Origin of the sequence: Bacillus sp. FSL H8-0547 (assembly GCA_038002745.1) — a bacterium.
In the GTDB taxonomy this organism is placed as follows: Bacteria; Bacillota; Bacilli; order Bacillales; family Bacillaceae; genus Bacillus_P.
The window spans coordinates 1662033-1892718 of sequence record JBBODD010000001.1 but is presented as its reverse complement, the minus strand read 5'-3'; the positions used below and the strand labels follow the sequence as shown (position 1 = coordinate 1892718).

The 230686-nt window shown below is 45.8% G+C and carries 198 protein-coding genes, 17 tRNA genes, 12 rRNA genes, 1 other RNA gene, 1 pseudogene, 1 riboswitch and 3 other annotated features (1 of these 233 running past the window's edge); of the genes and pseudogenes, 167 read left to right on the top strand and 62 right to left on the bottom strand.

What is annotated here, in order from left to right; all coding sequences use genetic code 11:
• Positions 1 to 127: the 5' portion of a helix-turn-helix domain-containing protein gene (locus MHB63_09385; GenBank protein ID MEK3806738.1), read on the bottom strand. 812 nt of this gene lie to the left of the window's left edge; 127 of the gene's 939 nt are visible here — the first part of the coding sequence; it begins with the start codon at positions 125 to 127; its stop codon lies beyond the left edge, outside the window.
• A 141-nt stretch (positions 128 to 268) separates the two neighbouring features.
• Between MHB63_09385 and MHB63_09380 the strand changes: the two genes are divergently transcribed.
• Positions 269 to 1213: a Gfo/Idh/MocA family oxidoreductase gene (locus MHB63_09380; protein MEK3806737.1), complete on the top strand. Its 945-nt coding sequence runs from the start codon at positions 269 to 271 to the stop codon at positions 1211 to 1213.
• A gap of 5 nt (positions 1214 to 1218) precedes the next feature.
• Complete coding sequence (gene pepT, locus MHB63_09375) at positions 1219 to 2448, top strand: peptidase T (protein MEK3806736.1); 1230 nt, start codon at positions 1219 to 1221, stop codon at positions 2446 to 2448.
• Positions 2449 to 2489: 41 nt separating this feature from the next.
• Here pepT and MHB63_09370 read toward each other — a convergent pair whose 3' ends face one another.
• Complete coding sequence (locus tag MHB63_09370) at positions 2490 to 3425, bottom strand: peptidoglycan-binding domain-containing protein (GenBank protein ID MEK3806735.1); 936 nt, start codon at positions 3423 to 3425, stop codon at positions 2490 to 2492.
• 285 nt (positions 3426 to 3710) lie between these two features.
• On the opposite strand from MHB63_09370, the gene MHB63_09365 reads away from it, so the two are divergent.
• From MHB63_09365 to MHB63_09350, 4 genes are read left to right on the top strand one after another with little or no spacing between them, the layout of a single operon-like run.
• Complete coding sequence (locus MHB63_09365; protein ID MEK3806734.1) at positions 3711 to 4823, top strand: ABC transporter ATP-binding protein; 1113 nt, start codon at positions 3711 to 3713, stop codon at positions 4821 to 4823.
• A complete protein-coding gene (locus MHB63_09360; protein MEK3806733.1) occupies positions 4813 to 5616 on the top strand; it encodes an ABC transporter permease in 804 nt (267 codons plus the stop codon). The genes MHB63_09365 and MHB63_09360 overlap by 11 nt, the downstream gene beginning before the upstream one ends.
• A gap of 1 nt (position 5617) precedes the next feature.
• Entirely contained in the window at positions 5618 to 6421 is an 804-nt protein-coding gene (locus MHB63_09355) for an ABC transporter permease (GenBank protein ID MEK3806732.1), read from the top strand.
• Positions 6418 to 7491, top strand: coding sequence for an ABC transporter substrate-binding protein (locus MHB63_09350; GenBank protein MEK3806731.1), 1074 nt, complete (start codon positions 6418 to 6420; stop codon positions 7489 to 7491). Before MHB63_09355 ends, MHB63_09350 begins: the two co-directional genes overlap by 4 nt.
• 1083 nt (positions 7492 to 8574) lie before the next feature.
• Here the strand turns inward: MHB63_09350 and htpG are convergent.
• The gene (gene htpG / locus MHB63_09345; GenBank protein ID MEK3806730.1) at positions 8575 to 10455 is read right to left on the bottom strand and encodes a molecular chaperone HtpG; all 1881 of its coding nucleotides are present in this window, start codon (positions 10453 to 10455) and stop codon (positions 8575 to 8577) included.
• A gap of 194 nt (positions 10456 to 10649) precedes the next feature.
• Between htpG and MHB63_09340 the strand changes: the two genes are divergently transcribed.
• From MHB63_09340 to MHB63_09315, 6 genes are all read left to right on the top strand, one after another.
• Complete coding sequence (locus MHB63_09340; GenBank protein ID MEK3806729.1) at positions 10650 to 11069, top strand: MarR family transcriptional regulator; 420 nt, start codon at positions 10650 to 10652, stop codon at positions 11067 to 11069.
• Positions 11070 to 11080: 11 nt separating this feature from the next.
• Positions 11081 to 12277 (top strand): MFS transporter, encoded by a 1197-nt coding sequence (locus MHB63_09335; protein ID MEK3806728.1) that lies wholly within the window; start codon positions 11081 to 11083, stop codon positions 12275 to 12277.
• A gap of 100 nt (positions 12278 to 12377) precedes the next feature.
• The gene (locus MHB63_09330) at positions 12378 to 13067 is read left to right on the top strand and encodes a response regulator transcription factor (protein ID MEK3806727.1); all 690 of its coding nucleotides are present in this window, start codon (positions 12378 to 12380) and stop codon (positions 13065 to 13067) included.
• On the top strand, positions 13064 to 14068 hold the full coding sequence (locus MHB63_09325; GenBank protein ID MEK3806726.1) for a sensor histidine kinase: 1005 nt from the start codon (positions 13064 to 13066) through the stop codon (positions 14066 to 14068). The genes MHB63_09330 and MHB63_09325 overlap by 4 nt, the downstream gene beginning before the upstream one ends.
• 101 nt (positions 14069 to 14169) lie before the next feature.
• Positions 14170 to 14931, top strand: coding sequence for an ABC transporter ATP-binding protein (locus MHB63_09320; protein MEK3806725.1), 762 nt, complete (start codon positions 14170 to 14172; stop codon positions 14929 to 14931).
• On the top strand, positions 14921 to 16864 hold the full coding sequence (locus tag MHB63_09315; protein MEK3806724.1) for an ABC transporter permease: 1944 nt from the start codon (positions 14921 to 14923) through the stop codon (positions 16862 to 16864). The genes MHB63_09320 and MHB63_09315 overlap by 11 nt, the downstream gene beginning before the upstream one ends.
• Positions 16865 to 16894: 30 nt before the next feature.
• On the opposite strand, the gene MHB63_09310 is transcribed toward MHB63_09315, so the two are convergent.
• From MHB63_09310 to MHB63_09295, 4 genes are all read right to left on the bottom strand, one after another.
• Positions 16895 to 17827 (bottom strand): hypothetical protein, encoded by a 933-nt coding sequence (locus MHB63_09310; protein ID MEK3806723.1) that lies wholly within the window; start codon positions 17825 to 17827, stop codon positions 16895 to 16897.
• A 66-nt stretch (positions 17828 to 17893) separates the two neighbouring features.
• Positions 17894 to 18772 (bottom strand): AraC family transcriptional regulator, encoded by an 879-nt coding sequence (locus MHB63_09305; protein ID MEK3806722.1) that lies wholly within the window; start codon positions 18770 to 18772, stop codon positions 17894 to 17896.
• A gap of 130 nt (positions 18773 to 18902) precedes the next feature.
• Complete coding sequence (locus MHB63_09300) at positions 18903 to 19799, bottom strand: macrolide 2'-phosphotransferase (protein ID MEK3806721.1); 897 nt, start codon at positions 19797 to 19799, stop codon at positions 18903 to 18905.
• Between the two features lie 326 nt (positions 19800 to 20125).
• Positions 20126 to 21106 carry an FAD-dependent oxidoreductase gene (locus MHB63_09295; protein ID MEK3806720.1) on the bottom strand — a complete coding sequence of 327 codons (981 nt, stop codon included), beginning with the start codon at positions 21104 to 21106 and terminating at the stop codon, positions 20126 to 20128.
• Between the two features lie 182 nt (positions 21107 to 21288).
• On the opposite strand from MHB63_09295, the gene MHB63_09290 reads away from it, so the two are divergent.
• The 3 genes from MHB63_09290 to MHB63_09280 all read left to right on the top strand — a co-directional run bounded on the left by MHB63_09290 (position 21289) and on the right by MHB63_09280 (position 24580).
• Entirely contained in the window at positions 21289 to 21624 is a 336-nt protein-coding gene (locus MHB63_09290) for a DUF2628 domain-containing protein (protein MEK3806719.1), read from the top strand.
• A 62-nt stretch (positions 21625 to 21686) separates the two neighbouring features.
• Entirely contained in the window at positions 21687 to 22598 is a 912-nt protein-coding gene (locus tag MHB63_09285; protein MEK3806718.1) for an NERD domain-containing protein, read from the top strand.
• Positions 22599 to 23158: 560 nt separating this feature from the next.
• Positions 23159 to 24580, top strand: coding sequence for an RQC-minor-2 family DNA-binding protein (locus tag MHB63_09280; protein ID MEK3806717.1), 1422 nt, complete (start codon positions 23159 to 23161; stop codon positions 24578 to 24580).
• A 137-nt stretch (positions 24581 to 24717) separates the two neighbouring features.
• Here MHB63_09280 and MHB63_09275 read toward each other — a convergent pair whose 3' ends face one another.
• Positions 24718 to 25233 (bottom strand): CBO0543 family protein, encoded by a 516-nt coding sequence (locus MHB63_09275; GenBank protein ID MEK3806716.1) that lies wholly within the window; start codon positions 25231 to 25233, stop codon positions 24718 to 24720.
• 144 nt (positions 25234 to 25377) lie between these two features.
• Complete coding sequence (locus tag MHB63_09270; GenBank protein MEK3806715.1) at positions 25378 to 26877, bottom strand: malate:quinone oxidoreductase; 1500 nt, start codon at positions 26875 to 26877, stop codon at positions 25378 to 25380.
• Between the two features lie 352 nt (positions 26878 to 27229).
• Here MHB63_09270 and MHB63_09265 point away from each other — a divergent pair, with 352 nt between their 5' ends.
• Both MHB63_09265 and MHB63_09260 read left to right on the top strand, forming a co-directional pair.
• Positions 27230 to 27784, top strand: coding sequence for a PadR family transcriptional regulator (locus tag MHB63_09265; protein ID MEK3806714.1), 555 nt, complete (start codon positions 27230 to 27232; stop codon positions 27782 to 27784).
• 2 nt (positions 27785 to 27786) lie between these two features.
• Positions 27787 to 28281 (top strand): DUF4188 domain-containing protein, encoded by a 495-nt coding sequence (locus tag MHB63_09260; protein MEK3806713.1) that lies wholly within the window; start codon positions 27787 to 27789, stop codon positions 28279 to 28281.
• 44 nt (positions 28282 to 28325) lie between these two features.
• On the opposite strand, the gene MHB63_09255 is transcribed toward MHB63_09260, so the two are convergent.
• Entirely contained in the window at positions 28326 to 29672 is a 1347-nt protein-coding gene (locus tag MHB63_09255; GenBank protein ID MEK3806712.1) for an amino acid permease, read from the bottom strand.
• Positions 29673 to 29800: 128 nt separating this feature from the next.
• Positions 29801 to 29876: riboswitch (glycine riboswitch) on the bottom strand.
• A 221-nt stretch (positions 29877 to 30097) separates the two neighbouring features.
• On the opposite strand from MHB63_09255, the gene MHB63_09250 reads away from it, so the two are divergent.
• Genes MHB63_09250 through MHB63_09235 form a run of 4 tightly spaced genes read left to right on the top strand, consistent with a single transcriptional unit; the run spans position 30098 to position 34035 of the window.
• A complete protein-coding gene (locus tag MHB63_09250; GenBank protein MEK3806711.1) occupies positions 30098 to 31153 on the top strand; it encodes an iron-siderophore ABC transporter substrate-binding protein in 1056 nt (351 codons plus the stop codon).
• Position 31154: 1 nt separating this feature from the next.
• Positions 31155 to 32189 (top strand): iron ABC transporter permease, encoded by a 1035-nt coding sequence (locus tag MHB63_09245; GenBank protein MEK3806710.1) that lies wholly within the window; start codon positions 31155 to 31157, stop codon positions 32187 to 32189.
• A complete protein-coding gene (locus tag MHB63_09240; GenBank protein MEK3806709.1) occupies positions 32186 to 33217 on the top strand; it encodes an iron chelate uptake ABC transporter family permease subunit in 1032 nt (343 codons plus the stop codon). The genes MHB63_09245 and MHB63_09240 overlap by 4 nt, the downstream gene beginning before the upstream one ends.
• Complete coding sequence (locus MHB63_09235) at positions 33217 to 34035, top strand: ABC transporter ATP-binding protein (GenBank protein ID MEK3806708.1); 819 nt, start codon at positions 33217 to 33219, stop codon at positions 34033 to 34035. The genes MHB63_09240 and MHB63_09235 overlap by 1 nt, the downstream gene beginning before the upstream one ends.
• Before the next feature lie 99 nt (positions 34036 to 34134).
• Here the strand turns inward: MHB63_09235 and MHB63_09230 are convergent, their stop codons facing one another.
• Positions 34135 to 34518 (bottom strand): hypothetical protein, encoded by a 384-nt coding sequence (locus MHB63_09230; GenBank protein ID MEK3806707.1) that lies wholly within the window; start codon positions 34516 to 34518, stop codon positions 34135 to 34137.
• 458 nt (positions 34519 to 34976) lie between these two features.
• Here MHB63_09230 and MHB63_09225 point away from each other — a divergent pair, with 458 nt between their 5' ends.
• Positions 34977 to 35480: a hypothetical protein gene (locus MHB63_09225; GenBank protein MEK3806706.1), complete on the top strand. Its 504-nt coding sequence runs from the start codon at positions 34977 to 34979 to the stop codon at positions 35478 to 35480.
• A 64-nt stretch (positions 35481 to 35544) separates the two neighbouring features.
• Here the strand turns inward: MHB63_09225 and MHB63_09220 are convergent, their stop codons facing one another.
• Positions 35545 to 36762, bottom strand: a complete 1218-nt coding sequence (locus MHB63_09220) for a helix-turn-helix transcriptional regulator (protein ID MEK3806705.1) — start codon at positions 36760 to 36762, stop codon at positions 35545 to 35547.
• 121 nt (positions 36763 to 36883) lie between these two features.
• On the opposite strand from MHB63_09220, the gene MHB63_09215 reads away from it, so the two are divergent.
• Positions 36884 to 38179, top strand: a complete 1296-nt coding sequence (locus MHB63_09215) for an MFS transporter (protein MEK3806704.1) — start codon at positions 36884 to 36886, stop codon at positions 38177 to 38179.
• An 86-nt stretch (positions 38180 to 38265) separates the two neighbouring features.
• Here MHB63_09215 and MHB63_09210 read toward each other — a convergent pair whose 3' ends face one another.
• The 4 genes from MHB63_09210 to MHB63_09195 all read right to left on the bottom strand — a co-directional run bounded on the left by MHB63_09210 (position 38266) and on the right by MHB63_09195 (position 43273).
• The gene (locus tag MHB63_09210) at positions 38266 to 38949 is read right to left on the bottom strand and encodes an ABC transporter ATP-binding protein (GenBank protein ID MEK3806703.1); all 684 of its coding nucleotides are present in this window, start codon (positions 38947 to 38949) and stop codon (positions 38266 to 38268) included.
• Entirely contained in the window at positions 38949 to 40589 is a 1641-nt protein-coding gene (locus tag MHB63_09205) for an iron ABC transporter permease (GenBank protein MEK3806702.1), read from the bottom strand. Before MHB63_09205 ends, MHB63_09210 begins: the two co-directional genes overlap by 1 nt.
• 160 nt (positions 40590 to 40749) lie before the next feature.
• Positions 40750 to 41829 (bottom strand): Fe(3+) ABC transporter substrate-binding protein, encoded by a 1080-nt coding sequence (locus MHB63_09200; GenBank protein MEK3806701.1) that lies wholly within the window; start codon positions 41827 to 41829, stop codon positions 40750 to 40752.
• 226 nt (positions 41830 to 42055) lie between these two features.
• Positions 42056 to 43273 carry a TerD family protein gene (locus MHB63_09195; GenBank protein ID MEK3806700.1) on the bottom strand — a complete coding sequence of 406 codons (1218 nt, stop codon included), beginning with the start codon at positions 43271 to 43273 and terminating at the stop codon, positions 42056 to 42058.
• 318 nt (positions 43274 to 43591) lie between these two features.
• Here MHB63_09195 and MHB63_09190 point away from each other — a divergent pair, with 318 nt between their 5' ends.
• On the top strand, positions 43592 to 44806 hold the full coding sequence (locus MHB63_09190; protein MEK3806699.1) for an MFS transporter: 1215 nt from the start codon (positions 43592 to 43594) through the stop codon (positions 44804 to 44806).
• 70 nt (positions 44807 to 44876) lie between these two features.
• On the opposite strand, the gene MHB63_09185 is transcribed toward MHB63_09190, so the two are convergent.
• Positions 44877 to 45245: a winged helix-turn-helix transcriptional regulator gene (locus MHB63_09185; GenBank protein MEK3806698.1), complete on the bottom strand. Its 369-nt coding sequence runs from the start codon at positions 45243 to 45245 to the stop codon at positions 44877 to 44879.
• A gap of 214 nt (positions 45246 to 45459) precedes the next feature.
• Here MHB63_09185 and hxlA point away from each other — a divergent pair, with 214 nt between their 5' ends.
• The 3 genes from hxlA to MHB63_09170 all read left to right on the top strand — a co-directional run bounded on the left by hxlA (position 45460) and on the right by MHB63_09170 (position 47466).
• Complete coding sequence (gene hxlA / locus MHB63_09180; GenBank protein MEK3806697.1) at positions 45460 to 46098, top strand: 3-hexulose-6-phosphate synthase; 639 nt, start codon at positions 45460 to 45462, stop codon at positions 46096 to 46098.
• Positions 46098 to 46655 (top strand): 6-phospho-3-hexuloisomerase, encoded by a 558-nt coding sequence (hxlB, locus tag MHB63_09175; protein MEK3806696.1) that lies wholly within the window; start codon positions 46098 to 46100, stop codon positions 46653 to 46655. The genes hxlA and hxlB overlap by 1 nt, the downstream gene beginning before the upstream one ends.
• A gap of 94 nt (positions 46656 to 46749) precedes the next feature.
• Positions 46750 to 47466 (top strand): 3-ketoacyl-ACP reductase, encoded by a 717-nt coding sequence (locus MHB63_09170; GenBank protein MEK3806695.1) that lies wholly within the window; start codon positions 46750 to 46752, stop codon positions 47464 to 47466.
• A 199-nt stretch (positions 47467 to 47665) separates the two neighbouring features.
• On the opposite strand, the gene MHB63_09165 is transcribed toward MHB63_09170, so the two are convergent.
• Genes MHB63_09165 through MHB63_09155 form a run of 3 tightly spaced genes read right to left on the bottom strand, consistent with a single transcriptional unit; the run spans position 47666 to position 51376 of the window.
• Positions 47666 to 48826 carry a Ger(x)C family spore germination protein gene (locus MHB63_09165; protein MEK3806694.1) on the bottom strand — a complete coding sequence of 387 codons (1161 nt, stop codon included), beginning with the start codon at positions 48824 to 48826 and terminating at the stop codon, positions 47666 to 47668.
• Entirely contained in the window at positions 48826 to 50283 is a 1458-nt protein-coding gene (locus MHB63_09160) for a spore germination protein (GenBank protein MEK3806693.1), read from the bottom strand. The genes MHB63_09165 and MHB63_09160 overlap by 1 nt, the downstream gene beginning before the upstream one ends.
• On the bottom strand, positions 50249 to 51376 hold the full coding sequence (locus tag MHB63_09155; protein MEK3806692.1) for an endospore germination permease: 1128 nt from the start codon (positions 51374 to 51376) through the stop codon (positions 50249 to 50251). Before MHB63_09155 ends, MHB63_09160 begins: the two co-directional genes overlap by 35 nt.
• A gap of 325 nt (positions 51377 to 51701) precedes the next feature.
• Between MHB63_09155 and MHB63_09150 the strand changes: the two are divergent.
• Positions 51702 to 52142, top strand: a pseudogene (locus MHB63_09150) (rubrerythrin family protein).
• A 227-nt stretch (positions 52143 to 52369) separates the two neighbouring features.
• On the opposite strand, the gene MHB63_09145 reads toward MHB63_09150, so the two are convergent.
• Positions 52370 to 53215, bottom strand: a complete 846-nt coding sequence (locus MHB63_09145; protein ID MEK3806691.1) for an abortive infection family protein — start codon at positions 53213 to 53215, stop codon at positions 52370 to 52372.
• 621 nt (positions 53216 to 53836) lie between these two features.
• On the opposite strand from MHB63_09145, the gene MHB63_09140 reads away from it, so the two are divergent.
• On the top strand, positions 53837 to 54292 hold the full coding sequence (locus MHB63_09140) for a hypothetical protein (GenBank protein MEK3806690.1): 456 nt from the start codon (positions 53837 to 53839) through the stop codon (positions 54290 to 54292).
• Positions 54293 to 54793: 501 nt separating this feature from the next.
• Here MHB63_09140 and MHB63_09135 read toward each other — a convergent pair.
• The 23 genes from MHB63_09135 to MHB63_09025 all read right to left on the bottom strand — a co-directional run bounded on the left by MHB63_09135 (position 54794) and on the right by MHB63_09025 (position 78490).
• A complete protein-coding gene (locus MHB63_09135; GenBank protein ID MEK3806689.1) occupies positions 54794 to 55516 on the bottom strand; it encodes a hypothetical protein in 723 nt (240 codons plus the stop codon).
• 28 nt (positions 55517 to 55544) lie between these two features.
• Positions 55545 to 57035, bottom strand: a complete 1491-nt coding sequence (gene dgt, locus MHB63_09130) for a dGTP triphosphohydrolase (protein MEK3806688.1) — start codon at positions 57033 to 57035, stop codon at positions 55545 to 55547.
• 970 nt (positions 57036 to 58005) lie between these two features.
• Positions 58006 to 58485, bottom strand: a complete 480-nt coding sequence (rlmH, locus tag MHB63_09125; GenBank protein ID MEK3806687.1) for a 23S rRNA (pseudouridine(1915)-N(3))-methyltransferase RlmH — start codon at positions 58483 to 58485, stop codon at positions 58006 to 58008.
• A gap of 82 nt (positions 58486 to 58567) precedes the next feature.
• Positions 58568 to 58723 carry a CxxH/CxxC protein gene (locus MHB63_09120; GenBank protein ID MEK3806686.1) on the bottom strand — a complete coding sequence of 52 codons (156 nt, stop codon included), beginning with the start codon at positions 58721 to 58723 and terminating at the stop codon, positions 58568 to 58570.
• A gap of 196 nt (positions 58724 to 58919) precedes the next feature.
• On the bottom strand, positions 58920 to 60137 hold the full coding sequence (locus tag MHB63_09115) for a S1C family serine protease (protein MEK3806685.1): 1218 nt from the start codon (positions 60135 to 60137) through the stop codon (positions 58920 to 58922).
• A 117-nt stretch (positions 60138 to 60254) separates the two neighbouring features.
• On the bottom strand, positions 60255 to 61049 hold the full coding sequence (locus tag MHB63_09110; GenBank protein MEK3806684.1) for an MBL fold metallo-hydrolase: 795 nt from the start codon (positions 61047 to 61049) through the stop codon (positions 60255 to 60257).
• A gap of 5 nt (positions 61050 to 61054) precedes the next feature.
• Positions 61055 to 61861: a two-component system regulatory protein YycI gene (gene yycI / locus MHB63_09105; GenBank protein ID MEK3806683.1), complete on the bottom strand. Its 807-nt coding sequence runs from the start codon at positions 61859 to 61861 to the stop codon at positions 61055 to 61057.
• Positions 61848 to 63188, bottom strand: coding sequence for a two-component system activity regulator YycH (gene yycH, locus MHB63_09100; GenBank protein MEK3806682.1), 1341 nt, complete (start codon positions 63186 to 63188; stop codon positions 61848 to 61850). Before yycH ends, yycI begins: the two co-directional genes overlap by 14 nt.
• Positions 63178 to 65022, bottom strand: a complete 1845-nt coding sequence (gene walK / locus MHB63_09095; protein MEK3806681.1) for a cell wall metabolism sensor histidine kinase WalK — start codon at positions 65020 to 65022, stop codon at positions 63178 to 63180. Before walK ends, yycH begins: the two co-directional genes overlap by 11 nt.
• 5 nt (positions 65023 to 65027) lie before the next feature.
• Positions 65028 to 65732, bottom strand: coding sequence for a response regulator YycF (yycF, locus tag MHB63_09090; protein MEK3806680.1), 705 nt, complete (start codon positions 65730 to 65732; stop codon positions 65028 to 65030).
• 214 nt (positions 65733 to 65946) lie between these two features.
• Complete coding sequence (locus MHB63_09085; protein MEK3806679.1) at positions 65947 to 67395, bottom strand: peptidoglycan DD-metalloendopeptidase family protein; 1449 nt, start codon at positions 67393 to 67395, stop codon at positions 65947 to 65949.
• Between the two features lie 315 nt (positions 67396 to 67710).
• A tRNA-Phe gene (locus MHB63_09080) sits at positions 67711 to 67783 on the bottom strand.
• 127 nt (positions 67784 to 67910) lie between these two features.
• The gene (locus tag MHB63_09075) at positions 67911 to 69197 is read right to left on the bottom strand and encodes an adenylosuccinate synthase (GenBank protein MEK3806678.1); all 1287 of its coding nucleotides are present in this window, start codon (positions 69195 to 69197) and stop codon (positions 67911 to 67913) included.
• Between the two features lie 617 nt (positions 69198 to 69814).
• Complete coding sequence (dnaB, locus tag MHB63_09070; GenBank protein ID MEK3806677.1) at positions 69815 to 71179, bottom strand: replicative DNA helicase; 1365 nt, start codon at positions 71177 to 71179, stop codon at positions 69815 to 69817.
• A gap of 104 nt (positions 71180 to 71283) precedes the next feature.
• The gene (rplI, locus tag MHB63_09065; protein MEK3806676.1) at positions 71284 to 71730 is read right to left on the bottom strand and encodes a 50S ribosomal protein L9; all 447 of its coding nucleotides are present in this window, start codon (positions 71728 to 71730) and stop codon (positions 71284 to 71286) included.
• Complete coding sequence (locus MHB63_09060) at positions 71727 to 73706, bottom strand: DHH family phosphoesterase (protein MEK3806675.1); 1980 nt, start codon at positions 73704 to 73706, stop codon at positions 71727 to 71729. The genes rplI and MHB63_09060 overlap by 4 nt, the downstream gene beginning before the upstream one ends.
• 84 nt (positions 73707 to 73790) lie before the next feature.
• Entirely contained in the window at positions 73791 to 74720 is a 930-nt protein-coding gene (locus tag MHB63_09055) for a YybS family protein (GenBank protein ID MEK3806674.1), read from the bottom strand.
• A gap of 127 nt (positions 74721 to 74847) precedes the next feature.
• Positions 74848 to 75087, bottom strand: coding sequence for a 30S ribosomal protein S18 (gene rpsR / locus MHB63_09050; GenBank protein MEK3806673.1), 240 nt, complete (start codon positions 75085 to 75087; stop codon positions 74848 to 74850).
• A 46-nt stretch (positions 75088 to 75133) separates the two neighbouring features.
• Positions 75134 to 75661, bottom strand: a complete 528-nt coding sequence (gene ssb, locus MHB63_09045; GenBank protein ID MEK3806672.1) for a single-stranded DNA-binding protein — start codon at positions 75659 to 75661, stop codon at positions 75134 to 75136.
• Between the two features lie 38 nt (positions 75662 to 75699).
• On the bottom strand, positions 75700 to 75987 hold the full coding sequence (gene rpsF / locus MHB63_09040) for a 30S ribosomal protein S6 (protein ID MEK3806671.1): 288 nt from the start codon (positions 75985 to 75987) through the stop codon (positions 75700 to 75702).
• A gap of 113 nt (positions 75988 to 76100) precedes the next feature.
• On the bottom strand, positions 76101 to 77201 hold the full coding sequence (gene ychF, locus MHB63_09035) for a redox-regulated ATPase YchF (protein ID MEK3806670.1): 1101 nt from the start codon (positions 77199 to 77201) through the stop codon (positions 76101 to 76103).
• Positions 77202 to 77435: 234 nt separating this feature from the next.
• Positions 77436 to 77633 carry a DUF951 domain-containing protein gene (locus tag MHB63_09030; protein MEK3806669.1) on the bottom strand — a complete coding sequence of 66 codons (198 nt, stop codon included), beginning with the start codon at positions 77631 to 77633 and terminating at the stop codon, positions 77436 to 77438.
• A complete protein-coding gene (locus tag MHB63_09025; GenBank protein MEK3806668.1) occupies positions 77630 to 78490 on the bottom strand; it encodes a mechanosensitive ion channel family protein in 861 nt (286 codons plus the stop codon). The genes MHB63_09030 and MHB63_09025 overlap by 4 nt, the downstream gene beginning before the upstream one ends.
• 202 nt (positions 78491 to 78692) lie before the next feature.
• Between MHB63_09025 and yyaC the strand changes: the two genes are divergently transcribed.
• Positions 78693 to 79316, top strand: coding sequence for a spore protease YyaC (gene yyaC / locus MHB63_09020; GenBank protein ID MEK3806667.1), 624 nt, complete (start codon positions 78693 to 78695; stop codon positions 79314 to 79316).
• 2 nt (positions 79317 to 79318) lie between these two features.
• On the opposite strand, the gene MHB63_09015 is transcribed toward yyaC, so the two are convergent.
• From MHB63_09015 to rpmH, 11 genes are all read right to left on the bottom strand, one after another.
• Positions 79319 to 80020 carry a DUF554 domain-containing protein gene (locus MHB63_09015; protein ID MEK3806666.1) on the bottom strand — a complete coding sequence of 234 codons (702 nt, stop codon included), beginning with the start codon at positions 80018 to 80020 and terminating at the stop codon, positions 79319 to 79321.
• A gap of 74 nt (positions 80021 to 80094) precedes the next feature.
• On the bottom strand, positions 80095 to 80949 hold the full coding sequence (locus tag MHB63_09010) for a ParB/RepB/Spo0J family partition protein (GenBank protein ID MEK3806665.1): 855 nt from the start codon (positions 80947 to 80949) through the stop codon (positions 80095 to 80097).
• Positions 80942 to 81703: an AAA family ATPase gene (locus MHB63_09005; GenBank protein ID MEK3806664.1), complete on the bottom strand. Its 762-nt coding sequence runs from the start codon at positions 81701 to 81703 to the stop codon at positions 80942 to 80944. Before MHB63_09005 ends, MHB63_09010 begins: the two co-directional genes overlap by 8 nt.
• 175 nt (positions 81704 to 81878) lie before the next feature.
• On the bottom strand, positions 81879 to 82745 hold the full coding sequence (gene noc, locus MHB63_09000) for a nucleoid occlusion protein (protein ID MEK3806663.1): 867 nt from the start codon (positions 82743 to 82745) through the stop codon (positions 81879 to 81881).
• Between the two features lie 127 nt (positions 82746 to 82872).
• The gene (rsmG, locus tag MHB63_08995; protein MEK3806662.1) at positions 82873 to 83589 is read right to left on the bottom strand and encodes a 16S rRNA (guanine(527)-N(7))-methyltransferase RsmG; all 717 of its coding nucleotides are present in this window, start codon (positions 83587 to 83589) and stop codon (positions 82873 to 82875) included.
• A gap of 19 nt (positions 83590 to 83608) precedes the next feature.
• Positions 83609 to 85498: a tRNA uridine-5-carboxymethylaminomethyl(34) synthesis enzyme MnmG gene (gene mnmG, locus MHB63_08990; protein ID MEK3806661.1), complete on the bottom strand. Its 1890-nt coding sequence runs from the start codon at positions 85496 to 85498 to the stop codon at positions 83609 to 83611.
• Between the two features lie 59 nt (positions 85499 to 85557).
• The gene (mnmE, locus tag MHB63_08985; GenBank protein MEK3806660.1) at positions 85558 to 86943 is read right to left on the bottom strand and encodes a tRNA uridine-5-carboxymethylaminomethyl(34) synthesis GTPase MnmE; all 1386 of its coding nucleotides are present in this window, start codon (positions 86941 to 86943) and stop codon (positions 85558 to 85560) included.
• 259 nt (positions 86944 to 87202) lie between these two features.
• Positions 87203 to 87823, bottom strand: a complete 621-nt coding sequence (gene jag / locus MHB63_08980; protein ID MEK3806659.1) for an RNA-binding cell elongation regulator Jag/EloR — start codon at positions 87821 to 87823, stop codon at positions 87203 to 87205.
• Complete coding sequence (gene spoIIIJ / locus MHB63_08975) at positions 87820 to 88596, bottom strand: YidC family membrane integrase SpoIIIJ (protein MEK3806658.1); 777 nt, start codon at positions 88594 to 88596, stop codon at positions 87820 to 87822. The genes jag and spoIIIJ overlap by 4 nt, the downstream gene beginning before the upstream one ends.
• A gap of 106 nt (positions 88597 to 88702) precedes the next feature.
• Complete coding sequence (rnpA, locus tag MHB63_08970) at positions 88703 to 89077, bottom strand: ribonuclease P protein component (GenBank protein MEK3806657.1); 375 nt, start codon at positions 89075 to 89077, stop codon at positions 88703 to 88705.
• 166 nt (positions 89078 to 89243) lie between these two features.
• On the bottom strand, positions 89244 to 89378 hold the full coding sequence (rpmH, locus tag MHB63_08965; protein ID MEK3806656.1) for a 50S ribosomal protein L34: 135 nt from the start codon (positions 89376 to 89378) through the stop codon (positions 89244 to 89246).
• A gap of 68 nt (positions 89379 to 89446) precedes the next feature.
• On the opposite strand from rpmH, the gene MHB63_08960 reads away from it, so the two are divergent.
• The 16 genes from MHB63_08960 (at position 89447) to rrf (MHB63_08885) (ending at position 108118) form a co-directional block, all read left to right on the top strand.
• Positions 89447 to 90058, top strand: a complete 612-nt coding sequence (locus tag MHB63_08960; protein MEK3806655.1) for a hypothetical protein — start codon at positions 89447 to 89449, stop codon at positions 90056 to 90058.
• Between the two features lie 261 nt (positions 90059 to 90319).
• The gene (dnaA, locus tag MHB63_08955; GenBank protein ID MEK3806654.1) at positions 90320 to 91666 is read left to right on the top strand and encodes a chromosomal replication initiator protein DnaA; all 1347 of its coding nucleotides are present in this window, start codon (positions 90320 to 90322) and stop codon (positions 91664 to 91666) included.
• Positions 91667 to 91921: 255 nt separating this feature from the next.
• The gene (gene dnaN, locus MHB63_08950) at positions 91922 to 93058 is read left to right on the top strand and encodes a DNA polymerase III subunit beta (protein MEK3806653.1); all 1137 of its coding nucleotides are present in this window, start codon (positions 91922 to 91924) and stop codon (positions 93056 to 93058) included.
• Positions 93059 to 93264: 206 nt separating this feature from the next.
• Positions 93265 to 93483, top strand: a complete 219-nt coding sequence (yaaA, locus tag MHB63_08945) for a S4 domain-containing protein YaaA (GenBank protein ID MEK3806652.1) — start codon at positions 93265 to 93267, stop codon at positions 93481 to 93483.
• Between the two features lie 45 nt (positions 93484 to 93528).
• Positions 93529 to 94638, top strand: a complete 1110-nt coding sequence (gene recF, locus MHB63_08940) for a DNA replication/repair protein RecF (protein MEK3806651.1) — start codon at positions 93529 to 93531, stop codon at positions 94636 to 94638.
• A 19-nt stretch (positions 94639 to 94657) separates the two neighbouring features.
• Positions 94658 to 94912, top strand: a complete 255-nt coding sequence (locus MHB63_08935) for an extracellular matrix/biofilm biosynthesis regulator RemA family protein (protein ID MEK3806650.1) — start codon at positions 94658 to 94660, stop codon at positions 94910 to 94912.
• 56 nt (positions 94913 to 94968) lie between these two features.
• Positions 94969 to 96891 carry a DNA topoisomerase (ATP-hydrolyzing) subunit B gene (gene gyrB / locus MHB63_08930; GenBank protein ID MEK3806649.1) on the top strand — a complete coding sequence of 641 codons (1923 nt, stop codon included), beginning with the start codon at positions 94969 to 94971 and terminating at the stop codon, positions 96889 to 96891.
• 136 nt (positions 96892 to 97027) lie between these two features.
• On the top strand, positions 97028 to 97282 hold the full coding sequence (locus MHB63_08925) for a spore coat protein (GenBank protein ID MEK3806648.1): 255 nt from the start codon (positions 97028 to 97030) through the stop codon (positions 97280 to 97282).
• A 127-nt stretch (positions 97283 to 97409) separates the two neighbouring features.
• Positions 97410 to 98783, top strand: coding sequence for a copper amine oxidase (locus tag MHB63_08920; GenBank protein ID MEK3806647.1), 1374 nt, complete (start codon positions 97410 to 97412; stop codon positions 98781 to 98783).
• A 285-nt stretch (positions 98784 to 99068) separates the two neighbouring features.
• Complete coding sequence (gyrA, locus tag MHB63_08915; protein MEK3806646.1) at positions 99069 to 101588, top strand: DNA gyrase subunit A; 2520 nt, start codon at positions 99069 to 99071, stop codon at positions 101586 to 101588.
• A gap of 106 nt (positions 101589 to 101694) precedes the next feature.
• Positions 101695 to 102744, top strand: a complete 1050-nt coding sequence (locus MHB63_08910; protein ID MEK3806645.1) for an HD domain-containing phosphohydrolase — start codon at positions 101695 to 101697, stop codon at positions 102742 to 102744.
• Positions 102745 to 103009: 265 nt separating this feature from the next.
• Positions 103010 to 104547, top strand: a 16S ribosomal RNA gene (locus tag MHB63_08905).
• Between the two features lie 151 nt (positions 104548 to 104698).
• Positions 104699 to 104775, top strand: a tRNA-Ile gene (locus MHB63_08900).
• Between the two features lie 12 nt (positions 104776 to 104787).
• Positions 104788 to 104863: transfer RNA gene (locus tag MHB63_08895), tRNA-Ala, on the top strand.
• Between the two features lie 119 nt (positions 104864 to 104982).
• Positions 104983 to 107913, top strand: a 23S ribosomal RNA gene (locus MHB63_08890).
• 89 nt (positions 107914 to 108002) lie between these two features.
• Positions 108003 to 108118 (top strand): 5S ribosomal RNA (gene rrf, locus MHB63_08885).
• Together the 16S, 23S and 5S rRNA genes with 2 tRNA genes alongside form the textbook arrangement of a ribosomal RNA operon.
• An 872-nt stretch (positions 108119 to 108990) precedes the next feature.
• Here the strand turns inward: rrf (MHB63_08885) and MHB63_08880 are convergent.
• Complete coding sequence (locus tag MHB63_08880; GenBank protein MEK3806644.1) at positions 108991 to 109953, bottom strand: YaaC family protein; 963 nt, start codon at positions 109951 to 109953, stop codon at positions 108991 to 108993.
• A gap of 114 nt (positions 109954 to 110067) precedes the next feature.
• On the opposite strand from MHB63_08880, the gene guaB reads away from it, so the two are divergent.
• From guaB to MHB63_08850, 6 genes are all read left to right on the top strand, one after another.
• Complete coding sequence (gene guaB / locus MHB63_08875; protein ID MEK3806643.1) at positions 110068 to 111534, top strand: IMP dehydrogenase; 1467 nt, start codon at positions 110068 to 110070, stop codon at positions 111532 to 111534.
• A 180-nt stretch (positions 111535 to 111714) separates the two neighbouring features.
• A complete protein-coding gene (locus MHB63_08870; GenBank protein MEK3806642.1) occupies positions 111715 to 113061 on the top strand; it encodes a serine hydrolase in 1347 nt (448 codons plus the stop codon).
• Between the two features lie 189 nt (positions 113062 to 113250).
• On the top strand, positions 113251 to 114135 hold the full coding sequence (gene pdxS / locus MHB63_08865; protein ID MEK3806641.1) for a pyridoxal 5'-phosphate synthase lyase subunit PdxS: 885 nt from the start codon (positions 113251 to 113253) through the stop codon (positions 114133 to 114135).
• 21 nt (positions 114136 to 114156) lie between these two features.
• Positions 114157 to 114747, top strand: coding sequence for a pyridoxal 5'-phosphate synthase glutaminase subunit PdxT (gene pdxT / locus MHB63_08860; protein ID MEK3806640.1), 591 nt, complete (start codon positions 114157 to 114159; stop codon positions 114745 to 114747).
• A gap of 52 nt (positions 114748 to 114799) precedes the next feature.
• Positions 114800 to 115020 (top strand) — a binding site (T-box leader).
• Between the two features lie 50 nt (positions 115021 to 115070).
• Entirely contained in the window at positions 115071 to 116348 is a 1278-nt protein-coding gene (serS, locus tag MHB63_08855) for a serine--tRNA ligase (protein ID MEK3806639.1), read from the top strand.
• A gap of 119 nt (positions 116349 to 116467) precedes the next feature.
• Positions 116468 to 116560: transfer RNA gene (locus tag MHB63_08850), tRNA-Ser, on the top strand.
• A gap of 125 nt (positions 116561 to 116685) precedes the next feature.
• Here the strand turns inward: MHB63_08850 and MHB63_08845 are convergent.
• The 3 genes from MHB63_08845 to MHB63_08835 all read right to left on the bottom strand — a co-directional run bounded on the left by MHB63_08845 (position 116686) and on the right by MHB63_08835 (position 119153).
• Entirely contained in the window at positions 116686 to 117705 is a 1020-nt protein-coding gene (locus MHB63_08845) for a hypothetical protein (protein ID MEK3806638.1), read from the bottom strand.
• A 141-nt stretch (positions 117706 to 117846) separates the two neighbouring features.
• Positions 117847 to 118515: a deoxynucleoside kinase gene (locus MHB63_08840; GenBank protein MEK3806637.1), complete on the bottom strand. Its 669-nt coding sequence runs from the start codon at positions 118513 to 118515 to the stop codon at positions 117847 to 117849.
• Positions 118512 to 119153, bottom strand: a complete 642-nt coding sequence (locus MHB63_08835; GenBank protein ID MEK3806636.1) for a deoxynucleoside kinase — start codon at positions 119151 to 119153, stop codon at positions 118512 to 118514. The genes MHB63_08840 and MHB63_08835 overlap by 4 nt, the downstream gene beginning before the upstream one ends.
• A 256-nt stretch (positions 119154 to 119409) precedes the next feature.
• Here MHB63_08835 and hppD point away from each other — a divergent pair, with 256 nt between their 5' ends.
• From hppD to MHB63_08815, 4 genes are read left to right on the top strand one after another with little or no spacing between them, the layout of a single operon-like run.
• Positions 119410 to 120525, top strand: a complete 1116-nt coding sequence (gene hppD / locus MHB63_08830) for a 4-hydroxyphenylpyruvate dioxygenase (protein MEK3806635.1) — start codon at positions 119410 to 119412, stop codon at positions 120523 to 120525.
• Positions 120526 to 120543: 18 nt separating this feature from the next.
• On the top strand, positions 120544 to 121152 hold the full coding sequence (locus tag MHB63_08825) for a flavin reductase family protein (GenBank protein MEK3806634.1): 609 nt from the start codon (positions 120544 to 120546) through the stop codon (positions 121150 to 121152).
• A gap of 4 nt (positions 121153 to 121156) precedes the next feature.
• Positions 121157 to 122068 (top strand): fumarylacetoacetate hydrolase family protein, encoded by a 912-nt coding sequence (locus MHB63_08820; protein MEK3806633.1) that lies wholly within the window; start codon positions 121157 to 121159, stop codon positions 122066 to 122068.
• 4 nt (positions 122069 to 122072) lie between these two features.
• Entirely contained in the window at positions 122073 to 123221 is a 1149-nt protein-coding gene (locus MHB63_08815) for a homogentisate 1,2-dioxygenase (GenBank protein MEK3806632.1), read from the top strand.
• 36 nt (positions 123222 to 123257) lie between these two features.
• On the opposite strand, the gene MHB63_08810 is transcribed toward MHB63_08815, so the two are convergent.
• Positions 123258 to 124544, bottom strand: a complete 1287-nt coding sequence (locus MHB63_08810; protein MEK3806631.1) for a glycoside hydrolase family 18 protein — start codon at positions 124542 to 124544, stop codon at positions 123258 to 123260.
• Positions 124545 to 124612: 68 nt separating this feature from the next.
• Positions 124613 to 125158 carry an isochorismatase family cysteine hydrolase gene (locus MHB63_08805; GenBank protein ID MEK3806630.1) on the bottom strand — a complete coding sequence of 182 codons (546 nt, stop codon included), beginning with the start codon at positions 125156 to 125158 and terminating at the stop codon, positions 124613 to 124615.
• Between the two features lie 64 nt (positions 125159 to 125222).
• On the opposite strand from MHB63_08805, the gene tadA reads away from it, so the two are divergent.
• The 23 genes from tadA to rsmI all read left to right on the top strand — a co-directional run bounded on the left by tadA (position 125223) and on the right by rsmI (position 143378).
• Entirely contained in the window at positions 125223 to 125714 is a 492-nt protein-coding gene (gene tadA / locus MHB63_08800; protein MEK3806629.1) for a tRNA adenosine(34) deaminase TadA, read from the top strand.
• A gap of 85 nt (positions 125715 to 125799) precedes the next feature.
• An RNA gene (gene ffs, locus MHB63_08795) (signal recognition particle sRNA large type) lies at positions 125800 to 126065 on the top strand.
• Between the two features lie 177 nt (positions 126066 to 126242).
• Positions 126243 to 127949 (top strand): DNA polymerase III subunit gamma/tau, encoded by a 1707-nt coding sequence (gene dnaX / locus MHB63_08790; GenBank protein ID MEK3806628.1) that lies wholly within the window; start codon positions 126243 to 126245, stop codon positions 127947 to 127949.
• Between the two features lie 17 nt (positions 127950 to 127966).
• Complete coding sequence (locus MHB63_08785) at positions 127967 to 128293, top strand: YbaB/EbfC family nucleoid-associated protein (protein MEK3806627.1); 327 nt, start codon at positions 127967 to 127969, stop codon at positions 128291 to 128293.
• Positions 128294 to 128303: 10 nt separating this feature from the next.
• Positions 128304 to 128900: a recombination mediator RecR gene (recR, locus tag MHB63_08780; protein ID MEK3806626.1), complete on the top strand. Its 597-nt coding sequence runs from the start codon at positions 128304 to 128306 to the stop codon at positions 128898 to 128900.
• Between the two features lie 24 nt (positions 128901 to 128924).
• Positions 128925 to 129146 carry a YaaL family protein gene (locus MHB63_08775; protein ID MEK3806625.1) on the top strand — a complete coding sequence of 74 codons (222 nt, stop codon included), beginning with the start codon at positions 128925 to 128927 and terminating at the stop codon, positions 129144 to 129146.
• A gap of 64 nt (positions 129147 to 129210) precedes the next feature.
• Complete coding sequence (locus MHB63_08770; GenBank protein MEK3806624.1) at positions 129211 to 129477, top strand: pro-sigmaK processing inhibitor BofA family protein; 267 nt, start codon at positions 129211 to 129213, stop codon at positions 129475 to 129477.
• A 259-nt stretch (positions 129478 to 129736) separates the two neighbouring features.
• Positions 129737 to 131274, top strand: a 16S ribosomal RNA gene (locus tag MHB63_08765).
• Positions 131275 to 131425: 151 nt separating this feature from the next.
• A tRNA-Ile gene (locus tag MHB63_08760) sits at positions 131426 to 131502 on the top strand.
• A 12-nt stretch (positions 131503 to 131514) separates the two neighbouring features.
• Positions 131515 to 131590: transfer RNA gene (locus MHB63_08755), tRNA-Ala, on the top strand.
• 120 nt (positions 131591 to 131710) lie between these two features.
• Positions 131711 to 134641: ribosomal RNA gene (locus MHB63_08750) — 23S ribosomal RNA — on the top strand.
• A gap of 89 nt (positions 134642 to 134730) precedes the next feature.
• A 5S ribosomal RNA gene (rrf, locus tag MHB63_08745) occupies positions 134731 to 134846 on the top strand.
• A gap of 847 nt (positions 134847 to 135693) precedes the next feature.
• Positions 135694 to 135882: a sigma factor G inhibitor Gin gene (locus tag MHB63_08740; GenBank protein MEK3806623.1), complete on the top strand. Its 189-nt coding sequence runs from the start codon at positions 135694 to 135696 to the stop codon at positions 135880 to 135882.
• A 186-nt stretch (positions 135883 to 136068) separates the two neighbouring features.
• A complete protein-coding gene (locus MHB63_08735; GenBank protein MEK3806622.1) occupies positions 136069 to 137493 on the top strand; it encodes an aminotransferase class I/II-fold pyridoxal phosphate-dependent enzyme in 1425 nt (474 codons plus the stop codon).
• Between the two features lie 5 nt (positions 137494 to 137498).
• The gene (tmk, locus tag MHB63_08730) at positions 137499 to 138125 is read left to right on the top strand and encodes a dTMP kinase (GenBank protein ID MEK3806621.1); all 627 of its coding nucleotides are present in this window, start codon (positions 137499 to 137501) and stop codon (positions 138123 to 138125) included.
• Between the two features lie 86 nt (positions 138126 to 138211).
• The gene (locus MHB63_08725) at positions 138212 to 138541 is read left to right on the top strand and encodes a cyclic-di-AMP receptor (GenBank protein ID MEK3806620.1); all 330 of its coding nucleotides are present in this window, start codon (positions 138212 to 138214) and stop codon (positions 138539 to 138541) included.
• 9 nt (positions 138542 to 138550) lie between these two features.
• Complete coding sequence (locus tag MHB63_08720; protein ID MEK3806619.1) at positions 138551 to 138988, top strand: YaaR family protein; 438 nt, start codon at positions 138551 to 138553, stop codon at positions 138986 to 138988.
• A 12-nt stretch (positions 138989 to 139000) separates the two neighbouring features.
• Positions 139001 to 139996, top strand: a complete 996-nt coding sequence (gene holB, locus MHB63_08715) for a DNA polymerase III subunit delta' (GenBank protein ID MEK3806618.1) — start codon at positions 139001 to 139003, stop codon at positions 139994 to 139996.
• A gap of 2 nt (positions 139997 to 139998) precedes the next feature.
• On the top strand, positions 139999 to 140826 hold the full coding sequence (locus MHB63_08710; protein ID MEK3806617.1) for a stage 0 sporulation family protein: 828 nt from the start codon (positions 139999 to 140001) through the stop codon (positions 140824 to 140826).
• Positions 140827 to 140839: 13 nt separating this feature from the next.
• Positions 140840 to 141208, top strand: a complete 369-nt coding sequence (gene yabA, locus MHB63_08705) for a DNA replication initiation control protein YabA (GenBank protein ID MEK3806616.1) — start codon at positions 140840 to 140842, stop codon at positions 141206 to 141208.
• Positions 141209 to 141474: 266 nt separating this feature from the next.
• Positions 141475 to 142218, top strand: coding sequence for a tRNA1(Val) (adenine(37)-N6)-methyltransferase (locus MHB63_08700; protein MEK3806615.1), 744 nt, complete (start codon positions 141475 to 141477; stop codon positions 142216 to 142218).
• Positions 142205 to 142528 (top strand): GIY-YIG nuclease family protein, encoded by a 324-nt coding sequence (locus tag MHB63_08695; protein MEK3806614.1) that lies wholly within the window; start codon positions 142205 to 142207, stop codon positions 142526 to 142528. The genes MHB63_08700 and MHB63_08695 overlap by 14 nt, the downstream gene beginning before the upstream one ends.
• Positions 142500 to 143378, top strand: coding sequence for a 16S rRNA (cytidine(1402)-2'-O)-methyltransferase (gene rsmI / locus MHB63_08690; GenBank protein ID MEK3806613.1), 879 nt, complete (start codon positions 142500 to 142502; stop codon positions 143376 to 143378). Before MHB63_08695 ends, rsmI begins: the two co-directional genes overlap by 29 nt.
• Before the next feature lie 42 nt (positions 143379 to 143420).
• Here rsmI and MHB63_08685 read toward each other — a convergent pair whose 3' ends face one another.
• Positions 143421 to 143699 (bottom strand): AbrB/MazE/SpoVT family DNA-binding domain-containing protein, encoded by a 279-nt coding sequence (locus MHB63_08685; protein ID MEK3806612.1) that lies wholly within the window; start codon positions 143697 to 143699, stop codon positions 143421 to 143423.
• A 594-nt stretch (positions 143700 to 144293) separates the two neighbouring features.
• On the opposite strand from MHB63_08685, the gene metG reads away from it, so the two are divergent.
• The 88 genes from metG to rpoC all read left to right on the top strand — a co-directional run bounded on the left by metG (position 144294) and on the right by rpoC (position 230662).
• Complete coding sequence (metG, locus tag MHB63_08680; protein MEK3806611.1) at positions 144294 to 146252, top strand: methionine--tRNA ligase; 1959 nt, start codon at positions 144294 to 144296, stop codon at positions 146250 to 146252.
• A 91-nt stretch (positions 146253 to 146343) separates the two neighbouring features.
• Positions 146344 to 147114, top strand: coding sequence for a TatD family hydrolase (locus MHB63_08675; GenBank protein MEK3806610.1), 771 nt, complete (start codon positions 146344 to 146346; stop codon positions 147112 to 147114).
• Between the two features lie 233 nt (positions 147115 to 147347).
• Positions 147348 to 148562 (top strand): ubiquitin-like domain-containing protein, encoded by a 1215-nt coding sequence (locus MHB63_08670; protein MEK3806609.1) that lies wholly within the window; start codon positions 147348 to 147350, stop codon positions 148560 to 148562.
• Positions 148563 to 148712: 150 nt separating this feature from the next.
• On the top strand, positions 148713 to 149276 hold the full coding sequence (gene rnmV, locus MHB63_08665) for a ribonuclease M5 (protein MEK3806608.1): 564 nt from the start codon (positions 148713 to 148715) through the stop codon (positions 149274 to 149276).
• Entirely contained in the window at positions 149269 to 150150 is an 882-nt protein-coding gene (rsmA, locus tag MHB63_08660) for a 16S rRNA (adenine(1518)-N(6)/adenine(1519)-N(6))-dimethyltransferase RsmA (protein MEK3806607.1), read from the top strand. The genes rnmV and rsmA overlap by 8 nt, the downstream gene beginning before the upstream one ends.
• 232 nt (positions 150151 to 150382) lie before the next feature.
• Positions 150383 to 151273 carry a sporulation peptidase YabG gene (yabG, locus tag MHB63_08655; GenBank protein MEK3806606.1) on the top strand — a complete coding sequence of 297 codons (891 nt, stop codon included), beginning with the start codon at positions 150383 to 150385 and terminating at the stop codon, positions 151271 to 151273.
• Positions 151274 to 151503: 230 nt separating this feature from the next.
• On the top strand, positions 151504 to 151773 hold the full coding sequence (locus MHB63_08650; protein MEK3806605.1) for a Veg family protein: 270 nt from the start codon (positions 151504 to 151506) through the stop codon (positions 151771 to 151773).
• A gap of 174 nt (positions 151774 to 151947) precedes the next feature.
• Positions 151948 to 152133, top strand: coding sequence for a small, acid-soluble spore protein, alpha/beta type (locus tag MHB63_08645; protein ID MEK3806604.1), 186 nt, complete (start codon positions 151948 to 151950; stop codon positions 152131 to 152133).
• 169 nt (positions 152134 to 152302) lie between these two features.
• Entirely contained in the window at positions 152303 to 153172 is an 870-nt protein-coding gene (ispE, locus tag MHB63_08640) for a 4-(cytidine 5'-diphospho)-2-C-methyl-D-erythritol kinase (GenBank protein ID MEK3806603.1), read from the top strand.
• 55 nt (positions 153173 to 153227) lie between these two features.
• On the top strand, positions 153228 to 154052 hold the full coding sequence (gene purR, locus MHB63_08635) for a pur operon repressor (GenBank protein ID MEK3806602.1): 825 nt from the start codon (positions 153228 to 153230) through the stop codon (positions 154050 to 154052).
• Positions 154053 to 154393: 341 nt separating this feature from the next.
• Complete coding sequence (locus MHB63_08630; GenBank protein MEK3806601.1) at positions 154394 to 154768, top strand: RidA family protein; 375 nt, start codon at positions 154394 to 154396, stop codon at positions 154766 to 154768.
• Between the two features lie 191 nt (positions 154769 to 154959).
• A complete protein-coding gene (gene spoVG / locus MHB63_08625; GenBank protein ID MEK3806600.1) occupies positions 154960 to 155250 on the top strand; it encodes a septation regulator SpoVG in 291 nt (96 codons plus the stop codon).
• A 216-nt stretch (positions 155251 to 155466) separates the two neighbouring features.
• Positions 155467 to 156822, top strand: a complete 1356-nt coding sequence (gene glmU, locus MHB63_08620; GenBank protein MEK3806599.1) for a bifunctional UDP-N-acetylglucosamine diphosphorylase/glucosamine-1-phosphate N-acetyltransferase GlmU — start codon at positions 155467 to 155469, stop codon at positions 156820 to 156822.
• 91 nt (positions 156823 to 156913) lie between these two features.
• Positions 156914 to 157867 (top strand): ribose-phosphate diphosphokinase, encoded by a 954-nt coding sequence (locus MHB63_08615; protein MEK3806598.1) that lies wholly within the window; start codon positions 156914 to 156916, stop codon positions 157865 to 157867.
• A 959-nt stretch (positions 157868 to 158826) separates the two neighbouring features.
• Positions 158827 to 159477, top strand: a complete 651-nt coding sequence (locus MHB63_08610) for a 50S ribosomal protein L25/general stress protein Ctc (GenBank protein MEK3806597.1) — start codon at positions 158827 to 158829, stop codon at positions 159475 to 159477.
• Positions 159478 to 159660: 183 nt separating this feature from the next.
• Positions 159661 to 160218: an aminoacyl-tRNA hydrolase gene (gene pth, locus MHB63_08605; GenBank protein ID MEK3806596.1), complete on the top strand. Its 558-nt coding sequence runs from the start codon at positions 159661 to 159663 to the stop codon at positions 160216 to 160218.
• A 62-nt stretch (positions 160219 to 160280) separates the two neighbouring features.
• Entirely contained in the window at positions 160281 to 160511 is a 231-nt protein-coding gene (locus MHB63_08600) for an anti-sigma-F factor Fin family protein (protein MEK3806595.1), read from the top strand.
• 136 nt (positions 160512 to 160647) lie between these two features.
• Complete coding sequence (gene mfd / locus MHB63_08595) at positions 160648 to 164184, top strand: transcription-repair coupling factor (GenBank protein ID MEK3806594.1); 3537 nt, start codon at positions 160648 to 160650, stop codon at positions 164182 to 164184.
• 188 nt (positions 164185 to 164372) lie between these two features.
• On the top strand, positions 164373 to 164909 hold the full coding sequence (spoVT, locus tag MHB63_08590; GenBank protein MEK3806593.1) for a stage V sporulation protein T: 537 nt from the start codon (positions 164373 to 164375) through the stop codon (positions 164907 to 164909).
• 160 nt (positions 164910 to 165069) lie between these two features.
• On the top strand, positions 165070 to 166662 hold the full coding sequence (locus MHB63_08585) for a polysaccharide biosynthesis protein (GenBank protein ID MEK3806592.1): 1593 nt from the start codon (positions 165070 to 165072) through the stop codon (positions 166660 to 166662).
• 20 nt (positions 166663 to 166682) lie between these two features.
• Positions 166683 to 168146: a nucleoside triphosphate pyrophosphohydrolase gene (mazG, locus tag MHB63_08580; protein ID MEK3806591.1), complete on the top strand. Its 1464-nt coding sequence runs from the start codon at positions 166683 to 166685 to the stop codon at positions 168144 to 168146.
• A gap of 18 nt (positions 168147 to 168164) precedes the next feature.
• Complete coding sequence (locus MHB63_08575; protein MEK3806590.1) at positions 168165 to 168428, top strand: RNA-binding S4 domain-containing protein; 264 nt, start codon at positions 168165 to 168167, stop codon at positions 168426 to 168428.
• 82 nt (positions 168429 to 168510) lie between these two features.
• Complete coding sequence (yabP, locus tag MHB63_08570; GenBank protein MEK3806589.1) at positions 168511 to 168816, top strand: sporulation protein YabP; 306 nt, start codon at positions 168511 to 168513, stop codon at positions 168814 to 168816.
• The gene (yabQ, locus tag MHB63_08565; protein ID MEK3806588.1) at positions 168813 to 169442 is read left to right on the top strand and encodes a spore cortex biosynthesis protein YabQ; all 630 of its coding nucleotides are present in this window, start codon (positions 168813 to 168815) and stop codon (positions 169440 to 169442) included. Before yabP ends, yabQ begins: the two co-directional genes overlap by 4 nt.
• 12 nt (positions 169443 to 169454) lie before the next feature.
• Complete coding sequence (locus tag MHB63_08560) at positions 169455 to 169835, top strand: septum formation initiator family protein (GenBank protein MEK3806587.1); 381 nt, start codon at positions 169455 to 169457, stop codon at positions 169833 to 169835.
• An 81-nt stretch (positions 169836 to 169916) separates the two neighbouring features.
• The gene (locus tag MHB63_08555; GenBank protein ID MEK3806586.1) at positions 169917 to 170369 is read left to right on the top strand and encodes a S1 domain-containing RNA-binding protein; all 453 of its coding nucleotides are present in this window, start codon (positions 169917 to 169919) and stop codon (positions 170367 to 170369) included.
• A gap of 170 nt (positions 170370 to 170539) precedes the next feature.
• Positions 170540 to 170616: transfer RNA gene (locus MHB63_08550), tRNA-Met, on the top strand.
• 9 nt (positions 170617 to 170625) lie between these two features.
• Positions 170626 to 170697 (top strand) — tRNA-Glu (locus MHB63_08545).
• Between the two features lie 266 nt (positions 170698 to 170963).
• Positions 170964 to 173444, top strand: a complete 2481-nt coding sequence (gene spoIIE / locus MHB63_08540) for a stage II sporulation protein E (protein ID MEK3806585.1) — start codon at positions 170964 to 170966, stop codon at positions 173442 to 173444.
• 103 nt (positions 173445 to 173547) lie between these two features.
• The gene (locus tag MHB63_08535) at positions 173548 to 174285 is read left to right on the top strand and encodes a VWA domain-containing protein (protein ID MEK3806584.1); all 738 of its coding nucleotides are present in this window, start codon (positions 173548 to 173550) and stop codon (positions 174283 to 174285) included.
• Positions 174251 to 175333: a serine/threonine-protein kinase gene (locus tag MHB63_08530; GenBank protein ID MEK3806583.1), complete on the top strand. Its 1083-nt coding sequence runs from the start codon at positions 174251 to 174253 to the stop codon at positions 175331 to 175333. The genes MHB63_08535 and MHB63_08530 overlap by 35 nt, the downstream gene beginning before the upstream one ends.
• Before the next feature lie 108 nt (positions 175334 to 175441).
• Complete coding sequence (gene tilS, locus MHB63_08525; protein MEK3806582.1) at positions 175442 to 176830, top strand: tRNA lysidine(34) synthetase TilS; 1389 nt, start codon at positions 175442 to 175444, stop codon at positions 176828 to 176830.
• A gap of 21 nt (positions 176831 to 176851) precedes the next feature.
• A complete protein-coding gene (hpt, locus tag MHB63_08520) occupies positions 176852 to 177394 on the top strand; it encodes a hypoxanthine phosphoribosyltransferase (GenBank protein MEK3806581.1) in 543 nt (180 codons plus the stop codon).
• 103 nt (positions 177395 to 177497) lie between these two features.
• Positions 177498 to 179429 carry an ATP-dependent zinc metalloprotease FtsH gene (gene ftsH, locus MHB63_08515; GenBank protein ID MEK3806580.1) on the top strand — a complete coding sequence of 644 codons (1932 nt, stop codon included), beginning with the start codon at positions 177498 to 177500 and terminating at the stop codon, positions 179427 to 179429.
• 214 nt (positions 179430 to 179643) lie between these two features.
• The gene (locus MHB63_08510) at positions 179644 to 180411 is read left to right on the top strand and encodes a type III pantothenate kinase (GenBank protein MEK3806579.1); all 768 of its coding nucleotides are present in this window, start codon (positions 179644 to 179646) and stop codon (positions 180409 to 180411) included.
• Positions 180412 to 180429: 18 nt separating this feature from the next.
• Complete coding sequence (hslO, locus tag MHB63_08505; protein ID MEK3806578.1) at positions 180430 to 181305, top strand: Hsp33 family molecular chaperone HslO; 876 nt, start codon at positions 180430 to 180432, stop codon at positions 181303 to 181305.
• Between the two features lie 23 nt (positions 181306 to 181328).
• Positions 181329 to 182237 (top strand): peptidyl-prolyl cis-trans isomerase, encoded by a 909-nt coding sequence (locus MHB63_08500; protein MEK3806577.1) that lies wholly within the window; start codon positions 181329 to 181331, stop codon positions 182235 to 182237.
• 120 nt (positions 182238 to 182357) lie between these two features.
• Positions 182358 to 183281, top strand: a complete 924-nt coding sequence (gene cysK / locus MHB63_08495) for a cysteine synthase A (GenBank protein ID MEK3806576.1) — start codon at positions 182358 to 182360, stop codon at positions 183279 to 183281.
• Positions 183282 to 183394: 113 nt separating this feature from the next.
• Entirely contained in the window at positions 183395 to 184813 is a 1419-nt protein-coding gene (gene trpE, locus MHB63_08490) for an anthranilate synthase component I (protein MEK3806575.1), read from the top strand.
• A gap of 11 nt (positions 184814 to 184824) precedes the next feature.
• Complete coding sequence (gene pabA, locus MHB63_08485; GenBank protein MEK3806574.1) at positions 184825 to 185409, top strand: aminodeoxychorismate/anthranilate synthase component II; 585 nt, start codon at positions 184825 to 184827, stop codon at positions 185407 to 185409.
• Positions 185409 to 186269: an aminodeoxychorismate lyase gene (gene pabC / locus MHB63_08480; GenBank protein MEK3806573.1), complete on the top strand. Its 861-nt coding sequence runs from the start codon at positions 185409 to 185411 to the stop codon at positions 186267 to 186269. Before pabA ends, pabC begins: the two co-directional genes overlap by 1 nt.
• 14 nt (positions 186270 to 186283) lie before the next feature.
• Complete coding sequence (gene folP, locus MHB63_08475) at positions 186284 to 187141, top strand: dihydropteroate synthase (protein MEK3806572.1); 858 nt, start codon at positions 186284 to 186286, stop codon at positions 187139 to 187141.
• Entirely contained in the window at positions 187134 to 187496 is a 363-nt protein-coding gene (folB, locus tag MHB63_08470) for a dihydroneopterin aldolase (protein ID MEK3806571.1), read from the top strand. Before folP ends, folB begins: the two co-directional genes overlap by 8 nt.
• A complete protein-coding gene (gene folK, locus MHB63_08465) occupies positions 187493 to 188020 on the top strand; it encodes a 2-amino-4-hydroxy-6-hydroxymethyldihydropteridine diphosphokinase (protein MEK3806570.1) in 528 nt (175 codons plus the stop codon). Before folB ends, folK begins: the two co-directional genes overlap by 4 nt.
• Positions 187969 to 188178 (top strand): helix-turn-helix transcriptional regulator, encoded by a 210-nt coding sequence (locus MHB63_08460; protein MEK3806569.1) that lies wholly within the window; start codon positions 187969 to 187971, stop codon positions 188176 to 188178. The genes folK and MHB63_08460 overlap by 52 nt, the downstream gene beginning before the upstream one ends.
• Before the next feature lie 22 nt (positions 188179 to 188200).
• Positions 188201 to 189202, top strand: a complete 1002-nt coding sequence (gene dusB, locus MHB63_08455) for a tRNA dihydrouridine synthase DusB (protein ID MEK3806568.1) — start codon at positions 188201 to 188203, stop codon at positions 189200 to 189202.
• A gap of 109 nt (positions 189203 to 189311) precedes the next feature.
• Positions 189312 to 190811, top strand: coding sequence for a lysine--tRNA ligase (gene lysS, locus MHB63_08450; GenBank protein MEK3806567.1), 1500 nt, complete (start codon positions 189312 to 189314; stop codon positions 190809 to 190811).
• A 287-nt stretch (positions 190812 to 191098) separates the two neighbouring features.
• Positions 191099 to 192636 (top strand): 16S ribosomal RNA (locus tag MHB63_08445).
• Between the two features lie 204 nt (positions 192637 to 192840).
• Positions 192841 to 195771 (top strand): 23S ribosomal RNA (locus tag MHB63_08440).
• An 89-nt stretch (positions 195772 to 195860) separates the two neighbouring features.
• Positions 195861 to 195976: ribosomal RNA gene (gene rrf, locus MHB63_08435) — 5S ribosomal RNA — on the top strand.
• Between the two features lie 32 nt (positions 195977 to 196008).
• Positions 196009 to 196084: transfer RNA gene (locus tag MHB63_08430), tRNA-Val, on the top strand.
• A gap of 29 nt (positions 196085 to 196113) precedes the next feature.
• Positions 196114 to 196189, top strand: a tRNA-Thr gene (locus tag MHB63_08425).
• A 17-nt stretch (positions 196190 to 196206) separates the two neighbouring features.
• Positions 196207 to 196282 (top strand) — tRNA-Lys (locus MHB63_08420).
• A gap of 14 nt (positions 196283 to 196296) precedes the next feature.
• Positions 196297 to 196377: transfer RNA gene (locus MHB63_08415), tRNA-Leu, on the top strand.
• A gap of 7 nt (positions 196378 to 196384) precedes the next feature.
• A tRNA-Gly gene (locus MHB63_08410) sits at positions 196385 to 196456 on the top strand.
• Positions 196457 to 196466: 10 nt separating this feature from the next.
• Positions 196467 to 196555 (top strand) — tRNA-Leu (locus tag MHB63_08405).
• Positions 196556 to 196570: 15 nt separating this feature from the next.
• A tRNA-Arg gene (locus tag MHB63_08400) sits at positions 196571 to 196647 on the top strand.
• Positions 196648 to 196652: 5 nt separating this feature from the next.
• Positions 196653 to 196729 (top strand) — tRNA-Pro (locus MHB63_08395).
• 17 nt (positions 196730 to 196746) lie between these two features.
• Positions 196747 to 196822, top strand: a tRNA-Ala gene (locus tag MHB63_08390).
• A gap of 158 nt (positions 196823 to 196980) precedes the next feature.
• A 16S ribosomal RNA gene (locus MHB63_08385) occupies positions 196981 to 198518 on the top strand.
• 204 nt (positions 198519 to 198722) lie between these two features.
• Positions 198723 to 201653, top strand: a 23S ribosomal RNA gene (locus MHB63_08380).
• Between the two features lie 89 nt (positions 201654 to 201742).
• Positions 201743 to 201858, top strand: a 5S ribosomal RNA gene (gene rrf, locus MHB63_08375).
• Between the two features lie 838 nt (positions 201859 to 202696).
• Positions 202697 to 203158, top strand: a complete 462-nt coding sequence (locus MHB63_08370; protein ID MEK3806566.1) for a CtsR family transcriptional regulator — start codon at positions 202697 to 202699, stop codon at positions 203156 to 203158.
• A gap of 15 nt (positions 203159 to 203173) precedes the next feature.
• Positions 203174 to 203719 (top strand): UvrB/UvrC motif-containing protein, encoded by a 546-nt coding sequence (locus MHB63_08365; protein ID MEK3806565.1) that lies wholly within the window; start codon positions 203174 to 203176, stop codon positions 203717 to 203719.
• A 1-nt stretch (position 203720) separates the two neighbouring features.
• Positions 203721 to 204812 (top strand): protein arginine kinase, encoded by a 1092-nt coding sequence (locus MHB63_08360; protein MEK3806564.1) that lies wholly within the window; start codon positions 203721 to 203723, stop codon positions 204810 to 204812.
• Entirely contained in the window at positions 204809 to 207259 is a 2451-nt protein-coding gene (gene clpC / locus MHB63_08355) for an ATP-dependent protease ATP-binding subunit ClpC (GenBank protein ID MEK3806563.1), read from the top strand. Before MHB63_08360 ends, clpC begins: the two co-directional genes overlap by 4 nt.
• Positions 207260 to 207389: 130 nt before the next feature.
• Positions 207390 to 208772, top strand: coding sequence for a DNA repair protein RadA (gene radA, locus MHB63_08350; protein MEK3806562.1), 1383 nt, complete (start codon positions 207390 to 207392; stop codon positions 208770 to 208772).
• A 4-nt stretch (positions 208773 to 208776) separates the two neighbouring features.
• Entirely contained in the window at positions 208777 to 209859 is a 1083-nt protein-coding gene (disA, locus tag MHB63_08345) for a DNA integrity scanning diadenylate cyclase DisA (protein ID MEK3806561.1), read from the top strand.
• Between the two features lie 195 nt (positions 209860 to 210054).
• Entirely contained in the window at positions 210055 to 211155 is a 1101-nt protein-coding gene (locus MHB63_08340; protein ID MEK3806560.1) for a PIN/TRAM domain-containing protein, read from the top strand.
• Positions 211156 to 211167: 12 nt separating this feature from the next.
• Complete coding sequence (ispD, locus tag MHB63_08335; protein ID MEK3806559.1) at positions 211168 to 211845, top strand: 2-C-methyl-D-erythritol 4-phosphate cytidylyltransferase; 678 nt, start codon at positions 211168 to 211170, stop codon at positions 211843 to 211845.
• Between the two features lie 3 nt (positions 211846 to 211848).
• Positions 211849 to 212325: a 2-C-methyl-D-erythritol 2,4-cyclodiphosphate synthase gene (gene ispF, locus MHB63_08330; GenBank protein ID MEK3806558.1), complete on the top strand. Its 477-nt coding sequence runs from the start codon at positions 211849 to 211851 to the stop codon at positions 212323 to 212325.
• A 78-nt stretch (positions 212326 to 212403) separates the two neighbouring features.
• The gene (gene gltX, locus MHB63_08325; GenBank protein ID MEK3806557.1) at positions 212404 to 213861 is read left to right on the top strand and encodes a glutamate--tRNA ligase; all 1458 of its coding nucleotides are present in this window, start codon (positions 212404 to 212406) and stop codon (positions 213859 to 213861) included.
• Between the two features lie 38 nt (positions 213862 to 213899).
• Positions 213900 to 214134: a binding site (T-box leader), on the top strand.
• An 84-nt stretch (positions 214135 to 214218) separates the two neighbouring features.
• Positions 214219 to 214914 carry a serine O-acetyltransferase gene (cysE, locus tag MHB63_08320; GenBank protein ID MEK3806556.1) on the top strand — a complete coding sequence of 232 codons (696 nt, stop codon included), beginning with the start codon at positions 214219 to 214221 and terminating at the stop codon, positions 214912 to 214914.
• Positions 214865 to 216262 carry a cysteine--tRNA ligase gene (cysS, locus tag MHB63_08315; protein ID MEK3806555.1) on the top strand — a complete coding sequence of 466 codons (1398 nt, stop codon included), beginning with the start codon at positions 214865 to 214867 and terminating at the stop codon, positions 216260 to 216262. The genes cysE and cysS overlap by 50 nt, the downstream gene beginning before the upstream one ends.
• Positions 216263 to 216264: 2 nt before the next feature.
• Positions 216265 to 216681 carry a Mini-ribonuclease 3 gene (locus MHB63_08310; protein ID MEK3806554.1) on the top strand — a complete coding sequence of 139 codons (417 nt, stop codon included), beginning with the start codon at positions 216265 to 216267 and terminating at the stop codon, positions 216679 to 216681.
• Positions 216682 to 216683: 2 nt separating this feature from the next.
• Positions 216684 to 217427, top strand: coding sequence for a 23S rRNA (guanosine(2251)-2'-O)-methyltransferase RlmB (gene rlmB / locus MHB63_08305; GenBank protein ID MEK3806553.1), 744 nt, complete (start codon positions 216684 to 216686; stop codon positions 217425 to 217427).
• Positions 217428 to 217430: 3 nt separating this feature from the next.
• Complete coding sequence (locus tag MHB63_08300; GenBank protein ID MEK3806552.1) at positions 217431 to 217940, top strand: NYN domain-containing protein; 510 nt, start codon at positions 217431 to 217433, stop codon at positions 217938 to 217940.
• Positions 217941 to 218007: 67 nt separating this feature from the next.
• On the top strand, positions 218008 to 218664 hold the full coding sequence (gene sigH / locus MHB63_08295; GenBank protein MEK3806551.1) for an RNA polymerase sporulation sigma factor SigH: 657 nt from the start codon (positions 218008 to 218010) through the stop codon (positions 218662 to 218664).
• 82 nt (positions 218665 to 218746) lie between these two features.
• The gene (rpmG, locus tag MHB63_08290) at positions 218747 to 218896 is read left to right on the top strand and encodes a 50S ribosomal protein L33 (protein ID MEK3806550.1); all 150 of its coding nucleotides are present in this window, start codon (positions 218747 to 218749) and stop codon (positions 218894 to 218896) included.
• A gap of 63 nt (positions 218897 to 218959) precedes the next feature.
• Entirely contained in the window at positions 218960 to 219139 is a 180-nt protein-coding gene (secE, locus tag MHB63_08285; GenBank protein ID MEK3806549.1) for a preprotein translocase subunit SecE, read from the top strand.
• Between the two features lie 209 nt (positions 219140 to 219348).
• A complete protein-coding gene (gene nusG, locus MHB63_08280) occupies positions 219349 to 219882 on the top strand; it encodes a transcription termination/antitermination protein NusG (protein MEK3806548.1) in 534 nt (177 codons plus the stop codon).
• 171 nt (positions 219883 to 220053) lie between these two features.
• Positions 220054 to 220479: a 50S ribosomal protein L11 gene (gene rplK, locus MHB63_08275; protein ID MEK3806547.1), complete on the top strand. Its 426-nt coding sequence runs from the start codon at positions 220054 to 220056 to the stop codon at positions 220477 to 220479.
• A 95-nt stretch (positions 220480 to 220574) separates the two neighbouring features.
• Entirely contained in the window at positions 220575 to 221273 is a 699-nt protein-coding gene (rplA, locus tag MHB63_08270; protein ID MEK3806546.1) for a 50S ribosomal protein L1, read from the top strand.
• Positions 221274 to 221322: 49 nt separating this feature from the next.
• Positions 221323 to 221465: a sequence feature (ribosomal protein L10 leader region), on the top strand.
• A gap of 53 nt (positions 221466 to 221518) precedes the next feature.
• Entirely contained in the window at positions 221519 to 222019 is a 501-nt protein-coding gene (gene rplJ, locus MHB63_08265; GenBank protein ID MEK3806545.1) for a 50S ribosomal protein L10, read from the top strand.
• 57 nt (positions 222020 to 222076) lie between these two features.
• Positions 222077 to 222442 (top strand): 50S ribosomal protein L7/L12, encoded by a 366-nt coding sequence (gene rplL / locus MHB63_08260; GenBank protein MEK3806544.1) that lies wholly within the window; start codon positions 222077 to 222079, stop codon positions 222440 to 222442.
• A gap of 127 nt (positions 222443 to 222569) precedes the next feature.
• Positions 222570 to 223175, top strand: coding sequence for a class I SAM-dependent methyltransferase (locus MHB63_08255; protein MEK3806543.1), 606 nt, complete (start codon positions 222570 to 222572; stop codon positions 223173 to 223175).
• A 259-nt stretch (positions 223176 to 223434) separates the two neighbouring features.
• Entirely contained in the window at positions 223435 to 227016 is a 3582-nt protein-coding gene (rpoB, locus tag MHB63_08250) for a DNA-directed RNA polymerase subunit beta (protein ID MEK3806542.1), read from the top strand.
• A gap of 46 nt (positions 227017 to 227062) precedes the next feature.
• Positions 227063 to 230662, top strand: coding sequence for a DNA-directed RNA polymerase subunit beta' (gene rpoC, locus MHB63_08245; protein ID MEK3806541.1), 3600 nt, complete (start codon positions 227063 to 227065; stop codon positions 230660 to 230662).
• The last annotated feature ends 24 nt before the right edge of the window (positions 230663 to 230686 follow it).

Sequence of the window (230686 nt, the reverse complement as noted above, 5' to 3'; positions counted from 1 at the left end):
GAAAATGATAAGGTGAATAGGTAGATACCTTTGCAAGATGGGTAAGCGTCAATTTTTTGTGCAGCTGTTCTTCTATATAATCCTGGACTCTTGTAAGATGAGCCCGCTGTACTTGATCAATCGTCATTTTTTCCTGCTCCGATCTGCATAATATACGACTTTATTAGAATAACAGATGAACCAAACCCAATCCATTCTCTCTTATACTAGGAAAAAACCTGAATTCTGATTATAATTAATTATCAGTAATCAGCAAAGGGGACAGGACATGATACATGCAGCCATTATCGGCTTAGGAGCCATCGGACAACGCGTATTAAGCAGCTTTGTCAATCATCCGGAAATCAACATTTCAGCAATTTGCGACCGGAATCCTGACGTTACACGTGAAACATCAGAAAAAACAGGAGATGTTCTGTCATTTACTGACCATGTTCATCTTTTGAAGGAAGCAGATATTGACCTTGTTTACATAGCCGTTCCGCCGAAATTCCATCACGGGATTGCAAAAGATGTGATGCTTGCCGGGAAACATGTACTTTGTGAAAAGCCGCTGGCAAACTCGCTTGAGGAAGCGGAAAGTCTAGCAAAACTTGCTGATGAAAAAGGCATTGTTCACGCCATGAATTTCCCTCTTATATACAGTGCCGGCAGCAGCACCTTCGCATCTCTTATCAAAAAAGGCTATATTGGGAAGCTCAGACGACTTGAGCTGAAGATGCATTTCCCTGCTTGGCCCCGGCCGTGGCAGCAAAATGAATGGGTTGCGGGCAAAGAGCAGGGAGGGTTTGTGCTCGAGGTCGGAGTTCATTATATCCATCAAATTCAACGAATCTTCGGTCCTGTTACCGTTTTGGACAAGTCCGTTCAATTCCCTGAAGATCCAAATTCATGCGAAATCGGCATCCTTGCCAGGCTAAAGCTTGAAGACGGCACACCCGTTTTGATAGACGGACTGAGCGGGATTGCCGGAGACGAAGAAATCCGCTTTACCGCATACGGGACAGAGGGAACTCTTTCCCTGCTCAACTGGGCGGATCTCAAAGGCGGTAAGCTTGGGGAGAGACTGCTGCCGATCGAAGCAGACGAGAGTCTTACCGGCTCACTTGTTATGGAGCTCACAAAAGCGCTCAAAGGAGAAAAAGCAAATCTTGCAGACTTTCACGAAGGGCTTCATGCCCAAACTGTTTTGGAACAATTAAGAGGAGAGTGACTACTATGAAACAAGAAATAATGAAACGTTTTACTTCCTACGTAAAGATTGACACTCAATCAAATGACAGCAATGAATCCTGCCCGTCAACGGAAGGACAGCTTACACTCGGGAAAAAACTCGTGGAAGAACTGAAGGCAATCGGACTCGAAGACGCTGCTATGGATGAATTCGGCTATGTGATGGCGACGCTTCCGGCCAATACAGACAAGCAGGTTCCGACAATCGGATTTCTGGCCCACACAGATACAGCCACTGATTTCACAGGGAAAAATGTGAACCCTCAGATTCACGAAAACTATGAGGGAGGGGACATTGCGCTAAACGATGAAGTTACCCTGTCTCCGAAGGATTTCCCGAATCTTGAAAACTATAAGGGCCACACTCTGATTACGACGGACGGCACGACTCTTCTCGGGGCAGATAACAAAGCAGGCATCGCCGAGATCATGACAGCTATGGATTACTTAGTGAAAAACCCGGATATCAAGCACGGCCGGATCAGAGTCGCCTTTACACCTGATGAAGAAATCGGACGCGGCCCCCACAAGTTCGATGTGGCAGCTTTTGATGCCAAGTACGCTTATACAGTGGACGGCGGTCCACTTGGAGAGCTTCAGTATGAAAGCTTCAGTGCAGCCGGTGCATCAGTCACCATTAAAGGAACGAACATTCACCCTGGAACGGCCAAAGGAAAAATGGTCAACTCCATCAAAATCGGCATGGAGCTTCAAAGCTTGCTGCCAGCCGCGGAAGCACCGGAGCTTACTGAGGGATACGAGGGGTTCTTCCACCTTCTATCTTTCAGCGGGGATGTGGAGCAGACAAAACTGAGCTATATTATCCGGGATTTTGACAAAGAGGCCTTCCTGCAGAAAAAACAAACGATGGCAGACGCCGTTGCCAAACTGAAAGAGAAATACGGAAGCGACCGCATCCTGCTCGATATGAACGATCAGTATTACAACATGAGAGAAAAAATAGAGCCGGTCAAACACATTGTTGACATTGCCTATAAAGCGATGGAAAACCTGGACATCCAGCCTGTCGTGGAACCGATTCGCGGCGGAACGGACGGTTCCCAGCTTTCCTACATGGGACTTCCTACGCCGAATATCTTTACCGGCGGAGAGAACTTCCACGGAAAATATGAATTTATTTCCGTTGAAAACATGATGAAGTCGGTTAACGTCATTGTGGAGATTGCTAAATTGTTTGAAGAAAAAGCTGACTAATAACAAAACGCTTTGGAGCATGCTCCAAAGCGTTCTTCTTTTTAATTTTTGCCGTTTTCTTTTCCTTCACTTTCTTTTTCTCCGGCCTTTTCAGGTGCTTTTTCTTCAGCAGGCTCTTTCTCGCTGCCTTCTTTTTCAGCCGGCTGCTTTTCTTCCTGTTCCTGGCCTTCTTCCTCAGTGTCTTTTTCGTCTTCTAGCTCACCTTTTTCCGTTCCATCTTCTTTTTCCTCTTCTTCCTCGCCAGCGTCACCTTGCTCTTCACCCTGGCCTTCTTCTTCTCCAGCTTCTTCACCTGTTCCGCCGCCTTGGCCTTCGCCTTCTCCGGCACCTTCACCTGTTCCGTCGTCCTGACCTTCGCCTTCTCCGGCTTCCTCACCTGTTCCGCCATCCTGGCCTTCGCCTTCTCCTTCACCTGTTCCTGCTCCGCTGCCCTGGCCTCCGCCATTGCCGCCTCCTTCACCTGTTCCTGCTCCGCCGCCCTGGTCTCCGCCATTGCCGCCTCCTTCACCTGTTCCTGCTCCGCCGCCTTGGTCTCCGCCATTGCCGCCTCCTTCACCTGCTCCTGCTCCGCCGCCCTGGCCTCCGCCATTGCCGCCTCCTTCACCTGCTCCTGCTCCGCCGCCCTGGCCTCCGCCATTGCCGGCACCTTTACCTGCTCCACCGCCTGATAGGTTTTTCACTTTGGCATACGCATAAAGCAGAGACTGAAAGGTTCTGTCATCTACAGCACCCGTTACCGGCAGACCGTATCGTTTTTGAAAATACTTTACTCCCTGAACTGTCACGCTGTCATATTTACCCGTGATTTTTCCGGAATAGCTTCCTACTGACTTAAGCATCCCCTGAATAACAGATACATCCGATCCGCTTGCTCCTTTTCCGACTGCAGAGCCGGAAAGAGGCATGCCGACTAATAGGATAAGAGCTAATAAAATACTGCTGACTGCTTTTTTTACTGCTGATTTTTTTGTAAACATAAAACACCTTCCATTTCTGATTTTTTAACAATCCTTACTATCCCCAAAAGCGGGTGGATATTGCACTGAATTTGAAATTATTTCATGGAAGAAGCTTGACTTATTTTCTTGCGGTCGCCTCAAAATGAGTTCATAATGTCATATGTGGCTTACAATTCCCAATTTGGATATACTTGTGTCTTTTCATGTATAATTATTCACATGTATACCCGCTGTAAATGAACGTTTTTTCGTATTTTATATAGATGACTACTTGCTTTGCGCGTGAGCAAACGAAGAGGGAGAATGATCATGACAAACACCATTATTCAGTTTAAGCAGGTCACAAAGCAATACGATCATGACACTGCTGTCCTTAACAATGTCAGCTTTGAGATTGAGCGCGGGAAATTTTACACCCTGCTCGGTCCATCAGGCTGCGGGAAGACAACAATCCTAAGGCTCATTGCCGGATTCACCGAAGCGTCTGAAGGTGAAATCCTTTTCAACGGCAAAAAAATCAACGATGTGCCTGCCAATAAACGTCAGGTGAATACAGTTTTTCAGGACTATGCTCTTTTTCCTCACTTGAATGTTTTTGAAAATGTGGCATTTGGCCTTCGCATTAAAAAAATGAACAGCGCCGACATCAAGTCGAAAGTGAAGGAAGCGTTAAGCTTTGTAAACCTTGACGGCTATGAAAACCGCGAGATCAAGGAGATGTCAGGCGGACAGCGCCAGCGTGTTGCAATCGCGCGTGCGATCGTCAACGAGCCTGAAGTCATTCTTCTGGATGAACCTCTTTCTGCCCTTGATTTGAAGCTGCGGACGGAAATGCAGTATGAGCTACGCGAGCTGCAGCAGCGCCTCGGCATCACTTTTATCTTTGTCACGCATGACCAGGAAGAAGCACTCGCCATGTCCGATGAAATCTTCGTTCTTGATAAAGGGAAAATTCAGCAGAGCGGAACGCCTACAGACATTTATGATGAGCCGATCAACCGGTTCGTAGCCGATTTCATCGGAGAGTCCAATATTGTCAGCGGCACGATGGTAGAAGACTACCTTGTGGAATTCACCGGCAAACAATTCGAGTGTGTCGACCAGGGTCTGAATCCGAACGAACCGATTGAAATTGTCATCCGTCCTGAGGATCTTGAAATTACGTCGAAAGAGCGGGGCAAACTGCAGGTGCGCGTAGATTCCCAGCTCTTCCGTGGTGTTCACTATGAGATAAGCAGCTACGACGCGGACGGGAATGAGTGGCTCGTTCACTCGACGAAAAAAGCGGTGGTCGGGGATGAAATCGGTCTTTATTTTGATCCCGAGGCCATTCATGTTATGAGATTTAATGAAACAGAAGAAGAATTTGATAAGCGCCTTGAGGCTTATGAAGACGGAGAAGAGCATGGAAAATAAGCTGACCCGCAATTTGTACATGGTTCCTTATGCACTCTGGATCGCGCTTTTTGTTATCGCACCGATTGTTCTTGTTCTTTACTACTCATTTATCGATATTGAAGGCAACTTATCGCTTGCCAATTACCAGAATTTCTTTACACCTGTTTATTTGAAAATGACGCTCAGCTCCTTCTGGTATGCATTTTTAATAACGGCTCTATCTCTGCTGATCTCGTATCCGACGGCTTATTTGCTCACCTATACGAAGCATAAGCATTTATGGCTGCTGCTGATCATTGTTCCTTCATGGATCAACCTTCTTTTGAAGGCATATGCGTTTCTTGGCATATTCGGAACGTACGGTGTGGCCAACAGCTTCCTTGATGCAGTCGGAATCGGTTCTCAGCAGCTGCTGTTTACAGATTTCAGCTTTATCTTTGTTTCCGTTTATATTTTCATCCCGTTTATGATTCTGCCGATTTTCAACTCGCTGAATGAGCTGAACCCGACTTTGCTCGATGCAGCGAGGGACCTTGGTGCATCAAGCTGGACCGCTTTCAGGAGGGTCATTTTCCCGCTTACGATTGACGGCGTGAAGGCAGGCTGCCAGCTTGTGTTTATCCCGGCTCTGTCCCTGTTCATGCTGACAAGGCTGATTGCCGGAAACCGGGTCATTACGCTTGGAACGGCGATTGAACAGCATTTCCTAGTTACGCAGGACTGGGGAATGGGTTCGACTATTGCGGTATTCCTGATTATCTTTATGTTCCTGATTATTTTCCTTACCGGAAACAGAAAGCGGGGTATGTAAGTTGGATAAAAAAATATCCCCTCTGTCACGCATCTTTTTAGTGCTGATTTTCATGATTTTGTACACGCCGATTTTCTTCCTTGTGTTTTACTCGTTCAACAGCGGCGGTACGATGTACAATTTTGAAAGCTTCACGCTTGACTGGTATAAAGAGCTTTTTACAGATACAAGGCTGCTGATCATTGTGCTGAACACCCTTGTCATCGCGCTTTTGTCCGCTTTGATTTCAACGATTATCGGGGTCATGGGTGCTCTTGCAATCCACTCGTTTAAAAGCAGACAGACCAAAAACACGCTACTCTCGCTAAATAACGTTCTGATTGTCAGCCCTGACGTGATTATCGGGGCCTCATTCCTGATCTTGTTTACAATGGCAGGAATCAAGCTCGGATTCTACTCAGTGCTTCTTTCTCACATTGCCTTCAGTGTTCCGATTGTCGTCCTGATGGTGCTGCCAAAACTGATGGAGATGAGCCCGACACTTCTCGATGCAGCGCGCGACCTTGGAGCAAGCAGATGGAATGTGATGACAAAGGTTGTCCTTCCGTTCATCACACCCGGTATTTTCGCAGGGTTCTTCATGGCCCTGACGTTTTCGCTTGATGACTTTGCGGTAACCTTCTTCGTGACAGGGAACGGATTCACGACGCTTTCTGTTGAAATTTACTCCCTTGCACGGCGCGGAATCGCTCTGAACATCAATGCGCTGTCCACTCTGCTGTTCCTGTTTACCGTACTGCTTGTGATTGTCTACTACTTCATCACCCAGCGGAACAGACAAAACGGATGGGGGGTTAAAAAATGAAGAAGCTGGTTCGCGTCTTTATAGCGATCGTACTCGTTTCCGGCATTCTTTTATACGCCATTTCCGAGCTTAACTCGTCTCAGGGTTATTCAGGAGGCAACACCCTGACCATTTTCAACTGGGGGGACTATATTAATTCGGATTTAGTTGACCGCTTTGAAAAGGAAACCGGCATTAAGGTCATTTATGAAACATTTGATTCGAATGAAGCAATGATGACGAAAATTGAACAGGGCGGTACGACGTATGACATTGCGGTTCCGTCTGAATACATGATTGATAAAATGCGGCAGGAAGATTTGCTGATCCCGCTTGATCACTCAAAGCTTCCGAACCTGAAAAACATTGACCAGCGCTTCATGGACCTGCCCTTTGACCCTGAAAACAAGTATTCCATTCCTTATTTCTGGGGAACAGTCGGCATCGTCTACAACCCGTCCATGATCGGCGGGAAGGAAATCGAGAGCTGGAACGACCTTTGGGATCCGGAGCTTAAAAACCAGATCCTCCTGATTGACGGTGCGCGGGAAGTCATGGGGATGGGGCTGAACAGCCTCGGCTATTCCCTGAATGATACGAACCCGGAGCACCTCGAGGAAGCCAAACGGAAGCTTGATACCCTTACTCCGAATGTTAAAGCGGTTGTCGGGGATGAAAGCCGGATGCTTCTTGAAAATCAGGAGGCGGCGATCGGTCTCGTATGGTCAGGGGTCGCTTCTGAAATCATGTATGAAAATGAAGACCTCGAGTACGTTGTACCTGAAGAAGGTTCAAATCTCTGGTTCGACAACATGGTCATCCCAAAAACAGCAAAGAACGTGGAGGCAGCCCATCAATTCATCAACTTCATGCTTGATGCCGAGGTGGCTGCGGAAAACACAGAGTACGTAAGCTACTCCACTCCAAACAAAGAGGCACTGAAATACATGCCTGAGGACATGGTCAGCGACGAGCGCTTCTATCCTCCGCCTGAGCTGACGGAAAAGCTTGAAGTGTACGAAAACCTCGGGAAAAAGAACCTTGCTTACTATAACGAGCTGTTTTTGAAATTTAAAATGCATCCGAAGTAATTGGGAAAGGCGCCATTCTGGGGAATGGCGTTTTTTCTTGTGAATATACCTCTTTTTCTAGCAAGATCTTGGGCATATATCAGTTGATTTGCGGTCCTGGACTATATAAAGCGGCTCAATCACGGCGCAGCGCAGTCCGTTAATCGGGGATGCGGGCGTTACTACCGACAATCCGGCCAACACAACCAACTTCACTCAATTTACAACCAACACTCCATGCGTTACAGCCAACTTCCCCTGTTTTACAGCCAACTCCCTTTTCGGCACACAAAATACCTCTTTTTCTAGCAAGGTCTTGGCCATTTGTCAGTTGATTTGCGGTCCTGGACTATATAAAGCGGCTCAATCACGGCGCAGCGCAGTCCGTTAATCGGGGATGCGGGCGTTACTACCGACAATCCGGCCAACACAACCAACTTCACTCAATTTACAACCAACAATCCAGGCGTTACAGCCAACTTTCCCTGTTTTACAGCCAACTCCCTTTTCGGCACACAAAATACCTCTTTTTCTAGCAAGGTCTTGGCCATTTGTCAGTTGATTTGAGGTCCTGGACTATGTAAGTCGGCTCAATCACGGCGCAGCACAGTCCGTTAATCGAGGATGCGGGCGTTACTACCGACAATCCGGCCAACACAACCACCTTCACTCAATTTACAACCAACAATCCAGGCGTTACAGCCAACTCCCTTTTCGGCACACAAAATACCTCTTTTTCTAGCAAGGTCTTGGCCATTTGTCAGTTGATTTGCGGTCCAGGACTATGTAAAACGGCTCAATCACGGCGCAGCGCAGTCCGTTAATCGGGGATGAGGGCGTTACTACCGACAATCGGGCGAACACAACCAACTTCACTCAATTTACAACCAACACTCCATGCGTTACAGCCAACTTTCCCTGTTTTACAGCCAACTCCCTTTTTGGCACACAAAATACCTCTTTTTCTAGCAAGATCTTGGCCATTTGTCAGTTGATTTGTGGCCCTGGACTGCGAACGTCAGTTAAATCATGATCCACCGCGGATTTCCCACACCCAAACAAAAAACCGGCAGGAACCACTTGGTCCCTGCCGGCTTACTATTTTCACACCATAATCTTGCAGATATCGTTTGTAAACTCTACCGGATCTTCGATTGTCAGTCCTTCGATGAGGAGGGCCTGGTTGAAGAGGAGGTTTGTGTACAGCGCCAGTTTTTCTTTGTCGTTTGTGTACGCATCTTTCAGCGAGGCAAAGACGTCATGGCTGCTGTTGATTTCAAGGATTTTTTCGGCCTTGATGTTCTGGCTGTTCGGCATGGCTTTCAGGATTTTTTCCATTTCTGTTGTGACTTCGCCTTCTGTCGCGATGCAGACAGGGTGGCTTTTCAGACGCTTTGAGATGCGGACGTCTTTTACTTTTCCGCCGAGGATGGTTTTCATCTCTTCAAAGAGCTCTTTGCTGTCCTGTTCGTCTGTCTCTGTGCCCGTGTCGCTGTCATCTGCTTCAATGCCGAGGTCACCGCTTGAGATCGACTTGAATTCTTTTTCTTTATAGGACATGAGCATGCGGATAGCAAATTCATCGACTTCGTCTGTGAAATACAGGATATCGTAGCCTTTATCTGCCACAACTTCCGTCTGCGGAAGCTTTTCAAGGCGTTCGTGGCTTTCGCCTGCTGCGTAGTAAATGTACGGCTGGCCTTCCGGCATCGCAGCTGCGTATTCATCAAGCGTGATCAGCTTTTTCTCTTTTGAAGAGTAGAACATGAGAAGGTTCTGAAGGTCTTCTTTGTTCGCTCCGAAATCACTGTACACACCGTATTTCAGCTGTCTTCCGAACGACTTGTAGAACGTTTCATATTTTTCGCGCTCATCTTTCAGAAGGGTTTGAAGCTGGCTCTTAATCTTGTTTTTAATGTTTTTTGCAATGAGCTTCAGCTGGCGGTCCTGCTGCAGAATCTCGCGTGAAATGTTCAAGGACAGGTCCTCTGAATCAACCATTCCTTTGACAAAAGAGAAATAGTCAGGAAGAAGATCTGCGCATTTCTCCATGATCAGCACCCCGTTGGAGTACAGCTCAAGCCCCTTCTCAAACTCTTTTGAGTAGTAGTCATACGGAATTTGCTCCGGAATGTAGAGAATGGCATTGTAGCGCACAGCACCGTCTACGCTGATATGGATATGCTTAAGCGGTTTATCGAAGCCGTAATGCTTTTCGTGATAGAAGTTCTCGTAATCTTCATCCGTCAGCTCGTTTTTGTTTTTTCTCCAGATCGGCACCATGCTGTTGATCGTCTGTTCTTCGACCGTCTCTTCAAACTCGTCTTCGCTGCCGTCTTTTTTCTTGCTGACCGTTGAATCCATCTTAATCGGGTAGCGAATGAAGTCCGAGTACTTCTTAATGATAGCCTTCAGGCGGTACTCTTCCAAAAACTCATCATAAGAATCCTCTTCTGTGTTCTGCTTGATGCTGAGGACGATTTCCGTGCCGACTTTCTCTTTTTCGCACGGCTCGATTGTATAGCCATCTGCACCGTCAGAATGCCATCTGTATGCTTCGCCTGAGCCGATTGTTTTTGTTGTTACCGTTATCGCATCCGCAACCATAAACGCAGAGTAGAATCCTACGCCGAATTGGCCGATGATGTCGTGCCCGTCCTTCAGCTCATTTTCGCTCTTGAATGCAAGAGAACCGCTCTGTGCGATGGTTCCGAGGTTGTTTTCAAGCTCCTCTTTCGTCATTCCGATTCCTGTATCGGCAATCGTAAGGGTGCGCTTTTCCTTATCTGCGCTCACTTTTATGTAATAGCTGCTCTGATCAAATGACAGGCTGTCATCTGTTAAAGCCTTGTAGTAGATTTTATCAATCGCATCACTCGCGTTTGAGATCAGCTCGCGCAAAAAGATTTCTTTCTGGGAGTAAATCGAGTTGATCATCATGTCTAATAATCTCTTGGATTCTGCTTTAAACTGCATTTTTGCCATGTTAAAAATCTCCTTTCAGCTTTTTTAGCACTCATCACCTTAGAGTGCTAACCCACTAAATAAATAACATATATTCCCGTTTCATGTCAATCATCAAGTCAGGCATTCCGGTTTACACGGCTGATTTTCTCTGCTATATTAGTTACTTAGGATAACTGTTATCTAAGGTAACTATTTTAAGCGGGGTGTTTTCCATAAAAACGTATCAGAAATTTTTTCAGCAGCTTCTGCTTCTATACAGACCGTTCGAAAACAGGCTGAATCTGGAGCTTGCGAAGCATGATTTATACAGGGCGCAGTGGTCTGTTCTTCATTATTTGTCCAATTATGGGACGGCGACACTGGTCGAGCTTGCCGGCTATCAGGGCGTTGAAAAGCCGACGGTGACAAGGACTATCAGCAAGCTTGAAGAGCTGAACTATGTTGAACAGGTTGCCGGAAAAGATAAACGCGAGAAACGGATGCAGCTGACTGAAGCAGGACAAAAGCTGTATGAAAAGGTCCGGATCACCATTGATGAATATGAGCTGGACATTCTGAAAGGCATCTCAGAAGAAGAACAGCTCGCATGCATCCGGGTCATGGAAGACATCCGGAAAAATATTAGAGAGTAAGGTGAAGACCGTTGAATCAATCAAAACTGTGGACGAAGGACTTTATCGTTGTTTCGTCCATTAACTTTTTCTTAACCCTGATTTTTTACTTATTAATGGTGACCATCGCGGTGTTTGCGGTGGATGAATACCATGCATCAACAAGTGAAGCCGGTCTTGTGACAGGCATTTTTATCATTGGCGCGCTGATTGGTCGGCTGTTCATCGGCAGGCTGATTGCAAGCTTCAGCCGGAAAAAAATTCTGTATACCGGGCTGATTCTCTTTACGATCACAACTTCTTTTTACTTTTTTGAACTTGGACTGGGCTTCCTTTTAGCTAACCGCCTTCTGCACGGGATTACCCTAGGCATGGCAAGTACAGCGACGGGAACGATTGTGGCACAGATAATTCCTGCCTCAAGAAAAGGGGAAGGAATCGGGTATTACAGCATGAGTGCGACGCTTGCTACAGCGATCGGGCCGTTCATCGGGCTTTATCTGAGCCAGCATGCGAGCTTCCAGACGATTTTCATGTTCTGTGTCGCGCTTGGCATCCTCAGCCTGCTGATTGCTTTTTTCGTCACAATTCCCCCTCTTGCCAGCCAGCCAAAGCATGCGGCCGTTAAAGGATTCAGCCTCTCAAGCTTTGTTGAGCCCCGGGCACTGCCGATTGCTTTTATCACACTGGCTGTGGCGTTCTGCTATTCGAGCGTTCTGTCCTTTATTAACTTTTATGCGATGGACATTGACCTTGTCAGCACAGCGAGCTTCTTTTTCATCGTTTATGCCGCAGCTGTCCTTGTGTCGCGTCCGTTCACAGGCAGGCTGCTCGATCAAAAAGGAGCCAATTATGTCATGTATCCGGCGTTTGTGCTGTTTGCAGCCGGGTTGTTCCTTCTAAGCACGGCGAGCACGAGCACGGTGTTTCTTCTCTCCGGCGTTTTGATCGGACTCGGATTTGGCAATATGCAGTCTGCCACGCAGGCGATTGCGGTTAAACTGACGCCTCCGCACCGGATGGGGCTTGCCACGTCCACATTCTTCATCTTTTTAGATGCAGGACTCGGGTTTGGGCCTTACCTTCTCGGGTTCGTCATTCCGGTTACAGGCTACAGCACGCTTTACGTCATCCTCGGATTTGCCGTCATGCTAAGCATTGCGCTTTACTACATGCTTCATGGAAAAAAAGAGCACGCGGCACCTGCTGAGGTTCAGGCAACTCTTTAACAGGCACCCTTTATGGGGTGTCTTTTTTTTGCATGATGGAAAATGTCCAAAATTTGCTATAAACTTGAAGTATCTGAAATCTATCTGAGTGGTGAGGCAGTTGTTTAAACTTTTATTAATTGAAGATGACCTTTCTCTTTTTACAGAGATAAAAGACCGACTTAATCAATGGTCGTACGACGTTTGCGGCATAACGGACTTCAGCAGGGTGATGCAGGAATTCTCGGAAGTGAAGCCGGATCTTGTGATCATTGACATTCAGCTGCCGAAGTTCGACGGGTTTCACTGGTGCCGGATGATCAGATCTCATTCCAATGTCCCGATCATCTTTTTATCCTCACGGGATCACCCGACAGATATGGTGATGTCCATGCAGCTTGGAGCCGATGATTTTGTCCAGAAGCCCTTTCACTTTGATGTGCTGATCGCGAAAATCCAGGCCATCCTGCGGAGGGTTTATAACTACAGCACGGAACAGGTTCACCTCAAGACGTGGTGCGGTGCTGCGGTTGATTATGAGCGGAACTCCGTGACAAATGATCACGGAACCGTCGAGCTCACGAAGAATGAAATGTTCATTCTGAAGCTGTTAATCGAACAGAAAAATAAGATTGTAAGCAGAGACAAGCTGATCAACAGTCTCTGGGATGATAAGCGGTTTATCAGCGACAACACGCTGACGGTGAATGTGAACAGGCTGCGGAAGCGCCTTGAGGAGATTGGACTCGGAAGGTATATTGAGACAAAAGTGGGACAGGGCTATGTGGCCCTGGAAGAGGAACCTCTATGATCCGTGTTTTTTTGAAAGAGCGCATAAGCTGGATTCTCTTTTTTGCCGCGGTTCATCTTCTGTTTCTGTTTATTTCGTTCATTGACAATGCTGTTCCGTTTAAGAGCGTATTGTATATCGTCTTTTTATCCCTTCTGTCCTTTCTTGTGTTCCTCGCTGTCCGCTATCAGAAAGAAACGGCCTTTTTCAAAGCGCTCCAGGACAGGGAAAAAAATCTTGATGTGACAAGTATTCCGGTACCCGGCAGCGCTTTTGAAGAGCTGGTTGAGGAGACGCTGGTTGATCACACCGAGCTTCTAAAAAAAGACGCGCAGCGCCACTATATCTCTCTTGAGCAGGAAAAAGATGACCTTCTGTCCTGGATTCATGAGGTGAAAACCCCGCTGACGGCGATGCACCTGATGATTGAACGGATGGAGGACGGACAGACGAAAACCAACTTAACCTATGAATGGCTCCGCATTCACCTGCTGCTCGACCAGCAGCTCCATCAAAAGCGAATCCCGTTCATTGAGAACGATCTTTATATTGAGATGATCGACCTTGAGGATGTTCTCTTCAGCGAGCTGAAAACCCTTCAGGCCTGGTGTATCCAAAAGGGCATTGGCTTTGACATAGAACTCATGCAGCGGGAAGTACTCACAGATGCAAAGTGGTTTGCGTTTATCCTAAGGCAGATCCTTACGAATGCAGTGAAATACAGCGGGGCATCTGACATTGAAATTAGGAGCTATCTTGAACATGGAAACGCCAAGCTTGAAATCAGGGATTTTGGCCGGGGCATTGAAGCGAGGGACCTGCCCCGGATATTCGATAAAGGATTCACCTCCACCGCCAATCATCAGGATCAGGCGGCGACCGGAATGGGCCTTTATTTGGCCAAAAAAGCAGCGGCTCCGCTTCTGATTGAGATTCAGGCTGCATCCGTTCCGGGTCAGGAAACCGTCTTTACTCTCTCCTTCCCGAAAAAGAACGATTTCGCAGCTGTCATGAGCATGTGACAACAATGTCACATGCTTTCTTTATTTGTTCGCACAATAAAAGGAAAAGATGCTTTCCCCTTTTTATACTAAAGGTATCGATTAAAGAGGAGGAACACACAATGGCCATTTTAGAAGCAGCCAAACTGAAGAAAAGCTATGGTAACAAATTTAATAAACAGGACGTGCTGAAAGGCATTGATCTTTCAATTTTAGAGGGTGAATTCGTGAGCATCATGGGAGCATCCGGCTCCGGCAAAACCACGCTTTTAAACGTCCTTTCGTCCATTGATAAAGTAAGCGGGGGCACAATCCGCATTGAGGACAAAGAGATGACAGGCATGAAAGAAAAGCAGCTGGCTGAATTCAGGAAGCACCATCTCGGGTTTATTTTTCAGGAATACAACCTGCTCGACACGCTGACTGTGAAGGAAAACATTCTGCTGCCGCTTTCTATTTCAAAAGTACCCAAGAAGGAAGCAGATCAGCGATTTGAAACTCTTGCTAGCGAGCTTGGCATTGCAGAATTGAAGGACAAGTACCCGAACGAGATTTCAGGCGGTCAAAAGCAGCGAACATCTGCAGCCCGCGCATTTATCCACGAACCGAGCATCATTTTTGCGGATGAACCCACCGGAGCACTTGATTCCAAATCAGCTGCCGATCTGCTGAACAAGCTGACAGACCTGAACGCCAAGCGCAAAGCGACCATTGTCATGGTCACTCATGACCCTGCTGCGGCAAGCTACTGCAGCCGCGTCATCTTTATTAAGGACGGACAGATCTACACGCAGCTGAACAGGGGCGGCCAATCAAGACAGGATTTCTTTAAGGACATCATGAAAACGCAGGGCGTTCTGGGCGGTGTGCAGGATGAGCGTTAATCAGCTGATTATAAAGAATTTTAAAAAGAACCTTAAAAACTACTATCTGTATATTTTTGCGCTGGTCGTCAGCGTGGCGCTGTATTTTTCGTTTGTCACCCTTCAGTATGACCCGTCCATGGATGCCGTAGAAGGCTCAATTAAGGGGGGCGCAGCCATAAAAACAGCTTCTGTGCTCCTCGTTGCCATAGTCACGATCTTTCTGCTCTATGCTAACAACATTTTCATTAAGCGCCGCAGCAAAGAGATCGGGCTATTTCAGCTGATTGGCATGACGAAACACAGAATCTTCCGGCTGCTGACCGCCGAGAACTTCATGCTGTACTTTGGTTCTCTTGCCCTTGGTATTTTTGCCGGATTTGCCATCTCCAAGCTTGTGATGATGATTCTCTTCAAAATTACAGGTACAGATGATGTGGCAAAGCTCCACTTTTCAGCTGAGGCCTTAGTTCAGACATTGATCGTATTTACGGTCATCTACACGCTGATTATGCTGATGAACTATCTTTTCATCAAGAGACAGAGCATTCTCTCACTCTTTAGAGTGCTTTCATCGGCAGAGGAAAAGGTAAGAAAAATGACGGCTGCAGAAATTGTGATCGGCCTGCTTGGCATGGTCATGATCGCTGCAGGATATTATGTGTCATCCAGACTGTTCGGCGGAGATTTCAAATCGACAAACGGCCTGTTCCTGGCGATGATTTTCATCTTAGGGTCCGTAATCCTTGGAACCTACTTCTTTTACAAAGGATCTGTCAGCTTTCTTTTCCATCTGATCCGCAAGAAAAAAGGCGGGTATTTGAAGGTGGATGAAGTCCTGTCCCTTTCATCCATTATGTTCCGGATGAAATCAAATGCCATGCTGCTTACCATCATCACAACCGTTTCAGCTCTTGCGATTGGATTGCTTTCCTTAAGCTACATTTCCTATTACTCAGCTGAGGCGACGGCCAAAAGCCAGGTGCCTTCTGACTTTTCTTTTACGGACAGCAAAGATGCTGAACAATTTGCTCAGGCATTGAAGGAAGGCGGAATCTCCTACAAAGAGAAGAGCACGGAGATTGTCCTGGCGGATTTTAATGTAAAAGACATTATGCTCACTAAGCTTGAAGGGATGAATTTTGACCCAAATACAATGACACTTGCAGTAATCAGTGAAAAATCCGCCGGCAAGGAACTTTCGAAGGACGAAACGCTGTTTACCGGTTACAGTGACCTGCTGCAGAAATTCATGCCGCTTGAAAGTGAAGGAGATATTACCCTTCTTGGAAAAACGGCAAAAATCCCTCAGACGTATATCGGGATGGAAAAAGAAACGTATATATCCTGGTACTATACATCCGGCGGCATGCCTACGGCCATTGTAGATGATGAAGTGTTTAAACAGCTTCAAAAAGACCTGGATCCTGAGCTGCAGCGGTCGACTTCGACGCATATCGCGTTTGACATAAAAGACCCTCAGAATAAAACGAAAGCAAATGATCTGTTCCTTTCGATGAAGCTGAACGAAAATGCGCCGAACGAATCTCAGCTTGAAACACTCAACAGCCAAAAACGCAACATGGGTCTTGCCATGTTCATCGTCGGGTTCCTTGGTCTTTCATTCCTTGTCACGTCAGGATGCATCCTCTACTTTAAACAAATGGGCGAAAGCGAAGAAGAACAGCCAAGCTACACAATTTTGCGCAAGCTCGGCTTTACACAGGGAGACCTGCTGAAGGGCCTGCGCGCAAAACAGCTTTTCAGCTTCGGCATTCCGCTTGTAATCGGCCTGCTCCACAGCTATTTCGCTGTTCAGTCCGGCTGGTTCATCTTCGGGGCCGAAGTTTGGACGCCGATGATCATCGTGATGGTCCTGTATACGGTGCTCTACTCAATCTTTGGTGTACTGTCTGTTCTTTACTCCAAAAAAGTAATTAAAGAAGCATTATAAGAAGAACCTCCGGGTGGCCGGAGGTTCTTTTCATTCGTTCTCAATTCCAAAGCAGCGTCTTAAGTCAGCAGCATTTTTCAGCACACTGGCCTTACATGATTCCGTTCGGCTTCCCGGTTCAATGTGGATATACACCAATACATCACTCATGCCTTTTTCTCTCAAAAGCGCGATTGCTTTTAACAGATTTTCCTCGTTATAGGCTTCAGTCAGGCTCAGTCCAATTGAATGCTCGTAGTACCTTTCCTCATCCTCTTCAAAACGTTTGTTGAGAAATGAAAGTCCTGACAGTCCGAGTGTTTCCATCTCACTACTAACAGACGTTTCAAAGGTGTGATGGAGTCTGAAGGTCTGCAGATATGTTTCAAGAGCATTCTTCAGCTCCTCTGTCTCACTGTCGCTGTAGGCAAGTGTCTCAATGGTTTCACCCGGTTCTTCTGTCTCCATGTTCAAAGACAGACTGTACGGTACATCCTTTATAATCATCTCGGACATTCCGGTAAGTGCATCCATGATCTGTCCGGCATTTGCGTTTTCTGCCCTTATTTTCCCGCTTGCTTCAATTGTTGACTCAAATCCCTTGCCAAACTTTATTTCGCTGATTCCATTTTCTTCGAGTATGCCGGCAAGCTTCTGATACTCTTCATTTTCTTTCAAAAGGGATTCATGCTTTATAGAAACGTATGAAACATGAAATTGAGTCAGTTCCCCAGTAACGGACGCACTGAAAGTCAGATCATCCTCCGTTTTCAGCGTAAGATCGTAGGTATCTCCGAAAAGTGATGCGAGAACTATAACAATTGTTGAACCATACCCCTGCTGTTCTTCTATTTTGACTGTTTCTGCTTCAACGCCGTATAGCTTTTCGACCTGCTGCTCCGTATAAGCTGCCGCTTCTTCTTCTTCTGACCCGCAGCCGGCCAGAAAAAGGACAGCGAACACAGGAAGGATGAGCTTTTTCACAAGGTGAGCCCCTCTCATATTGGGATGTTTATCCAAAAGTATAGCTTGTATTTGAGGGGGCGTCTATCATCCGTTCTTTTTTATAACAGGTATCCAGATCTCACTCTTAAAATCCGGTGCTTTCGTATCCTTCTGCTCGTTCCAGAGAATTTCCGGACCGTCTGCCAGCTCATAGGACGACGAAGGAAACCACTCCGAATAGATGCGGCCCCATATCTCCTGAAGCGTTTCTGGAAAAGGGCCGCACGCTTCAAAAACAGCCCATGTCATAGCCGGCACCTTCAAGTGATCAAGGTGATCAGGAATCTCTTTTATCGTGGCTGCGCCAATATAATGATCGAGCTCGCCTTTTTCCTCCATCCTTCCTTCTGAAAAGTTTGCAGATGCGCTTATAATACCGGATGGCTCAACATTAGAAAGGTCTTTTAATTCACGAATGGCATTCATGGTCAGGCTTTGCCACATCGCGGCAATCTCAGGGTTCACCCCGTCGAATATAATGGGTACTCTTTTTTTGATGCCTGCAATGTGAAAAGCTTCTTTTTCTTCTACACGGTACTTCATTTCACTGCCTCCCTTAATGATTAACTGGAAGGTCATCCTCGGAAAAGCTTTAAGCGTATGTCTGCCTGTTCTAGCTTCAGACGGTGTCAGCCCATGCAGCTGCTGAAACGCCCGCGTAAACGAATCCGGTGAAAGATATCCATACTTGATTGCGACATCAATCACTTTCATGCCTTTGTCCCTCAGCTCAAATGCCGCAAGTGTGAGCCTTCTTCTCCGGATATATTCAGTAAGAGAAATACCGGCAAGAGATGAAAACATTCGTTTAAAATGGTACTCCGAACAGAGCGCAATCCGGGCTGCTTCCTTATAATCAAGCTCTTCTGCCAGATTTTCCTCAATGTAAGCCAGCGCCTCATTCATGTGTTCAAGCATCCCCATCAGATGACCTCCTTTGATAACAGATTAGCAGGAATTTCATGCGGGCCTCCGATCTTTTTGCGTTCAGTTTTGCAGGGTTTTTATTAGTGTTACAAAAAAACTCCCTCCCCATAAGGGAGAGAGCAAGGACTTACTGATTTCCGCCCAATACCTGCTTTGCCATTTGCTTGTATTCTTCCAGTCCTGATTTCTGCGCAAACTCAGCAATACCAATTGGATATGCTGCAGTTAATTCAATAATGTGTTTTTCCATATTGGGCCAGACATACCCGCCCGCTTTTTCATAGTGGAAAATGAGATCGTTTAGAGCCTGTTCTCCAAAAGTGCGAAAGTGGGGTACAAAATCGTTTGCAGGATCTGTCACAGAAGCCTCTGTCCAGTCGATAATACCGGTCACTTTAGCAGATGCATTGATTAAAATGTGACCCGCATGAAGATCACCATGAACAAGGCACGTTTCAGCAGGCCACAGCTTGTCGTCGTTCACCCACTCCTGCCACCTTTTCCACAGCTTTTCATTCACATCAAACGAAGCTCTTACGTTTTCCATTCGTTTCATCATATTCTTTCTTGCCTCTTCAGCGTTTTCTACTGGTAAATTTGCCGTTTCAACTGCTTTCCTCTGAATACGGTGAAGCGATACCATTGCTTCTGCAAGGGTTTTTGTAAATTCAGGCGGCACATTCTTTTCATCCATTTCCCACACATAAGCCATTGCCTCGTGATCGATGGTCCCCGCAGGAACACCAGTTAACTGTCTGTAAGCAATTAAATCATCCGTATATACACGCCACTGCGGAGCTTCAACAGATAGCAGCGGCACAATTAGATCCAGCGTGCGTTTTTCCTTATCCGCAGATGCCAGAACATCTTCTCTTCTCGGAAAGCGCAAAACCCATCTTTCCTCATCTGCGTCCTCTGCAAAAACGACAAGAAAATCAAGTCCTGACTGATTAAATGTCAATGAATTCTCTTTAACATAAATAGCATGTTTATGTGCGATCTCTATCACTTTATTTTTATTCATACCGGCTTCTCCTTTTGATTCGTATTATTTTATAAATACAGACAATCAAAGAGGAAATGGTGATAGAAAAAGAAGCCTATCCAGGCGCAGTCATGCCCCTTCTTATTATGCAAATCGCTGAATAAAGGTTTCCCTAAGCAGGCAGACCACTTCCATTTACTCTGCGAACGTGCAGAGCCTTTGATTGTATGCTAGCAAGCGTTCAAAGCCTGGAATCGAAGTCTAATAGATGCTGTCATTGAGAAAACCCCCATTTCCTGAAAAGATAGATTTAACGTATCACACAAATGAGATCAAATCAACGAGTGGGAACGTTACATAATGACTCATAACCGTGACAAAAACACACCCGCTGCAAGCCCCGAGCGAATGGCATGCTCGGCTTTAGAGGCAGAGGATTTGCTGTCTCCCTTACATGCATCTCCTCCAATGAGCAGCGGTTTGTTCTCTCCCACATTCAAAAAAGAACGTTCGATCTGCTTAATAGCCTGAGCATAGCGCCATCTTTTCACCTGAACGCTGAGTATGTCAGGTTCATAGCCTAAAGCTGTTCGAATAGATGGCATGACCTGTGCCAGAATCTCATCATCTGACAGATTGTAATGAAGAGATGACCACTCATGATCCATATGAACCGTTAAAGCACCGGTTTCACTGATGCCTTTTGCGCGGTTATCAGCCATCCAGGATATTACACCCGGAACAGGCTCCTTTTTATAGGAAAGACCTGATTCTCCGGAAAGCTCCATTAAAACGGCAAGGCAGGGAACGTATTTGACGCTTTCAAGCTCGTTTCGCTGTCCGGCTTTAAGTTTCACATTTCCCGCATCAAGAAGCTTCAAGGTTTGAGGGAGAGGACAGGTCATGAGAAGGGAGCGGGCCTTCACTGAAAATGGCTCGTTCGTTTTATTATTCAATCCTTCAGCTGCATAATACTCTCCGTGATCCACTATTCTTTCAACCTCATACTCACACTCAACCCGAAGACCTTCAGCCACCCGCTTTGCCAGTCCGTTCATGCCTTTATCAGCCATAAACCTTACGGCGTTTTCCTCAAACCACGGCCGAATCCAGCTGCGCTGCTGCCAGTCTTCCAAAAGATCCTGGCCTTCCCTGCTGGAAGCAGAAAGGAACTGGGCACCATGATCAAACGTACCGCTTCCAATCCTCCTTGTGGCAAATCGTCCCCCGGGACTCCTTCCTTTATCAAGAAGAAGCACCTTGTTTTCAGAAAGCTCCTGCACCTTTTGGGCAGCCGTCAGACCGCTGATCCCCGCTCCGATGATTAAAACATCTTCAAGATTCATGAAGCACTCTCCTTTTTGCTTTTGGTTTTATTATAGGAGAGTTTTGGATTGTTATAAAAGATAAAGTGGTTTCTAGCTCTCACCCTGCCTGAAAGGAATTTTTCATTTAAATAACTTCCAAAATAAGAAATATATAGTATAATTAATAGGTATTTAATAATAGGTATAAAGGAGGTGTTAGGATGAACATACGTTTACAAAATGAGGCAGGTGTAGTAAAAGAGGTTAAGCTGGGATTTAGCTGGACAACCTTTTTCTTCGGTTTTTTTCCTGCTCTTTTTAGAGGAGATCTGAAATGGGCTACGATCATGTTTGTTACGGCTGCTTTAGTTGGTGTATTTACTCTAGGTTTCGGTGCATGGGTTCCAGGAATTATTTTTTCATTTATCTATAACAAAATTTATATAAAAGACCTTTTAGAAAAGGGATACCGTCCTGCTGATGAGCATACACAGTCAGAGCTCGGTTCAAAAGGAATTATTTCATTATCAAAATCAGAAAAACCTCATTCTGCTTGAGGTCAAACCCACGCACGCAGTTTGTGCGTATTTTTTATATATTCAAAATGGAGGAATCACATTTGATTATACTTAAAGAGCGCCGCGAATCGCTCGAGTTAACCATATACAGAAGTCTTTCTCGAAGACAGCAGCTTCCATCAGAAGAGCAGCGGAACTATGAAAACCTGGAAAAAGGATACCTTGGCGAAAAGTGGTTTGATGCATGGATTGTAAAAAACGTAAATACAGGCATTCTCCTTGCTGACCTTTTATTCAAAACAAACCATTCACACCATCAAACAGATACCCTTCTGATAACACCTGATAAGCTCTATCTTTTTGAAATAAAAAACAACGAAGGCGATTACTTAATGGATGGTGAAAGATGGACCTCGACTAGCACTCTTGAAATAAAGAATCCTCTTTTACAATTAAAAATAAACGATTCTCTCTTCAGAAGACTGCTTCAAGAACAACAATTCTCCATACCTTCAGAAGCTTATTTGGTATTTGTTAATCCCGACTTTCACCTCTATCACTCTTCCCCTGAACAGCCCATCCTTTTCCTGTCAAAGTTGAACCGTTTCGCAGAGAAACTGAATAAAAAAACACTTCCTTTAAAGAGTTTCCACACAAAGCTTGCTGAAAAACTAGTATCCCTCCATCTAACAAAATCTCCTTATATGACTTTGCCTGAATACCGCTATGAACAGTTGCAGAAAGGAATGATTTGTGCAGCGTGCGGCAAGTTTTTTAGTGTATTGCTGAAAAAAAACTGTGTCTGCTTTCACTGCGGCGGAAAGGAAGATTACAAAAAAGCGGTCCTTAGAAATACAGAAGAATTCAGGATACTGTTCCCGGATAAAGCTGTAACTGTTCAACAAATCTTTGAATGGTGTTCCATTATTAAACATAAAACCACCATCCGAAATGTTCTGCGCAGCAACTATAAGAAAGCGGGCGAAGGCAGAAATACTGTTTATATTCCTTAAAATCATGAGGACTTTGAATTTCATATGCTATCTTTCAGTGGACACTCTCTTTTAACGTACGATACTGCTGCTTTCTTATGTTATCTTTCAGTGGACACTCTCTTTTAACGTACGAAACTGCTGTTTTCTTATGCTATCTTTCAGTGGACACTCTCTTTTAACGTACGATACTGCTGCTTTCTTATGTTATCTTTCAGTGGACACTCTCTTTTAACGTACGAAACTGCTGTTTTCTTATGCTATCTTTCAGTGGACACTCTCTTTTAACGTACGATACTGCTGCTTTCTTATGTTATCTTTCAGTGGACACTCTCTTTAGCGTACGATCCTGCTGCTTCCTTATGCTATCTTTCGGTGGACACTCTCTTTTAGCGTAGGATACTGCTGCTTTCTTATGCTATCTTTCGGTGGACACTCTCTTTTAACGTACGATCCCGCTGCTTTCTTATGCTATCTCTTTGCGCGCATCGATTAAATCTTTTCCAAGAAACATCCAAACTGGAGTCCACCCACAAAACGTTCTATAATGTGACATATTCCAATGAACGGGGTGTCAGCATATGCAGCTTCAGCAAATCGCCTATCAGTTTGATGACTATCCTTCTCTCTTGTTTGTACCGGCAGGCCGCAAGTATCCGGAGATCCGCTCGATCGGCCATAAAGAGGAACGCGCGGCACTGTCAAGGCTGCAGCAGGCAGCCGCGCAGGAACTCCAGTCAGTTCCTGAAGAAGAGATGACCCTTTTAAAAACCTTTCTTGGAACAAACCGGCCTTCTATTCCTCTTCCGGTCTACAAACAGGAACGGCTCTATCCGCACCTGATCAGGCCTGAAATGTTTCTCTGGAAAAAACATTCCGTTCAGCGCGGACTCCCCATCAACAGCAGCTATTTTTATCCGGAGGTCTATGGCACCTTATCAGCTCAAGAACTCTCCAGGCATGTGAAAAAAGTGGTGCAGGAGTACCTGTTTTGCGCACGGCTGAATAAATTTGAACGCAAACACTGGCTTGAGAAAATAAGCACCGCCTACACGCAGCATCCTTTGATCAAATTAGCATCAAGCAAAGAGGCTGTCATACATGCGGTCGAAATCATGAATAAATCTTCCCTGCTCGGCGTCCTGAAATATCCGGAAGATATCGCCTATTGGCGGCACCGCGTCGAAATTGTCATGAGGCCGTATCGCAGCATTCCGAAAGCCTGGCAATGGACGGTCTGCAGCCACGAAAAAGAGCTTGCGCTGCATGCGGATTCAGATTCGATTATCTGCACATGCAGCACCTGCCGCTACTCAGTTTCCTATCATGTTCCAAAGGAAGGAGCAACCCTTCCGGATGAAGTCAATATCCCACAGGCAACAAAGCGAATCGCAACCATCGAACGGCAGTTTAACGAAATCGCGGTTCAATCTAAAGAAACGATGGAAAAGCTTTACGCTTTGAAGGAGATCCAAACCGATTTGGAGCAGCACGCTCCAATCATCAAACAGATACAAGACCTTAAAACCCGGCTTGGGAATGAGACGGCAAACCATCCTGCGACAGCAATCTATACAGAGATTGAGCAGCTGGTCTTTCCGGATACAATCCAGCCTGACTTGCTCAGTCTATCAAGCGTTTCTGTGCCCGATGCATCTGTCCTTAAAAAAGCAGAAACCTGGAAAAAACAGCTCGCACATGACCTTGGAGAAAGCCTTGAGCAGCATCTTGAAACACTTCAGGAGCTCTCCGAAAAACACAAGCCGCGACCAAATGATATCATCTTTGAAATCAAAGGTTTCCGGCTGCTTAGATCGGAATACGAAAAAATCCAGCTTTTCCTGCAGGAAGAGACTGTCCCAAACCACATGCTCGTGCAGATCCTTAAAGGAGAAGCCACAAGCAAAATCCGGCGCAGCGGCTTCCATGAAGCTGAAGTCTTCGGCCTTTTAAACGAATGGCCGGCGAAATATATCACAAAAGCCATCATAAAAAGCTGCTGAGGTCATCAGCAGCTTTTTACTTTAAATTCTTCTCCTGTCTCATGATATACAGCCACATAGACCCGTATGTCACAAAGAGCAGCAGGAGAAACACGGGTACAGATAGAACATCGCGTATCAGCATCTCGCATCCTCCTTTACTTTAGGTTTCCCCATGAAAACGGGAAGAATAAGTAAAAAAGAACGACTGATAAAACAGATATCAAAATAGCAATAGAAGGCTTCCTGTAATGAACCGTCAGAACAAGAAACAACATCAAATTCAGCGGGATATTCAGCCATCCGTTCCACCCGTTATCATACACGTACATGCCTTTGTGCGAAAAAATCCACTCCAGCGCCGTGTAAAAGGCCGTCCAGACCGCTATGTAGATCCACTGATTTCTTCTATTAGCAGGAAATCTCTGAAGATAAATAATCAGTCCCATCGGACAGATGAAAAAAGTAAAAGCGGCATTAATAATGGAATGGTTCAGCCATTCTGCCGTCACTCCTCTGAATGCCCAAAGCGTGTGGTCGTAATAAAAATAATTGTACGTCATATTCACGACAATAAAAAAAAGCACCGTCGGATACTGCTTCTCCCATTGTTTCCAATCGATAAATTTATAAGCAAATAAGATCCAGACTGCGATTACAAGCAAAAGATACATTGATTCACCCCAAACGTTTGATCATACTTGCATTCTTAACGCATTACGGGGGTTGTATACTTACTCACAGCAAAAAGGAGCATTGCCCCGGGCAATGCACCTTTTCCTGCTTATAGTTGTCCAAATCCCCTTGTTTTTGGGGTCCTAGCTATAAACGAGTTCTTTTTTTTTCACAAGACCAAGCGTCTGTCCGGTCGATTCTTCCATTTTGCGGAAAAGCTCAGGATGATCCGACAGGGACAGGCCGTAGGAAGGAATCATTTCCTTCAGCTTCGGCTCCCATGCTGTCATGTGCTGCGGGAAGCATTTTTCAAAGACCTCGAGCATGACATGAACAGCCGTTGAAGCACCAGGAGATGCTCCAAGAAGAGCAGCGACAGAACCGTCTGCAGCACTCACCACTTCTGTACCGAACTGAAGCGTTCCTTTGCCGGCATCCGTATCTTTGATGACCTGAACGCGCTGGCCCGCTACCACGATATCCCATTCCTCGTTTTTGGCGTTCGGAATGAATTCTCGCAGCTCATCCATGCGTTTTTCATGCGACAGCATGACCTGCTGAATCAGATACTTGGTCAGCGCCATCTCTTTCACGCCTGCAGCAAGCATCGTCATCAGATTGTTCGGCTTGACTGAGCTGATCAGATCAAGGTTGGAACCCGTTTTTAGGAACTTTGGCGAAAATCCCGCAAACGGTCCGAAAAGCAGGGATTTTTTCCCGTCGATGTACCGTGTGTCAAGATGCGGAACCGACATCGGCGGAGCGCCGACCTTTGCCTTGCCGTACACTTTCGCGTGATGCTTCGCAATAACATCCGGATTCTTGCAGACGAGGAACAGTCCGCTGACAGGGAAGCCCCCGATCTGCTTCGACTCCGGAATACCTGTTTTCTGCAGCAGATGCAGACTGCCGCCTCCGCCTCCGATAAACACGAATTTCGCCCGGTGGCGCTCAACCTGTCCGAAACCGTTCTTCACTTTCAGTTCCCATGAACCGTCACGCGTGCGCTTTAAGTCCTCGACACTGTGCTTGTAGTGGACCTCCACATTTTTTCTCTCCAAATGATCGAAGAGCATACGGGTTAAAGCCCCGAAGTTTACATCCGTACCTGAATCGATTTTCGTCGCTGCAATCGGCTCGGACGATGTGCGTCCTTCCATCATAAGCGGAATCCATTCCCTCAGCTTTTGATGGTCGCTTGAAAATTCCATCCCGTGAAACAGCGGGTTGTCTGATAACGCTTCCAATCTTTTTTTCAGAAACGCAACATTTTTTTCCCCTTCCACAAAGCTCATATGCGGAATCGGCATGATAAAATCCTCAGGACTTCGGATCAGATTCCGTTTGACCAAGTAGGACCAGAACTGTCTGGAAAGCTGGAACTGCTCATTCACCTTCACAGCCTTGCCGATATCAATCGAACCGTCCGCTTTTTCCGATGTATAGTTAAGCTCGCACAGCGCAGCATGACCCGTACCTGCATTGTTCCACTCATTCGAGCTCTCTTCACCCGGACTTCCGAGTTTTTCAAATACTTTAATGTTCCACTCTGGCGCTACCTCTTTCAGCATCGCTCCAAGAGTTGCACTCATGACCCCGGCACCAATTAGAACCACGTCTGTTTTGTTCTTTAAGCTGCTCATACTACCCATCCTTATCCCCTAAATTTGCAAAAACGAGCAGGCTACCGCATAAACATGCAGGAAGCCACCTTTGAACATACACAAGTCTTCTGAATATCAGTTTATCACAGTCTATTATGAATAGATTAAATTTTACTATTATCTGATAATTATAAACCATTTCCGGGCGGTTAAAAAGGATAAGTTCTCAGCGGATATGCAATTCCCCAATTATTGTATGATTTTTTCCGGCAAAAAAGACTTATTCGGACATCCCGTGCCGGGGAACTGACATTTACACATATTGTATATTTTAAAGATTCATGTATAATGTATCTAAATGATATATATCTTTTAGATAGGGTGAACAGAATTGAAAACCTACAGCGATACGACCTACGCCATTCTAGGCATCTTAACGACAGACTGCAGAACCGGCTATGATATAAAGCAGCTGATCGACAGGAGTCTGACCCATTTCTGGAAAATCAGCTACGGGCAAATCTATCCGACTCTTAAAACCATCGTCGAAGAGGAACTGGCAACCGTCACGATCACCTCTCAGCCGTCGAAACCGGAGCGAAAGGAATATCATCTCACGGCAAAAGGGAAGGAAACGCTTAAGAACTGGCTTGAAGAACCGATTAAACAAATCCCTGCAGAGCGCAATGAAATGCTGCTCAAATTGTTTTTCGGACGCCATCAGTCCAAAGAAAACACGGTAAGGGTTTTAAAGGATTATAAGACAAATCTGGAAGCCCGGTACCTTACATATACAAGCATCGAAGAAAGCATTACGGCCCATAAAGATCACGCAGAAGATGCCGTCTATTGGCTCTTCACACTGGATTACGGAAAACGAATGACAAAGGCGGCAATTGAATGGTGCATGTTTACTCTTGAACAGCTGGTAAAAGAGGAGGAATAAGAATGGTTCAAAGGGTGAATGCAGGGAGGTACACGACAGACAACCAGGAAAACATCGTTGTTTTTCTGATCGGAATGAGGGTAAACAAGCGACTCGCCCTGCACAAGTGGCTTCCGGTCTTTTTTGCCATGCCGGGAATGATCAGGGAGCTTTATATGAACAAGGATGAATTAGGCTTCCTGTCCATGGAAAGCTATTTCGGTCTTAGAACAACGGTCATGATTCAATATTGGCGCTCAACAGAGGATCTGCTCGCATATGCAAGAAGCGATAAGCACATGACGGCATGGAAAAACTTCAATCAGAAGATCGGAAGCAATCCTTCAGTCGGCATATACCATGAAACCTATGAAGTAAAAGCCGGAAACTACGAATCGATCTATGGAAACATGCCTGCGTACGGCTTAGGAAAAGCACTCAGCTTTATTCCGATTGAAGCAAGCCGCGCCTCGGCAAAACAGCGGCTGACGAAAGAAGGAACTACCTCCTCCATTTAAACCGCAAAAGAGGCTGCAGACAATTGTCATGCAGCCTCTTTTCATCAGGTCAGGGACCTTTTTCTCGATGAATACAGCACATACAGCAAGATAAACCACACAGGCGTCAGCATCAGCGCCGGACGTGTCTCTTCCGCCACAAGCATCACGATGAGAATCAGCCCGAACAGCGCCAGCACGGCATAGTTGATGAACGGCGCAAACGGAGCCTTGAATTCAGACTTTGCATGCAGGTCCCCTCGGGTTCTCCGGTATTTGATGTGGCAGATTAAAATCACGCTCCACACCCAGATAAAGCAGATGGCGCTGATTGTCGTCACAATGCTGAAGGCCTGCTCGGGAATCAGCTTGCTTAGAAGCGCACCCGCTGACACAACGGCAGCCGAAAGCCACAGCGCGTTGCCGGGCACGTGCTGCTTTGTCAGCTTCCTCATGGAGGACGGCGCCTGGCCGCGTTTGCTCAGCGTGAACAAGATCCGGCTTGTCGAAAACAGGCCGCTGTTGCAGGCAGATGCTGCAGACGTCAGGACAACAAAATTAATGATTCCCGCAGCAAGCGGAATTCCGATGAGGCTGAACGTCTTCACAAAAGGACTCTCAGAAGCGTTCAGCTCGGTCCATGGATTGATGCTGAGCAGGACAATCAAAGCGCCGACGTAGAAAAACAGAATCCGAAGCGGAATCTTATTGATGGCAGACGGAATGTTTTTTCGCGGATTGGACGTTTCCGCGGCAGATACCCCGACCAGCTCCACCCCGACAAACGCAAACACAACCATTTGGAACGAAAGCAGAAATCCCGTCATGCCGTTCGGAAACAGGCCGCCGTGCTCCCACAGATTGCTTACCGAAACAGTTCCCGCATTTGTCTTGAACCCCATCACAATCAAAATCACCCCAACGACGATCAGCGCAAGGATCGTCACCACTTTGATCAGTGCAAACCAAAACTCGAGTTCCCCAAAAAGCTTCACCGTCAGCAGATTGAGCCCAAGCAGCAGAAGCAGGCACACAATGGCAGGAACCCACTGCGGAATGTCATACCAGTACTGCACATATACCCCGACCGCAATGACATCGGCCATCGCCGTCATGATCCAGCAGAACCAGTACGTCCACCCTGTTACAAACGCCGCCCGCGGGCCCAGATAATCCTCGGCAATATCCGTAAACGACTCATACCCCGCCTTTGACAGCAGGAGCTCCCCAAGCGCCCTCATCATGAAAAACAGTGCAACCCCGACAATCAAATATGCGAAAATAATGGATGGTCCCGCAAGCTGAATCGCCTTGCCCGACCCTAAAAACAACCCCGTTCCAATCGTTCCGCCTATTGCAATCAGCTGCACATGGCGGTTCGCCAAATCTCGTTTCAATTCCTGCTGTGCCATTTGTGAATTCCTCCTTCATAGATGTAAAAAACCCAATAAAAAAAGAGACGGGAAGACTCCCAATCTCTTTTTGAAGAATACCAAAATAGCATTTGCCGCCCGAAAAACGGGTACACCAAACTCTAAATCTATACTCTTCTGTCCTTTTGCCTGAGATTGTGAACCCTTCGGCGCCGCTAAAGCGGTCTCTCCAGAAGCTGCTCCGGCTGTAGTGTAATCCACAGCCATCATAGCCTGCTCTATTTTCTGAATAATGACTAATTGTAGGGGGTGTGGCATTCCTTGTCAACAGTCCTGCAATGCAAGGAAGAAAGTTCCACGCTCTAATTGATAATTATTTTCATTGACAACCCGTCATATTGAGGATAAATTAATGATAATGATAATTGTTATCAAATAAACTGGTACTAAGGAAGGAACGACAAATGAATACAAGACGCAAATTTTTAACACTGGCTCTTTCTATTATAGCTGTACTTATGATTGCGCTTGCAGGCTGCTCAAGCGAGCAATCAGGCACATCGGAAAAATCTTCTGAAAAGAAAGCTGATTCAAAAGGGGAAGATACACAATACCCAATCACGATCAAGCATGCATTCGGCGAAACGGTCATTGAAGAGAAGCCGGAACGCGTTGCAACCATTTCATGGGCAAACCATGATGTTGCACTTGCTTTAGGTGTGGTGCCGGTAGGTTTTTCAGCAGCAAACTACGGCATTCAGGATGACAGCGGCATGCTGCCATGGACGAAAGAGAAAGTGAAAGAACTCGGTGAAGACAATCCGAACATCTACCAGGATACAGACGGATTAGACTTTGAAGCGATCTCTGACTCACAGCCGGATGTGATTCTGGCCGCCTACTCAGGCATCACGCAGGAAGAATACGATACATTAAGTGAAATCGCACCGGTTGTGGCTTATAAGTCGGCCCCTTGGGTTGCTTCATGGCGCGAACAGGTCACCTACAATGCAATGGGTATGGGAATGGAAGAGGAAGGCAAAAAGCTGATTGCCGATACAGAAAAACTCATCAAGGAAAAAGCAGGGGAACACCCTGAACTTAAAGGGAAGAAAGCAGCATTCGTCAGCATTTCAGCTGATGATCTCTCCAAGTTTTACATATACACTCCAGCTGATCCGCGCGGAGAGTTCCTGAGCGAGCTTGGGATGGAATACCCTGAAAGCATTACGAGCCAGCTTAAGGATGAAGACGGTTTCTATCTTGAATTAAGTGCAGAGAATGCGGATATGCTGAACGGTGCTGAAATCCTTGTTTCTTATGGAAATGAAAATACGTTAAAAGCCTTACAGGAAGACCCGATCCTTGGAAAAATTCCTGCGGTTCAAAATGGATCTGTTGTCATCATTGGAGACAACACTCCGCTCGCTGCGGCCGGCAATCCAAACCCGCTTGCAATTGAATATTCCATCGATGAATACTTAACATTACTTTCAGAAGCTGCAAGCAAAGTAAAGTAACATGATGAACCAGTCCGTTACAGAAAAGAAGCAGCTGATGGTACCCAGACATTTCATAAAGGTTTTGATTTTTTCCCTCATTTTGCTCGGCTTATGCACAGCGGCTTCTCTTATGTTCGGGTCCCGTACGGTTGGATGGAAGGAACTCATGGACGGTCTGTTCCATCCTGACGTACAGTCCCACGGAGCAAATGTTGTCCGCCAGAGAATTGCACGGACGGTATTCAGCCTCATGTGCGGCGCGGCACTTGGCATCTCAGGCGCCCTCATGCAGTCTGTCACGCGCAATCCGATTGCAGATCCGAGCATTTTGGGAGTAAACACAGGGGCGGCACTCTTTGTCGTCTGCGGCATTACCTTTTTAAATATCAGTACGGCAGGCCACTATATCTGGCTTGCACTTGCGGGGGCAATCATAACGGCCATTTTTGTATTCGGAATCGGTTCAATGGGGAGTGGCGGAGCCACGCCCCTTAAACTCGTTTTAGCGGGTGCGGCCACAAGTGCAGCCTTATCATCGCTTGTGATGGCCATCATGATTCCCCGTTCAAGCGTCATGGATCAATTCCGTTATTGGCAGGTAGGGAGCGTCGGGGCAGGGAACTGGGATTCTATCTCTCTGTTTGTTCCGTTTCTTCTTACCGGAGTTCTGATTGCCGTCTTGTCGGCACCTGCGCTGAATGCACTTGCTTTAGGCGATGAAGCTGCCTCAGGTTTAGGCGTACGCACAGGCACGCTCAGGCTGTTTGCTGCTTTTGGCGGCGTCCTGCTGTGCGGGGCAGCAACGGCGCTGGCAGGTCCGATCGGCTTTATCGGTTTACTTTCCACTCACGTAATACGGCTCGTCATCGGTCCTGATTTGCGGTATGTCATTCCGATGTCCGCACTTTCAGGGGCCATTATTTTAACGATATCCGATGTGTGCGGAAGGCTTGCCGGAAGACCCGGCGAGCTTGAAGTTGGCGTCGTGACAGCCTTTATCGGGGCTCCCATCTTAATTCTACTAACTATGAAAGCGAAAATGCGTGCCTTATGATGAACGATACGATCAACCTTATTATGACAGGCAGAAAAAAGAGACGGCTCCGGTTTATCCTCGTGACTTCCCTTCTGGCAGTCATTGCGTTTGCCCTTTGCTGCGCCATGCTCATGCTCGGGAATACGATTTATCCCGTTCAGGATGTCATCCGTGTCCTGCTGGGGGAAAAAGTACAAGGAGCCACATTTACAGTAGGCACACTCCGGTTTCCGAGAATGATTGCAGGCTTGTTTGCCGGTTTTGCTTTTGGCGCTGCAGGAGCAGTCTTCCAGACGATGCTGCGAAACCCGCTGGCGAACCCGAATGTCATCGGGATAACAGCCGGCTCAAGTGCAGCCGCCGTTTTTTGCATCGTTGTCCTTCATGCAAGCAATACTCTCGTTTCCATTGCTTCTATTTTTGGCGGCCTTGCCGCAGTACTCGTTATTTTCCTGTTATCAAAAGGATCCTCTTTTTCAATCGGCCGGCTGATCTTGATCGGCATCGGCATTCAGGCCATGCTTGATGCCCTGATTTCTTACCTGCTGCTAATCGGACAGGAACACGACATTCCAACAGCCATGAGGTGGCTGAGCGGAAGCCTGAACGGATCGAAGATGGAGACCCTCTATCCTCTGATCATCGCAGTTCTGGTTTTCACTCCCGTTCTCATTGGACTCGGAAAGCGTCTCGACATGCTTGAGCTCGGGGAGGAGGCAGCCTCATCTTTAGGTGTAAATACTGATCAAACACGACTGACCCTGATTATCAGCTCTGTCCTAATGATTGCACTTGCTACCGCTGCAACAGGACCGATCGCGTTTGTCGCATTCCTTTCCGGACCGATCGCAAAAAGACTGACAGGTGCCGGATTTTCACCGATTATTCCGGCAGGTCTTACAGGCATCATCCTTGTGCTCGCATCTGACCTTGTTGGACAGTTTGCCTTTACTGCCAGGTACCCAGTCGGCGTCATCACCGGCATCCTTGGAGCGCCATACTTAATTTACCTGCTGATCCGAATGAACCGGAAAGGAGATTTATAATGAAACCGGCACTTACCTTTAAATCCGAACAAATCACGGCTGGATACGAGAACAACCTCATCCTTCATGATGTCAGCCTCTCGATTCCAAGCAATAAAATCAGCATCATGATCGGAGCAAACGGCTGCGGAAAATCCACCCTGCTCAAAACGATGGCAAGGCTCATTAAACCCGTTTCCGGGCAAGTCACTCTTAACGGAAAACCCATCAGCAAGATCCCGCCAAAACAGCTTGCAAGAGTGCTCGGGCTATTGCCCCAATCCCCGATCGTCCCTGAGGGGATAACTGTTGCTGACCTGGTAGGACGCGGAAGGTACCCTCATCAGACGTTTCTGAAAGGCTGGACAAAAAAGGACTATGAAGCGGTCGCCGAAGCCATGGAAATCATGAACATCACAGAATTTGCCGACCGCAGCATCGACGAGCTTTCAGGCGGCCAAAGACAGCGTGTCTGGATAGCCATGGCTCTCGCGCAGCAAACGGACATCCTGTTTCTCGACGAACCGACAACCTATCTGGATATCACCTATCAGATCGAAATTCTTGATCTGCTGACAGACCTGAACAGGAAGCACGGCACGACCATCGTCATGGTCCTTCATGACATCAACCTGTCCGCCCGCTATGCAGACCACATCTTTGCCCTTCAGCAGGGACGGCTTGTCGCGGAAGGCACACCTTCAGAGGTCATCACAAGCACATTGATCAAAGACATCTTCGGCCTCAACTGCACCGTCATACCGGACCCGGTCTCGGGCTCTCCGTCTGTGGTGCCGATTGGAAGACATCATGTGAAGAGGGAATGCAGTGTGTATTGACGGTTTATAAAAAGGGGATGAATCGGCTAGGATATAAAGGAAGGAAACCGTTAGATATAGGTTTTCTTCCTTTTTTTAATGGCTGACAGCATACAGGCCTTAAAACTCTACGTGAACAACATCTGGCTCTCTGCCTCGTTTTGTCAGGATAACAACCGCTTCATAATCGCTTTTCCATTCAACAGAAATCTCATCCGGTATTTTTGTTTTCACTATGCTTTTGTTACCGTAGTTGATTCTGATGGAAGGGGAAGGAAAATCGTCTCTTTTGACAATCTCGATTGAGTTTACCTGATTAGGAGATTCACTTACTTTCAACCGGGTTTCCTGAGGGGATAAAACGTACCAGGCCGCTGTTGAAAGGATCAGGATTCCTAAAATGACGGCAACTAAAAAACACCCGATTTTGGTGGTAAGCTTCGTTTTTTCCCGTTCTAATTTTTCATTGTCATTCCAATCCATAGCCTTGTCCTTTCTTTCCATAACTTGATCTTCTAAAACAAAAAAGTCACAGCCGTTTCACTGTGACCCTGATATCTTTTCATTCTTTACGGCGAAATATGAAGCACACAAAAGGAAAAGTATTCCCAGCCCCCATCCCACTATCACTGAATACTCAAACAAACCCTTTGCCGCCATTCCGCCCGTAATGGATGCTGTAAAAAGCATAAGAAACATAACTGTATAGTTTTTCTTCATTGATCCGCTCACCTCGTATCACCATTATACCAGTATTGGAAATGTAACCCAAAACGCTAATTGTAAAAAAGAGCGCAGTAATCCCATGTGGTTCCCTTTTGTCTCTCATCATTAAGCTCCTAAAGGCACACTTCTTTACCACAACTGCGTTTCAAAACAAAATGTGAAACTTTTTCCATATCTTTTCGTATTTCTACTTAGACTGATTTCATAAACAACTAGAAATAGAGGAGCAGATCCACTTGAAAATTCCCTTCTTATTATCTATTATTTTTATCCTTTCATTTGTCGTTCTTTATTGGTTTTTCACCCGTGAAAACAAAAAAGACAAGGAAAAAGACAGTCCGCTAGCGCTGATCAGCATGGCAATACTGTTTTCAGTATTAAGCACCCTGGTGTTTGCTTTTTTCCTGTTTGTGATAATAGGTTCCATGAAGGTAGTCGACAGTGTCTTTTCATTACAGATTGATACCGGCCAGCTGCTCATTGTCGGAACCAGTTACCTTATTTATTGGCTCACCATCGACTCGATCTTTAGTAAGATTTTCGACTACCTGATGGGTGATACCATTTACAGCAATTTATCCCTGTCCTTGTCTAGAGCAGCAGCGTTTTACATAATCGGAATTTTTACTAACTTGAGTGAAGACATCAATCTGACTCTATCAATCGGAGTCGCTCTTATTTTGTTAGTGATTGATACTTCGTATTCTTTTTACTCTAAGAAACCTAAGATTAAAGCATGACAATGTCACATTTAGAACCTTAAACAACCGTGTTAGCTTACTGGAACACGGTTGTTTAAGGCATTTAGCTTCCCAAAAGCTCCTCATACGTCCTTCTGCTGAACTCCTTATACGGCGAATCCGGCATCGCCTCAAACTGTTCCACCGCAGTTCTCGCGGATATCAGTGCTTTTTGCTGATCTCCAAGCTCCTTATAGCAGTGGGCTTTATACGTATCTTTCAGGTAAAACTGTGACAGATCAAACGGATGATGGTGGTGGGATGGTAATTGTGCTTGATCAAAATACCTTATGGCCTCCTCATATTCCCCGAGTCCGTGCAGGGCTTTCCCTTTTTCAAGGAGGAACCACTCTTTGAACCTGACGACAGATTCGGATTTCTCCAACTGCGGATTAATGATTTTAAGAGCAGCCTCGTAATCGCGTTTGACCGATATAAGAGATTCAATATGGAACAGTTGATAGCTGAGCAGGGATCCCTCATCTTCGGAAAAATCAGCATATTGCTTTAGTTTCGCTAAGTAATAGTCGTGAAGCTCTGCATCTTCAGACATCATGGCAGCTGCACCCGCAAGACGGTACAAATCATCTATTAAGTAAAAGGTTTTGTTTTCCTTCGAATAGGCGATTGCTGCATCCATTACTCGTTTTGCAGACAAGGTATCGCCGACTGCAAAATAAAAGATGGCCTCGTGGTAATCCAGCTCCAGCCGAGTCATTGCATCAATGTAAGCCGCCTTCTTTTCAATCCTGCTCCGCTCAGTGAGAAGAACTTCCAGCGCTTCTCCATAATGATGCTGTCTGAAGCGGACATTGGCACGGAAGACCCCAATATTCGCCCGCTTCTGTGCAAGGTTCATTTCCTCATACAATGCAGAGGCTTTAGCTATTGGAATCTTCCATTCCTTATCGGTCCGGTGCAAACTTTGCCCGTAGATATCAAGAAGTCTTGCCGCTTCATATCCCTGCTGCAGCTTAGAAATATGCGGCTCTATCAGACGAACGAGTGTTTCATATTTATCAGGTATCTCTTCTATATCCAGATTGAATAACTCCTCTGCCTCATCAAGCACTTCTCTCAGCTCAACCACATTCACTTCATTAACAAGCTGGGACACATCCACCTCAAGCCGCTTCGCGATATAGGCCAGGCTTTCCATGGATGGATTCGCTTTATTGTTCTCAATCAGGCTGAGCATCCCTTTCGTAAGTTCGGATCCCGCAAGCTCCGCAAGTGTCAGTTTTTTCTGCTTCCGCAGCTTTCGTATTCGTTCGCCAATCATGGTTAACACCCCAATTTTTCTAATTAGTTTAATTTTATTAAACTTTTCCTTGAAATGGAAGAGCAGGATGCGTTATAATTTGTTTAATTAAATTAAACTTTTGATACTTGGAGGGTTTTTAATGGATGAAATAAGAAAATTAAAAATGGCAACCTACCATTTGTTCACCTTCACCATCAGCAAGCTCATCTCAACATTCGGCGCACAGGTGTATGCCTTTGCGATCAGCTTCCACATCCTGCAGATCACGGGATCGGCCACAAGCTTTGCCGCAAACCTGCTCTGCAACATTCTGCCTCGGACGCTGATTTCACCCTTTGCAGGCTACGTCGCAGACAAATACTCACGGAAAAAAATCGTCATCCTCGCACAGATCTCGACCACCCTTGCCATCAGCGGACTTCTTTACGTCAGCCTGACACACGGACTTTCATTGACCGCCATCTACATCACAACCAGCATCCTTGCCATCGCATCCACCTTTTCTTCCGTCACGTTCTCGTCCTCCATCACCGGCTTAGTCGACGAAGCACGCATCCAGCGGGCCATGTCACTGAACCAGATGGCCATGTCCTTCGCAGCAATCGGCAGCCCGGCAGCCGGCGGATTGTTATATGGAGCCGTTTCAATGGAGACCTTTCTGATGATCTACATCGCCGCTTCCATCATAGCCGTACTTCTTGAATCCACCATGAATTTCACCCTTTTTGCAAAGCGCAAAACCGAAGGAAAGACCAAAGAATCCATGTGGCAGAGCATGAAAGCAGGCGTAAGCTATTTGAAAACGAAACAGGTTCTCATGACCATGATCTGGCTCTGCCTCATCGTCAATTTCTTGTTCGGTGCCTTTGAGGTAGGCTACTCCTACGTCCTGATCGAAAAGCTGAACCTTGCCTCCCAGCATTTCGGATTTACCCAGGGAGCCTTCGCTGCCGGCATGCTCGTCCTATCGATCTACTTCTCAGTCCGAAAAGAAGTCAAGTACCCGTTTCTCGTCTCAAAACGCGGCATACTCGCCATCGGCTTCATCCTCGGAGCCACCGCGCTGCCGCTCATGATTGATTTATCCTACTGGGCCATCTTCACCTTTTATATGATTCTCATGTTCAGCTTCGGCGCCATGATTATCCTAATCAACACACCGATACAGGTCATGATGCAGAAAATGATCGAAGACGACTACAAAGGCCGCGTCTTCTCCCTTATTGAAACAATGGCCATGGCCCTCATGCCGCTCGGAATGATTCTATTCGGATTCCTGTACGACGCCGTACCGGGCCAGTACATCCTGCTTGCCTCGGCAGCAATTCTGCTCGGAGTGGTTGTTACCTTGGCAAGGCCGAGCGTGGTTAGGAAGGTGCACCCGGAGCTGGAAGGGGAAAGAAAGATAATGTCTGAGGCTGGATCAGCAGTATAATTTGAATGAAAAAAAGCCAAAAATAGGGGTCTATTTTTGGCTTTAATTGGGTGATTTCCGGTCAGTTTCAGGTTTCTATGCTTTTGTTATCCGTTAACTCCCGCAAGTTCGCGGGCATGATCTGCGAGGATACCCTCGTTCATGTAGAAGATGCGGTCAGCAAGGGCTTCAGCATCAGCAACGTCATGCGTGACAAGAATAGAGGTGATGCCCGTCTTCTTCAGCACATCCTTCAGTTCAACGCGGATTTTTTCCTGAAGGTCGGCATCCAGGTTACTGAACGGTTCATCGAGCAGAAGGAGGGACGGTGCAGGCGCAAGCGCTCTTGCAAGGGCCACCCGCTGCTGCTGTCCTCCGCTCAGCTCGTAGGGATAGCGCTGTCTGTATTCTGCCATATTCACAAGCTCCAGCATTTCCTCCACACGTTCCTGCTTTTTCTTTCTGCTCATTTTCCGCAGTCCGTACTGAATGTTTTGGCCGACGGTCATATGGGGGAACAGGGCGTAATCCTGAAACACCACACCGATTCCGCGCTTCTCCGGCGCAACAAAGGTTGCAGGGTCAAACATGGTCTCCCCGTTCACCTCAAGGCTGCCCCCGGAAGGATTTTCAAGCCCGGCTATAATGCGCAGAAGCGTGCTCTTGCCGCTCCCGCTTTTCCCGAGAATCGATATGATCTCTCCTCGTTCGATTTCAATCTGAACGCGTTCAAGCGTATTGCGGTTTGCATGTTTATACTGAAACTGCAGGTCTTTGATCTGGATATACATCATTTTGCCTCCTTATCAAGTACGCGGTGAAAAAGAAAGATGCACAGTGCGCTGATGAGGATAATGATCAGAGAAGCAACGGAAGCCTCCTGAACACGCTCATCATTCGCATATTTAAACGCCTGTGTCGCAAGAGTTGCAAAGTTAAACGGCTGCAGGAACAACGTTAACGGCAGTTCTTTTAAAATGTCCACAAACACCAGAATAAATCCGCTGACGGCCGCGCCGCGCAGCAGGGGGAGGTCGATGCGGAAAAATGTTTTTAACGTTGAAGCTCCGAGCACATTAGATGTTTCCGAATACCGGTTTCCGATTTTCTCAAATCCGGCCTCGATGTTGTTAAAGCCGATTGCCAGAAACCTGATCACATACGCGAAAATCAGCATAACCAGTGTCGTCCTGAGCACAAACTCAGGCTTCAGTTCAAACTGGGCCAAAAACGATACAATGAACTGATCAAGCGAGATGAAAATCGTGATGATGGCAATGGCGATAGCCGCACCAGGTATGGAATAGCCGAGCGTCGTCACCCGTGAAATAAATTTCGTTCCAAGCCCGGGCTGCAGGCGGGTGTAATTCGAGATAATCAGCGCAATCACGATAATCAGGCAGGATGCGATTCCCGCAACGAACACGGAATTTTTCGCCAGCACAAGAAATTCTGCATTGAACACCTTCTCATATGTCCTGAATGCCCACTGTAGCAGCTGAAGCAGGGGAATGATGAACGTCAGGGTGAAAATGCCGAAGCAATAGGCGAAAACCCACCATGCTTTCGCGCCAGTAAGTACTTTTGGCTGAATCGGCCGGACCTTTGATGAAGGATCGTAAAATTTCTTCCTTCCTCTAAGAACCCGTTCCATCACCAGCACAATCATGACGAGGATCATCAGCGTGCCGGCAAGCTTCAGTGCCGAATCAAGGTCCATCATCCCGTACCACGTTTTAAAAATGGCGGTACTCACCGTCTGAATGCCGAAGTAGCTGGTCACCCCGTAATCGTTCAGCACCTCAAGGACAACGAGTGTAACACTGCCCACGATGGCTGCTCTTGAAATCGGCAGCGCAACACGGAAAAAAGCATCGATGTCGTTTCCGCCAAGCAGGCGGGCATTTTCCAGCACCGACGCCGACAAATTCTGAAAAAAGCTTCTCGTGATGGCATAAACGTATGGAAATAAAGTCACGGTGAAAACGAATACTGCCCCCGGAAGGCTCATCATATCAAAATAAGACTGGTTAACCTGTACATCAAACGAATTCCGCAAAGTAGTCTGGATGATTCCTGTATAGTTCAGCATGCCGTGAAATGTGTAGGCAGCGATATAAGGCGGAATCGCAAGCGGCAAAATCAATGCCCACTTCAGAAAATTCCGGAGCGGAAATTGGTAGATCGTAATCAGCCAAGCAAGGCTTGTTCCGATCAGCATGGTCGTCAAGGCGGTAAAAAAGACGATGATCACTGAATTTTGCAAGTAATCCTTTAACAAATACTCCCGGATATGCAGCCAGTTTTCGTTAGGTTCCGTCAAGAATTTTACGGCGATAATAATATTTGGTATGAAAATGATTGCGATTAAAAGTAAGCTTGCCAGTGCCCATCCCTTGTGGCGAACTCTTGACCAATGGAAACTCTTCACTGATGTCACATCCTTTGTTCATGAAACCGGTTACCCATTTCTTTTATCCATCTCCATTATAATGAAAATCATTATCAAATAGAATACCAAATTCATATAAAAAGAACCGAGGCACCTGTCTAGTGTGCCTCGGTTCATGATTTGTCCATATTTCAGCGTCTTATTTCCAGCCTACTTCGTTGAAAATGCGAATGGCTTCCTGCTGGTTTTCTCCAAGGACAGAAAGATTCACATCCTGCTCCTTGAAATCACCCCATGATTTAAGGAACTCAGAAGGCTCAACGTTTTTGTTTACAGGATATTCATAGTTTGCTTCCGCAAATTGGCCCTGTGCTTCTTCGCTGCTCAGGAATTCAATGAACTTCACAGCATTTTCTTTGTTTTTAGCGTTCTTCGTAACACCTGCGCCGCTTACATTAATATGTGTACCTGTTGTATCTTGGTTAGGGAAGAACACACCTACGTTTTCAGCAACTTTGCGTTCTTCTTCATCTTCACCATTTGCCATAACGCCTAAGTAGTACGTGTTCATGATTGCAACATCCGCTTCACCGGCCACTACTGCTTTAGCCTGATCACGGTCGCCTCCCTCAGGATCACGGGCCATGTTTCCTTTGATGCCTGCAGCCCATTCCTTCGCTTTATCAGCACCCATCACATCAATGAATGATGCTAAAAGGGACATATTGTACATATTCTCAGAAGATCTCACGACTACGCGGTCCTTCCATTCAGGCTCTGTTAAAGCCTCATACGTTGACAGCTCTTCCGGTTTCACGCGGTCCTTCGCATACACAATGACACGTGCACGCTTTGTTAAACCAAACCACTGATTGTCAGCATCACGAAGTTTTTCAGGGATGTTTTCAGCAAGAACGTCGCTCTCAACAGCCTGAAGCAACTCGCGGTCCTTTGCCTGATAAAGGTTTCCGGCATCTGCCGTGATGTAGACATCCGCTTCCGTTGCTTCACCTTCCATGCTCAGGCGCTCCATCAGCTCATCGCCTTCGCCTTCAACAACATTGACTTTAATGCCTGTTTCTTCTTCGAACTTCTTATAAAGCTCCTGATCTGCCTCATAATGACGGCTTGTATAAACGTTCACTTCACCGGATTCTTCCGTTTTTTCTTTACCTGCCGATTCTTTTTGCTCATTATTTTTGTCCGTACTGCTCACGCAGCCAGTTAAGGCCAGTACCAGTACAAGCATGAAACTGATCATAAGACTGAACTTTTTCACTGTTGACACTCCCCTATGTATTAATTGCAATTGATAGTCAATCTCAATTGTAACCGAAATCATTTTTATGTCAATATTCTTTTTTCATATACATGAATAAACCTTCTGTTAGAGGGTGAATGCCTGAACCGTTGGGAAGAAAGGAGGGATAGTTTTATTCCAATTGAATCGTCGAAGACAGCAAAAAAGCGGACCTGCCCAGCAGGTAGGTAAGTCCGCTTTTTTTCTATTTATAATGATTAATCGGCCCGGCATCCATAACAACTTCGACCATACCGGATGCACCCATTCTAAGCTTGGGCCTGTGCTCTGAGTTTGGCAAGCTGTAAAGCTCCAGCGGACTGATAATCACGCCATCAGGTGTATTGTGCAGAATACCCGGTACGCACGTATAAATCCTGTCGTTGTCATTGGCATTCTTGGCGGAAATCGTAACGGAGGTCCCGTTATGGTTGTCGATGCTCATCGACACCTTGTATCTGTAGAAAGAACCGGTTCCGTTGGACTGGGCAGAATAAACGACTGGCACGACGGCAAGGATGTCGTTTGTCAGCCTTAGTTTAATCACCTCTGTCTTCGTTGAAAAGCTGTTGCGCCCGACATCTCCCATATGCTCCACAGCTCCGCCTGCGAACTTTCTGAGCGGAGGGACCCCTGCAGCTCCAAACATCGCGACATCGACCTGCCTGCCGTCCTTCGTGTAAACGAGCGCATAGATATCATAATCCGTCCCCGTCTTCCAGGACACCGTAGCCGTAATTTCCGGCGTCTTTTCAATCATGACCGGCTTCTGGCCTTTGTCGAGATTGATCTTGCCCTTTACCTTTTCAAGAACGATTTTCTTCTCAGGAGCAGGCGGCGCCTTTACAGGTTCTTTGACGGGCTGAGTTTTAACAGCTTTTGGAGGCACAGTTTGCTCCTCCGGCTCCACTTCCACACCGAAATTCCTGCACAGTCCTTCAAGGCCCGAATCAAACCCGCGCCAGATGGACTTCGCCTTCGTCTGGCCGTTCCTCACATACAGCTCCAGCACCACGATCCCATTTTCCTTTGAAAAGCTGGACGGCGTTAGCTCGATCACCGTATCACCTGAACGCACCTTGGCTTTTAAATTCCGCACATTCGCAAACCCCGTGTGGTTATCCTCTGTCAGCGTAATGGCAATCTTGCTGATTCCGGCAGGCGCTTTGCTCAAATCAAACTGAAGGTTATGTATGACCGTATTCCCCACATTCTCAGACGGAAGCAGCGTCGCAACACCGGCAGGACCATTCGGCTGATTGTAAAAGATAATCCCGCTGTCCCCCTGCACTTTATCTGTATCTGTTAAAAGGAAAGCGGTTAACGAAATATCAATCGTATTTGACCGATCAAAACTCACCGTTACAAAGCCTTTTGGAGAGCTTAAGACGGTATTTCCGCCCATTTGCAGCATGGCGTTCATTTATGACCACTCCTTGTTTTTCTATTCATCTATTATTATCTGAAAATCACTGCAGAAAAGACTTCTGCGTACAGCTTGATTGTCTATCATTTCAATGTAAATTATACCATTTTATTGAAATAAAGAGGGTAAAAACTACTAGAAAATGAAAAAACATCTGCAAAGAAACTCTGCTAATAGGTACATGAAACTTTTGACCTATGCAACGTAAGAATTCAACCTATCATTACCAAACGTTTCTTTCCGTTCGCAAAGCGCATCTGTGTTATCATAATTAAATTGTTTATTGCGCAAGTTCATCTAAGAAGGAAGGTCATTATGAACACTACAGAATTGACTAAGCGGCACTGGCTGCTTATTTTAACACTTTCACTCTTAACATTTGTCCTTGGCACGAGCGAATTTGTCATCGTCGGGATCCTGACCGACATTTCCTCGAGTCTTGGAATAACCAATTCACAGGCAGGCACACTTGTTTCCGCCTTTGCGATCACATTTGCCGTGGCCACACCGCTCGTCATGTCAGCAACAAGCCATTTTTCAAAGCGCAAATGGATGCTGTTTTTAATCAGTGCGTTCATCATGCTGAATGCGCTGTGCATTATTTCATCCAGCTATCTCGTGCTACTTGTGCTCAGAATGCTGACGGCCATTGTCACAGGGGTTCTCATTTCGCTTGCCATGATGGTTGCCAGTGAAACGATGCCGGCCGCAAAACGCAGCCTTGCCATCTCCTTTGTATTTGGCGGGTTTACCCTTGCAAACGTCGTTGGCGTCCCACTGGGCACGCTGATCGCCGGCTGGTTCAACTGGAATGCAACGTTTATGCTGACAACTCTTCTCGGAGGAATTGCCTTTTTAGCCGCTTTCTTCGTCTTGCCTGATCTTCAGAAGCAAGCCCGAAGTTCGATGCGTGATCAATTCTCATTATTGACGCACCCGAGAATCTTAATGGCCTTTTTCATCCCGTCTCTTGGATTTGGAGCAACATATGCGGTCTTCACGTATCTCGTCCCAATCCTGAAGCAGATGGAAGCGCCAGGCGGCTCCATCAGCCTGATTCTGTTCGGCTACGGATTCATCTCAATTTTCAGCAACATACTCGCCGGCAAAATCGCGAGCCGCAACGCTATCGGGCGACTCAGATTTGTTTTTCTCATCCAGGCCCTTGTCCTGATCAGTTTATACTGGACAACCAATCAGTTCACGCTCGGTTTAATTAATATCGGCCTCATGTCCCTGATGGCCATCCTGTTAACCACATCCACCCAGCTTTACCTAATCGACCTTGCCGGCATCTACCAGCCAAAAGCAACAGGCCTTGCCGCCTCCCTCATGCCTGTCGCAAGCAACGTCGGCATCGCATTCGGCTCCGCACTGGGCGGAATCGTCTACCATCAGGGAGAGCTGATGAATGTAACGTGGGTAGGAGGAATTGTTGCCCTCGCCGCAAGTCTATTGACGTTCCTTAGCTATCGGTTGGATCAGAAGCAAAAAGAAACGGTTAGCGGTGAGAAGCTGCGGACGGGTTGAAGGATTTATGTATAGACAAAATAAAAAGAAGTACCAAGAACGTTGAATGTTCTTTGGTGCTTCTTTTTGATTACTTGATTGATTTTGATCGAAGCAAATCTTCATTTCCCAATACATTCCCCATATAATTTTTACCCCATTCGTACATGGAGTCTAATATCGGCATAAGTGTTTCACCTTGTTCAGTCAGTGAATATTCCACTTTCGGGGGAACAACAGGATAGACCTCGCGTTTAACGATAAGATCTTCCTCAAGCTCCCTAAGCTGATTCACTAACATTCTTTGGGTAATGCCGGGTATAAGAGATTTCAATTCACCAAATCGCTTCGTGCCCTCTTTCCCCAAATGCCAAAGAATAAGCATTTTCCATTTTCCGCCGATGACAGACAGAGTCAGTTCTTTCTCACAGTTAAACAATTTATCTTGTGTGCGGGACATGTGGTGCACCTCCGTTAGTTGAATAATACATACTATATCACACAGTATACTTTTTAACACTATGTAATGTTTTTATCACTATGTAAAAATAAAGTGCGTACTTTTAATTACATGTCATATTCGTTAAACTTACATCTACAGTCCTTATTCAGCCAGCAAGTAGATAAGGACTCTTAACAAATCGTCACCAAAAAATCCAGTAGGAGTGATATACATGCAATTACAGCTAGCATTAGACTTAGTGAATATCCCAGAAGCTATTCAACTAGTTAGAGAAGTAGAGGAACACATTGATATCGTAGAAATCGGAACTCCTGTCGTCATTAATGAGGGACTTCGCGCCGTAAAAGAAGTAAAAGAAGCATTTCCACACTTAAAAGTATTAGCAGATTTAAAAATTATGGATGCAGCGGGCTATGAAGTGATGAAGGCTTCTGAAGCCGGTGCAGATATTGTCACTATTCTTGGCGCTGCAGAGGACATGTCCATTAAAGGTGCTGTAGATGAAGCCAAAAAACAAGGAAAAAAAATCCTTGTAGACATGATTGCTGTAAAGGATCTTGCGGAACGCGCAAAGCAGGTTGATGAATTGGGTGTAGATTACATTTGTGTTCACACTGGTTATGATCTTCAGGCAGTCGGAAAAAATTCTTTCGAAGACCTTCAAACAATCAAAAATGTCGTTAAACAGGCAAAAACAGCCATTGCCGGCGGAATCAAGCTGGAAACATTGCCGGAAGTGATTAAGGCTCAGCCGGATCTTGTCATTGTCGGCGGGGGAATTACCGGTAAAGAAGATAAGAAAGCGGCAGCTGCCCAAATGCAGGAAATGGTGAAACAGGGGCAACAATAATGCAGACATCACGCTTTTTAGCCAAAATAATAGAAGAGCTCAGCCAATCCGTACAGTTGATTTCTGATGAAGAAGCCGAAAAGCTGTTAACCGGCATCCTTGGCTCTAAAAAGGTCTTTGTTGCCGGAGCCGGGAGATCCGGCTTTATGGCCAAATCCTTTGCCATGCGGATGATGCATATGGGCATAGATGCATACGTCATAGGTGAAACAGTGACCCCAAATTTTGAAAAGGATGATCTTTTGATCATTGGTTCTGGATCTGGAGAAACAAAAAGTTTAGTATCCCTTGCACAAAAAGCCACTGCCATTGGCGGAAAAATAGCCGCGGTTACCTTATTTCCAGACTCGACCATCGGTAAACTTGCCGATATAACCGTCACCTTGCCCGGCTCACCCAAGGATCAAACAGAATCAGAGTATAAAACCATTCAGCCTATGGGCTCACTGTTTGAACAAACCCTTTTACTTTTTTATGATGCGATGATCTTGCGGTTCATGGAGAAAAAGGGACTAGATACCGATAAAATGTATGGCAAACACGCTAATTTGGAATAGATGTGATAACGTCTTAGGCAGAGATATAAAAGAGTTCCAGAACTCTTTTGTCTCCGCCTAAGATTATTATTATCTTTACTGGGAGTGAATCGTTATGGCTTCAATAAAAGGAAAAGCAGCATTAATTACAGGAGCAGGAAGAGGCATTGGGCGATCGACTGCCATCGCTTTGGCTAAAGAAGGCGTAAACCTCGGGCTGCTGGGACTAAACCCGGACAACCTTGAAAAAGTGAAAACCGAATTACAGGAATACGATATCAAGGTTTCAATCGCATCTGGTGACGTTGCTGACCTTGAATCCGTCACACAGGCTGTCGAGCACATCAAATCCGAACTTGGATCCATCGACATTCTCATCAACAATGCAGGAATTGCTCAATTCGGCGGTTTTCTAGAGTTATCACCTGAAGAATGGGAAAAAATAATACGTGTAAATGTCATGGGCGTCTACAATGTCACACGTGCAGTTCTCCCTGAAATGATTGAAAGAAAAACAGGCGATATCGTGAATATCTCATCCTCTGCCGGTCAAAAAGGAGCACCTGTCACCAGCGCCTACAGCGCGTCAAAATTCGCAGTATTAGGGTTGACTGAATCCTTAATGCTGGAAGTACGCAAACACAATATCCGTGTGACAGCACTAACTCCAAGCACAGTAGCCACTGATTTAGCCTATGATGCCAACCTGATCAATGGAGATCCGGAAAGGGTCATGCATCCAGAGGACCTGGCCGAACTCCTTGTTTCCGGATTAAAACTAAACCGCAGAGTATTCGTAAAAACAGCTGGGTTATGGTCGACGAATCCATAAAATATGTATTCAAATAAAATAAAAAGGATAGATGAACAGGAACGTGATGACTGTTTTCATCTATCCTTTATGAATTTATCCTTCTCTCATGCCAATATCACCTTGGATTTGAAACAACGTACGCCGCCTTTACGGATCTGTATCAATTCTGTTATTGATTTTCTTTCTAAAAGACACGGCGCTTCATTCACTGTAATTCTTATAATTCCCCGTCTACACTCCGTTTGAATTTATAGCTGTTGAAATGCAGGATTTGAACGTTGACCTTCACCTCTGTGAGAGATTCCTGATCAAGGTAAAAGACGGGGTTTTCCTTTAATTTTTGATAGGGCTTCGGGTGCTTTCTGTACCATTTCTCCCCTGCATTCAGGATATCCAGCTTGTTTTCCACGCCTTCATCGTAGATGGATTCAATCTTTGCTTTTATATCTTCTTCTATCTGCTTTTTCAAAGAATTCAATGTGAGGTCCTTCTGTATTTTTTCCAGGAGATCCGCACTGACGGAAACTTCTATGGAGAACGCTGGTTTCTCTGCTGTTTCATCGTACTTTATTTTCATCTTCGGCTCCCCAAGCCTGACTGCAGCTGCAAGCTTACCCGCCTCTTCGACCCTCTGATCAATAGATATTCCCTTTTCCGTTAGCCAATTTATGATGACTGCATGCTCTAAAGGAATGTCTTTTTTATACTCCTGGTGCTGAAAGGCGGAAAATCCATTGAGGTATAAGACCGGATATTCCTGATTGGCCTTCCAGCTGCCTTCATCAATTTTTACAGACGGAATTTTTGCCGTACCCATCGGCTCATAATAGTCACGAAGGAAATTCATCATCGTAATCGCTTTTAATTCATTCTGTGCCAATTGATTGATCTTCGATTTGAAAAGAACGGTGTAAACTGCAGGATAGTTGAAAAGAGCCGGCAAATTGAAGACATCCTCGATTTTCTCTTCTGTTGTAAATACTCTCATGGTAGGACGAAGGGAACGGTTTCTTCCGATTTCCTCCAGTATTTCGCCTGCCTTGCTTTGGATGAGACGGTTGGTTAACACCAGCGTACTTACATGCCCGAAGTAAAGCGGCGGTTCGGATTTTCCGTAAAGCTTGCTTACGGCCATATTCAGCGTTTCTCCTCTTCCCGTAGCGATAAAAATTGGGACAGGATCCACTGATTTCGCGCCCTCCTGCTTGGCGACATTGGCAAAATTCAGCCCCTGAAGGTATACGACATATTCTTCCTCTGCCTCATCATAGTCCATCCCGATTGCCACAATATAGGTAAGATCCTGGATATTCTTTACCCCTGAACATCCTGTAAGAAATAGGAAGCAGCTGAGAATAAAGAGTGCAGCCTTGCCCATTATGACTGGTCCCCCCTTGTGGAATCGTTTGGACTGGTGGAGGACGTTCGTGATTTATAAAATTGGATCGGCGCCCTAAGGAATGACTTGATGCCCTCTTTCAAACTGATAGGAGCCAGTGAACCGAAGTATGGCGTGCCAAAGGACGTCAGGGTAGAAAAATAAAAGACAGTTAGAATAAACCCTAACACGACACCGAACAATCCCAGGAAGGTACTAAGAAAGATTGCTCCAAATCTGATGATGGTGATGGCAGAACTAAGCGATTGATTCACCAGTGTAAAGGAGGAAATATAGGTGATGGCCGCAACGACAAGCATAGTCGGCGAGGTCAGGCCTGCTCTAATTGCAGCATCTCCCACAATCAAGCCCCCGAGAACGGCAACCGTCTGTCCAATTGCACGCGGAAGACGCACTCCTGCTTCATTAAACAGTTCAAAAAGAAAAAGAATGACAAACATTTCAATGGGTGCCGATAAAGGCAGGCCGAACCGTGAGACAGAGATGGTGGCCACAAGAAGATAGGGAATCTGCTCAATGTTAAAGGCGGAGAACGCAATCCAGATGCTCGGCAGAAAGCCGGATACCGTAATGCCTATGACTCTGATGATTCTCTCCAATGACACATAAGCATAGTTGATATACGTGTCTTCAGGAGATTTCGTCTGCAGCAGCAAATTGATCGGCGCATAGGAGACTGTAGGATTCCCATCGACTAAAAGGGCAAATCTGCCCTGGTTCATAGCCTGTACGATAAAATCCGGCCTCCCCGTATAGTCCATAGTAGGAAAGACGGAATAAGGAGTATCCCGGATCGCGGATTCTAATTCATAAATACTTGTTAAAAGATCCAATTCAACCCCATTCAATCGTTTACGAACTTCATCGAGAACGTTTGGATCAATGACATCCCCCAGGTACATGAGGGCCACTTTTGTATTGCTTCTTTTTCCGATTGTAAACTTCTCAAGGCAGAGGGAAGTTGTATTAAGCCTTCTTCTGATTAAGGAGATGTTCGTTCTGATATCCTCTACAAACCCATCCTTTGGGCCTCTAATGGATGTCTCCAGTGACGATTCCTCCGGCTGGCGTTTCGGGAAATCTCCTGCCTGGATGCTTAAAAGCCTCTCTTCAATCAGAAACAGCACATTCCCTTCAAATAGCAGCTGAGACAGTTCTTCTGCCGACTGACAGGTAACATCCTCCGCCTGAAATCGGGCCTTGATTGTCTTTTCTATCGTTCCTTCATGGACCTCTCCAAGCTTCGGCAGGATCGATTGATTCATAAAATGGCTGTCAATTAAGGTATCCAGATAAATAAGTTGGAAGCTGCCGATATCCGTTTCGTGCCGCTTCCAGACAAGATCCTGACTTTTCGAGAATTTCCCCTTAAGCCCCGCTGCTTTCTGTGCCGTGCTCACCTCACCCTGAGGAGTCGATTCTGGTGTCATTGCCATGCTTTTCATCCCTTTTTTTGATTACAAATATGAGTAGCGCTGATAGTAGTATCTGGATTAAAAAAAATGCCATGCATGCCGGCAAAAAGTAATGATAAATGACTTGAGAAAAGGTATAGGTATCCACATCAATCATGATTGCGGCAAATAAGAGCAAATACATGATCATGACAAGCTTGGCATTCAGCCTGTAATGGTGTTTTTTCTTTGTAAAAAACGCACCAAGCAAATACATGAACAGGCCTATACGGATGACAGCCCCGCTCAGCCACTGATACAAAGCAAAAAAATCGAGATGGGAAATGTATTCCCCAATCTTCAGGATACGCCACTGTTCATAGGCCGGATAGCGGTAGGTGACTGCTTCTGTTGGACCAAATTCCATAATGGCGGCAGTAAGAGGACCGAGAATCAAGCCAATCAGAATGATCAGAAGCACAAGCAGCTGGCCAAACTTAATCCTTGCCTGGGAGAATGGCTGCAGGAGGATGACAAGATAGATTTCAAGCAGGCCTGACAGGGTGTAGATTCCCCCTTTTATCACAGGCTCATAGCCATCTGCAAGCAAAGGAAACAGAAGCTGCGGCTCCTTCACACTGGTGTTTGTAATGGCTATGAAAATGCCAAAAAGCATCACAAGCGGGAGAAGAAAGCCGCTTGATATCGCCATCGATCTTATTCCGGCCCAAGTAACGGCACAACAGACAATAATGAGCATGATATTGATCAATAACAATGAAGCATCCGCGAGAAAATAAGCGTTCAGCCATAAAACAAGATCTTTAAAGGTTAAATACGAACTGCAAAACAAAAAAAGAACGACTGGAAGCGATAAAAGGGCGGAGAATACCTTGCCAAACCGGTTTTGAACCATGCTGAAAAAACCTTCATCCGGACAATTTTTAACAATGTAGGAAACAAGCCATAAAAAGAATAAGGCCACAGGACAGCACAAAAGGACACTCAACCAGCTGTCCCTTCCTGAAGCGGTCAGCAGATTCGGGATGAGAATCACGTGATTAAGCAGACCAGTCGATAAAATAAGGAGCGTAAACAGCTGTCTCGGTATAAGGATTTTCGTTAGACTTTGCATAGGCATCTCCAGGCTGTATAGATTTACCTTTTTATGGTTGCCGGAGAGTTGGTTTATTATGTGAAAAAGAAGGACCAAGAACGCTGGGGGGTTCTTGGTCCTTCTTTTTAAATCGTGATCTTTGAATAAACCATACATACATTTCCTGTATTTAAGTAGTTATAAAATCATACGATGTCCTTACACCATACTGATGAGAAAACATATGCTAAACCTAAAAATGACAACAGGGAGGGAATTGCTCACCGTGTATGTATATAACAGAAATCCATTCTATTATGCTCCCGCCGGGACAAATCATATAGCAGGTCATGCAAACCTTTATAGGCAAATCGAAAATTTCGGTGCTAAAGGAGCACTAAACGCAGCAACGCTGTCTTTTCCTCAAATGCTGACTTATGCTCTTCAGGACGAATATCTGGCACAGGCAAGATACAACAATATTCTAGGAACATTTGGATATATCCCTACATTCGCCCGAATCAAAGAGGCAGAACTGAGACATATAAGCGCATTAATGACACTTTTTGAACGCTATCAGGTACCCTTACCTGAAGATACATCACAGTCATTCGTGACAACTCCCCCAAACATTAAAGCAGCCTATGCAGCTGGAGTTCAAGGGGAAATCGACAATATCGGCATGTACAACAGATTCTTGACGTTCAATATCCCAAATGATGCGAGACTGGTTTTTACTCAATTGAGAGATGCTTCGCTTAATCATTTGGCTGCTTTTGAGAGAGGGGTTGGGAGGGGCTATTAAGGATCTACCTATTATTATTAAGTTTTTATACATGGGCCTTCCATAGTCAAAGTAGTAATCAACAAAGTTAAAACACCAAGAGAGTGTATTCTTCAGTAAAAGTACACTTTCTTCGTGTTGTTAGTTCTAGAAGTTAAAGTTTTTTCTGGAATTTTATTTTACTAATTGTTACTTTCTATTATTTATGAAACTGTTCACCGCGACCAAACAAACGGTAACCTTGTTATTTAGAATGGCAAGTCATCCCAACCTATATCAGCTGAGTTATCATCGTTTTTATTAGTTGAATTCTTATTTATCCTTTGTTCTATTGAATCAATGAACGCTATTGTACTTGTTACATTTTTAAAAATAAGCATACTCTCATCATAATTTAATACTTTGTTATCATGTGCAAAACTTTGATGATTTCTAACGCCATTGAATGCATCCAAAATAGAAATAGAAGATTTTAGAATTCTTTCTGTCATTTCTGATTCAAAGAGATCATTATTTCTTAGAAATTTTACATATTCACCAAAAATGCTTTGTAATGGCTTATCTCGGTCATATTCAATTCCATGCTTATCGCACATTTTCCTAACGAATTTTATTGCATATGTATGAAGTCTATCTAAAGCTACCTGAGGTTGATTTTGTTCTATATTATTTCTAATTGTATTCGTTAGAAGTTCAAAATCGGAATCATCTGATTCTGGTTGTAAAATGTCCTCTATATGTTCAGAGATAGAATTATGTTTTAATCTTTCTGCTATTTTTAAGCAATCTTCAAATAAAACCTGATCTTTCTTTTCCAAGGTGATTTCTCGAAGTTGATTATCCATGCTCCAGTATTCTAATAGTGCAGAAATTAGTTTCGAAACAATGTAATTCGATTCTATAATCCAAAATGCCCGCAGCCTTTTTGCTTTAGAGTCACCTTCAAATGCATACTTGTCTTCATAGATCTCTCTATTAACATGCTCAATAATAAAATTTTGAAAAGTACGGTTTGAAAAATTGAGAACATAGCCACTGCTCATCCCCATAATTTTCTCTAGTTTAGTTCTTTCTATTAATGATAAAACAGACACAACTTTTCACCTTCTTTTATTTTATTCTAATTTTACTACAAATCTTCTATTTATTATTAATCATCGGTATTACAAGATATATGTTCTCATAAGAATTGCGGTCTACAATCCCAGAACTTAGAGCTGACTAAGTTGGGATTTCATATTTATTTAGTAAAGAGATCGGATCTAATCTTCATAAAGCTATCGCTGATTACAGCCATTGAAATGTATCACCTTTGACACAGTATTTACCACAAAACTACATGCAGTGTACCAAGGAACAACATGACATTTACCTCCGCAATCTCCCTGGTCTAAAAAATGTATAAATCCTTAGTTTGAAATACCAATCTTGTAAAAAATTGATTTAACTTGAATATTGCCTCTTTACAAAAATGGGGTTGGATATTGGGTATCTTCTCTTGTAATGCGCAGTAGACTTTTTACTGTGAAATACCGCTTGTAATATTTTTAGTAAAATTAGAATTTTGAAGGAAAAATTACTGTTAAGAATACTGAGAGTTACCTAAAAAATAAGATTGGATATTTGAGAAGTCCAGCAGATTTTAAATATGAAGCAGGGATGTTGTCACTTCAAGGAGAATATTCTAATTTAAATAATAAGGAGGAGAAATCTAATTGGAAAATGAAAATGAGAAAAATTTAGTGAAGATCAATAAGGTATTGGATAAAATTGGTGTAGAAGAAGCTAAAGAAATAGTTGATATAGAAAAGTTCGAAGGATTAATACAGAATTTATCTAAGCTACCTGAGGAAGCTTTAGAAAGTTTAGTTAGTAAAATTCCAAACTTTACGGAGCTATCTAAGATGTATCTCGACAATTTAAATCATTCATATGATAAATTAATGGACGATCTAATAGATGAAAAAAAGAATCTTTATTCGATCTTACAAAAAGAAGATTTGTCAGATAGTAATAAGGCTTGGGTGATGGGTGAAATTAAGGACATAAGAAGAACTATGCTTATAAAGGATACATTATATAATATTCAAAATAATAAAGTATTTAAAGTAGGTGCAGCAGCTCTTACTATTGCAATGGCAGCAGTTGCAGGTAATAAGTTGAAGAAATAAAGATACAAAAACGCTCATATAGTGTTTTTTTTTGTAGAAAACAAGAATGTAAAACATTTAAGCTTTCACTAAATAACTCTGGATGTGGAAAGATGCTGCGGACGGGTTGAGAGAATGACTAAAAAAAAGAACGGTAGGGTGTTCTTGGTGCTTCTTTTTAGTCATGATTTCCGAATAAATCTTACATACATTTCCTATTTTAAATTAGTTATAAAGCCATTATGTTCAAGTACACTCTCTTGTATTGTTAGTTCTAGAAGTTGAAATTTTATCTAGAATTATATTTTACTTATAGTCACTCCTATTATTTATGATATGGCTCACGTAGTTATTTAAGAGGCAAAAAATTATCCCATGACATCCATTTCGATATCGCCTAATGAATTAAGCTAGGTAAAATAATTATTAGGCCTACTTCTAAATATTATAGAGGTAGTAAATTTTCTACAAAATATAAAAGAATGGCTTAGGAAATTCCCCCAAGCCATTCTATTTCTATTCTTAACCAGATACAATTATATCTTTATATCTGTGAAATATAGTATTAGAAGTTTCATAGTTCCAGTCTATAATAGAAGTCTTATATCTTTTTAATTCTATGTCTTTTAAATAGTTTATAGCATATAACTTATCCTCAAAGTTATTTATCCATTTATCTAGATACCTTTGAAGCTGATTAGAAAACTTTAAATTATATTTATATTTGTATCTAAATGCTCGCGCTATATTTAGCTCTGGATAAGGATTGGGTGTTAATACAATATCTATTTCTCTGGTTGTCATTGCATTACTGAAACCCTCATCAAATAGTATTCCTTTATTTAAATCATAAAATATACTATCGATATTTAAAAACACAGTTTTATTAAGATCAAGGAATCTTCTATACTCAACTATTTTTTCTTTGAAAGCCCAAGTATTTTCAATTTCCCACATATCAAACTGCAAATCATCTACTTTTATCTTGTAACCACCAAATTTGTTCCTCTTATAATTGAAGTTGAATTTTTCGAGGAAACTTTCTAAATCTTGATCTAAATCAGTTATAACAATGTCAAAGTCACGTGGGATATAATAAAATTGGTGTTCATAATAATCTCGAATACATCCACCAAACATTAATAAATTACTCTTCTGTTCTAGATTTTTAATTAAATTTCTGGCAGTAGGACGATTAGATAAAACATCATAAAAATCATTTCTAATCTGTGGCGTAAATTCCATGATATTCATCCTCCATCCTATGTCATTTTTAAGGCATTTTAACACCTTTTAGCTTTTGATGTAAATCCAATGCGTAAGAATCCGTCATACCTGAAATAAAGTCTGTAATCAATAATAACTTTGAGTACAAATCTAAGGCTTTTATTTCTTTACCCTTTGCGGGGTTATTAAAATCGTCATTTATTAAGTGAACAAAAACAAAATTCTCCGATATCATCCTAAATAACTTGCCCGATTTTGGTTTCGATTCATTCTCAAAATCGTCTGTTTCGTTAATTATACAATGTTTTACGAACATTGTCAGTAGGTCCGATAAAACTGAGTCACCAACTAACTCCAATGATAAAACTTCTTTATTAGGAAAAATATATTCTTGAAGTAAGTTTTTTAGAAATTTTCTTAAACGATGTGCATTATTTGTCTTCTTTAAAAACTCTTCTTCACCAAATTCACCATTCATTATTTGTTCATAATTTTCTACAAAAACCTCTTTAATTTCCCTGATCATTTGTCCTTGCGCCCAGACCTTAAAATTTTGGACACTTGTTAGTAAATTATCTGGAAAACCCTGATTTTTTGCCTTATCATGTTTTTCTTTTAAGCCATCAATATCATTTTTATAAGCATGATAAATTCCGTGTACATTTTCTTCTATGATTTGTTCTTCAAATATCTTTTCCCAAGGAACTATTTTCTTTTTTACCCCATCTTCCAGATCTGAACCTAAATATGCAATATCGTCTGCAGCTTCTAAAAAATAGGTTAAAGGATTTCTTTTTCCGGGAATCTTAACTGTTTGGCTAATAATTTCTGTTCCAATTTCTATATCCTGCTGAAAATAACCGAATTTCCCATTCTCAACAGCATAGTCATCAGAGGAATCAAATGGATACTTTAAAAGCACAGATAATGTACCATAAGTAAAATTAATTCCAAATTGATCATTTAAGAACTGTAGTCTAGTTAAGATTCTTAGCCCCTGTGCATTTCCATCAAAGTTAATGAAATCATTTTTTTGAGGCTGTGTTAAGGGAATATCCTCATTTTCTTGAAAATATGTATTGAACCAATTTTTTATAACATCTTCTCCATAGTGACCATAAGGAGGATTACCCAAATCATGTACTAATCCTGCAGTTGCTAAAATAGCAGGGATTTTCCCATAATCCTCAATGCCCAATTCTTCTTTCACTTCAATTAACCATTTTTCAAGCCAAATACCAAATGACCTTGCTATCGACGATACTTCCATCGAATGGGTAAGTCTAGTTCTTATAAAATCACTTGCTTGAAGAGGGAAAACCTGAGCCTTATCCTGTAATCTTCTTAAAGAAGAAGAATTCATAATACGATCATAATCACGTTCAAATTCATTTCTGTGATCATGAATCATATTTAAATCAATTGCTTTTCTCTCTTCCTTTTCCCTGTTTTCTTTTGCAATCTTTTCTGCATCTTTATATTTGTCTTTATGTCTATTTTCATTTAGTAAGTCTCTCCACTTAATAATCGTTTCCAACTTATATCCCCCTATAAAACATTTTAATAGAATTATAACAAATTGTTTGGATAAATCTACCTAAATCTGTTCTTATAAAATCATAAAAATACCGTTAAAGTTAACTTAGTAAGTCGTAAAAATACTAATAATAACACAGTTAGAATGCAATAAATGCTATATTTCAACTTACATTTTTATCTTATTAGAGCTGTATAGTATTCTTTTACTTTTTTAACTTCATGAAATAGTTATTTAGTGTAGTAAAAGCTCACATCTTACCAAGAAAAACAGACAGAATACAAATTTCATCTTATAATCTAGTCTATAACGGCACGATCAGTTGGTTAAAAGTTGATAACTGGGATATGGGATAAGAAGCGAAGAAAAGGAAGGAAGAAATAATAATCATTTTGGTAAAGGGATAACATAAAAATAAACTTTGGAGTCTTGTTCAATCTCGCAGGAAAAATAAATCGTTTAAACAAAGACAATCAAACGAACCATTCTTATTGAGTAGTATCCTACGCTGTCTTGATTGTGGACAAGGTATGGTACCTTCAATTACATCTATAATACTTTAAATGATGGTAGTAAAAGAAAGCAAACATATTACGTGTGCAGTCAACGAGTAAACGAACAAAGAAGGAACAAGTTATTAACCGAAATGATCAAATTCGATTCAAAAGTTATTCCTCCTGAATTAGTTCATTTTCTACTAGAAAAATTTGTAGAAGTCTATACGTCCTCAGCCAGAGAGTAAAAAAAATTGCTACAGCTCTTTGTCGATAAGATTAGCGGTGGGCGAACGAATGCTCGTTCACGGCAAATTTATAAGGTCAAGCTTGAATTTGATTTTACGGAATCTACCTTTCAAACACTTACACTTATCCACATGCAATATCTAGATACAGAAAAAGAAGGCTTATTAACACCTTCTTTCCCTGCTTTAAATGGCAAATATCCGCCTTATCTACAAAAATTTTTGCCTCTATTTATGATAAGGCTCCCCCCGATTAATCCGAAAAGCCCGATACACCTGCTCAACCAATATCAGCCTCATCAGCTGATGCGGAAAAGTCATCTTCGAAAATGACAGGGTATCATTCGCTCTCTTCAAAACATCATCACTCAATCCAAGAGATCCGCCAATAACAAACGCCACTTTGCTCTTTCCATAGGTAGCAAGCCGGTCCAGATCAGCTGCAAGCTCCTCAGATGATTTCATTTTCCCTTTGATCGCCAGCGCTATAACATGAGTATCATCGGAAATTTTTGAAAGGAGGCGTTCGCCTTCTTTTTGCTTCACCATTTCCATTTCGGATTCGCTGAGGTTTTCGGGTGCTTTTTCGTCCGGGAGTTCAATGATATCGACTTTGGCGTATGGTGTTAGTCGCTTGAGGAATTCGTCGATTCCTTGTTTCAGGTATTTTTCTTTTAGCTTGCCGATTGTGCAAATTGTGATGTTCACAGGCTATCCCCACTTTGATTCAGATTACCAACAGATGTTATCCACATTTGTGTACAACTTATCCACATTTAGTGTGCGAATATTAGTTCCCCACTATATATACAGCAGGGTTTGTGCACAATTCACAGGGTGTGGATAACTTGTTGATTTCTCTGATTTTTTCGATTTCTGGCGCGATTTCGTGCTCGTCTACATACATATCTATCGCTAATTCAATGTGTTCTTCGCAGCATTTCATAAATAATTCTCCTTATCCACAACGAGAAAAGCGTAAGCGCCTGTTCAGCTCCGACAGACAGATAAGAAATCACGCAAAAAGTCCGGTTTTGACTTTTTGCGTGATTTTGTTCTGGCCGAGGAGTTAGGCGCTGAAGCTGGACATCAATGTGGTGAATTTTTATTTGTTTCCTCTTCAAAGAAAAAACAGGAGAAGTTTACCCCTCCTGTTCTTCTCCGAGCTTTAGCTTCACTGATTTCTGTTTTCCTTCACGGTAGTAGGTGATGTCGATTTCTTCGCCGACTGACCGTTTGTAGAGCTGCTTGCGCAGGTCGATGATGTCTTTGATTTCCTGGCCGTCAAATTCGGTGATGACGTCCATTTCCTTAAGTCCCGCCTGGCCTGCAGGGGAGACCGGGTTCACGCTCATGACGACAACGCCTGACAGAACTTCTTTAGGCAGTTTGAGCGTCTGTTCCCAGTGGTAGCTTGAGACTTCATTCAGGGATCTCATGCCGATTCCAAGGAACGGGCGTCTGACTTCGCCGTATTTCTCAAGGTCTTCAATGATTGGCGCCGCCAGGTTGATTGGGATGGCGAGGCCGATTCCCTCTACCGCTGATTCGGCAATCTTCATGGAGTTGATGCCGATGAGCTTGCCGTCGATGTTGACGAGCGCCCCGCCGCTGTTGCCGGGGTTGATGGCTGCGTCTGTCTGGAGGACCTCTGCATTCCAGTCAACTTCTCCGTCCTGGTTCGAGTCGACCGGAATGGCGCGCTCGGTGCCGGAGATGATGCCCTGTGTGACAGAGCCCGAGAACTGGAGGCCAAGCGGATTTCCGATGGCGATGACCGGTTCTCCAGGTTTCACGTTGTCAGAGTTGGCAAATTGGGCTACCTGCTCGACGGCTTTACTTTCGGATCTTAAAACAGCAAGGTCCATAAGCTCGTCGCTGCCGAGTACCTCAGCAGGGATTCGCGTGCCGTCGCTCAGGCTGAGCTCGATTTGCGTGGCTCCTTCAATGACGTGGTAGTTGGTGACGATGAAGGCACTTCCGCCTTCTTTTTTGTAGATGACGCCTGATCCGGTACCGGCTTCGCCTTTTTCATTCCAGAATCCCGCTTCCTGGATGTTGACGACGCCAACGACCGCTTTTGAGACGCTGTCTACCGCCTTCGTGACGGCCGTGCTCACATCCACTGAGATATTGCGGGATGGAACGGTCGAGTTCGGCGTTTCGTCTTCTTTATCCTCCTCGTCCCCGCCGAGTGCGAGGTCGTAAGGAAGGATGTTCATGTTGGCAAGGATCGGAACGGAAAAAAGGACGAGCAGGCCGCCAAGGATGGCGCCCAGCAGCCCGGGCAGAAATTTACCGCCGCGGTTGCCTTTTTGCTTCCGGCTGTAGTGTTCATAGTCCTGATCATAGTACCCCATTGGTTATCCCACCCATCTTTTATGTAGCGCGAAAGCTCCTTTTTAGCAGGAGCTTTTGCAGGACGTTATATAGATTCAGTATACCCAAGGATCTTTAAAAAAACTCCAATTGCTGTGCTAAACAAGCACAAGGGGGGTGGGGGTTTTTGGGTCTGTGTCGTAAAGGTCGAACTGCTCTCCCGGCATGTAGCCTTTACCTTCAAGCGTCTGCTGGACGGACATGCGGGCGAGCTCTTTCATGTTGTTGTCTTTGCTGAGATGGGCAAGGTAGATGCGTTTTGTTTTGTCGCCGATGACATCGGTCATGGCAAGCGCCGCGTCTTCATTGGAAACGTGGCCGACATCGCTCAGGATCCGGCGCTTGACGCTCCACGGATAGTGGCCCATGCGCAGCATGTCGACGTCATGGTTGCTTTCAAACACGAAGGCATCCGCATTGTGGATGATGCCTTTCATTCTGTCGCTGACATATCCGGTGTCTGTGATCAGAGCTAGCTTTTTCCCTTCGTGGTGGAAGGTGTAGAACATCGGCTCGGCCGCGTCATGGGACACGCCGAATGATTCGACGTCGATTCCGCCGAACGATTGAACGGTCCCGGTCTGGAAGATGAATTTCTGGTCGGGATGGATCGCTCCAATCAGTCCTTCCATCGCCTGCCACGTTTTTTCGTTGGCATAGACAGGCAGATTGTACTTGCGTGCCAGGATGCCCAGTCCTTTGATGTGGTCGCTGTGCTCATGGGTTACGAGTATACCTGACAGCTTGTTGATTTTTCTTCCGATCTGCTGAAACAGGGCTTCCATCTGCTTGCCGCTGAATCCGGCATCAACGAGCAGAGAGTGCTTGACTGTTTCGACATATGTTGCATTTCCCGTGCTTCCGCTTGCGAGAACACTGAATTGCAGACTCATTGCGTTCACTCCAATTTTTCATTAGAACGGATGACCTGTCCTTCTAATGCATTTACGTAATAATCCTCCGAATCATTGACGACGATGTGCCAGGTCGGGGCGAGGATCTGTTCGCCCGAGAGCGGGAACGGCGTATAATAGCCGAACTGAACCTCTGTCACCGTGCTATTCGGTTTTAAGTCATTCTTGTTGTAAAGGGCCTCAAGCGCCTTAATGGCAGGGAGCGTGTCCTGCTTGCCCTCAAGGTCCTGAATGTTTTCAAGCAGCGTCTGCTCATAGCTGACGAGCTGATTTTTATCGTTTAAAAACAGGGTCAGCATCCCGATTTTCTGGTCGGCTGACAGGTCCTGAAACACAAGCCGGTCATTGTAGGTCTGGATGTAGATGATCGTGTTTTTCACGTTGTCCGTTTTCCAGAAGGCATATTGGTCGCCCGAGAGAATGTTTTCTCTCACAATCTGATTAAGCTTGCTTTGTGTGTTTGTTTCAGGCAGGGTGAAGGGCTTTTCAAATTCCGCCCGCAGGGACGTAATTTCATCCTCGAGATTCAGTACGTCCTGGGCAGGGAGGGACTTCAGCTCTTCCTCTGTAAACACCTTGCTCTCAGCCGTAATGTAGGCGCCAGTTTCATTGCCTTCCGGGAGCTTCTTGTACGTAATGCCCTCTGCCGCAAGCTGCTCCTCGATTAGCGGCTCTTTAATGACATCATACCGGCTGTTGGTGATGACGATATTGAAATATTGAATGGCTAAGAAGGTGTTTAGGACAAGGAAAGCCAGAATGAAAATGGTTTTCGTTTTACTCCAGTCCATCGCTGTTCCCTCCAAGCGTTTCGGTATGCAGTTTCACGTATTGGCCGCCCGTTGTTTCAGCGTACCAATAAGGTTTGATGGCAACGATTCTCGGCTCTGCTGTTGCCGACATTTCATAAGCAGGGAAGACCCGCTTCACTTTGTCCGGTTCGATGCTTTTTTTCTGCTTCAGCTGGCTGACAATTTCTTTGCTTGAAAGCATGTCGACAGCGCTTGGGCTGTAACCTGAATTCAGACGGTAGAGCGGTCTTGAGTAAGTGGCGATTTCATTATCTCCCCAGCGCATCGCGATTTCCGTCGGGCCGAATGTTTTTGAATTGTTTTCAAAAACGGGAATGGAATCGATCATCAGCCGGAATGAGACGAGCTGGCTGTCGGGATTCATGCTGTAGAAGTGGTACTCATCCGTCCATCCGCCGTGATCGTTCAAAAATTCGATGCTTTGCTTCATCGCTTTTCCCCGTTCAATAAACATGCTCGGGTCAATGGTCGGGTTCACAAACCGCAGCCGTTCCTGGCTCGGATAGATCGTCAAAAGACTTGTTCCGTCCGTATAAACGTTTTGTGTCGGCTTCATTTCCCGGCGGACGTAATCGGGATTCGTAAAGAGCGCCCGCTTGAACGCTTCGCCATTGACGGAGTTGATGATATATTCGATTTCATCCAGAGCAATCCGGCCCTCAGGAAGCAGCAATCGATTGTCTTCAGAAATCACCTCTGGCACGAAGCGGTCAAGGTTTTCCCGCTTTTCAATCACAGACGCAATGATGCCTTTGGCGTTTTCATTGCTGATGGAAGCTTCATAGACGAGTCTTTGTTCCATTGAAATAAACAAGATCTTTTGAAACGATCCGTTTTTCCCGCTTGGAAGGACGATCCGGTCAAATGATGAGTAGATCGTTTTTTGTGACTTGTATTGAAAAATAGACTGAAAGAGTTCAAACGGAACTTTGTCGCTGAAGAGAAACTCGATCTTTCTCGATTCGCTTTTTCCCGTCAGCCACTCATCCAGCTCATCTGCCGTGTATTTACCGGATACATTTTTCACTTCGCCCATGTTCCAGTTTTTCAGCTGATTCCAGACAAAGTCGATCCGTTCCGGCCGGTAGGTGCCGTAATGCTCCGCTTTGTCATGAACCATCATCTGATAGGGACGGATGACGTCCTCCGGTTCATGCTTCACGTTGCTGATCGGCTCATTTTCAAGGTACTGGCTGCTGTCGATGAAATCGTAGTTCGGCTTAAACGTCCAAAGGTTGTAGGTGAAAAACACACTTCCGCAGACGAGCAGCACCAATATAACGGTTTTTATATTTTCACGATTCATCCCACTCATCCTCTTGATCCCTTGTAAATGGAAGGGTAAACAGGATCGTTGTCCCTTTGCCTTCCACGCTTTCCGCCCAGATTTCACCGTCATGGGCCCCGATCATTTCTTTTGCGATGGCAAGCCCCAGTCCAGTGCCGCCAAGCTTTCTCGTTCTTGCTTTATCCACGCGGTAAAACCGCTCAAAAATCTTATGCTCTGTTCCTTTTGGGATGCCCATGCCCTGGTCGGTGACGCTGATCTGGAGCATGTCATCCATGATTTCTGTCTTAAAGGTAATCAGTCCGCCCTCTGGAGAATATTTCAGGGCGTTGGAAATAATGTTGTCGAGCACCTGTGTAATTTTATCAGGATCAATATCGACATAGAGCTTTTCTTCCGGCAGGTCGCGAAGGAAGGAGACATGCTGCTCTTTCGTCATTTCAAACCTGTCGATGATCTGGTTGAAGAAGGCTGTGAAGTTGACCCACTCTTTGTTGATGCGGTAATCCTTGCTGTCGAGCTTTGACAGCTGCAGAAGATCGTTGACAAGGCGGATCATCCGCTCGGTTTCATTTTGCGTTACATTCAAAAACTGCGGGGCAATGTCCCTGTCTTCCCACGCCCCATCGGCAAGTGCTTCCAGGTAGCTGCGCATCGTCGTAAGCGGCGTCCGGAGCTCATGTGACACGTTCGCAACAAATTCGCGGCGCTCCTCATCGATTTTCTCCTGCTCCGTAATATCGTAGATCACCGCGATCAGACCGGTGATGCGCTTTTGCTCCTGCTGAATCGTCGAAAAGTTAACCTTAAGGATGTACGGTTTGTCCTCTGTGCTTGCATCAAGGATGAGAGAGTCCTGCTGGTCAATTAAACTATCAAACGTATATTCATCGTCAATACCGAGAACCTTCGTGATTGGAACATCAAGCACCGTTTCACGTGAAACGTTCAGCATTTCGATCGCAGGACTGTTCACGAGAATCACATCGCCTGCGCGGTTTGTCGCGATAACGCCGTCCGTCATATGGGCAATCACGGATGCAAGCTTTTTCCGCTCGCCTTCAGTTGATGCCTGGGCTTCTTCAAGCTTGTCTGTCAGGTTGTTAAAAGTCACCGCAAGCTGGCCGATTTCATCCTCGCCGTAAACGCGGACTTTTCGAGAAAAGTTCCCCTTCGCAAGCTCCAATGCCTGCTTTCGCATATCGGACATCGGTCTTGTAATCGTTCTTGCAAGAAAGACCCCGAGAAGTGCCGTAATTGCCAAGGAAATACCGGTTCCGGTCGCGAGAATCCCGTTGATGACGCGCATTTGGGAGAAGACTTCTTCCATTGATGCGACCAGATAGAGGGCGCCAATCGTTTCCTGATTGATGTTTTTAATCGGTGTAGAAGAAATTTTCACGCGCCTGCTTGTTGGTTTATCTATATAGACTTTTTCATCAGGCTTTTCAAAGACAAGCGTTCGTTTCACAAGCACTTCCGTCGTACGCTTGCCGATAATGTCGCTGTTGTTCGGATCTGATGTTGCAATGACGCGGCTGTTTTTATCGATGACACGGATTTCCTGGATTTCATCCTTTGCGAAATCCTTTAGTATGGCGGTGATGTCTTCTTCAAGAGTGGGGAGAGTTCCGGTCGGATCCTCCGTCCTCTCCTTGGACATTTCCTGCTCGATGCTGTAGTTGATGAAATTGATTCGCTGCGTAATGGATGTATTGAAATTTTCGGTGAGGGACCGTTCAAGCTGCTGAACGAAATAAACACCGATAATCTGCATGGCAATCATGATCAGGAGTACATAGACCATGACGAATTTGAAATGGATGGATCTGAAAAAACCGACTTTGTTCATGAATCCTACTCCTGTTCAGGGTTACGCAGGTAGTACCCGACACCTCGTCTTGTCACAATCCATGTTGGATGACTTGGGTTATCTTCGATTTTTTCCCGAAGTCTGCGGACCGTGACGTCGACTGTGCGCACATCGCCGAAATAATCATAGCCCCACACAGTCTGGAGAAGATGCTCGCGGGTCATGACCTGTCCGATATGCTTGGCCAAATAATGAAGCAGTTCGAACTCGCGGTGTGTCAGTTCGATTGTTTCCCCGCGTTTTGATACTACATAAGCATCGGGGTGAATCGTGAGGGAACCGATTTCGATTTCGTTTTTATCTGACTGCTGCTCTGGAGGCAGCGCCTGAAGTCTTCTTAAGTTTGCTTTGACGCGTGCAAGCAGTTCTCTTGTGCTGAAAGGCTTCGTCACATAGTCATCCGCTCCGAGCTCAAGTCCAAGCACTTTATCAATTTCCGAGTCTTTTGCCGTCAGCATAATAATCGGAATTTCATATTTTTTACGGACCTCGCGGCAGACTTCCATGCCGTCTTTGTTCGGAAGCATAATATCTAATAGGATTAAGTCAGGCTGCACTTCTTCGACCATTTCAAGCGCTTCGTTTCCATCATAAGCGCAATAAACGTCGTAGCCCTCTTTTTTTAAGTTAAACTGCAGAATATCTGCAATCGGCTTTTCATCATCGACAACTAAGATTTTCTTTTCCACGGCCAATCGCCCCTTTTATATAAGGTGTTACGTTCTCTCTTCTTAATTTACCACTTATGACAGGCAGATTCATCTTTTCAGGCAGTTTCTTTTTAGGATATCCCAAACTCTGTCAGGCAAATCAGCGGTAAAAAGACAAAAACCCGGCGCAGTGCCGAGTCATAAATACAAGTCCGATGTGAAAAATGAGGAAAACCTCAGGCAGGGCCCAAGGTTATCTCTTTAAATACTTCAATGGATCTTTCAGTTTTCCGTTCTCATAGACTTCAAAGTGAAGGTGAACGCCAGTTGAGCGGCCGGTAGAACCCATGACACCGATTTTCTGTCCCTGAGACACTGTATCGCCAACCGATACAGAGATTGAATCAAGGTGGGCATAAACCGTCTTCATGCCATTTCCATGATCAATTTCGACTTTATTTCCGTATGCGCCATCATTGCCTGCAGAGATAATCTTGCCGTTGTCTGCCGCTTTGATTGTGCGGTCACTCGGACGGGCAATGTCGATTCCTTTGTGCATCTTGCCCCAGCGCGTTCCAAGCTTGCTTGAAACATATCCGCCGACAGCCGGCCACTGAAGAGAGCCGTTTCCGCGTGAAGGAACCACTTTTGTGCCTTTTACGATGATTTCTTTTACCGGTTCAGCAAGCGTTTCTTCTTTTGTCGTTTCACGTTTTACTTCTTTGCCGTTTTCCTTGTGAACAACATAGTTAAGAAGCTTCTGTCCGTCTTTTCCTTCTTGCTTCGTTTTTTTGTCGCCTTTAAACATGGAAGAATCTTCAACCACTTCTGTTTCATAGGCAATGGCTTCTTTTTTTGAAACCTCTTCTTTTACTAGGACATTTGTGAAAGGCTTGTAGTCTTTTACGTTTAGTTCCTCACCAGGCTTGATTACATTTTCATCTGACAGACCCGGATTTAGAGCAAGCAATTCTTCAACGGAAAGCTTGTATTCAGAAGCGACCTTTGAAAGAACATCTTCATCTTTTACTTTGTGTTTTTTCTCTTCAAGCGTGCCTTTTGCAAGAAGCTTTACGCCTTCCTGTGCCGTCAGCACCTCTTCAGGAGAAATTTTTTCCTCTGAAATTGAAACTTTTCCCGAGAATGAAACGTCTAGTATACGAGATTCATTTTCTTTTAATGGCTGAAGCGGCGGTGGGGACTGCTTCATTTTCTCGGCCTGTTCTACCTGTTCAGCCGGAACGTACTTGGCTTTGTAAGCTTTTAGAACTCTCTCTGCTTCTTCTTTGTTCTTGAAGTAGCCGACAGTCTGATTATCTATTTTAAGTAAAGCTGCGTCTGCTGCTACATTAAGCTCTTCTTTAAGCTTGGCAAGAGTTTCCTCGTTGCTTGCAGCAGGGCGAAACATTTGCTCAGGGATTACTTCCATCTCTTCAACCGTTAATTGATAATCTTTATACTCTTTTTTGGCCTCTTCAATCTTTTGCTTTGAAAGGTCATCAATTAACTGCTGACTGTCTACCGTTCCGATTCTTTCGCCGTCCAGATAAATATGGTAAACGGTCTCAAGATTTTCCTCTGCAGAAGCATTCATGCCGAATGTCATGGCGCCTGCGAAAGTCAGACCGAATAATGCCTTCTTTATAGTGCTGTTTGTATGCTTCACGTTGTTTCCAACGAATCCAGTTATGCGCTTAAACACGATACAATTTCCTCCCAATTGACCACTGATCAGTACTTTATCTATCATCTATATAAGCCTATAGTGCTATGTTTGCGGATTTCTTTTTTAGCCACTCTACTAACCTACCATATTATCAGACTATTACCTAGCCATTTTCAAAAATGTAACATTTCTGTATTATTGATGTCATATTTTAGTTTTTGATGTAAAAATTTGCACTTTTATGTAACGGTTATGCGACTATAGGCATAACAAAAAAGACATGCATCCGATTAAGGATCATGTCTTTTTTCTGTGTCCAGCTTCAGCACCCAGTGCTGAAGCTTTTCGTAGTGGCTTGGGACGGAATCGAACCGCCGACACAAGGATTTTCAGTCCTTTGCTCTACCGACTGAGCTACCAAGCCGAAGTATGTATGGATCAGCGATTATCTGCCGACCTAAATTATTATAGTTCAATAATAGCTGAAACACAAGACTATTTTAAAAATAATTAAAAAATCGAAAGGGACGGATCCCTTTCGATTCAATGGCTTAGCTGTATACGCTTCTTACAACGTTTGTCTGCGTTCTGTCAGGACCGACAGAGAAGACGGAAAGCGGAATACCTGTAAGCTGCGATACGCGCTCGATGTAGTTGCGTGCGTTCTGCGGAAGTTCTCCGAGGTCGCGTACGCCTGTGATGTCTTCTGTCCAGCCTGGAAGCTCTTCGTATACCGGCTCACATTCTGCAAGAACTTTAAGGCTAGCAGGGAATGACTCCATGATTTCGCCTTTGTATTTGTATGCTGTACAGATTTTAAGTGTTTCAATGCCTGTCAGAACGTCAATTGAGTTAAGGGACAGGTCTGTGATACCGCTGACGCGGCGTGCGTGGCGGACAACAACGCTGTCAAACCAGCCGACGCGGCGCGCGCGGCCTGTTGTTGTTCCGTACTCGCGTCCGACTTCACGGATCTGGTGGCCGATTTCGTTATCAAGTTCTGTCGGGAACGGACCGTCTCCAACACGTGTTGTGTAGGCTTTGGATACGCCGACAACGTGGTTGATTTTCGTCGGGCCGACGCCTGAACCGATCGTTACGCCCCCTGCAACAGGGTTTGATGATGTAACGAACGGATATGTGCCCTGGTCGATATCAAGCATAACGCCCTGTGCACCTTCAAACAGCACGCGTCTGCCGCCGTCAAGAGCGTCGTTCAGCACAACAGCTGTATCGCAGACGTATTGTTTGAACTGCTGACCGTACTCATAGTATTCATCAAGAATTTCTTCCATAGTGAAGCCTTCTGTTTCATAGTACTTTTCAAGCATGCGGTTCTTTTCTTCAAGGTTTCGCGCAAGCTTTTCTTCAAACGCTTCGCGGTCAAGAAGATCAGCAATACGGATGCCGACGCGCGCTGCTTTGTCCATGTAAGCAGGTCCGATTCCTTTTTTCGTTGTGCCGATTTTGTTTGCGCCTTTGCGCTCTTCTTCCACTTCATCAAGTTTAAGGTGATAAGGCAGAATAACGTGCGCGCGGTTGCTGATGCGCAGGTTGTCCGTGCTGACGCCGCGGTCGTGAAGATATTTAAGCTCCGTCATAAGAGCTTTAGGATCAACGACCATTCCATTGCCGATTACACAGGTCTTATCACTGTAGAAAATACCTGATGGAATTAAGTGCAGCTTATATGTTTCACCGTTGAATTTAATTGTATGTCCGGCGTTGTTTCCGCCTTGATAACGGGCAATGACCTCCGCATTTTCGGAAAGGAAATCGGTAATTTTGCCTTTTCCTTCATCTCCCCATTGTGTACCAACTACTACTACTGAAGACATTAATGTGCACCTCCGGTTATTTAAAACACGTTCTAGTTTCGCTCAATCAAACAAGCTAATTCTACCAGTTAAAGGGCAGAAAGTCAACGAAAAGACGAACATTAATGAGATTTCATTTTATTTTCGTTCGTAATATGTTGTGATTGTGTGTGATTTGGTTCCTCTTTTCATAGGTTAACCCCTGATTTGGGGTTTCATTCTGTCAGGGGAAGATGCGGCGCAATCATACCCGTTCCTTGCCGTTACGCACCGAATACTTGCCGGAATACCTTTTTTACTTGAAAAAACCGATTCTTTACTTGCCACAAACAATCGTTTACTTGAAAATTTCCAGATGCCTCCTAAATAACAGAGCGCATGCTTCATACATGCGTCCCGCTCGAAGAAGATTTTGAGCATTCAAAGGCTTAAAAACGAGGCCCGAGGGCCATCCAGGTCGTTTACTTGCAACCCCGCGCCGAATACTTGCCGGAATACCTCTTTTCCTAAAAAAAAACCGATCCATTACTTGCCGTAAACAGTCGTTTACTTGAAAATTTCCAGATTCCTCTTACATGAAAGCGCGCATCTGCAGCCCCTGACCAATTAAAAAAAAGCCGCCCCGCAAAGGACAGCTTCTAAGCACCCGGTGGCACGCCGGCATCATCGAAGCGCCGTTCCAGGTTGACGAATTTGTTGTATTCTTTTACAAACGCCAGGCTGACGGTGCCGACCGGTCCGTTACGCTGCTTGGCGATGATGATTTCAATGATGTTTTTGTTTTCGGATTCTTTATCGTAGTAATCGTCCCGGTAGAGGAAGGCTACGATATCGGCATCCTGCTCGATACTTCCGGATTCACGGATGTCGGACATCATCGGACGCTTGTCCTGACGCTGCTCAACGCCGCGGGAAAGCTGGGAAAGGGCGATGACCGGGACTTTGAGTTCCCTTGCGAGGGACTTCAGTGTCCGGGAGATCTCGGATACTTCCTGCTGACGGTTGTCCTTGTTACGTCCGCTTCCCTGGATGAGCTGCAGGTAATCGATCAGGATCATGCCGAGGCCGCTTTCCTGCTTCAGGCGGCGGCATTTTGCGCGGATGTCGCTGACGCGGATACCGGGCGTATCATCGATGTAGATGCCTGAGTCAGAGAGGCTTCCCATGGCCATTGTGAGCTTGCCCCAGTCTTCAGGGGTCAGGTTTCCTGTACGAAGTGCCTGGGCGTTAATGTTGCCTTCTGCACAGAGCATCCTCATGACTAGCTGGTCCGCACCCATCTCGAGACTGAAGATGGCGACGTTTTCGTCCGTTTTTGTTGCGACGTTCTGGGCGATATTCAGGGCAAAGGCGGTTTTACCAACGGATGGACGGGCCGCCACGATGATGAGGTCATTTCGCTGAAAGCCTGCCGTCATCCGGTCGAGCTCGGTAAATCCTGTCGCAATTCCCGTGATGTCGCCTTTTCGTGTGTGCAGCAATTCAATGTTATCGTACGTTTGAACGAGTACATCTTTTATATTTTGGAAAGCTCCTGCATTTTTGCGCTGGGAGACTTCCATAATGTTTTTTTCGGCTTCGTTGAGGAGAACTGCCACTTCGTCTTCGCGTGAATATCCGTCCTGGGCAATGGTTGTTGCCGTGCGGATCAGGCGTCTGAGAATGGATTTTTCTTCGACGATTCTGCCGTAATATTCAATATTGGCTGCTGTCGGGACGGAACCCGCCAGGTCGCTTAAATAAGATACACCGCCGATTTCCTCTAGTAAATTGGCATCTGCAAGCTCTGAGGTGACTGTTACTAAGTCAACAGGCTCTCCTTTATCCGCAAGCCCGAGCATGACATTGTAAATCTTCTGATGAGATGCTCTGTAAAAGTCTTCTGGAATCAGAATTTCAGAAGCTGTAATCAATGATGCGGGTTCGAGAAAAATGGCTCCGAGCACGGCTTGCTCCGCCTCAATGTTCTGTGGAGGAATCCGGTCATCAAACATTTCATTCATGATGATCACCGTCCTTAACTTGATTTAGGCAGGACTTAAGCCTGCAAAAAAGATGTGTTGCGCAGAAAAGAAGCAGCATCCATTCACACATCACATCTTGCTTATTATTGTTCAGTTACATGCACTTTCAGTGTTGCTGTTACGTCAGGGTGAAGCTTGACAGGCACGTTTGTAAACCCTAGAGCGCGGATGGCATCCGGAAGCTCGATTTTGCGCTTGTCGAGTTTATGGCCGTGTGTTTTCAGCAGTTCATCTGCGATTTGCTTGCTTGTGATCGATCCGAAAAGGCGGCCGCCTTCTCCTGATTTTGCTTTGAGCTCAACTGTCAGGCTCTCGAGCGTTTCTTTCAGTTCTTTTGAGCGCTCAAGCTCTGCTGCGGCTTCTTTTTCTTCTTTTTTCTTCTGGCCCTGCAGTTTGCTGATTTCAGAGTTATTTGCTTCAATTGCAAGCCCCTGTTTGATCAGGAAGTTATGTGCGTAGCCGTCTGCTACATTTTTTACTTCCCCTTTTTTTCCTTTGCCTTTAACATCTTTCAGGAATATAACTTTCATGATTTGGTTCCTCCTTCTAAATACTCCAGGATTGCCTGTTCTAATCTCTCTTCTGCCTCATTCAGAGACAGGTTCTCAAGCTGAGTGGCAGCATTCGTAAGGTGTCCGCCGCCGTCCAGGGCTTCCATGATCAGCTGGACGTTTATGTCCCCGAGTGAACGGGCGCTGATGCCGATGGTCTGGTCGTTTCTTCGGGCAAGGACAAACGATGCCACAACTCCGCTCATCGACAGCAGGGTGTCCGCTGTCTGGGCAATGATGACCTGATCAAACGTTTCCTCTGAATCAGGATCTGCCTTAGCGATTGCGATGCCTTCTCTCAGCATGTTTGTATTTTGTATCAGTTTTGAACGCTTCACGTAGTGCGTGATGTCTTCTCTCATAAACTTCTGCACGAGGATTGTGTCTGCCCCTTTGGACCTTAAATAAGAAGCCGCGTCAAATGTGCGCGAACCCGTTCTGAGCGTGAAGCTTTTCGTATCCACGATGATGCCGGCAAGCAGCGAGGTCGCTTCAATCATGTTCATTTTCAGACGTTTTGTCTGATATTCGAGAAGCTCTGTTACAAGCTCGGCCGTTGAAGAAGCATAAGGCTCCATGTAGACGAGAAGCGGATCTTTAATAAATTCTTCTCCGCGTCTGTGATGGTCGATGACGACGACATTGTCCATTTTGTTGAGCAGCTTTTCATCGATGACAAGGGATGGCTTATGCGTGTCTACGACAATCAGCACAGAATCATCGGTCGATATCTCTTGCGCCTCGTCTCTCGTAATAAAACGGGACCAGAGATCCGAGTGCTGTCTGACTTCCTGGATCAGCCGCTGTACACCTGTATCAATTTCGTTTTGATCAAGCACGATAAAGCCTTCTTTATCGTTCACCTGCGCCACTTTCAGGATGCCGATAGCTGATCCGATCGAGTCCATATCAGGGTATTTGTGGCCCATAATGATGACCTTGTCGCTTTCAGAAATAATTTCTGTCAGAGCGTGTGATATAACCCTTGCCCGGACGCGCGTTCGTTTTTCCATCGGATTCGTTTTTCCGCCGTAGAATTTCACTTTTCCGTTCGTCTGCTTGATGGCCACCTGGTCGCCTCCGCGTCCTAGTGCAAGATCAAGACTCGACTGGGCAAGGTCGCCAAGCTCTGTCAGAGAAGGGACACCTGACCCGATTCCGATGCTCAGCGTCAGGGAAATGTTTTCAACGGTCGTCTGCTCTCTTACTTCGTCAAGAATTGAAAACTTTCCTTTTTCAAGCTTAATTAAAATATGTTCGTTCAGGATCGCCATAAAGCGTTCTGAGGATGTTCGTTTCAAATAAATGCCGTTTTCGGTCGCCCATTTGTTCAGGATGGACGTGACATGAGAGTTGATCGAACTCTTGGTCTGATCATCCAGACCCTGGGTCACTTCATCGTAATTATCCAGGAAAATGAGCCCCAGAACCGTGCGCTCATCTTCATACTGTTTCTCAATTTCAATCTGCTCTGTTACATCAAAGAAATAGAGCAGCCGTTCTTCGCGCTTAATGATCACCTTGAATTTCCGTTCATGAAGGGTGATCGTTTCGGTGTCCACTTCCTGTTTCACAAGCGGAACGAGAGCTTCTGCGACATCATACATGGACCGCCCGACAAGGGTATCCTCATGAAAACAGGAGGTAAGGAACGGATTGGTCCATTCAATATGGAACTGTTCATTAAACAGCATGATGCCAATCGGCATTTCCATCAAAGCTTCCTCTCCAACCCGCTTCAGACGGTAGGAGAGCGTGGAGATATAAGTCTCCATCTCTGCTTTTATTTTTCTATCGGCAGCCCGGAGAAGAAACAAAATCGCACCTAAAAGAAGGACCCCGGCTAAACCGATCATCCACTGATAGTAAAAAAGGATGATGATGGAAATCGCGGTCAGGGCAATCAATGCTAGAAGGGGGTACCTGATTAATGGTTTTTCAAAAAAACTGGGCATGTTGTTTCATCTCCTCAAACCTACAGTGAAACATACGCAAGATTGCTGGGGTCAATGTATGAATCTAGTTTATGCGCTTTTCTTTTATTTTTTCACGCGGCCCCGCAAATTAAATGCTAAATCAATTATACCTAAGATTCTTACGAGATACATCAGGATCGGCACAATCAATGACACAATGACCGCAACAATCGGTATCGCTTTTGAATAGTTTTTCACATAGCTGTAGAACCAGATGAATGAAAATCCCTGGATGACAAGGAGCATCTGCAGCATAAACAGAAGGTTAACAGCGGCGATAAAAAGAAAGCTTCCTTCCTGAAGATCGAAAAACATCAGAAAACTTACACCGAGGTAATACCATACGATGCTTGAAGGCAGTTTCCACTCGCGGAAGTGCTTAAGCTTTGCCATCTGCACATTCAGTCTTTTCATCACCGGAATGGCCGCGGCGTGCGAGAGCAGGGTGAAAATAAAAGCAGAAGAGAGAAGGACACTTGGAATCAAGTAGCCTATGAGCTTCATCTGCTCTTCCAATTGTTGAATTGCGTCTTCATTTGCTTCCTGGCCCACTGCTGCCATCATGGATCTCGCCATTTCAAAGGTTTCATCCATCGCAGCTGTCATTTCCTTCACAGGATCAACCTGAAAAAACGCAACGGATGCAGCATACAGCACGACAAAGCTCAGCAGAAAGGAAAGTGTTCCAGCGATTAAAGCTCCTGCTGTCTGCTTTTTTCTGTAGAAATGACCCATCACAATCCCGCTTATTGAAAAAATCAGGGTCAGCGGCAAAGCAAACAAAGAACCAATTAACAATGGCACAGCACACGATGCAGCCGTCAGAATGCCTGCCGGCTTTAACCCATGCCTGACCGTATACAAAATAAACGGCAGCGGCATAAAGAACATTAAAATTGCCCCAAACAGCGGCAGATAAAGCGTCATAAATGTTAAGACAGCAAACAGCGCCAAAAGAATCGCGCCTTCTGTCAGTACGTTAACACGTTTCACAGATTCACCTCTTTTTTACCTTCCAAGCTTATTTTAAATGAAGCGCTGCATGCAAATCAAATCATGTCAGGGTTTCTTTGAATAATAAAAAAAGCAGCAAGGAATCCTCACTGCCTTTTTCATCTTATTATTCGCCAGAAACGTATGGAAGTAAAGCCATTTGACGAGAGCGTTTGATAGCAATCGTTAATTTACGCTGATATTTAGCGCTAGTTCCTGTTACACGACGTGGTAAGATTTTACCGCGCTCAGAAACGAATTTTTTAAGCAAATCTACATCTTTGTAGTCGATGTGAGTGATTCCGTGTGCAGTGAAGTAGCACACTTTACGACGTTTTGCACGTCCACCTTTGCGTCCGCCTGCCATAGTTGTTTCCTCCTTCCGTAACTTTATTTAGTTCGAGCTGTATGTTTTAGAACGGTAAGTCATCATCAGAGATATCAATCGGCTTTCCATCGTTAGCGAATGGATCGTCATCAAAGTTCGAACGCCCTTGATTACGCTGATTCTGATTTTGATTTTGGTTTTGGCTGAATGGATTTTGCTGTCCGCCTTGTCCACCCTGGCCTCCGCCGTAATAATTGTTGTTTCCGCCACCGCCGCTGTTTCCACCACCGCCGCTTTTAGGCTCAAGGAACTGGACGCTTTCTGCAACCACTTCGGTTACGTATACGCGCTTGCCAGTCTGGTCTTCATAGCTGCGTGACTGAAGACGTCCATCAACGCCCGCAAGACTGCCTTTTTTAAGGAAGTTTGCAACGTTTTCGGCTGGACGGCGCCATACAACACAGTTAATGAAGTCCGCTTCTCTTTCGCCCTGCTGGTTTGTGAAGGCACGGTTTACAGCTAATGTAAAAGTAGCAACTGCCGCTCCGGCTGGAGTGTAGCGCAGTTCTGGATCTTTTGTTAGTCTGCCGACTAAAACAACCCGGTTCATCATCAGAATCATCCTTTTCTGAGATATCTAATCTATATGAATTACGCTTCTTTTCTAGTTACCATGTGACGCATGATGTCTTCGCTGATTTTAGCTAAGCGGTCAAATTCTTGAACAGCTTCAGGCTTTGATGCAACTTGAAGAAGCATGTAGTAGCCATCGCGAAGATCGTTGATTTCGTAAGCAAGACGGCGCTTGCCCCACTCTTTCACTTCTTCAACTTCCGCACCATTGTCAGCTAAAATTGTGTTGAAACGCTCAACAAGAGCTTTTTTAGCCTCATCTTCAATGTTTGGGCGGATGATATACATGATTTCGTATTTATTCATCTCTTACACCTCCTTTTGGTCTAAACGGCCCTAAACGGGCAAGGAGCAATTAACATTTCAATTACTCACAAGTTTAAATTATAGCAAACAAATGGACTTTAGGCAACCCGGGATTAGACATTAAAACGGAAATGAATAACGTCCCCGTCCTTCACGATGTATTCTTTTCCTTCAAGGCGCACTTTTCCGGCTTCACGGGCTGCTCCCATTGTTCCTGCATTCAGCAGATCTTCATAGGAAACCGTTTCTGCGCGGATAAATCCGCGTTCAAAGTCAGAGTGGATGACACCGGCACACTGAGGTGCTTTCATGCCTTTTTTGAACGTCCATGCGCGCACTTCCTGAACGCCTGCCGTGAAGTAAGTAGCAAGGCCAAGCAGGTTGTATGATGCTTTGATCAGCTGATCAAGGCCTGATTCTTCAATTCCGAGCTCTTCAAGGAACATTTCTTTTTCTTCGCCGTCAAGCTCTGCAATTTCAGATTCAATCTTGGCGCAGACAACAATAACCTCTGCTTTTTCGTCTGCTGCAAATTCGCGGACAGCCTTTACATATTCATTGTTTGACGCATCTGCCACTTCGTCTTCAGAAACGTTTGCTACATAAAGAACCGGCTTGCTTGTAAGCAGGTGAAGATGCTTTACGATCTTCATCTGTTCGTCTGTAAATTCGACAGAACGGGCTGGTTTGTCATTTTCAAGCGCCTCTTTAAGCATTAACAGAACCTCATGCTCATAAACGGCATCTTTGTCTTTTTGTTTTGCAAGCTTGCCGACGCGGTCTGCACGTTTGTCTACTGATTCAAGGTCTGCAAGGATCAGTTCAAGGTTGATTGTTTCGATATCATCAATCGGATCCACTTTTCCTGCAACGTGAGTGATGTTGTCATCTGCAAAGCAGCGGACAACGTGGCAGATTGCATCTACCTGACGGATATGGGAAAGGAACTTGTTTCCAAGGCCTTCTCCTTTGCTTGCGCCTTTTACGATTCCTGCAATATCGGTAAATTCAAATGCAGTCGGAACCGTCTTTTTAGGCTGAACAAGATCTGTCAGCTTTTGAAGACGCTCATCCGGCACTTCAACGATCCCTACGTTCGGATCGATTGTGCAGAACGGGTAGTTGGCTGATTCTGCTCCAGCCTGTGTGATGGCGTTAAAAAGAGTCGATTTCCCGACGTTCGGAAGACCGACGATTCCAGCTGTTAAAGCCATAATGAATTCCACTCCTCTATATTTAAATGGCCCTTATCAAAAAGGGCTTTGCGTTTTATCTTCTGGACAAAAAAAAGACAAGTCCTCGTTTCTAAACCAATCTTCAACAATTATAGATAGTAAAGAAGGAAATGACAAGCTAAAGAGGGAGAGGCCCGGAATGCTGAAATGGCATTTTCTCCACTAAAAAAAGGAAAACCGGCTTGTAAATCCGTGTTTTTCCTTTATAAAAACTTATTCTTCATGTTTTACTAATCTTTTTTTCATCTTCCGGGCAAATTCCCGGCGCGGAATCATGACACTGTGGGAGCAGCCTTCGCATTTGATGCGGATGTCCATGCCCATTCGGATAATTTTCCAGCGGTTCTCTCCGCACGGATGGGGTTTTTTCATTTCGACAACGTCATTTAAGCCGAACTCTTTATCCACTATTCCGTCATCCTTTCTTTTGTCCTTGATTCCTCGTTTCTTGAGTACATCACCATGCGCGGATATGGAATTTCAATTCCGTGCTCATCAAGCCTCATTTTAATTTCCTTTCTGAGCACCCTTGAAATATGGAAATGCTTCATAGGGAGAACCTCGCTTACAACCCGGAGTACAACTTCAGACGGTCCGAGATTCTGCACGCCGAGCAGTTCAGGCGGCGCGACCATTTCTTCATATTTATCAGGAAGCTCAAGCAGAAGGTCCTCAATGACTTTTTCTGCCTTTGGGATGTCTCCCTCATAGGCAATGCTGACATCAACAAACGCCACGCTGTTGTTGATCGAGAAGTTTGTCACTTCCGTTATGTTCCCGTTTGGAAGAATATTGATTTCACCGGTCCAGCTTTTGATTTTTGTCGTCCGCAGGCCGATTTCTTCAACCGTTCCTTCAAACTGCCCTACACGGATCATATCCCCTACAGAAAACTGATCCTCAAAAATAATGAAGAAACCCGTGATAATATCCCGTACAAGGTTTTGCGCGCCAAAGCCGACGGCAAGACCGACAATTCCCGCTCCTGCAAGAAGCGCCTTTACATCAAAGCTCAGCGTCTCAAGAATCATGAGGAGAGCAATGAAGTAAACAAGATAGGTCAGAACATTGTCCAGCAATTTAACAAGGGTGTTTTCTCTCCGCTCTGAAATCCTGAGCGGCGATTTGGTGCGGAGCATGAAAATCTTTCCGATCACCACATTGCCGATCTTGATCAGGATGGAGGCAAGAATCAGAATCCCGATGATTTTCAGCAGGCCTTGTCCTGCACTGAGCCACATATCTTCATTAAAAAAAGAATCTGTCATTTTATTTATCAGCTTGTTGGCAAAGTCCACTATTTATCAACCTTTCTAATGAAAGATAAAACATTCCTAAAGATAAAATTTATTTTAGCAACTTTTCATAGGAAATGACAGTCCTGACCTAAAACTCCCGCAATCACGTAATCATGTATAGAATTCTGAATTCTTCCGTATACTGATACTACTAAAATGAGGGAGTGAAAGGATGAATTTTAAACCTGGCTTTTTAAAACCGTCGCGTGACCGTATCCATTATGAAGATGAACATGCGGCCGAGCAGCTGTCAGCTGAACTGAAACTCCTTCATTCTGTACGGAAACCGGTTGTTGTGCTCTGCATTGGAACAGACCGTTCAACAGGCGATTCCCTGGGGCCTTTAGTCGGAACAAAGCTGAAGGAAGCAGGCCTGCGCCATTTTCATATATACGGAACACTTGCAAACCCTGTCCATGCAGTTAATTTAGAAGAAACCATAGAGGCGATTGAACGCGTCTTCCATAAGCCGTTTATCTTAGCTGTAGATGCATGCCTCGGCAGGTTAAAAAGCGTCGGGACGTTTCAGGTTGGGGCTGGCCCGATCAAGCCTGGCGCAGGTGTCAACAAGGTTCTTCCTGAAGTCGGAGACATCCACATTAATGGCATTGTCAATGTGAGCGGATTTATGGAGTTTTTTGTCCTTCAGAACACAAGGCTGCATCTTGTGATGTCGATGGCCTCGATTATTGCGGACAGCATTGCATCCATTGACCGCGAAATGAACGCAGCGCCGACAAAGAAAAAAACCTCCTGGCTGAACCAGGTAAAGGATGCCAGCAGGTCTATACAGTAAGATTATACAAGTTTCATCACAGTGATGATCACAGCAACGACAGCCAGACTCGGAAGCAGATTTGCCACGCGGATGGCTTTAATCGAGAGCATGTTCAAGCCGATTGCAAAAATCAGAATTCCGCCGACTGCTGTAATTTCTGAAATAAGATCATCAAGCAAACTCTCAGGGATATATTGATGAATCACATTGGCAAACACGGCGATGCCGCCTTCATACAAAAAGACCGGCACGGCTGAAAACAGTACGCCTATGCCAAGCGTGCTCGAAAGAACCATGCTCGTAAAGCCGTCTATCATGGACTTCGTATACAGAATGTCATGGTCCTGTCTAAGACCGCTGTCAAGCGATCCGACAATCGCCATAGCCCCGATAACAAAAATAAGTGTGGCCGACACAAAGCCCTGCGCAAAGTTTCCGGTCTGATCCCTGCTGAATTTCCGTTCAAGCAGGCGTCCGACCCGGTGAAGCATTTGTTCAATATCAATCGCTTCCCCAATGACGGCTCCAAGCACTAGGCTGATGATCACGATGAAAAGCTGCTTGCTCTCAAGCGCCATATCAAGCCCTAAAACCATCACAAACAGACCGATTCCAGCCATGACGGTCTGTTTCATCGTCTCAGGTATTTTCCTCAGCAGAAGGCCTAACAGGGCCCCTGCAATGATACCCGCTGCGTTAACCAAACTTCCTGTTAAAACCAATTTATATCACTCCGTTTAGCTGTATGTACTGTCAGCCAAAGCAAAAGAAGCCGCCTTATGGGCAAGATGGCTTCCTAAGATGATTGCTCCGCTTCAAGCAATTCCAGAATTCTCTCGAGATCTTCCTTTGAGAAAAATTCAATTTCAATTTTACCTTTTTTCTTTTGCTGCCTGATGGTGACAGATGTACCGAAATACTCCCGCAAGTAGGATTCTCTCTCTTTAATAAACACATCTTTGCTGACAGCCTTCTTTTTCGTTTCACGTGGAACGTTTTCGTTCAGCTGCTGCACCAGAAGTTCCACCTGGCGGACATTCAGCTGTTCCTTCATGATTTTTTCAGCGAGCGGCTTCACTTTCTCTTTGTTTTTCAGTCCAAGCAGCGTTCTTCCGTGGCCCATTGAGAGCTTGCCATCGGATATATGCTGCTGAATGGCTGACGGAAGGGAAAGAAGCCTCAAATGATTGGCAATGTGAGGTCTGCTTTTGCCGAGCCGCCTGGCGAGTTCCTCCTGCGTAATGTGCATGTGGTCAAGCAGGGACTGATATGCAGCAGCCTCTTCAATCGGAGAGAGGTCTTCTCGCTGAAGGTTTTCAAGGAGAGCAAGCTCCATCATCTGCTGCTCGGTCAGCTCCCTAACAACGGCAGGCACAACCTCAAGTTCTGCTTCTTTCGCCGCGCGGTACCGTCTTTCACCGACAACAATTTCATAGCCCTTTATGCTTTTTCTCACAACGATCGGCTGGAGAATGCCATGCTGAAGAATGGATTCCTTCAGTTCTTCAATCGCACCGGGTGCAAATGTTTTTCGGGGCTGATAGGGATTGGGACGCAAATCCTTCAGTTTGATTTCCTGATAAGATTCATCTTTGCCGGCTTCTATATTCGTAAAAAAAGCGTTAAGTCCTTTTCCTAACCCTTTAGCCATTCACTACCACTTCCTTTGCCAATTCTAAATATACATCTGCGCCTCTTGATCGCGGGTCGTAAATGATAATCGGCTTTCCATGACTTGGTGCTTCACTTAAACGCACATTACGGGGAATAATCGTTCTGTAAACTTTATCGCGGAAATACTTTTTCACTTCTTCAATGACCTGTATGCCCAGGTTGGTCCTGGCATCAAGCATTGTCAGGAGAACGCCTTCAATCATTAAATCGGTATTCAAATGTTTTTGGACAAGCCTTACTGTGTTCAAAAGCTGGCTCAGCCCTTCAAGAGCATAATATTCGCATTGCACAGGGATGAGGACGGCATCAGAGGCCGTCAGAGCGTTGATTGTCAGAAGCCCGAGAGAAGGCGGACAATCGATAATCATATAATCATAGTTATGTTTTACTTTTTCAAGCGCACGTTTCAGACGGACTTCCCTGGAAATGGTCGGGACAAGTTCAATTTCGGCACCCGCTAATTGGATCGTGGCCGGAATAACATCCAGATTTTCGACAGCAGTCGGCTTTATGACATCTACTACATCTGCATCATCTACTAAAATATCATAAACACATAGTTCAACATCTGCTTTTTCAATTCCAATACCGCTTGTCGCATTTCCTTGTGGGTCAACATCAACGAGCAAAACCCGTTTTCCAATATAAGCCAGGCAAGCGCCAAGATTTACGGAAGTTGTTGTTTTGCCGACTCCGCCTTTCTGGTTCGCAATGGCAAGAATTTTCCCCACAGTGTCACCTCATTCACTAGACATGAACTCTATCATCTCTTTATTCTATCATGAAATATGGACAATAGTTTGAACTTTTTAGGAATTTAAAAAAATGCGCCGATAGGCCGTAAACCCTGTTTTATCAGGTTCTGTCCGCAAAAGAAAAGCCCGCCTGCAACGGACGCAGGAGAGCTTATTTCGGGATTTTTATCGTGAATTGAATGTATTCTTCAAACTCTTCTTCTTCGGCATTAATTTTGACGCCTGTGTCTGCAACCATTGAGAGCGACTGGCGGATTGTGTTCATGGCGATGCGCGTATCACGGCTGAACGCTTTTCGTTTCGCTTTTGCTTTTGGCGCCGTTTTTTCGAGCATTTTCACAACACGGTCTTCTGTCTGCTTCACATTGAGCTGCTTTTCCATAATTTCTGCAAGCAAAAGGATTTGAGGTTCAGGTTTCTTAAGAGGAATGAGCGCTCTCGCATGCCTTTCTGTGATCTTCTTCTGAAGCAGCGCCTGCTGCACTTCATCCGGAAGTTTCAGCAGCCTGAGCTTATTCGCTACTGTAGACTGTCCTTTTCCAAGTCTCTGTGCAAGGGCTTCCTGCGTCAGGTTATGAAGCTCGAGCAGCTTTGCATAGGCAACAGCCTCTTCAATGGCAGAAAGTTCTTCCCGCTGAAGATTTTCGATCAGCGCAACAGATGCCGTTTCCGTATCGTTGAAATCCTTGATGATGGCAGGAATCGTTTCCCAGCCAAGTTTTTGAACAGCTCTGAATCTTCTTTCCCCGGCAATAATTTCATAGTTGCCGTCTGCCTGGCGCACAACAATCGGCTGAATGATGCCATGTGTGTGTATTGTAAGAGAGAGTTCCTCAATTTTTTCATCAGCAAATACAGTACGCGGCTGAAAACGGTTCGGGACGATGTCCGCAACCGGAATCTTCTTTACCTCATCATATACTGAATCATCAATTTCTTCTGTATCTATTCCTGCTGTTTTTTCTGCTGTATCTTCTTTTTCTCCCAAGCCGAAAAAACGAGAGAATGGATGCTTCATGAGCCTACACCACCTTTAGAAACTGCCATCATATTATTTCTCTTTCAAGTCTCTTTTTTCCTGCATGCAAATCAAACTTTCCACCTGATTCGCTTCACTGAAGAACCCGCTGTCTTCAGGCGAGCCTCTACTCAAGAGGAAGTTTATTCGGCGTACCCGGTTTTCGCGGATATTTTGCAGGTGTTGGTTTTTGCTTATGGATGACGATGATTGAGCGCTCACTTTCTTCAAGAGGCAGCTCAAAAGCATATTTATTTTCTGTTTTTCCGCCGAGAGTGCTGATGGCTTTTCTCGCTGTTAAAAGTTCATCTTCCGCACTTGCAGCCTTCATGGCCACAAAATGTCCGCCCGGCTTGACAAGCGGGAGGCAAAGCTCGCTTAATACGGAAAGGCGCGCTACCGCTCTCGCTGTCACAACGTCATACGACTCTCTGTGTTCTTTCTTTTTGCCGAACGTTTCGGCTCTGTCGTGATAAAGGGAAACCCCGGACAGATTCAGAGATTTTGAGAGGTGGTCGAGAAACGTGATGCGTTTATTCAGGCTGTCCACAATCGACACGTTCAGATGCGGAAAGCATATTTTGATCGGCAGACTCGGAAAACCGGCGCCTGCCCCTACATCACATATGGAAAGCGGCTTTGTAAAGTCAAAATAAAAAGCAGCGGAAATGGAGTCGTAAAAATGCTTTAAATAGACTTCCTTTTTTTCCGTAATCGAAGTCAGGTTCATTTTTTCATTCCACTCTACAAGCAGATCATAGTATGTCTCAAACTGCTGAAGCTGCGTATCTGTCAGGGTGATTCCTTTTTCTTCGAGACTTGCCTTAAATAACGAAATGTCCATAGTCAAAACCTTTCTGATGCTATTCGTTCGCCACTCTGGCGATCTTGCCCTGTTCTAGATAAACAAGAAGAATGGAGATATCAGCAGGATTAACCCCTGAGATCCGCGAAGCCTGTGCCATTGAAAGCGGTCTGACCTCTTTCAGCTTCTGGCGCGCTTCTGATGCAATCCCTGAAATTGCGTCATAATCGATGTTTTCAGGAATTTTTTTGTTTTCCATTTTCTTGAGCTTTTCCACCTGCTGAAGAGATTTCTCAATATAGCCTTCATACTTGATTTGAATTTCAACCTGTTCAGCTATTTCTCCGGAAATAATTTCATCTGCCGGAACAAGCGCCTGAATATGATTGTAGTTCATTTCCGGTCTTTTGAGGAGATCGGCTGCACGGATTCCGTCTTTCAGCTCGCTTCCGCCAGCCTGTCTGATGACGTCTTGAGTTTGCTGATTCGGCTTGATGATCACGGTGCTTAAGCGTTTCTTCTCTTTTTCAATCTCGTCTTTTTTCAGAAGGAACGACTGATAGCGCTCTTCTTTAATCAAACCGATTTTATGGCCGGTTTCTGTAAGACGCAGATCCGCATTATCATGTCTTAACAAGAGACGGTACTCTGCTCTTGAGGTCAATAAACGATACGGCTCATTCGTGCCTTTTGTGACAAGGTCATCAATCAGAACTCCGATATAAGCGTCCGAACGGCTCAGAATGACCTCTTCTTTGCCAAGGGCTTTGCTGGCGGCGTTAATTCCGGCCATCAGTCCCTGTCCGGCGGCTTCTTCATAGCCGGATGTGCCGTTGATCTGTCCGGCAGTGAAAAGTCCCGGCACCTTTTTCGTTTCAAGGGTCGGCCACAGCTGCGTCGGAACGATCGAATCGTATTCGATTGCGTAGCCTGCGCGCATCATTTCTACCTTTTCAAGACCAGGGATTGATGAAAGAATGCGTCTTTGCACATCTTCAGGAAGACTTGTTGAAAGTCCCTGCACGTACACTTCCTGAGTGTTTCTGCCTTCAGGCTCAAGGAAAATCTGATGGCGCGGCTTATCGTTGAAGCGCACCACTTTATCCTCAATGGACGGGCAATAGCGCGGACCCGTTCCTTTGATCATGCCTGAGTACATCGGCGAACGGTGCAGATTGTCGTCGATGATCCGGTGCGTTTCTTCACTTGTATAAGTAAGCCAGCAAGGAAGCTGGTCTGTGATGTATTTTGTCGTTTCATAGGAAAAAGCTCGGGGTACGTCGTCTCCCGGCTGAATCTCTGTTTTGCTGTAGTCGATGGAGTGGCTGTTGACCCGCGGAGGCGTGCCTGTTTTAAAACGGACCATATCAAGGCCAATTTCCTGAAGGTGCTCAGACAGCTGAATAGAAGGCTGCTGATTGTTCGGGCCGCTTGAGTATTTAAGCTCCCCGAGAATGATTTCCCCTCTAAGGAATGTGCCTGTTGTCAGCACAACCGTTTTGGCGCGGTATTCTGCACCTGTCTGCGTGATGACCCCGCGGCATTCGCCGTCTTCCATGATCAGTCGCTCGACCATTCCCTGAAGCATCGTCAAATTCCGTTCATTTTCCATTGTTTTTTTCATTTCATGCTGATACGTAAACTTGTCTGCCTGAGCACGAAGCGCTCTGACAGCCGGTCCTTTTCCTGTATTCAGCATTCTCATTTGAATATGTGTTTTATCGATATTTTTTGCCATTTCTCCGCCCAAAGCATCGATCTCGCGGACAACAATTCCTTTAGCCGGCCCGCCAACAGACGGATTGCACGGCATAAACGCGACCATATCGAGATTAATCGTCAAACACAGCGTTTTGGCGCCCATTCTTGCAGAAGCGAGAGCAGCCTCAACTCCCGCATGGCCGGCGCCTACGACAACAACATCATAATCACCTGCGTGATATCCCACGGCAGTTCCTCCTTAAAAAAGTCATTTATAAAAAAAAGCAAAATGTAAAATCGTGCAGCTTATTTTCCGAGACAGAACTGGGCAAACAGCTGATCAATCAGGCTTTCATGAACAGCATCCCCGATGATTTCGCCGAGAAGCTCCCATGTGCGCGTCAGATCAATTTGAACGATATCAATTGGAACGCCTGCATCAATGGCTTCAAGAGCATCACCAATTGACCGTTTTGCCTGCGACAGCAGGGCAATGTGTCTTGTATTTGAAACATAGGTTAAATCCGAAGGACCGACTGCCCCTTCAAAAAAGAGGGAGCTGATGGATTCTTCAAGCTGGTCAATGCCCTGTTCTTCAAGCAGTGACGTCGTGACAACCGGCGAGTTTCCGGCAAGCTCTTTTACCCGGTCCAAATCAATCTGCTGAGGCAGATCTGTTTTATTGACAATCACGATGACATCCATCCCGCTGACAGCTTCAAACAGCTGTTCATCTTCCTGTGAAAGAACTTCGCTGAAGTTCATGACAAGCAGAATAAGGTCGGCCTTTTTCAGCACCTGTCTGGATTTTTCAACGCCGATCCGCTCTACGATGTCTTCCGTCTCGCGGATTCCCGCCGTATCGACCAACCTGAGAGGCACGCCCCTTACATTCACGTACTCCTCAATCACGTCTCGCGTCGTTCCCGGAATATCTGTGACAATCGCTTTATTTTCATGGATGAGGCTGTTAAGCAGCGAGGATTTCCCTACATTCGGACGGCCTACGATAACAGTCGAAAGGCCTTCCCGTAAAATTTTCCCCTGCTGGGAAGTCTGGAGCAGCTTTTCAATTTCCTGCTTCACATACGTCGCTTTTTCAATGAGCACACTGTGCGTCATTTCTTCAACGTCATCGTATTCAGGATAATCGATGTTCACTTCAACGTGGGCCAGTGTCTCAAGTATTTCCTGGCGCAGCTTTTGAATCAGCTTGGAAAGTCTTCCTTCCATCTGGCCAAGCGCTACGTTCATGGCTCTGTCCGTTTTGGCGCGGATGAGGTCCATCACCGCTTCAGCCTGGGACAGGTCAATTCTTCCGTTTAAAAACGCACGTTTTGTAAACTCACCAGGATCTGCAAGTCTTGCTCCTCCGTTCAGGGCAAGCTGCAGGACACGGTTAACCGAAACAATGCCGCCGTGGCAGTTGATTTCAACAATATCTTCTCTGGTGAATGTTTTTGGTCCTTTTAATACAGACACCATCACTTCTTCTACAATCTGGCCTGTATCAGGATCCTTTATATGTCCATAATGAATGGTATGACTATCAACGTCACGCAGTCTTTTTCCGGATGGTCCGGAGTAAAGCCGGTCAGCTACCGCGATGGCTTCATCGCCGCTCAGTCTGACAATGGCGATCGCTCCCTCTCCCATCGGTGTGGATATAGCCGCAATCGTATCGAAATCCATGCGTTTCACCCCGCTTCTTTCAAAATTAATCTATAATGGCATGTTCTATTAAATACGCAGTCAAATTTATAAGATATCACAGTTATTTCTTATTTGAAAGGAAAAAAGTTCAATTTATCCACAGTCTGATTTTCCGCACATTCAGTTACCTATCATTTTAACTTATCCACATGTTAATAACAATATTTCCAATCACGCTTCATCTAAGTCCTCCTGAAGACAGAAAAAACCCCGCTGAATGAGTATCAGCGGGGTTTTGCTATTTAGGCGCAATCACCAAATGGCGGTGAGGTTCTTCACCTACAGAGTAGGTTTTGATTTTATGCTGCTGGCTGACCAGTGCAGCATGAATGATTTTCCGTTCATAGGAAGGCATCGGCTCAAGCGGAACCTCTTTCCTCGTCCGGATTGCCTGATGGGCAAGCTTGTGGGCGAGCTGGATCAGGGTCTCTTTGCGGCGGGATCTGTAGTTTTCCGCATCAACGGTAATGTTCAGATAGTGATTGGCATGGCGGTTTGCCGCAAGCTGCGTTAAATACTGCAGGGAATTGAGGGTTTGTCCTCGTTTTCCGATTAAAAGAGCCACTTTCTCTCCTTCAATTTGAAACGTCACATTTTTCCCGTCCTGCTTCATTTCAACAGTTGCGTCCACGCCCATGTTTCTGACAACATCCATTAAAAAGCGATGCGCTTCTTCTGCGGGGTTCGGCCGTTTAACAGCTTTCACCCTTGCCGGCTTTGAGCCGAACAGGCCCAAAAAACCTTTTTTTCCTTCATCAATCACGGTGATTTCTACTTCATTTTCAGTTGCATGAAGCTCTTTTAAAGCGGATTGTACTGCTTCTTTGACGCTAAGTCCCTCAGCAGTTATTTCTCTCACTTTTTCTTTCCTCCCGATTTCAAAAGGGCATTCTTTTTAATATCAGGTCCGTAGATGATCATAGTCTGCACGATCATGAACAGGTTACCTACAACCCAGTACAGGGAAAGTGCAGCCGGGAAGCTGACAGCAAAGATGACGATCATAATTGGCATGATATAAAGAAGCATGGCCATTTGCGGATTTTGACTTGCTGTTCCTGCCATCGTTAATTTCTGCTGAATGAATGTTGTAATACCGGCAATGACCGGCAGAAGGAATAATGGATCACGTGCACCAAGGTCAAACCACAGGAAGTTGTGATCGGCAATTGCTTCTGTTCTCATGATGGCATGATAGAATCCGATAAGAATCGGCATCTGCACAAGTAAAGGAAAACATCCTGAAAGAGGATTTACCTTATTCTTCTGGAAAAGAGCCATCGTTTCCTGCTGAAGCTTCTGCTGTGTTTTCTGATCTTTCGAGCTGTACTTTTCACGCAGCTTCTGCATTTCAGGCTGCAGTTCCTGCATCGCTTTGGAGTTTTTGATCTGCTTGATCATCAGAGGCAGAATGGCAAAGCGGATAATAAGCGTTACGATGACAATGGAGATTCCATAATTTTCACCCGTTAATTCTGCGAAATATATGATAAGCCATGACAACGGATAGACAATGTACTGATTCCAGAACCCCTGGCTTTCTTCTGTGATTGGCTGATTGACTTCTGTACATCCCGCAAGAAGCATCACCATGCTCACTAAGCCAAGCACTAACAATATTCTCCTTTTCAACCGGTATTCCTCCTAACAATCTAACTGAACCGGCTATTTTTGCCGGTGTATCCAACATATATTCTAACATCTTTAGATAAGAAATCGAAATTTGTTCTAGACATTTCTATGTATTTTTTATGGCGCTTTCACGGCGAATGCCGGGCTTTAGGATTTTCGTTTTTCTGAAAAGGTGCAGGAGACTGCTTTTCACTTCATGATAGTCCATTTCAGACGCGGGTTTTCTGGCAATGACAATGTAGTCCATGCCTGTTTTCAAGCTGTCTTTTTCTTCAAGGAATACTTGACGGACGAGACGCTTCACCCTGTTTCTGGTCACGGCATTTCCTATCTTTTTGCTGACTGAAAGACCTAAGCGGAATTCCTTTTCTTCAGGCTGATTCAGCATGTAGATCACAAATTGTCTGTTTGCCATCGACTTGCCCTGCTTGAATATTTTTTGGAAGTCTTCGTTTTTTTTAATGCGGTTTTTCTTTTTCATGCCCTCACTCCGGATCCTTCCCTGACGTTCCTTTAGCCTGCTGAAAGCTCTGCCATCATTATTTCTTTAAAAGAATCTATTTAAACAGCTGTTTTCCTAAAAACATGGCCCAATCTGTTTGAAGGATTGGGCCATGTAAAAAAGACCACTGATAGTTTTCAGTGGCCTATGCTGATAATACTTTTCTTCCTTTGCGACGACGTGCTGCTAGCACTTTACGTCCGTTCTTTGAGCTCATGCGAGCGCGGAAACCGTGAACTTTGCTGTGTTTGCGGTTATTTGGCTGATACGTTCTTTTCATTATAGACACCTCCCTGAGGAATAGCTGTTAAAGACAGTCTTTCTAATTATAGAGAGTGACCCCTCGAATTGTCAACCATCTGTCAAAAAAGATTTCATGGTGCGGTTTTTCGTTCTCTTTTTTCTGATGGTTCTTGGTTGCCTCATGCAAACCGTTCCCTTCAGAACTTGCTTTCCGCACGACAAACCGTTCCCTTCCACTCCAGAAACTTGCTTTCCGCGGGGAGCGCCGGGAGCCTCCTCGCTTCGCTTGCGGGGTCTCCCGTGCCCTCTTCATCCCGTAGAAAAGCGGAAGCGCCCGTTTTGCTCCGGCAGTCAGATAAGAAATCCCCCGAAAAGTCCGGGTTTGACTTTTTGGGGGATTTTGTTCTGACAGAGGAGTTGGGCGCTGCAGCTGGACAAGGAGTCAAGTTTCTTCCGCTGCAGTCCACTGGATTTCAGCTCATTTTCAATTTCAAAGACAAAAACAATTCTGGATTGGATCTGAAACACCTTCTGCAGCGTGTTCAATTTTTTCCCGTGGCACCGGCCTGTGCACAATTTTTTCGACAATATTTTTTATCCACACCCGTTATCGACAGGTTTCTCACAGAACAAACAGATGTGGACAATTTTTCTCAACAGGAAAGCAGGTATGTGGATAAGTTTTTCAAAACCATTGCGCCGCTTCGTTTAATTTGATATTATATTTGTGTTTTCACTCTGAATATCAAACGTCATAAAATTAATTATCCACACATTGTGGATAACATGTGGAAAGATTATAAACACCCTGTTAAAAAACTTGTCCACACGTGAAGGTTTATGTCGAAAAGATGTTTTACTACTATATTATATATTTATGCACATTTTGTCCTTTTTGTATATTTATTCGCACGCCTATGAATGGTTGTACAAAACATATACACGTTACTTTTTTAAAGAAGGAGGGAGATGCCTCATATGGAGAACATTGATGAGCTGTGGAGCAAGGCGCTGTCTGAAATTGAAAAAAAACTCAGCAAGCCAAGCTTTGAAACGTGGCTGAAATCGACGAAGGCCCATGCACTTAAAGGAGACACGCTGACGATTACGGCTCCTAATGAATTTGCACGCGACTGGCTGGAATCACGGTATCTGCATTTAATTGCCAATACCATTTATGAACTGACAGGCGAGGAGCTGCTGATCAAGTTCATTATTCCCCAAAATCAGAACGAAGCAGATTTTATGCCGAAATCACCGATTAAGCAGGTGGCAAAGGACGAAGAGCAGATCGAGCTGCCTCAAAATATGCTGAATCCAAAATATACGTTCGATACATTCGTTATCGGTTCAGGCAACAGGTTTGCCCACGCAGCGTCGCTTGCCGTGGCAGAAGCGCCTGCAAAAGCCTACAATCCGCTGTTTATCTATGGGGGGGTAGGACTTGGAAAAACGCATCTTATGCATGCAATCGGCCATTATGTCATTGATCATAAACCAAATGCAAAGGTCGTTTACCTGTCCTCAGAGAAATTCACGAACGAATTCATTAACAGCATCCGTGATAACAAGGCGAAAGATTTCCGCAACAAATACCGCAGCGTTGACGTTTTGCTTATAGATGATATTCAGTTTCTTGCCGGAAAAGAACAGACGCAGGAGGAGTTTTTCCATACGTTTAACACCCTGCATGAAGAAAGCAAGCAGATTGTCATTTCCAGCGACCGTCCTCCAAAGGAAATACCGACACTAGAAGACCGCCTCAGATCCAGATTTGAATGGGGACTGATTACGGACATTACCCCTCCGGATCTTGAGACGCGTATTGCGATTCTCAGAAAAAAAGCAAAGGCTGAGGGCCTTGATATCCCTAATGAAGTCATGCTTTATATCGCCAATCAAATTGATTCCAACATTCGTGAACTTGAAGGCGCACTTATTCGGGTTGTTGCTTATTCATCCCTTATCAATAAAGACATAAATGCAGATCTTGCTGCAGAAGCTTTAAAAGACATCATCCCGAGCTCAAAGCCGAAAATGATCACCATTGCGGATATTCAGCGCATGGTAGGCCAGCATTTCAGCGTGAAGCTTGAGGATTTTAAAGCAAAGAAACGAACAAAATCCGTCGCGTTTCCAAGGCAGATCGCGATGTATCTGTCACGGGAACTGACTGATTCCTCTCTTCCAAAGATCGGCGAGGAATTCGGAGGCCGTGACCATACAACCGTCATTCATGCCCATGAGAAAATCTCCAAGCTCCTTCAGGCTGATGACCAGCTTGTTAAACAGCTGAAAGAAATAGAGAGCATGCTGAAGAACTAGCTCTCTCTCAAGCAGCATAAACAAGGCAAAATCATCTCAAAATAAAATAGAGCATCCGGGATAATGTGAATAACCCAATACGATTCATACACAGTCTGTCCACATGTGGATAGGCTGTGTTTCCTTTCTTCAACAGAGTTATACACATATCAACAGGCCCTACTAGTACTTCTACTATTTTTTTCTTTAAAATATATATATATTAAGTCACCAGAAGAAATATTCCACCGTACGAAAAAAGGAGGATTTACCCTAATGAAATTCGTCATTCAAAAAGACCGTCTTGTTCAAAGCGTACAGGATGTCATGAAAGCTGTTTCGTCCAGAACGACTATTCCAATCCTGACGGGAATTAAAATTGTGGCAACAGAAGAAGGAGTCACTCTTACAGGAAGTGATTCTGATATCTCGATTGAGTCTTTCATTCCTACAGAAGAAAACGGAAAAGAGATTGCAGAAATCAAGCAGGCAGGCAGCATCGTCCTTCAGGCCCGTTTCTTCAGTGAAATCGTTAAAAAACTTCCTAAGGATTCTGTGGAGATGGAGGTTCATGGCCATCACATGACAGTCATCCGTTCAGGCAAAGCAGAGTTCAACTTAAATGGACTGGATGCAGAGGAATATCCGCATCTTCCTCAAGTGGAGGAGCACAACAGCTTCAAAGTTCCGACAGATCTTTTAAAAACGATGATCAGACAAACCGTTTTTTCTGTTTCAACTTCCGAAACCCGCCCGATTTTGACAGGTGTTAACTGGAAGCTTGAAAATAAAGAGCTGATCTGCATCGCAACAGACAGCCATCGTCTTGCCCTCCGCAAGGCAAAAATTGAAATGGAAGCTGACACTTCCTACAATGTTGTCATTCCCGGAAAAAGTTTAAATGAGTTGAGCAAAATTCTTGCTGATTCGAGCGAAGAAATCGAAATTGTGATCACAGAAAGCCAGGTGCTTTTCAAAGCGGAAAACCTGCTGTTCTTCTCAAGACTTCTTGACGGAAACTACCCTGATACAACGAGGCTGATTCCTTCTGAAAGCAAAACAGAAATGGTTCTGAATACAAAAGATTTTCTTCAGGCCATCGACCGCGCATCTCTTCTTGCAAAAGAAGGCAGAAACAACGTCGTAAAGTTCTCTACGCTTGAAGACGGAATTGTCGAAGTTTCTTCGAACACTCCGGAAATCGGAAAAGTCATCGAGGAAGTGCAGACACAGGAACTCTCGGGAGAGGAATTAAAAATTTCTTTCAGTGCAAAATATATGATGGATGCATTAAAGGCACTTGAGGGAACAGAAATCAGCATCAGCTTTACAGGTGCGATGAGACCGTTTTTGATTCGCACTCCAAATGACGATTCCATCCTTCAGCTGATTCTCCCTGTCAGAACGTATTAATGACACAAGCTGCCGGCGGTCTGCCGGCAGCTTTCTTTTTTTAGCCAGCAGTCTTATCCGTTATGGGAAGGACTTTTGTCACGCGTAGTGTCCGCGCAGAGAAGACACGATTTTCTTTAAAAAGAACAGGCAGCTGCCTATTGTGGTATGGCCAGTATATTTAGTAAAATAAAGTGTTAGAGATTTTAGAAAGAAGGCGATCCGGAATGTCCAGAAAACCTGTTAAAATAGATACAGAATATATAGCACTGGGCCAATTTTTAAAATTGGCGGATGTGATTCAGACCGGCGGCATGGCAAAATGGTTTCTTCAGGAATATGCGATATTTGTAAACGGGGAGCCTGAGAACCGCCGCGGCAAAAAACTTTATGACGGAGATCTTGTTGATATTCCTGATTTCGGAACATTTATCGTTAAAAGCTGAATGTTTCAAGATGTGAAATACACAACTTAAAGTTGGTGAACGGATTTGTTTATCAAAGAACTGTCCCTGCGGAACTACCGCAACTATAAAGAACTGACTGCGGAGTTTGAAAACAAGGTCAATGTCATCCTCGGGGAGAATGCCCAGGGGAAAACGAATGTGATGGAAGCGATCTATGTCCTGGCCATGGCCAAATCCCACCGCACGTCAAATGACAAAGATCTTATCTACTGGGACGAGGAATATGCTAAAATAGAAGGCAGAGCAGAAAAACAAAACGGTTCTGTGCCAATGCAGCTCGTCATTTCAAAAAAAGGAAAAAAAGCGAAGCTGAACCACATTGAGCAGCAGAAATTAAGCCAGTATGTCGGAGCGATGAACGTGATCATGTTTGCTCCCGAAGACCTTAACCTTGTAAAAGGCAGCCCCCAGGTCAGAAGACGCTTTATCGATATGGAAATCGGACAGGTTTCGCCTGTCTATCTTCATGATTTAAATAAATTTCAAAAGGTCATGCTGCAGCGGAATCAGTATTTAAAACAGCTGCAGATGAAGAGGCAGACTGACCGGACGATGCTTGATGTGCTGACTTCCCAGCTTGCAGAATCCGCTGCAAAAGTAGTGAAAAAGCGAATGGAGTTTCTCGGCAAGCTCCAGAAATGGGCTCAGCCGGTCCATGAGGGTATCAGCAGGGGGCTTGAAACACTGACGATTGAGTATAAAGCCTCCGCTGATGTATCAGAAGCCTCAAGTTTGTCGAAAATGATAGAAGGATATGAAGAGAAGTTTGATAAAATAAAAGAAAAAGAAATTGAGCGCGGAGCAACTCTTGCCGGTCCGCACAGAGATGATCTTCTTTTCTTTGTGAACGGGCGTGACGTCCAGACGTTCGGCTCCCAGGGACAGCAGCGGACAACCGCTCTCTCGCTGAAACTTGCAGAAATCGATCTGATTCACGAAGAAATCGGCGAGTATCCGATTCTTCTTCTTGATGATGTTTTATCTGAACTTGATGATTACAGGCAATCGCATTTATTAAATACAATTCAGGGGAAAGTGCAGACGTTTGTCACGACGACAAGCGTTGAGGGCATTGACCATAAGACGCTGAAGGAAGCAACAACGTACCGCGTTTCAAAAGGCACGCTTACTTAAGTGAGAGAGGTGGTTTTTCATGTATATCCACTTGGGAGACAATTTCGTGATTCCTTCAAAGGAAGTCGTCATGATTATTGATCATCAATCGTCAAAGACGTCCGGAATTGTCAGTGAATTTTTGGAAAAGCAGCAGAATCAGCCGGTAAAGCTAGCAAATGGCGAAACAAAGTCGATTGTTGTGACGACAGACAAGGTTTATTTTTCTCCTCTTGCTTCAGGCACGCTGAAAAAACGTGCAAAATTCTCATTTGACATAGAGACGGCAGAATGAACGTTCTGAACCCAATCTATAAGCCCTTAAGAAAAGTGTAGGTGATCATAGTGGCGATGGAACAAAAACAAATGGAACAGCAATCATATGATGAAAACCAGATACAAGTACTAGAAGGCTTAGAGGCTGTCCGGAAACGTCCCGGAATGTATATTGGCTCAACTGCGGTGAAAGGTCTCCACCATCTGGTCTGGGAGATTGTCGATAACAGTATCGATGAAGCTCTTGCAGGCTACTGCGATGAGATTAATATTATCGTTGAAGAAGACAACAGCATTACCGTAAAAGACAACGGCCGCGGAATTCCGGTTGGAATCCATGAAAAAATGGGACGTCCCGCAGTTGAAGTCATTATGACCGTGCTTCATGCCGGAGGAAAATTCGGCGGCGGCGGATACAAGGTGTCAGGCGGTCTTCACGGCGTAGGTGCATCTGTCGTAAATGCCCTGTCTACGTATCTTGAAGTTACTGTTTACCGCGACGGCAAAATTCATTATCAGAAATTTGAGCGCGGTGTGCCTGCTGCTGACCTGTCAGTGATCGGCGAAACAGAAGTAACCGGAACAACTACTCACTTTGTCCCGGATCCGGAAATTTTCACGGAGACGACAGAATATGATTTTGACACGCTTGCAAACCGTTTAAGAGAGCTTGCCTTCTTAAACCGAAATATTAAAATCACAATTGAAGACAAACGTGAAACGAAACGCAAAAAAGAATATCTGTACGAAGGCGGCATTAAATCCTATGTTGAGCATTTAAACCGCACAAGAGAAGTCATCCATGAAGAGCCTGTCTACATGGAAGGCGAAAAGGACGGCATTACAGTCGAGGTTGCCCTTCAGTACAATGATTCCTATACAAGCAACATTTATTCGTTCGCCAACAATATTCACACTTATGAAGGCGGAACGCATGAAGCCGGATTCAAAACGGCTCTTACACGCGTCATCAATGACTATGCCCGCAAAAGCGGCGCTTTTAAAGACAATGATGCCAACCTTACAGGTGACGATGTGCGCGAAGGTTTGACAGCCATTATTTCTGTTAAACATCCGGACCCGCAGTTTGAGGGCCAGACGAAGACGAAGCTCGGCAACTCAGAAACGCGGACTGTAACGGATAATGTCTTTGCAGATGCGTTTGAAAAGTTCCTGCTTGAAAATCCTTCAACAGCAAAGAAAATTGTTGAAAAAGGGGTTATGGCATCAAGAGCGCGTCTTGCAGCCAAAAAAGCGCGCGAGCTGACGCGCCGTAAAAGTGCGCTTGAGATCTCCAACCTGCCTGGGAAACTTGCCGACTGTTCGTCTAAAGACCCGTCCATCTCAGAACTCTACGTCGTTGAGGGTGACTCTGCCGGCGGTTCTGCAAAACAGGGGCGCGACCGTCATTTCCAGGCGATTCTGCCGCTTAGAGGAAAAATCATCAACGTAGAAAAAGCGCGTCTTGATAAAATCCTTTCCAACAACGAGATCCGGACTATTATTACGGCTCTTGGAACAGGAATTGCGGAAGACTTTGATCTTTCAAAAGCACGCTACCATAAAATCATTATTATGACGGATGCAGACGTTGACGGAGCCCATATCCGCACACTGCTTCTGACGTTTTTCTACCGCTACATGAGACAGATCATCGAAAGCGGATATGTCTACATTGCCCAGCCGCCTCTTTACAAGGTGCAGCAGGGAAAACGGATTGAATATGCGTACAATGACAGAGAGATGGAGAAGCTTATGGCAGAACTGCCTGCAACTCCTAAGCCTGGAATTCAGCGCTACAAAGGTCTTGGTGAGATGAATCCTGAGCAGCTTTGGGAGACGACGATGGATCCGAACACGCGGACATTCCTTCAGGTTACCCTTGAAGATGCGATGGAAGCAGATGAAACCTTTGATATTCTGATGGGCGACAAAGTCGAACCCCGCCGGAACTTTATTGAAGGCAACGCCCAGTATGTTAAAAACCTTGATATCTAAGTTCAAAAAGGCAAACCGGATCCCGGCTTTGCCTTTTCTTTTTGTCTGAAATTCCGTCATAGCCCACTACATTTCACATGTCCCTGCATATCTTTGTAAAGAAAGTAGGCAACTTATCTAAGCAGGAGGCGTGAAAATGAATAATCAGCAATATGACATGAGGCGTCCATTCGGATTTGGAGGAGGCTTCGGGAGACCGGGCTTTGGCTTTGGAAGACCAGGCTTCGGATTTGGAAGACCTGGATTCGGGTTCGGGAGACCGGGCTTCGGCTTTCCGTTTGCAACAGGGTTTGTCGGCGGTCTTGCGACAGGAGCGCTGCTGTCGCCGGGCTACGGCTACGGATATCCTTATCCATATTATCCGCCGTACCCGTACTATCCGTATTATTAAGTTCTTTAAAAAACATCCGGGCAGGATGTTTTTTAATTTTTAAAAAAAATAAATGATCCATGCTTAAATTCTCTCCGTTAGTCATGATGTAAACGTCAAATAAACATAAATAAAAGGAGAGAATAACATGAAGATGAAAAAAGCACTGATTGCTGTACCACTCAGTTTTTCCCTGCTGATTCCGGCTTTTGGAACAGTGAACGCAGAAGATCACGGAGGCAGCCACGGCGGAAGCCACAGCGGCATGGCATCAGCAGAGGTTTCAAACCCTGCGATTGATCTTCGGGCATCCCTTGATGCAATCCTCTCAGAGCATGCATACTTAGCGGTTGTTGCGATGCAAAAAGGCATTGACGGCAAGGAAGATTTTGAAGCGGCTGCGGGACAGCTTAATAAGAATACAGAAGATTTATCGGCAGCTGTCGGATCTGTTTATGGTGAAGAAGCCGGAAATCAATTCAAAGAGATTTGGAGCAGCCACATCGGCTATTTCGTGGACTATGTAACGGCAACAGCTGAAAACAATGAAGAAGGCAGAAAGCAGGCACTTGCTGAACTTGACGAATACCGTGCAGAACAAGCGAAGTTTCTCGATACAGCAACAGAAGGCCGCCTGAAAGCAGCAGATCTTGAAGCAGGTCTTAAAGTTCACGTTGACCAGCTGATCGGGGCTTTTGAAAGCTACAGAGCGGGCGAGTATGATAAAGCATATGATGATGTAACAGAATCTATGCACCATATGTTTGGAGTGGGCAAAGGTCTTTCATGGGCCATCACTGACCAGTTCCCTGAGAAATTTGAAAATACATCTCCTGACACACCTGCTGCTGACTTGCGCGCAAATTTAAATCAAGTATTTTCTGAACATGCAGCACTTGCGGCATTGACAATGCAAAAAGGAATTGACGGAGCAAAAGACTTTGATGCGGCGGCGGCAGCACTGAACGAAAACACAGATGATCTGACAGCGGCTGTTGAATCTGTCTACGGTGCTGAAGGAGCTGCACAGTTTAAAGAAATCTGGAGCAGCCACATCGGCTACTTTGTTGACTATGTGACAGCAACTGCTGAAAACAATGAAGCCGGGAAGGAAGAAGCGGTAGCGGAGCTTGATGCATACCGTGCAGAACAGGCGGCATTCCTTGACGCTGCAACAGAAGGCAGACTGAAAGCGGCCGACCTCGAGGCGGGTCTCAAAGAGCATGTTGACCAGCTTCTTGCCGCATTTAACAGCTACACAGGAAAAGACTATCCTGCAGCCTATGAAAATATCCATGTTGCGTATTCGCACATGTTCGGAGTAGGCCAGGCCCTGTCAGGTGCCATTACGGACCAGTTCCCTGAAAAGTTTGAAGGGCAAAAGCCTTCTGACATGCCGAAAACAGGCATGGGCGGCATGAGCCAGTCAAACAGCAGCGTCATTATGTGGGCTGTATTCGGATTTATCTTAGCCTCTGCAGCGATCGCAATGATTGCACGCAATAAATCAGTTAAAAACTAAGGGCTGGAGCAGAAGTTTTAAGCAAGGTCCGCCTTATTTGAAAAATAAGAGTAAAAGAACTGTGATCCCTGCCGAAAAGGCAGGGATTATTCGGTTTTTCGGGATATTTCTATGAAATTGACGTGTAATGTCATAGGTTTATTGATATAATGGAGAGTAGGCTATTATTCAATTATCGGAAAGACTTACATATTTAAGGTCTTATATATTTCAGCATGAACATCATTACAAAAACTTTTAACTCCCGTTTTTTATGGAGCTAGATAGATTAGGGAGGTTCAACTCATGGAAGAAAACAAAACACCTAACGTGAAAGAGATTAATATCAGTCACGAGATGCGTTCTTCTTTTCTCGATTATGCGATGAGCGTTATCGTTTCGCGCGCTCTTCCGGACGTTCGTGACGGCCTGAAGCCTGTTCACCGCCGGATTCTCTACGCGATGAATGACCTTGGCATGACATCGGACAAACCGTTCAAAAAGTCTGCACGTATCGTCGGTGAAGTAATCGGGAAGTATCATCCGCACGGCGACAGCGCCGTTTACGACTCTATGGTCCGGATGGCACAGGATTTCAACTTCCGCTATATGCTTGTCGACGGTCACGGGAACTTTGGTTCAGTTGACGGTGACGGTGCGGCAGCGATGCGTTATACAGAAGCCCGCATGTCGAAGATCGCGATGGAGCTTCTCCGCGATATTAACAAAGACACCATCGATTATCAGGACAACTATGACGGGTCTGAACGTGAACCTGTCGTGCTTCCTTCAAGGTTCCCTAATCTTCTGGTAAACGGAGCAGCGGGGATTGCTGTCGGCATGGCGACAAACATTCCGCCTCATCAGCTTGGAGAAGTCATCGACGGGGTGCTTGCTGTCAGCAAAGATCCGGAAGTGAGCATACAGGAGCTTATGGAAATCATTCCGGGCCCGGACTTCCCTACTGCAGGACAGATTATCGGAAGAAGCGGCATTCGCAAAGCGTATGAGACCGGCCGAGGATCGATCACCATCAGAGCAAAAGTTGAAATTGAACAAAAAGCATCAGGCAAGGAAGTCATTATCGTTAAAGAGCTTCCTTATCAGGTGAACAAAGCGAAGCTGATCGAGAAAATTGCAGAGCTTGTACGCGACAAAAAGATCGAAGGCATCACTGACTTAAGGGACGAATCAGACCGAAACGGCATGCGTATTGTCATTGAAGTCCGCAAAGATGCAAATTCAAATGTCCTTTTGAACAATCTTTTTAAACAGACGGCTCTTCAGACAAGCTTCGGCATCAACATGCTTGCCCTTGTAGGAGGACAGCCTCAGGTTCTGAACCTGAAGCAGTTCCTTGTCTATTATCTGGACCATCAAAAGGTGATTATCCGCCGCCGCACAGCCTTTGAGCTGCGCAAAGCGGAAGCGCGTGCGCATATCCTGGAAGGACTCCGGATTGCACTTGATCATCTGGATGAAGTGATCGCACTTATCCGTGCCTCGCAGACAACAGATATCGCTAAACAGGGATTGATGGACAACTTCTCTCTTTCTGAAAAACAGGCACAGGCTATTCTTGATATGCGTCTTCAGCGCTTAACTGGACTTGAGCGCGAAAAGATTGAAGAAGAATACCAGAGTCTTGTTAAACTGATCGCAGAACTGAAGGCGATTCTTGCAGATGATGAGAAAGTTCTTGAAATCATCCGCGAGGAGCTGGAAGAAATTAAGGAGCGCTTCAATGATGTGCGCCGTACGGAGATTGTAACCGGCGGCATCGAAATGATTGAAGACGAAGACTTAATTCCTGTTGAAAACATCGTGATCACGCTGACGCACAACGGCTATATCAAGAGACTTCCAATCTCGACATACCGAAGCCAGAGAAGGGGCGGACGGGGGATTCAGGGAATGGGCACGAATGAAGATGATTTCGTCGAACATCTGCTCACAACCTCAACCCATGACACGATTCTGTTCTTCACGAACAAAGGAAAGGTTTACCGTACAAAAGGCTACGAGATTCCTGAGTACGGAAGAACGGCAAAAGGTCTGCCGATCATTAACCTGCTTGAGATTGAAAAAGGGGAATGGGTCAATGCCATCATTCCTGTTTCAGAATTTGCAGATGACTGGTCACTCTTCTTCACAACGAAAGAAGGAATCTCAAAACGGTCTCCCCTTTCTCAATTTGCCAACATCAGAAAAGGCGGCCTGATTGCTGTCAATCTGCGCGAAGCAGATGAGCTGATTTCGGTAAGGCTGACGGACGGAACGAAACACATCATGATCGGAACGAAAAAGGGAATGCTGATCCGCTTCCCTGAAACAGACGTCCGCTCAATGGGCCGGACGGCTACAGGTGTAAAAGGCATTACGCTTGATGCGGATGACGAAGTTGTCGGCATGGAGATCCTGGAAGAGGACGCAGACGTTCTGACTGTCACGCGAAACGGATTCGGCAAGCGGACGCCTGCAGCTGAATACCGCGTGCAAAGCCGCGGCGGAAAAGGGATTAAAACATGTAATGTAACCGAAAAGAACGGAACTGTCATATCTGTTAAGCCTTCAACGGGAGAAGAGGACCTGATGCTGATTACAGCAAGCGGCGTTCTGATCCGGATGGCGATTGACAGCATCTCGACAACGGGACGAAACACACAGGGCGTCAAGCTGATTAAGCTTGGTGGCGAAGAACACGTTGCAACAGTAGCGGTAGTGGAAAAAGAAGAACTGGAACCTGAAGAGGATCTGACAGAAGAACAGATTCAGGATCCTGAATCTGAAGCACCGCCGGAAGATCCATCAGGCACTGAAGAATAAGGAGGAAAAGTACAGCTTAAGCTGTACTTTTTTTCTGTCTTTTTTATTCAATAAATCCATATCCTTCTAAAAAGATTGGGTTATAATCAGGTTGGGAGGGATTCATGTGAGGGTCCATATCAATCAGATAAATGAGGGGAACATCTTGCTGAAGGATGTTCTTTCAGCATCGGGTAAACCGCTTATGCGGAAACATACTGTCCTTAAACGGGAACTGATCGATGTTTTGCATGCATTTTTAATAGAGACAGTAGAAATAGAATCATCCAGCGAGACCGAGCAGGACAAAAACGTTCCGGCGGACAAGTCTGTTACCCCGTTTGGGACTGTCTACCATGCTGCAGTCAATGGCTTTAAAAAACTGTATGCGGACTGGCATTCAGGTGCTTCAGTTGACATCTCAAAGGTTAGAAATCTTCTGATTCCTGCTGTGGAACATATCCTGCAACACCCGTCAGAAGTGTTTAAAACAACCGGATATTCAGGAGAAGAAGACTATCTCTACCATCAATCTGTATCAGCGGCGCTTCTTAGCGCAAGCCTCGCCAAATCTTCAGGCTTCCCGCACGGTGACGTGATTCAGATTGCAATGACAGGACTGCTTTGCGACTGCGGACTGACTAAGCTTGATCAGGGGTTTATTCAGAAAAAAAGAGCTCTGACCGCAAAAGAATTTGACGAAATCAAACAGCATCCTGTACACAGCTATAAAATGCTCAAAAACATTGTATCTTTAAAAGAAGCTGTCAAAATCGGCGTCCTGCAGCATCATGAACGAATGGACGGAAGCGGGTATCCCCTCGGCACTAAAGGAGACCAGCTTCATCCTTACGGGAGGATTGCAGCGCTTGCCCACGCCTATCAGGCCATGGTCAGCAGCAGGCCGTACAGAGACCGCCAGTCTCCATTTCACGTTCTAGAGCAGCTGATGGAAGATGAGTTTGGCAGATTTGACCTCTCAGCTCTTAAATCATTGAGAAAAGGACTGCTGACATTCAGCAGCGGGACAATCGTCAGGCTGTCTGATGGGCGAACAGCAGAAATTGTCTTTATAGAAGATCACCAGCCTGCAAGACCTCTTGTGAAGCTTCAGGACAGCGGGGAAATGATTGCTCTAAAAGAATACAGACAGCTATATATAGAAGAAATACTATAAGAGCAATTTTTTGCTCTTTTTTTATTGCTTATTTAAAAGAATACTGATATAATTCTAAAAGTCAGTAAGAAAGCCACTACATAAGCGAGTTTAGCAAAAAAACATTTTCAAAATGTTATTGACTTAATGGGCTTTAGAGTGATATACTGATTAGGTCGCTTCGAGATGAAACGACACAAAAAGTTCTTTGAAAACTAAACAAAACCAAAAGCGTACCAAACGTTTTAAATTTTTTAAGTCAGCAACATTTATGAGTCACAAATTTTCTTCGGAGAGTTTGATCCTGGCTCAGGACGAACGCTGGCGGCGTGCCTAATACATGCAAGTCGAGCGGACCTCTTCGGAGGTCAGCGGCGGACGGGTGAGTAACACGTGGGCAACCTGCCTGTAAGACTGGGATAACTCCGGGAAACCGGAGCTAATACCGGATACTATGTCAAACCGCATGGTTTGACATTCAAAGACGGTTTCGGCTGTCACTTACAGATGGGCCCGCGGCGCATTAGCTAGTTGGTGAGGTAATGGCTCACCAAGGCAACGATGCGTAGCCGACCTGAGAGGGTGATCGGCCACACTGGGACTGAGACACGGCCCAGACTCCTACGGGAGGCAGCAGTAGGGAATCTTCCGCAATGGACGAAAGTCTGACGGAGCAACGCCGCGTGAGTGATGAAGGTTTTCGGATCGTAAAACTCTGTTGTCAGGGAAGAACAAGTGCCGGAGTAACTGCCGGTGCCTTGACGGTACCTGACCAGAAAGCCACGGCTAACTACGTGCCAGCAGCCGCGGTAATACGTAGGTGGCAAGCGTTGTCCGGAATTATTGGGCGTAAAGCGCGCGCAGGCGGTTTCTTAAGTCTGATGTGAAAGCCCCCGGCTCAACCGGGGAGGGTCATTGGAAACTGGGAAACTTGAGTGCAGAAGAGGAGAGTGGAATTCCACGTGTAGCGGTGAAATGCGTAGAGATGTGGAGGAACACCAGTGGCGAAGGCGACTCTCTGGTCTGTAACTGACGCTGAGGCGCGAAAGCGTGGGGAGCGAACAGGATTAGATACCCTGGTAGTCCACGCCGTAAACGATGAGTGCTAAGTGTTAGAGGGTTTCCGCCCTTTAGTGCTGCAGCTAACGCATTAAGCACTCCGCCTGGGGAGTACGGTCGCAAGACTGAAACTCAAAGGAATTGACGGGGGCCCGCACAAGCGGTGGAGCATGTGGTTTAATTCGAAGCAACGCGAAGAACCTTACCAGGTCTTGACATCCTTTGCCACTTCTAGAGATAGAAGGTTCCCCTTCGGGGGACAAAGTGACAGGTGGTGCATGGTTGTCGTCAGCTCGTGTCGTGAGATGTTGGGTTAAGTCCCGCAACGAGCGCAACCCTTGATCTTAGTTGCCAGCATTCAGTTGGGCACTCTAAGGTGACTGCCGGTGACAAACCGGAGGAAGGTGGGGATGACGTCAAATCATCATGCCCCTTATGACCTGGGCTACACACGTGCTACAATGGATGGTACAAAGGGCTGCGAGACCGCGAGGTTTAGCCAATCCCATAAAACCATTCTCAGTTCGGATTGCAGGCTGCAACTCGCCTGCATGAAGCTGGAATCGCTAGTAATCGCGGATCAGCATGCCGCGGTGAATACGTTCCCGGGCCTTGTACACACCGCCCGTCACACCACGAGAGTTTGCAACACCCGAAGTCGGTGGGGTAACCGCAAGGAGCCAGCCGCCTAAGGTGGGGTAGATGATTGGGGTGAAGTCGTAACAAGGTAGCCGTATCGGAAGGTGCGGCTGGATCACCTCCTTTCTAAGGATATGAGGTCGCTTTTGGTTTTTGTTTAGTTTTGAGAGAACTTTGTTCTCCATTTAAATAGGAAGTTTACTTTACAAGTAAGCGAGAACGTCATGCGCGTGCTTTTTTGTTCGTCGCAATCGTCTCTTTTATCCTTATATGAGATGGGCCTATAGCTCAGCTGGTTAGAGCGCACGCCTGATAAGCGTGAGGTCGATGGTTCGAGTCCATTTAGGCCCACCATCTCTTTAATACGGGGCCTTAGCTCAGCTGGGAGAGCGCCTGCCTTGCACGCAGGAGGTCAGCGGTTCGATCCCGCTAGGCTCCACCAAGAAAGTTGTTCTTTGAAAACTGGATAACGTAATTGATAACAAGTAATTCACTGAGATTTACGCTTACCATAGTGATTTTCTTAGACTTTACAGTCTAAACAAACGATTGACCAATTTTGGTTAAGTTATGAAGGGCGCACGGTGGATGCCTTGGCACTAGGAGCCGATGAAGGACGGGACTAACACCGATATGCTTTGGGGAGCTGTAAGTAAGCTTTGATCCAGAGATTTCCGAATGGGGAAACCCACTGTTCGTAATGGAACAGTATCTTTACCTGAATACATAGGGTACTGAAGGCAGACCCGGGGAACTGAAACATCTAAGTACCCGGAGGAAGAGAAAGCAAATGCGATTTCCCAAGTAGCGGCGAGCGAAACGGAATCAGCCCAAACCAAGAGGCTTGCCTCTTGGGGTTGTAGGACACTCTATACGGAGTTACAAAGGAACGGGGTAGATGAAGCGGCCTGGAAAGGCCTGTCATAGAAGGTAAAAACCCTGTAGTCGAAACTTCGTTCCCTCCAGAGTGGATCCTGAGTACGGCGGGACACGTGAAATCCCGTCGGAATCCGGGAGGACCATCTCCCAAGGCTAAATACTACCTAGTGACCGATAGTGAACCAGTACCGTGAGGGAAAGGTGAAAAGCACCCCGGAAGGGGAGTGAAAAGATCCTGAAACCGTGTGCTTACAAGTAGTCAGAGCCCGTTAACGGGTGATGGCGTGCCTTTTGTAGAATGAACCGGCGAGTTACGATCCCGTGCAAGGTTAAGTTGATGAGACGGAGCCGCAGCGAAAGCGAGTCTGAATAGGGCGAATTAGTACGTGGTCGTAGACCCGAAACCAGGTGATCTACCCATGTCCAGGGTGAAGTTCAGGTAACACTGAATGGAGGCCCGAACCCACGCACGTTGAAAAGTGCGGGGATGAGGTGTGGGTAGCGGAGAAATTCCAATCGAACTTGGAGATAGCTGGTTCTCTCCGAAATAGCTTTAGGGCTAGCCTCGAGTATGAGAGTCTTGGAGGTAGAGCACTGATTGGACTAGGGGCCCTCATCGGGTTACCGAATTCAGTCAAACTCCGAATGCCAAAGACTTGCTCCTCGGGAGTCAGACTGCGAGTGATAAGATCCGTAGTCAAGAGGGAAACAGCCCAGACCGCCAGCTAAGGTCCCAAAGTATACGTTAAGTGGAAAAGGATGTGGAGTTGCTTAGACAACCAGGATGTTGGCTTAGAAGCAGCCACCATTTAAAGAGTGCGTAATAGCTCACTGGTCGAGTGACTCTGCGCCGAAAATGTACCGGGGCTAAACGTATCACCGAAGCTGCGGACTGTTCTTACGAACAGTGGTAGGAGAGCGTTCTAAGGGCGTCGAAGCCAGACCGGAAGGACTGGTGGAGCGCTTAGAAGTGAGAATGCCGGTATGAGTAGCGAAAGAGGGGTGAGAATCCCCTCCACCGAATGCCTAAGGTTTCCTGAGGAAGGCTCGTCCGCTCAGGGTTAGTCGGGACCTAAGCCGAGGCCGAAAGGCGTAGGCGATGGACAACAGGTTGATATTCCTGTACCACCTCCTCACCATTTGAGCAATGGGGGGACGCAGGAGGATAGGGCAAGCGCGCTGTTGGATATGCGCGTCCAAGCAGTTAGGCCGGGAAGTAGGCAAATCCGCTTCCCATATAAGGCTGAGCTGTGATGGCGAGGGAAATTTAGTACCGAAGTTCCTGATTCCACACTGCCAAGAAAAGCCTCTAGCGAGGTGAGAGGTGCCCGTACCGCAAACCGACACAGGTAGGCGAGGAGAGAATCCTAAGGTGAGCGAGAGAACTCTCGTTAAGGAACTCGGCAAAATGACCCCGTAACTTCGGGAGAAGGGGTGCTTTTTAGGGTGAATAGCCCTGAAAAGCCGCAGTGAATAGGCCCAGGCGACTGTTTAGCAAAAACACAGGTCTCTGCGAAGCCGCAAGGCGAAGTATAGGGGCTGACGCCTGCCCGGTGCTGGAAGGTTAAGGGGAGAGGTTAGCGCAAGCGAAGCTTTGAACCGAAGCCCCAGTAAACGGCGGCCGTAACTATAACGGTCCTAAGGTAGCGAAATTCCTTGTCGGGTAAGTTCCGACCCGCACGAAAGGCGTAACGATCTGGGCACTGTCTCAACGAGAGACTCGGTGAAATTATAGTACCTGTGAAGATGCAGGTTACCCGCGACAGGACGGAAAGACCCCGTGGAGCTTTACTGCAGCCTGATATTGAATTTTGGTACAGCTTGTACAGGATAGGTAGGAGCCTTGGAAGCCGGAGCGCCAGCTTCGGTGGAGGCATTGGTGGGATACTACCCTTGCTGTATTGAAATTCTAACCCGCAGCCCTTACCGGGCTGGGAGACAGTGTCAGGCGGGCAGTTTGACTGGGGCGGTCGCCTCCTAAAATGTAACGGAGGCGCCCAAAGGTTCCCTCAGAATGGTTGGAAATCATTCGCAGAGTGTAAAGGCACAAGGGAGCTTGACTGCGAGACCTACAAGTCGAGCAGGGACGAAAGTCGGGCTTAGTGATCCGGTGGTTCCGCATGGAAGGGCCATCGCTCAACGGATAAAAGCTACCCCGGGGATAACAGGCTTATCTCCCCCAAGAGTCCACATCGACGGGGAGGTTTGGCACCTCGATGTCGGCTCATCGCATCCTGGGGCTGTAGTCGGTCCCAAGGGTTGGGCTGTTCGCCCATTAAAGCGGTACGCGAGCTGGGTTCAGAACGTCGTGAGACAGTTCGGTCCCTATCCGTCGTGGGCGCAGGAAATTTGAGAGGAGCTGTCCTTAGTACGAGAGGACCGGGATGGACGCACCGCTGGTGTACCAGTTGTCTTGCCAAAGGCATCGCTGGGTAGCTATGTGCGGAAGGGATAAGTGCTGAAAGCATCTAAGCATGAAGCCCCCCTCAAGATGAGATTTCCCATCACATTTGTGAGTAAGAACCCTGAAAGATGATCAGGTTGATAGGTCTGAGGTGGAAGCGCGGTGACGTGTGGAGCTGACAGATACTAATCGTTCGAGGACTTAACCACAGTCTAACTAAGCGTAAATTGCACGTGAATCTTGTTATCAAACGTTACTCAGTTTTGAAAGAATAACTCTTTCAACAAAATGCATATTGTCTGGTGATGATGGCAAAGAGGTCACACCCGTTCCCATGCCGAACACGGAAGTTAAGCTCTTTAGCGCCGATGGTAGTTGGGGGTTTCCCCCTGTGAGAGTAGGACGTTGCCAGGCACGCAAAAAAAAGGACAGCAGAGATGCTGTTCTTTTTTTCGTTTTCATAAAAAGAGAATCCTTAAACCCGGGAGGGTTTGGGAAGGGTGAGCAGGAATGCTGTTCGACTTCTATCCGGAGGGTTGGGAGGAGCGAGCAGGTCGAGGAAGCGAGGGAGAGAAGACCGGAGCGTACGAATGTACGTGAGGATCTGAACGAGTGAAGCTGACGAAGAGATGCGAAGCTCATCGCAGGCCGGATGCCGAAGCACGGAAGTTAAGCTCTCAGCGCCGATGGTAGTTGGGGGTTTCCCCCTGTGAGAGTAGGACGTTGCCAGGCACGCAGAAAAGAGGACAGCAGAGATGCTGTTCTTTTTTGTTGTTCGGAAAAGAATAGGATGTAGGTAAATTTAACCTGGGCAAGGGTATTTGCGCCAGAAATAATGAGTGAAATTAATCAATCAACTGAATCGTACCCTGTAAAACTGTAAAACGATATTAGAGGGTAAGCAAACACCCGAATCGTACCCTGTAAAACCGTAAATCGATATTAGAGGATAAGCAAAGTCTCGAATCGTACCCTGTAAAACCGTAAATCGATATCCGAGGGTAAGCAACCGCCCGAATCTTACCCTGAAAAACCGTAAAACGATATTAGAGGGTAAGCAAAGTCTCGAATCGTACCCTGTAAAACCGTAAATCGATATTAGAGGGTAAGCAAAGTCTCGAATCGTACCCTGTAAAACCGTAAATCGATATCCGAGGGTAAGCAACCGCCCGAATCGTACCCTGCAAAACCGTAAAACGATATCAGAGTATATGCAAAGCCTGCAATCGTACCCTCCAAACTGTAAAACGATATCTGAGGGTAACCAAGCAGCTTGGAACATACCCCTACATACTCTGCTCCCGCATCTGATTCAAAAAGGTCAGTGCCATCCGTGGGATTTTATCCTTTGTGGCTTCAAGGAAACGGACGATGAAGACATAGTCATCCTGGGAATGGCTGAGCATCAGTTCGTACCACCACTCTGTTTCATATCTTGAGATCATGCTTAGATTGTACAGCAGGAGATAGTGCGCAAGAAACTCAGGCAGACCGGCCAGATCATTCAGCGATGCCGGCAGACTGTACGTGCACGTCTGCTGGTTATATAAGAAGGGCGGGCTGCTGAAAGCGTTAAAAGACCCCGGCAGAAGCAATGAGATAACCTCATCTGTCTCACCGGCTTTATCAAGCTGAAAGTGATGCTGCAAGTAGTCAGTCATCCTCTCCGGTGTCATGTGAAAGGAAACTGCCGCATCTTTCGGAAGATGAATGTGTTGATTGTCCACCTGAATTTCGATATTTACGTCTTTTTGTTTATGCATTTTAAACAGATCACCGAGCTCTGGCACTCTTTTCAAAAGCTCGTGCATGGAGTACTTGTCATTCTCCACGTGCTGAAGGCTGTAAAGGTGGGAGGCAGCATGGGCAAACAGGCCGTTCCTTTGTATTTTCACTTCGTCCTGCAGAAAACGGTAGTGCTGTTTTTTGCGTTTGCGAGAAGATACTCCGTGTGCAAGGACAGAGGATGCAGCAGGGTATTCCGGATCTTTTGTCAGGATGCAGGCCTTTATGAGCTGGGCCATTCCGTAGAAAAGCAGCATGGGCTTTACGGGCAGTGACGCGTTTTCAGCTGAGAGATAAAAGTTTTCTGCATGCTTCAGATGATACACAAACGGGTAGCTGTTTTGATAAGAGAGTTCTGCCGGCAGTGACTGGCTGGATTTTTGATAACATTTTTCCAGGAATTTTTGGACCGTTTCTGTTGTTTGGTAGGATTTAAGCTGATTCCACGCGTTTGCTGCAGTCACTTTGCAGACCTCCTTATTGTCGAAATTTTTAAACTCTTTTACCTGTTCTTGACAGTGGGTAGGCAAGTTGTTAATCTACTAATAATATTTTGCCGTAAAGAGGGGGATTTCATGATGTGGGAAAGTAAATTTGTTAAAGAAGGTTTGACGTTTGACGATGTATTGCTTGTTCCGGCTAAATCTGAAGTACTGCCAAGGGATGTAGATTTAAGTGTCAGCTTAACACCGACTCTTAAGCTTAATATTCCGGTTATCAGTGCAGGCATGGATACGGTGACGGAAGCTCAGCTTGCGATTTCGATGGCAAGGCAGGGCGGCATGGGTATCATCCACAAAAATATGTCCATTGAGCAGCAGGCAGAACAGGTTGACAAGGTAAAGCGTTCTGAACGGGGTGTTATTACAAACCCATTCTTTTTAACTCCTGACCACCAGGTATATGATGCGGAGCATTTGATGGGAAAATACCGCATTTCAGGTGTTCCTGTCGTCAACAATGAAGATGAGCAAAAGCTTGTCGGCATCATTACAAACCGGGATATGCGTTTTATTCAGGATTTCTCCATCAAGATCTCAGAGGTTATGACAAAAGATAACCTTGTAACGGCAGCTGTCGGAACAACGTTAAAGGATGCAGAGAGCATTCTTCAAAAACACAAAATCGAAAAACTTCCTCTTGTTGATGATGAAGGTGTTTTAAAAGGATTAATCACGATTAAAGATATTGAAAAAGTCATCGAGTTCCCAAACTCTGCAAAAGATGAACATGGCCGCCTTCTTGTAGGTGCAGCCGTAGGTGTTACGTCAGATACGATGACCCGCGTTAGAAAACTTGTGGAAGCCAATGTTGATGCGATTGTAGTTGATACGGCACATGGTCATTCAAAAGGCGTTCTCGACATGGTCAAGACAATCAGAAGCGAATTCCCTGAACTGAACATAATCGCAGGAAACGTGGCGACTGCAGAAGCGACAAGAGCTCTTGCTGAAGCCGGAGCGAATGTTGTAAAAGTCGGAATCGGACCTGGATCAATCTGTACAACACGTGTTGTTGCAGGCGTAGGTGTTCCTCAGATCACGGCTGTATACGACTGTGCGACAGAAGCAAGAAACCTCGGCATTACTATTATCGCAGACGGCGGCATTAAATATTCAGGCGACATCGTAAAAGCACTTGCTTCAGGCGGACATGCTGTTATGCTCGGAAGCCTTCTTGCAGGAACATCTGAAAGCCCGGGCGAAACAGAGATCTACCAAGGCAGACGCTTTAAAGTCTACCGCGGCATGGGGTCTGTCGGCGCCATGGAAAAAGGAAGCAAGGACCGCTACTTCCAGGAAGACAACAAGAAGTTTGTTCCGGAAGGCATTGAGGGCAGAACGCCTTATAAAGGACCTCTTTCAGATACGATTTATCAGCTTGTCGGGGGCATCCGCTCAGGCATGGGCTACTGCGGAACAGCCAATCTTGAAGAGCTTCGCGAAAACACCCAGTTTGTCCGCATGACCGGCGCAGGTCTCCGCGAAAGCCACCCGCATGATGTTCAGATTACAAAAGAATCACCTAACTACTCGTTATCATAAGATTTTTAGGCCGTTTGACCTGAAATGTAATACAATGTTCAATCTTTAGGACAGAGTCTCAGACTCTGTCTATTTTTTTTAATCATAGTGTGATAAAATCGACTTTGTTGTTTGTAAATAAGGTCAATTATTGAATAAAAAAATAGATAAAAAACGGTGGAGGTTATGAAGTTGAGCAACATGAAAGTAAAATGCCTGCTGTCTGTTTTTCTTGCGGCTGTTCTGGCAGTGACTGCAGTATTGCCGGGTACAGGAGCAAAAGCGGCAGAGAACGATCCAGTTGGAGTAAATGCAAAAGGAGCCATTTTAGTAGAGGCATCTACAGGAAAGATCCTGTACGGCAAAAATGCCGATGAGCTTCTGCCGATCGCAAGTATGGCAAAAATCATGACAGAATACCTTGTTCTTGAAGCTGTAAACGAAGGAAAAATCAAGTGGGATCAAACCTATACACCGAGTGACTATGTTTACAGCATCTCCCAAAACCGCAGCCTCTCAAATGTTCCATTGCGAAAAGACGGTACATACAATGTAAAAGAACTCTTTGAAGCAATGAGCATTTACTCTGCAAACGGTGCAGCGATCGGTCTTGCTGAAATTGTAGCAGGATCTGAATCGAATTTTGTTAAATTGATGAATGAAAAAGCGAAAGATCTTGGTCTTAAAAACTATGAATTTGTAAACTCAACTGGTCTTGATAATGGAGACCTGATTGGACAGCATCCTGAAGGAACGAGTGCAGATGCTGAAAACAAAATGTCAGCACGCGACATGGCTCTTCTTTCACAAAAACTCATTAATGACTATCCGGAAGTGCTTGAAACAGCAAGCATTCCAAGAAAAACCTTCAGAGAAGGAACAGATGATGCGATTAAAATGGATAACTGGAACTGGATGCTTGAAGGCCTTCTTTTTGAAACAGAAGGCGTTGACGGCCTGAAAACGGGTTCCACGAAATCTGCAGGTTCATCTTTCACTGCTACAGCTGAACGAAATGACATGCGTGTCATTACGGTTGTTTTAAATGCACAGGGCAGCGACGGACTTCACACTCCGCGCTTTAAAGAAACAAAAAAGATGATTGATTATGCGTACAATAACTTCAAGATGGAAGAAGTATATCCTGAAAACTATCAAATCAAAGACAAATCAAACCTTTCTGTTGTGAAAGGAAAAGAAAAAGAAGTGGCTGTTGCAACAAATGAGCCGTTGTCTCTAGTTGTTAAAAACGGCGAAAAAAATGCGTACAAGCCAAGCTACGTTTTTGATGAGAAGAAAGTTAATGCTGAAAATGAAGTCCAGGCGCCGGTGAAAAAAGGCGAAAAGATCGGCTCTATGACCGTTCAATACAGCGGTGAAGGCCAGGATTTTGGTTTCCTTGAAGAAAAAAGCGAAGCAAGCGTTGACCTTGTCACAAAGAGCAGCGTTGAGAAAGCGAACTGGTTTGTCCTTTCCATGAGAGGAATCGGAGGATTCTTTGCAGGATTATGGGGCACAGTGACAGATACCGTAACTGGCTGGTTTTAAAGGAAAGAGATTTGCTCAAATCGGGCAAATCTCTTTTTTTACAATAATTTCTTTTAAAGGAAATATGACAGCCGTTTGTTTGAAATGTTACTATTATTCCGTTAATTTTGATAGGATTTTTTGATAACTTAGTTTAGAATAAGCTATATGTGCTAGATCAATTTTTATCTATTACGAGGGGGATATAGAATGAACAATACAGGTACTGACCGCGTAAAGCGCGGCATGGCAGAAATGCAAAAAGGCGGCGTCATCATGGATGTTGTGAACGCTGAACAGGCTAAAATTGCAGAGGAAGCAGGCGCAGTTGCCGTTATGGCGCTTGAGCGCGTTCCTGCGGACATCCGCGCAGCAGGCGGAGTTGCCCGCATGGCAGATCCGACAATTGTTGAAGCGGTTATGGGAGCAGTATCCATTCCTGTTATGGCAAAAGCGCGCATCGGACATATTGTAGAAGCACGCGTATTAGAAGCTATGGGTGTTGATTATATCGATGAGAGTGAAGTATTGACTCCTGCTGATGAAGAATATCACTTGAACAAGCGCGACTTCACTGTACCGTTTGTCTGCGGATGCCGTGATTTAGGCGAAGCGACAAGACGTATTGCAGAAGGAGCTTCTATGCTCCGCACAAAAGGCGAGCCGGGAACAGGCAACATTGTTGAGGCTGTCCGCCACATGCGCAAAGTAAATGGACAAGTACGCAGAATCGCAAGCATGAGCACAGACGAGCTGATGACAGAAGCGAAGCTGTTAGGTGCGCCTTATGAGCTTCTTCTTCAAATTAAACATGAAGGACGCCTTCCGGTAGTTAACTTTGCAGCAGGCGGAGTGGCAACACCTGCAGATGCTGCTCTAATGATGCAGCTTGGTGCTGACGGAGTATTTGTCGGATCTGGTATCTTCAAGTCAGAAAATCCTGCTAAATTTGCACGTGCGATTGTTGAAGCAACAACTCATTTTGAAGATTATGAGTTGATTGCAAGCCTTTCTAAAGGTCTTGGAACGGCAATGAAAGGCATCGAGATCTCAACACTGCTTCCTGAAAACAGAATGCAGGAGCGCGGCTGGTAATCACAAAGGAGTAGAAGAGTCATGCTTAAAATTGGTGTACTTGGCCTTCAGGGTGCCGTCAGAGAGCACATCCGCTCCATTGAGGAAAGCGGAGCTGAAGGGATCGTTGTCAAACGGACTGAGCAGCTTGATGAGCTTGACGGTCTGATTATTCCGGGCGGTGAAAGCACGACGATGCGACGCCTGATTGATAAATACGGATTCATGGGTCCTTTAAAAACGTTTGCTGCACAAGGTAAACCGATGTTTGGAACGTGTGCAGGCCTTATTCTTCTTGCGAAAAACATTGTCGGATATGAAGAAGGCCATCTTGGTGTCATGGATGTAACCGTTGAACGGAATTCCTTCGGGCGTCAGCGTGACAGTTTTGAAGCGGAGCTTAACATCACGGATGTAGCGGAAGACTTTACCGGCGTTTTCATCAGAGCCCCTCATATTGTGGAGGTTGGAGAAGACGTTGAGATCCTTTCTAAACACGATGGACGCATTGTCGCTGCAAGACAGGGCCAGTTCCTTGGCTGCTCCTTCCATCCGGAATTAACGGATGATCACAGGATGACAGGTCTTTTTGTCCGCATGGCGGAACAGGCAAAAGAAAAATTAAGCGTATAAAACCCTTGCAACCGTACCAAACTTGTAGTAAATTATGAATTACTTAAATAAGCACAACGTGATGACAGGAACCAGTAGCAAGTGTTTCTTTCCAAAGAGAGCCGGTGGCAGGTGCGAACCGGTGTGAGAGCCTTGTGAATCCATCCTTGAATGATGTATTGAAATCTTCGGAGACTAGATATGTCCGGAACAGGCCGTTATCCTGCTAAGAGGAAGGCGCAGGATTCTGCCTTCAATTAGGGTGGCAACGCGGATACAACTTCCGTCCCTTTACCAGGGACGGGAGTTTTTTATTTGCAAAAAAAGATAAAGGAGTGTTTAGGATGCTGGATATTAAATACTTGCGGGCTAATTTTGAAGAGGTAAAAGAAAAGCTCTCTCATCGAGGAGAAGATTTAGGCGATTTTTCCAAATTTGAAGAGCTTGACCAAAAACGCCGTGACCTGATTTCTGAGGTTGAGGTTTATAAAAGCAAACGCAACGAGGTTTCCGGTCAAATTGCCGTCATGAAGCGCGAAAAGCAGGATGCCGATCACCTGATTAAAGAGATGCGTGAAGTTGGCGACAAGGTGAAGGAAATGGATGAAGAGCTTAGACAAGTTGAAGCTGAGCTTGAAAACCTGATGCTGTCTATTCCGAACATTCCCCACGAAAGTGTGCCGGTCGGTGAAACGGAGGATGATAACATTCTTCACCGCGAGTGGGGCGAACTTCCGTCATTTGCATACGAGCCGAAGCCTCACTGGGATGTAGCCGACCATTTGGGAATCCTTGATTTTGAACGTGCAGGAAAAGTAACAGGAAGCCGCTTTGTTTTTTACAAAGGTCTTGGTGCTCGTCTTGAGCGTGCGCTGATCAGCTTCATGCTTGATCTTCATATTGATGAGCACGGCTATACGGAAGTTCTTCCTCCGTACATCGTCAACAGAGCGAGCATGACGGGTACAGGACAGCTTCCGAAGTTTGAGGAAGATGCATTCAAAATTGCAGACGAGGAGTACTTTCTGATCCCGACTGCTGAGGTACCGGTTACGAACATGCACCGCGAAGAAATCATGTCTGCCGATCAGCTGCCGATCAACTATGCAGCGTTCAGCTCTTGCTTCCGTTCTGAAGCAGGTTCTGCGGGAAGAGATACAAGAGGTCTGATCCGCCAGCATCAATTTAACAAAGTAGAGCTTGTGAAATTCGTAAAACCGGAAGACTCTTACGATGAGCTTGAAAAACTGACAGGACACGCTGAAAAGGTTCTGCAGCTTCTTGGACTTCCGTACCGCGTTCTGAGAATGTGCACAGCTGATCTCGGATTTACGGCTGCGAAAAAATACGACATCGAAGTATGGATTCCGAGCCAGGAAACATACCGCGAAATTTCTTCTTGCAGTAACTTTGAAGCATTCCAGGCACGCCGTGCAGGCATCCGCTTCAGACGCGAACCTAAAGGGAAACCTGAATTTGTTCACACGCTGAACGGTTCAGGACTTGCCATCGGACGCACGGTTGCAGCGATTCTTGAAAATTACCAGCAGGAAGACGGGACAGTCATCATCCCTGAAGTTCTGCGTCCATACATGGGTAACAGAGAAGTTCTATCAAGATAATGGTTTGTCATACCGGAGGGCCCAAACAGCCGTTTTGGCCCTCTGATTTTTTTGAAAAAAGTTTTTTAGAAACGTTGACAGGCATATTTTCTATATGATATATTAATTCTTGTCAGTACGGAGGTATACCCAAGTCTGGCTGAAGGGATCGGTCTTGAAAACCGACAGGGGGGTCAAACCCCGCGGGGGTTCGAATCCCTCTACCTCCTCCATTTAAAATATGAATTCCGGTTATTACGCGCATAATAATTGGAGATTGTTGATAAAGCCCGCTGCTTCTGCAGCGGGCTTTTTGTATCTATTCAAGGTTTTGTTCAGAGTTTAGGCGGGTTCGCTATCAAAGAACAGTAAATCCTGTAATGGAACACACACTAAAAGCATAAATCTCCGATGGCACTCCGATAATACTGACTGTTGTAAAGAATGCAAGACAGCCGCACACGTTTAAAACGACCAGGTTATTAAGACCCGTCAGACCGTCAACGAGCAAGCTGACATTCAAACCAAATCTTGAGGCAAATAAAAGGTCTTCTGCTATGTTTTCTGCACAGCACCCGCAGCAGCACGTTCTCTTTTTCCTGTCCAAAGAATTCAGGCATGCCGCCCCCGCGCTCTGCAGGAAGCTGAACTCAGGGCTGCCGGCAGCAGCACTGACTCCTGCTGTTTTACAAATCTGAACGGTCGTATTTGGCCGGGGGGCAAGTTGACCCAGTCCCCGGAATGTAAAAGCTCCGCATTCGTTTACACTTGTGATAATCTGATCTCTAAAGGGATTGACCAGCGATGGGGAACCAGTCAGATAAATATCAATACCGGCAGTATCTTCTGCTGTAGTTTGAAAGACCCTCAGGCTTTCAAGCAGTGCAGCCAGATCTCTTGTGCAGCAGTCGCAGTCATCATTGCATTTTTCCTCTTTTTTACTGCCCGAGTATCCACAGTCTCTCTTTTCTTTGCAATCTTTGCATGTACAGCCCTTCTCGCAGTATTCTTTCAAAGGTTTTTTCTCCTTTTCGCAGCAGCAAGTCACATTTACCGTAACACCGCTGACATCAGTTGTGATGGTCTGGTTGTTAGTCAGAGGAGAATGATTGGTGTGCCCTCCTATTGTTTGTGCTCCCTGAGTCTGATCTCCATGGCGCTGCCGCTGAGTCTGACTTTCAAGCGTTTGCTCCTGATTAGGATTTAAAACAGGATTTTGATTGGCATTTTGCTGCAGGTCCTGTTCAGTTCCTTCAAGAAACGGATTTTGCATAGCTGTCTGAGACTGATCCTGGGTGTGCCCGGTCTGGTCCTTTTCTTGGAATTGATCCATTCTATGCCCGGATTTTACGGATTTATTAAAGTTTACCTTTCCCATGTCTCGCTTCTCCTTTTTAAATACCAGCATTCGTCTATTAAGATATTCACCTGTATCGCACAAGTGCCGGAGTGAGGAGCAGTTGGGTTTTTGCCTGCAATTCGGCAACAAAAAAAGCCTTTCGAAAAAGGCTTAAATCGGTTATTTTTTCAGCAGTCTGGTCTGCTCAATAAAATGGGCAACGCGCTCCACGATCGGCTCGATGGAACCTTCGTCATTCATGATGTCGTAGTCATTGATGTTCAGGCGCAGCACCGGGCACGCATTGAAGTTGTTGATCCAGTCTTCATAGCGGCGGTGCATTTCCTCCCAGTAGGCAACAGGTGTCTGCTGCTCCATCGGGCGTCCGCGCTCTTTGATGCGGGACAGAATGTCGTCAAGGCTGCCTTCGAGGTAAATCAGAAGGTCAGGGTGAGGGAAGTAAGGCGTCATGACCATCGCATCGAAAAGATTCGTGTAGGTTTCATAATCAACTTCTGTCATCGTCCCTTTTTCGTAGTGCATTTTTGCGAAAATGCCTGTGTCTTCATAAATGGAACGGTCCTGAATAAATCCGCCGCCATATTCAAAGATGCGCTTTTGCTCTTTGAAGCGTTCTGCGAGGAAGTAGATCTGCAGGTGGAAGCTCCATCTTTCAAAATCTGCGTAAAACTTATCAAGATACGGATTTGTATCTACTTTTTCAAATGAGGTGCGGAAGTTCAGGGCATTTGCAAGCGCATTTGTCATCGTCGACTTGCCGACGCCGACAGTGCCCGCTATAGTAATCACAGCATTGTTCGGTATGCTGTATTTTTCTCTCAAATTCATTTAGCTTTAGCTCCTTCGTGTAAAGATTCATCCAGACGCTTAAAGATATAGGCCAAATCTTTTTCGTTTTGGACAAAGTCAAGCTCGTCCCCGCTGAACCTCAGTACAGGGATGGACGGGTGTTCCTTTTCCCATTGTGACATGGCCACTTCATAATCCTCGGACAGCTGCTTCAGGTATCCAGGTTCTATCTTTTTCTCGATCTCTCTTCCGCGCTTGTCGATTCTCGCGAGAAGCGTTTCAAGACTTGCATCTAAGTATATGATCAAGTTTGGTTTTGGCATGTCGCTTGTCAAAATGGAATATATGTCGAGGTATTTATCATATTGTTCTTTTTTAAGAGTGCGCTTTGCAAAAATGAGGTTTTTATAGATATGGTAATCTGCCACAACCGGCTGACTCTTTTTCAAAAACAACTGGGCAATATCTTCTAGCTGCTTATATCGGTTACAGAGGAAGAACATTTCTGTCTGGAAGCTCCACTCTTCGATGTTTTCATAAAATTTGCCGAGAAACGGATTTTCATCCACAATTTCTTTCAGCAAATGAAAGTGATAGTGTTCTGCTATCGCCTTTGCAAGTGAAGTTTTCCCTACGCCAATCGGTCCTTCCACAGTAATAAACGGTACGCCATTCATCACGTGTCCTCCTACGCAAAAAAATCTATCAAAACAGACAAATTTCATTGTATCACAGTGTTAATAGGAAAAGAGCGGGCATTTCCCAAAAAAGAAAAGTTTCCAATTATCCTGCCATGGAAAGGAGGGAATTATGCCGGTCCGCATCACTGCAGAAAAGCGTTGTAGCTTTACTTTGAACTCTTGCCTCGTCTGTTTCATTTTCCGTATGATAGATTCGGAATAGTACTAATATTCATAAAATGGAGGGATTTTTATGCGTGAGGAAACAGTTGCAATGGATGCAGTGACAGAGGATTTTTTTCCGGTAAAAGATGTTGATTATTTGGAAATGTATTCAGGAAATGCCAAGCAGTCTGCGCATTATTTCTGTACGGCTTTCGGATTTAAGCTTGTCGCCTACTCCGGTCTTGAAACCGGCAACAGAGAGACAGTCTCCTACGTCCTGCAGCAGCAAAAGGTCCGTCTGATTATTACAGGTTCTTTGAATGATACCTCACGTGTGGCTGAATTTGTTAAAAAACATGGTGACGGAGTAAGGGATATTGCCCTTGTCGTGGATGATGTTGAAAAGGCTTACAAAGGGGCTGTTGAGCGGGGAGCCATTTCGATCACCCCTCCATTTGAATTAAAGGATGACCATGGAATAGTAAAAAAAGCTGTTATCGGCACGTACGGGGACACCATTCATTCTCTTATTGAGAGAAAAGAGTACAAGGGTGTTTTTATGCCGGGGTATGAAAAAGCGGAAATGAGGATTCCTTATACAGAAGCCGGCATTATCGGGGTTGATCATGTCGTTGGAAATGTAGAAAGCATGCAGGAATGGGTTTCCTATTATGAGAAAGTCATGGGCTTTAAGGAAATGAGGCATTTCACGGATTCGGATATCAGTACAGAATATTCTTCTCTTATGTCAAAGGTGATGCACAACGGCGGCCGGATCAAGTTTCCGATTAACGAGCCGGCTGAAGGAAAACGAAAATCTCAAATCCAGGAATACCTTGAGTTCTTCAAAGGACCGGGCGTGCAGCATTTGGCTATTTTAACGGAGGATATTGTTTCAACAGTCGCCATCCTGAAGAAAAATGGTGTTGAGTTCCTGAATACTCCTGATGCTTACTATGAAACGCTGAGCGAGCGGGTAGGGGATATAGACGAAGAAATTGATAAGCTGAAAGAACTGAACATTCTGGTAGACCGCGATGATGAAGGATATCTGCTGCAGATCTTCACAAAGCCGATTGTCGACCGTCCAACGGTTTTCATTGAAGTCATTCAGAGAAAAGGGGCAAAAGGTTTCGGAGACGGAAACTTCAAAGCGCTCTTTGAGTCGATTGAAAGAGAGCAGGAGCGGCGGGGAAATCTGTAAACGCGGAAGGTGATGGACATGGATGTAAAGCCTGACTCGCTCCATTGGAAAGATGCCTATAAGCTCATGATCGGTTCGATTTTGCCGAGGCCGATTGCGTTTGTTTCTACATTAGATGAAAACGGGACGGCCAATCTCGCACCGTTCAGCTTTTTCACGGCGATCTCAGCAGAACCGATGATGGTCTGTTTTTCTCCCATGAGAAGGGGGACAGACGGAACGAAAAAAGATACACTTCTTAACATTGAACAGACGAAAGAGTTTGTCATTAATATCGTCAGCGAAGAGATTGGCGAACAGATGAATCTGTGTGCCGGAGAATTCCCGCGGGATGCGGACGAATTTGAGGAGAGCGGGCTGACGAAAATAAGCAGCGCTGCTGTTTCGCCTCCAAGGGTAAAGGAAAGTCTTGTGCACTTGGAGTGCATTCTTCATGACGTCCTTCACTTTGGAGAGCATGCCGGGGCCGGAAGTCTTGTAATCGGCAAGGTCGTTCACGTCCATGTTGACGATGCCCTTTTCTATGACGGCAAAATTGATACAGGGAAGCTGAATCCGATTGGCCGCCTGGCGGGGAATCAGTATACAAAGCCGATGAGTGACACATTTGAAATTGTCAGAAGGTGATGGGATGAAATTTGTGACCTTTCAAACGGGTGATCAACAACTGAGGGCAGGATGGATACAGGGAGATTTGATCATCGATATGCATGCGGCAAGCGGGGGGTATTTGCCTCGGGATCTTCTCCGTCTGATAGCGGACTATGAACGGTATGCTGATTTCATCAGGAGTCTTAAACCATTTCGTGCCGGGGATGCAGGGGTTTATGAGCTTGAGGAGGAAAGGCTTGCAGCTCCTCTTCCAAGGCCGCTGAGCATCCGTGATTTTTATGCGTTTGAGCAGCACGTGAAAACAGCACGGGGGAAAAGAGGGCTTGACGTTGTGCCTGAATGGTATCAGTTTCCGGTTTTTTATTTTTCAAATCATCTGGCTGTTAAAGGGCCGGGGGATGCCATCGAAGTTCCTCCCGGATGCGGGGCTTTGGATTATGAGCTTGAGATTGCCTGCGTGATTGGAAAAGAAGGCTGTGATATTCCGGCTGAGCGCGCAGGTGAGTATATATTCGGGTACTTTATTATGAACGACTGGAGTGCACGCGATCTTCAGCAGGCAGAGATGAAAGTCGGCCTCGGTCCTGCAAAAGGAAAGGATTTTGCGACCTCGCTCGGTCCTTTTCTTGTAACCGCGGATGAACTCGGACCAAAGCTTGATCTCGAGATGAAAGCAGCTGTTAATGGTAAGCAGCTCTCAAGCGGCAACGTACGGGACTGCTATTATTCGTTTGGCGAAATGATTGAACGAGCATCAGCCGGTGTGACGCTGTATCCGGGAGAGGTCATTGGTTCAGGCACCGTGGGCACAGGCTGCATTCTTGAGCTTGGAGAAGAGGTGCACCGTTATTTGCAGCCTGGGGATGAAGTTGAACTGACAATTGAGGGCCTTGGTTCTCTGAAAAACAAAATCACAGCTAAAAGCAGGTGAGAGGATGTATTACCGGACTCTTGGCACGATCCCGCATAAGAGGCACACAATGTTTAAAAAAGAAGACGGCAGCCTGTACAGGGAACAGGTGATGGGAACGAAAGGCTTTTCAGGGGTGCAGTCGATTCTCTATCATCATTATATGCCGACTGAAGTGGTGAAATCTGAGCTGCTGCAGCCGTGCATGCCGGAATATGAAAAGACAGATTCATTAAAGCACAGGCACTTTTTCACAGATGCTATGACAGAGAAGGGGGATGCCCTGAGTGCCAGGGAGTATCTTCTGGGAAATGACGATCTTTTAATCGGCGTCATCAAAGCAGATAAGCCAATGTCCTCTTTTTACCGCAACGGAGATGGCGACGAGCTGTTTTTTGTCCACGAAGGGAGCGGAAAAGTGGAGACGATGTTCGGTGTGATCACCTATCGTTCAGGAGATTACATCTCGATTCCCATCGGGACGATTTACAGAATTCAGCCTGAGACAGAGACAGCCTTTCTCATCGTTGAATCGTGCAGTCAGATTACGACGCCGAAGCGGTACAGAAACGAGTACGGTCAGCTGCTTGAGCACAGCCCGTTTTGCGAGAGGGATTTTCGCGGTCCTGAGGAACTGCTTACCTTTGATGAGCGGGGAGAGTTTGAAGTACTGACAAAATCCAGAGGGTATATGCACAGGCACATCCTGGGGCATCATCCTTTTGATGTCGTCGGCTGGGACGGCTATTTGTATCCATGGGCGTTTAACATTGAAGATTTCGAGCCGATTACAGGCCGTATCCATCAGCCGCCTCCGGTTCACCAGACGTTTGAAGGGCACAATTTTGTTGTCTGTTCCTTTGTGCCGCGGATGTACGACTACCATCCGGAGAGCATTCCGGCTCCTTATTATCACAGCAATGTGAACAGCGATGAGCTTCTTTACTATGCTGAAGGAAATTTCATGAGCAGAAAAGGAATTAAGCGTGGATCGATCACGCTTCATCCGAGCGGCATTCCCCATGGGCCTCATCCAGGGAAGACGGAAGCAAGCATCGGGAAAAAAGATACCCTGGAGCTTGCTGTCATGATTGATACGTTCCGGCCGCTTAAGGTTGTGAAGAAAGCACAGGAAATTGAAGATAAAGACTATATGTATACATGGATTGAATAGGAAAGCAATCAGAAAAAGCAGCCTGGCGGCTGCTTTTTAACGTTTCACGACCTCGAAATTGTCGGTAATCAAAAGCCAGTTCTGCGGGAAGGAAAGCCCGAGCTTCCAATAGCTCATGCCGCGGAGCTTCAGTTCCTTCATCAGGTCAAATTTCGCCTGGATGGATCGTGCGTCTTCAAACCAGACTTCATGTTCTTTGCCGTCCTCTGCACGGTAATTGAAGTGCGGCGCCTGAGCTTTCATATCATATTGAATCGGGACGTTATACCGGCTTGCGAGACGGATGGCCTGCTGCGGGCTTATGGCTTTTGCAAACTGTCCTCCCGGCTTAAACGGAAGCGTCCAGTCATAGCCATAGAGATTCTGCCCCATCATGACCTTTCCCGCAGGAATTTCTGTAAGCGTATAGTCGAGCACTTCGCGGACAGGGCCGATCGGAGACACTGCCATAGGAGGTCCCCCGCTGTATCCCCATTCATATGTCATGACGACGACAAAATCAACAATTTCCCCATGAGCCTTGTAGTCATGGGCTTCATACCACTTGCCTTTTTGATCTGCACTTGTTTTCGGTGCAAGAGCGGTTGAGATCAGCCATCCTTCTTTCTTGAATCTTGCTTTTGCTTTTTTCAAAAAACGGTTATAGGCTTCTCTGTCTGCCGGACGCAAATATTCCATGTCAAAATGAATATCCCTGAATCCGTATTTCTTTGCTGTCGCAACGATGTTGTTTAAAAGCTTATTCTGGACATCCTGATTGTTGAGAACAATCCGTCCAATCTCATCACTGAAGCCGTCATCATCCAGGTTCGTTACAATCATCATCAGCGTGACTTTGTTTTTCTTTGCGATATTGGCAAAATCATTTAATAGAGGTTCTTTCAGTGTTCCGTCTTTTTGGATGCGGAAGCTGAACGGGCCGAGGTATGTTAAATAAGGAGCTGCTTCTCTGGCGCTTTCCTCTAGGTTCGGGCTGACCTGATTGCCGGACGGCTCTATATAGGCGTTAAACTCTGCTTTTGGTTTAGGGCGTTCGGGAACATAGAGCCTGAATCCGATCTGAAGCTGGGTGTTGAGCTGGATCCCGTTTATTTCTGCAAGCTCTTTTGGGGTAGTGCCGAACTTTTTGCTGATGGACCAGAGGGTATCGCCGGGCTGCACCCAGTAGAAACGCCCCCTGATCGGAATAACAATAGTCTGGCCGACGACAAGCTGGCCGGGATTTGGGATCTCGTTTGTCTGAATGATCTCTTCGGCAGTCGTGCTGTACGCCTGGGCAATGCCGTATAATGTTTGTCCTTCCCGGACAATATGTATCTGCATATTGAATCCCCTCACTCATTCGTCATACTTTCTCTGTTACATTCTATGAGGAAATGAGCGGGAGCATGTTATATTTTTATATGAGGGGAAGCGGATATATCCGCCTGCAGGACATTCTTCATCATCCGCAGGGCATATTCGTTGTCGTGCTTATCATTTGATGCAATGCAGTCTGCGGGGACGGAAAGCCGATAGCCTCGCATATAGGCATCATTGGCTGAAAAAAGCACGCAAATGTTTCCGGCAATGCCTGTTAAAATGAGATGCTTAACTTGAAGGTGATCAAGGAGTACATTTAATGCAGTTCCGTAAAAGGCGGAGTGCATGGGCTTGATTAAAAAATAGTCGGTATCATCCGGATAGAGCTGGTCGATAATCGGTTTGCTCCGTTCATTTGTGCAGGTTTCCGATATTTTTTGAAAATCGGCCTGCCATAATTTATAATGATCATTTATATAGACGACAGGAACATTTTGCTGCTGCAGCTTCTTTTTCAGAGTATAAATGTTTTGCGACACTGTTTTTGCTTCAGCGGCGAGCGTTTCGCCGTGCTTGAAGTCGAAGTTATTTATCATATCAATAATCAGCAGGGCACAGGCTGCTTTTTTATCCAAAGCCATTCACTCCTTTACTAAACCTAGCTTGTGCCAACCTGCCTGAATCTATAAGGAGCACATAATGGATAAAGATCAGATGTACATGGAACTGGCGGTCAAAGAAGCGCTTAAGGCAAAAGCGATTGGAGAGGTGCCGATCGGTGCTGTCATTGTTTTGAACGATGAAGTGATTGGCACAGGATATAACTTGAGAGAAACGGACCAGCGCTCAATTGCCCATGCCGAGATGATTGCCATCGATGAAGCATGCAGACGGACAGGATCATGGAGACTGGAAGATGCGACAATGTACGTTACTCTTGAACCTTGTCCGATGTGTGCAGGTGCGATTGTGCTCTCAAGAGTGAAGCGGGTCGTTTACGGCGCTGCAGATCCGAAGGGCGGCTGTGCCGGAACACTGATGAATCTTCTGGATGAAAGCAGATTTAATCATCAGTCAGAAGTGACCCGGGGTGTACTTGAAGAAGAATGCGGGCGTCTGCTCAGTGATTTTTTCAGAGAACTGCGTGAAAAGAAAAAAGCGCTGAAGGCTTCTTCAAAAAATTTACAGTAGCTGGAGATTGCAATTTTCGGTAAAACCTTATATACTAGGTTATGCGTCGTACTAAACGGCGCACCTAAACTAGGTATCAATTTTGCCGTGCTAAGCGGGGAGGTAGCGGTGCCCTGTACTCGCAATCCGCTCTAGCGAGGCCGAATCCCTTTCCCGAGGTTAGCTGTCTGTAGGGCCTGCCTTAAGTAAGTGGTGTTGACGTCTGGGTCCTGCGCAATGGGAATCCATGAACCATGTCAGGTCCGGAAGGAAGCAGCATTAAGTGGAATCTCTCATGTGCCGCAGGGTTGCCTGGGCCGAGCTAACTGCTTAAGTAACGCTTATGGGCACTAATCGACGGAAGGTGCACGGCAGTTTAACTTATAATAATCAGCTCATCCTGATGAAGGATGGGTTTTTTATTTTTTTCAAAAAGGGGGCAGTCCCGCACTGCATTAATGCAGTGCGGGACTGACCCCTTTTTGGGCTTTGTAAATTCCTGTTTCCATAAGGTATAATAGAAAGGATGAATTTGAAGGAGGGCGTTATGTGAGTTATCAGGCTTTATACCGTGTTTGGCGGCCGCAGCAATTTCATGATGTCGTAGGTCAAGAACATATTACCAGAACGCTTCAAAATGCCCTGCTGCAAGATAAATTCTCGCACGCGTATCTTTTTTCCGGGCCGAGGGGAACGGGTAAAACGAGCGCTGCCAAGATTTTTGCCAAAACAGTCAACTGTGAAAAAGCGCCAGCTGCAGAGCCGTGCAATGAATGCTCAGCATGCCGGGGAATCACAGATGGCTCTATTTCTGATGTAATTGAAATTGACGCTGCTTCAAACAACGGAGTAGATGAAATCCGGGATATCCGGGATAAAGTAAAATATGCACCATCATCGGTTAAATATAAAGTCTATATCGTCGATGAGGTTCACATGCTTTCAATCGGCGCGTTCAATGCCCTGTTAAAGACGCTTGAAGAGCCTCCGAAACATGTCATCTTTATTCTGGCGACAACAGAACCACACAAAATTCCTCTCACCATCATTTCAAGGTGCCAGCGGTTTGATTTTAAACGGATCACGGCAGCTTCAATTGTGGGAAGGATGCAGGAGATTATTGATGATCAGAAGATAATCGCAGACCAGTCTGCACTTCAGGTCATTGCAAGCGCTGCAGACGGAGGAATGCGTGATGCGCTCAGTCTGCTTGATCAGGCGATTTCCTTCAGTGATGAAAGAGTGACGCTTGATGATGCCCTGCTCATTACAGGCTCTGTATCCCAGGCGATGATTGGAAACCTGATTCATTCCATGCATGAAAAAGATGTATCGAGTGCGCTGCAGACACTCGATGAGCTGATGAACCAGGGGAAGGATGCATCAAAGCTTACAGAAGACTTTATCTACTATTACAGGGATCTGCTCCTCTACCAGACAGCTCCGCAGCTTGAAGAGGTACTTGAAAGAGTGACGGCTGATGATCAGTTTGTCAGCCTGTCGAAAGAAATTCAGACTGATGCCATCTACCATGCGATTGATGTGCTGAACAAGAGCCAGCAGGAAATGAAATGGACAAACCATCCGCGCATCTTCCTTGAGGTTGCCATTGTGAAGCTTTCAGAGTTTGAGGGCAAAGGCAGAGCGGGCAGCGAAGGCGGAGGCGGCGATTACAGCGAACTTCAGGCCATGGTGAAGAAATTGTCCGGGGAACTTGAACTCCTGAAAAAGCAGGGCGTGCCACAAGGCGGGCAGCAGCAGGCGCAGCAGGGAGAGCAAAAAGCATCTAAGACAATCCGCGGCGGATATAAAGTCCCTTCTGGCCGGATTCAGGAAATCCTGAAAGATGCAACAAAGCCAAACCTTGCTGCCATTAAGGGCAAGTGGGGAGAACTCCTTGAAGAGCTCCGAAGACAAAATAAAGTATCCCATGCAGCGCTTCTGACGGACAGTGAACCTGTCGCAGCATCAGAGACTGCGTTTGTGCTAAAATTTAAATATGAAATCCACTGCAAGATGGTGGCGGACGATAATAACGGTGTCCGCAGCAATATGGAAGCCATTTTGCTTTCTCTTACAGGACGGACATTGGAAATGGTTGGCGTTCCTGAGCAGGAATGGGGTAAAATAAGAGAGGATTACATACGTGATCAGCGTCAGAATGATGACGGCAATACCCCTGATGAAAACGAGGACCCGCTGATCGCCGAGGCGAAAAAATTAGTGGGTGCAGACCTCATTGAAATAAAAGACTGATTTGGAGGAGATTATTAATGAACCGTGGCGGAATGGGAAACATGCAAAAGATGATGAAACAAATGCAGAAAATGCAGAAAGACATGGCAAAAGCACAGGAAGAGCTTGTAACAAAAACAATTGAAGGATCTGCAGGCGGCGGGATGGTTACTGTGACAATCAACGGCAACAAAGAGGTCACTGATGTAAACATCAAACCGGAAGTCGTGGACCCGGATGACATCGAAATGCTTCAGGACCTTGTGCTTGCAGCTACAAACGATGCACTCAAAAAAATGGATGATCTGACGAACGAAACAATGGGCAAATTCACAAAAGGCATGAACTTGCCAGGCATGTTCTAGGAGGAATGGGATGCATTATCCAGAGCCTATATCAAAGCTGATTGACAGCTTTATGAAATTGCCAGGAATCGGCCCCAAAACGGCGGTCCGCCTGGCTTTTTTCGTCCTGAACATGAAGGAAGACGTCGTTTTGGATTTTGCAAAAGCGCTTGTTAATGCAAAAAGGAATCTGACGTACTGCTCTGTATGCGGACATATCACAGATCAGGACCCTTGCTACATTTGCGAGGATCAAAGAAGAGACAAATCTGTGATTTGTGTCGTGCAGGACCCGAAAGATGTCATTGCCATGGAAAAAATGAAAGAATACACAGGCCTTTATCATGTCCTTCAAGGAGCCATTTCTCCAATGGACGGAATTGGTCCGGAGGATATTAAAATTCCTGAACTGCTTAAAAGGCTGCAGGATGATTCTGTCCAGGAAATCATACTGGCGACCAATCCCAACATTGAGGGAGAAGCGACGGCTATGTATATCTCAAGGCTTTTGAAGCCTGCAGGGATTAAAATGACGAGAATCGCACACGGTCTTCCTGTGGGAGGAGACCTGGAATACGCAGATGAAGTGACACTCTCTAAAGCGCTTGAAGGCAGACGGGAGCTTTAAAACAGGAGGAAGGGGAATTTTTCAATGTTTTTTCGCAGAAAAGGCTGGCTCAGAAAAGAATATGATCAGCTGCTTATTGACGACCTCCTCCATATGAAAAGTGAATGGAATCACAGAAAGCAGCTTGTTGACAAAAGCGTGGAGCCCTCGCCGGAAATCCTTTATGAACTTAAGGTTTCCCAGTCTAAATACTTCTTCTTATTAAGAGAAGCCAAGAAAAGAAATATCACCATCGGAAAGAAATAGCTTGTTCTATTTTTACCATCCTTTCATAGATATGTAGAAAGTAACGATGAAAGTGAGTGGTGGAATGGAACCTGTATATGTTTTTTCCATTCTTGGAGGCATCATCGTTCTGCTTCTTGTGGCAGGCGCCCCGATGAAATCAATGAGATGGATCGGGCAGGCGATGGCTAAGATTGTTGTAGGCGCATTGTTTCTATTTTTTATTAATGCATTCGGTACAAGCATTGACCTGCACATTCCTATTAACTGGACAACAGCAGCCATCTCGGGCTTGCTCGGATTGCCCGGGGTGGCGGCGCTTATCGTAATCAAAATGGTGATCTTAACGTAGAACGGGCAAAATAAACTGCCTGTTCTATTTTTTTTGTTGACACCCCGATGACACGGTGGTATATTAATAAACGTCGCTGATGACATTAACAAAAACTTCTTCAAAAAAGTTATTGACTTAATAGGACATCGCGTGATATATTAAGGAGGTCGCTTCAAGACGATGCGACATTAAAAGTTCTTTGAAAACTAAACAAAACCAAAAGCGTACCAAACGTTTTAAATTTTTTAAGTCAGCAACATTTATGAGTCACAAATTTTCTTCGGAGAGTTTGATCCTGGCTCAGGACGAACGCTGGCGGCGTGCCTAATACATGCAAGTCGAGCGGACCTCTTCGGAGGTCAGCGGCGGACGGGTGAGTAACACGTGGGCAACCTGCCTGTAAGACTGGGATAACTCCGGGAAACCGGAGCTAATACCGGATACTATGTCAAACCGCATGGTTTGACATTCAAAGACGGTTTCGGCTGTCACTTACAGATGGGCCCGCGGCGCATTAGCTAGTTGGTGAGGTAATGGCTCACCAAGGCAACGATGCGTAGCCGACCTGAGAGGGTGATCGGCCACACTGGGACTGAGACACGGCCCAGACTCCTACGGGAGGCAGCAGTAGGGAATCTTCCGCAATGGACGAAAGTCTGACGGAGCAACGCCGCGTGAGTGATGAAGGTTTTCGGATCGTAAAACTCTGTTGTCAGGGAAGAACAAGTGCCGGAGTAACTGCCGGCGCCTTGACGGTACCTGACCAGAAAGCCACGGCTAACTACGTGCCAGCAGCCGCGGTAATACGTAGGTGGCAAGCGTTGTCCGGAATTATTGGGCGTAAAGCGCGCGCAGGCGGTTTCTTAAGTCTGATGTGAAAGCCCCCGGCTCAACCGGGGAGGGTCATTGGAAACTGGGAAACTTGAGTGCAGAAGAGGAGAGTGGAATTCCACGTGTAGCGGTGAAATGCGTAGAGATGTGGAGGAACACCAGTGGCGAAGGCGACTCTCTGGTCTGTAACTGACGCTGAGGCGCGAAAGCGTGGGGAGCGAACAGGATTAGATACCCTGGTAGTCCACGCCGTAAACGATGAGTGCTAAGTGTTAGAGGGTTTCCGCCCTTTAGTGCTGCAGCTAACGCATTAAGCACTCCGCCTGGGGAGTACGGTCGCAAGACTGAAACTCAAAGGAATTGACGGGGGCCCGCACAAGCGGTGGAGCATGTGGTTTAATTCGAAGCAACGCGAAGAACCTTACCAGGTCTTGACATCCTTTGCCACTTCTAGAGATAGAAGGTTCCCCTTCGGGGGACAAAGTGACAGGTGGTGCATGGTTGTCGTCAGCTCGTGTCGTGAGATGTTGGGTTAAGTCCCGCAACGAGCGCAACCCTTGATCTTAGTTGCCAGCATTCAGTTGGGCACTCTAAGGTGACTGCCGGTGACAAACCGGAGGAAGGTGGGGATGACGTCAAATCATCATGCCCCTTATGACCTGGGCTACACACGTGCTACAATGGATGGTACAAAGGGCTGCGAGACCGCGAGGTTTAGCCAATCCCATAAAACCATTCTCAGTTCGGATTGCAGGCTGCAACTCGCCTGCATGAAGCTGGAATCGCTAGTAATCGCGGATCAGCATGCCGCGGTGAATACGTTCCCGGGCCTTGTACACACCGCCCGTCACACCACGAGAGTTTGCAACACCCGAAGTCGGTGGGGTAACCGCAAGGAGCCAGCCGCCTAAGGTGGGGTAGATGATTGGGGTGAAGTCGTAACAAGGTAGCCGTATCGGAAGGTGCGGCTGGATCACCTCCTTTCTAAGGATATGAGGTCGCTTTTGGTTTTTGTTTAGTTTTGAGAGAACTTTGTTCTCCATTTAAATAGGAAGTTTACTTTACAAGTAAGCGAGAACGTCATGCGCGTGCTTTTTTGTTCGTCGCAATCGTCTCTTTTATCCTTATATGAGATGGGCCTATAGCTCAGCTGGTTAGAGCGCACGCCTGATAAGCGTGAGGTCGATGGTTCGAGTCCATTTAGGCCCACCATCTCTTTAATACGGGGCCTTAGCTCAGCTGGGAGAGCGCCTGCCTTGCACGCAGGAGGTCAGCGGTTCGATCCCGCTAGGCTCCACCAAGAAAGTTGTTCTTTGAAAACTGGATAACGTAATTGATAACAAGTAATTCACTGAGATTTACGCTTACCATAGTGATTTTTCTTAGACTTTACAGTCTAAACAAACGATTGACCAATTTTGGTTAAGTTATGAAGGGCGCACGGTGGATGCCTTGGCACTAGGAGCCGATGAAGGACGGGACTAACACCGATATGCTTTGGGGAGCTGTAAGTAAGCTTTGATCCAGAGATTTCCGAATGGGGAAACCCACTGTTCGTAATGGAACAGTATCTTTACCTGAATACATAGGGTACTGAAGGCAGACCCGGGGAACTGAAACATCTAAGTACCCGGAGGAAGAGAAAGCAAATGCGATTTCCCAAGTAGCGGCGAGCGAAACGGAATCAGCCCAAACCAAGAGGCTTGCCTCTTGGGGTTGTAGGACACTCTATACGGAGTTACAAAGGAACGGGGTAGATGAAGCGGCCTGGAAAGGCCTGTCATAGAAGGTAAAAACCCTGTAGTCGAAACTTCGTTCCCTCCAGAGTGGATCCTGAGTACGGCGGGACACGTGAAATCCCGTCGGAATCCGGGAGGACCATCTCCCAAGGCTAAATACTACCTAGTGACCGATAGTGAACCAGTACCGTGAGGGAAAGGTGAAAAGCACCCCGGAAGGGGAGTGAAAAGATCCTGAAACCGTGTGCTTACAAGTAGTCAGAGCCCGTTAACGGGTGATGGCGTGCCTTTTGTAGAATGAACCGGCGAGTTACGATCCCGTGCAAGGTTAAGTTGATGAGACGGAGCCGCAGCGAAAGCGAGTCTGAATAGGGCGAATTAGTACGTGGTCGTAGACCCGAAACCAGGTGATCTACCCATGTCCAGGGTGAAGTTCAGGTAACACTGAATGGAGGCCCGAACCCACGCACGTTGAAAAGTGCGGGGATGAGGTGTGGGTAGCGGAGAAATTCCAATCGAACTTGGAGATAGCTGGTTCTCTCCGAAATAGCTTTAGGGCTAGCCTCGAGTATGAGAGTCTTGGAGGTAGAGCACTGATTGGACTAGGGGCCCTCATCGGGTTACCGAATTCAGTCAAACTCCGAATGCCAAAGACTTGCTCCTCGGGAGTCAGACTGCGAGTGATAAGATCCGTAGTCAAGAGGGAAACAGCCCAGACCGCCAGCTAAGGTCCCAAAGTATACGTTAAGTGGAAAAGGATGTGGAGTTGCTTAGACAACCAGGATGTTGGCTTAGAAGCAGCCACCATTTAAAGAGTGCGTAATAGCTCACTGGTCGAGTGACTCTGCGCCGAAAATGTACCGGGGCTAAACGTATCACCGAAGCTGCGGACTGTTCTTACGAACAGTGGTAGGAGAGCGTTCTAAGGGCGTCGAAGCCAGACCGGAAGGACTGGTGGAGCGCTTAGAAGTGAGAATGCCGGTATGAGTAGCGAAAGAGGGGTGAGAATCCCCTCCACCGAATGCCTAAGGTTTCCTGAGGAAGGCTCGTCCGCTCAGGGTTAGTCGGGACCTAAGCCGAGGCCGAAAGGCGTAGGCGATGGACAACAGGTTGATATTCCTGTACCACCTCCTCACCATTTGAGCAATGGGGGGACGCAGGAGGATAGGGCAAGCGCGCTGTTGGATATGCGCGTCCAAGCAGTTAGGCCGGGAAGTAGGCAAATCCGCTTCCCATATAAGGCTGAGCTGTGATGGCGAGGGAAATTTAGTACCGAAGTTCCTGATTCCACACTGCCAAGAAAAGCCTCTAGCGAGGTGAGAGGTGCCCGTACCGCAAACCGACACAGGTAGGCGAGGAGAGAATCCTAAGGTGAGCGAGAGAACTCTCGTTAAGGAACTCGGCAAAATGACCCCGTAACTTCGGGAGAAGGGGTGCTTTTTAGGGTGAATAGCCCTGAAAAGCCGCAGTGAATAGGCCCAGGCGACTGTTTAGCAAAAACACAGGTCTCTGCGAAGCCGCAAGGCGAAGTATAGGGGCTGACGCCTGCCCGGTGCTGGAAGGTTAAGGGGAGAGGTTAGCGCAAGCGAAGCTTTGAACCGAAGCCCCAGTAAACGGCGGCCGTAACTATAACGGTCCTAAGGTAGCGAAATTCCTTGTCGGGTAAGTTCCGACCCGCACGAAAGGCGTAACGATCTGGGCACTGTCTCAACGAGAGACTCGGTGAAATTATAGTACCTGTGAAGATGCAGGTTACCCGCGACAGGACGGAAAGACCCCGTGGAGCTTTACTGCAGCCTGATATTGAATTTTGGTACAGCTTGTACAGGATAGGTAGGAGCCTTGGAAACCGGAGCGCCAGCTTCGGTGGAGGCATTGGTGGGATACTACCCTTGCTGTATTGAAATTCTAACCCGCAGCCCTTACCGGGCTGGGAGACAGTGTCAGGCGGGCAGTTTGACTGGGGCGGTCGCCTCCTAAAATGTAACGGAGGCGCCCAAAGGTTCCCTCAGAATGGTTGGAAATCATTCGCAGAGTGTAAAGGCACAAGGGAGCTTGACTGCGAGACCTACAAGTCGAGCAGGGACGAAAGTCGGGCTTAGTGATCCGGTGGTTCCGCATGGAAGGGCCATCGCTCAACGGATAAAAGCTACCCCGGGGATAACAGGCTTATCTCCCCCAAGAGTCCACATCGACGGGGAGGTTTGGCACCTCGATGTCGGCTCATCGCATCCTGGGGCTGTAGTCGGTCCCAAGGGTTGGGCTGTTCGCCCATTAAAGCGGTACGCGAGCTGGGTTCAGAACGTCGTGAGACAGTTCGGTCCCTATCCGTCGTGGGCGCAGGAAATTTGAGAGGAGCTGTCCTTAGTACGAGAGGACCGGGATGGACGCACCGCTGGTGTACCAGTTGTCTTGCCAAAGGCATCGCTGGGTAGCTATGTGCGGAAGGGATAAGTGCTGAAAGCATCTAAGCATGAAGCCCCCCTCAAGATGAGATTTCCCATCACATTTGTGAGTAAGAACCCTGAAAGATGATCAGGTTGATAGGTCTGAGGTGGAAGCGCGGTGACGTGTGGAGCTGACAGATACTAATCGTTCGAGGACTTAACCACAGTCTAACTAAGCGTAAGTTGCACGTGAATCTTGTTATCAAACGTTACTCAGTTTTGAAAGAATAACTCTTTCAACCAATTGCATATTGTCTGGTGATGATGGCAAAGAGGTCACACCCGTTCCCATGCCGAACACGGAAGTTAAGCTCTTTAGCGCCGATGGTAGTTGGGGGTTTCCCCCTGTGAGAGTAGGACGTTGCCAGGCACGCAGAAAAAAAGGACAGCAGAGATGCTGTCTTTTTTGTTGTTCGGAAAAGAATAGGATGTAGGTAAATTTAACCTGGGCAAGGGTATTTGCGCCAGAAATAATGAGTGATGGTAATCAATCACCTGAATCGTCCTGCTAAACCGTAAAACGATATCAAAGGGTAAGCAACCATCCGAATCGTACCCTGTAAAACTGTAAAACGATATTAGAGGGTAAGCAACCATCCGAATCGTACCCTGTAAAACTGTAAAACGATATTAGAGGGTAAGCAACCACCCGAATCGTACCCTGTAAAACTGTAAAACGATATCAGAGGGTAAGCAAACCCCCGAATCGTACCCTGTAAAACTGTAAAACGATATCAGAGGGTAAGCAACCACTCGAATCGTACCCTGTAAAACTGTAAAACGATATTAGAGGGTAAGCAACCACCCGAATCGTACCCTGTAAAACCGTAAATCGATATTAGAGGGTAAGCAACCACCCGAATCGTACCCTGTAAAACTGTAAAACGATATTAGAGGGTAAGCAACCACTCGAATCGTACCCTGTAAAACCGTAAAACGATATTAGAGGGTAAGCAACCGCCTGAATCGTACCCTCTCAAACCGTAAAACGATATCAGAGGGTAAGCAAAAGGCCTAAATGAAAGCAAATAGATCCTGCATGTTCTATAAAAAAAGAACGCCTCTCCCTGCAGCCCGGTTATTTTATATAGACATACACGATTTGGGCTCACCGGCATACAATGGGAGAGGGAATGAGTATTCGAAATGTTGTATACAACAGTGGATCTGTGGCAAAACTGCTTGTATGGAGGTGGAGAACAGTGAATTCGGAAGATGTGAAGAAACCGGCTGGGGAAACGTGTATTATATGCGATACAGAAAAGGTGAAGGGAATTCATCTCTATACAAGTTTTGTTTGTACAGATTGCGAGACTGATATGATTCAGACAGAAACGGAAGATCCCAAGTACGCCTATTACGTTGATAAACTGCGGAGGGTGAAAACACCGCCGCTCTATTCTTAAGCTGCCGTCACAGGCGGCTTTTTTGTTTTATGCGCATTAGGAGGTCCAGGCGCAAGCGTCCGCAAAACAGCCTGGATCGAATCTGCCGGCCAGGTCTGTCAGACCTGACTCCGGTGCTTGCGCTTTTTTCGGCGGGCTTCTATTGATATAATGGCAATAAGACATAATAAAGGACGGTTTCGTTAGATGGCAGCACCGCTGTATGAAGCATTAAAGAAGCATGAGCTTCAAAACCCGGTTTCGTTTCATGTGCCGGGGCATAAGTATGGAAAGGTTTTTCCGGAGGAGGCTGCAGGAGATTTCAGGAGCGTTCTCAGGCTTGATGCAACGGAGATCACGGGACTTGATGACCTTCATGATCCAAGCGGCCCCATATTGGAGGCGCAGAGGCTGGCTGCTGAGCTGTATCAGACAGATGAAACATTTTTCCTTGTGAACGGGTCAACTTCCGGGAATTTGGCGATGATTATGGCTTGCTGTGAGCCTGGAAAGCCTGTTTTGGTTCAGCGCAATAGCCACAAGTCAATCATTAATGCCATCAGGCTCTCCGGGGCAAAGCCGGTATTTCTTTCACCAAGGATGGACGAAGCGTACGGTGTTCCGTCCTATGTGGAGACAGAGACGGTGAAAGAAGCTGTCAAAAGGTTTCCGGAGGCAAAGGCACTCATTTTGACAAATCCGAATTACTACGGCATCACTGCAGACCTCAGAGAAGCGGTGGAACTTGCTCATAGAGAAGGAATTCCTGTTTTGGTGGATGAAGCTCATGGCGCTCACTTTGTTCCCGGCATGCCATTCCCTGCTTCTTCAATTGAAGCAGGGGCTGATGCTGTTGTTCAGTCCGCTCATAAAACGCTTCCTGCGATGACAATGGGGTCATTCCTCCATGTGAATGGCGGGCTGATTGATCGGAACAGGCTTTTATACTATCTGTCTGTTTTTCAAAGCAGCAGCCCTTCATACCCTATTATGGCCTCGCTTGATTTGGCAAGGGAGTATATGGAGAAGCTTGTTTTAACCAAAGGTGCGGTTGAAATCTTGCAAGCTGTGGACGTCTTTAAAAAAAGTGTGGAGGCGAACAAAGAGGTTGAAATTGTCACGACAATGGATAAACGCGCAATCATCGATCCTTTAAAACTGACAATCAGGTCTGCAGCCGGGCTTTCAGGGTTTGAGCTTCAGCGCCGCCTTGAAGAGCAGGGAGTCTATACAGAGCTTGCAGATATCCAAAATGTTCTTCTTGTTTTGCCTCTCAGCAGGAATCAGGCAGATTCATTCCTCTTTTCTTCTGATAAGGGCGATGAGGGAAGAATTCCATTGGATCCGCTTTTATATAAGGAAGAAAATCAAAAAATCAGTATGCTTCCCCTATCGTACGGGGAATTAAATGGGTATAGTAAAGAAGTCGCGTCATTTGAGGATGCAGCCGGGCTGTTAAGCGGAGAGGCTGTTATTCCGTATCCGCCGGGTATTCCTCTTTTAATGGAAGGAGAAATCATTACGGAGGAGCATGTGAGGCAGATCAGAACATTAATGGCATGCAAAGCGCGCTTTCAGGGCGGACAGGCATTGAAAGATGAACAGCTTGCTGTTTATATACAGAAAAGGTGATTGTAGTGAAAGGGACGTTTATTACATTTGAAGGGCCGGAGGGAGCAGGGAAAACGACTGTTCTGCAAAAGGTTCATGAGGAGTTTAAACAACAGGGCATTGAGGCTGTTTTTACAAGAGAACCCGGAGGAATCCGGATTGCCGAACAGATCCGTGAAGTGATTTTAAATAAAGAAAATACGGAGATGGATGCAAGAACAGAAGCGCTGCTTTATGCAGCTGCCAGAAGACAGCATATGGTCGAAAAAGTCATTCCGGCATTAAATGAAGGAAAGCTGATCATCTGCGACCGTTTTATTGACAGTTCTCTTGCTTATCAGGGATATGCGCGCGGGATTGGCACAGAAGAGGTATACTCCATCAATCTATTTGCCATTGACGGGGTCATGCCTGATCTTACGGTTTACTTTGATATCGCTCCTGAACGCGGTTTGATGAGGATCAGCCGCAATGACGGCCGTGAAGTGAACCGGCTTGATCTTGAAAAAATGGATTTTCATGAGAAAGTTCAGGAAGGGTATAAACAAACGATAGAAAGATTTCCGGACCGGATCAAAGTGATCAACGCCGATCAGAGTCTTGAAGATGTGTGCCGGGACGTAATGGAAGTTTTAATTCCTTATTTAAAGTGAACGCTGATATAATGGGAATACAATTACCATAAATGAAACAATGCTTTATAGAAAGATAGCTGTTAAACTATAAGGAGGCATACATGATGAAAATGATCATTGCGGTTGTACAGGACCAGGACAGCAATAAGCTGTCGAGTGCATTGGTTGAACATAATTTCAGAGCGACAAAGCTTGCATCAACGGGCGGTTTCTTAAAATCCGGGAACACAACGTTCATGATTGGGACAGAAGATGCCCGGGTTGAGAAGGCATTATCTGTCATCAGGGAAAATTGCCAGTCAAGAGAACAGCTGGTGGCACCCGTCTCTCCAATGGGAGGAAATGCGGATTCCTATGTCCCTTATCCTGTTGAAGTAGAGGTCGGCGGAGCGACGGTGTTTGTTCTTCCGATTGAACAGTTTCACCATTTTTAAGGTGACGATATGAAAATTAATCAGGATCTCCGCACAGCGCCGGATAAACGAAATGCAGGCCCTATGCCTTCCGGTGCAAGCCGGCCGTTTTCCGAGCTTGTGCAAAAACAGGAGACGAAGCTGCATCTGCATCAGTTGAACGGAATGCTTGCAAGTGTGGAGGAATCCGGCCGCCGTGTAGCGAAGTCCCGCAATATGAGGGACCTTGCGCGGTACAAATCCCTTGTAAAGCGGATGATGAAAGAAGCTGTAGAATACGGACTGCAGCTGAAACAGTCCTCGAGTTTTGATTTCACCGGCAGCAGCAGAAATCATACAACCGTATTGGAAATTGACCGGCAGCTGATTGAATTGACAGAGGCTTTGCTTCAGGAGGAGCAGTCCTCCATTGACATACTGGCAAAAATAGGCGAAATCAAAGGCCTTTTAATGAACCTTTATACGTAAAGAGTGATAGAAATGACGATGAGCACATGGAATGATTTAGAAGAGTACCAGCCCAGAGTCCTTAAACTGCTTGGAAACAGCTTTGAGAAGAACCGCCTTGCTCACGCGTACCTTTTTGAAGGGAAAAAAGGTACCGGGAAAAAGGAAGTCAGTCTTCTTCTCGCCAGAAGCTATTTTTGTGAAAAACCGGACGGGCATAAGCCGTGTGAGACATGCAGAAACTGCAAGCGCATCCATTCCGGAAACCATCCTGATCTGCATCTGGTGGAGCCGGATGGACTTTCGATAAAAAAATGGCAGATTCAAAGTCTTCAGGAAGAGTTTACAAAAACAGGGGTAGAATCAAACAAAAAGCTGTATATCATCTCCCACGCTGATAAAATGACGGCAAATGCCGCAAACAGCCTGCTTAAATTCCTGGAGGAGCCAAACGCGGACACGATGGCCATTCTTTTGACCGAACAAGTGCATCAGATGCTTGACACTATTCTCTCAAGATGCCAGACGCTCACTTTCATGCCGCTCCCCGTCTCAGCCATTGAAAAGGAGCTGCTAAAGCAGGATGTGCCTGCTAATTATGCAAGACTCGCTGCAAGAATGACCAACAGTTCTGAAAAAGCGCTCGAATTAAGTCGAGATGATTGGTTTGCACAGGCAAGACGTGTAGTGATAAAATTGTATGAAGTGATCTTTAAGCGAAATGGACAGGCGTTCGTCCAGGTTCAAACGCAATGGGTGCCTTTTTTCGCTGAAAAAGAACAGCAGGACATGGCTTTTGACTTGCTTTTATATGTATATAAAGACATTCTTTCCATCCAAATAGGCAATACAGATCATGTTATCTATCAAGATCTGCTTCCACAGTTAGAACAACATGCCATTCAAGTATCCAGACAAAAGATCCTTGAAAAAATCACTTCTATATTAGAAGCAAAAAAAAGACTCCAGATGAATGTGAGTCCACAATTACTGATGGAGCAATTGGTTTTATCTTTGCAGGAGGGATAGAATTGTACGATGTAGTGGGTGTCCGCTTTAAAAAAGCGGGTAAAATATATTATTTCGACCCTAATGGGCTTCAAATAGAAAACGAAGATTTTGTGATTGTCGAAACAGTAAGAGGCGTCGAGTTCGGCAAAGTCGTCATTCATAAAAAGCAGGTTGGAGAGAATGACATCGTTCTTCCTCTGAAAAAAGTGCTGAGGGTGGCTGATGCAAAAGACCGCCTGATCGTAGATGAAAACCATCATGCAGCAAAAGAGGCGTATGAGGTCTGCCAGCATAAGGTGACAGAGCACCGGCTTGATATGAAGCTTGTAGATGTTGAGTATACATTTGACCGGAACAAGGTTATTTTTTATTTCACAGCAGATGGCCGCGTGGACTTCAGGGAGCTTGTAAAGGATCTGGCGGCTATTTTCAAAACGCGCATTGAACTGCGCCAGATTGGCGTCAGGGATGAGGCAAAGATGCTTGGAGGCATCGGACCCTGCGGCAGAATGCTTTGCTGCTCCACATTCCTTGGCGATTTTGAACCGGTTTCCATCAAGATGGCGAAAGATCAGAACCTTTCGCTCAATCCAACAAAAATTTCCGGCTTGTGCGGAAGGCTTATGTGCTGCCTGAAATATGAAAATGATGAATATGAATCTGCCAAAGAACAGCTTCCTGATATCGGTGAGTCAATCGGCACGCCGATAGGCACAGGAAAAGTAGTCGGGTTAAATATATTGGAACGGGTTTTGCAGGTTGAACTTTCAGAAAAAGACCGCGTGGTTGAATTTACTTGGGAAGAATTAATGAAAGAAGGCGCTGTTCCAATGAAATCCACAGATTGATGAGGTGGAACAAGTGGATAAAAAAGAAATCTTTGAATCTGTAAGCAGCATGGAAGAACAAATCGGTTCCCTGTACAGACAGCTTGGAGAGCTGAAGCATCACCTTGGCGGCCTGCTTGAGGAGAATCATCATCTTCAGATTGAAAATGATAACCTCCGCAGACGCCTGAATGCAACAGCAGCTGCAGCAGATCAAAAGAAGCAGATGAAACAGCATACAGATAAACAGGGAATGGATTCAAAGATTGTGGACATTGGAGAGGGCTATGATAACCTGGCCCGTCTCTATCAGGAAGGTTTCCATATATGCAATGTTCACTATGGAAGTGTCCGCAAAGACGGAGACTGTTTGTTCTGTCTTTCCTTTCTTAATAAGAAATAACCGGGCTTTCCTGCGAGGGGAAGCTTTTTTTAAGGTCTGAAAAGAAATATTCTGAACGGATTTGTTCTTGTTAAGGATATTATAATGAATGTAAGGATATGGATAGTATATCCTCGGCAAGCGTAAGCGCCTAGATCCTCTGTCAGAACAAATCCGGCAAAAAAGGCGGGACCCGGACTTTTCTGCCGGATTCTTATCTGCCTATCGGAGCGGGCCTTGGCACTTGCGCTTTTGTTGATATTTATATAGAAAGAAAGGATTTTACGATGGTCGATTTAACAGGAGATGAGCGTTTGGATTACCTTCTGGCTGAGGATTTAAGGATTGTGCAGAGTCCGTCTGTTTTTGCCTTCAGTTTAGATGCGGTTCTTCTATCCAAGTTTGCTTATATGCCGATTCAAAAAGGGAAAGTGCTGGATTTATGCTCAGGGAATGCCGTGATTCCGCTGCTGCTTTCGACAAGATCTAAAGCAGACATTACCGGTGTTGAAATTCAGGAGCGGCTTTTTCAAATGGCTGAAAAAAGCATTGCCTATAATAACCTCCAGAATCAAATCACGATGATTCACGGTGATTTAAAGGATATGCCGGGCGTACTTGGCCACGGGAAATTTGATGTGATCACGTGCAACCCGCCTTATTTTAAAACGCCGAAGAAGGATGAACAAAATCAGAATGAACATTTAGCGATTGCGCGGCACGAAATTCTCTGCACGCTTGAGGATGTCATTTGTGCGACCAGCAAGCTTGCCCGAATGGGTGCAAAGATCGCCTTTGTTCACCGGCCTGGCAGACTGCTTGAAATTACGGAGCTTATGAAAAAATACAAAATCGAGCCTAAACGGATTCAGCTCGTATATCCTAAGCAGGGAAAAGAAGCAAATACCCTGCTGATAGAAGGAATTAAAGGCGGACAGCCGGATCTGAAGATTCTTCCTCCGCTTTTTGTCTACAATCAGAACAATGAATACACAGATGAAGTGAAAGAGATCCTGTATGGAAAGCAATAGCACTCATTTTTTCTATGTGCTTGAGTGCAGGGACGGAAGTTATTATGCAGGCTATACGAATGATCTTGCCGCCCGCCTGGAGAAGCATAATGCCGGAAAGGGTGCCAAGTATACACGGGCGAGAGGCCCTGTGAAGCTCCTGTATGCAAAGCAATTTTCCTCAAAAAGGCCGGCGATGAGGGCGGAATATGCTTTTAAACAGCTGCCGAGGAGAAAGAAGGAAGAGTTTCTTGCTGATCCTGAACGCTTTACAGCTTGGGATTTCTGGCAGAGGGAGGATGATGAAGATGCAGGAACAGAAAAGCTTTAATGCGGACACAGAGTGGGGCTCGCTCTACCTTGTGCCAACGCCGATCGGCAATCTGGAGGATATGACCTTCCGCGCCGTTTCCATTTTGAAAGAAGTGGATGTGATTGCTGCAGAGGATACAAGGGAGTCTAAAAAGCTCTGCAATCATTTTGAGATTGGCACACAGCTGATCAGCTATCATGAACATAATAAAGAATCAAGCGGCTTTAAAATTCTGGAACTGATGAAACAGGGGAAAAATGTAGCGCTTGTCAGCGATGCGGGCATGCCGATTATCTCGGACCCCGGAAGCAAGCTTGTGGAAGATATCCTTGCTGAAGGCGGAAAGGTGATCCCTCTTCCCGGTGCAAATGCAGCACTTACAGCACTTGTGGCATCAGGCATAACTCCCCAGCCCTTTTACTTTTTCGGTTTTTTGGACAGGCAGAAAAAAGAAAAGAAAAAACAGCTAGAAGCTTTGGCAAACCGGACGGAAACGATGATTTTTTATGAATCTCCGCACAGGCTGAAAGAAACACTTGCAGCAATGGCGGAGATTCTGGGAGAACGCCGTATCTGTCTTTCTAGAGAGCTCACAAAACGATTTGAAGAATTCATCAGAGGGACAATACCTGAAGCTGTGAAGTGGGCTGAGGAAAACCAGATCCGCGGAGAATTCTGTCTGATTGTGGAGGGACAGGATATCAACAGCATCCCTGCAGAAGATGAGTGGTGGGATTCTCTGTCGCTTGAAGAGCATGTTGCGCATTATGTGAACGAGGGAATGTCATCGAAAGAGGCAATCAAACAGGTTTCAAAGGAGCGGAATGTTCCGAAGAGAGATGTGTATCAGTCTTATCACGTTGAATAGGATAAAAAAAGACCTGGCGGATTTCCGCCAGGTCTTTCGTACTTATTTTACTAAGTTGCTTTGGATTTCTTTAAGGATCTGCTCTGCACCTTCACGGCTTAGAACTAATTTTCCGTTGCCAAGAGTGAAGTTATCGTCAGATACTTCGCCAGTTACAGCGCAAGTCATGTTTGGTTTATATTTTTTAAGGATAATTCTTTCATCATCCACATAGATTTCAAGAGCGTCTTTTTCAGCGATTCCAAGTGTGCGGCGCAATTCGATCGGAATTACCACTCGGCCAAGCTCGTCAACTTTACGTACAATACCTGTAGATTTCATATTTTGTTCTCCTCCCAATAATAAAGGTTCTATATGTGTTTTTTCTTAAACTTCGTCATAATTCGACAAAATCTTCATCCTCATAAGCATAACAGTGTTTCCAATAAACGTCAATCAGAAACTATTCAATAGGCTGCGAAAATAAGTGAAAGTTTCGTGAACCCTTACAGCCTTAGCGGTATTAAGATATATACCCGTCAAAAAAGGAAAATAAACGCATAAAAGGGAATATATAATTATACATAGAATAGTATTAATTCAAAATATTGTTAACTATATTATAACGATTGTTCGACAAGAATCAACAAAAATTATTCATTAGGAAACATTTGGCATAATTATGCCACTCATACTATTCCTGGGGGTCTTTGTTTTTTTGTCCATAGAAGGTATATTTTCTTGATATTAAAGGCTAAGATGGTATCATAAAGAGTATAATTCGATTGGAAATCTATTAAGGATAAGCGCTCTCGTCCATTGGGCGGGGGCTTTTTCCAGAAATAAGAATATATAGATGCGCATTGCCGGCATCAGACGCCTGCGCTTTTCTTATCTCTATCCTAGAGACAGTCACCATTACCGGGAGGGAAACCGATGGAAGATCAGAGAAAATCGTTCTACCTTACAACACCTATTTATTATCCAAGCGGAAAGCTTCATATTGGACATGCATATACAACCGTTGCCGGGGATGCAATGGCCCGCTATAAACGCATGCGCGGATTCGACGTCATGTATCTGACAGGAACAGATGAGCACGGCCAGAAAATACAGCGTAAAGCAGAAGAAATCGGCGTCACTCCACAAAAATATGTCGATGACATTGTCAGCGGAATTAAAGATCTGTGGAGCAAGCTCGACATTTCTTATGACGATTTTATCCGTACGACTCAGGACCGCCATAAAGAAATTGTAGAGAAAGTGTTTGCGCAGCTGCTTGAGCAGGGCGATATCTATCTTGACCAATACGAAGGATGGTACTGTACGCCGTGTGAGTCCTTCTTTACGGAAAGACAGCTTGAAAACGGCAACTGCCCTGACTGCGGACGTCCTGTTGAAAAAGTAAAGGAAGAGTCCTATTTCTTTAAAATGAGCAAATATGCAGACCGTCTCCTTGCGTACTACGAAGAAAATCCGGAATTCATTCAGCCTGAATCACGCAAAAATGAAATGATCAACAATTTCATTAAGCCCGGCCTTGAGGATCTTGCTGTTTCCCGTACGACATTTGACTGGGGAGTGAAGGTTCCCGGTGATCCGAAGCACGTCATTTATGTATGGATTGACGCTCTTTCCAACTATATAACTGCTCTTGGATACGGAACAGAAAACGATGAAAAGTACCGGAAATACTGGCCGGCAGATGTTCACCTCGTCGGCAAAGAGATTGTCCGCTTCCATACAATTTATTGGCCGATCATGCTGATGGCCCTCGATTTGCCGCTGCCAAAGAAAGTGTTCGCACACGGCTGGCTGCTGATGAAAGACGGTAAAATGTCCAAATCAAAAGGCAATGTTGTGGACCCGGTCACGCTTATTGACCGATATGGTCTTGATGCTCTCCGCTACTACTTGCTTAGAGAAGTGCCTTTTGGCTCTGACGGTGTTTTCACTCCGGAAGGATTTATCGAAAGAGTGAATTATGACCTTGCCAATGACTTAGGGAACCTGCTGAACAGAACGGTTGCCATGATTCAGAAATACTTTGACGGCGAAATTCCTGCCTACAGCGGAGCACAAACCGAATTTGACGGTACGCTTGCTGCATTCAGCGGGGAAACGATTAAGAAGTATGAAGAAGCGATGGAAAAGATGGAATTCTCGATTGCTCTTAATGCGCTATGGCAATTTATCAGCAGAACAAATAAATACATTGATGAAACACAGCCATGGGTTCTGGCAAAAGATGAGGAAAACCGCGGTAAATTAGGTTCAGTGATGGTGCATTTAGCTGAGTCTCTCCGCATCTCCGCCATTTTGCTGAAGCCGTTTTTGACCAAAACACCTGAAAAGATGTTCGAACAGCTTGGCATTTCGGATGCTTCCCTGAAGGAATGGGACAGTCTGTCCTCATTCGGCAGCATCCCACAGGTGAAGGTTGCAAAAGGAGTTCCAATCTTCCCTCGTTTAGAGGTTGAAGAAGAGGTTGCCTATATTAAAGAACAGATGCAGGGTACGGCTCCTGCACCAGCTGAGGAAGCTAAAAAAGAAGAAAAAGCAGAAACAGCACCGGAAATTACGTTTGATGAGTTCATGAAGGTTGAAATGCGTGTAGCTGAAGTCATCCATGCAGAGCCTGTAAAAAAAGCAGACCGTCTGCTCAAGCTGCAGCTTGATCTTGGCTCGGAAAAAAGACAGGTTGTATCAGGTATTGCAAAAAGCTATCAGCCTGACCAGCTTGTAGGGAAGAAAGTCATCTGCATTACAAACCTTAAACCGGTTAAGCTTCGCGGAGAGCTGTCACAGGGAATGATTCTTGCCGGCGGCGGAGAAGGAAACTTGTCGCTTGCTACTGTCGATTCAAGTCTTCCAAATGGTACAATTATTAAATAAAAAAGAGAAAAAAAGAGGTGTTTCACGTGTAACAATCGGGGATAACGCCTCTTTTTTTCTGTTTCAAATCGCGGAGAAAGGATGTCGAAAGATGTTATTTGATACACATGCACACTTGAACGCCATCCAGTATCAGGATGACCTTGAAGAAGTGATTGAAAGGGCGCTCCATGAAGGCGTGACCCATACTGTTGTTGTTGGCTTTGATACAGAAACGATTACAAAAGCGATTGAACTTGCTGAAGCATACGATTTTATTTATGCAGCAGTCGGCTGGCATCCGGTTGATGCGATTGATATGACGGATGCCGATTTAGAATGGATTAAAGAGCTTGCGTCTCATCCTAAAGTAGTTGCTATAGGGGAGATGGGCCTTGACTACTACTGGGACAAATCACCAAAGGATGTTCAAAAAGAGGTATTCAGAAAGCAGATTGCTCTTGCAAAGGAAGTGAATCTTCCGATCATTATCCATAACCGGGATGCAACAGCAGACGTAGTTGAGATTCTTCAGGAAGAAGGGGCGAGCGAAGTAGGCGGGATCATGCACTGTTTTACAGGAAGCCTTGAAGTGGCGAGACAGTGCATGGAAATGAATTTCTACATTTCATTCGGCGGGCCTGTCACATTCAAAAATGCCAAAAAGCCAAAAGAGGTCGCAGCTGAAATTCCAATGGAAAGACTTTTGATTGAAACGGATTGCCCTTATTTAACACCTCATCCGTTCAGAGGAAAACGAAACGAACCAGGCTATGTAAAGTATGTAGCGGAGCAGATTGCGGAGCTTCGCGGTATGGATTATGCGGATTTTGTAAAACAAACGTCCGACAATGCAAAGAGAATTTTCGGCATTTCTCGCTAAGGGATTTTGTCATTTTTTGCGGGAGCCTGTCCGAAAACTCACTGGAAATATGAGGTTCTACCCGTCTTCTTTTTCTCATAGGATATATTTGTCGACAAGAAATTCTTCACTTTTTGATCTTTTTTTAGCATAATAGTGTTTACGATTAGAAAAAAATGAAAAAAGTGGGTGAGGGTTGACAGCAAGATCGTTACTCTATATAATCCTCGGAGGAGAAGGAGGCGTTTTTCATAGTGATAAACCATATGAAAAAGCTGTTATCCGAAAGACTAAGCATGAACAAGATTGTCCTCGCAATTGTCAGTTTAGTCGTTTTAGCTACGGGTACCGCGTTCGCTACATTTGAAGCGACGAAGAACACCGTAACTGTCACGATGAACGGCAAAAGCGAGAAGCTCAGGACACATGCACGTACAGTAGATGAATTACTCCAAGATTTAAACATAGATAGAAAAAAAGAAGATAACGTATCACCGGAAGGCGATGCTGAAATCAAAAACAACCTGAACGTTGTTTTTGAGGCTTCGAAACCTGTACAGTTAACTGTGGATGATGAGAAAAGGACAATAAGGACAACAGCCAAAACCGTAGAAGAATTTTTGAAGGAACAGAACATAAAGATTACCGGGCACGATAAGATGAATGCTTCAAAAGATACAAAGATATCAGATAATCTTAAGCTCAACATTGAGAAAGCCATACAGATTACACTAACAGTTGGAGATAAAAAACAACAAGTATGGTCAACTTCGACTACTGTCGCTGACTTTTTGAAAGACCAAAAAGTACAGGTAAATGAACTTGATAAGGTTGAACCCCAAATTCATGAAACATTGAGTGCAAATGATGCCGTAATCGTCACACGCGTAGAAAAAGTCACCGATGTAGTGGAAGAACCAGTTGCGTTTTCAGTTGTAACAAAGAATGACCAAGACATTCCTAAAGGAAAACAGGAAGTTATTAAACCTGGTTCAGAAGGCAAAGTTGCGAAACATTTTGAAGTTATGCTTGAAAATGGAAAAGAAGTGTCTAGAAAGCTGATCAAAGAAGAGACTGTAAAAGAAAGTCAGGATCGTGTAGTGGCACTGGGCACAAAAGCTGCGCCTAAACCGGCTGCAAGCAAACCGGAAACAGTGTCCAGATCTAATGATTCTGTATCCAAAGAGTTTTACGTAACATCAACAGCATACACAGCACACTGCAACGGATGTTCAGGTACAACGGCGACAGGTGTGGATTTGAGATCAAATCCAAACGCCAAGGTCATTGCCGTTGATCCGAGCGTGATTCCGCTTGGCACAAAAGTGTATGTTGAAGGCTACGGGTATGCCGTTGCCTCTGATACAGGCGGCGCTATTAAAGGGAAAAAGATTGATGTATTCTTCTCTGATAAGGGAGCAGCCTACCGCTGGGGAAGAAAGACCGTTAAAATAAGAGTACTGAACTAATCATATGACGGCAGGGGGATGTAAGTCCCTCTGTCTTTTTGTGTTTGAATGAGGTACAATTACGTTTTAACCAGACAGCGAAGCACAAAGCGCTATTTATAAATTAGACGTTTGACTACTCAAAAAAGTTTCACCTTTTTGGAGGAAAATATGAAAATCAAAGAAATTATTGTAGTGGAAGGCAGAGACGATACGACGGCCATCAAACGGTCTGTTGACGCCGACACAATCGAGACGAACGGCTCTGCGGTTGGAGATGCGGTCATTGAACAGATCCGTCTTGCACAGAAGACGCGGGGAGTTATTATTTTCACAGACCCTGACTTTCCGGGTGAAAAAATCCGCAAGATGGTTGCCGAACAGGTTCCCGGCTGCAAGCATGCCTTTTTGGCAAAGCCTGATGCACGTCCGAAAAACGGCAGGGGCATAGGCGTAGAGCATGCTTCAAAAGAGGCCATAAGGAACGCTCTGAAGGATGTTAAAGAAGAAATGGCGGATACCGATCCTGTCATTCATAAAAGCGATTTGCTGGCAGCGGGTCTGATCGGAGGTCCAAAAGCAAAGGACCGGAGAGAAAGACTTGGCGTGCTTTTAAAAATAGGATACACAAACGGCAAGCAGCTTGAAAAAAGACTTCATATGTTCAAGATAACAAGAGAAGCTTTTGCACAAGCTATTGAGGAGATTGTTCGGGAGGAGCAGCAGAATGATTAAAGATATTGCAACACCGGTCCGCACGAAGGCCATTTTGGAAAAGTACGGCTTTTCATTTAAAAAGAGTCTTGGACAGAACTTTCTGATCGATCCGAATGTCCTGACAAGAATTGTTGACCATGCAGGGGTAACAGAAGAAACGGGTGTTATTGAAATTGGTCCCGGAATAGGGGCGCTGACTGAACAGCTGGCAAAGCGGGCCAAGAAAGTTGTTGCCTTTGAGATTGACCAGAGGCTGATCCCGATCTTAAAGGACACTCTGTCCCCGTATGATAACGTTTCAGTCATTCACCAGGATGTTCTGGAGGCAGATGTCAAAACGGTAATGGACGAGCAGTTTAAAGACTGCAGGGAAGTCATGGTCGTTGCCAATCTGCCTTACTACGTGACGACTCCGATTATTATGAAGCTCCTTGAAGATCAGCTTCCTTTAAAAGGCATCGTTGTTATGCTCCAAAAAGAGGTCGCAGACAGAATTGAGGCGTCTCCGTCCTCTAAAGACTACGGATCGCTTTCTATAGCAGTACAGTACTATACAGAGGCTAAAACCGTTATGACAGTGCCGAGAACAGTCTTTATGCCGCAGCCGAACGTCGACTCGGCCATCATCAGGCTGCTGCTCCGAAATGAAGCGAAAGTAACGGTAAAAGATGAGGCGTTTTTCTTTAAAGTGGTCAGAGGAAGCTTTGCTCAAAGAAGAAAAACCCTGCTTAACAATTTGCAGCACTCCCTCCAAAACGGCAAAGAAAAGAAAGCCGCTATTGAAGAGGCCCTTGAGAAGGCCGGCATCGACGGCAGAAGGCGGGGAGAAACGCTTTCCATCGAAGAATTTGCTTTGCTCAGTGATCAGCTCATTGGGGAATTTAAGGAATAACGGCACGGTTGAACCCTGCAGTCCATGAGGCTGCGGGGTTTTTCTATGTGTATGCAGCGGACTGAAGGAAGGAAGCTTCCAAATTATCACACTTTTGCTGAAATGTCATAGGCTAGAAAAGGAGTTCTAAGCACACTGATGTTTACGGACCCTGCACAGCAAGTCCTCTCTTGGTCTGTGCGGTGTCCTGTATGGGAATGTTTCAGCGAATCGGTCATTTGGAGTGAAGAACATGCAAGTTAAAATAGGTGATATTGTAGCCCGCAAATCTTATCAGTGCGATGTCCTGTTCAGGGTCATAGATCTGAAGCAGACAGAAGACGGCAATTGGGCTGCTATTTTATACGGAGAAGAAGTACGTCTGATCGCTGATGCTCTCTGCGATGATTTAGCAGTGATCGATGACCGTGAGCGCATGGAGAGGAAAGTGCACGAAAAAGAAAAGCTTGAGCAGTCTCTCTATCTGCTGAAACAGGATTACCGGCTGCTGCAGGAAAAGAGGGAGTACCAGGCAACAGCAAACTACAGCCACAATGAGGAGTTTTTTCATCTTCCGGGAAAGGTTCTTCACTTGGACGGAGATCCGACCTACTTGCAAAAGTGCCTGTCGCTTTACGAACGGGTGGGCGTTCCTGTTTTTGGCGTTCACGTAAAAGAAACAGAAATGGAAAATGTTGTGGCGGAACTGATTGAAGAATACCGGCCGAATATTCTGGTCATCACGGGCCATGATGCTTATTCAAAGCATAAAGGACCAATCAATGACCTGAACGCATACCGCCATTCCAAGCATTTTGTTCAGACCGTCCGCAATGCGCGTAAAGCTGTTCCCCATCTTGATCAGCTGGTCATTTTTGCCGGTGCGTGCCAGTCTCATTTTGAATCGATTATAAGAGCGGGAGCCAATTTTGCCAGTTCCCCGTCAAGAGTGAATATTCATGCACTTGACCCTGTTTATATTGTAGCGAAAATAAGTTTTACGCCATTTTCAGAGCGAATAAACGTCTGGGATGTGCTGCGCAATACCCTGACAAGAGAAAAAGGGCTTGGCGGCATCGAAACCAAGGGAGTCCTCAGAACAGGAATGCCTTATCGCAGGCACGATGACACCAGTTCTTCGTGAGACCGCTTCTCGTGAGAAAGCGGTCTTTTCCCCCTTAAATCTCTTTAAGGAAACAATTTTTCCTTTCTTTACATAAAACAAGAGAATTAGGTAAATCCTACATTGTAGAGATAGAGGGAATTTTGTTGAAAATATTTTGTTGACAGTGATCTTTCATCACTGATATAATTTAAATTTTATTTGACTTAAATTGGGCGGTAGTGTATACTGAATGTAGTGAGGTGGTTGCAATGGCAAAAACGTTAGGCGATATCAAAAACTCCCTGGAGTCCAATCTTGGCAAGCGGCTTACGCTGAAAGCAAACGGCGGCCGAAGAAAAACGATTGAACGTTCAGGTGTTCTTACAGAGACGTACCCAGCTGTTTTCGTTGTACAACTAGATCAGGATGAAAATGCATTTGAACGCGTATCATACAGTTATGCAGATGTCTTAACTGAAACCGTGCAATTAACTTTTTTTGAAGATACATCAGGTTCAGTAGCAGTTGCTGGGCAGTAGACACTCGTTTGCTGCTTTTTTTGTTGCCTTAAAAAGCGCTGTCCCGTCAATTGAAGGATATACCTGCTTGAAGCGGCACATACTAATGGTGCTGCTTTTTTATTTGTATAAAGGAAGCAGACTGCCGTCCATTTCCGGGCGGCAGCAAAAGCCAGAGGATAGGAGTGTTCTGTGATGGGAAGACGTCGTCAAGGAATTATGTCCGAAGAGTTTAAATACGAGCTGGCAAAGGATTTAGGGTTTTACGACACGGTCAAACAGGATGGCTGGGGGGCAATCAAATCCCGTGATGCAGGAAATATGGTAAAACGGGCAATTGAATTTGCTGAACAGCATATGGCCGGTCAGGTGAAAAAGTAACGAACTTATAAAGCCGGGGCGCATTCCGCTCCGGCTTTTTCTGCAAGAAAATCTTTTGAAATACTGAAATATCGCGCCTTATAGCGGTTTTGCCGGAAAAACCCGTTATATTCGCCTTTTTTGTGGTACAATGTGGATAATTTCAGTTCGTTAAAAGTAGGTGAAAATGTTGCGTATTTTGGAAAAAGCGCCGGCTAAAATCAACCTTTCGCTTGATGTGCTCCATAAAAGACAAGATGGATTTCATGAAGTGAAGATGATTATGACAACAATTGATTTAGCCGACCGCGTTGAACTTGTGGAACTGCCTGAAGATACGATTCAAATTATCTCCCACAACCGCTTTGTTCCGGATGATCAGCGGAACCTCGCGTATCAGGCCGCCCTGCTTCTGAAAACGAGGTACGGGGTGAAAAAGGGCGTTTCCATCTCCATCACGAAAGTCATTCCGGTCGCTGCGGGCCTTGCAGGCGGAAGCAGCGACGCAGCTGCCGCTCTCAGAGGGCTGAACCGGCTGTGGAAGCTAGGTTTAAGCCTGGACGAGCTTGCAGAGCTTGGAGCGGAAATTGGTTCTGATGTATCGTTCTGTGTATATGGCGGAACGGCCCTTGCTACAGGCCGCGGGGAAAAGATTCAGCATATTGATACCCCTCCGCACTGCTGGGTGGTGCTTGCCAAGCCGACAATCGGCGTATCAACGGCAGATGTATACCGGAACCTGAAGCTTGACTCTGTTAAACATCCTGATGTTGACGGAATGATAGAGGGAATTAAGGAACAGGATTTTGACAAAATCTGCAGCCTTCTCGGCAATGTGCTGGAAGATGTCACGCTGAATATGTACCCTGAGGTTGCAAATATTAAAGATCAGATGAAACGCTTTGGTGCCGATGCCGTTCTGATGAGCGGAAGCGGACCCACTGTTTTCGGGCTGGTCCGCTATGAGTCAAGGCTGCACCGGGTGTATAACGGATTAAGAGGTTTCTGTGATCAGGTTTTTGCTGTGAGGTTGATTGGAGAACGGAATAGCCTTGATTAAATCCGTATATTAAGTTATATTTACTTTAAAATATTCGGATTTTGGAGGTTATTCCATGAAATTTCGTCGCAGTGGACGGCTTGTTGATATGACTTATTACTTGCTACAACATCCACATGCACTTGTTCCTTTAACTTTTTTCTCTGATCAGTACCAATCTGCCAAATCGTCCATCAGTGAGGATTTGACTATTATAAAGCAAACATTTGAACAAAGAGGCATTGGTTCTCTTTTAACGGTGCCGGGAGCAGCTGGCGGGGTAAAGTTTATCCCGAGAATCGGAGCTTCAGAAGCAAGAGAGATCATTGACGAGCTTTGCAGTCTCATGGCTAAACCGGAAAGACTGCTGCCTGGAGGGTATTTATACTTAACGGATATTCTTGGTAACCCTTCCATTGTGAATCAGATTGGAAGACTTTTCGCGTCTGTTTTCGCGGACCGGAAAATCGACCTGGTCATGACGGTCGCTACGAAGGGGATTCCTGTTGCCTATGCTGTGGCTAATCAGCTTGATGTGCCCGTTGTCATTGTCAGGCGCGACAGCAAGGTAACAGAAGGTCCTACAGTCAGCATTAATTATGTCTCAGGCTCTTCAAAACGGATTCAAACGATGGTTCTCTCTAAGAGAAGCCTCAAGACAGGGTCAAATGTCCTGATCATTGATGACTTTATGAAAGCCGGCGGGACCATTAACGGAATGGTCAGCATGCTCGAGGAATTCAATGCAAATCTTGCAGGCATCGGTGTACTGGTAGAATCAGAAGGCGTTGAAGAGCGTCTTGTTGACGAGTACATATCTGTGGTCAAACTGACAGACGTTGATGTAAAGGAAAAACAGATAGAAGTTTCGGACGGGAATTATTTCCGGTTTTTAAAATAGGATTTTTGTAAGTTTTGCTGCTTTAGCATGGAACCGATTATTCCAGTGGATTGAAGCGGAAGGCACTTGACTCCTTTTCCAGCTGCAGCGCCCAACTCCTCTGTCAGAACAAAATCCCCCAAAAAGTCAAACCCGGACTTTTCGGGTGATTTCTTATCTGACTGCCGGAGCAAAACGGGCGCTTCCGCTTTTCTACGGGATATAGAGCGAACGGGAGATCCCGCAAGCGCAGCGAGGAAGCTCCCGGCGCTCCCCGCGGAAAGCAACGGGTCCGACTTCATAAACATCATTTTATGAAAAGACAGCATTCTAATATACGAACTGACAGGGGAGAGGGTAAGATGAGAACAATTGATACGAAAAAGGCTCCGGCTGCCATAGGTCCATATTGCCAGGGGATCGTCCTAAACGGATTATTCTACAGTTCCGGTCAGATTCCGCTTACTCCAGAAGGAGAAATGGTTACAGGCACTGTTGAAGAGCAGACCCACCAGGTTTTCTCAAACCTGAAGGCTGTTCTTGAAGAAGCGGGCGCTTCACTTGAAAGTGTCATTAAAGCCACTGTTTTCTTAAAAGATATGAATTCATTCGCTGCTTTCAATGACGTCTATGGCCAGTACTTCAGCGGTCACAAGCCTGCACGTTCATGTGTGGAGGTTGCCAGACTTCCGAAAGATGCACTTGTGGAAATAGAAGTTATTGCTGCTGTAAGCTGATTTTCGCGCTGCTGATCGGTCTGTAAACCTTTTGTACCATGCAAACCTGCTGAAGAAATTTGCAAGGGTCTACAAGACTCCATAAAATCACCTGATTTTTCAAAATATTTTTCTGTTCTTGCAGGAAATAGAAAAATTCCGTTGAATAACTTAACTAAAGTTTTTCATACAGGGAAAAGGTGGTGAACAGAATGGAAGTTACTGACGTAAGATTACGCCGCGTAAACACCGAAGGCCGCATGAGAGCGATTGCATCCATCACACTTGATCATGAATTTGTTGTTCATGACATCCGCGTTATTGATGGCAACAACGGGCTGTTTGTTGCAATGCCCAGCAAAAGAACTCCTGATGGTGAGTTCCGTGATATCGCGCATCCGATCAATTCTGGAACTCGAGGGAAAATTCAGGAAGCTGTATTAACCGAGTATCATCGTTTAGGTGAACTTGAAGTTGAATTTGAAGAAGCAGGTGCTTCTTGATTATATGAAGCTTAAAAAAGCCGGTCAGGACAAGATCCTGACCGGCTTTTTCCGTAGTACAAAAAGATTTTTCAAAATAGGGAATGCTAAAAATAACGCTTGACAGATCATGACAATTTTATGAAATATTATGTACTTTCTCATGTTTTCTTGAAATAAAGGGTTATTTGAGATATATTTTTCTATGGATAAAAAGGGATACTGGAGGCCTCGATAATGGATAACCGATACGCAGTTATTTTAGCTGCAGGACAAGGCACAAGGATGAAATCAAAGCTTTATAAAGTGCTTCATCCAGTTGGCGGCAAGCCAATGGTTCAGCACGTAGCAGATGAAGTTTCAAAACTTGATTTAAGCAAAATCGTTGCTGTAGTTGGTCACGGAGCGGAGAAAGTAAAAGATCAGCTTGGCGATACAGCAGAATATGCCCTTCAAAGTGAACAGCTTGGAACGGCTCATGCTGTTATGCAGGCTGCATCCCATCTGGAAGGCAAAGAAGGGACAACCATTGTTATTTGCGGCGATACACCGTTAATTACGGCAGATACAATGGCATCACTGCTTGCTCATCACGCAGAAACACATGCAAAAGCAACGATTCTTACAGCTAAAGCAGATGATCCTGCAGGTTATGGACGTGTTGTGCGAAACGCTGAAGGACATGTTGAGAAGATTGTTGAACACAAAGATTCAAACGAAGAAGAACTTCTTATTACGGAAATCAACACTGGAACATACTGCTTCGACAATAAGGCTCTTTTTGACTCACTGAAAAAAGTGTCCAATGAAAATTCCCAAGGTGAATACTACCTTCCGGATGTTATTGAAATTTTAAAATCGGAAAATGAAATCATCTCGGCTTTTCAGACGGCATCTTTTGAAGAGACTCTCGGTGTTAATGACAGAGTGGCTCTTGCACAGGCAGAACAGTTTATGAAAAAGCGCGTTAATGCGTTTCACATGAAGAATGGTGTTTCCATCATTGATCCTGACAATACGTATATCTCAAGCGATGCAGTAATCGGAAGAGATACGGTTATCTATCCAGGTTCCGTCATTTCGGGGAAAACCGAAATCGGTGAAGATTCGGTTATCGGACCTAACACGGAAATCAACAACTGCAAAATCGGAGACCGGACAACGATCCGCCAGTCCGCTGCACACGACAGCGAAATAGGCCATGATGTAAACATCGGACCGTTTGCACATATCAGACCGGATTCTTCAATTGGTGACGAAGTTAAGATCGGAAACTTTGTTGAAATCAAGAAATCATCCATGGGCAAAGCGAGCAAAGCTTCACATCTGAGCTACATCGGAGATGCTGAAGTGGGTGCAGACGTAAACCTTGGATGCGGCTCGATTACAGTCAATTATGACGGCAAAAATAAATTCCTCACTAAGATTGAAGACGGAGCTTTCATCGGCTGCAATTCGAACTTAATCGCACCTGTAACAGTGGGCCAGGGAGCTTATGTTGCTGCAGGTTCTACGATTACAGATGATGTGCCGGGCAAAGCCCTTTCCATCGCACGTGCAAGACAAGTCAATAAAGATGACTATTTAAAATAAGAAGGTCAAAGAGCAGCCGCAGTCATTCTGCTGCTGTTCACCCGGCTTATACAGATTAACCAATAAAACCCAGTGGAGGTCTCCTTTAAAAATGTCAAATCGTTATGCAGATTCAAATTTAAAGATTTTTACATTAAACTCAAACACTGCCTTGGCTCAGGAAATTGCAGATGAAGTCGGTGTTGATTTAGGTAAATGTTCGGTAACACGCTTCAGTGACGGCGAAGTTCAGATCAACATTGAAGAAAGTATCCGCGGCTGTGATGTTTTTGTCATTCAGTCAACGAGTGCTCCGGTAAATGAGCATCTGATGGAAGTTCTGATCATGATTGATGCGTTAAAGCGTGCTTCTGCAAAAACAATCAACATTGTTATGCCTTACTACGGATATGCACGCCAGGACCGCAAAGCCCGTGCACGTGAACCGATTACAGCTAAGCTTGTTGCAAACCTCCTTGAGACGGCAGGAGCCGACCGCGTGATCACTCTTGACCTGCACGCTCCTCAAATCCAAGGTTTCTTTGACATTTTAATTGACCATTTAATGGGTGTTCCAATTCTTGCTGAGTACTTCCAGGAGAAAGATCTGAAGGATATCGTCATTGTCTCTCCTGACCACGGCGGAGTAACCCGCGCCCGCAAACTTGCTGACCGTCTGAAAGCGCCGATCGCCATTATCGATAAGCGCCGCCCTAGACCGAATGTTGCGGAAGTCATGAACATTGTCGGTAACATCGAAGGCAAAACAGCCATCTTAATCGACGACATCATCGACACAGCCGGAACAATCACTCTTGCTGCAAATGCACTAGTAGAAAACGGCGCGACAGATGTGTACGCCTGCTGTACGCACCCTGTACTTTCAGGACCGGCCATCGAACGCATTCAAAACTCAAATATTAAAGAACTTGTAGTAACAAACTCTATTGCTCTCGGCGAAGAGAAAAAAATCGACAAGCTTAAGCAGCTGTCTGTTGCCCCGCTGATCGGCGAAGCCATCATTCGTGTTCACGAAGAGCAATCTGTTTCTACTTTGTTTGATTGATCATTGCAGCCCCTTCTGTTTAGAGCAGGAGGGGTTTTTATTTGTTTTTTGCCGTTTTTAGCTGGGTAAATGCTTATTGCTCCTGCGGATTGGAGCGGAAGGGAACGGGTAGGATTACAAAAAAAGGAGTATTTGAGCTTGGGGAAGAATAGAACCCTTAAGAAAAGGAATCTGAGAGTTGATGGCACTTATCGGGAGGAATGGAACCCTCAAGCCGAGTAATCAGAGAGTTGATGGCACTTATCGGTGAGAATAGAACCCTTAAGAAAAGGAATCAGAGAGTTGATGGCACTTTTCAGGGAGAACAGAGCCCTCAAGCAGAGTAATCAGAGAGTTGATGGCACTTATCGGTGAGAATAGAACCCTCAAGCAGAGTAATCAGAGAGTTGATGGTACTGATCGGTGAGAATAGCACCCTCAAGCAGAGTAATCAGAGAGTTGATGGCACTGATCGGAGAGAATAGAGCCCTCAAGCAGAGGAATCAGAGAGTTGATGGCACTGATCGGTGAGAATAGCACCCCCAAGCAGAGGAATCAGAGAGTTGATGGCACTGATCGGAGAAAATAGCACCCCCAAGCAGAGGAATCAGAGAGTTGATGGCACTGATCGGTGAGAATAGAACCCTTAAGCAGAGGAATCAGAGAGTTGATGGCACTGATCGGATAGAATAGCCCCCTCAAGAAGATGAATCGCAGAGTTGAAGGCACTAAACGGGTAGAACAGCCCCCTCAAGAATAGAGAGCCAGATGTTGAAAGCACTGATCCGGAAGTGATACAATTTTTGGTGATCGGCGAAGATTTTCTTATCAGGCAGCGCTGAATACATGCTGTTTTAAATGAAAAAAGCACGGTCCCGACCCAAACAAATCCCCCCCTTTAAATAAGAAAAATGTTTAGACCTATTCAATAATGGGAATTAAATAAGACATAACTTATCGTTAGGAAGGTGTTTTGGACTATGACAACTCTAAAAGTAAAAGAACGTACAGTATTTACGAGCTCGGCGAGAAGAAAGGTCCGCGAAGAAGGACAGGTTCCCGCTGTTATTTACGGTAAAACAACAGAACCCAAATCAATCTCTATAGATAGCATAGAATTAATTAAGACGCTGCGCGACGAAGGCCGCAACGCAATTATAAAACTGGATCTTGACGGAAAGTCCCATTCTGTCATGCTGTATGAAATGCAGACAGATCCTCTTAAAAACGAAATCACTCATGCCGATTTCTACGTTGTTAACATGAAAGAGGATGTAGAAGTCGATGTTCCGATTACTCTTACTGGAGATGCACAGGGAGTTAAGGACGGCGGCGTTCTGCAGCAGCCTCTGTACCAGGCTTCCATTACAGCTAAGCCGAATGAAATCCCTCAGACAATTGAGGTTGATATTTCAGAGCTTGGCGTAAATGACACGCTGACAATCGGCGATGTGAAGATTTCAGGCAAATATTCATTCAACCATGAAAAGGATGAGGTCGTTGCTTCTATTCTTCCTCCACAGCAGGAAGAGGAAATCGACAGCGGTGAAGAGCAGGAGCCTGGAGAGCCTGAGAATGCTGAAGGCAGAGAAAACGAAGAGGATGCTGCTGAAGGCGAAAAACAAGAGTAAATTACAAACGCAGCCGTTTAATGGCTGCGTTTTTTATGGTATTGTTGAACTAAAGAAACATTGAAAATGATGGCAGCCTGATCTTAGAGCTTGAGCTTCATTGGCGCCTGATTTTAAACCCTTCCGGATGGATGGGCATACTGACAAAGAGCCGATTGGCTTAAAGAATGGGCAGGTACAATCATGAAACTTTTCATTGGACTCGGAAATCCGGGAAAACAATATGAAAACACACGTCATAACGTAGGATTTATCGCGATTGACGAGCTTTCCAGACGGTTCGGCATTCCTCTGGACCGCACGAAATTTAACGGGATTTATGGAATGGGGCATGTTTCGGGAGAGAAAGTCATATTATTAAAACCACTTACCTACATGAATCTTTCTGGTGAATGCATCAGGCCATTAATGGATTATTATGAGATAGATGACCAAGATCTCGCCGTCATCTATGATGACCTTGATCTGCCGGCAGGGAAGGTCAGACTGAGAACAAAAGGAAGCGCCGGGGGACATAACGGAATCAAGTCAATGATCCAGCATTTAAATACACAGGAATTCAACCGCGTGAGAATCGGGATCGACCGTCCCTCAGGAGGGATGAGTGTATCCAATTACGTGCTTGGCTCTTTTGGGAAAGAAGAATGGCCGAGCATTCAGGATGCAATCGCTCTTTCTGCAGATGCATGCGAGAGTTTTATCAAAGAGCCTTTCCTTCAAGTGATGAACAAATACAATTGATTTAGTATAAGCGCCCCCCTGAAGGTTCATACTGTTACTAAAACCTTTCAGGAGGGGCTAAAATGGCGCTACACTATACATGCCGCCATTGCGGCGTTAAGGTCGGAACAATTGACAGCGTTTCAGTATACAGCGAGCAATTGGGTTTTCAGCACCTGTCGCAGGAAGAGAGACGAGAGATGATCTCATATGAACAAAATGGCGATATTCAAGTAAAAACCATCTGCGAGGATTGTCAGGAAGCGCTGGAACGCAATCCGGACTATCACCAGCTGCAGCGGTTTATTCAATAAGCGACGCTTTGGCTTTGTTATAAAGTCAAGGCATTTTTCTGTTAGTTGGCAGGCAGGGAGAAAGACGGCAGATCCTGTCCTGCTTCATTCGGATAGATAAACGGCTGAAACACTGCCGAACGGGGAGGTTCCACCTTTGCAAAGTTTGCAGCATTACTTTTATGAAAACGATGATTTTCAAACCATCTTACAGGGGATACAGGGAGGGTTAAAAGAGCAGCTTGTTGCCGGACTGTCGGGTTCTGCACGCTCTTTGTTCACTTCTTCACTCTTTAAGCATGCAGACAAACCGCTCCTTGTGATTACCCATAACCTTTTTCAGGCTCAGAAAATTTATGAGGACCTGACGAACCTGGCCGGAGATCAGGTGCTTCTCTACCCGGTCAATGAACTCATTGCATCTGAGCTTGCGATAGCAAGCCCTGAGCTTAAAGCACAGCGGATGGATGTTTTAAACCAGCTTTCTCAGGACAAAAAGAGAGTGGTTGTTGCGCCGATTGCGGCGCTGAGACGATTTTTGCCGCCAAAAGAAGAATGGACAAGGAATCAGTTTCATCTAAAGCTCGGTCAGGATCTTGACCTGGATGAAATTCTCGCCTCATTGGTGACAATGGGCTACGCAAGGGCCGGCATGGTTTCTGCACCGGGCGAGTTCAGTCTGCGCGGAGGGATTATCGACATTTATCCGCTGACAGAAGAATATCCTGTCCGCATCGAGCTGTTTGATACAGAAATTGATTCAATCCGCACCTTTAACAGTGAAGATCAGCGTTCGATTGAAAAATTGAAAGAGATCCACATAGGACCTGCAGAAGAGCTCGTTGTTGACGGGGAGCGAATCAAGATATGCATTGAAAAACTGGAACAGGCGCTTGCATACAGCCTAAAACGACTTAAAGACGATAAGCAAAAAGAAATCCTTGCAGAAAATATCGGGTATGAGCTTGAACAGCTCAGAAACGGCCAGTTTAATCAGGAAATGGTGAAATATCTCACCTTCTTCTATGAGCAGCCTGCTAGTTTACTAGATTATTTTCCGGAACAGACCATTGTTGTAATGGATGAGATCAGCCGGATACAGGAAATGTATGAGAGTCTTGAAAAAGATGAGGCAGACTGGTATACAAGCCTGCTTGAGCACGGGAAGATCGTGAACAATATAAAGCTGTCGCACGATTATTCAGATGTGCTGACAAAAACGAAGCATCCCCTTGTCTATCTCTCGCTGTTTGTGCGCCACGTCCCGCATACAAGCCCGCAAAACATACTGAATGTCTCGTGCAAGCAGATGCAGAATTTCCACGGGCAGATGAATGTGCTGAAAAGTGAGATTGAACGCTGGAAGAAAGCGAATTTTTCCGTCGTTTTCCTTGGCGCTACAGAAGAGCGGGTCAAAAAGCTTGAAGCTGTTTTAAGTGACTACGAAATCAATGCTGCCTTTTTAAAGAAAAATGAGACACCAAAGCTTGGGAATCTGTACATGATGGAGGGTGACCTTCAGACGGGCTTTGAGCTTCCGATGCAGAAACTTGCAGTCGTAACGGAGGAGGAGCTCTTTAAGAAGAGGGTTAAAAAGCAGCCGAGAAGCCAGAAAATCTCAAATGCTGAACGAATTAAAAGCTACTCTGAACTTCAGGTCGGCGACCACGTTGTGCATGTCAATCACGGGATCGGGAAGTACCTCGGAATTGAAACGCTTGTCATTAACGGTGTTCACAAGGATTATCTTCACATCCGCTATCAGGGAAGCGACAAGCTTTATGTTCCTGTTGAGCAAATTGACCTTATCCAGAAATATGTTGGATCTGAAGGCAAAGAGCCTAAGATTTATAAGCTTGGCGGAAGTGACTGGAAGCGAGTAAAACGGAAGGTTGAATCGTCTGTACAGGATATAGCAGATGATTTGATTAAGCTCTATGCTGAGCGCGAGGCAAGCGTCGGGTATGGATTTTCGCCTGACAGCGAAATGCAGCGCGAGTTTGAAGCCGCTTTCCCTTATCAGGAAACAGAAGATCAGCTTCGCTCGATTCATGAAATTAAACATGATATGGAACGGGAACGGCCGATGGACCGGCTGTTGTGCGGAGACGTGGGCTACGGAAAGACAGAGGTTGCCATCAGGGCTGCCTTTAAAGCGGTTGCTGACGGCAAACAGGTCGCCCTGCTTGTACCTACGACCATTCTTGCCCAACAGCACTATGAAACCGTCCGTGAGCGTTTTCAGGACTATCCGATTAATATCGGTCTGTTAAGCAGATTCAAAACGAGAAAAGAGATGAATGAGACTGTAAAAGGTCTTAAAAATGGAACGGTGGATATGGTGATCGGGACCCACCGCCTTCTCTCAAAAGACGTACAGTATAAAGAGCTGGGGCTTCTCATCATTGACGAGGAACAGCGTTTTGGCGTTACGCATAAAGAAAAAATCAAGCAGATGAAAGCAAACATTGACGTGCTCACGCTTACGGCTACACCGATTCCGCGAACGCTTCACATGTCCATGCTCGGAGTGCGCGATTTGTCTGTAATTGAAACGCCGCCTGAAAACAGGTTTCCGGTTCAGACTTATGTCGTTGAATACAACGGCGGTTTTGTCCGAGAAGCCATCGAGCGGGAACTTGCACGCGGAGGACAGGTCTATTTCCTCTATAACAGAGTGGATGATATTGACCGTAAAGCAGATGAGATTTCCATGCTTGTCCCTGACGCAAGGGTGACCTATGCACACGGAAAAATGACAGAAAATGAACTTGAGTCAACCATGCTTAATTTCCTTGACGGACAATTTGATGTGCTTGTCAGCACGACGATTATTGAAACCGGCGTTGATATTCCAAATGTAAATACGCTGATTGTCCATGATGCAGACAAGATGGGCCTCTCTCAGCTCTATCAGCTTAGAGGCCGGGTTGGACGTTCAAGCAGAATTGCCTATGCATATTTCACTTACCGGAAAGATAAAGTTCTGACTGAGGTGGCAGAGAAACGTCTGCAGGCGATCAAAGAATTTACGGAGCTTGGTTCAGGCTTTAAAATTGCTATGCGGGACCTCTCCATCCGCGGAGCGGGAAATCTGCTTGGTGCCCAGCAGCATGGATTTATTGATTCCGTGGGATTTGACCTGTACTCTCAAATGCTGAAAGAAGCAATTGAAGAGCGGCGCGTGGAAGGGCCGAAAGAAAAACCGTTCCAGGTTGAAATTGATCTTGAAGTCGATGCGTACCTTCCTGAGACATACATTTCAGACGGCAGACAGAAAATCGACATCTACAAGCGCTTTAGAGCAATCTCTTCTCTCGCCGACCTAGAAGAGCTGCAGGAGGAAATCATTGACCGCTTCGGAGATTATCCTCAGGAAGTAAACGACCTTATGCAGATTGCCAAGCTTAAAGTGTTTGCCGTTCAGGAAAAAGTGGAGATGATCAAGCAGGAGAAGGACACGGTGTCCATCTATGTCAGCGAAGAGACAAGCGCGCAAGTAGACGGCCAGAAGCTGTTTGATCTGAGCAATCAATATGGACGCGCGGTCGGCCTTGGCATGGACGGGAAACGCCTGAAGATGACGATTCAAATCAAGGGAGTTAAACCGGATAAATGGCTCAAAATCGCTGAAGGACTGCTGAACGGTCTTGGATCGGCAAAAAAAGAAGAGATTTCTGCAAAAGGGGTTTAGATCTGCCCCGGACTGTCTAAGCTGTTGAAGAAAATACTGCCTAATCAAGAAAATTTCACTGATGTTGTGTATATTGCGTGTATGGCTGAAGGATACTATCCGTAAGAAATGGTGGTTGTTGCAAAGAGTTCCTGCGAGCAAGCAATCATCAACTACTCAATCATCAAGTGAAAGTGAGGCAGCATTAGATGAAAGCAACTGGTATAGTACGACGTATTGATGATTTAGGCCGCGTGGTGATTCCAAAGGAAATCCGCAGAACTCTGCGCATCCGTGAGGGAGATCCGCTTGAAATCTTTGTCGACCGCGACGGTGAAGTTATCTTAAAGAAATACTCCCCGATCAGTGAACTGAGTGATTTTGCAAAGGAATATGCCGACGCTCTGTATGACAGCCTTGGACATCCAGTCCTGATTTGTGACCGTGATACCTACATAGCAGTATCAGGCGGTTCAAAAAAGGAATACATGAACAAAAACATCAGCGAGCAGGTTGAAAAAGCAATGGAAGACCGCAGCTCTTTGCTGAATACTGAGGGCGGCAGCGTCGAGCTGATTGACGGCAATGCAGAAGAACTTAAATCGTTCACAGTCGGACCGATCGTTGCAAATGGAGATCCAATCGGAGCAGTAGTCATTTTTTCGAAGGATCAGTCTGTTGGGGAAGTTGAACATAAAGCAGTAGAAACAGCTGCAGGCTTTTTAGCCCGTCAGATGGAACAATAGTCTTTATTTATACCGTTTTAATCAGGCAGCAGCTTTTGCTGCCTTTTCTTATGCCTAAAAGAGGGAAAAATAGACAAAAAGGGCCGCTGAGTAAGATTTGAAGGGAGTTTCTTATGATATAATAGGCTCGGTTAGCTTACTATGGAAGGAGAATTGGACGATGGACGTCCGTTCCGGGCCATCAAAACATCTTTTTTTGCAGGGGACAGCGGTTTTAACCATTGCCGCTCTGCTCATTAAAGTCATGAGTGCGGCATACCGTGTGCCTTATCAAAATATAGTCGGTGACATCGGCTTTTATATTTACCAGCAGGTCTATCCGTTTTACGGTATAGCCATCATGCTCGCTACGACGGGATTCCCGGTCATTATTTCGAAGATGATGATTGAGTTCGGAGAAAAAGGAAATGCGTCGTCAAACTCGAAAATTTTAAGAGTGTCTTTTCTGTTTTTATTTGCAGCGGGACTTATCTTTTATCTGACCTTATACATAGGCTCCGATCAGCTCGCTTCGTTCATGGGGGACCTTGAGCTTGCGCCGTTAATCAGAGTAATCTCTTTTTCTTTTTTGCTTGTTCCGTTTGTATCTATTTTAAGGGGCTATTTTCAGGGAGAGGAAAACATGCTGCCGACTGCCGTATCCCAGGTGGCGGAGCAGGGAATCAGAGTTTTGACGATTCTCATCTTTTCCTATTTGCTCATTAATAACGGGTACTCATTGTACGAAGCAGGACAAGGAGCCCTTTTCGGTTCCCTTACAGGAGGGTTTGCTGCTTTCATTCTGCTGGCCTTTTTTTTGTCAAAAGACAAAAGGGGAGTATCCTTTTTTGGGAAAAATGACTCTTCAATAAGGACTGCAAGCATTCTCTCTTATTTGGTTAAGCACTCCCTTACCATTTCGATTACAAGCCTGATGATTATTTTTATTCAGCTGATTGATGCTATGCAGCTGTATTCGGAGCTATTAAAAAACGGCTTTGAGATGTCTGATGCCAAGAGGATGAAAGGGATCTACGATCGGGGCCAGCCTTTGATTCAGCTGGGAACCGTGGTTGCTACTTCCTTTTCGCTGTCGCTCGTCCCTTTGATTGCTTTTGCTAAGCGGAACGGAAATCAGGCAGTTATCTTTGAGAGGATCACAGCTTCATTAAAAATTTGTACCGTAGTCGGAGCAGGAGCATCAGCCGGTCTGATCATGATAATGGAACCGCTGAATATTATGCTTTTCAAAAAGGATTCGGGGACAGAGGTTCTTGCTGTTTTGAGCCTGTCTGTCATCTTTACTTCCTACTCTCTGACGCTCACCGCTATACTACAGGGTTTGAATTATACTGTTTTTCCTGCATTTGCTGTCCTAATTGGAACCGCAGCGAAACTCGCTTTGAATGAGCTGCTCGTTCCGGAATTTGGTACGGCAGGTGCAGCGGCTGCCACTGTTATAGCTTATGGTGTGATCGCGGGACTGAATGCCGGCTATCTGAAGTCAAAAGGGTACAGGCTTGCCGGAAGGGTGAATACAGGTAAGATTGCGGCTGCAGCGCTTATTATGATGGGAGCTCTCTTTGCCTATTCGGCTCTTTTTTCAGAAAGCTGGATGTCGGGAAACCGTTTGGCCGCATCAGCAGGGGCTCTTTGCGGAGCACTCTTCGGGGGAATGATCTACTTGATTGCCATCCTGAAATTATCTATATTTACACAAAAAGAACTTGAAGCTTTTCCGGGCGGAAAGAAGCTCGGAACGTTTTTAAAATAAAGGAAAAGGGGTATGAATATATGGCCAGGAAGATTACGGTTGTTGGACTTGGCGGCTCTGACGCAAGCCATATGCCGCTTGGGGTATACCGCAGACTCACTTCAGCATCTGCGCTGTACTTAAGAACAAAGGAGCATCCTGTTGTTGCAGAGCTTGGGGCAGAGCTTCCGGGCTATGTGTCCTTTGATTCTGTCTATGAAGAAAACAGCCAGTTCGGTGATGTATATAAAAAAATTGAAGAAGAGCTCTATAAAGAAGCAAATGACAGGGACATTGTTTATGCTGTTCCCGGACATCCCCTTGTTGCAGAGCAAACCGTTCAGTATCTTCTGCAAAACGGAAGAAAAAGGGGCTATGAGGTTGAGATTGCAGGAGGACAAAGCTTCCTGGATCCGACATTTACAGCACTCGGAATCGATCCGATTGACGGCTTTCAGATGGTGGACGGCCTGACGATGAAAAGAGAGCAGCTGAACTACAGGCAGCACCTGATTATCTGCCAGGTCTATGATCAAATGGTTGCTTCTGAAGTAAAGCTGACGCTGATGGAAGATCTGCCTGATGAGTATGAAGTGATGATCGTCACAGCAGCCGGAGGACGGGACGAAAAGATTGTTAAAGTCCCATTGTATGAACTGGACAGAGCCGCGGCGGTGGATAATTTAACAAGTGTCTATGTTCCTCCGATAAAAGAAGAAGAGCAGCTGAATCATCAATTCCAGACTTTGCGTTCAGTCATTGCCGAGCTTCGTGGGCCAAACGGCTGTCCATGGGACAAAAAGCAGACACACAGCTCTCTTAAGAGGTACTTAATTGAAGAATGCTATGAGCTGATCGAAGCGATCGACGAAGAGGACGACGACCACATGGTTGAAGAGCTCGGGGATGTACTGCTTCAGGTCATGCTGCATGCCCAAATCGGATCTGATGAAGGCATGTTTTCCATAGATGATGTGATTCGGACGCTGACGGATAAAATGATCCGGAGACACCCTCACGTCTTTGGGACGGCAGAGGTCCGTGATGAGGGAGAAGTCCTTGCCAACTGGCAGGAGATTAAGCGCGCGGAAAAAGGCTCACAGCAGAAGGAGCCGTTCCTAAAATCTGTAGCAGCTTCACTGCCTGCCCTGTCAAAGGCTTTTCATCTTCAGAAAAAAGCGGCTAAGGCAGGCTTTGACTGGGATGATGTGAACCCTGCATGGGACAAGGTGCAGGAGGAAATACAGGAATTCAAACACGAGTCAAAGGAATCAGATTCCAAAAAAGTGCTTGAAGAATTCGGGGACATCCTGTTTGCGCTCGTGAATATCGGAAGATTTTATGACGTAGAGCCAGAAACAGCGCTGACGTCTACTAACCATAAATTCACAAGACGATTCGAATATATTGAAAAGCGGGCTGAAGAGCTGAACAAACCGCTTGAGGACATGTCTTTAGAAGAAATGGACTCTTACTGGAATGAAGCGAAACAAAAGGGCCTGTAAAAAGGGAGTGCTTAAATCATGAGACTCGACAAATTTTTAAAAGTATCAAGATTGATTAAACGCCGGACGCTTGCAAAGGAAGTATCCGACCAGGGCAGGATTACTGTGAACGGAACGGTTGCAAAAGCCAGTTCAACTGTGAAAGAAGGGGACGAGCTCGCAATCCGCTTCGGACAAAAACGCATTACGGCCAAGGTCGAAAAACTGCAGGATTCTTCTAAGAAAGAAGATGCAGCCGGCATGTTCACAATCATAAAAGAAGAAAAGCTAAGCGAAGAATAGTCAGTAAGGGCTTGTTCTATTTTGCCCCCCTTTCTCATAGAAATAGATAAGAATATTTCTAAGAAGAATGCGGGGGCTGGCTATGAATCAATATTATGATAATGGATCACAGTCTAAAGGAACCATCCAGGAGCATGACGTGATTATGAGGGGCCGCAAGCTGCTGGACATCACAGGCGTAACCCATGTAGAAAGTTTTGACAATGAAGAGTTTCTTCTTGAGACGGTCATGGGCGCACTTGCCATTCGCGGGGAAAATCTGCAAATGAAAAACCTGGATGTCGACAAAGGCATTGTCTCCATCAAAGGGAGAGTTTTTGACCTTGTCTACCTGGATGACCAACAGACGGAGAAAGCTAAAGGACTCTTTAGCAAGTTGTTTAAATGACGCTGTCCGTTCAATTCCTGACCATGCTCAGCATGGTCGGATCCGGCTGTTTTATCGGAGTTTCCCTTGATACATACAGCCGTTTCCTCATGCGGTCAAAAAGAGCAAAATGGATTGTGTTTATAAATGACATCTTTTTCTGGCTGTTTCAGGGACTTCTTTTATTTTACGTTCTTCTCCAGGTTAATGAAGGCGAGTTCAGGGTATACATTCTCCTTGCCCTGCTGTGCGGATATGCTGCCTATCAGAGTCTTTTGAAAAAAATGTATCTGGCTGTTTTGGAATGGATGATAAGGTTTGCTGTCGGACTGTACAGGACAGCTTTAAGAATCGGAGATTTCATGTTGGTCAAGCCTGTCACAGGGCTGACAAAATTGCTCATTGCCATTGTCACCGGACTTGTCATCTTTTTATGGAAGTTGGTAAAATGGCTTTGCAGGCTGATATTCGGAACGCTTAAAGTGCTGATGGCTCCTGTCATCTGGATACTGAAAGGAATGCTTAAACTTGTTCCGGCAAGCATACGGAAATTCTTTCACAATTATTTCAAAAAAGCGGCAGGATTTCGTTTGAAAATCTTGAATATGTGTGGTAACTTATGGATTTTATGGAAAAAGAAGAAGTAAGGAGGCTAATGAATGAGTCTCGCTAAAGAACGGAAAATTACCCAGCTTCAGTCACAGTACGTGCAGCAGCAGGAGCGAAAAGACCAGATCATGAAACGGCGGAAACGCGGCCTTATCAGACGGCTGACGTTATTTGGATTAATTGCAGCGGTGACTTCAGTTATTGTTCTTTCGACCCTGATTTCCCAATCAAGCGCCATTGAAGAAAAGGCAGAAGAAAAGAAGAAGCTTGAGAGTAAGCTTGCTGAGCTTGAGAAAGAAGAAAAGGTGCTCGAAGAGGAAATTGTGAAGCTGAACGACGATGATTATATTGCAAAAATCGCACGCCGCGACTATTTTTTATCGGATGAGAACGAAATTATCTTCTCTTTGCCAAAAAAAGGTAAAGAGTAGTGTTGTTGACACTTGATTTTTACATTATGTATAATTAACTATAATGAGTTTTTATGTTTATTAAGGAGGAGCATTTTTTTTATGTCGATAGAAGTTGGCAGCAAGCTGCAAGGTAAGGTAACGGGCATTACAAATTTCGGAGCGTTCGTAGAGCTTTCTGGCGGCACTACAGGACTAGTCCATATCAGTGAAGTCGCTGATAATTACGTGAAGGATATTAACGATCACTTAAAAGTAGGTGACGAAGTTACTGTAAAAGTCATCAACGTAGAGAAAGACGGAAAAATCGGTTTATCCATCAAGAAAGCTATTGATCGTCCTGAGCGCCCAGAACGTCCAGACCGCCCGAACCGCTCAGACCGTCCAAACCGCCCAGATCGTCCAAGAGGAAGATCAAACACAAATGAGTTCCGTCCTAAAGAGAATTTCGAGCAAAAAATGAGCAGATTCCTTAAAGACAGCGAGGATCGCTTATCATCTCTAAAACGCAACACGGAATCAAAACGCGGCGGTCGCGGAGCAAGAAGAGGTTAACTTGCTGCTATCTGATATAAATGCTTAATTGTCAGGAGAGCACATGCGCGTGTGCTTTCTTTTTTTATGGGAAAAATGGCTCCTGAAAACTTTTTTAAACTTTTTGTTGACGAAAGAGACAATCCTTTGTATTATATATCTTGTGCCTAATACAAATGGCTTTTAAAAATGGCGGTGTAGCTCAGCTGGCTAGAGCGTACGGTTCATACCCGTGAGGTCGTGGGTTCGACTCCCTCCGCCGCTACCATTTTTAACTGGCCCGTTGGTCAAGCGGTTAAGACACCGCCCTTTCACGGCGGTAACACGGGTTCGAATCCCGTACGGGTCATCATACAAACCCCGGTTCTCTTATTTGAGAGCCGGGTTTTTTTGTATGCTGTCTCCTTTTGGTTTCCTGCAATTTCCCCCGGTTGCGACTCATTTCTCAGACTGTTTACCCCCTTTTCCTGTAAAATGACCCTGTTTTTCGTGCATTTTGTCGCTATTCAAAAAAACAGTCGAACGTTTCTTGGTATACCGGCCCCTCGTTTGACAAATTCTTTTTTGAGCCTTCTATATAATAGCCGTAATATCAAAAAACGGGGGAATGAAAATATGGAAAAGGTAGAAAGAAGGGTAATCGAGCCGATGACAGAAGTCAGCCTTGAAAGAACGCATCAGTGGTTCAATCGTTCTTTGAACCGTTTTGGGACAAGAATGCAGCTTCTTTTTTTACATAGAGGCCTGCTGTTTGTGCTGATTGGCTTTCTGCTTGGACGGGCTTTAATCCTGACAGAGGTGCTTCCGTTTGCATTGCCGTTTTTCGGAGCCGTTCTGCTGATGAAAAAAGATAAAGCGCTTTTTGCTTCGCTTGCTCTGATCGGAGGAGCAGCCACCATCTCCTGGCAAACCTCTCTCTTTGTCACCGCCTCAATCTTCGTCTTCCTGGTGATGAAAAAGCTGGCATCCTTTCTTTATAAAGACAAGATGAAGGCACTGCCGTTTGTTGTCTTTCTTTCTATGATGGTGACGAGGGTCGGGTACTTTTATCTCCAGGGCCCGCTTACTCTCTACGATTATATGATGGCAGGAGTCGAATCCGGCCTTGCCTTCATCCTTTCGCTCATCTTCCTGCAGAGTCTGCCTCTTCTTTCTGCAAAGAAGTACAAGCAGTCACTTAAAATAGAAGAAATCATCTGCATTATGATTCTTCTTGCCTCTGTCCTGACAGGGTTTGTCGGTGTCACTTATCAGGAACTTCAGGCTGAGCACATCTTTTCACGCTATATTGTCCTGCTGTTTGCCTTTATCGGGGGCTCAAGCATCGGCTGTACGGTCGGTGTGGTAACGGGATTGATTTTGAGTCTTGCAAACGTAGGGAATTTATATCAGATGAGCCTCCTTGCATTTTCGGGGCTTCTTGGAGGCCTGCTAAAAGAAGGGCAGAAGTTTGGGGCGGCAATCGGACTGCTGATTGGATCGCTGCTTATTACCCTGTACGGAGAGGGTTCAACGGATCTGATGAAAAACCTGACAGAATCCGTTATTGCCATTGGTCTGTTTTTGCTGACCCCGAAGGCGATCACCAATAAGCTGGCCAAGCACATCCCTGGTACGAACGAGCACACCCAGGAGCAGCAGCAGTACATGCGGAAAATCAGGGATGTGACCGCTCACAGGGTCGATCAGTTCTCACAGGTTTTTTATGCTCTTTCTGAAAGCTTTGCCACCTTCTATGAAAAAAGCGAAGAATCAGAAGACCAGCGGGGAACAGACCTGTTCTTAAGCACGATTACGGAAAAAACGTGCCAGACCTGCTTTAAAAAAGAAAGGTGCTGGGTTCAGAATTTTGATACAACCTATGAGTTTATGAAGGCTATTATGGATGAAAGCAAAGAAAATACGTACCACAGCAACCGCAAGCTGAAAAAAGAGTTTGAAAAGTACTGCTCAAAACCGAAAAAGGTGGAAGAGGCTATTGAGCAGGAAATCAACTATTATGATGCGAACGAAAAGCTGAAGCAGCAAGTGCAGGAAAGCAGGCGGCTTGTAGCGGAACAGCTGCTTGGTGTGTCTCAGGTCATGGAGGATTTTTCAAAAGAAATCAAGCGTGAACGGGAGAATCATTTTGTGCAGGAGGAGCAGATTCTCGAAGCGCTCCAGAGCTTTGGCATTGAGATAGGGCACGTTGATATATACAGTCTTGAACAGGGAAATGTCGATATTGAAATGAGCATCCCGTTTTGCAATGGCCACGGGGAGTGCGAAAAAATCATAGCTCCGATGCTGTCTGATATTCTTGAGGAATCCATTATTGTGAAACGTGAGGAATGCTCAAGCTATCCGAACGGCTACTGTCATGTATCGTTCGGGTCTTCAAGAACGTATCGGGTTGATTCGGGTGTTGCCCATGCGGCAAAAGGCGGAGGTCTCGTTTCGGGAGACAGCTACTCAACTATTGAGCTTGGTTTCGGCAAATATGCGATTGCAATCAGCGACGGTATGGGAAACGGAGTAAGAGCCCATTTTGAGAGCAATGAAACCATTAAGCTGCTTCAGAAAATTCTTCAGTCCGGAATTGAAGAAAAGGTAGCGATTAAAACGATAAATTCCATTCTGTCCCTGAGAACGACAGATGAAATTTTTTCCACGCTTGACCTTGCGATTGTCGATCTGCAGGATGCTACATGCAAGTTTCTTAAAATCGGTTCTACGCCAAGCTTTATTAAACGCGGAGACCAGATCATGAAAATACAGGCAAGCAATCTTCCGATGGGCATCATCGATGAGTTTGATGTGGAAGTCGTGGGAGAGCAGCTGAAAGCGGGAGATCTGCTGATTATGATGAGCGACGGCATCTTTGAAGGGCCGAAGCATGTAGAGAACCACGATCTTTGGATGAAGCGGAAGATCAAAGAGCTTGAGACAATGGATCCTCAGGAGGTCGCAGATTTAATTATGGAGGAGGTTATAAGGACACGGGGCGGGAAGATTGAAGACGATATGACCGTTGTCGTTGCTAAAGTCGACCATAATACACCGAAATGGGCATCCATTCCGACTGCGAAACATATTAAAAAGCAAGGGGCGGTTTAACGCTTTAAAGCCTTCTTTCAGAGTATAAAACTCTTTATTACTGGCGAGGATGATACTACATTATTTCCTTGGTGATAAGAGGATATCTGGAGGGGCTGAACCAATGAATAAAGGGAAACTGAAACAAATACTGCTGATAACTGACGGGTGTTCCAATCATGGCGAAGATCCGGTCGCGATGGCTGCTCTTGCAAAAGAACAGGGGATTACGGTTAACGTCATTGGAATACTGGAAGAAAACATTGTAGACCAGGATGCGATCAATGAAATCGAAGGAATTGCCATGTCCGGAGGCGGAGTGAGCCAGGTGGTATATGCTGAGCAGCTGTCACAGACGGTTCAAATGGTCACAAGACAGGCGATGACTCAAACTCTGCAGGGTGTTGTGAACTCCGAACTGCAGCAGATTCTGGGCAAAAAAGTGACAATGGAGGAGCTCTCCCCGGAAAAACGGGGTGAGGTCATGGAAGTAGTCGATGAGCTTGGAGAAACAATCGGCATGGAGATCCTGATTCTTGTTGATACAAGCGGAAGCATGAAACCTAAGCTTCCGACCGTTAAAGAATCTCTGCTTGATTTATCAATCAGCCTGAATTCGAGAATAGGAGAAAATCAATTTTCAGTGTCTGTATTTCCTGGGAAAAAGGAAGAAGTTGAAACGGTCCTTGACTGGACGCCGAAACTTGAATCTCTCTCTTCTATTTTCCCAAAGCTGACAACAGGCGGCATCACGCCTACGGGACCTGCCATTCGCGATGGCATCCATTCGTTTAAGAAAAAGCGTTCGTTAAGGAGCCTGCTTTCAGATGATGAACAATACTTCAATGAATCAAACATGTAATCTTCTGCCCGGCACTGTCGTTGAAGGAAAGTGGCATCATAACAAGTACCGTATTGTAAAGCCGCTTGGACAGGGTGCTACAGGGATCGTTTACTTGGCAGAAGGGAGAAGTGGACTTGCCGCTTTGAAGGTAAGCGGGAACAGCATGTCCATTACGTCCGAAGTGAATGTTCTTAAGCACTTTTCAAAGGTCCGGGGGAGTTCCCTTGGGCCTGCTTTAGTTGATGTAGATGACTGGATACATCCAAGAACGGGAGAGCAGGTTCCGTTTTATGTGATGGAATATATCAGCGGAAAGCAATACCTGGATTTCATCAGCAATCAGGGATTGGAATGGATAGGGGTGCTGACGGTTCAGCTGCTGTCGAATTTAGAGGAGCTGCACAGGGCCGGATGGGTATTCGGCGATTTGAAGCCTGAAAATCTGATGGTGGCAGAACGGCCGGTAAAGCTGAGGTTCATTGACGTTGGGGGTACAACTCTGAATGGGAGGTCAATCAAAGAATTCACCGACTTTTTTGACAGAGGGTACTGGGGTCTTGGCACCCGCAGGGCTGAGCCATCCTACGATTTGTTTGCAGCTGCCATGATCGTCATTAACTCTGTTCATCCAAAACGGTTTAAAAAGCAGGATGAGGGCGGCAGACAGCTCATGGAAGTCATTCAGGACCACCCTTATTTAAGAAAGCATTCAGCTGTTTTGAAAAAAGCGTTATTGGGAAAATACCACTATGCTGCTGATATGAAAAAGGACTTTCTGACGTCTCTCTATGAGCAGGGTTCAGCACCGCAAAAGCAGCAGAAAAGCCGCGTGCAGACAGGACAGGCTCAAGCGGCAAAACCGTCTCAGGTGCATGGACGGCAAAGCAGAACATCCAAACAGGCGAAAGCAGTGAGACCCGGGCCATCAGGCAATGCAGCAAGTCAGGGGCCGGTCCGTGTAAAAGCAAAAAAGAAAAGCAGGACCGGAGGATGGGTTGAAACCGTCATGATCCTTGCCGCACTTTGCATTATCTACTCGTTTTACGTCTATCACTATCTGATGTAGCGCGAATTTATGGTAAATATGTGAACGGGGGACTTCTTTTTTGCAGGGCTGAAAGCTGTCATGATAGTATGAAGGTACGCAAAGACTATGCTATAAAAGAGGAATGCCATGCTAGAACGTTTCAGACGTTTTCTTACACGCTATAAAGTGAAAGACACAGCAGTCGTCATAGGTGTATCAGGAGGTCCTGATTCACTCGCCCTGCTTCATTTATTTATCCGGCTTAGATCCGAATTCGGCCTGAGTCTTGCTGCGGCTCATGTTGATCACATGTTCCGGGGAGCTGAATCCGCCCTTGAAATGGAATTTGTAAAGGAGTTTTGCCGGAACCATCATGTTCTGTGCGAAGCTGTGCAGATCGATGTCTCGAAGTATGCGGAAGAAAACCCTGAGATGAGCATTCAGAGCGCGGCAAGAGAATGCCGTTATTCCTTCTACGAAAGAGTCATGAAGAAGCATCAGGCTTCGTTCATAGCTTTAGGCCATCATGGCGATGATCAGATCGAGACGATTCTGATGAGAATGACAAGGGGCAGCGCGGGAACAGCGCTTGCCGGGATACCGGAACACAGGGAGTTTGCAGGCGGAAGCATTATCCGGCCTCTGCTTTCAGCTGATAAAAGTGAAATCCTCGAATACTGCAGCCTGAACCATCTGGCTCCAAGGTTTGACCCGAGCAACGAAAAGCTTGATTACACCCGCAACCGCTTCCGTAAACAGGTTCTTCCATTCCTGAAGGAAGAGAACCCGAAAGTGCACGGGAGATTTCAGTATTTCAGCAGGACTTTCAAAGAAGATGAAGAGTTCTTACAGGAATTATCGAAAGAAAAGTTGAATACAGTGTTGAAAAGGAAAGAAAAGCACGAAGCCGAACTCGATATCGATTTGTTCAACACCCTGCCTATGCCTTTACAAAGAAGATGTATTCAACTAATATTAAACTATCTTTATGAAGACCAACCATCTTCCCTTTCTTCTATACATATTGAGAGTCTACAATCCTTACTCTCGCATACACATCCTTCCGGTTCACTAGATTTTCCAGACGGCCTTAAAGTAATCAAATCCTACCAAACGTGTTTGTTTACTTTTGAACAAATAAAGGACCAGTCATTTTCAAGGACAGTGCAGATCCCGTCAAGCACAGTACTTCCAGACGGGCATCTCCTAACTTGTGAAATCATCAGCGGAAAACCTGATGAATGGATAGCTGGAAACGATGTGTTCGTCATGCCGGCCGAGTCTTTGACCAAGCCTCTGCTTATAAGGACAAGAAAGCAGGGCGATAAAATCAAACTGAAGGGCATGAACGGTACGAAAAAAGTAAAAGATATATTTATTGATGCAAAAGTACCGGTCCATAGAAGGAACAGCTGGCCTGTTTTAGAAGATGGCAGCGGCAAGATCCTTTGGCTTCCCGGCCTTAAAAAGTCTTCATTTGAAGATGCCGGGTGCGGCGCAGGTGACTACGTTGTTTTGCAATATAAAGAGCAATGATTTTGTAGGGGGCAACTTGTAATGAAGCAGGATATCGAAAAAGTATTAATAACAGAAGAAGAAATCAGCCGGAAGGTAAAGGATCTGGGAGCTCAGCTTACTGAAGAGTATAAAGACCGTTTCCCTCTTGCTATCGGAGTGCTGAAAGGCGCTATGCCGTTCATGGCAGATCTGCTGAAGAACATTGATACATACTTGGAAATGGACTTTATGGATGTTTCAAGTTATGGTACTTCTACAGTATCTTCCGGTGAAGTGAAAATCCTGAAGGACCTTGACACTTCAGTAGAAGGCAGAGACATCCTGATTATTGAAGATATCATCGACAGCGGGCTTACACTGAGCTACCTTGTAGAGCTTTTCCGCTACCGCAAGGCAAAAACGATCAGCATCGTGACGCTTCTTGATAAACCAACAGGACGCAAAGCAGATATTCAGGCTGATTATGTGGGCTTTGAAGTGCCGGACGCATTTGTTGTAGGTTATGGACTTGACTACATCGAACGCTACCGCAATCTCCCTTATATCGGGGTGCTGAAGCCTGAAATTTACGAAAATAAGTAAATGCAGCATTTGTCAAGTACCAAAACGGCCAATCAGTTGTATTGGAATGATTTTCTATGATACTATTTAAAATAGTTGTGTTTACTGTGGGAGGAGGTAAGGAATGAATCGGATCTTCCGTAATACCATATTTTATTTATTAATCTTTTTAGTGGTTATTGGAGTCGTCAGTTTTTTCCAGGGAAACAACACAAAAACTGAGCCATTAACTTACAGTACGTTCATTTCCAAACTTGAAGCTGGTGACGTGGATAATATTACGATACAGCCGCTTCGCGGAGTATATGAAGTAAAGGGCCAGCTGGATGATTATAAAGAAGAAGAGCAGTTTGTAACACATGTACTGAGCGACAAAGCTCTGGACCGTGTTGATGCTGCAGCGCAGGGCAAAACGAGTGTTAAATTTGTTCCTGCAGAAGAAACGAGCGGATGGGTAACATTCTTTACATCCATCATACCGTTTGTCATTATCTTTATTCTTTTCTTCTTCCTGCTCAACCAGGCTCAGGGCGGCGGAAGCCGTGTAATGAACTTCGGCAAGAGCAAAGCGAAGCTCTACAGCGAAGAAAAGAAAAAAGTGCGTTTCAAAGATGTTGCCGGTGCTGACGAGGAAAAACAAGAGCTTGTCGAGGTTGTTGAATTCCTTAAAGACCCGCGCAAATTTGCCGAGCTTGGCGCCCGTATTCCAAAAGGCGTTCTGCTTGTAGGACCTCCGGGTACAGGTAAAACCCTGCTTGCCCGCGCTGCAGCAGGTGAAGCCGGCGTTCCGTTTTTCTCTATAAGCGGATCTGACTTTGTTGAAATGTTCGTAGGGGTGGGAGCTTCCCGTGTCCGCGACCTTTTCGAAAATGCAAAGAAAAATGCTCCTTGTATCATCTTTATCGATGAAATCGATGCTGTTGGACGCCAGCGCGGCGCCGGTCTTGGCGGCGGCCATGACGAGCGCGAGCAGACGCTGAACCAATTGCTCGTTGAAATGGATGGATTCGGCGGAAACGAAGGCATCATCATGATTGCTGCAACGAACCGTCCGGATATTCTTGACCCGGCACTTCTGCGTCCGGGACGATTTGACCGTCAAATTACAGTCGACCGTCCGGATCTTAAAGGCCGTGAAGCGGTGCTTGAAGTTCATGCCCGCAATAAGCCTTTAGATGATACGGTAAACCTGAAGTCCATTGCAGCCCGTACACCTGGCTTCTCGGGTGCAGACCTTGAGAACCTGCTGAACGAAGCAGCGCTAGTTGCAGCACGCCGCAACAAGAAGAAAGTGGATATGACGGATATAGACGAGGCGACAGACCGCGTAATTGCAGGTCCAGCCAAGAAAAGCCGCGTTATTTCCAAAAAAGAACGCAATATTGTTGCCTATCATGAAGGCGGACATACGATTATCGGTGTTGTTCTTGATGAAGCCGATATGGTTCATAAAGTAACAATCGTGCCTCGCGGTCAGGCTGGCGGCTATGCCGTTATGCTTCCAAAAGAGGACCGTTATTTCATGACGAAGCCTGAGCTGCTTGATAAAATTACAGGATTGCTCGGCGGACGTGTGGCTGAGGATATCGTCTTCGGCGAAGTGAGCACAGGTGCGACGAACGACTTCCAGCGTGCCACTGGCATTGCAAGACGCATGGTAACGGAGTTCGGTATGAGTGACAAGCTTGGACCGCTTCAGTTCGGACAGTCCCAGGGACAGGTATTCTTAGGCCGCGACTTTAACAGCGAGCAGAATTACAGTGATGCGATTGCCCATGAAATCGACATGGAAGTACAGCGCATCATTAAAGAATGCTACGAGCGCGCTAAGAAAATCCTTACTGAAAACCGCGATAAGCTTGAACTGATTGCTCAAACCCTGCTTGAAATCGAAACTCTCGATGCAGAGCAGATCAAGCATCTGGTGGATCATGGCACCCTGCCTGACCGTCCGGTTTCAGAACATGAAAAGAAAGAAGATGTAAAAGTAAACATCCTTCCAAAAAAGGATGAAGAGCAGACATCTGAGATTCACGAAGACCGTAAAGAAGACTGATCATACATCAAAACCGCATGTTCACATTGAACATGCGGTTTTTTAACGCCGTTTCAGGTTCTTCCTTTTGCAATCCGCTGCCTAAAAAGACTAAAATGAGTGAGGGAAGACAGGGCTGCACACATAAATTTTGCATAAATTCAAGGCGGCTTCATGATATGATGAAAGAGTATTGAATACAGAGAAAAAGAATTTGGATAAAGTGGTGATACATATGTTTTTAGTGCTGGATGTAGGGAATACAAATACCGTTTTAGGCGTTTTTGAAGGGGATGCTCTGAAGCATCACTGGCGCATTGAGACGACGCGCAACAAAACAGAAGATGAGTTTGGCATGCTCATCAAATCCCTCTTTGAACATGAAGGCATTCATCTGACCGATATTAAAGGAATCATTATCTCCTCTGTTGTGCCGCCGATTATGTTCTCGCTTGAGCGGATGTGCACGAAATATTTCAAACAGAAGCCCCTCGTTGTCGGACCTGGCATCAAGACAGGCTTGAACATTAAATATGAGAATCCCCGTGAAGTAGGTGCAGACCGAATTGTGAATGCAGTGGCAGGCATCCATTTATACGGCGGTCCTCTGATTATTGTTGATTTCGGCACAGCCACAACCTACTGCTATATCAACGAGGAAAAACAATATATGGGCGGTGCGATTGCTCCGGGAATCAATATCTCAACTGAGGCTCTCTATTCGAGAGCAGCCAAGCTTCCAAGAATCGAAATTGCGCGACCTGATGATATTATCGGCAAAAATACGGTCAGCGCTATGCAGGCGGGCATTCTTTACGGGTATGTCGGACAGGTTGAAGGCATTGTCGGGAGAATGAAACAGCAGTCTAAAGCAGAGCCTAAGGTTATTGCAACAGGAGGACTTTCAACGCTGATTGCTTCTGAGTCGAAGGTGATTGACATCGTTGATCCGTTCCTCACACTCAAAGGACTTCAGCTGATTTTTGAACGAAACAGCATTTAATTGGAAAGGTGATAAAACATGGATTATCTTGTAAAGGCACTTGCGTATGACGGACAAGTGCGTGCATACGCAGCTAAAACGACAGACACAGTTGGAGAGGCGCAAAGAAGGCATCAGACATGGCCGACTGCATCTGCAGCCCTGGGCCGTTCAATGACGGCTGGTGTCCTGATGGGCTCAATGCTTAAAGGCGACAGCAAAATGACGATTAAAGTGGAGGGAGGCGGGCCTATAGGCGTGATTGTCGTTGACAGTAATGCAAAAGGCGAGGTTCGCGGCTATGTGACAAACCCTCAAACACACTTTGATTTAAATGCAAAAGGAAAGCTTGATGTAGCAAGAGCGGTTGGGACATCCGGAACGCTTTCTGTTGTAAAGGATCTTGGCATGAAAGAACATTTCACAGGTTCAGTTGAACTTGTGTCAGGTGAACTTGGCGAAGACTTTACCTATTATCTTGTCAGCTCTGAGCAGGTTCCCTCATCCGTTGGGGTAGGCGTACTTGTTAACCCTGACAACACAATCCTCTCGGCAGGCGGCTTCATCATTCAGCTCATGCCCGGCACGGACGAATCAACGATTGCGGAAATTGAAAAACGGCTTGGAAGTGTAGAGCCAATCTCGAAACTGATCCAAAAAGGGCTTTCGCCGGAAGAAATTCTGTTTGAGATTCTCGGCAAAGATCATGTGAAGATTCTTGATCAGCACCCAGTTGCTTTTCACTGCCCTTGCTCACGCGAGAGAATTTCAAATGCCATTATCAGTCTTGGAGCGGATGAAATCCAAAGCATGATTGAAGAGGACGGCAAAGCAGAAGCAGAATGCCACTTCTGTAATGAACGGTATCATTTTTCAAAAGAAGAACTGACAGAGCTGAAAGACGAAGCGCGCTGAACATGCGGTCAGGAGATGGAGAGATGAACAGAAAAGCGGTCTGGCTGATTATCTTCGGACTCGTGATCATCAACTGTTTTACTCTGGCATATTTTCTAACAAAGGATGACAGCATCGCTGCAACTGGACCTGCTTCAAAGGGAAGCTCAGAATCCATTGCATCTGTCGGGGATAAGGAAATAACAAGAGAGCAGTGGATGGCAGAGCTTGAAGATCGTTTCGGCAGGGAAACACTTGAAGAAATGATTAATTTTACGGTTGTTGAGGAGCTTTCTGAAAAACATGACATCAAAATTCCTGATGAGGAGCTTGAACGGGAGCTTACGATGTATAAATCCATGTACAATTCACTCGACAACGAGCAGCTTTCAGAAGACGGAGAGCTGCGCGAACAGATCAGGTACAGCATGCTGCTTGAAGAGCTGCTGACAAAAGATGCTGAAATTCCGGAGAAGGAATTAAAGGCCTATTACGAGTCCAATCAGGATCTCTATTCCATTAGGGATACGTATCACCTTTTTCACATTGTGACGAAGACAGAGGCAGAAGCGAAAAAGGTAATCGAAGAGCTTGAGGGCGGCTCGAGCTTTGAAGCGCTCGCTGCGGAAAAATCAATCGATGAGTTTTCTGCCAACGAGGGCGGAGACCTTGGCTATGTTTCATCAGAAAACGATTATCTTCCGGCTCAATATATCGAAGAAGCTGAAAAGCTCAAAAAAGATAAGTGGAGCGAGCCGATTAAAAGTGAAAACGGCTATTCTGTCATCCTCCTGAAAGAGAAGGTTAACGGAGTGCAGTACTCATTTGAAGAAGCTAAGAACCAGATCAGACGGCAGATTGCCCTTGAGCAGATGGAATCAGCCGTTTCTGTAAAGCCTCTATGGGAAGAAGCGGGAGTAACGTGGTTTTACGGCAGCGACACACCCCAATGATAAAACAGAATTGAGCATTTTGCCCTATCCGAGAAGTAAGAAAAGATTGACAATTCAGACTGAGGTTTGGTACATTCTTTTTAAAGCCAATAAAAATACTCGGAAATAGAGGTGGTCAGATTGACGCGTGTAGCAAATTCTATACACGAACTGGTTGGGGAAACACCTATTGTCAAATTAAACCGCATTGTAGATGAAAACAGTGCAGATGTATACCTGAAACTTGAATTTATGAACCCTGGAAGCAGCGTAAAAGACCGCATAGCGCTTGCGATGATCGAAGCTGCCGAAGAAAAAGGGCTTCTTAAAGAAGGCGATACGATCATTGAACCGACAAGCGGAAATACAGGCATCGGACTTGCGATGGTTGCAGCTGCAAAAGGGATTAAAGCAATCCTGGTTATGCCTGAAACAATGAGCATGGAGCGCCGGAACCTCCTTCGGGCGTACGGTGCCGAGCTTGTTCTTACTCCTGGTCCTGAGGGCATGGGCGGAGCCATCAGAAAAGCGGAAGAACTTGCAAAAGAGCATGGCTATTTCATGCCTCAGCAGTTCAAAAATGAAGCAAATCCTGAGGTCCACCGCCGTACGACAGGTCCTGAGATTGTCAGCCAGATGGGCGGCCAGCTTGATGCATTCATAGCTGGAATCGGAACGGGCGGAACCATTACAGGTGCCGGCGAGGTTCTTAAAGAAGCTTATCCTGATATAAAAATCTATGCAGTGGAGCCTGCTGACTCACCTGTCCTTTCAGGAGGCAAACCGGGTCCTCATAAAATCCAGGGCATTGGAGCAGGATTTGTTCCGGATATCCTAAAAACAGATATTTACGACGGTGTCATTCAAGTGAAAAATGAAGAAGCTTTTGAAGTGGCGCGGAAAGCGGCTAGAGAAGAGGGTCTTCTTGGAGGCATTTCTTCCGGTGCAGCGATTAAAGCAGCGCTTCAAGTAGCGAAAGAGCTTGGTAAAGGCAAAAAGGTTCTTGCCATTATCCCAAGTAACGGGGAAAGATACTTAAGCACGCCGCTTTATCAATTTGATTAATCAAGAAACAGCCCTTGGGCTGTTTTTTTTGTTTATGGGAGAAATTTTCAACATGTATTCTTCCCCTGTTTTATGTAAAATGAACTTATGAGTTTTTAAGGAGAGGGTTAAGCATGCACCTTGAGAGAAAACCGCTTGCAAAGAAGGCGGCTTACAATCTTGATTTCTTCAGACAATATCAGCATCTTTCCAGAAACGAGGAGCGCCACGCAATCCTTGAAAGCGGCAGGGGCGGCCGGTACAGCATCGCGGGCCTTCACCCGGCTGCAGTCATTAAAGGGAAAGATTCGGTTCTTTCAATCCGGACAAAGGACGGAACTGAGCAGCGGACAGGAAATATTCTCGATGAATTCAGGAGCTGGTTCAGTCAGTTTAATACCGTAAAGAATGATGAGCTTCCGGATTTTCAGGGCGGGGCGATCGGTTTTTTCAGCTATGATTGTGTAAGAGCGTTTGAGAAGCTTGAAAGCCGTTCTATTGACGATCTTGAAACGCCGGATCTATATTTTCTGCTTTTTGATGATTTGGCCGTTTATGATCATCAGACAAAGGAAATCTGGTTCATTACCCACTATTCATCTGAAGCTGACCTAAAAAAGGCGCAAAACAGAATAGCTGAAATGGAAAAGCGCTGGTTTGAAAAACAGACAGCTGCATTTGTTCATAAGCCTGCAGGCGGAACCGGAAATTCTGCATCCCCGCACCGGTTTACAAAAGAATCGTTTATGGATGCTGTTGAGACAATTAAGGAATACATTGCAAACGGTGATGTTTTTCAGGTGAACCTGTCTGTCAGGCAGACTGAACCTCTTAAGGTGCATCCGCTTAAAGTGTATGAAACCCTGAGGGAAGTGAATCCATCGCCGTATATGGCTTATCTGGATCTGCATGATTTCCAGATTGTGAGCGGCTCGCCTGAGCTGTTGGTTAAAATAGACGGCGAACACGCAAGCACGAGGCCGATTGCGGGAACAAGGTCAAGAGGGGAAAGTGAAGAAGAAGATCAGAAGCTTGCTTCAGAGCTGATTGAAAATGAGAAAGAGCGTGCTGAGCATGTTATGCTTGTTGATCTTGAACGGAATGACCTTGGAAGAGTGTGCAAATACGGTACGGTTGAAGTAAACGAGTTTATGGTCATCGAAAAATATTCACACGTGATGCACATCGTTTCAAATGTCCGCGGCCTGCTTGCAGAAGGAAAAGATTATCTGGATGTCCTGAAAGGTGTTTTTCCGGGAGGGACGATTACCGGAGCTCCCAAAATCAGAACGATGGAAATTATTGAGGAGCTTGAGCCGACAAGAAGAGGCATTTATACAGGATCAATCGGTTGGATTGGGTATAATGGAGATATGGAAATGAACATTGTCATCCGCACGCTGCTTGCGAAGGACGGACATGCCTACATCCAGTCAGGAGCCGGAATCGTCATCGATTCCAATCCTAAACACGAATATAAAGAATCGCTCAAGAAGGCGCAGGCCTTGCTTAGGGCGAAAGAGCTGAGCGAAGAAGAGACTATGACAGTATGAGGTGAGAGAGAATGATTTTAATGATTGATAACTATGATTCGTTTACGTTTAACCTGGTGCAGTATTTAGGAGAGCTTGGAGAGGAGCTTATCGTTCGCAGGAACGATGAGATCACGCTCGATGAAATTGAAGAGATGGCTCCTGATTTTCTTATGATATCCCCTGGTCCATGCAGTCCGAATGAAGCTGGAATCAGCATGGCTGCCATTGAGCGCTTTGCGGGGAAAATTCCGATTTTCGGAGTTTGTCTTGGACATCAATCCATTGCGCAGGTTTTCGGGGGAGATGTTGTCCGCGCAGAACGCCTGATGCACGGGAAAACATCCGAAATGCACCACGACGGCAAAACGATCTTTAAGGATATTGAGAATCCATTCACAGCTACCCGCTATCATTCACTGATTGTGAAAAAAGAAACCTTGCCTGACTGCTTTGATATCACAGCATGGACAGAAGAAGGCGAAATCATGGCGATCCGCCATAAAACACTTCCGGTTGAAGGTGTGCAGTTCCACCCTGAGTCAATCATGACATCCTTTGGGAAGAACCTGCTCGGCAATTTTATTCAAACGCACCGGCCTGCTGAAAAGGTCTGATGTATATTTACTTGAACTCCGAATTCATTCCGGCAAAGGATGCCAGGATCTCTCCCTTTGACCACGGGTATCTTTATGGTCTCGGGGTGTTTGAAACGTTCAGAGTCTATAAGGGGCATCCGTTTTTGCTTAATGATCACATGAGTAGGCTGAAAAAAGCCATGGGAGAGCTGAATATTCAGCTGGATGAATCCAGCCTGAATATAGAAGAGATCATTCAGCATCTGCTTCTGCTTAACGATCTGCAGGATGAGGATGTGTCGGTGCGCCTCAACGTATCAGCGGGAGACGGCGGACTGATGTTCGGTGCCCTGGAATATCGCGAACCTACTGTCATGATGTTTATGAGAAAACTGCCTGAATTGCCGGCTGACCTTGAAAAACGAGGGCTTCTTCTGTCTGTTCCGAGAAATACGCCTGAGGGGAAAGAACGGATCAAGTCCCATCATTATCTGAACAATGTTCTGGCGAAGCGAGAAGCAGGAAATGATCCTTCAATCGAGGGGATTTTTCTTACGAAAGAAGGGTTTGTGGCAGAAGGGATTGTCTCAAATCTCTTCTGGGTAAAGGATGAGTGTGTGTATACACCTTCTTTAGATACAGGGATCTTGAACGGTATCACCCGGCAGTTCGTCATCCGCTGTCTGGAAAAAGAGGGAATGAGGTGGGTGGAAGGCAGGTTTACAGCAGAGGAGCTGCTCCAGGCTGATGAAGTATTTGCCGTAAACTCTGTTCAGGAAATCATTCCGCTGAAAGAAATTGGCTCTAGCGTTTTTTCGGGAAAGAATGGCGCTGTAACGCAAACACTAAAAAGGATCTATAAGCAAAGCAGAATGCTGAAAAGCAGAGAAGAGCTGTAAAGGATTGATGATAAATGGACACCATTTTAGCTGATGATAAAAAGGATCTGATCTGCGGTCCGTACCGATTAAATCCTTATGAAAAGACATTGATTATGGGGATTTTAAATCTGACGCCTGACTCTTTTTCAGATGGAGGCAGGTTTAACCGCATAGAAACGGCGCTAGCCCACGCGAAGGAAATGATTGCAGACGGAGCGGATATCATTGATGTCGGGGGAGAGTCTACACGCCCCGGCGCGGATTTTGTCCCTGCTGAAGAAGAAATCCGGAGAGTTGTTCCAATTATAAAAGAACTTTCTAAAGAAATCAGTGTTCCAATCTCCATTGACACATACAAAGCAGAAGTGGCAGAGGAGGCTGTTCTTGCCGGAGCAACGATTCTAAACGATGTATGGGGGGCAAAAGCAGATCCTGAAATGGCTGCTGTTGCTGCCAAATACGATGTGCCGATTATCCTCATGCATAACCGGCCGGAACGGAATTACACCGCGCTGATTCCGGACATGATCTCAGATTTGAATGAAAGTGTCTCAATCGCCAAACGCGCAGGTGTTAAGGACAGCAAAATTATCCTTGACCCGGGCATCGGGTTTGCGAAGACGATGGAGGATAATCTTGAGGTCATGAGAAATCTGGAGACTTTTTGTCAATTGGGGTATCCGGTCCTGCTCGGAACATCAAGAAAATCCTTCATCGGCCGCATACTCGATCTCCCGCCTTCTGATAGAATGGAGGGTACAGGGGCTACAGTGTGCCTCGGAATCGAAAAAGGATGCAGCATTGTGAGGGTGCATGATGTGAAAGGAATTGCAAGAATGGCAAAAATGATGGATGCCATGATTGGAAAAGGAGCGGCTGAGCTTGGATAAAATTTTTGTGAACGGGATGGAGTTTTACGGGTATCATGGTGTTTTTCCTGAAGAGACGAAGCTTGGCCAGCGTTTTCGGGCTGACCTGACCATTGAGCTTGATTTAAAGCAGGCAGGGCAGACAGATGATCTGCAGCACACGGTCAATTATGCTTCGCTTTATAAAATTTGCAAAGGTGTTGCTGAAGGAAAGCCGTTCAAGCTTGTAGAAGCTGTCGCCGAGAACATTGCGGCAGAGGTTCTTGAAGAATTTCAGCAGGTAAGCTTCTGCACAGTAAAACTTTACAAGCCGGACCCGCCGATACCCGGCCATTACGACTATGTGGCCGTGGAGATCAGGAGAGGACGCTCATGAACAGAGCCTTTCTTGCGCTTGGCAGCAACATCGGAGACAGAGAGCGCTATTTAAAAGATGCGATCCTGAGCTTGAATGAACATTCTTCTATTGAGGTGGAGGAAATTTCCTCTATCTATGAAACAGATCCAGTGGGTTATGAGAATCAGGATGCATTTTTAAATATGGTGCTCTCCGTCCGCACAGATCTGACAGCGTTTGAGCTGCTGTCTGTCATGCAGGGGATTGAACAGAGTCTCGGAAGAAAAAGGGATATCAGGTGGGGTCCCCGGACTTTGGACCTTGACATTTTACTCTATAATCACGAAAATATTGAAACAGAGCAACTAATTATTCCACACCCTAGGATGTTAGAGCGTTCGTTCGTATTAATCCCGTTATATGAGATAGACCAGAATATTCATATACAAGCAAGCAGTCAGCCGCTTTCAGTCATAATCGATCAACTACCGGACAAAGAAGGGGTACGAATATGGAAGCAGCAGAAAAATGGGGAAGACGTATTCGGGCTTTTCGAAAATTAAAAGGATATACCCAGGAAGGGTTTGCAAAAGACCTTGGCATATCTGTGTCTGTTTTAGGTGAGGTTGAACGCGGGAACAGGCTTCCGAATGATCAGCTTATTGAAGAAGTAGCGGCCGCGCTGAACGTCACGATAGAAGAGCTTTCACCGAGAGAGTAAGGCTCTGAAAGGAGGTAACCCGATGTTTAAAATCGGCGATATCCAATTGAAAAACCGCGTTGTCCTTGCACCTATGGCCGGAGTCTGCAATTCGGCATTCCGCCTGACGGTGAAGGAATTCGGAGCGGGACTTGTCTGCGCTGAAATGGTCAGTGATAAAGCCATCCTTTTCAACAACGCAAGAACGATGGACATGCTCTACATTGATGAGCGGGAAAAGCCTCTCAGCCTCCAGATCTTCGGAGGAGAAAAAGAAACACTTGTAGAAGCTGCCAAGTTTGTCGATAAAAACACTACAGCCGATATCATTGATATCAATATGGGCTGTCCTGTTCCGAAAATCACAAAATGTGATGCCGGGGCTAAATGGCTGCTTGATCCGGATAAAATCTATGACATGGTTTCTGCCGTTACAGATGCAGTAGATAAACCGGTTACCGTGAAAATGCGCATTGGATGGGACGACCAGCACATCTTTGCTGTCAAGAATGCGCAGGCTGTAGAAAAAGCCGGAGGCAGCGCAGTAGCTGTTCATGGGCGTACAAGAGTTCAGATGTATGAAGGAACGGCGGATTGGGCTATCATTAAAGAAGTAAAAGAATCTGTCGGCATTCCGGTCATTGGGAACGGGGATGTGGAAACACCTCAGGATGCCCAGAGAATGCTTGATGAAACAGGTGTTGACGGCGTGATGATCGGCCGTGCCGCACTGGGAAACCCCTGGATGATTTACCGTACGGTTCACTATCTCGAAACAGGTGAACTGATCGGCGAACCTTCAGTACGCGAAAAAATGGATGTATGCAAACTTCATCTCGACCGTCTGGTTGCCCTTAAAGGCGAAAAAACGGCTGTCAGAGAAATGAGGAAGCATGCTGCATGGTACTTGAAGGGAATCAGAGGGCACGCCATTGTAAGAAATGCCGTAAATACGACTGAAACAAGAGACGAGCTTGTGAATCTGCTTGATGAATTTACATTGCAGGCAGAAGCGAAAGAACAAAGCAGCATACAGGCAGGATGAACTGCCTTTCCCCGCAGCGATTGCACACTGCCAGTTTGAACTGGCAGTTTTTCTGCATTCGCCGGTATAATTGACTAACAAGCCTTATAGAGGACAGGAGCTGATTTTTTTGAGTAATGAAGAATTAACCCATGAAGAATTAAATGACCAGCTGAAAGTAAGACGGGAAAAGCTGAGCGCACTGCGTGAGAAGGGTCTCGATCCGTTCGGAAAACGCTTTGAGCGTACAGGATACACATCGCAGCTCGTCCGTGAATACGGCGAAATTTCAAAAGAAGACCTTGAGGAAAGAGCCATTTCTGTCACACTGGCAGGAAGAATCATGACAAAGCGCGGTAAAGGAAAAGCCGGATTTGCCCATATTAAGGACATTGAAGGTCAAATTCAAATTTATGTGCGCAAGGATGCAGTCGGTGATGAGCAGTACGAATTGTTCAACACAGCTGATCTTGGGGACATTGTCGGCGTTACAGGTGTTATGTTTAAAACGAAAGTCGGCGAGCTTTCCATCAAGGCTACAAGCTTCGAGCTTTTAACGAAGTCTCTTCGTCCGCTTCCTGATAAATTCCATGGCTTAAAAGACATTGAACAGCGCTACCGCCAGCGTTATCTCGACCTCATCATGAATGATGAAAGCAAAAGCACGTTCATTGCACGCAGCAAAATCATTCAATCCATGCGCCGCTACCTTGACCAAAACGGCTACCTTGAAGTTGAGACGCCAACGATGCACACCATTGCAGGCGGAGCTTCAGCCCGTCCGTTCGTGACACACCACAATGCTCTTGATATGCAGCTCTACATGCGGATTGCAATTGAGCTTCACCTTAAGAGACTAATAGTGGGCGGCCTTGAAAAAGTATATGAGATTGGCCGTGTATACAGAAACGAAGGAATCTCTACCCGTCATAATCCTGAGTTCACAATGATCGAACTTTATGAGGCATATGCAGACTACAAAGATATCATGTCATTGACAGAGAACCTGATTGCCCATATTGCTAAAGAAGTGACAGGCTCTACAAAAATTACGTACGGTGAACATGAAATCGATCTTCAGCCGGAGTGGAAGAGACTTCATATGGTTGATGCAATCAAAGAGCGCACCGGCGTGGATTTCTGGGCTGAAATGTCAGTGGAAGACGCCAGAGCGCATGCAGCTGAGCATGACGTGGAAATCAACAAAAACATGACTGTCGGCCACATCATCAATGAATTCTTCGAGCAAAAAGTAGAAGAGCACCTGATTGAGCCTACATTTATCTATGGCCATCCGGTTGAGATTTCGCCACTTGCCAAGAAGAACGATGAAGACCCTCGTTTTACAGACAGATTTGAATTGTTCATTGTTGCCCGTGAGCATGCAAATGCTTTTACTGAGCTGAATGATCCTATTGATCAAAAAGAACGCTTTGAAGCACAGCTTCAGGAAAGAGAACAAGGAAATGACGAAGCGCACATGATGGATGAAGACTTTATTGAAGCGCTGGAGTATGGAATGCCTCCAACAGGCGGTCTTGGCATTGGAATTGACCGTGTAGTGATGCTTCTGACAAACTCGGCTTCTATCAGGGACGTCCTTCTCTTCCCGCATATGAGACATCGTTAAATACACATAAAAACCTCCGCTATTTCGGCGGAGGTTTTTTATTTTTATTTTTTATAAAAAAAGCCTTGCTTAATAGTGTCTGCGGTGATATATTATTAAACGTTGCCGCAAAAAACGGCGACGGCGAAAAATAAAAAAGTGAAAAGAGTGCTTGACTTAGTAATTGAGATTTGATATTATTATAAAGCTGCTCTTGGAGCAAATGATCTTTGAAAACTAAACAAAACCAAAAGCGTACCAAACGTTTTAAATTTTTTAAGTCAGCAACATTTATGAGTCACAAATTTTCTTCGGAGAGTTTGATCCTGGCTCAGGACGAACGCTGGCGGCGTGCCTAATACATGCAAGTCGAGCGGACCTCTTCGGAGGTCAGCGGCGGACGGGTGAGTAACACGTGGGCAACCTGCCTGTAAGACTGGGATAACTCCGGGAAACCGGAGCTAATACCGGATACTATGTCAAACCGCATGGTTTGACATTCAAAGACGGTTTCGGCTGTCACTTACAGATGGGCCCGCGGCGCATTAGCTAGTTGGTGAGGTAATGGCTCACCAAGGCAACGATGCGTAGCCGACCTGAGAGGGTGATCGGCCACACTGGGACTGAGACACGGCCCAGACTCCTACGGGAGGCAGCAGTAGGGAATCTTCCGCAATGGACGAAAGTCTGACGGAGCAACGCCGCGTGAGTGATGAAGGTTTTCGGATCGTAAAACTCTGTTGTCAGGGAAGAACAAGTGCCGGAGTAACTGCCGGTGCCTTGACGGTACCTGACCAGAAAGCCACGGCTAACTACGTGCCAGCAGCCGCGGTAATACGTAGGTGGCAAGCGTTGTCCGGAATTATTGGGCGTAAAGCGCGCGCAGGCGGTTTCTTAAGTCTGATGTGAAAGCCCCCGGCTCAACCGGGGAGGGTCATTGGAAACTGGGAAACTTGAGTGCAGAAGAGGAGAGTGGAATTCCACGTGTAGCGGTGAAATGCGTAGAGATGTGGAGGAACACCAGTGGCGAAGGCGACTCTCTGGTCTGTAACTGACGCTGAGGCGCGAAAGCGTGGGGAGCGAACAGGATTAGATACCCTGGTAGTCCACGCCGTAAACGATGAGTGCTAAGTGTTAGAGGGTTTCCGCCCTTTAGTGCTGCAGCTAACGCATTAAGCACTCCGCCTGGGGAGTACGGTCGCAAGACTGAAACTCAAAGGAATTGACGGGGGCCCGCACAAGCGGTGGAGCATGTGGTTTAATTCGAAGCAACGCGAAGAACCTTACCAGGTCTTGACATCCTTTGCCACTTCTAGAGATAGAAGGTTCCCCTTCGGGGGACAAAGTGACAGGTGGTGCATGGTTGTCGTCAGCTCGTGTCGTGAGATGTTGGGTTAAGTCCCGCAACGAGCGCAACCCTTGATCTTAGTTGCCAGCATTCAGTTGGGCACTCTAAGGTGACTGCCGGTGACAAACCGGAGGAAGGTGGGGATGACGTCAAATCATCATGCCCCTTATGACCTGGGCTACACACGTGCTACAATGGATGGTACAAAGGGCTGCGAGACCGCGAGGTTTAGCCAATCCCATAAAACCATTCTCAGTTCGGATTGCAGGCTGCAACTCGCCTGCATGAAGCTGGAATCGCTAGTAATCGCGGATCAGCATGCCGCGGTGAATACGTTCCCGGGCCTTGTACACACCGCCCGTCACACCACGAGAGTTTGCAACACCCGAAGTCGGTGGGGTAACCGCAAGGAGCCAGCCGCCTAAGGTGGGGTAGATGATTGGGGTGAAGTCGTAACAAGGTAGCCGTATCGGAAGGTGCGGCTGGATCACCTCCTTTCTAAGGATATGAGGTCGCTTTTGGTTTTTGTTTAGTTTTGAGAGATCATTCTCTCTATATGAAAGAAGGCAATCATTGATGATCTGCCGGTTGTTCTTTGAAAACTGGATAACGTAATTGATAACAAGTAATTCACTGAGATTTACGCTTACCATAGTGATTTTTCTTAGACTTTACAGTCTAAACAAACGATTGACCAATTTTGGTTAAGTTATGAAGGGCGCACGGTGGATGCCTTGGCACTAGGAGCCGATGAAGGACGGGACTAACACCGATATGCTTTGGGGAGCTGTAAGTAAGCTTTGATCCAGAGATTTCCGAATGGGGAAACCCACTGTTCGTAATGGAACAGTATCTTTACCTGAATACATAGGGTACTGAAGGCAGACCCGGGGAACTGAAACATCTAAGTACCCGGAGGAAGAGAAAGCAAATGCGATTTCCCAAGTAGCGGCGAGCGAAACGGAATCAGCCCAAACCAAGAGGCTTGCCTCTTGGGGTTGTAGGACACTCTATACGGAGTTACAAAGGAACGGGGTAGATGAAGCGGCCTGGAAAGGCCTGTCATAGAAGGTAAAAACCCTGTAGTCGAAACTTCGTTCCCTCCAGAGTGGATCCTGAGTACGGCGGGACACGTGAAATCCCGTCGGAATCCGGGAGGACCATCTCCCAAGGCTAAATACTACCTAGTGACCGATAGTGAACCAGTACCGTGAGGGAAAGGTGAAAAGCACCCCGGAAGGGGAGTGAAAAGATCCTGAAACCGTGTGCTTACAAGTAGTCAGAGCCCGTTAACGGGTGATGGCGTGCCTTTTGTAGAATGAACCGGCGAGTTACGATCCCGTGCAAGGTTAAGTTGATGAGACGGAGCCGCAGCGAAAGCGAGTCTGAATAGGGCGAATTAGTACGTGGTCGTAGACCCGAAACCAGGTGATCTACCCATGTCCAGGGTGAAGTTCAGGTAACACTGAATGGAGGCCCGAACCCACGCACGTTGAAAAGTGCGGGGATGAGGTGTGGGTAGCGGAGAAATTCCAATCGAACTTGGAGATAGCTGGTTCTCTCCGAAATAGCTTTAGGGCTAGCCTCGAGTATGAGAGTCTTGGAGGTAGAGCACTGATTGGACTAGGGGCCCTCATCGGGTTACCGAATTCAGTCAAACTCCGAATGCCAAAGACTTGCTCCTCGGGAGTCAGACTGCGAGTGATAAGATCCGTAGTCAAGAGGGAAACAGCCCAGACCGCCAGCTAAGGTCCCAAAGTATACGTTAAGTGGAAAAGGATGTGGAGTTGCTTAGACAACCAGGATGTTGGCTTAGAAGCAGCCACCATTTAAAGAGTGCGTAATAGCTCACTGGTCGAGTGACTCTGCGCCGAAAATGTACCGGGGCTAAACGTATCACCGAAGCTGCGGACTGTTCTTACGAACAGTGGTAGGAGAGCGTTCTAAGGGCGTCGAAGCCAGACCGGAAGGACTGGTGGAGCGCTTAGAAGTGAGAATGCCGGTATGAGTAGCGAAAGAGGGGTGAGAATCCCCTCCACCGAATGCCTAAGGTTTCCTGAGGAAGGCTCGTCCGCTCAGGGTTAGTCGGGACCTAAGCCGAGGCCGAAAGGCGTAGGCGATGGACAACAGGTTGATATTCCTGTACCACCTCCTCACCATTTGAGCAATGGGGGGACGCAGGAGGATAGGGCAAGCGCGCTGTTGGATATGCGCGTCCAAGCAGTTAGGCCGGGAAGTAGGCAAATCCGCTTCCCATATAAGGCTGAGCTGTGATGGCGAGGGAAATTTAGTACCGAAGTTCCTGATTCCACACTGCCAAGAAAAGCCTCTAGCGAGGTGAGAGGTGCCCGTACCGCAAACCGACACAGGTAGGCGAGGAGAGAATCCTAAGGTGAGCGAGAGAACTCTCGTTAAGGAACTCGGCAAAATGACCCCGTAACTTCGGGAGAAGGGGTGCTTTTTAGGGTGAATAGCCCTGAAAAGCCGCAGTGAATAGGCCCAGGCGACTGTTTAGCAAAAACACAGGTCTCTGCGAAGCCGCAAGGCGAAGTATAGGGGCTGACGCCTGCCCGGTGCTGGAAGGTTAAGGGGAGAGGTTAGCGCAAGCGAAGCTTTGAACCGAAGCCCCAGTAAACGGCGGCCGTAACTATAACGGTCCTAAGGTAGCGAAATTCCTTGTCGGGTAAGTTCCGACCCGCACGAAAGGCGTAACGATCTGGGCACTGTCTCAACGAGAGACTCGGTGAAATTATAGTACCTGTGAAGATGCAGGTTACCCGCGACAGGACGGAAAGACCCCGTGGAGCTTTACTGCAGCCTGATATTGAATTTTGGTACAGCTTGTACAGGATAGGTAGGAGCCTTGGAAGCCGGAGCGCCAGCTTCGGTGGAGGCATTGGTGGGATACTACCCTTGCTGTATTGAAATTCTAACCCGCAGCCCTTACCGGGCTGGGAGACAGTGTCAGGCGGGCAGTTTGACTGGGGCGGTCGCCTCCTAAAATGTAACGGAGGCGCCCAAAGGTTCCCTCAGAATGGTTGGAAATCATTCGCAGAGTGTAAAGGCACAAGGGAGCTTGACTGCGAGACCTACAAGTCGAGCAGGGACGAAAGTCGGGCTTAGTGATCCGGTGGTTCCGCATGGAAGGGCCATCGCTCAACGGATAAAAGCTACCCCGGGGATAACAGGCTTATCTCCCCCAAGAGTCCACATCGACGGGGAGGTTTGGCACCTCGATGTCGGCTCATCGCATCCTGGGGCTGTAGTCGGTCCCAAGGGTTGGGCTGTTCGCCCATTAAAGCGGTACGCGAGCTGGGTTCAGAACGTCGTGAGACAGTTCGGTCCCTATCCGTCGTGGGCGCAGGAAATTTGAGAGGAGCTGTCCTTAGTACGAGAGGACCGGGATGGACGCACCGCTGGTGTACCAGTTGTCTTGCCAAAGGCATCGCTGGGTAGCTATGTGCGGAAGGGATAAGTGCTGAAAGCATCTAAGCATGAAGCCCCCCTCAAGATGAGATTTCCCATCACATTTGTGAGTAAGAACCCTGAAAGATGATCAGGTTGATAGGTCTGAGGTGGAAGCGCGGTGACGTGTGGAGCTGACAGATACTAATCGTTCGAGGACTTAACCACAGTCTAACTAAGCGTAAATTGCACGTGAATCTTGTTATCAAACGTTACTCAGTTTTGAAAGAATAACTCTTTCAACAAAATGCATATTGTCTGGTGATGATGGCAAAGAGGTCACACCCGTTCCCATGCCGAACACGGAAGTTAAGCTCTTTAGCGCCGATGGTAGTTGGGGGTTTCCCCCTGTGAGAGTAGGACGTTGCCAGGCTGTATGTTTATAAGAGCACGCAAGTGCTGTATGGAGGATTAGCTCAGCTGGGAGAGCATCTGCCTTACAAGCAGAGGGTCGGCGGTTCGAGCCCGTCATCCTCCACCATATGATTTTTGGACATACTTTTTATAAATGCCGGTGTAGCTCAATTGGTAGAGCAACTGACTTGTAATCAGTAGGTTGGGGGTTCAAGTCCTCTCGCCGGCACCACTAGGTTTCTTATATATGTGCCATTAGCTCAGTCGGTAGAGCATCTGACTTTTAATCAGAGGGTCGAAGGTTCGAGTCCTTCATGGCACACCATTTTTCCTTAATATGCGGGTGTGGCGGAATTGGCAGACGCGCTAGACTTAGGATCTAGTGTCTTTGACGTGGGGGTTCGAGTCCCTTCACCCGCATGATATTGCGGAAGTAGTTCAGTGGTAGAACACCACCTTGCCAAGGTGGGGGTCGCGGGTTCGAATCCCGTCTTCCGCTCTTTGAATAAGCCGGGGTGGCGGAACTGGCAGACGCACAGGACTTAAAATCCTGCGGTAGGTGACTACCGTACCGGTTCGATTCCGGTCCTCGGCACCACACACATTTTTATATGCGCCCGTAGCTCAATTGGATAGAGCGTTTGACTACGGATCAAAAGGTTATGGGTTCGACTCCTATCGGGCGCGCCATATTACGGGAAGTAGCTCAGCTTGGTAGAGCACTTGGTTTGGGACCAAGGGGTCGCAGGTTCGAATCCTGTCTTCCCGACCATTTTCATTTTTTTATTCGGGGCCTTAGCTCAGCTGGGAGAGCGCCTGCCTTGCACGCAGGAGGTCAGCGGTTCGATCCCGCTAGGCTCCACCAATTAATTTAAAAAAGTTGTTGACTTAACCAGTCAGCGATGGTATGATTTAAAAGTTGCTCAACTGGGCAGCAAATGATCTTTGAAAACTAAACAAAACCAAAAGCGTACCAAACGTTTTAAATTTTTTAAGTCAGCAACATTTATGAGTCACAAATTTTCTTCGGAGAGTTTGATCCTGGCTCAGGACGAACGCTGGCGGCGTGCCTAATACATGCAAGTCGAGCGGACCTCTTCGGAGGTCAGCGGCGGACGGGTGAGTAACACGTGGGCAACCTGCCTGTAAGACTGGGATAACTCCGGGAAACCGGAGCTAATACCGGATACTATGTCAAACCGCATGGTTTGACATTCAAAGACGGTTTCGGCTGTCACTTACAGATGGGCCCGCGGCGCATTAGCTAGTTGGTGAGGTAATGGCTCACCAAGGCAACGATGCGTAGCCGACCTGAGAGGGTGATCGGCCACACTGGGACTGAGACACGGCCCAGACTCCTACGGGAGGCAGCAGTAGGGAATCTTCCGCAATGGACGAAAGTCTGACGGAGCAACGCCGCGTGAGTGATGAAGGTTTTCGGATCGTAAAACTCTGTTGTCAGGGAAGAACAAGTGCCGGAGTAACTGCCGGTGCCTTGACGGTACCTGACCAGAAAGCCACGGCTAACTACGTGCCAGCAGCCGCGGTAATACGTAGGTGGCAAGCGTTGTCCGGAATTATTGGGCGTAAAGCGCGCGCAGGCGGTTTCTTAAGTCTGATGTGAAAGCCCCCGGCTCAACCGGGGAGGGTCATTGGAAACTGGGAAACTTGAGTGCAGAAGAGGAGAGTGGAATTCCACGTGTAGCGGTGAAATGCGTAGAGATGTGGAGGAACACCAGTGGCGAAGGCGACTCTCTGGTCTGTAACTGACGCTGAGGCGCGAAAGCGTGGGGAGCGAACAGGATTAGATACCCTGGTAGTCCACGCCGTAAACGATGAGTGCTAAGTGTTAGAGGGTTTCCGCCCTTTAGTGCTGCAGCTAACGCATTAAGCACTCCGCCTGGGGAGTACGGTCGCAAGACTGAAACTCAAAGGAATTGACGGGGGCCCGCACAAGCGGTGGAGCATGTGGTTTAATTCGAAGCAACGCGAAGAACCTTACCAGGTCTTGACATCCTTTGCCACTTCTAGAGATAGAAGGTTCCCCTTCGGGGGACAAAGTGACAGGTGGTGCATGGTTGTCGTCAGCTCGTGTCGTGAGATGTTGGGTTAAGTCCCGCAACGAGCGCAACCCTTGATCTTAGTTGCCAGCATTCAGTTGGGCACTCTAAGGTGACTGCCGGTGACAAACCGGAGGAAGGTGGGGATGACGTCAAATCATCATGCCCCTTATGACCTGGGCTACACACGTGCTACAATGGATGGTACAAAGGGCTGCGAGACCGCGAGGTTTAGCCAATCCCATAAAACCATTCTCAGTTCGGATTGCAGGCTGCAACTCGCCTGCATGAAGCTGGAATCGCTAGTAATCGCGGATCAGCATGCCGCGGTGAATACGTTCCCGGGCCTTGTACACACCGCCCGTCACACCACGAGAGTTTGCAACACCCGAAGTCGGTGGGGTAACCGCAAGGAGCCAGCCGCCTAAGGTGGGGTAGATGATTGGGGTGAAGTCGTAACAAGGTAGCCGTATCGGAAGGTGCGGCTGGATCACCTCCTTTCTAAGGATATGAGGTCGCTTTTGGTTTTTGTTTAGTTTTGAGAGATCATTCTCTCTATATGAAAGAAGGCAATCATTCATGATCTGCCGGTTGTTCTTTGAAAACTGGATAACGTAATTGATAACAAGTAATTCACTGAGATTTACGCTTACCATAGTGATTTTTCTTAGACTTTACAGTCTAAACAAACGATTGACCAATTTTGGTTAAGTTATGAAGGGCGCACGGTGGATGCCTTGGCACTAGGAGCCGATGAAGGACGGGACTAACACCGATATGCTTTGGGGAGCTGTAAGTAAGCTTTGATCCAGAGATTTCCGAATGGGGAAACCCACTGTTCGTAATGGAACAGTATCTTTACCTGAATACATAGGGTACTGAAGGCAGACCCGGGGAACTGAAACATCTAAGTACCCGGAGGAAGAGAAAGCAAATGCGATTTCCCAAGTAGCGGCGAGCGAAACGGAATCAGCCCAAACCAAGAGGCTTGCCTCTTGGGGTTGTAGGACACTCTATACGGAGTTACAAAGGAACGGGGTAGATGAAGCGGCCTGGAAAGGCCTGTCATAGAAGGTAAAAACCCTGTAGTCGAAACTTCGTTCCCTCCAGAGTGGATCCTGAGTACGGCGGGACACGTGAAATCCCGTCGGAATCCGGGAGGACCATCTCCCAAGGCTAAATACTACCTAGTGACCGATAGTGAACCAGTACCGTGAGGGAAAGGTGAAAAGCACCCCGGAAGGGGAGTGAAAAGATCCTGAAACCGTGTGCTTACAAGTAGTCAGAGCCCGTTAACGGGTGATGGCGTGCCTTTTGTAGAATGAACCGGCGAGTTACGATCCCGTGCAAGGTTAAGTTGATGAGACGGAGCCGCAGCGAAAGCGAGTCTGAATAGGGCGAATTAGTACGTGGTCGTAGACCCGAAACCAGGTGATCTACCCATGTCCAGGGTGAAGTTCAGGTAACACTGAATGGAGGCCCGAACCCACGCACGTTGAAAAGTGCGGGGATGAGGTGTGGGTAGCGGAGAAATTCCAATCGAACTTGGAGATAGCTGGTTCTCTCCGAAATAGCTTTAGGGCTAGCCTCGAGTATGAGAGTCTTGGAGGTAGAGCACTGATTGGACTAGGGGCCCTCATCGGGTTACCGAATTCAGTCAAACTCCGAATGCCAAAGACTTGCTCCTCGGGAGTCAGACTGCGAGTGATAAGATCCGTAGTCAAGAGGGAAACAGCCCAGACCGCCAGCTAAGGTCCCAAAGTATACGTTAAGTGGAAAAGGATGTGGAGTTGCTTAGACAACCAGGATGTTGGCTTAGAAGCAGCCACCATTTAAAGAGTGCGTAATAGCTCACTGGTCGAGTGACTCTGCGCCGAAAATGTACCGGGGCTAAACGTATCACCGAAGCTGCGGACTGTTCTTACGAACAGTGGTAGGAGAGCGTTCTAAGGGCGTCGAAGCCAGACCGGAAGGACTGGTGGAGCGCTTAGAAGTGAGAATGCCGGTATGAGTAGCGAAAGAGGGGTGAGAATCCCCTCCACCGAATGCCTAAGGTTTCCTGAGGAAGGCTCGTCCGCTCAGGGTTAGTCGGGACCTAAGCCGAGGCCGAAAGGCGTAGGCGATGGACAACAGGTTGATATTCCTGTACCACCTCCTCACCATTTGAGCAATGGGGGGACGCAGGAGGATAGGGCAAGCGCGCTGTTGGATATGCGCGTCCAAGCAGTTAGGCCGGGAAGTAGGCAAATCCGCTTCCCATATAAGGCTGAGCTGTGATGGCGAGGGAAATTTAGTACCGAAGTTCCTGATTCCACACTGCCAAGAAAAGCCTCTAGCGAGGTGAGAGGTGCCCGTACCGCAAACCGACACAGGTAGGCGAGGAGAGAATCCTAAGGTGAGCGAGAGAACTCTCGTTAAGGAACTCGGCAAAATGACCCCGTAACTTCGGGAGAAGGGGTGCTTTTTAGGGTGAATAGCCCTGAAAAGCCGCAGTGAATAGGCCCAGGCGACTGTTTAGCAAAAACACAGGTCTCTGCGAAGCCGCAAGGCGAAGTATAGGGGCTGACGCCTGCCCGGTGCTGGAAGGTTAAGGGGAGAGGTTAGCGCAAGCGAAGCTTTGAACCGAAGCCCCAGTAAACGGCGGCCGTAACTATAACGGTCCTAAGGTAGCGAAATTCCTTGTCGGGTAAGTTCCGACCCGCACGAAAGGCGTAACGATCTGGGCACTGTCTCAACGAGAGACTCGGTGAAATTATAGTACCTGTGAAGATGCAGGTTACCCGCGACAGGACGGAAAGACCCCGTGGAGCTTTACTGCAGCCTGATATTGAATTTTGGTACAGCTTGTACAGGATAGGTAGGAGCCTTGGAAGCCGGAGCGCCAGCTTCGGTGGAGGCATTGGTGGGATACTACCCTTGCTGTATTGAAATTCTAACCCGCAGCCCTTACCGGGCTGGGAGACAGTGTCAGGCGGGCAGTTTGACTGGGGCGGTCGCCTCCTAAAATGTAACGGAGGCGCCCAAAGGTTCCCTCAGAATGGTTGGAAATCATTCGCAGAGTGTAAAGGCACAAGGGAGCTTGACTGCGAGACCTACAAGTCGAGCAGGGACGAAAGTCGGGCTTAGTGATCCGGTGGTTCCGCATGGAAGGGCCATCGCTCAACGGATAAAAGCTACCCCGGGGATAACAGGCTTATCTCCCCCAAGAGTCCACATCGACGGGGAGGTTTGGCACCTCGATGTCGGCTCATCGCATCCTGGGGCTGTAGTCGGTCCCAAGGGTTGGGCTGTTCGCCCATTAAAGCGGTACGCGAGCTGGGTTCAGAACGTCGTGAGACAGTTCGGTCCCTATCCGTCGTGGGCGCAGGAAATTTGAGAGGAGCTGTCCTTAGTACGAGAGGACCGGGATGGACGCACCGCTGGTGTACCAGTTGTCTTGCCAAAGGCATCGCTGGGTAGCTATGTGCGGAAGGGATAAGTGCTGAAAGCATCTAAGCATGAAGCCCCCCTCAAGATGAGATTTCCCATCACATTTGTGAGTAAGAACCCTGAAAGATGATCAGGTTGATAGGTCTGAGGTGGAAGCGCGGTGACGTGTGGAGCTGACAGATACTAATCGTTCGAGGACTTAACCACAGTCTAACTAAGCGTAAATTGCACGTGAATCTTGTTATCAAACGTTACTCAGTTTTGAAAGAATAACTCTTTCAACAAAATGCATATTGTCTGGTGATGATGGCAAAGAGGTCACACCCGTTCCCATGCCGAACACGGAAGTTAAGCTCTTTAGCGCCGATGGTAGTTGGGGGTTTCCCCCTGTGAGAGTAGGACGTTGCCAGGCACGCAGAAAAAAGGACAGCAGAGATGCTGTTCTTTTTTGTTGTTCGGAAAAGAATATGATATACGTGAATTTAACCTGGGCAAGGGTATTTGCGCCAGAAATAATGAGTGATGGTAATCAATCACCTGAATCGTACCCTGCTAAACCGTAAAACGACATCAGAGGGTAAGCAAACGCTCAAATCGTACCCTCTAAAACTGTAAAACGATATCAGAGGGTAAGCAAAGTCTCGAATCGTACCCTGTAAAACTGTAAAACGATATTAGAGGGTAAGCAAACACTCGAATCGTACCCTGTAAAACCGTAAAAGGATATCAGAGGGTAAGCAAACACTCGAATCGTACCCTTTAAAACCGTAAAACGATTTCGGAGGGTAAGCAAACAGCCGAACCGTACCCTGTAAAACCGTAAAACGATATCAGAGGGTAAGCAAAAGCCCCGATCACATACCCTCCAAAACCGAAAAACAATCTCACAGGGCAAGCATGCACCTGGATACCATAGCATTTCCCGCCGAACTCTTATGCACCAATCCAATCATGCCTTGCCGCATGCACTTTTATTCTTATGCAGAAAAGCTGCGTTTAATGGATCCCGGTCAGAAAAACAGCTCATTATTACCGATTGATGACGTATACATAAAGTATTATCCTTCCTCCACCTTCCTTTCATTACTCTTCCCATTTAAAATAATACGGCAAATTCTGTTTAAAAACGTTTCACTGCCGTTAATAATGGAAATAGATAGATGAGCAGTTATGAGTTGAAAAAATGGTACGTTCGTTTTATATTAGTGTTAAAGTCAAATATAGTCAAAGTCAAGTTAGGGGGAGGCGGAGTGCGGAACATCTCGGATGTCATTGAACAGTATTTGAAGCAGGTGCTTACGACAAGCGGCAAGGAGATCGTCGAAATCAAAAGAAGCGAAATTGCGGATAAGTTTCAGTGTGTGCCCTCACAAATCAATTATGTCATCAATACCCGTTTTACGATTGAAAGAGGATATATCGTAGAGAGCAAAAGGGGAGGCGGCGGCTACATTCGGATTATAAAGGTAAAGTCGAATGATGCTGCGCATCTAATTGATCAGATCATGGGCATTATTGACAGGCGGATCTCGCAGTCATCTGCTGAAGATCTCATATTAAGGCTTGTAAGTGAAGATGTCATTTCAGAACGGGAAGCAAAAATCATGCTGAGTGTGATTGACAGGTCCGTTTTATATATTGAACTGCCGCACAGGGATGAATTGCGGGCAAGAATGATAAAGGCCATGCTGACTTCCTTGAAATACCGATGAGAGCAGGTGACAGACTTGATATGCCAGGAATGCAATGAGAGACCGGCAACATTTCATTTTACGAAGGTTGTGAACGGCGAAAAAACTGAGGTTCATATTTGTGATAAATGTGCTCAGAACAACAGTTCCATATTCATTGACAGCAGCAAAGGATTTTCTATTAATAACCTGCTGGCAGGCCTTTTGAACATGGATTCATCCGTTTCCGCGTCAAAGCAGGATGTTTTTAAAAAAAATGAAGTTCTGCAGTGTCCCGGCTGCGAGATGACGTTTCAGCAGTTTACAAAAGTGGGACGGTTCGGATGTTCCGAGTGCTACCGGACGTTTAAAGATCAAATTAACCCGATTCTGAGAAGAGTCCACAGCGGCAATACGGTGCATGCTGGAAAGATTCCAGAGCGAATTGGCGGTAGCATTCACATCCGCAAACGAATAGAGTTATTAAAACAGAATCTAAAAGAGCAAATTCAGCAGGAAGAGTTTGAAAAGGCTGCTGAAATCCGGGATGAGATCCGTTCGCTTGAACTTTCGTTAAAAAGTTCCAGAGGAGGTGAATCCTGATATGTCGCTTCAGCAGTTTATTAACCAGGCGATGAGTGCCTGGATGAGCAAGGATGGGCCTGATTCAGACATTGTTCTCAGCAGCCGTGTCAGACTGGCAAGAAACATTGAGAAGTACAGGTTTCCGACTTTTGCTTCGAATGAAGAGCTGCAGGATATTCTCTCTCTTTTTGAAGAGACGTTTGCGGATAAGAGCGTAGATGAGATCGGCAAGCTTGAAATGCTCCGCATGGATGATTTGCAGCCTATTCAGAAAAGGGTGCTCGTTGAGAAGCATTTAATCAGTCCGAATTTAGCAGAGGATTCTTCGTTCGGCGCATGTTTGCTGTCTGAGAATGAAGAGGTCAGCATCATGCTGAATGAAGAGGATCATATTCGCATTCAGTGTCTGTATCCCGGTCTGCAGCTGAAAGAAGCTTTAAAAGCAGCGAGCAGGCTTGATGACTGGATGGAAGGTTCGGTTGATTATGCGTTTGATGAACAAAGAGGATACTTAACCAGCTGCCCGACAAATGTGGGAACAGGGCTGAGGGCATCGGTGATGATGCACTTGCCGGCTCTTGTGCTCACACAGCAGATGAACAGAATTATTCCGGCTATTAATCAATTAGGTCTGGTTGTTAGAGGAATTTATGGGGAAGGCAGCGAAGCATTAGGTAACATCTTTCAGATTTCCAATCAGATTACTCTCGGCAAGTCTGAGGATGATATTGCAGAAGATCTGCTGAGTGTGGTGCACCAGCTGATTGAAAAAGAGCGCTCTGCACGGGAAGCTTTATATAAAACGTCGCAGGTGCCGCTTGAGGACCGTGTGTTCAGATCTCTGGGCACGCTGACATACAGCAGGATCATTGAATCCAAAGAAGCAGCAAAATGTTTATCAGATGTGAGACTGGGAATTGATTTAAATATCATCAAAGATATTTCCAGAAATATTTTAAATGAGCTGATGATCCTGACTCAGCCGGGATTTCTCCAGCAGTATTCCGGAGGAGCATTGCGCCCGGATGAACGGGACATAAGAAGAGCTTCATTAATCAGAGAAAGACTAAACCTTGAAATGGTCAGAAGGATGGAGGATGATGAAGGATGATGTTTGGAAGATTTACTGAACGCGCTCAGAAGGTTCTTGCATTAGCACAAGAGGAAGCTGTCCGTCTTGGACATAACAATATCGGCACAGAGCATATTCTTCTCGGTCTTGTAAGAGAAGGTGAGGGCATCGCTGCAAAAGCGCTGACAGCTCTTGGCCTTGGATCAGATAAAATTCAAAAAGAAGTGGAGAGCCTCATCGGCAGAGGACAGGAAATTTCACAGACGATACACTACACTCCCCGAGCTAAAAAGGTGATTGAGCTTTCCATGGATGAAGCTAGAAAGCTAGGCCATTCATACGTGGGCACAGAGCATATTCTTTTAGGTCTTATCCGCGAAGGAGAAGGTGTGGCTGCACGGGTGCTTAATAACCTCGGTGTAAGCTTAAATAAAGCACGCCAGCAAGTCCTCCAGCTGCTTGGCAGCAATGAGTCCGGCTCTGGCCACCAGAGCGGTTCGATGAACAATGCCAATACTCCGACCCTGGACAGTCTGGCACGCGATTTGACGGCCATTGCACGCGAAGGCAGTCTTGACCCTGTCATTGGGCGAAGCAAAGAAATCCAAAGGGTCATTGAAGTCCTAAGTCGCAGAACGAAAAACAATCCTGTTTTAATCGGGGAGCCTGGTGTCGGTAAAACGGCAATCGCAGAAGGCCTTGCCCAGCAGATTGTGAACAACGAAGTACCTGAGATCCTCCGTGACAAGCGTGTTATGACACTTGATATGGGAACTGTTGTAGCCGGCACGAAATACCGCGGTGAATTTGAAGACCGTCTGAAAAAGGTGATGGATGAAATTCGCCAGGCAGGAAACATTATCCTGTTTATCGACGAACTTCATACACTGATCGGTGCAGGAGGCGCTGAGGGGGCAATTGATGCTTCCAATATTCTTAAGCCGTCGCTTGCACGTGGAGAACTTCAGTGCATCGGGGCCACTACGCTCGATGAATACCGCAAATATATCGAAAAGGATGCAGCGCTCGAACGCCGCTTCCAGCCGATTCAGGTTGATGAGCCGACAGCTGATGAAAGCATCCAGATTTTAAAAGGGCTTCGCGACCGTTATGAAGCTCATCACAGAGTATCCATCACGGATGAGGCAATTGATGCAGCGGTTAAGCTTTCAGACCGCTATATCTCAGACCGTTTCCTTCCGGATAAAGCAATCGATTTAATTGATGAAGCCGGTTCGAAGGTTCGCCTCCGTTCATTTACAACTCCTCCGAACTTAAAAGAGCTTGAAATGAAGCTTGAGGAAGTGCGCAAGGAAAAAGATGCCTCTGTTCAAAGCCAGGAATTTGAAAAAGCGGCTTCTCTCCGTGATACAGAGCAGCGTCTGCGCGAGCAGCTCGAGGAAACGAAGAAAACATGGAAAGAAAAACAGGGTCAGGAAAATTCCGAAGTGACAGTGGATGATATCGCAATGGTGGTTGCGAGCTGGACTGGAATTCCGGTATCGCGTCTTGCCCAGACAGAAACAGATAAGCTGCTGAACATGGAGCAGATTCTTCATAACCGCGTCATTGGCCAGGATGAAGCCGTTGTGGCTGTTGCGAAGGCGGTGCGCCGCGCAAGAGCAGGGCTTAAAGATCCGAAGCGCCCGATTGGCTCATTTGTTTTCCTCGGCCCTACAGGCGTAGGTAAAACAGAGCTTGCAAGAGCACTTGCAGAATCCATCTTCGGCGATGAGGATGCCATGATCCGGATTGATATGTCCGAGTATATGGAGAAGCACTCAACATCAAGACTTGTTGGTTCCCCTCCGGGATATGTCGGGTATGAAGAAGGCGGACAGCTGACTGAAAAAGTACGCAGAAAACCGTATTCTGTTGTTCTTCTCGATGAAATTGAAAAAGCTCACCCTGATGTTTTCAACATTCTTCTTCAGGTGCTTGAAGACGGACGATTAACAGATTCTAAAGGAAGAACGGTCGATTTCAGAAATACCATACTAATCATGACGTCGAATGTCGGCGCAAGCGAACTGAAGCGCAACAAGTACGTTGGCTTCAACGTGCAGGATGAGGCGCAGGATTACAAGGATATGAAGGGCAAGGTTATGAATGAGCTGAAAAAAGCATTCAGACCTGAGTTCCTGAACCGTATAGATGAAATTATCGTGTTCCACTCTCTTGAGAAGAAACACATTAAAGAGATTGTTACTCTTATGGCCGATCAGCTGATGAAGCGTCTAGCCGAACAGGACCTTGTGCTTGAACTGACAGATGCTGCACAGGAGAAAATAGCCGATGAAGGATTTGATCCTGAGTACGGTGCCCGTCCGCTGAGAAGGGCGATCCAGAAGCATGTTGAAGACCGCCTGTCTGAAGAGCTGCTTAAAGGCACAATCGAAAAAGGCCAGAAAGTTGTTCTCGATGTGACAGAGGGAGAATTTACTGTAAAAAGTTCTTCAGAAGCTGAAACGGAGAAAATCAAATAATCATCAGAAGCGAAACAATCATGAGGCATACATTTTTCACGTATGCCTCGATTTCGTTTCTTAGAGCAAACACACTGATTCTACCGATTCTCTTTTTAAAAAGGTAATCTAGTAAGGAAGGACAGAATGTATGGCTAAAACAAAATCGAAATTCATGTGCCTTGAGTGCGGATATGAGTCCCCAAAATGGATGGGGAAATGCCCGGGCTGCGGAGCATGGAATACGATGACAGAAGAAGTTGTAAAAACAGGAACGGCAAACAGGAGAGTGGCTTTTGCACACTCTGCTCCGGGTCAGACCGCAAACAAACCTTCACCTATCACAAACATTGAAACGTCTCAGGAACCGCGCATTAAAACCAACCTCAAAGAATTTAACCGTGTTCTCGGCAGCGGGATTGTAAAAGGTTCCCTTGTCCTGATAGGAGGAGACCCCGGAATTGGAAAATCAACGCTTTTGCTTCAGGTTTCCTCACAGCTTGCCGATAATGGAAACGATGTTCTTTACATATCGGGAGAAGAGTCGGTCAAGCAGACGAAAATGAGGGCTGACCGCCTAGGTGTTAAATCTGATAAATTGCTTGTACTTGCTGAAACCGATATGGAATATATCGCTAAGGCAATTGATGATACAAATCCGGCTTTTGTGATTGTTGATTCCATTCAGACGGTGTTTCAGAGTGACATTACCTCAGCACCTGGAAGTGTCTCACAGGTCCGGGAATGTACGGCAGAACTTATGAGACTTGCAAAAACGAAAGGCATCGCCATCTTCATTGTCGGACATGTAACAAAGGAAGGGTCAATTGCCGGTCCGAGAATTCTTGAGCACATGGTTGACACTGTCCTGTATTTTGAAGGAGAGCGCCATCATACGTACCGGATACTAAGAGCAGTGAAAAACCGTTTTGGGTCCACAAATGAGATGGGTATTTTTGAAATGAAGGAAAGCGGGCTTGAAGAGGTGCTGAATCCGTCTGAGATCTTCCTTGAGGAACGTTCCAAAGGGGCAGCAGGCTCTACCGTTGTAGCTTCCATGGAAGGGACAAGACCGGTGCTTGTTGAGATTCAGGCGCTGATTTCACCGACAAGCTTCGGCAACCCGAGAAGAATGGCAACAGGAATCGACCATAACCGGGTGCCGCTTCTGATGGCTGTGCTTGAAAAGAGAGTCGGACTGCTGCTGCAGAATCAGGATGCCTATTTAAAAGTGGCCGGCGGAGTAAAGCTTGATGAGCCTGCGATTGATCTTGCAGTTGCCGTAAGCATCGCTTCAAGCTTTAAGGATGCACCTTCAAAAGCAACAGATATTATTATTGGAGAAGTAGGGCTTACAGGCGAAGTAAGGCGCGTTTCGAGAATTGAGCAGCGCGTCATGGAAGCAGCCAAGCTCGGGTTCAGGCGTGCGATCATTCCAGAGGCAAATATAGGCGGTTGGACAGTTCCGAATGGCATAGAGGCAGTGGGTGTCAAAAACGTCGCAGAAGCCCTGCAAATCACACTGGGAGGGTAGCAATATGAGTGAGAAAGAGAAAAAAACAAACGAAAAGAGCATGAAGGAAATTCTGCAGTTTATTGCGCCCGGAACTCCCTTAAGAGCAGGCATTGAAAATGTTTTGCGCGCAAAAACAGGGGGGCTGATTGTCGTTGGCTTCAGCGACAAAGTAAAAGAACTCGTGGATGGCGGATTCTATATAAACTCCGCTTTTTCTCCCGCTCATTTATATGAACTGGCTAAAATGGACGGAGCCATTATCTTAAGTGATTCGGGAAATAAAATTCTTTATGCAAATGCCCAGCTCGTTCCGAATGCTTTTATCAGTTCAATTGAAACGGGCATGCGCCACCGTACGGCGGAGAGGGTGGCAAAACAGACAGGTAACCTGGTTGTGGCCATTTCCCAGAGAAGGAACGTCATCACCCTCTACTACGGGGAACTCCGTTACGCACTGAGAGATATCGGTGTCATTTTAACAAAAGCGAATCAGGCGATTCAGACTCTTGAAAAGTACAGAACGGTGCTTGATCAGTCCATCATCAACCTTGGGGCGCTCGAATTTGAAGAGCTTGTCACATTTGATGAGCTTCTGCAGGTGATTCACAGGATTGAGATGGTTCTGCGGATTAAAAACGAAATCCTGAATTATATTAATGAGCTTGGCACAGAAGGGCATCTTATCAGGCTGCAGCTGAATGAACTGCTTTCAGATATCGAGGAAGAGGCAGCGCTTGTCATTAAAGACTACTGCTTCGATAAAACACTGGATCCTAAATACGTGCTCGAGCAATTTCAGGTGCTGACGAATACAGAACTGATGGATGACATGGTCCTTCTGCGCCTGCTCGGCTATTCGGCCCATTTCACAAATCCTGATGATCTCGTCATGCCGAGAGGGTACAGGGTGCTTAAGAAGATCCCGAGGCTCCCGCCTGTCATTATTGAAAATTTGGTGAACAAATTCTCAAACCTGAAACTTATTACGCGCGCAACCGTAGAACAGCTTGATGAGGTGGATGGAATTGGCGAGGTAAGGGCGAAAAAGATAAAAGAAGGTCTCCGCAGACTTCAGGAGCAGCTGCTGATAGACCGTCAGATATAACGAACTTTTTATGAATCTTTCGCCTCAAACGTTTTAATCATCATGATTTAGGTTATATTATTCTTGTTTTTCATTTTTCGGAAATGATATGATTCTCATTACATTTCAATCTGTTTACAGGTTCCGGAAATTCGCGTTTTCACCGTTTTAAACGGGAGAAAGTGATTATAATAGATAAGAGAAGGAGGTGGGGGTATGTTAAAACGAATTGTGCAGATCTTTTTCCTTTTCCTTGGAGGAACGCTGGGTATTTTCTTTATGCCGCAGCTGATGAAATTGTTAAGCCTGCAGGACATACCTTTTATTAATTCACCATATGCTCTGGCCATTTTAGGAGCAATATTATTTTATATAGCCACATTCTGGCTTGTTGATTATGTAATTAACTGGGTTAAGCTTCTGGAAGAATCATTGGTAAAGGCACCTGTGACGGATGTTCTTTTCGGTAGTTTGGGATTGATTGTCGGACTTATAATTGCCTTTCTTATTGTTAATGTTATTCCGTTTAAAGACATTCAGTATCAGGTGTTCAGCACAATCATACCGATTTTTCTGACCCTTTTGCTTGGCTACCTTGGTTTTCAGGTTGGATTTAAGCGCAAGGACGAACTGATCAGCCTGTTTTCGATTTCCGGGAAAATCGGAAAGAAAAAAGGAGCGGGTGAAGAAGAAGCGGAAGTTGAGAGCACGAAGCTCAAAATTCTTGATACAAGCGTCATTATTGACGGGAGAATTGCCGACATCTGCCAGACCGGATTTTTGGAGGGCACGATTGTCATTCCTCATTTTGTGCTGGAAGAGCTTCAGCATATCGCTGATTCTTCAGATGCCCTGAAACGGAACCGCGGCCGGAGAGGCCTTGATATTCTGAACCGCATTCAAAAAGAGCTCTCCATTAAAGTTGAGATTTATGAGGGCGATTTTGAGGAAATTCAGGAAGTGGACAGCAAGCTTGTGAAGCTTGCCAAGCTGACATCAGGTGTAGTGGTCACAAATGACTTTAATTTAAACAAAGTGTGCGAACTTCAGGGAGTCGGAGTTCTGAACATCAACGACCTGGCAAATGCCGTCAAGCCGGTTGTCCTGCCTGGGGAAGAGATGAAAGTTCTTGTCATCAAGGATGGAAAAGAGCACAATCAGGGCGTAGCTTACCTGGATGACGGCACGATGATTGTAGTGGAAGAGGGCCGTAACTATATCGGCAAAAACATCGACGTCATCGTGACGAGCGTTCTTCAGACTTCTGCCGGACGAATGATTTTCGCGAAGCCCAAGCTGCTTGAAAAAGCGTTGTAGGGGAGCAGGCAAATGAACTATGAAGTGATTATTCCTGCCGCCGGACAAGGAAAACGGATGAAAGCGGGCAAAAACAAACAGTTTATTGAACTTGAAGGAAAACCGGTCATTGTGCACACCTTGACGGTTTTTGAGAAAGATCCTGCATGCACAGGCATCCTTCTTGTCATCAATCCGGATGAACGGGCTCTTTTTGAAGAAATGGCCGCAGGCCTGACAAAAATCAAAAAGATGGTCAGCGGAGGCAATGAGAGGCAGCACAGCGTCTATAACGGACTGAAAGCGGCGACCTCAGATATTGTCCTCGTGCATGACGGTGCAAGGCCGTTTATAAAAAAACACGTCATTTCAAAGCTCGTAAAAGCAGCATATGAAAATGGAGCTGCAACCGTTGCAGTCCCTGTGAAGGATACGATTAAACGTGTCTTGAACAGTGAAGTGATTGAAACCGTTGAACGTTCTAGCTTGTGGGCCGTACAGACCCCACAGGCTTTTCGTCTTTCTGACATTCTTGCGGCTCATAAAGAAGCGTCGGCTGCAGCATTTCTTGGAACAGATGATGCAAGCCTGATGGAGAGAAGCGGCCACAAGGTTCTTGTCATTGAAGGTGACTATACAAATATTAAACTGACTACGCCGGATGATCTGCTGATGGCAAAAGCGATACTTGAGAGTGAGAGAGGGGAATAAGGAATGTTTAGAATCGGACAGGGTTTTGATGTGCACCAGCTGACAGAGGGACGCCCCCTTATCATTGGAGGCATTGAAATTCCATATGAAAAAGGCCTTCTCGGCCATTCTGATGCAGATGTGCTGCTTCACACAGTGGCAGACGCCTGCCTTGGAGCAATAGCAGCAGGTGATATCGGAAAGCATTTTCCGGACACCGACCCTGAGTTTAAGGATGCTGATTCTGCCAAGCTGCTTCAGCATGTCTGGCAGCTTGTAAAAGAAAAGGGCTATGTACTCGGCAACATTGATTGTACGATTATTGCCCAAAAACCGAAGATGGCTCCCTATATTGATCAAATGAGAGAACGGATCGCAGAACTTCTGGAAGCTGATGCAGACCAGGTGAATGTGAAGGCGACAACGACCGAACATCTTGGCTTCACCGGACGCGGAGAAGGAATTGCGTCACAGGCTTCTGTTCTGATTGTGAAAAAATAAAATCCCGGACAAGCTTTTGGACACCCTGTTTTTAATGATAAAATGGAACAGATGTTAGAGATTAACGGAGGTACAGATATGACAAACGAAGTAAGAGTGCGATACGCTCCAAGTCCGACTGGACATTTACATATCGGCAATGCCCGGACAGCGCTGTTTAATTACCTTTATGCGCGCAATACCGGCGGAAAGTTTATTATCCGTATTGAAGATACTGATAAAAAGCGAAACATTGCAGGCGGCGAAGAAAGTCAGCTGAGATACTTGAAATGGCTTGGCATTGACTGGGACGAAAGCGTTGATACCGGCGGAGAATACGGCCCGTACAGACAATCAGAGCGCAACGATCTTTATAAAAAATATTACGATCAGCTGCTTGCAGAAGGAAAAGCGTACAAATGCTACTGCACAGAAGAGGAGCTTGAGCAGGAGCGGGAAGAACAGACTGAGCGCGGTGAGACTCCGCAATACTCAGGAAAATGTGCAAACCTGACACCTGAGGAGCAGCAGAAGCTTGAAGCTGAAGGAAGAATGCCGAGCATCCGCTTCCGCGTGCCAAAGGAAGAAGTCATCACGTTCAATGACATCGTGAAAGAAGAGATTTCATTTGAAACAGACGGCATCGGCGATTTCGTCATTGTTAAAAAAGACGGTACGCCGACTTACAACTTTGCTGTAGCAGTTGATGACCACCTTATGAAGATGACGCATATCCTTCGCGGAGAAGACCACATCTCCAATACACCGAAACAGATCATGATCTTCAATGCGTTCGGATGGGACATTCCTGTTTTCGGCCATATGACGCTGATTGTTAACGAGAACCGTAAAAAACTCAGCAAGCGTGATGAATCAATCATCCAGTTTATTGAACAGTATAAAGAACTCGGCTATCTGCCGCAGGCCCTTTTCAACTTTATCGGGCTGCTTGGCTGGTCTCCGGGCGGAGAAGAAGAAATGTTCACGAAAGATCAGTTTGCAGAGATCTTTGATCCTGCAAGGCTGTCTAAATCGCCGGCTGTTTTTGATACACAGAAATTGCTGTGGATGAACAATCAGTATGTCAAACAGCTTGATGCGGATCAGCTTGTTGAATTGACTCTTCCGCACCTTGTAAAAGCAGGAAAAGTATCTGATTCGGCATCTGCAGAAGAGCTTGACTGGGCCCGCAAACTGATTGTCCTTCATCAGGATAAAATCAGCTATGGCGCAGAAATCACAGAATTGACCGAGCTTTTCTTTAAAGAGGAAATTACCTATAACCGCGAAGCGCGCAATGTGCTGGACGAAGAGCAGGTGCCTGAAGTGCTGACAGCATTCGCAGAAGAGCTTGATAAGCTTGAAGCGTTCACGGCTGAAGGCATTAAAGCTGCAACGAAGGCGGTGCAGAAATCAACAGGCCATAAAGGCAAAAATCTGTTTATGCCGATCCGCGTGGCAACAACTGGCCAGACTCATGGGCCGGACCTGCCGCAGGCAATCGAACTTCTTGGTAAAGAAACGATTTTAGCAAGATTAAAAAGTGCGAACAGTTAACTTTTTGCCTGAAATGTAATATAGTATGTGTAATACATTGAAACACGTTGAGAAGGAGAAGTAGAGACGCCGTTTCCATTCCAGAGAGAACCTCACCGGTGAAAGAGGTTTATGCGACAACCGTCTTGAAATGCACCTTTGAGTCTTTTATTGAACCTTCGTTTTGAAGCAGTAAATAAAAGCGTATGCTCCCCGTTAAAGGAGCCAAAGTTGAAACAGGCTTTTTATCGCCTGTTTAAACAGAGTGGAACCGCGCATCAAAGCGTCTCTGTCTATTAGGACAGAGGCGCTTTTTTTATAGGCTGTTTCACAATTGGATTAAAGGACAAAATAAGGGGAAGGTTTGGGGGGAATACAATGTTTAAAATGCTGAAAGAAGACATAGAGGTCGTTTTTGAACAGGATCCGGCTGCAAGATCGTATCTGGAAGTGATACTTACTTATTCAGGACTGCATGCAATATGGGCTCACCGGCTCGCACATGCGTTTTTCAAACGGAACATGTTTTTTATCGCAAGAGTCATTTCACAAGTAAGCAGATTTTTCACGGGCATTGAAATTCACCCGGGTGCAAAGATCGGAAGGCGGTTTTTCATCGATCACGGCATGGGAGTTGTCATTGGCGAGACGTGCGAAATCGGCGATAACGTAACGGTTTTCCAGGGGGTGACTCTTGGCGGAACCGGAAAAGAGAAGGGTAAAAGGCATCCGACCATACTGGACAATGCTTTGATTGCGACAGGTGCTAAAGTGCTTGGTTCCATCACGGTCGGTGCTTATTCCAAAATCGGGGCGGGGTCTGTCGTGCTTCGTGATGTGCCGGATCATTCAACAGTTGTCGGCATTCCGGGCAAGGTCGTGATCCGAAACGGCAAGCGGATTAATCAGGATATGGACCACTGTAATCTGCCGGATCCCGTGGCAGACAGGTTCAAGGAACTTGAGGCAGAGCTCATAAGCCTGAAAGAAGAAATCGCACAATTGAAAGAAGGGAAGAGTCAAGATGACCATCAAGTTATACAATACGCTAACCAGACAAAAAGAAACCTTTAAGCCCCTTGAAGAAGGAAAGGTAAAAATGTATGTGTGCGGACCAACGGTTTATAACTATATCCATATAGGAAATGCCCGTCCTGCGATTGTCTATGACACAGTCCGCAAATACCTTGAATACAGCGGGTATGACGTTAATTATGTGTCCAATTTTACAGATGTGGACGATAAGCTGATTAAAGCAGCAAATGAGCTTGGAGAAGAAGTTCCTGCGATTGCTGAACGGTTCATCGAGGCGTATTTCGAAGATGTCACGGCGCTTGGATGTGACCGTGCAGATGCTCACCCCCGCGTAACAGAAAGCATGGATATTATTATTGATTTTATTGAAGCGCTCGTTGAAAAAGGATTCGCCTATGAAGCCGAGGGTGATGTTTATTACCGCACGAGAGCTTTTAAAGATTACGGAAAACTCTCCCATCAGTCTGTAGATGAGCTTCGTGTAGGGGCAAGAATTGAAGCAGGAGACAAGAAACAGGATGCCCTGGATTTTGCTCTTTGGAAAGCTGCAAAACCGGGAGAAATTTCGTGGGATAGCCCTTGGGGAAAAGGACGTCCGGGCTGGCATATTGAATGCTCTGCGATGGTCCACAACCATTTCGGGGATACAATTGATATTCATGCAGGCGGACAGGACCTTACATTCCCTCACCATGAGAATGAAATCGCCCAATCGGAAGCATTGACAGAGAAGCCGTTTGCTAACTACTGGCTTCATAATGGGTATATTAATATTAACAACGAAAAAATGTCCAAATCACTTGGCAACTTTGTCCTGGTGCACGACATTATTAAAGAGCATGATCCCCAGGTTTTGCGGATGTTTATGCTGTCTGTTCACTACCGCCACCCAATCAATTATTCGGTCGATCTGCTTGAAAGCACGAAGAATGCGTTTGACCGTCTGCAGACGTCTTATACAAATCTGCAGCACAGATCAAAAAGCAGTTCTGAGCTGACTGATGATAATGAAAAATGGCTTGGCATCATTTCTGAACAGCGCAATTTATTCACAGAAGCGATGGATGATGACTTTAATACGGCAAATGCCATCTCGGTACTGTTTGAGCTCTCCAGACAGGCGAACTACTACCTGCAGGAGAAGAATACGTCACAGGAAGTCATTTTGGCCTTTACTTCAGCATTTGACGAGCTTGGAGCCATACTTGGCCTCAAATTTGGCAGCGCGGAACTACTGGACGCCGAAATTGAAGAATTGATTGAGCAGCGGATACAGGCCAGAAAAGACAGAAACTTCAAGCTGTCTGATGAAATCCGCGATAAATTGAAAGAGATGAATATCATTCTTGAAGATACGCCTCAAGGAACGAGATGGAAAAGAGGGTAAACATGCTTCGCTTAGAGGAAGTACCAAATTCAAAACAAATGAACAGTCTGGCGCTTGCGTATATCGGTGATGCCATTTACGAGGTTTTTGTAAGGCATCACCTCCTTGCTAAAGGACAGGTGCGCCCAAACCAGCTGCATAAGCTTTCAACGACCTATGTTTCTGCAAAAGCCCAGGCAGCCGTTCTGCACGAGCTTTCAAAAAGGGAAGCGTTCAGTGAAGAAGAAATGGCGATTATCCGCCGGGGAAGAAACGCAAAATCAGGCACAGTGCCAAAAAATACAGACGTTCAAACGTACAGATACAGCACAGCATTTGAAGCTCTGATCGGCTATCTTCACCTTGAGAAGAGGGAAGAGCGCCTCTCGGAAATTATTGAAGCTTCTTTTGAACTGATAGAAAACGAAGGGAGGAAGTAAGGATGGCGGAAGAATACATTATTGGCCGCAATACGGTCATTGAAGCATTAAAATCAACGCGCAATGTATACAAGATCTGGATAGCCGAGAACTCAGTAAAGGGACAGGCCCAGCAGATTGCACAGCTTGCAAAAGAAAAAGGCATCATCATCCAAACTGTTCCGAAGAAAAAAATTGATCAGATGGCAGAAGGGAACCATCAGGGAGTTGTCGCACAGGTGGCTGCCTATGAATATGCCGAAGTCGACGATATCCTGAAGGCTGCTGCTGATAAAGGGGAAGCGCCGTTTATCTTGATTCTTGATGAAATCGAGGATCCTCATAATCTCGGCTCCATCATGAGAACAGCTGATGCAACAGGTGCTCACGGCATAATCATTCCGAAGCGGAGAGCGGTAGGCCTGACAACTACAGTAGCAAAATTATCAACAGGTGCAATTGAGTATATCCCGGTTGCAAGAGTGACAAACCTTGCGAGAACAATCGAGGAACTTAAGGAGCGGGGCGTGTGGATTGTGGGAACAGACGCGAAAGGCTCGGATGATTACCGTTCCATGGACGGTAAAATGCCGCTTGGACTCGTGATAGGCAGTGAAGGAAAAGGTATGGGAAGACTCATCAAAGAAAAATGTGATTTTCTGGTCAACTTGCCGATGGCTGGCCGGGTCACATCTCTTAATGCTTCAGTAGCAGCAGGCCTCCTGATGTATGAGGTCTACAGAAAGCGTCAGCCTTTAGGAGAATAGACAATGGATATCCTCCTTGTTGACGGATATAACATCATCGGTGCATGGGCGAATCTTCAATCATTGAAAAAAGAGAATCTCGCAGAGGCTAGAGAGGTTCTTATTCAAAAAATGGCAGAATATCAAGCGTACACCGGATACAGAGTTATTGTTGTTTTCGATGCCCATCAAGTGAAGGGCATTGAGAAAAAACAAAAAAACCACAGAGTGGAAGTTATCTATACAAGAGAAAATGAAACAGCGGATGAGAGGATCGAAAAATTAGCCATCTCTCTGAGCAACATTAAAACACAGATTCATGTGGCAACATCAGATTTCACTGAACAATGGGCCATTTTTGGCCAGGGAGCCCTCCGCAAATCAGCAAGAGAGCTTCTGAATGAAGTGGAAGCCATTGAAAAGAGAATACAAAAGCGGGTTGAAAAAATTAAAGTAAACAGTCCCCAGTCAAAAATTCCGATAACAGATGATATGTTGAAATTGTTTGAAAAATGGCGCAGAGGCGGCTTCTAGGCTGTTGACGCTTTCAAAATGCATACTGTATAATATTTCTATCTATTGTGCGGTCGGGGGGATCGGCATGAACACACATTTCAGCATGGGCAAACTCAGCAAAGAAGATTTTCATGCTCTACTGGATGAACAGGTTGTTGAGCTTGTTCATAACGGGAACAGCGATGCTCTGGATTTTTTAATCACCAAGTACCGCAATTTTGTCAGAGCTAAAGCAAGATCCTATTTTTTAATAGGGGCTGACAGAGAAGATATTATCCAGGAAGGGATGATCGGATTATATAAAGCAATCCGTGATTTCAGAGAGGACAAGCTTACATCGTTCAAAGCTTTTGCAGAGCTGTGCATCACTCGCCAGATTATTACCGCTATTAAGACCGCTACCCGTCAAAAACATATTCCTCTTAACTCATACGTTTCTCTGGACAAGCCTATTTATGACGAAGAATCTGACCGGACGCTTATGGATGTCATATCCGGGGCTAAAGTCATGGATCCGGAAGAACTGATTATTAATCAGGAAGAATTTGATGATATAGAAACGAAAATGGGAGAGCTATTAAGCGATCTCGAACGGAAAGTACTCGTGCTTTACCTGGACGGCAAAAGCTATCAGGAGATTTCAGAGGAGCTTAACCGCCATGTGAAATCAATCGATAACGCCCTTCAGCGTGTAAAACGCAAGCTTGAGAGGTATCTGGAACTGCGCGAGATCAATTTGTAAAACCTGTCAGGCGAGATTGACTAAGGTTCCCTGCGTGTGGTACATTTTTATAGAAAAAGCAGGACTAGCGGAAGGTGTCGAAATGCGTAAGAAAGTATCTATGGCTTGCACAGACTGTGGAAGCAGAAACTACACAACGATGAAAAACACGTCAAGCACAGAAGAGCGTTTAGAATTCAAGAAATTTTGTAAAGCTTGCAGCGCACATACGGACCACCGTGAAACAAAGTAGCACTCATCACATGATTCTATATTTCTATGACAGGCTTTCTGAATTCTCTTGGAGGTAATGTACATGCAGCGTATTGTTAATTTTTTCAAAGATGTATCCCGTGAAATGAAAAAGGTAAGCTGGCCAAAAAGCAAAGAACTGACGCGCTATACAATTACAGTTATTGCGACAGTAGCTTTTGCAGTTGTCTTTTTTGCCATCATCGACTACGGAATTTCATCGCTGATCCGCCTTGTATCTTAAAAATAAAGCGTCTGTTTTTGATTTCGTTTTATTTTATTGAATAATAGATAGAAAATCGTGCTATAATAGAGAATATTATTTTTCCGCAAAAACCCGTTCGACGGGTTTTTTCATTGTTTAAAAATAACAGTCAGCAGAAGAAACTAACCGCAGAGTGCAATATAAGAGTCAAAATGCAGGGAGGGAATGGACAAGTCGTCCTATAGAAGATGGAGAAAAACTGGTATGTAGTCCACACTTATTCCGGTTACGAGAATAAGGTTAAGGCCAATCTTGAAAAGCGTGTAGAATCAATGGGCATGCAGGATAAAATCTTCCGCGTCATCGTTCCGGAAGAAGAAGAAACAGATTTCAAAAACGGCAAAAAGAAAGTAACAAAGAAAAAAGTATTCCCTGGATATGTGCTTGTTGAGATCGTCATGACGGACGATTCATGGTACGTTGTCCGGAATACGCCGGGTGTTACAGGTTTCGTAGGATCAGCAGGATCAGGCTCTAAGCCGACGCCGCTTCTTCCTGAAGAGGTTGTAACGATCCTTAAGCATATGGGCATGGAAGAAAAACGCATTGAAGTGGACTTTGAACTGAAAGAGTCTGTCAAAGTAATAGATGGTCCTTTTGCCAACTTTACCGGATCAATTGAAGAGATTGACAAGGATAAAGGCAAAGTGAAAGTGCTTGTCAACATGTTCGGCCGCGAAACGCCGGTTGAGCTGGAATTTTCTCAAGTTGATAAATTATAAGAAAAAAACTTGAATTCGAAAACGAAAAGTGATAATATTTCATAAGTCAGTATGTCTCGCTCTGCGGGGCATAAAACTTGATTATTTTCTATCATTCATATAAAGAATGACGACATGAGTGGGAGGGTAAAAACCCTATTACCACATCACGGACTTAAGGAGGTGTGTCTCGTGGCTAAAAAAGTAATTAAAATGGTTAAGTTGCAAATTCCTGCTGGTAAAGCTAATCCAGCGCCGCCGGTTGGTCCTGCATTGGGTCAAGCTGGTGTTAACATCATGGGATTCTGTAAGGAGTTTAACGCTCGTACAGCTGATCAGGCTGGACTTATCATTCCTGTTGAAATTACGGTATTTGAAGACCGTTCATTTACATTTATTACAAAAACTCCGCCTGCTGCAGTATTGCTTAAGAAAGCAGCCGGTATTGAGTCTGGTTCTGGTGAACCAAACCGTAATAAAGTAGCAACAGTTAAGCGTGATAAAGTACGTGAAATTGCTGAAACAAAAATGCCTGACTTAAATGCGGCTAATGTTGAATCAGCTATGCGTATGGTTGAAGGTACTGCACGCAGCATGGGTATCGTCATCGAAGACTAATTGTTGTTTTTGTTTTAGGGGGGTTGCGAGTTGCTTTTCGCAACCTTTATTCGTGGGAGGTTATTCCGCTAAAACCACTAAGGAGGAAATCTATAATGGCTAAAAGAGGTAAAAAGTACGTTGAAGCTGCTAAATTAGTAGACCGTGCTCAAGCTTACGGAGTTCAAGATGCAATTGAACTTGTAAAGAAAACAAACACAGCTAAATTTGATGCAACAGTTGAAGTTGCATTCCGTTTAGGCGTTGATCCACGTAAAAACGATCAGCAAATCCGCGGTGCAGTTGTTCTTCCAAACGGAACGGGCAAAACTCAGCGCGTACTTGTATTCGCTAAAGGCGAAAAAGCGAAGGAAGCAGAAGCTGCCGGAGCTGACTATGTTGGCGATGCTGACTACATCAACAAAATCCAGCAAGGCTGGTTCGAATTTGATGTAATCGTAGCTACTCCTGACATGATGGGTGAAGTTGGTAAACTTGGACGCGTCCTTGGACCAAAAGGCTTAATGCCAAACCCTAAAACTGGAACAGTTTCTTTTGACGTTGACAAAGCGGTAAAAGAAATCAAAGCCGGTAAAGTTGAATACCGTGTTGACAAAGCTGGAAACATCCACGTGCCAATCGGTAAAGTTTCTTTCGAAGACAGCAAGCTTGTTGAGAACTTCACAACAATCTTCGAAACACTTCTAAAAGCTAAGCCAGCTGCTGCAAAAGGTACTTACATGAAGAACGTTGCTGTTGCTTCTACTATGGGACCTGGCGTTAAAGTTGATGCTTCAAGCTTCGGCGTTAAATAATAGTTGACATCTTAGTCACCTTTATATATAATCAAAAATGTTGTTTAACTAAATAACTTCATTTATACCGTAGACAGCAGGTGCTACCCATGCTTAATTTCCTGCCGAGGTGTATATATGTGAACTAGTAATTAGATCGCTTGTATATATACTGCCTCCATGTCTGACGTGGAGGCATTTCTTTTGATAAGAAAGAAACCGAACGGTATAAGTGCGGAATCTTAATTCTTACAGGAGGTGTACCAATGAGCAGCGCTATCGATACAAAAAAATCCATCGTAGAAGACATTACGGCTAAGTTTCGCGAAAGCAAAACGACAATCGTTGTTGACTACCGCGGTTTAACAGTTGCAGAAGTAACAGAACTTCGTAAAACTCTTCGTGATGCTGGCATCGAGTTCAAAGTTTACAAAAACACAATGACTCGCCGCGCAGTTGAAAATGTTGAACTTACTGGTCTTAATGACGCCCTTACAGGCCCAAATGCAATTGCATTCAGTAACGACGACGTAGTTGCTCCGGCTAAGATTCTTAACGACTTTGCTAAAAAGCATGAAGCGTTAGAAATCAAAGCAGGTGTAATCGAAGGAAACATTGCGACAGTAGAGCAAATTAAAGCTCTTGCAGATCTTCCATCACGCGAAGGCTTGCTTTCTATGTTGCTTAGCGTACTTCAAGCTCCAATGCGCAATCTTGCACTTGCTGCTAAAGCAGTTGCAGATCAAAAGGAAGAGCAGGGAGCTTAATCTGATCCACCCGTACCAAAACAAAAAACTAATAGGTTTATAAGGAGGAAATATACAATGACTAAAGAACAAATCATTGAAGCAGTTAAAGAAATGACTGTTTTAGAACTTAACGACTTAGTTAAAGCAATCGAAGAAGAATTTGGCGTAACTGCAGCTGCTCCTGTAGCAATGGCTGGTGGCGCTGCTGGCGGCGAAGCTGCTGCTGAGCAAACAGAATTTGACGTGGTACTTGCTAGCGCTGGTGCACAAAAAATCAAAGTTATCAAAGTTGTACGTGAAATCACTGGCCTTGGCTTGAAAGAAGCTAAAGAACTAGTTGACAACACTCCAAAAGCTATCAAAGAAGGAATCGCTAAAGAAGAAGCTGAAGAAATCAAAGGCAAACTTGAAGAAGTTGGCGCTTCTGTAGAAGTTAAGTAATTCCTGAAAAGACAAAGCTCGCTTGAAATAACAGCGGGCTTTTTTTTCACGTTTGACAGCAAGTCCGAACGTGCAGGTATGAATGATTGCCTGTTTAGGTATACTCCTTTAACATGGAGGGGAAAAGATGACAAATCACTACTATTCACAGCAGCCGGAAGCTCTGAGTGACCGTAAGTCATGGACATATACGTTAAGAGGGAATTCCTTTCATTTTCAAAGCGATCGCGGCGTATTTTCCAAAAACGAAGTGGACTTTGGATCAAGACTGCTGATCAATACATTTGCTCTGCCAAAAACAGATGGTGATCTGCTTGATGTCGGCTGCGGCTACGGGCCGATAGGAATTGCACTTGCGAAGGAATTCGGAGACCGCACAGTTGATATGATTGACATCAATGAAAGAGCAGTCCAGCTTGCAAAAGAAAATGCAGAGGCGAACGGTGTCAAAAATGTCCGTATCCGCACAAGCAATCTTTTTGAAAATGTTGATCCTTCAAAAAAATACGCGGCTATCCTTACCAATCCGCCAATCCGTGCCGGGAAAAAAACAGTGCACGAGATTTTTGAAAAAAGCTATCATTCTCTTTGTCCGGGAGGAGAGCTATGGGTGGTTATTCAGAAAAAGCAAGGTGCCCCGTCTGCTATGGCCAAGCTTTCTGAAATGTTTAAAGATGTCGCTGCAGTCAAAAAGGATAAAGGCTACTATATTATCAGGGCAGAAAAAGATTGACTCGAATTTTTGCCTATGTTAACATTATAAAATGCCAATATATATATTCCATAAGTCTCTATTTTTTTGAATGAAATGTATAAATATAGGACAAATGGAAAAGATGTTAAAATCAATAGCACGTTTGACAAAAGTGGTTTTCTAATTATAGAGACCTTTTTATTTTTGTTTTCTCCTTGTATGTGTATTGGCAGCTGCTAGATTCATTTGCGGATACATATTACAAGTTCTATTACGCTTGATTTGAGGGGTGAAGCAGTTGACAGGTCAACTAGTTCAGTATGGACGACACCGCCAACGCAGAAGTTATGCACGCATTAGTGAAGTGTTAGAATTACCAAATCTTATCGAGATTCAAACCGCTTCCTATCAGTGGTTTCTTGATGAGGGCCTCAGAGAAATGTTCACGGACATCTCTCCAATTGAGGACTTCACTGGTAACCTCTCGCTGGAATTTATTGATTACAGTTTAGGTGATCCTAAATATTCAGTAGAGGAATCCAAAGAGCGCGATGTTACCTATTCTGCACCGCTTCGTGTAAAGGTGCGTTTAATTAACAAAGAAACTGGTGAAGTGAAAGATCAGGATGTATTCATGGGTGACTTCCCATTGATGACTGAGACAGGCACGTTCGTGATCAACGGCGCTGAGCGCGTTATCGTATCACAGCTTGTTCGTTCACCAAGTGTTTATTACAGCGGAAAAGTCGATAAAAATGGTAAAAAAGGCTTTACTGCTACTGTTATTCCAAACCGTGGTGCCTGGTTAGAGTACGAAACAGATGCTAAAGATGTTGCATATGTGCGCATTGATCGCACTCGGAAACTGCCGGTAACGGTTCTTTTGCGCGCTCTCGGCTTTGGTTCTGATCAGGAAATCGTTGATCTTTTCGGAGAAAACGAATACCTTCGCAATACGCTTGATAAAGACAACACAGAGAGCACAGAGAAAGCTCTTCTTGAAATCTACGAGCGTCTGCGCCCGGGCGAGCCGCCGACTGTCGATAATGCAAAAAGCCTTCTGGATTCCCGTTTCTTTGATCCGAAGCGCTATGACCTTGCGAGTGTCGGACGCTACAAAATCAATAAAAAGCTTCACATTAAAAACCGCCTGTTCAACCAGCGTCTTGCTGAAACGTTAGTAGACCCTGAAACTGGCGAAATCATTGCAGAAAAAGATACGTTAATTGATAGACGCACACTTGACCGGATCATTCCGAACCTTGAGAGCGGCGTCGGCTTTAAAACCATCACGCCATCAGGCGGAGTAGTAGAAGAAGATGTGACGCTTCAGTCCGTTAAAATCTATGCTCCAATCGATCAAGAAGGCGAAAAAGTCATTAACGTAATCAGCAATGCTTATGTTGAAGAAAATGTGAAAAACATCACGCCTGCAGATATCCTTTCTTCTATCAGCTACTTCTTCAACCTGCTGCATGGAGTTGGGGATACAGACGACATCGACCATCTTGGGAACCGCCGTCTTCGTTCTGTAGGAGAACTCCTTCAAAACCAATTCCGAATCGGACTTTCCCGTATGGAGCGTGTTGTCCGCGAGAGAATGTCGATTCAGGATACAAATACAATTACACCTCAGCAGCTTATTAACATTCGTCCTGTTATTGCATCCATTAAAGAGTTCTTCGGAAGCTCACAGCTTTCCCAGTTCATGGATCAGACGAATCCGCTTGCTGAATTAACGCATAAACGCCGTCTTTCTGCACTTGGACCCGGTGGTTTGACGCGTGAGCGCGCAGGCTTTGAAGTCCGTGACGTTCACTACTCTCACTACGGCCGCATGTGTCCGATCGAAACTCCTGAGGGACCGAACATCGGTCTGATCAACTCCCTGTCTTCGTATGCAAAAGTAAACCGTTTCGGTTTCATTGAAACGCCGTACAGACGCGTTGACCCGGAGACCGGCAAAGTAACTGCACGAATTGATTATCTGACAGCAGATGAAGAGGATAACTATGTAGTCGCACAGGCGAACGCACGCCTTGCTGATGACGGCTCTTTCCTTGATGAAGATATCGTTTCCCGTTTCCGCGGTGAAAACACGGTCATGTCACGTGACAGAATGGACTACATGGATGTATCTCCAAAGCAGGTTGTATCTGCAGCGACAGCATGTATTCCGTTCCTTGAAAACGATGACTCCAACCGTGCCCTAATGGGAGCGAACATGCAGCGTCAGGCAGTTCCGCTTATGAATCCTGAATCTCCAATTGTCGGAACAGGCATGGAGTATGTATCAGGAAAAGATTCGGGTGCTGCTGTCATCTGTAAGTTCCCTGGTGTTGTTGAGAAAGTTGAAGCTAAAAACATCTGGGTGCGCCGCTATGAAGATGTGGACGGCGTTAAAACAAAAGGCAACCTTGATAAGTACAGCCTCCTGAAGTTCATCCGTTCTAACCAAGGTACTTGCTACAACCAGCGTCCGATTGTAAGTGTTGGCGATGAAGTTGTAAAAGGCGAAATCCTTGCTGACGGACCTTCTATGGAACTAGGCGAACTTGCACTTGGACGCAACGTAATGGTTGCATTCATGACATGGGACGGCTACAACTATGAAGATGCCATCATCATGAGCAGACGTCTTGTAAAAGATGATGTATACACGTCTATTCATATTGAAGAATATGAATCAGAATCCCGTGATACAAAGCTTGGACCGGAAGAAATTACGCGCGACATCCCGAACGTAGGGGAAGATGCCCTTCGCAATCTTGATGACCGCGGTATTATCCGTGTCGGTGCAGAAGTAAAAGACGGAGACCTGCTTGTTGGTAAAGTAACGCCTAAAGGGGTTACGGAACTGACAGCCGAGGAACGTCTGCTTCATGCAATCTTTGGTGAAAAAGCAAGAGAAGTCCGCGATACTTCCCTTCGTGTTCCTCACGGAGGCGGCGGAATCGTTCTTGATGTAAAAGTATTCAACCGCGAAGACGGCGATGAGCTCCCACCTGGCGTAAACCAGCTTGTCCGCGCTTATATCGTTCAGAAGCGTAAAATTTCTGAAGGCGATAAAATGGCCGGACGCCATGGTAACAAAGGGGTTATCTCAAGAATCCTTCCTGAAGAAGATATGCCTTATCTTCCAGACGGAACTCCGGTTGATATCATGCTTAACCCGCTTGGTGTACCATCCCGTATGAACATCGGTCAGGTGCTTGAGCTTCATCTTGGAATGGCAGCGCGCAAACTCGGCATGCATGTAGCATCCCCGGTATTTGATGGCGCCCGTGAAGAAGATGTATGGTCAACGCTTGAAGAAGCCGGTATGGCGCGAGATGCCAAAACCGTCCTTTACGACGGCCGTACAGGTGAACCGTTTGATAACCGTGTATCAGTTGGAATCATGTACATGATCAAACTTGCCCACATGGTAGACGATAAATTACATGCCCGTTCAACAGGTCCATACTCACTTGTTACGCAGCAGCCTCTTGGCGGTAAAGCCCAGTTCGGCGGACAGCGTTTTGGAGAGATGGAAGTATGGGCGCTTGAAGCTTATGGCGCTGCTTATACTCTTCAGGAAATTCTTACTGTTAAGTCAGATGACGTTGTCGGACGTGTTAAAACGTATGAAGCAATTGTCAAAGGCGAAAATGTACCGGAGCCGGGAGTTCCAGAGTCATTCAAAGTATTGATCAAAGAACTTCAAAGTTTAGGTATGGACGTTAAGATTCTTTCAGGCGATGAACAGGAAATCGAAATGAGAGATCTTGAAGACGATGAAGAAGGACAGCAGTCAGAAGGTTTATCCCTGAATGATCAGCCGGATGATCTTTCATCAGCAGCAATGGAAAAAGAAAAAGACGCAGTTACGAAAGAATAGTAAGCAATAAGGGTAAAACCTGAAGACGAAAAGGGAGGTAGGCCCCTTGCTAGATGTAAATAACTTTGAGTATATGAACATCGGTCTCGCATCACCCGATAAAATCCGCTCGTGGTCATTCGGTGAAGTGAAGAAACCAGAAACGATTAACTATCGTACATTAAAACCAGAAAAAGACGGTTTATTCTGTGAGCGCATTTTCGGTCCTACAAAGGACTGGGAATGTCATTGCGGAAAATACAAACGAGTACGCTATAAAGGCGTAGTCTGTGACCGATGCGGAGTCGAAGTGACTCGTGCAAAGGTTCGCCGTGAGCGTATGGGGCACATTGAGCTTGCTGCCCCAGTCTCACACATTTGGTATTTCAAAGGGATCCCGAGCCGCATGGGACTTGTTCTTGACATGTCACCTCGTGCTCTCGAAGAAGTTATCTATTTTGCTTCTTACGTCGTAACGGAAACCGGCGATACGCCTCTTGAAAAGAAACAGCTTCTTTCCGAGAAAGAATACCGTGCTTACCGTGACAAATACAGCTCATCGTTCCAGGCTGCAATGGGGGCAGAGGCGATCAAGAAGCTTCTTTCAGACATTGACCTTGATAAAGAGGTAGATCAGCTTAAAGAAGAGCTTAAAACGTCACAGGGACAGCGCAGAACACGTGCGATCAAGCGCCTTGAAGTGCTTGAAGCATTCCGTAACTCAGGAAATGAGCCATCATGGATGATCCTTGATGTGCTTCCGGTTATTCCTCCTGAGCTGCGCCCGATGGTTCAGCTTGACGGCGGACGTTTTGCAACGTCTGACTTGAATGACCTTTACCGCCGTGTCATTAACCGCAATAACCGCTTAAAGCGTCTATTGGACCTTGGTGCCCCGAGCATCATCGTTCAAAATGAAAAGCGCATGCTTCAGGAAGCGGTCGATGCATTAATTGATAACGGACGCCGCGGCCGTCCTGTAACCGGACCGGGTAACCGTCCGCTTAAATCACTTTCACACATGCTGAAAGGAAAACAGGGACGTTTCCGTCAGAACCTTCTTGGAAAACGTGTTGACTATTCAGGCCGTTCGGTTATTGTTGTAGGTCCAAACCTGAAAATGTACCAATGCGGACTTCCTAAGGAAATGGCACTTGAACTTTTCAAGCCTTTCGTGATGAAGGAGCTTGTTGAAAAAGGCCTTGCACACAATATTAAAAGTGCAAAGCGTAAAATAGAACGCGTATCTCCTGAAGTATGGGATGTATTAGAGTCTGTTATCCGCGAGCACCCAGTGCTGTTAAACCGCGCACCGACTCTTCACAGACTTGGTATTCAGGCATTCGAACCAACACTTGTAGAAGGACGCGCAATCCGCCTTCACCCTCTTGTATGTACAGCTTACAACGCTGACTTTGATGGTGACCAAATGGCGGTTCACGTACCGCTTTCAGCTGAAGCTCAGGCAGAGGCCCGAATCCTTATGCTTGCAGCGCAGAACATCCTGAATCCTAAGGATGGTAAGCCGGTTGTTACACCTTCTCAGGATATGGTTCTTGGAAACTACTACCTGACACTTGAGCGCGAAGGTGCTGTTGGTGAAGGTATGGTCTTTAAAGATACAAATGAAGCACTTCTTGCCTATCAGAACGGCTATGTGCATCTTCATACCCGTATTGCTGTTCAAGCAAGCTCTCTGCCAAATGAATCATTTACAGATGAGCAGCGCAAAAAGCTTCTTGTAACAACAGTCGGAAAATTGATCTTCAATGAAATTCTTCCTCCTTCATTCCCATACATGAATGAACCGACGAAGAGCAACATTGAAGATGAAACACCGGAAAAATTCTTTATTGATGCAAATGTGAATGTCAAAGAATTCATCCAGAGCCAGGAGGTTATTTCTCCGTTCAAAAAAGGAATTCTTGGTAAGATCATTGCTGAAATCTTTAAGAAATTCCATATTACCGAAACATCCAAAATGCTTGACCGCATGAAGGATCTTGGTTTCAGATATTCTACAAAAGCCGGTATTACGGTTGGTGTGTCTGACATCATCGTACTTCGGGAAAAAGAAGAAATCCTTAAAGAAGCTCAGGCTAAAGTTGATAATGTTCTTAAGCAATTCAAACGCGGTCTCATTACAGAGGAAGAGCGCTATGAACGCGTCATCTCTATCTGGAGTGCTTCTAAAGACGTTATTCAAGGCAAGCTGATGGCTTCCCTGGATAAACGCAACCCAATCTTTATGATGAGTGATTCCGGAGCCCGTGGTAACGCATCTAACTTTACGCAGCTTGCCGGAATGCGCGGACTGATGGCCAACCCGGCCGGACGTATTATCGAACTTCCGATCAAATCAAGTTTCCGTGAAGGCCTAACAGTTCTTGAGTACTTTATCTCTACGCATGGTGCCCGTAAAGGTCTTGCGGATACAGCCCTTAAGACAGCTGACTCAGGTTACTTGACAAGACGTCTTGTTGACGTTGCCCAGGATGTTATCATCCGTGATGAAGACTGCGGAACTGACCGCGGAATTCTGACACGTTCAATTAAAGAGGGAACAGAAATTATCGAGCATCTTGAAGAGCGTCTTATCGGACGCTATGCCCGCAAAACGCTGAAACATCCTGAAACAGGTGAAGTGATTGTTGAGGAAAATGATCTGATTACAGAAGATCTTGCTCATACAATTGTGGAATTGGGTATTGAGGAAGTCTGGATCCGTTCTGCATTTACGTGTAACACACGCCACGGCGTATGTAAAAAATGCTATGGACGCAATCTTGCTACCGGAACAGAAGTTGAAGTGGGAGAAGCAGTTGGTATCATCGCTGCCCAGTCAATCGGTGAGCCGGGAACTCAGCTTACAATGCGTACGTTCCATACAGGCGGTGTTGCCGGAGACGACATCACTCAAGGTTTGCCTCGTATTCAGGAGCTGTTCGAAGCGCGTAACCCTAAAGGTCAGGCGACAATTTCCGAAATTGACGGTGTTGTTGTTGAGATTAATGAAGTGCGCGACAGACAGCAGGAAATCGTCATCAAAGGCGACGTTGAAACACGCACGTACACAGCTGCTTACAACGCAAGATTGAAAGTTGCTGAAGGAGACCAGATCAGACACGGCCAGGAGCTGACTGAAGGTTCGATTGATCCTAAAGAATTGCTCAAGGTGACAGATCTCACGTCTGTTCAGGAATACCTGCTTCGTGAAGTGCAGAAAGTATATCGCATGCAAGGGGTAGAAATCGGTGACAAACACGTAGAAGTAATGGTTCGCCAGATGCTTCGCAAAGTAAGAGTAATGGATGCTGGAGATACAGATGTATTGCCGGGCACATTGCTTGATGTTCACCAATTTACGGATGCCAACAAGAAAGTGCTTCTTGACGGCAAGCGCCCTGCTACAGGACGTCCGATCCTTCTTGGTATCACGAAAGCTTCTCTTGAAACAGATTCATTCCTTTCTGCTGCATCGTTCCAGGAAACAACTCGTGTCCTGACAGATGCTGCAATCAAAGGAAAACGTGATGAACTTCTTGGTCTGAAAGAAAATGTAATCATCGGTAAGCTTGTACCTGCCGGAACAGGAATGCAGCGCTACAGACGCGTTAATCCGATTCCGCGTACACAGCCCGAAGGTGAAACAATACCTGCAGAATAACTAACTGAAGAAGAGATGGGTGAA

Coding starts and splice junctions, on each gene's coding strand:
- MHB63_08645 (MEK3806604.1), top strand. CDS start 151,948: ATGGGAAGACGTCGTCAAGGAATTATGTCCGAAGAGTTTAAATACGAG.
- dusB (MEK3806568.1), top strand. CDS start 188,201: ATGTTTAAAATCGGCGATATCCAATTGAAAAACCGCGTTGTCCTTGCA.
- ispF (MEK3806558.1), top strand. CDS start 211,849: ATGTTTAGAATCGGACAGGGTTTTGATGTGCACCAGCTGACAGAGGGA.
- MHB63_09185 (MEK3806698.1), bottom strand. CDS start 45,245: ATGTCCCGCACACAAGATAAATTGTTTAACTGTGAGAAAGAACTGACT.
- MHB63_09365 (MEK3806734.1), top strand. CDS start 3,711: ATGATCATGACAAACACCATTATTCAGTTTAAGCAGGTCACAAAGCAA.
- MHB63_08870 (MEK3806642.1), top strand. CDS start 111,715: ATGAAAGTAAAATGCCTGCTGTCTGTTTTTCTTGCGGCTGTTCTGGCA.
- hpt (MEK3806581.1), top strand. CDS start 176,852: ATGAAGCAGGATATCGAAAAAGTATTAATAACAGAAGAAGAAATCAGC.
- yycH (MEK3806682.1), bottom strand. CDS start 63,188: ATGAATCGTGAAAATATAAAAACCGTTATATTGGTGCTGCTCGTCTGC.
- MHB63_08735 (MEK3806622.1), top strand. CDS start 136,069: ATGGCAGCACCGCTGTATGAAGCATTAAAGAAGCATGAGCTTCAAAAC.
- MHB63_08510 (MEK3806579.1), top strand. CDS start 179,644: ATGTTTTTAGTGCTGGATGTAGGGAATACAAATACCGTTTTAGGCGTT.
- cysS (MEK3806555.1), top strand. CDS start 214,865: ATGACCATCAAGTTATACAATACGCTAACCAGACAAAAAGAAACCTTT.
- MHB63_08610 (MEK3806597.1), top strand. CDS start 158,827: ATGACAACTCTAAAAGTAAAAGAACGTACAGTATTTACGAGCTCGGCG.
- radA (MEK3806562.1), top strand. CDS start 207,390: ATGGCTAAAACAAAATCGAAATTCATGTGCCTTGAGTGCGGATATGAG.
- MHB63_08720 (MEK3806619.1), top strand. CDS start 138,551: ATGAAAATTAATCAGGATCTCCGCACAGCGCCGGATAAACGAAATGCA.
- MHB63_08340 (MEK3806560.1), top strand. CDS start 210,055: ATGTTAAAACGAATTGTGCAGATCTTTTTCCTTTTCCTTGGAGGAACG.
- rlmB (MEK3806553.1), top strand. CDS start 216,684: ATGGCGGAAGAATACATTATTGGCCGCAATACGGTCATTGAAGCATTA.
- MHB63_09245 (MEK3806710.1), top strand. CDS start 31,155: ATGATGAACCAGTCCGTTACAGAAAAGAAGCAGCTGATGGTACCCAGA.
- MHB63_08785 (MEK3806627.1), top strand. CDS start 127,967: ATGAACCGTGGCGGAATGGGAAACATGCAAAAGATGATGAAACAAATG.
- MHB63_09075 (MEK3806678.1), bottom strand. CDS start 69,197: ATGTCTTCAGTAGTAGTAGTTGGTACACAATGGGGAGATGAAGGAAAA.
- clpC (MEK3806563.1), top strand. CDS start 204,809: ATGATGTTTGGAAGATTTACTGAACGCGCTCAGAAGGTTCTTGCATTA.
- MHB63_08725 (MEK3806620.1), top strand. CDS start 138,212: ATGAAAATGATCATTGCGGTTGTACAGGACCAGGACAGCAATAAGCTG.
- MHB63_08675 (MEK3806610.1), top strand. CDS start 146,344: ATGTTATTTGATACACATGCACACTTGAACGCCATCCAGTATCAGGAT.
- rpmH (MEK3806656.1), bottom strand. CDS start 89,378: ATGAAAAGAACGTATCAGCCAAATAACCGCAAACACAGCAAAGTTCAC.
- MHB63_08530 (MEK3806583.1), top strand. CDS start 174,251: ATGATGAACAATACTTCAATGAATCAAACATGTAATCTTCTGCCCGGC.
- MHB63_08310 (MEK3806554.1), top strand. CDS start 216,265: ATGCTTCGCTTAGAGGAAGTACCAAATTCAAAACAAATGAACAGTCTG.
- nusG (MEK3806548.1), top strand. CDS start 219,349: ATGGAGAAAAACTGGTATGTAGTCCACACTTATTCCGGTTACGAGAAT.
- MHB63_09295 (MEK3806720.1), bottom strand. CDS start 21,106: ATGAATCTTGAAGATGTTTTAATCATCGGAGCGGGGATCAGCGGTCTG.
- hppD (MEK3806635.1), top strand. CDS start 119,410: ATGCGTGAGGAAACAGTTGCAATGGATGCAGTGACAGAGGATTTTTTT.
- MHB63_09170 (MEK3806695.1), top strand. CDS start 46,750: ATGGCTTCAATAAAAGGAAAAGCAGCATTAATTACAGGAGCAGGAAGA.
- MHB63_09220 (MEK3806705.1), bottom strand. CDS start 36,762: ATGATTGGCGAACGAATACGAAAGCTGCGGAAGCAGAAAAAACTGACA.
- rpsF (MEK3806671.1), bottom strand. CDS start 75,987: ATGAATAAATACGAAATCATGTATATCATCCGCCCAAACATTGAAGAT.
- MHB63_09255 (MEK3806712.1), bottom strand. CDS start 29,672: ATGGCACAGCAGGAATTGAAACGAGATTTGGCGAACCGCCATGTGCAG.
- rplL (MEK3806544.1), top strand. CDS start 222,077: ATGACTAAAGAACAAATCATTGAAGCAGTTAAAGAAATGACTGTTTTA.
- gyrA (MEK3806646.1), top strand. CDS start 99,069: ATGGAAGAAAACAAAACACCTAACGTGAAAGAGATTAATATCAGTCAC.
- spoVT (MEK3806593.1), top strand. CDS start 164,373: ATGAAAGCAACTGGTATAGTACGACGTATTGATGATTTAGGCCGCGTG.
- MHB63_08500 (MEK3806577.1), top strand. CDS start 181,329: ATGAACAGAAAAGCGGTCTGGCTGATTATCTTCGGACTCGTGATCATC.
- yaaA (MEK3806652.1), top strand. CDS start 93,265: ATGTCCAGAAAACCTGTTAAAATAGATACAGAATATATAGCACTGGGC.
- MHB63_09290 (MEK3806719.1), top strand. CDS start 21,289: ATGAACATACGTTTACAAAATGAGGCAGGTGTAGTAAAAGAGGTTAAG.
- holB (MEK3806618.1), top strand. CDS start 139,001: ATGACGATGAGCACATGGAATGATTTAGAAGAGTACCAGCCCAGAGTC.
- MHB63_09275 (MEK3806716.1), bottom strand. CDS start 25,233: ATGTATCTTTTGCTTGTAATCGCAGTCTGGATCTTATTTGCTTATAAA.
- rplJ (MEK3806545.1), top strand. CDS start 221,519: ATGAGCAGCGCTATCGATACAAAAAAATCCATCGTAGAAGACATTACG.
- dnaN (MEK3806653.1), top strand. CDS start 91,922: ATGAAATTCGTCATTCAAAAAGACCGTCTTGTTCAAAGCGTACAGGAT.
- MHB63_09300 (MEK3806721.1), bottom strand. CDS start 19,799: ATGAATAAAAATAAAGTGATAGAGATCGCACATAAACATGCTATTTAT.
- MHB63_08840 (MEK3806637.1), bottom strand. CDS start 118,515: ATGAATTTGAGAGAAAAATACAGCATACCGAACAATGCTGTGATTACT.
- MHB63_08255 (MEK3806543.1), top strand. CDS start 222,570: ATGACAAATCACTACTATTCACAGCAGCCGGAAGCTCTGAGTGACCGT.
- trpE (MEK3806575.1), top strand. CDS start 183,395: ATGCACCTTGAGAGAAAACCGCTTGCAAAGAAGGCGGCTTACAATCTT.
- pdxS (MEK3806641.1), top strand. CDS start 113,251: ATGAACAATACAGGTACTGACCGCGTAAAGCGCGGCATGGCAGAAATG.
- glmU (MEK3806599.1), top strand. CDS start 155,467: ATGGATAACCGATACGCAGTTATTTTAGCTGCAGGACAAGGCACAAGG.
- cysE (MEK3806556.1), top strand. CDS start 214,219: ATGTTTAAAATGCTGAAAGAAGACATAGAGGTCGTTTTTGAACAGGAT.
- dnaA (MEK3806654.1), top strand. CDS start 90,320: ATGGAGAACATTGATGAGCTGTGGAGCAAGGCGCTGTCTGAAATTGAA.
- rsmI (MEK3806613.1), top strand. CDS start 142,500: ATGAAGATGCAGGAACAGAAAAGCTTTAATGCGGACACAGAGTGGGGC.
- guaB (MEK3806643.1), top strand. CDS start 110,068: ATGTGGGAAAGTAAATTTGTTAAAGAAGGTTTGACGTTTGACGATGTA.
- MHB63_08925 (MEK3806648.1), top strand. CDS start 97,028: ATGAATAATCAGCAATATGACATGAGGCGTCCATTCGGATTTGGAGGA.
- tilS (MEK3806582.1), top strand. CDS start 175,442: ATGCTAGAACGTTTCAGACGTTTTCTTACACGCTATAAAGTGAAAGAC.
- MHB63_08560 (MEK3806587.1), top strand. CDS start 169,455: ATGAGTCTCGCTAAAGAACGGAAAATTACCCAGCTTCAGTCACAGTAC.
- MHB63_09380 (MEK3806737.1), top strand. CDS start 269: ATGATACATGCAGCCATTATCGGCTTAGGAGCCATCGGACAACGCGTA.
- MHB63_09110 (MEK3806684.1), bottom strand. CDS start 61,049: ATGAGTCTGCAATTCAGTGTTCTCGCAAGCGGAAGCACGGGAAATGCA.
- MHB63_09010 (MEK3806665.1), bottom strand. CDS start 80,949: ATGGCTAAAGGGTTAGGAAAAGGACTTAACGCTTTTTTTACGAATATA.
- MHB63_09230 (MEK3806707.1), bottom strand. CDS start 34,518: ATGGAAAGAAAGGACAAGGCTATGGATTGGAATGACAATGAAAAATTA.
- MHB63_08585 (MEK3806592.1), top strand. CDS start 165,070: ATGGACGTCCGTTCCGGGCCATCAAAACATCTTTTTTTGCAGGGGACA.
- MHB63_08820 (MEK3806633.1), top strand. CDS start 121,157: ATGAAATTTGTGACCTTTCAAACGGGTGATCAACAACTGAGGGCAGGA.
- MHB63_08615 (MEK3806598.1), top strand. CDS start 156,914: ATGTCAAATCGTTATGCAGATTCAAATTTAAAGATTTTTACATTAAAC.
- MHB63_08935 (MEK3806650.1), top strand. CDS start 94,658: ATGTATATCCACTTGGGAGACAATTTCGTGATTCCTTCAAAGGAAGTC.
- ispD (MEK3806559.1), top strand. CDS start 211,168: ATGAACTATGAAGTGATTATTCCTGCCGCCGGACAAGGAAAACGGATG.
- disA (MEK3806561.1), top strand. CDS start 208,777: ATGAGTGAGAAAGAGAAAAAAACAAACGAAAAGAGCATGAAGGAAATT.
- rpsR (MEK3806673.1), bottom strand. CDS start 75,087: ATGGCAGGCGGACGCAAAGGTGGACGTGCAAAACGTCGTAAAGTGTGC.
- spoIIE (MEK3806585.1), top strand. CDS start 170,964: ATGGAAAAGGTAGAAAGAAGGGTAATCGAGCCGATGACAGAAGTCAGC.
- hxlB (MEK3806696.1), top strand. CDS start 46,098: ATGCAGACATCACGCTTTTTAGCCAAAATAATAGAAGAGCTCAGCCAA.
- MHB63_08700 (MEK3806615.1), top strand. CDS start 141,475: ATGGTCGATTTAACAGGAGATGAGCGTTTGGATTACCTTCTGGCTGAG.
- mazG (MEK3806591.1), top strand. CDS start 166,683: ATGGCCAGGAAGATTACGGTTGTTGGACTTGGCGGCTCTGACGCAAGC.
- MHB63_08695 (MEK3806614.1), top strand. CDS start 142,205: ATGGAAAGCAATAGCACTCATTTTTTCTATGTGCTTGAGTGCAGGGAC.
- htpG (MEK3806730.1), bottom strand. CDS start 10,455: ATGGCAAAAATGCAGTTTAAAGCAGAATCCAAGAGATTATTAGACATG.
- MHB63_08630 (MEK3806601.1), top strand. CDS start 154,394: ATGAGAACAATTGATACGAAAAAGGCTCCGGCTGCCATAGGTCCATAT.
- rnpA (MEK3806657.1), bottom strand. CDS start 89,077: ATGAAAAAGAAAAACCGCATTAAAAAAAACGAAGACTTCCAAAAAATA.
- MHB63_09370 (MEK3806735.1), bottom strand. CDS start 3,425: ATGTTTACAAAAAAATCAGCAGTAAAAAAAGCAGTCAGCAGTATTTTA.
- purR (MEK3806602.1), top strand. CDS start 153,228: ATGAAATTTCGTCGCAGTGGACGGCTTGTTGATATGACTTATTACTTG.
- MHB63_09115 (MEK3806685.1), bottom strand. CDS start 60,137: ATGGGGTACTATGATCAGGACTATGAACACTACAGCCGGAAGCAAAAA.
- ychF (MEK3806670.1), bottom strand. CDS start 77,201: ATGGCTTTAACAGCTGGAATCGTCGGTCTTCCGAACGTCGGGAAATCG.
- MHB63_09060 (MEK3806675.1), bottom strand. CDS start 73,706: ATGCCCAGTTTTTTTGAAAAACCATTAATCAGGTACCCCCTTCTAGCA.
- MHB63_08775 (MEK3806625.1), top strand. CDS start 128,925: ATGTTTTTTCGCAGAAAAGGCTGGCTCAGAAAAGAATATGATCAGCTG.
- MHB63_09215 (MEK3806704.1), top strand. CDS start 36,884: ATGGATGAAATAAGAAAATTAAAAATGGCAACCTACCATTTGTTCACC.
- rplA (MEK3806546.1), top strand. CDS start 220,575: ATGGCTAAAAGAGGTAAAAAGTACGTTGAAGCTGCTAAATTAGTAGAC.
- MHB63_08815 (MEK3806632.1), top strand. CDS start 122,073: ATGTATTACCGGACTCTTGGCACGATCCCGCATAAGAGGCACACAATG.
- noc (MEK3806663.1), bottom strand. CDS start 82,745: ATGAAGCATCCATTCTCTCGTTTTTTCGGCTTGGGAGAAAAAGAAGAT.
- yabG (MEK3806606.1), top strand. CDS start 150,383: ATGCAAGTTAAAATAGGTGATATTGTAGCCCGCAAATCTTATCAGTGC.
- MHB63_09235 (MEK3806708.1), top strand. CDS start 33,217: ATGAAACCGGCACTTACCTTTAAATCCGAACAAATCACGGCTGGATAC.
- MHB63_08575 (MEK3806590.1), top strand. CDS start 168,165: ATGAGACTCGACAAATTTTTAAAAGTATCAAGATTGATTAAACGCCGG.
- serS (MEK3806639.1), top strand. CDS start 115,071: ATGCTGGATATTAAATACTTGCGGGCTAATTTTGAAGAGGTAAAAGAA.
- MHB63_08770 (MEK3806624.1), top strand. CDS start 129,211: ATGGAACCTGTATATGTTTTTTCCATTCTTGGAGGCATCATCGTTCTG.
- rplI (MEK3806676.1), bottom strand. CDS start 71,730: ATGAAAGTTATATTCCTGAAAGATGTTAAAGGCAAAGGAAAAAAAGGG.
- MHB63_09360 (MEK3806733.1), top strand. CDS start 4,813: ATGGAAAATAAGCTGACCCGCAATTTGTACATGGTTCCTTATGCACTC.
- MHB63_08460 (MEK3806569.1), top strand. CDS start 187,969: ATGGAAGCAGCAGAAAAATGGGGAAGACGTATTCGGGCTTTTCGAAAA.
- secE (MEK3806549.1), top strand. CDS start 218,960: ATGCAGCGTATTGTTAATTTTTTCAAAGATGTATCCCGTGAAATGAAA.
- MHB63_08650 (MEK3806605.1), top strand. CDS start 151,504: ATGGCAAAAACGTTAGGCGATATCAAAAACTCCCTGGAGTCCAATCTT.
- pabC (MEK3806573.1), top strand. CDS start 185,409: ATGTATATTTACTTGAACTCCGAATTCATTCCGGCAAAGGATGCCAGG.
- MHB63_08600 (MEK3806595.1), top strand. CDS start 160,281: ATGGCGCTACACTATACATGCCGCCATTGCGGCGTTAAGGTCGGAACA.
- MHB63_09165 (MEK3806694.1), bottom strand. CDS start 48,826: ATGGGCAAGGCTGCACTCTTTATTCTCAGCTGCTTCCTATTTCTTACA.
- MHB63_09160 (MEK3806693.1), bottom strand. CDS start 50,283: ATGGCAATGACACCAGAATCGACTCCTCAGGGTGAGGTGAGCACGGCA.
- mnmE (MEK3806660.1), bottom strand. CDS start 86,943: ATGGATTTCGATACGATTGCGGCTATATCCACACCGATGGGAGAGGGA.
- recR (MEK3806626.1), top strand. CDS start 128,304: ATGCATTATCCAGAGCCTATATCAAAGCTGATTGACAGCTTTATGAAA.
- MHB63_09325 (MEK3806726.1), top strand. CDS start 13,064: ATGATCCGTGTTTTTTTGAAAGAGCGCATAAGCTGGATTCTCTTTTTT.
- walK (MEK3806681.1), bottom strand. CDS start 65,022: ATGAACAAAGTCGGTTTTTTCAGATCCATCCATTTCAAATTCGTCATG.
- yabP (MEK3806589.1), top strand. CDS start 168,511: ATGAATCAATATTATGATAATGGATCACAGTCTAAAGGAACCATCCAG.
- MHB63_08825 (MEK3806634.1), top strand. CDS start 120,544: ATGGATGTAAAGCCTGACTCGCTCCATTGGAAAGATGCCTATAAGCTC.
- MHB63_08555 (MEK3806586.1), top strand. CDS start 169,917: ATGTCGATAGAAGTTGGCAGCAAGCTGCAAGGTAAGGTAACGGGCATT.
- MHB63_09120 (MEK3806686.1), bottom strand. CDS start 58,723: ATGAAATGCTGCGAAGAACACATTGAATTAGCGATAGATATGTATGTA.
- ssb (MEK3806672.1), bottom strand. CDS start 75,661: ATGATGAACCGGGTTGTTTTAGTCGGCAGACTAACAAAAGATCCAGAA.
- MHB63_08300 (MEK3806552.1), top strand. CDS start 217,431: ATGGATATCCTCCTTGTTGACGGATATAACATCATCGGTGCATGGGCG.
- MHB63_08835 (MEK3806636.1), bottom strand. CDS start 119,153: ATGAATGGCGTACCGTTTATTACTGTGGAAGGACCGATTGGCGTAGGG.
- spoVG (MEK3806600.1), top strand. CDS start 154,960: ATGGAAGTTACTGACGTAAGATTACGCCGCGTAAACACCGAAGGCCGC.
- MHB63_09195 (MEK3806700.1), bottom strand. CDS start 43,273: ATGAACGCCATGCTGCAAATGGGCGGAAATACCGTCTTAAGCTCTCCA.
- hxlA (MEK3806697.1), top strand. CDS start 45,460: ATGCAATTACAGCTAGCATTAGACTTAGTGAATATCCCAGAAGCTATT.
- MHB63_09305 (MEK3806722.1), bottom strand. CDS start 18,772: ATGGGGATGCTTGAACACATGAATGAGGCGCTGGCTTACATTGAGGAA.
- MHB63_09315 (MEK3806724.1), top strand. CDS start 14,921: ATGAGCGTTAATCAGCTGATTATAAAGAATTTTAAAAAGAACCTTAAA.
- MHB63_09320 (MEK3806725.1), top strand. CDS start 14,170: ATGGCCATTTTAGAAGCAGCCAAACTGAAGAAAAGCTATGGTAACAAA.
- MHB63_09135 (MEK3806689.1), bottom strand. CDS start 55,516: ATGGAATTTACGCCACAGATTAGAAATGATTTTTATGATGTTTTATCT.
- MHB63_08920 (MEK3806647.1), top strand. CDS start 97,410: ATGAAGATGAAAAAAGCACTGATTGCTGTACCACTCAGTTTTTCCCTG.
- MHB63_09240 (MEK3806709.1), top strand. CDS start 32,186: ATGATGAACGATACGATCAACCTTATTATGACAGGCAGAAAAAAGAGA.
- MHB63_09270 (MEK3806715.1), bottom strand. CDS start 26,877: ATGAGCAGCTTAAAGAACAAAACAGACGTGGTTCTAATTGGTGCCGGG.
- folP (MEK3806572.1), top strand. CDS start 186,284: ATGGACACCATTTTAGCTGATGATAAAAAGGATCTGATCTGCGGTCCG.
- rsmA (MEK3806607.1), top strand. CDS start 149,269: ATGATTAAAGATATTGCAACACCGGTCCGCACGAAGGCCATTTTGGAA.
- sigH (MEK3806551.1), top strand. CDS start 218,008: ATGAACACACATTTCAGCATGGGCAAACTCAGCAAAGAAGATTTTCAT.
- MHB63_09025 (MEK3806668.1), bottom strand. CDS start 78,490: ATGACAGATTCTTTTTTTAATGAAGATATGTGGCTCAGTGCAGGACAA.
- MHB63_08685 (MEK3806612.1), bottom strand. CDS start 143,699: ATGAAATCTACAGGTATTGTACGTAAAGTTGACGAGCTTGGCCGAGTG.
- yyaC (MEK3806667.1), top strand. CDS start 78,693: ATGAATTTTAAACCTGGCTTTTTAAAACCGTCGCGTGACCGTATCCAT.
- MHB63_08535 (MEK3806584.1), top strand. CDS start 173,548: ATGAATAAAGGGAAACTGAAACAAATACTGCTGATAACTGACGGGTGT.
- MHB63_08845 (MEK3806638.1), bottom strand. CDS start 117,705: ATGGGAAAGGTAAACTTTAATAAATCCGTAAAATCCGGGCATAGAATG.
- MHB63_09280 (MEK3806717.1), top strand. CDS start 23,159: ATGCAGCTTCAGCAAATCGCCTATCAGTTTGATGACTATCCTTCTCTC.
- rsmG (MEK3806662.1), bottom strand. CDS start 83,589: ATGGACATTTCGTTATTTAAGGCAAGTCTCGAAGAAAAAGGAATCACC.
- MHB63_08810 (MEK3806631.1), bottom strand. CDS start 124,544: ATGCAGATACATATTGTCCGGGAAGGACAAACATTATACGGCATTGCC.
- pepT (MEK3806736.1), top strand. CDS start 1,219: ATGAAACAAGAAATAATGAAACGTTTTACTTCCTACGTAAAGATTGAC.
- MHB63_09210 (MEK3806703.1), bottom strand. CDS start 38,949: ATGTATATCCAGATCAAAGACCTGCAGTTTCAGTATAAACATGCAAAC.
- rpmG (MEK3806550.1), top strand. CDS start 218,747: ATGCGTAAGAAAGTATCTATGGCTTGCACAGACTGTGGAAGCAGAAAC.
- pabA (MEK3806574.1), top strand. CDS start 184,825: ATGATTTTAATGATTGATAACTATGATTCGTTTACGTTTAACCTGGTG.
- folK (MEK3806570.1), top strand. CDS start 187,493: ATGAACAGAGCCTTTCTTGCGCTTGGCAGCAACATCGGAGACAGAGAG.
- dnaB (MEK3806677.1), bottom strand. CDS start 71,179: ATGAATGAAATGTTTGATGACCGGATTCCTCCACAGAACATTGAGGCG.
- rnmV (MEK3806608.1), top strand. CDS start 148,713: ATGAAAATCAAAGAAATTATTGTAGTGGAAGGCAGAGACGATACGACG.
- MHB63_09260 (MEK3806713.1), top strand. CDS start 27,787: ATGGTTCAAAGGGTGAATGCAGGGAGGTACACGACAGACAACCAGGAA.
- MHB63_08360 (MEK3806564.1), top strand. CDS start 203,721: ATGTCGCTTCAGCAGTTTATTAACCAGGCGATGAGTGCCTGGATGAGC.
- MHB63_09190 (MEK3806699.1), top strand. CDS start 43,592: ATGAACACTACAGAATTGACTAAGCGGCACTGGCTGCTTATTTTAACA.
- gyrB (MEK3806649.1), top strand. CDS start 94,969: ATGGAACAAAAACAAATGGAACAGCAATCATATGATGAAAACCAGATA.
- yycI (MEK3806683.1), bottom strand. CDS start 61,861: ATGGACTGGAGTAAAACGAAAACCATTTTCATTCTGGCTTTCCTTGTC.
- MHB63_09155 (MEK3806692.1), bottom strand. CDS start 51,376: ATGCAAAGTCTAACGAAAATCCTTATACCGAGACAGCTGTTTACGCTC.
- gltX (MEK3806557.1), top strand. CDS start 212,404: ATGACAAACGAAGTAAGAGTGCGATACGCTCCAAGTCCGACTGGACAT.
- tadA (MEK3806629.1), top strand. CDS start 125,223: ATGGATAAAGATCAGATGTACATGGAACTGGCGGTCAAAGAAGCGCTT.
- yabQ (MEK3806588.1), top strand. CDS start 168,813: ATGACGCTGTCCGTTCAATTCCTGACCATGCTCAGCATGGTCGGATCC.
- MHB63_09350 (MEK3806731.1), top strand. CDS start 6,418: ATGAAGAAGCTGGTTCGCGTCTTTATAGCGATCGTACTCGTTTCCGGC.
- pth (MEK3806596.1), top strand. CDS start 159,661: ATGAAACTTTTCATTGGACTCGGAAATCCGGGAAAACAATATGAAAAC.
- ftsH (MEK3806580.1), top strand. CDS start 177,498: ATGAATCGGATCTTCCGTAATACCATATTTTATTTATTAATCTTTTTA.
- metG (MEK3806611.1), top strand. CDS start 144,294: ATGGAAGATCAGAGAAAATCGTTCTACCTTACAACACCTATTTATTAT.
- pdxT (MEK3806640.1), top strand. CDS start 114,157: ATGCTTAAAATTGGTGTACTTGGCCTTCAGGGTGCCGTCAGAGAGCAC.
- MHB63_09250 (MEK3806711.1), top strand. CDS start 30,098: ATGAATACAAGACGCAAATTTTTAACACTGGCTCTTTCTATTATAGCT.
- hslO (MEK3806578.1), top strand. CDS start 180,430: ATGGATTATCTTGTAAAGGCACTTGCGTATGACGGACAAGTGCGTGCA.